Below are 221,234 nucleotides of genomic sequence, written 5' to 3'. Positions count from 1 at the left end.
CGACCTGGGCCTCCCAGTCGTTGGGGAAGTCGCGGCGCTGCTCGGGTGTCATCTGGTCCCAGCGCGGGCGGGTCGCGGCGTCCGGCGCGCGCGGCAGGATCTCGCCCTTCTTCGTCACGCGCGCGGCGGTGTAGATGCGGTAGTGCGTGTCGTCGATCGGCACCGTCCAGCCGATGGACTCGACCTTGCCGTACTTGCCCACGTAGGGGTTGGGCACCACGCGCAGCGTGGGCAGCACCACCTCGGTGGTGCGCTTCATCACCTGGCCGCCGTCGAGCTGGCGCGTACTGAACACCTTGACGCCGCGTTCGGTGAGGTCGAACCTCACCTGCGGCATGAGGTTCATGGTGGGCGTGAACTGCGTGCCGCTGAAGTTGCCGTGCAGGATCGGCACATGGAACGGATCGATCACGTTCTCGTAGTGCTGCAACCAGTTGCAGGGTGCGACCGCGCCACCGCCGCTGCCGATGCTGGTGTCGTCCACGTCAATGAACTCTCCCGGATCGAGCTCCTCCAGCGCGTCGTAGCGCGGCAGCACGGGCTTTCGCTCGGGCGGCCCCATGTAGGCAAAGATGAGGCCGTAGCGCTCCTGCACGGGGTACCAGGGCTGGCGCACCTTGCCGCGGTGCGCGGCGCCGCCTGCGGGCTCGCAGGGCTGGTCCAGGCAGCGGCCTTCGGCGTCGAACAGCCAGCCGTGGTAGCAGCAGCGGATGCCTTCTTCCTCCACGCGGCCGTAGTAGAGCGTGGTGCCCCGGTGGCAGCAGCGGTTGTGCAGCAGGCCGGGGCGGCCTTTCTTGTCGCGGTAGAGCACCAGGTCCTCGCCGAGGAGGCGCACCTCGCGCGGCGTGTCGGTGGCGTGCGAGGACAGCCCCACGGGGTGCCAGTAGCGGCGCAGCAACTCGCCCATGGGCGTGCCGCGGCCCACCTCGGTGAGCCGGCCATCGTGGGACACGCGCTTGCGCTGGTAGCCGGTGCCCTCGTCCAGTGGCACGGCCCGGATGGGGATGCTCATGTCTTGTCTCCGCCTTGTGTGTCGATTGGCGACGGAGACTAGAAGCCACCCCGGCCGGGGACAAGTCGGAAATACGGATACGTGATATGGCCGCGACCAATAACGCAATGGCGGCGCGGCGGCGCAAAGACTGTGCGCGGCGCTCGCCTTTGGGGATGCGGCGCCGCGCGCACCGGGCGAACATGCCGGCAGGAGGACCTGCGGTGGCAATGAAGGATCGGCGAGATGGAACGGCCCCGGCGCATGCGGCACCCGACTGGCACGCCCGCACGCCCGAGGCGGCGCTGGCGCGGCTGTCGGCCCGGCGCGAGGGCCTGTCCGCGCGCGAGGCGGCCGAACGCCTGGCGCGCCACGGCCCCAACCGGCTGGAGGGCGCGCGCCGGCGCGGCCCCTGGGCACGCCTGCTGGCGCAGTTCCACAACGTGCTGCTGTACGTCATGCTGGGCGCGGCCGCGGTCACCGCCTTCCTGGGCCATTGGGTGGACACGGGCGTGCTGCTGGTTGCCGTGCTGATCAACGCCTTCATCGGCTTTGTCCAGGAAGGCAAGGCCGAGACCGCCCTGGAGGCGATACGCGCCATGCTCTCGCCGCGGGCGGTGGTGCTGCGCGACGGCCTGCGGCAGGACATCGACGCGGCCGAGCTGGTGCCCGGGGACGTGGTGCTCCTGGCCTCGGGCGACCGCGTGCCGGCCGACCTGCGCTTGATCCAGGTCAAGGGACTGCGTTGCGACGAATCCACGCTCACGGGCGAATCGCTGCCGGCGGCGAAGGACACCGGCGCCGTGGCGGCCGACGCGGCGCTGGGCGACCGCCGGGGCATGGCCTATGCCGGCACCCTGGTGGGCTACGGCCAGGCCAGCGGCCTGGTGGTGGCCACCGGCCGCGACACCGAGATCGGCCGCATCGACCAGCTGCTCGCCGGCGTGGCCACGGGCGCCACGCCGCTGCTGCGCCAGATCGACCGCTTCGGGCGCGCGCTCGCCCTGGCCATCCTGGCGCTGGCGCTGATCACCTTCGCCATCGGCGTATGGCTGCGCGGCCACCCGGCGGCCGACATGTTCATGATGATCGTGGCCCTGGTGGCCTCGGCGATCCCCGAAGGCCTGCCCGCCATCCTGACCATCACGCTCGCGCTCGGCGTGCAGCGCATGGCGCGCCGCCAGGCCATCGTGCGCCACCTGCCGGCGGTGGAGGCGCTGGGCTCGGTCACCGTCATCTGCTCGGACAAGACCGGCACCCTCACGCGCAACGAAATGACGGTGCAGCGCGTGGTGTGCGCGGGACTGGACGTGCGCGTGAGCGGCGCCGGCTACGCGCCCGAGGGCGAGTTCCGCGTGGGCGAGCGCGCGATCGACGCCGATCACCACCCGGCGCTGGCGCTGGCGCTGCGCGCGGGCGTGCTGTGCAACGACGCGCGCATGGCCGGCGAGGCCGGGCACTGGACGGTGGTGGGCGATCCCACCGAAGGCGCCCTGCTGGTGCTGGGCCACAAGGCCGGTCTGCTGCACGGGCACACCCAGGCCGCCTGGCCGCGCGCCGACGCCATTCCCTTCGAGTCGCAGCACCGCTTCATGGCCACGGCGCACCACGACGACGAGGGCCGCCCCTGGATCTTCGTGAAGGGCGCGCCCGAGAAGCTGCTCGAGATCAGCGCGCGCGAATGGGGCCCCGAGGGCGAACGGGCGATCGACGTCGACACCTGGCGGCGCATGGCCACCGACATGGCCGCGCGCGGCCTGCGCCTGCTCGGGCTGGCCTGCAAGCGCGCGGCCCCGGCGGGCACGGGCCTGGCCTTCGAGGACGTGGCCGCCGGCTACACGCTGCTCGCGCTGGTGGGCATCGCCGACCCGCCGCGCGAGGAGGCGGTGCGCGCCGTGGCCGACTGCCACGCGGCGGGCATCCGCGTGAAGATGATCACCGGCGACCACGGCGAGACCGCGCGCGCGATCGGCGCGCAGCTCGCCATCGGCACGGGCAAGCCGGCCATCACGGGCGCGGAGATCGAGCTGATGGACGACGAGGCCCTGCAGCGCGTGGCGCTGGACGTGGACGTGTTCGCGCGCGCCAGCCCCGAGCACAAGCTGCGGCTGGTCAACGCCTTGCAGCGCCACGGGCAGGTGGTGGCCATGACCGGCGACGGCGTGAACGACGCGCCCGCGCTCAAGCGCGCCGACGTCGGCGTGGCCATGGGCCGCAAGGGCACCGAAGCCGCCAAGGAGGCCGCCGACGTGGTGCTGGCCGACGACAACTTCGCCACCATCGCCGCCGCGGTGCGCGAAGGCCGCGCGGTGTACGACAACATCCGCAAGTTCATCCTGTTCATGCTGCCCACCAACGGCGGCGAGGCGCTGGTGGTGATCGCCGCCATCCTGTTCGGCCTCACGCTGCCCATGACGCCCGCGCAGGTGCTGTGGATCAACATGGTCACGTCCAGCACGCTCGGGCTGGCCCTGGCCTTCGAGCCGGGCGAGGGCGACCTCATGCGCCGCCCGCCGCGCGCGCCGGGCGAGCCGCTGCTCTCGCGCTTTTTCGTCTGGCGCGTGCTCATGGTGTCCGTGCTCATGATGGCGGCGGCGCTCGGCCTGTTCCTGTGGGAGCTGGAGCGCGGCACCGCGCTGGAGACCGCGCGCACGATGGCGGTCAGCACCATCGTGGTGACCGAGATGTTCTACCTGCTCAACAGCCGCTTCGTGCTGGCGCCCGCGCTGGGCCGCGCCGGCCTGAGCGGCAACCCGGTGGTGGCCTGGGCGCTGGGCGCCTGCCTGCTGCTGCAGATGGCCTTCGTCTACCTGCCAGCGCTGCAGGCGGTGTTCGGCACCACGGCCCTGGGCGCGCGCGAGTGGGTCGCGGTGGGCTCGGCCGGGCTGGGGGTGTTCGTCGTCGCCGAGCTGGAGAAGGCGGCGGCGCGCGCCCTCATTCGCCAGGGCGCGCCGGGCTGAGGCCCGGCGCCCCGGCCGGCACCTGGAACACCTGGCGCAGGTAGGCCAGGAAGGTGGCGTCGTCGCACAGGGCCTTGCCCGGCGTGTCCGAGATCTTGGCCACCGGCTGGCCATTGGCCGAGCGCAGCTTCATCACGATGCTCAGCGGCTCCAGGCCCATGTCGTTGGTGAGGTGGGTGCCGATGCCGAAGCCCATCTGCGCGCGGTCGGCGAAGTGGCGGTAGATGGCCAGCGCGCGCCGCAGGTCCAGGCCGTCGGAGAACACCAGGCGCTTGGTGGCCGGGTCGATGCGCAGGCGCGCGTAGTGCGCCAGGGCCTTTTCGCCCCATTCGATGGGGTCGCCCGAGTCGTGGCGCAGGCCGTCGAAGAGCTTGGCGAAGTAGAGGTCGAAGTCGGCCAGGAAGGCGTCCATGGTGATGACGTCGGTGAGCGCGATGCCGAGGTCGCCGCGGAACTCCTGCACCCAGTCTTCCAGCGCGGCCTTCTGAAAGTCGCGCAGGCGCACGCCCAGGGTCTGGTAGGTCTGCAGGTACTCGTGCGCCATGGTGCCGATGGGCGCCAGGTCCAGCTCCTTGGCGAGCAGCACGTTGGAGGTGCCCTTGAAGAAGCGCGGCGCCCCGTCGCGCAGCGTGCTCACCACCTCGCGCTGCCAGGCGCCGCTGTAGCGGCGGCGCACGCCGAAGTCGGACAGTTCGAAGGGGTGACGGCGCTCGGGTTCGCGCGCGAAATCGCGCAGCAGATCGAGCTTGCCGGCCAGGCGGCGGCGCCCTTCGGCCAGCGCGGCCGTGGCGTCGAAGCGGCGGAAGTACAGCTCGTTGACGATGGCCAGCACGAAGATCTCGAAGGCCATGACGTGCACCTGCGGGCCGCGGGCCACGATGTCCAGCGAATCGCCCTGAGCGCGCACCTCGATGAACTCGCGCTGGAAGCGGAAGATGCGCAGGAAGTCGACGAAGTCGGAGGTGAGGTAGCGCAGGCCCCTCAGGTAGGCGAGCTCGTCGGGCTGGAAGCTCAGCGAGCACAGGTGGTCCAGCTCGCGGTCCACCTCGGGCACCAGTTCGGCCAGCGGGTAGGCGCTGGTGTTGCGGCAGACGAAGCTGTAGCGGGCCTGGGTGGTGGGGTGTCGATGCAGCAGGGCCTGCCACATCGAGAACTTGTACAGGTCGGTGTCGAGCAGGCTGTGGATGATGGGGGTCATGGAGGGGTGCCCTCGGGCGGGGAAACACCGCGATCATGGACCAGCGGCGCCGCTCACGCCGGCAGTGGCCAGGCCGGGTTCCAGGCCACCTCCCACAGGTGGCCATCCGGGTCCATGAAGTAGCCCGCGTGGCCGCCCCAGAAGGTGTCCTGGGCGGGCTTCACGATGCGCGCGCCGGCGGCCTCGGCCTCGCGCATCACGGCACCCACCGCCTCTCGCGAGCCCACGTTGTGGGCCAGGCTCAGGCTCGATGGGCTGGGCGGCCCGGGCGGGATGCCGGCGTCGTGGCACAGGTTCTCGCGCGGGAACAGCGCGAGCTTGAGGCCGGGCTGGAGGTCGAAGAACGCGACGGCGCCGTGCGCGATGTCCTGGCCGACGATGCCCTCGGTGGGCAGGCCGAGGCCGTCGCGGTAGAAGCGCAGCGCGCGCTCGAGGTCGGCGACGGCCAGGGTGATGAGGGAGAGGTAGGGTTTCATGGCGGGCTCCTGCGGGGGCGATGATCGGCCATCACCCCCGCGCCGCCAACGCCCCGAGCGCTCACTCGATGCGGATGCCGCGCTTCTTGATGAGCGCGCCCCAGCGCTCGGTCTCGCGGGCCAGGTAGCGTCGGAACTCCTCGGGCGTGCCGCCGCCCGCGCTGGCGCCAATGGCCTCCAGCTTGGGCGTCACGTCGGGCGAACGCACGGCCCAGGTCACGTCGCTCGCGATCTGCTGCACCACGGCGCCGGGCGTGCCGCCGGTGGTGAAGACGCCGTACCAGGCCTCCGTCTCGTAACCCGCCAGGCCTTGCTCGGCCACGGTAGGCACCTCGGGCAGCCAGGGCAGGCGCTTGGCCGAGGTGACGCCCAGCGGCACCACCTTGCCGGCCTTGATGTGCTGCAGCACGCCGTTGTCGAACATGATGGGCACGCGCCCGCCCAGCAGGTCCTGGTGCGCGGGCGCGCTGCCCTTGTACGGAACGTGGGTGAGCGACACATCGGCCATGCTGGCGAAGAGCTCTCCCGAGAGGTGGGTGGAGGCAGCCGTGCCGGTGGAGGCGAAGCTGATCGAGCCCGGCGCCGCCTTGGCCTTCTGGATCAGCTCGGGCACGTTCTTCACGCCCAGCGAGGGGTGCGCCACCAGCACGTTGGTGATGGTCGCCAGCACCGTGACGGGCGCGAGGTCCTTGGCCGAGTCGTAGGGCAGCTTGTCGAGCAGGAAGGGGTTGAGCGCGAAGGGCATCGCGGTCAGCAGCAGGGTGTGGCCGTCGGGCGCGGCCTTGGCGACGAGATCGGTGGCGATGACCGTGTTGCCACCGGGCCGGTTCTCGACGATGACGGGCTGGCCCCAGCGCTCCGAGAGCTTCTGGCCGACCAGGCGCGCCTGCGTGTCCGTGGCGCCGCCGGGCGGGTAGGCCACGATCAGGCGCACCGGTTTGCTGGGCCATTTCGCGGCCTGTGCGAAGGCCGGCGCGGCCAGGTGGCTGCCCAGCAGCAGGCCAGCGGCCAGCGAGGCGAGAAAGGTCTTGCGTTTCATGGGGTGTCTCCTGTGTGTGTGGGATGAGAGAGGTCGCGGCCATCGATCCAGGCGGCGATCGGCTCGACCCAGGGGTCGGGGTCGAGCAGCAGGCCCTGGTGGCCATAGGGAGTGGGCACGGTGGCCGCCCGCGCGGGGCGGTCGGCGGTCGGGGGAAACAGCGCGTCTGACGCGGCCTGCAGCGCCGTGGTGTCGCTGGGCCAGGCCGGCAGCGCGAACGTGGCGGCCGCGGCGCGCAGCCGCCACAGCGCGTCGGGCGTGAACTCCTGCGCCCATTGCCGCACGCGGCCGAGTTCCCGCGCCAGCGCCTGCGGTCCCTGGTCGCGCGCCCATTGCGTCAGGCCGTTTCGCATCAGCGTCTCGACGCGAAAGGCATAGCGCTTGTCCGGGTCGTCCAGGCGGCGCAAGGCATCGAGGCCGTCCAGCGAGCCCCGGCCCTGGCGCGCGCTGCACAAGGCCAGCGCGCGCCGCACGCGCGAGGGCCACGCGGCGCGCAGCTGCAGGGCGAGGTAGCCGCCGAAGGAATAACCGATCACGCCGCCGAGGCGCGCGATGCCCAGCGCGTCGAGCAGGCCACAGGCCGCGTCGGCCATGGCCGCCACGCTGGCGTGGGTGCGGTCGGCGCCGTCCCAGCCGGAGCCATAGGCCGAGCCGGGCAGGTTCATGGTGATCACCCGGTGGCGCCGCGTGTCCAGCGCCTTGCCGGGCCCGGCCCAGGCCGCGGCCCAGCCGGCGTCGGCGGCGGGGCCGCTCGGGTCGAGCGCGAAGTGGCTGCCGGTGTAGCCGTGCAGCAGCAGGTAGGCCGGCGCGTCCTCGGGCCCCTGGCTCGTGTAGGCCACGCGGGCGCGCACCACGCGACCGTCGGCAAGCCGCAGGTCGAGTTCGCGGATGCCAGCGTCGCTGGGCGCGTCCACCATCAAACCGGCCTTTCGCCCCGCACGGTGGTCCGGTACAGCGTGCGGTACTGGCCGGCCGGCAGGTCCCGCGTCGTGGCGCTGTGCATGGTGGAGCGGTTGTCCCACATCACCACGTCGCCGGGGCTCCAGCGAAAGTCGTAGCGGAACTGGGGCTGCACCGTGTGGGCGAACAGAAACTCCAGGATCTCGCGGCTGTCTTGCGGCGACTGGCCGATCACCTCGGCCGTCATGCCCGGGTGGGCGAAGATGGCCTTGCGGCCCGAGTCGGGGTTGGTGCGGATCAGGGGATGGTCCACGTCGGGCGTCTGCTGCTTCTGCGCCTCGGTCATCTCGACCCGCGTCGATTGCGCCGCGTCCGCCTTGCGGCGGTAGCGGTGCACCGCGCGCAGGCCGTCCAGCCGCGCCTTCCATTCATCGGACAAGGCCTCATAGGCGGCCTCCATGTCGGCGAACAGGGTGTCGCCGCCCTCCGGCGGGATCTCCAGCGCGTTCAGGATGGTCGCCTTCGCGGGACGCTCCTGGAAGGCGAGATCGGAATGCCAGTACGAGCCGCCGTCGGCGATGCCCATGGGCTTGCCATCCACCACCCGGTTGGACAGCCGGAAGATCTCCGGATGCTCGGGGTGGTTGTACTGGGACAGGACGTGCACTTCCAAGGGACCGAAGCGGCTGCTGAACGCCAGCTGCGCCGCGGCGGACAGGTTCTGGTTCTTGAAGCAGAGCAGTTTGCTCTCCACGAACAGGCGGTGGATCGCGCCGAACGCCTCGTCGTCGACATCGCGCGACAGGTCGAGATCGCGCACTTCGGCGCCGAAGCGCGCGGACAGCGGCTGGACTTGCATAGGACTGAAACCCTCATTTATCGAACAAATGTTCGCCAGTTAATCTACCGGACCGGCCGCGGCCTGTCAACGCGCTACATTCGGCGCGCCGGATTCATTGCGTGGAGCGCAGATGCGAGACAAAGAGGTGCAGGACGACAACAGCGAGGGCAAGCGGGAGTTTCTCGATGCCCTGGCCAACGGGCTTCGCCTGTTGAACGCGTACGACGAGAACACGCGCGCCTTCAGCATCCAGTCGGCGGCGGAACTGCTGGGGGTGACGCGGGCCGCCTCGCGGCGCATCCTGCTGACGCTCAGCGAGCTGGGTTACCTGCGCCAGGACAAACGCGACTTCGAGCTGTCGCCCAAGGCCATCGAACTGGGCTACCGCTATTTCCGCTCGCTGGGCCTGTCGGCGGCGGTGCGGCCGCAGCTGCTGGAGCTGTCGCGCCAGTTGAACGTGGGGGCGGCGATCGGCGTGCTGGCGGGCACCGACGTGTTGTTCGTCGAGCGCGTCGAGGCCGACCGGCCGATCAAGCTCGACCTGCGGGCCGGCGACCGCCTGCCGGCCTACGCCCACTCGCTGGGCCGCGCGCTGCTGGCCCAACTGCCGCCCCAGCGGCTGGCCGAGCACCTGCCCGCGGGCACCATGGCCCGCCATTCCCAGCACACGGTCACCGAGCGCAAGGCGCTGAACGCCGAGCTCGCGCTGGCGCGCCAGCGGGGCTGGAGCTTCGCCAACAGCGAACTGGTGGCGGGCCTGTTCGGCGTCGCCATCGAGATCCCCTCGTGCACGGGCGAGGCCCGGTTCGGCCTGAACGTCAGCTCGATCGGACAGCCCTGGAGCGTCTCGCACATCGAGCGCCACATCGTCCCGGCGCTGCGCGCCTGCGCCCAGCGCCTGCAAATGCTGACGGACACGCTGGGTTGAACACGCCGGCGCGACAGGGCCGGCAAGCGCTGCGGCGCCTGCTGCCCGAACTCCTGCTCTCGCTGCGCGCGCTCTGGCCCGCCGCGCCCGGCATCGACGCGCGCGAGAAATGGCGCGCCTGCATCGGCGCCGCGCTGGGCATCCTCGTCGCCGGCCTGGGCGCCACCTGGCTGGCGCCCGGCAACGGCCACCCCGCGCTGGCCACCGCGCTGGTGGCGCCGCTGGGCGCCAGCGCGGTGCTGGTTTTCGTGGTGCCCTCGAGCCAGCTGGCCCAGCCCTGGTCGGTGATCGGGGGCAACACCTTGTCGGCGCTGGTGGGCGTGGCCTGCGCCCTCTGGGTGCCGCACCCGGCCGTGGGCGCGGCGCTGGCGGTGGGCCTGTCCATCGCGCTCATGCTGGCGCTGCGCTGCCTGCACCCGCCGGGTGGCGCCTCGGCCCTGCTGATGGTGCTGATGGGCAGCCACGACTTCGGCGTCGCACTGCAACCGGTGCTGCTGGACTCGGCGCTGATGGTGGCGGCCGGCCTGCTCTACAACAACCTCACGCGGCGGCGCTGGCCGCACGTGCACCACCCGGTGCCCACCGAGCCCGGCGGCGCGCGCCTCACCAGCCGCGACCTCGACGCCGCGCTGGCCCACTACAACCAGGTGCTCGACATCAGCCGCGAAGACCTGCAGGACCTGATGCAGTACGCCGAGGCCGCGGCCTACCAGCGCACCATGGGTGAGTTGCGCTGCACCGACGTGATGACGCCCGACCCCGTGACCGCGCGCCCCGAGATGCCGCTGCGCCAGGCCTGGGCGCTGATCCGCCAGCACCGCGTGAAGGCGCTGCCCGTGGTGGACCGGCAGCACCACCTGGTGGGCATCGTCACGGTGTCCGATTTCATGCGCCAGGTGGACATGGACGTGCACGAGGGCGTGAACTTCCGCCTGCGCGCCCTGCTGCGCCAGATGCACCGGCCGGCGCCCCGGCACACGGTGGGCGAGATCATGACGCGCCAGGTGCGCGTGGCCAGCAGCGACCGACCGCTCACCGAGCTGGTGCCGGTGTTCTCCGACGGCGGGCACCGCCACCTGCCCATCATCGACGCCGAGCGCCGGCTGGTGGGCATCGTCACGCAGTCGGACCTGATCCGCGCGATGGACGCGGCGGTGCGGGGCTAGGGGCCAGGCGGCCGCCTCAGCTCACCACCGCCAGCACCACGTCGGAGGCCTTGATCAGCGCCGTGGCCTCGGCGCCCGGCGCCAGGCCCAGTTCGGCCACCGCGGCCTGCGGCACCACGGCCACCACCTCCAGGCCGCCGTCGCAGCGCAGCACCACCTCGGCGTTCACCGCCCCTGGCGTCACCGAGGCCACGCAACCGGGAAAGCGGTTGCGCGCCGACACGCGCGCGCCGGCCAGGTCCACGGCCAGCAGCACCGACGAAGACTTGACCAGCGCGATGACCGTCATCTGCGGGCGCAACGCCAGCGATTCGGTGCTACCGCGCGTGACGATGGCCGACAGGCGCAGACCGCCGGGCAGGCCCAGTTCGACGTCGTCGTTCACCGCGCCGGCCCGCACGGCCGCGACGGTGCCCAACCACTGGTTGCGCGCGCTGGTCTTCATGTTCAGTACCTTCAGCAGCGAGAACTCCTGGTCCAGGTCCATGGCGTCCTGTTCGATGAGGCGAAGGAAGCGCTGATGCACCGCGTGCACCTGCCCGTAGCGTTCGATGAGGCGCCGGCCGAAGTCGGTGAGCCGCGTGGCGCCGCCGCCCTTGCCACCGATCACGCGCTCCACCACCGGCGCGCTGGCGCGCTGGTTCATGGTGTCGATCGCGTCCCAGGCGGCCTTGTAGCTCATGCCGAAGGCCCTGGCGGCGCGCGTGATGGAGCCGTGCTCGGCCACCGCCTGCAGCAGCTCGATGCGGCCATGGCCGGCGAGGCTTGCGCCGCCGGACGACAGCCAGAGGGCGCCATGCACCTCCAGCGGGTCCTTGCTCCTGTGTTTTTTCGTCGCCATCGTGGCTGCTCCTGCGCCCCTCGGGCCCGCGGCGAGGATATCAGCGGCTTTGCAGCGCGGCGTTGCAGGCCACGGTGCGTCCGGCGTCCAGGCAGACCACGTCCTGGGCCAGGTGGCGCACATCGTCGTCGTCGTGGGTGATCAGCAGCAGCGGCAGCTGCAGCTCGGCCTGCAGGTCCTTGAGTTCATCGCGCAGGCGCTGGCGCAGGCCCTTGTCCAGGGCGGCGAAGGGCTCGTCCAGCAGCAGCGCCGCGGGCCGCGAGACCAGGGCGCGGGCCAGCGCGGTGCGCTGGCGCTGGCCGCCCGAGACCTGATGCGGGTAGTGGCCGGCCACGGCCTCCAGGCCGAAGCTGGCGAGCCAGCGGTCCACGTCCTCGTGGGCTTCGTCCTTCGCCGGGTTGCGCAGACCCCGGCGCACCGCGAAGGCCACGTTCTGCCGCACGGTGAGGTGGGGAAAGAGGGCGTAGTCCTGGAACATGTAGGCCAGGTGGCGCTGCTGCGCGCTGCTGTGGATGCCGCGCTCGCTGTCTAACAGCACACGGCCGGCCACGGCGATGCGGCCGCGGTCGGGCGCCAGGATGCCGGCCACCATCTTGAGCGTCAACGTCTTGCCCGCGCCCGAGGGCCCGAACAGCACCACGCGCTGCGCGGACGAGCGAAAGGCGAGGTCCACGTCGAAGCGCGAATGGCCCTGGCGCAGGGTCTTCTGCAGGCACAGGTCCCAGATCATGGACAGGCCCTCATCGCGCCACCACCCGGCCCGGCACCAGCCGGCCCGCGCCCAGCAACACCGCCAGGCAGGTGATGGAGGTGACGATCACCAGGAAGTTGGCGGTGCCGTCCTGCCCGGCCTGCACCGCCTCGTAGACGGCGATGGACAGGGTCTGCGTCTTGCCGACGATGCTGCCCGCCACCATGAGCGTGGCGCCGAACTCGCCCAGCGCGCGCGCGAAGGCCAGCAACAGACCGGCGAGGATGCCGCGCCAGGCCAGCGGCAGCGTCACGCGAAAGAAGATCGGCCATTCGCCGAGGCCCAAGGTGCGCGCGGCGTCTTCGAGTTGCGGGTCCACCGTTTCGAAGGCGGCGCGCGCGGCCTTGAACACCAGCGGGAAGGCCACGATGGTGGCCGCGATGATGGCCGCCTCCACGGTGAAGATGAGGCGGATGCCGAAGTGCTGCAGCAGCCAGGCGCCGATCACGCCCTGGCTGCCGATGACCACCAGCAGGTAGTAGCCCAGCACGGTGGGCGGCATCACCAGGGGCAGGGTGAGCGCGGCGTCCAGCACGTCGCGGCCGGGGAATCGGTGGCGCGCCAGCGCGTAACCCACCGCCGTGCCCAGGAACAGGTTGAGCAGGGTGGCCCAGCCCGCCACCTTCAGGGTGAGGGCGAGGGGGATCCAGGCCTCGGCCATGACAGGCACCGCCGCGCGGCCTCAGGGCTTGCCGAAGCCGTACCTGGCCAGCACCGCCTGCGCCGGCGGCGTGAACAGGAACTCGATGAACTTCTCGCCCATGGCGGCGTTCGGGCCCGCGGGCAGCGACGCCACGGGGTAAAGAATGGGCTTGGGCGTGGGCACGGTGAGGGCGACCCTGACCTTGTCGGCCATCAGCGCGGCGTCGGTGGCGTACACGAAGCCCGCGTCGACCTCGCCACGCTGCACGTAGTCCAGGGCCTGTCGCACATTGGTGGCGCCGACCATCTTGGGCTCGATCGCGCCCCACAGGTTCGCGCCTTCGAGCACGCCCTTGGTGTAGCGGCCCACGGGCACGCTGGCGGGCAGGCCAATGGCGATGCGGGCGTAGGCGGGCTGGGTGAGGTCGGCCACCGCTTGGGGCGCCTTGGCGCTGGTGGCGGGCACGATGACCACCAGGCTGTTGGAGACGAAGTCGCGGCGCTGCGCGGGCTGGACGAGCTTCTGCGCCTGGGCCTGGTCCATGGTCTCCTGGTCGGCGCTGGCGAACACGTCGGCCGGCGCACCCTTGGCGATCTGCTGCAGCAGCACGCCCGAGGCCGCGAAGTTGAGCTGCACCTGGGTGCCGGGGTGGGCGGCTTCGAACAGCGGCGCGATGTCCTTGAAGGCGTTGGTCAGGCTGGCGGCGGCGGAGACGGTGAGGTCGGCGGCTTGCGCGGCGAGGGACAGGCCGGCGGCGAGGGCCAGGCCCAGGGGGCGGATCAGGCGGTGCTTCATGCGGTGGCTCGGTGAGGGTTTCGCTGTATTCGACTGAATATAGCGTATCGTTCACTTTGAACGACGCGGCGCGGCGCCGACGTTCTGTTTCCTGAACACCCGCGGGCCGACGACCCGCGCAAGTGCTTGATTCACAAGGGCCATGGCCCCCTGAACGCCCCGGCACGCCCCTTGCGCAAGAGCCGGCAGGGACTTCACCCCGCCAGCCCATGCCGCTCACCCTGCTCGTCCTCACCGCCCTGTTGTCCGCGCCCCTGCTGTGGGCGCTGCTGCGCTGGCGCGCGCCCCTGGCCGCGCTGGCCTGGCTGCTGCCGGCCGCGCTGTGCGCCGGCTTTGCCGGCCTGCTGCCCGAGGTGCTGGCCAGCGGCGCGCGCGTGGAGGTCAGGCCCTGGATTCCCAGCCTGGGCGTCGCCCTGGCGCTGCGCGCCGACGGCCTGTCGCTGCTGTTTGCGCTGCTGATCACCGGCATCGGCAGCTTCATCTTCCTGTACGCCGCGCGCTACCTCGCGGGGCACGCGGACATTGCGCGCTTCTTCGCGCGGCTCACGCTCTTCATGGGCGCGATGCTGGGCGCGGTGCTGGCCGACGACCTGATCGCGCTGCTGGTGTTCTGGGAGCTCACCAGCCTGGCGTCCTTCCTGCTCATCGGCTTCGCGCCCGAGCAGGCGGCCTCGCGGCGCGCGGCCCAGCAGGGCCTGCTGATCACCGTGGGCGGCGGGCTGGCGCTGCTGGCCGGCGCCATTCTGCTGGGGCAGGCCGCGGGCACGTTCCGGCTCTCGGAAATCCTGGCCATGGACGGGCTCGCTTCGCATCCGAACGCGGCCTGGGTGATCGCGCTGGTGGCGCTGGGCGCCTTCGCCAAGTCGGCCCAGGTGCCGCTGCACGCCTGGCTGCCCAACGCCATGGTGGCGCCCACGCCGGTGTCGGCCTTCCTGCATTCGGCCACCATGGTCAAGCTGGGCGTGTACCTGCTGGCGCGCCTGAACCCGGTGTACGGCGAGCATGCGCTGTGGACCGGCCTGCTGCTCACGGCCGGCCTGGCCACCATGCTCACCGGCGCGCTGCTGTCGCTGCGCGAGACCGACCTCAAGCGCGTGCTGGCGTATTCGACGGTGGTGTCGCTGGGCACCCTGGTCACGCTGATCGCGCTGCCGCACCCGCTGGCGGCCACGGCCATGGTGGCCTTCCTCATCGTGCACGCGCTCTACAAGGCCTGCCTCTTCATGGTGGCGGGCATCGTGGACCACGAGGCCGGCACGCGCGACAGCACGCGCCTGGGCGGCCTGGCGCGGCGCATGCCGCTGACGGCGGCCACGGCGCTGCTGGCCGGCCTGTCCATGGCCGGGCTGCCGCCCTTCGTGGGCTTCGTGGCCAAGGAACTGGTGTACGAGGCCCAGCTCAGCGGCAGCGCGTCCTGGCTGCCGGTGGCGGTGGCCATCGTGGCCAATGCGGTGATGGTGGCGGTGGCCGGCGTGGTCACGGTGCGCGCGTTCTGGGGACCGCTGCGCCCCACGCCCCACACGCCGCACGATCCGCCACTGGCCATGGGCCTGGGCCCCGCGCTGCTGGCCGCGCTGGGTCTGCTGCTGGGCCTGGCGCCCGGGCTGGCCGGCGATCTGGTGCAGGCCGCCGCGAGCGCCGTGGCCGGCCACGCCACCGCGGCCACCCTGTCGCTGTGGCACGGCCTCACGCCCATGCTGGCGCTGAGCGCCTTCACCCTGGCCCTGGGCCTGGCGATCTACCGCGGCTGGGAGCGCCTGCACCGCGCGCTGGCGGCGCGCGAGGCCATCGCCACCCACGGCCCCGACGCGGCCTACGACCGCGCCATGGCCGCGCTGCAGCGTCTGGCCCTGTGGCAGACGCGGGCCATTCAGTCGGGCAGCCTGCGCCGCTACCTGGGCGCCACGCTGGTGGTGGTGGGCGGGGCGGTGGGCCTGACGGCGTTCGCGCGCGGCGCGCTGGCCTGGCCCAGCCCGGACGGTGCGGCATCGCTGTACGCGCTGCTGCCGGCGCTGCTCCTGCTGGCGGCCTGGGCCGTGGTGCGGGCGCGCGGCTTCCTGCGCGGCGTGGTGGCGGCGGGCATGGTGGGCTTCGGGCTGGCGCTGGTGTTCCTGTTCCATGGCGCGCCAGACCTGGCGTTCACCCAGTTCTCGGTGGAAGCGGTGGCCATCGTGGTGCTGCTGGCCGTCGTGGGGCGTTTGCCCTTCGCGCGCGAGGACGCGCGCACCGCGCCGCAGCGCCGGGTGGACGCGGCCATCGCCATCGGCTTCGGCGCGGTGGCCTCGCTGCTGCTGCTGTCGGTGCTGGCCACGCCCTTCGATGAGCGCCTGTCCGACTTCTTCCGCGCCGCGAGCGTGCCCGAGGCGCATGGCCGCAACCTGGTGAACGTGATCATCGTGGACTTCCGCGCCCTGGACACGCTGGGCGAGATCACGGTGCTGGCGCTGGCCGCGCTGGCGGCGGCGGCGGTGCTGGCGGGCACGCGGCGCTCGCGGGCCACCGACGCCGCCCACGAAGAGGAGGGCGCGGCATGAACTCCCCCATCCTGAACGTGGCCGGGCGCCTGCTCCTGCCGCTGGCCCTGCTGTTCTCGCTGTACCTGCTCTGGCGCGGCCACAACGCGCCCGGCGGCGGTTTCGTTGGCGGGCTGGTGGCGGCGGCTGGCTTCACGGTGCACGCGCTGCCGCGCGGGCGCGCGGCCCTGCTGAAGGCGCTGCACTGGCCACCGGCCTCGATCGCTGGTGGCGGTCTCTTGCTGGCGCTGGTGTCCGGCCTGCCCGCGCTGTTTCTGCAGACGCCCTTTCTCACGCACCAGTGGCAGTTCTGGGACAACGGTCTCGCGCTGGGCACGGCGCTGGTGTTCGACATCGGCGTGTACCTCGCGGTGCTGGGCTCGGTGTGCGCGTTTGTGGGTTACTACCTGGGGGAGGGCGCGGATGTCTGAGCGTTGCTCTCGTGAAGCTTCTTCTGCTCGAAGGGCAATGGGCTTGGGGGGCCAGGGCTCAGGCTGGAGCGGTCGGCTCTGCGAGCCGACTCCCTTGCGCTGCTCGGCTTGGGGCAGTGCGGCGGAACTCGCTGCGTGGGCTTCGCCCACTCCGCTCAAACAGCCGCCGCCAATCAGTTCACGAAGCGCGCTGCGCGCGCCTGCCCCAAGCCTGCGTTGCTCAGCGCCCCAGACATCGCCCCAGCCCCCCAAGCCCATTGCCCTTCAAGCCCACCACCGTGTGGACACGCGCCGGTTCATCAAGCCCGCGAACAACGAGAACACGAGATGGAAACCCTCTACGCCCTGAGCTTCGGCGCCCTGCTGGCCGCCGCGCTGTACCTGCTCATGTCGCGCCAGCTGCTGCGCATGGTGCTGGGCCTGCTGCTGCTCGGCAATGCGGTGAACCTGGCCATCTTCGTCGCCGGCCGGCTGTCGTCGAACACGCCACCCCTGGTGCCCGAGGGCGCCCTGGCCATCGCCACCAGCGCCAACCCCCTGCCGCAGGCGCTGATCCTCACCGCCATCGTCATCTCCTTCTCGCTCGTCGCCTTCACCGTGGTGCTGTTCGAGCGCGCCCACCGCGCCCTCGGCACCCTGGACCCCGACGCCATGCGCGAGGCCGAGCCGCGCAGCGAGGCCGCGCCATGAGCCTGATGACGCCCCACCTGCTGCTCACCCTGCCCGTGGCCATCCCCCTGGCCACGCTGGCCCTGTGCGCCCTGCTGCAGTCCAGGCCCGCGTTGCAACGCGCCATCAGCCTGCTCGGCAGCGCCGGCCTCTTGGTCGCCAGCGGCCTGCTGCTGCGCGCCGTGCTCGACGGCCGCGTGCTCGCCACCCAGTTCGGCAGCTGGGCCGCGCCCTTCGGCATCAGCTTCGTGGCCGACCGCTTCGCCGCCGCCATGGTGGTCATCACCGGCCTCATGGCCGTGGCGGTGTCGGTCTACGCGCTGGCCAGCGGCGCCAAGGAACGCGAGCGGGCCTGGTTCCATCCGCTGTACCACGGCCTGCTGCTGGGCGTCACCGGCGCCTTCCTCACGGGCGACATCTTCAACCTCTACGTCTGGTTCGAGATCATGCTGATCGCGTCCTTCGGCCTGCTGGTGCAGGGCGGCACGCGCGCGCAGCTCGACGCGGGCGTGAAGTACGTGGTGCTCAACCTGCTGGTCACCACGCTGTTCCTGCTGGGCGTGGGCCTGCTCTACGGACTCACGGGCACGCTCAACATGGCGGACCTGTCGCTGGCCCTGCCCGAGGTGCGCAACCAGGGCCTGGTGGCCACGCTGGCGCTGCTGTTCCTGCTGGCCTTCGGCGCCAAGGCGGCGGTGTTCCCGCTGTTCTTCTGGCTGCCGGCGGCCTACCACACGGCCAGCGCGCCGGTGGTGGCGATCTTCGCGGCCCTGCTCACCAAGGTGGGCGTGTACGCCATCCTGCGCTGCTTCACGCTGGTGTTCGGCGGCACGCTGGACTTCATCGGCCCCATCGTGGGCGCGCTGGCGGCGCTGACCATGGTCACGGGCGTGCTGGGCGCGGCGGCGCACTACGACGTGCGGCGCATCCTGTCCTTCCACATCATCAGCCAGATCGGCTACATGCTGGTGGGCCTGGCCGTGGCCACGCCGCTGGCCATCGCGGGCGCGGTGCTCTATGTGCTGCACCACATCGTGGTGAAGGCCAACCTGTTCCTGATCGCGGGCGCGCTCCGCCTGGCCGGCGGCTCGTACGAGCTCAGGCGCATCGGCGGCCTGCACCGCAGCGCGCCGCTGCTGGCCCTGCTGTTCGTGGTGCCCGCGCTGTCGCTCGCGGGGCTGCCGCCGCTGTCCGGTTTCTGGGCCAAGTTCCTGGTCATCCGCTCCAGCCTGGAGGCTGGTCACGCGGTGCTGGCCGCGGTGGCGCTGGTGGTGGGCGCGATCACGCTGTACTCCATGCTCAAGATCTGGAACGAGGCCTTCTGGAAGGCGCCGAGCGAGCTGTCGATGCGTGCCGCGGGCGAATGGCGCGCACGCGGCGCGGCGCGCGCGGTGATGCTGCTGCCCATCGCCGCGCTGACCGCCATCACGCTGACGATCGGCCTGTGGGCCGAGCCCTTCGTGGACTTCTCCCTGCGCGCGGCCGAGCAGATGCTGGGCCGCGAAGCCTATGTCCAGGCCGTGCTGGGCGCCGCCACGCCCGCACCGGCCCCCATGCCCCCCTTGCCCGAAGGAGCCGCCCCATGAAACCTCTGCTGCGCCGCGCGCGCGCCTGGCTGGTGCTGTCCGGCCTGTTCGCGCGCGAACTCGCTCTGTCGGTGAACGAGGTGCTGCGCGCCGTGCTGCGGCCTTCGCGCGTGCAGCGCAGCGGCATCGTCGCCGTGCCGCTGAGCCTGCAGGGCGACACCGCCATCGCGCTGCTGGCCAACCTGGTGACGCTCACGCCGGGCACCACCAGCCTGCACCTGTCCGAGGACAGGGGCGTGCTCTACGTGCACGCCATGAACCTGAGCGACGACACGGTCGCGCAAATCCAGAGCGGCTTCGAGCGCCGCGTGAAGGAGTGTCTGGAATGAACCCCACCCTGTTCGATGGCGTGCTGACGCTCAGCGCGCTGCTGCTGGCGGGCGCGGTATTGGCCGCGGGCGTGCGCATCGTGCGCGGACCGGCCGCCGCCGACCGCGTGATCGCGCTGGACATGCTGGGCCTGATCGGCGTGGCCGCCGCCGGGCTGGCCGCATTGGTGGCGGACGCGCCGGCCTTCGTGGACATCGCCCTGGGCGTGGCGCTGGTGGGCTTCCTGGCCACCGTGGCCTTCGCCGGCTTCATCGCGCGCGCCGCGCGGCCCACCGAGGAGGAACGGCCATGAGCGGGTGGATCGGATCGGCGCTGCTGCTGGGCGGCGCGCTGCTGTGCCTGCTCGCGGCGCTGGGCGTGCTGCGCCTGCCCGACTTCTTCATGCGCATGCACGCGGCCACCAAGGCCGGCGTGGCCGGCAGCGGGCTGGTGCTGCTGGGCGTGGCGGCGCTGCACGGCGACACGGCGACCTGGGTCAAGGCCGCGCTGGCGGTGCTGTTCCTGCTGCTCACCACGCCGGTGGCGGGCCACCTCATCGGCCGCGCGGGCTATGTGAGCGGCGTGCCCTTGTGGCGCGGCACGCGCGAGGACGCGCTGCGCGGCGTGTTGCCGCGCGGCGGCCTGGACGAGCAGGGTCCCGCGGACGCGGCGCCGGTCCGGCGCGTGGTGCTGGCGCTGGCCGCCGGGCCGCACGTCGACGCCGCCATCGCGCAGTCGGTGGCGCTGGCGCGGCGCCACGGCGCCGAGCTGTGCGGCGTGGCGGTGATCGACCTGCCGCGCCTGCAGAACGTGGGGCCGGTGCCGATCGGCGCGGGCTGGCACGCGCAGCGCCTGCGCGAGCACCGCATCGCCCAGGCCCGCCACGCGGCGGCCGACGTGATCGAGCGCTTCGAATCCGCCGCCCGCGCCAGCGGCCTGGCCTGGTCGGCGCGGCTGGAAGAGGGCCGCCCGCACACCGTGCTGCGCGCCTGCTGCGACGACGCCACCGTGCTCGCGGTGGCCGCCGAGGGCTGGTTCGACCAGGGCGTGCTGGACCTGCGCGTGGACGTGGCCAGCCGCCTGGACCTGGCGGGCCTGCGGCCGCCGCGCGTGCTGCGCTGAGCGCGGGCCTACGATCGGGGGCTCCATGCCCCGATCGCCCATGACCCGCTGGATCCACCGCTTGCCCATGACCGCGCGCCTGTCCCTCGCGGTCGTCGCCGTCATCCTGGTCACGGCGCTGGGCACCACGCAGATCGCCATGCAGGGCCTGCTGCGCCAGGTGGAGCGCCAGATCGAGCGCACCGGACAGATCTACCTCGACGGCCTGGCCGCCGCGCTGCTGCCGCCGGTGATCGCCAACGACGCACCCGGCATCCAGCGCGCACTCGACGAAGCCCTGCGCATGCACCAGGGCCTGGTGGACCGGCACCTGTTTCTGCTCGACACGGACGGCCGCATCCTGGCGCGCGCCGACCGCGTGGGCCTGCCCGAGGCGCCGCTGCCCAAGGCCATCGCCGAGGACACACGCGGCGACAAGATCGATACGAACGACGGCAGCTACTGGGTGTGGCGCCCGCTCAGCGACGACCGCCTGTTGGCCGGCGAACGCGCGGGCGCGCTCACCGTCGTGGCCAACCTGGACCTGGCCGACTACGTGGCCGAGCGCCAGCGCCTGTGGTGGCGCGTGGTGGTGTTCAACCTGGGCCTGGGCACGGTCTGCGCGCTGCTGGGTGTGTTGGTGATGCGCCGGCTGCAGCGCCCGCTGGACCTGCTCACGCGCCACCTGCAGCGCACCGGCGAGGCCGGGCCCGAGCCAGTGGCCGAGACGCTCATCCCGCCCCACGACGGCGAGAACGCGCGGCTGCTGCGCGCCTACAACCGCATGGCCGGCGCCGCGCGCGAGCGCGAGGCCCTGATCGCGCGCCTGGCCGAGCAGGAGCGCGAGGCCGTGCTGGGCCGCCTGTCGGCCACGCTGGCGCACGAGGTGCGCAACCCGCTGGCCGGCGTGCTCACCGCCGTCGACACGCTGCGCCGCTTCGGCGACCGCCCCGCGGCGCGCGCCGAGGCGCTGGACTTCATGGAACGCGGCCTGCGCGCGATCGGCGGCGTGGTCGACGCCACCCTGGCCACGCACCGCCCCAGCGCCAAGGAGCCCGCCTTCGACCCGCGCGACCTGCAGGACGTGCAGCGCCTGCTGGCGCCGCAGGCGCGCCGCGCGGGCGTGGCGCTGGTGCTCGAATCCCGTTTGAGCGAGGCCGTGCCGCTGGCCGGCGGCGAGGTGCGCCAGGTGCTGCTGAACCTGCTGCTCAACGCCATCCAGGCCTCGGCCCAGGGCGCGCGCGTGACGCTGCGCTGCGAGCCGCGCGAGGACCACCTGTGGCTGGAGGTGGCCGACGAGGGCGCGGGCCTGCCGGGGCCGCTGGCCGCCAGCCTGGAGCGGGGCGAGGCCCCCGCGCCGGGCGCCGGCCTGGGCGTGGCCGTGGTGGTGCGCCTGGTGCAGCGCCTGCGTGGGCGCGTGGCGGTGCAGGCACACTCGGGCCGGGGCACGCGCATCACGCTCGAGCTGCCGTTCGACGGCGGCGGCCCCGCCGACCCACCGCCCGCGCCATGACCCACGCCCCCCCCACCATCCACGTGCTGCTGATCGAGGACGACGCCGTGCTCGGCGGCGCGCTGGTGCAGCGCCTGCGGCTGGAGGGCTTCGAGGTGGTCCACGCCAGCGACGGCGCGCAGGCCCTGGCCGCGCTGCGCCGCGCGCGGCCCGACTTCGTGCTCAGCGACATCCGCCTGCCCGACGGCTCGGGCGAGGCGCTGTACCGCCGCGCGCTGCCCTACCTGGGGCGCACGCCCATCGTCTTCGCCACCGCCTTCGCCGACGTCGGCCAGGCCGTGCGCCTGGTGCGCGCGGGCGCCGACGACTACCTCACCAAGCCCTTCGATGTCGACGCACTGGTCGAGCGCATCCGCGCCCTGGTGCCCGCGGCCGGCGGCGACGGGCCGGCGCTGGGTTTCGGCCTGTCGCCCGCCACCGAGCGCCTGGCGGGCGACCTGGAGCGGCTGGCCGCGCGCGACGTGCCGGTGCTGCTGCTGGGCGAGACCGGCGTCGGCAAGGAGGTGGCGGCGCGCCAGCTGCACGAGCGCTCGGCGCGCGCGGGCGAGCCCTTCGTGGCGGTGAACTGCGGCGCGGTGCCGCGCGAACTGATGGAGAGCCAGTTCTTCGGCCACGAGCGCGGCGCCTTCACCGGCGCCAGCGGCGCGCACGCCGGCTGGTTCGAGGAGGCCGGCGGCGGCACCCTGTTCCTCGACGAGATCGGTGAACTCGACCCGCGCCTGCAGACCGCGCTGCTGCGCGTGCTGCAGGACGGCCATTTCCGCCGCCTCGGCGCGCGCCAGGACCAGCGCTTCCGCGGGCGGGTGGTGGCCGCCACCAACGCGGACCTGCGCGCGCGCATCGCCGAACGCAGCTTCCGCGAGGACCTGTACTACCGCCTGGCGGTGGTCGAGCTGCGCGTGCCGCCGCTGCGCGAGCGCCCGGACGAGGTGCTGCCGCTGGCGCGCGGCTTCCTGCGCCAGGCCGCCGAGCGCCAGGGCCTGGCGCCGCCCCCGCTGACGGCCGAGGCCGAGGCCGCGCTGCGCGCGCACGCCTGGCCCGGCAACGTGCGCGAACTGCGCAACCGCATCGAGCGCGCCATGGCCTTGAGCGAGGCACTGGCCCTGGGCGCGGCCGAGCTGTTCCCCGAGCGAGCGCTCGACGAGCCCGGGCCCGCGGCCACGCTGGCCGACGCGCGCGAGCGCGCCGAGCTGGCGCAGATCGAGCGCGCGCTGGAACAGTCGGGCGGGCGCCTGGCCGAGGCCGCGGCGAGCCTGGGCGTTTCGCGCACCACGCTGTGGAAGCGGCGCAAGAAGCTGCAGGGCGGCGACGGCGAGGGCGGCGCGGCCTGACACAGGGGAAACGCGCGCCCGGTTTTTTCGCGTGAGGGCCGCGGGCGTCCCCTAGACTTGGGCCATGTCCTTGTTTTTCCTGCTGATATTGCCCTTCGTGGGCTGCGTGGTCGCGGCGCTGCTGCCGACGAACGCACGCAACCTCGAATCGTCCTGGGCAGCGCTGGTGGCCCTGGGGGTGGCCATCCCGCTGGTCCTGATCTACCCCGAGGTGCGCGACGGCGCCGTGCTGATCGAGCGATTGAGCTGGCTGCCCGCCCTGGGCATCGACCTCATCGTGCGCATCGACGGCTTCGCCTGGATGTTCGCCATGCTGGTCAGCGCCATGGGCCTGCTGGTCATCGTCTACGCGCGCTACTACCTCTCGGCCGAAGACCCGGCGGCGCGCTTCTATTCGCTGCTGCTGGGCTTCATGGGCGCCATGCTGGGCGTGGTGCTCTCGGGCAACCTGGTGCAGCTGGTGGTGTTCTGGGAGCTCACCAGCGTCTTCTCCTTCCTGCTGATCGGCTACTGGACGCACCGCAAGGACGCGCGGCGCGGCGCACGCATGGCCTTCACCGTCACGGCCACCGGCGGGCTGGCGCTGCTGGCGGGCGTGCTGCTGCTGGGCCACATCGTGGGCAGCCTGGAGCTGGAGGTGGTGCTGGCGGCCGGCGAGCGCATCCGCGAGCACCCGCTGTACACGCTGGCGCTGGTGCTCGTCCTGCTGGGCGCGCTCACCAAGAGCGCGCAGTTCCCCTTCCATTTCTGGCTGCCGCACGCCATGGCCGCGCCCACGCCGGTGTCGGCCTACCTGCACTCGGCCACCATGGTCAAGGCCGGCGTCTTCCTGCTGGCGCGGCTGTGGCCGGCGCTGGCGGGCACGCCGGAGTGGTTCTGGATTGTTGGCGGCGCGGGCCTGGCCACGCTGCTGCTGGGCGCCTACGCGGCCATGTTCCAGAACGACCTCAAGGGCCTGCTGGCCTATTCCACCATCAGCCACCTGGGCCTGATCACGCTGCTGCTGGGTCTCAACAGCCCGCTGGCCGCGGTGGCGGCGGTCTTCCACATGATGAACCACGCGACCTTCAAAGCCTCGCTGTTCATGTCGGTGGGCATCATCGACCACGAGACCGGCACGCGCGACATGCGCCGCCTGGACGGCCTGTTCCGCTCCATGCCCATCACCGGCACCCTGGCCATCGTGGCCTGCGCGGCCATGGCGGGCGTGCCGCTGCTCAACGGCTTTCTCTCCAAGGAAATGTTCTTCGCCGAGACGGTGTTCGTGAGCGCCAGCCCGGTCATCGAATATGGCCTGCCCGCGCTGGCCACGCTGGCCGGCGTGTTCGCGGTGGTGTATTCGCTGCGCTTCGCGCACGACGTGTTCTTCGGCGCGCCGCCCGACTGCCCGCGCCAGCCGCACGAGCCCGTGCACTGGATGCGCGTGCCGGTGGAGCTGCTGGTGCTGGCCTGCATCGTGGTGGGCACGCTGCCGGCCTGGTCCGTGGGGCCGCTGCTGGCCATGGCCGCCACGCCGGTGGTGGGCGGCGACCTGCCGGCGTACAGCCTGGCGGTCTGGCATGGCTTCAACACGCCGCTGGTGATGAGCCTGATCGCCACCGGCGGCGGCGTGGTGGCCTACCTGCTGTTCGGCCAGTGGCTGAAGCGGCGCGACAGCATCCGCGCACCGGGCCTGCTGGGGCTGGACGGGCGCGCCGTGTTCGACAGCGCCCTGACCGGGCTGACCCGGCTGGCGCGTTGGCTGCAGCGCCTGCTGGGCACGCAGCGGCTGCAGCCGCAGCTGTTCTGGATGGTGCTGATCGCCGGCCTCGCCGGCCTGGGCTCGGCCCTGGTGGTGCCGCTGAGCTGGGGCGACCGCCCGCGCATCCCGGCCACGCCCGGCTTCGTGCTGCTGTGGGCGATCGGCGTGACCTGCGCCGTCGGCGCCGCGTGGCAGGCCAAGTTCCACCGCCTGGCGGCGTTGATCATGCTCAGCGTCGTCGGCCTGTGCCTGTGCATCACCTTCGCCTGGTTCTCGGCGCCCGACCTGGCGCTCACCCAGCTCGCGGTCGAGGTGGTGACCACGGTGCTGTTCCTGCTGGGCCTGCGCTGGATGCCCAAACGCGTGCAGGAAGACGACCCGCTCTACCTGCGGCGCACCTTCTGGCGCCGCCGCCGCGACCTGGTGGTGGCGGTGCTGATCGGCGCCGGCCTGGCCGTTCTGTCCTACGCCATGCTCACGCGCACCGCGCCGATGTCGATCTCGCCCTTCTTCATCGACAACGCGCTGCCGCAGGGCGGCGGCACCAACGTCGTCAACGTGATGCTGGTGGACTTCCGGGCCTTCGATACGCTGGGCGAGATCACGGTGCTGGGGATCGTGGGCATCACCGTGTACGCGCTGCTGCGGCGCTTCCGCCCGCCGGTGGAGGTGATCGACCGCCCCGCGCAGCAGCGCGCGGTGCCGCAGCACATCGAAAGCGACCTGGTCACGCGCGAGGACGGCGACACGCCGCAGCGCTACCTGGAGGTGCCCGCCGTGCTGGTGCGCCTGCTGCTGCCGGTGGCCGCGGTGTTCGCCTTTCACCTCTTCATGCGCGGCCACAACGAGCCGGGCGGCGGCTTCGTCGCCGGCCTGGTGGTGGCCATCGCCTTCATCGCGCAGTACATGGTGAGCGGCACGCGCTGGGTGGAAGACCGCATGCGCCTGGTGCCGCCGCGCTGGATCGCCTTCGGCCTGGCCGTGGCACTGGCCACCGGCCTGGGCTCGCTGGCGCTGGGCTACCCCTTCCTCACCACGCACACCGCGCACCTGACCTGGCCGCTGGTGGGCGAGGTGCACGTTCCCAGCGCGGCGCTGTTCGACCTCGGCGTGTTCACGGTGGTGGTGGGCTCCACGCTGCTGCTGCTCACGGCCATCGCCCACCAGTCGCTGCGCGCGCGCCGCCAGCAGGCGGCGCAGGAAGACGACGACGCCGGGCAGGCGCAAGAGAAAGGAGCCCCCTGATGGAACTGATCGTCTCGATCGCCATTGGCGTGATGGCCGGCGCGGGCGTCTGGCTGGTGCTGCGGCCGCGCACCTTTCAGGTGCTGATCGGCCTGTCGCTGCTGTCGTACGCCGTCAACCTGTTCATCTTCAGCGTGGGCAGCCTGTCGGTGGACGCCGAACCCATCGTGCGCCCCGGCCTGCCGGCCGACCTGCAGCACTACACCGACCCGCTGCCGCAGTCGCTGGTGTTGACGGCCATCGTCATCGGCTTCGCCACCACGGCGCTGTTCCTGGTGGTGCTGCTGGCGCTGCGCGGCCTGTCCGGCGGCGACCACGTCGATGGCCGGGAGGAGGGCCCATGAACGCCGCACGACCGCTCGAAGGGGGGCGCACCGCAATGCGCCGCGCGGGGGTGATCCGATGATCGCCGCCACCGAACACCTGCTGGTGGCGCCCGTGTTGCTGCCGCTGGGCACGGCCGCGCTCATGCTCATGCTGGGCGAGGGCCGCCGGCGCACCAAGGCCGCGATCAACACCGCCTCCACCGCGCTGGGCCTGGCGCTGGCGATCTGGCTGCTGCTGCGCGTGCAGGCCGGCGGCCCGGCCGCCTTTGGCGTCTATCTGCCGGGCAACTGGCCGGTGCCTTTCGGCATCGTGCTGGTGGCCGACCCGCTGGCCGCCTTCATGGCGGTGCTGGCGGGGGCGGTGGGCCTGGCCGCGCTGCTCTATGCCCTGGCGCGCTGGCAGCACGCGGGCGTGTACTTCCACGTGCTGTTCCAGCTGCAGCTGATGGGCCTGTACGGCGCCTTCCTCACGGGCGACCTGTTCAACCTGTTCGTGTTCTTCGAGGTGCTGCTGGCCGCCAGCTACGGCCTGCTGCTGCACGGCGGCGGCATCGCGCGCGTGCGCGCCGGCCTGCACTACATCGCCATCAACCTGTTCGCCTCGCTGCTGTTCCTCATCGGCGTGGCCTTGCTGTATGGCGTCACGGGCACGCTGAACATGGCCGACATCGCCGACAAGCTCAGCCTGGTGGCCGATCGCGACCGCGGCCTGCTACACGCGGGCGCGGCCATCCTGGCCATCGCCTTCCTGGCCAAGGCCGCGCTGTGGCCGCTCAACTTCTGGCTGCCGCCGGCCTACGGCGCGGCCAGCGCGCCGGCGGCCGCGGTGTTCGCCATCCTCACCAAGGTGGGCGTGTACGCCGTGCTGCGGCTGTGGACGCTGTGCTTCCCCGCCGACGCCGGCAGCTCGGCCGGCTTTGGCGGCACGGTGCTGATCTGGGGCGGCCTGGCCACCCTGGCCTTCGGCGCCATCGGCATGCTGGCCTCGCAGCAGCTCAACCGGCTGGCCGGATTCAGCGTGATCGCGTCCTCCGGCACCTTGGTCGCGGCCATCGGCTTCGACGCGCCCGCGCTCAGCAGCGGGGCGCTGTTCTACCTGGCCAGCTCCACCCTGGCCGGCTGCGCGCTGTACCTGCTGGTGGAGCTGCTGGAGCGCGCGCGCCAGGTGCCGGAGGGCCCGGAGGACTGGGACGACGGCAACTACGCGCTGCCCGCCTTCCTGGACGCCGAGCCGCCGCGCGGCATCAACCTCGACGACAACGAGGAAGAACTCATCGGCCGCGCCATTCCGGCCGCGCTGGCCTTCCTCGGCGTGGCCTTCACCCTGTGCGCCATGGTCATCGCCGGCCTGCCGCCGTTCTCGGGCTTCGTCAGCAAGCTGGCCATGCTGGGCGCGCTGCTGGAGCTGCGCGGCGCCGCCGCCTGGACGCTGTTCGCGCTGCTCATCGTGTCGGGCCTGTTCGCGGCCATTTCGCTCATGCGCGTGGGCATGCGCCACTTCTGGACCACGCAGGACCGGCCCGCGCCGCGCCTGCGCGTGGCCGAGACCCTGCCCATCGCCGCGCTGCTGGGCGCCGCCCTGCTGATGGTGGGCCAGGCCGAGACCGTGCTGGGCTACACCCGCGCCACGGCCGACTCGCTGCACGAGCCGCAGCGCTACATCGACGCGGTGCGCGGCGCGATCACCGTGCCGCACCCCAGCGTTCGCGGAGGCACGCCATGAAGCGCCTCACCGATGCAGCGCCGCCCGCGGCCCCGAAGCGGGCGCCTTCGGGCGTCCGGGCGGCGATCCTGCCGTCCCCCTGGCTGTCGCTGGGCCTGTTCGGTGGCTGGCTGCTGCTCACACGCAGCCTGGGCTGGGGCCAGATCGGGCTGGGCCTGCTGGTGGCGGTGGTGGTGCCGCTGCTGATGGCGCCGCTGCGCCCCACGCCCGGCCCGCTGCGGCACTGGGGCACGCTGATCCGCCTCATCCTGCGCGTGGGCGGCGACGTGGTGCGCTCGGCGATCGACGTGGCGCTGGGCGTCGCGCGCTCGCGGCGCGAACCGCCGCGCGGGCGCTTCGTGGTGATCCCGCTGGACCTGCGCAACGTGCACGGCCTGGCGGCGCTGTCCATGATCACCGCCGTCATCCCCGGCACCGTGTGGTGCGAACTCGCGCCCGACTGCGCGGCGCTGCTGCTGCACGTGTTCGACCTGGACGACGAGGCGGCCTTCATCGCCCACTACAAGGCCGACTACGAACTGCCCCTGAAGGAGGTTTTTGGATGAGCAAGGCACGGCCGCCCGAAGGGGCCCGCACCGCGGCGCGCTGCGCGGAGGTGTCCCCATGAGTTCCCTGCTGACGATGGCGATCACCGCCACGGTGGTGATGTACCTGCTGGCCATGGGCCTGGGCCTGGCGCGGCTGCTGCGCGGCCCCAGCGCGCAGGACCGCGTGCTGGCGGTCGACTTTCTCTACGTGGTGGGCATGCTGGTGATGCTGGTGCTGGCCATTCGCTACGACAGCGACATGTACTTCGAGGGCGCGCTGCTGATGGTGCTGTTCGGCTTCGTCGGCTCGGTGGCGCTGGCCAAGTTCCTGCTGCGCGGGGAGGTCATCGAATGAGCGCCGCCGACATCCCCCCCTGGACCGAGATCCTGGTCGCCGCGCTGCTGCTGGCCAGCGGCGTGGTGGTGCTGGTGGCGGCGCTGGGCCTGTGGCGCCTGCCCGACTTCTTCCTGCGCATGCACGCGCCGGCGCTGGCCTCCACGCTGGGGGCCTGGATCGTCACGCTGGCGTCCATCGTGCACTTCACCGCGCACGCCGAGGGCCTGGCCCTGCACGTGTGGCTGATCATCATCGTGCTGTCCATCACCGCGCCGGTCACCACCATCGTGCTGGCGCGCGCGGCGCTGTTTCGCCGCCGCCAGGCCGGCGACCCGCTGCCTCCCCCATTGGCGGGACGGCGCTGACCGGGCGCGCCCGGCTTCAGCGCAGAATCGCGACCCATGGCACTCGACGATCCCGACGGCACCCCCCAGCGCCTGGCGCTGGGCTCGGGGCTGGACGCCCTGCCCACCGAGCTGCACCGCCTGGTGCTCACGCTCAACCTGGCCGACGGCAGCGGCGAGGGCCTGGGCCGCTGCGTGGAAGACCTGCTGCACCTGTCGGACAACACCATCCGCGTGGAGCAGCTCACCGCGGGCGTGTACTTCGCCTTCAGCGGGCTGGACCGCGACCCGCGCCAGGTGCACACCATCCCCGAGTGCCGCGACATGCTGCGCGCCCTGCACGAGCGCTGGCCGTACTGGCTGCACTTCCTGGCGCCGGTGCCCGAGCTGTGGACGGTGCTGCTGCTGTGCCTGCTGCCGCTGGGGCCGGGCGTGCGCCTGCCCAACGGCCGCATCGGCCACGAGCTGGACCGCAAGGCCCTGAAGAACCTGATGCTGGACCTGACGATCGCCCTCAACGACCTGCACGAGCAACACAAGGTGAAGCTGGCCGACCGCCAGCGCATCTTCAAGGCCGCGATGCACGCGATCGAGCAGGCGACCGGCTCGCGGGTCTGAGCCCCCCGGGCCGCGCGCTCAGTCCAGCGGCAGATCGAAGTGCATGACGTCCTCGCGCGCACCGAGCTTGGTGTACAGCGCGATCGCGGGCTCGTCGCCGTGGTCGGCCTGCACGTACACCACCCAGGCCCCGCGCTCGCGCGCGATGGCGCGCAAATGGTCGATGAGTTGCGTGGCGATGCCCCGGCGGCGCTGGGCCTCGGCCACCGCCAGGTCGTACAGGTAGACCTCGCGGCGGCGGCGTTCCAGCTTGTCGAGCTCGTAGGCCACCAGGCCACCCACCACCGTTTCGCCATCGAGCGCCACCAGTGCGATCAGGCCAGGGCGGCCCAGGGCCTCGCGCGCCCAGGCTTCGTCGGGCGGGGCGCCCGTGTAGGTCTCGTCGTCGCCAAAGGCCACGGCGAACATCGCGTTCAGGCGCAACAGCAGGGCGTGGTCCTCCGGTCCGAGCCGGCGCAGGGTGGGGGCCGCCATCTCAGGCCCCCGCCGCCTGGGCGTGGCAGGCGCAGGCCTCGCCGTGCGCGGCCGACACCAGCTCGTCCAGGATGCCGCAACTCGAGCCGTCCTCGCCGTCCTGGCAGCGCTCGCGCAGGCGCAGCAGCTGCTTTTCGAGCGCGCGCAGGCTCTTGAGCCGGGCGCGCACGCGCGCCAGTTGCTCGTCCACCAGGCCATCCACGTGGCGGCAGTGCGAATCGGGGTCGTCCAGGAAACCCAGCAGGCGCTGCACGTCGGCCAGGGGCATGTCCAGCGCGCGGCAGTGGCGGATGAAGGCCAAACGCTCCAGGTGCTCGGTGGCGTAGTCGCGGTAGCCGTTGTCGCGCCGCGCGGGCTCGGGCAGCAGGCCCTGCTTCTCGTAGTAGCGGATGGTTTCGATGTCGACGCCGGTGGCGCGGGAGAGGTCCTTGATCTGCATGGCCGGGCTCCTGGAGGCAGTGTGGCGGGCGGTGGCCGACACTGTAGCCACTTCAGGGTCGATTGGGGCATTTCAAGGCCCCGCGGGCGCTCTGGTCCAATCGGGACCGGCCCTTCGCACCCGGTCCCGATGAAAACCCTGCTGCTCTATACCGCCACCGCCCTGGCCGGAATCCTCGGCCGCTTCCTGCCCCTGCTGTGGCTGCGCCAGCAGGCCGCCGGCTGGTGGGCGCTGCCGCTGGCGGGCGTGGCGCTGATCGCGTTCCCGCCGCGCTGAGGCCACACGCGCGCCAAAGGGCGGCGGCGGGCCTTTGGCATGATGGGCCCAGTGCGGCGCCCTTTTGCCGCGAAGGACCTTGGCATGAACCACCCCATCGTGATCGTCGGCGGCGGCGCCGGCGGCCTGGAACTCGCCTGCAAGCTGGGCCGCCAGCTTGGCCCCGAGCGCGTGACCCTGGTCGACCGCCAGCTCTTCCACATCTGGAAGCCCTCGCTGCACGAGGTGGCCGCCGGCACGCTGGACATCCACCAGGAGGGTCTGTCGTACGAGATGCTGGCGCACGACAACCGCTTCACCTTCTGCCTGGGCGCGTTCAAGGGCCTGAACGCCGGGCAGCGGCTGATCACCGTGGACGCGGTGCGCGACGAGCACGGCGAGCTGCTCATCCCCGAGCGCACGCTGGTTTATGGCCAGCTGGTGCTGGCGCTGGGCAGCACCGCCAACCATTTCAACGTGCCCGGCGCGGCCGAGCACACCATGTCGCTCAACCAGCCGGCCGACGCCGAGCGTTTCCGCCAGCGCATGCTCAAGCTGCTGACGGCGGCCGAGCTGCGCAAGAGCGCGGGCGTGGAGGCGGCGGTGCGCGTGGTCATCATCGGCGGCGGCGCCACCGGCGTGGAGCTGGCGGCCGAGCTGCGCGAGGCCAGCCAGGTGCACACGCGCTACGGCTTTCGCCGCCTCGACGGCCTGCGCGACGTGCAACTCACCCTGATCGAGGGCGCGGACCGCATCCTGGCGCCGCTGCCGGAGCGCGTGTCGGCCTCGGCCACGGCCCTGTTGCGCGAACGCGCGGTGAACGTGGTCACGTCCTGCCGCGTGGCCGGCGTGACGCCCGACGCCGTGACCGACACCGAGGGCCGGAGCTTTCCCGCCGACCTGGTGGTCTGGGCCGCGGGCATCAAGGCGCCGGCGCTGCTGGGCGAGCAGGGCCTGCCGGTCACTCGATCAGGCCAGGTGGAGGTGGAACCTGACCTGCGCGTGAAGGGCCAGGAGGCCATCCATGCCCTGGGCGATTGCGCGGCCTGCGCCCTGCCGGGCGGCGGCCTGGTGCCGCCGCGCGCGCAGGCGGCGCACCAGCAGGCCAGCTACCTGGCCAAGCGCCTGCGCCAGCTGGCCGAAGGCCGTCCACCCAGCCCGACGCCGTACCGCTACCACGACCACGGTTCGCTGGTGTCGCTGGGCACCCAGAGTTCGGTGGGCAGCCTCATGGGCAAGCTGTTCGGCCCGAGCTGGTTCGTTCAGGGCCTGCTGGCGCGGGTGATGTACACCAGCCTGCACCTGATGCACCACCAGGCGGTGTTGGGCACGGCGCGCACGGCCACGCTGGCGGTGGCGCGCTTCCTGGTGAAGCGGGCGACACCGCTGGTGAAGCTGCACTGAGCGGTGGGGCGGCGCTCAGGCGCTGCGCTTGAACATCGCCAGCAGGCCGCCCGCGACCACGAACAGCGTGCCGAACACGCGGTTGAGCGCGCGGATGTGCGCGGTCGACTTGAGCGTGCGCAGCAGGCGCGCGGCCAGCGCCGTGTAGCCGGCCATCACCACCAGGTCGGTGAAGCCCAGGGTCAGACCAATCACCAGGTACTGCGGCGCCAGCGGCTGCGCCAGGTCGAGGAACTGCGGCACCACGGCCAGCAGGAAGACGGTGCCCTTGGGGTTGAGCGCGTTGATGATCCAGCCGCGCGCGATGAGGTCGCGCGCGCGCCGGCTGGTGGCCGCCTCATCGCCGCTGGCCAGGGGCCGCGCGGGCGCGCGCCATTGCTGGATGCCCAGCCACACCAGGTAGGCCACGCCGGCCCATTTGACGACCAGGAAGGCCGTGCCGGACGCCGTGACCAGCGCGCCCAGCCCCACCGAGACCACCAGCATCTGCGTCCAGATGCCCAGCACCAGGCCCAGGGTGGTGAGGTAGCCGCGGCGGAAACCGTGCGAGAGGCCGGCGCTCATGGCGGCCACGGCACCCGCGCCCGGCGAGATGCTGATGGCCCAGGAGGCGGCGAAGAAGGCGAGCCAGGTGGCGAATTCCATGGTGGGTGCTCGGTGGGAAAGGCGAAGCCGGCAATGCTAGCGCCAGGCGGGCGGCCCCACGCCGCCGCGGGTCGCCGCCCGGGGCCCGATTCAGTGCAGGCGCAGCTTGAACTGCAGCACCACCGCGCCGTCCACGTCCTTCATCGAGGGAATGAGGCCCAGGTTGATACCGAAGCGCCGGCCTTCCAGGGAGGCCATGGGCAGGGCAGCGAAAAAGGTGCCGCCGCGCTTCATCGCCGGGTAGCCGTTCATGAGGCCGACCGCCGCGCCCAGCTTGACCGGGCCCAGGCTCCAGGGCTGCCAGTTGGCCGCCAGGTACTGGGAATGCTTGCCCACGCTGTTGTCGTAGACGCCGGCCATGTACGACAGCTCGGGCGAGGTGCGCCACTCGATGCCGAAGCCGAAGTTGCGCTCGTTGTGGTGCTTGCTGCGGTCGAAGTGGCGCGAAAAGCCGCCCACGTTGATCCAGATCTGGGCCGCCGGCGTGGCCGGCGCCGGAGGCGCTGCCTCATCCGGGGCGGCAAAGGCCAGCAGCGGCAGGCCCAGGGCCAGCAGCAGCACCGAACGGGCTGGGCACCGACCAGAAAAACGGGAGAAACGCACCCACATGGCTGACCTCGAACACGGCGGCTCCGGCGGAGCCCTGGCCATGTTCTCGGCCAATCAAGCGGTGCGCTGAATGCCGCCGATCGGGCGCTGTACGGCCCGACCGTGACATGCTGATGACTTTCTTGGTTTCAGCGGCGGCGCGGCGTCGCCGGACCGCGTCCTTCCAGGTGGCGGAAGTTGATGCGGCCCTTGGTCAGGTCGTAGGGCGACAGCTCCAGCGACACGCGGTCACCCGCGAGGATGCGGATGTGGTTCTTCTTCATCTTGCCGGCGGAATAGGCAATGAGCTGGTGCCCGTTGTCCAGGGTGACGCGAAAACGCGTGTCGGGCAGCACCTCGTTGACGATACCCATCATGTCGATCAGTTCTTCCTTGGCCATGCGGTTCCTTTCCAGAGACGGCCACGCGCCAACAAACCATCGCGCGACCGCCGGGCGGCCACGGGGCAGGGGTGCGTGAAAAAGGCCATCAGGGCGATGGCCAGCGGCAGGCCCGGGGCGGGAGTCCGGGCGGGGCGCGCTGCGGAGCGCGCGAAACCTGAGGATTCTACCGGCCTGGGCTCAACGGTGCTCGGGCAGCTCGATCTTGACCTCGAGCACGTCGAGGTTGTCCTGGCGCTCGAGCTGGACCTTGATGTCGTCGGGATTGATGCGGATGTATTTGCCGATCACCGCCACCAGTTCGCGCTGCAGCGCGGGCAGGTAGTCGGGCTCGGCGGCGCTGCGACCGGAACGCTCGTGCGCCAGGATGATCTGCAGGCGCTCCTTGGCGACCGAGGCGGTCTTTTTCTTCTCACCCAGCAGGAAAGACAGCAGGGACATGCCTTATTTCCCTCCGAACAGGCGCTTGAAGAAGCCGGACTTTTCGGCTTCGATGAAGCGCAGCGGCTTGTCCTTGCCCAGGAAGCGGTCGATCACGTCGCCATAGGCCTCGGCCACGTCGCTGCCCTTGAGGTGGATGGCCGGCGTGCCCTGGTTGGACGCGGTCAGCACCGATTCGCTCTCGGGGATCACGCCGATCAGCGGGATGCGCAGGATGTCCTGGATGTCCTGCAGCGAGAGCATCTGGCCGTCGGCCACGCGGCTGGGGTTGTAGCGCGTGATGAGCATGTGCTCCTTGATGGCTTCTTTGCCCTCGATGGCGCGGCGCGTCTTGCTGGACAGCATGCCCAGGATGCGGTCGGAGTCGCGCACGCTGGACACCTCGGGGTTGGTCACCACCAGGGCCTCGTCGGCGTAGTGCATGGCCATGAGCGCGCCGGATTCGATGCCGGCCGGCGAGTCGCAGACGATGTAGTCGAAGCCCATGCCTGAGAGCTCGTCGAGCACGCGCTTGACGCCGTCCTGGCTGAGGGCGTCCTTGTCGCGCGTCTGGCTGGCGGCCAGGATGTACAGGTTGTCGACCTGCTTGTCCTTGATGAGCGCCTGGTTGAGGTTGGCCTCGCCCTGGATGACATTGATCAGGTCGTAGACCACCCGGCGCTCGCAACCCATGATGAGGTCGAGATTGCGCAGGCCGACGTCGAAGTCGATGACCGCGGTCTTGTGGCCGCGCAGGGCCAGGCCGGTGGCAAAACTCGCGCTGGTGGTGGTCTTGCCCACCCCGCCCTTGCCGGACGTGACGACGACGATTCGGGTCATGGAATGGCTCCGTGGATTCGGTGGTTCGGTTTCAGGTGGACAGGGGGTCGATGACGAGGCGGTCACCGTCGGCGGTGCTGTGCAGGCGCACCTGGGCGGGCCGGCCCAGCAGGGCCTCGGGCAACGGCACCTCGCTGGTGCGGTACACGCCCGCGATGGAAATCAGCTCGGGCGCCATGGCCAGGGAAAAGATGCGCGCCTGCGCATGGCCGCGTGCGCCGGCCATGGCCTTGCCACGCAGCGGGGCATAGACATGGATGTGGCCATCGGCGATGACCTCCGCGCCGGGGTTCACCATGGCCATGACCACCAGGTCGCCGCCGCGCGCGTAGACCTGCTGGCCAGAGCGCAGGGGCTTGTCGATGACCAGGGCGCCCGGCGCAGGCACCGGCGGTGGCGGCGGCGCGGCCACCGGGGCCGCATTGGCGGACGGCGCCGGTGCGTGGCCCTGGCGGGTGAGCAGCGGTGCGTCGGCCAACGGCAGGCCGGCGGCCTGGGCGGCGGCGCGCTGGGCCTCGCTGGCCGCGTTCACGGCCACCGGGCGCAGGCGGTGCGCGCGCAGCAACTCGCTCACCTGCATCAGGTCGGGCAGGGCCTGCTCGCCACTCAGGCCTTGCAGGTCGATGAGCAGCGGGTCGTGGTCGAAAAACTCGGGCTGATCGCCGTAGCGCTGGCCGAACTCGCGGCGCAGCAACTCCATGTCGCCCGACTTGAGCAGCAGCGCCAGCAGCGGCAGGTGAACGCTCTTGAGATCGAAGCTGGCGGGCGCTTGGCCGCCGAGGGACACGGGCATTACGGAAGGCGGGCGGGCGAAAGCCGCGCAGTGTAGCAGCGGGTGCCAAGGCCTTTCGTGAGCAACTGTCACCAGACTTTGGAACAAAGCTGTGGGTAATTCTGGAACAAGCCATGACTTGTCCACAGAAGGAGCGGGTGACCGCGGTTTGTCCCCATTCACGACCCGCGTTCAGCCGGGTGCTTCACACAGACTTGTCAGGATCGAAAAATCCTTGTCGCCAAAGGACAAGGGGCGCTTGTCCACAGAAGACAGCGCCCCTTATCTACTACTACTAATTTAAGAAATTGATTCAGTAGGAAGAAGTCAGAGGCGGGGTTGGCGCGGTTCGCCATGGCCTTTGAAGCCCTGGCCGCCGTGTCCCATTCGGTCGAAACGCTCCATGGGGCCGCGATGGCCCACGTGGCGCATGCCGCCCAGGCCCATGCCACGCTGCGCGTCGAAGGCCTTTTGCTGCGGGGGCGTGAGCTGGGCGTAGAAGCGGCGGATCGCGTCGTGGCGTTGCGCCACCTGGCGGTCGCGCTCGGCCTTCATGGCGTCCAGGCGGTCCAGGCGTTGGGGGGTGCTGAGCTTGGCCCAGTCCTCGCGGTTGGGGCGTTCACCCGCGGGCTGGGGGGCGGGTTTCATCTTCGCGACGAAATCGTTCCAGGCCGCTTCCTGTTCGGGGCGCAGCTGCAGGCTGTCCTTCAAGCGGGATTGGTGCTCGGCCATCCGCTGCTGCAGGCGTTCCATGCGCTGGGCGTGGCGCTGCGGGTCGTGGCGGGGGGCTTGGGCCTGGGTTTGGGCGGCGCTGGCGGCGGCGGCCGGCTGGGCCGGTGCGCCAACGCCTTGGGCGACGGCGGTGAAGGACAGGGCCGTGATGGCGGTGGCAGCGGCGGTCACGGCAAAGGCGCGGCGGCTGAACGAGGGTTTCATGGGGCACTCCTTGGTACGGTGGGACCACCGGCTGGTGGCGTGGGTCTCACTGTGGGCGGGATCTGTGCAGCAAAGTGGCAGGCTCTGTGTGGTTCTTGTAAAGATCCTTGTCGGCGCCGCCGCCCAGGTCGTCCAGGATGGGGCAGTCGGGCCGGTCGTTGCCGGGGCAGCGGACCACCAGGTCTTCCAGGGTGCGGCGCATCGCCTCCAGGGCGGCGATGCGCTCGGCCAGGTCGCCGATGTGCTTTTGCGCGATGCGCTTGACGGTGTCGCTGCTGCGCCGCCGGTTGTGCCAGAGGTTCACCAGGTCGCGGATCTCGTCGAGCGTGAAGCCCATGTCGCGCGCGCGGCGGATGAAGCGCAGCGTGTGCACGTCGGATTCGGCGTACTGGCGGTAGTTGCTGTCGGTGCGCCGCACCTCGCCGAGCAGGCCCAGGCCTTCGTAGTGGCGCAGCATCTTGGGCGAGATGCCGCTGAGCTGCGCGGCCTGGCCGATGTTGACCGGCCAGGCGGTGGTGTGGGTGTCCATCAGCCCGCCACCGCGTAGCCTTCTTCGCGGATGGCCGCGGCGATCTTCTCGCGCGACTGGCTGCTGTGCACCTCGACGCGGTTCTGCGGCCGGTCGATGCGCACCTCGGCTTCGGGGTCGATCTGCTTGATGGCGTTGGTGACGCTGCGTTCGCAGTGGCCGCAGGTCATGCCTTGCACGGTGAAGGTCTGGTTCATGGAGAGGCTCCTGTGTTGGGGTAGAGGCATTCTCAAGCTTGACACGGTGTCAAGGTCAAGCGCACGGGTTTGGGGGCGCGGAGCGGCCTTGACCTGCATCAAGGCGCGTTCGGGCGCCGCGTGGGAAGCTGCGGGGGTTCCACCCTCGAGGAGATCCGCCATGAAATCCGACGCCCTGCGCACCGTCCGGGACGAACACGCCAGCCTGTCGGCGATGCTGCGCTCGATGCTGGTGATGATCGATCGGGGTCCCGAGACCGATGGCCCCGAGCGCTTTTTCGATGTGCTGCGGGCCATGCTGTTCTACATCGGCGAGTTTCCCGAGAAGCTGCACCACCCGAAGGAGTCGGACCTGCTGTTCCCGCGCGTGGCGCGCGCCGCGCCGCACACGCTGGAGACCATCCAGCGCCTGGAGAAGGAGCACATGGGCGGCGAGGACCGCGTGCGCGAGCTGGTGCACCTGCTGATGGCCTGGGAGTACCTGGGCGAGCCCCGGCGCCAGGCTTTCGTGGACGAGGCCCAGGCCTACGTGCGTTTCTACCTGGCCCACATGAAGCTGGAGGAGCAGGTGGTGCTGCCGGCGGCGGAGCAACTGCTGGACGAAGCCGACCGCCGCGCGCTGGATGCCGCCTTCTCCAGCCATGTGGACCCGCTGAGCCCCGAGGGCCAGCGAGACCCCACCTTCGATCGCCTGTTCACGCGGATCGTGCGGCTCGCGCCCTCGCCCGTGGGCGTGGGCTGAGGTCAGGCGGCGAGCGCCGCGAGCAGCTCGTCGAACACCGACAGCAGGCGTTCCACGTCGGCGGGCGTGGTGGCCGGGCTGGCGAGCATCATGCAGTGGAAGGGCGTGAGGAGCACGCCGCGGTTGAGCATGAACAGGTGGGTGAAGGATTCGAGCGCGCCCTGGGCGTGTTCGCGCACGTCCTGGGCCTGGCGCGGGGTGCGTGGCATGAACTGCAGCTCGAGACGGGCGCCGAGGCGCGTCACGGTCCAGGGCCGGTGGGCGGCGTGCACTCGCTTGAGCAGGCCATCCTGCAACAGCGCGGCGATGGCCAGCATGTGGGCGTAGTTGGCCTCGGTGTGCAGGTGGGTGAGCGCCGCCTCCAGCGCGGCCAGGGTCAGTGGATTGCCCGACAGCGTGGTGCCGATGCCGCTGTGGCCCTCGGGCGCGCTGTCCTTGGCGCGCGCCATGCGCTGCGCGAGCTCGGCCGTCACGCCATAGACCGCGCAGGGCAGGCCGCCGGCCACGGCCTTGCCCACCACCAGAGCGTCGGGGTTCAGTTCGTGGGCGCGCGCGTAGCCGCCGAGCGCGGTGGAGAGCGTGTGCGTCTCGTCCACCACGAACAGCGTGCCGCGGCGGCGGCAGAGCTCGCGCGCGACGGGCCAGAAACCCCGGTTGGGTGGCACCAGGCCGAAGTTGGTGAGCGCCGGTTCGGCCAGCAGGCAGGCCACGTCGCCGCGCGACAGCGCCGCCTCCAGCGCGGCCAGGTCGTTGAAGGGCACCACGCGGGTGAAGGCGTGGTGGTTGTGCACCTGGCCCAGCACCGAAGGGCGGCGCACGGTGGTGCCCGAGGCTGGGTCGAGGTCGACCAGGGTGTCGTCCACCGCGCCGTGGTAGCAGCCGTCGAACACCAGCACCTGGGGCCGGCCGGTGGCGGCGCGCGCCCAGCGCAGCAGAAAGCGATTGGCGTCGCTGGCCGACAGCGCCAGTTGCCACACCGGCAGGCCGAACACGCGCTGCAAGGCCTCGCCCACGGCGAGCGCGTGCGTGGACGGCAGCATGCAGGTGAGGCCGCGCTCGGCCTGCTGCGCGATGGCCTGCGCCAGCGGTTCGGGGCTGTGGCCGAAGAGGGCCCCGCTGTCGCCGAGGCAGAAGTCGCTGTAGCGCAGGCCGTCGGCACAGAACAGCGCGGCGCCTTGCGCTCGCTCGACGGCCAGCGTGGCGGGGCCGGGCCAGTCGCGCATCCAGTGCAGGGGCACGCCGAAGAGGTAGTGGGCGCGTGCCGCTTCGGCCTGGGCCATGGAGCGCGGGTGGGTGGCGATGAAGCGCTCGGATTCGGACCGGTGGAGCGCCGCGAGGCGCTCGGAAGGAATGGCGGAGGCGTTCATGGGGTCACTCTACGGCGCGGGGAGCGGTCCGCACAGGTCCAGTGACCGGCGGGCCTGGAGGACCGGCGCGACAGGGCCCGCCAAGGCTTGCGCCCACAATGCCCGCCATGCCTTCGCCAAACCCGCTGCCCTTGATGCGCCTGGCCCTGGTCCTGTCGCTGGGCGCCGCGGTGTCGCTGGGGGTGACGCGTTTCGCCTACGGCCTGCTGCTGCCACCCATGCGCGACAACCTGGGCTGGAGCTACACGCTGGCGGGCACCATGAACACGGTCAACGCGGTGGGCTACCTGTTGGGCGCGCTGCTGACGCCGGTGCTGATGCGCCGCCTGGGGCCGTCGCGGCTGTTCCTGTGGGGGAGCTGGCTGGCCACGCTGTTGATGGCGCTGGCGGGTTTCCTGGTGGAGCCGGGGCCGCTGCTGGCGCAGCGACTGACGGCGGGCGTGCTGAGCGCCTTCCAGTTCATCTCGGGTGGCCTGCTCGCGGCCCGCCTGGCCGCGCGCGACGCCGAACGCGGCAGCCTGCTGCTGGGCCTGTACTACGGCGGCGCGGGACTGGGCATCGTGGCCTCGGCGCTGGCCGTGCCACCGCTGCTGCACGCGGCCGCCGCGCAGGCGCATGCCTGGGCCTGGGCGTGGTGGGGACTGGCGCTGCTGTGCGCGCTGGCCTCGGTCTTCATGGCCTGGCCCGCGCGGGTGCTGGACGAGCGGTCCGGGCCGTCGAACGCCGCGGCCCCGGCGGCGCCGGGCCGGCCGCCCGCGCGCCTGCGCGACATGGGTTGGCTGCTGCTCGGCTACGGCCTGTTCGGCGCCGGCTACATCGGCTACATGACCTTCTCCGTCGCGCTGCTGCGCGAGCAGGGCCTGTCGGCAGCGGGCATCACCAGCTACTTCACCTTGCTGGGCGTGGCGGTGTTCGTGGCGCCGCGCGTGTGGGCCGGCCTGTTCGACCGCGAGCGCGGTGGCGGGGCTTTTGCGCGCCTGAGCGCGCTGCTGGCGGTGGCGGCGCTGCTGCCGGCGCTGGCCAGCGGCTGGATGGTGGCCGTGGCCTCGGGGCTGCTGTTCGGTCTGAGTTTCCTCTCGGTCGTGGCCTCGACCACGGCTTTCGTGCGCCATAACCTGCCAGCGACCCAGTGGGCGCGCGGCATCAGCGGCTTCACCATCTGCTTCGCGGTGGGGCACATCGTCGGTCCGGTGCTCACGGGTTTCATCAGCGACGGCCCCGGCGGACTGGCGCGTGGCCTGGTGTTCTCGTCCGCGGCGCTGGCCTTGGGGGCCGCGTTCGCCTGGCGGCAGCGGCCGCTGTGAGGGCGGGGCGGTGGCGTGAGCGGCGGCTCGCGCGCCGGGTAAGCGCCACAGGCTGGGCACAATTTCGGCATGCGCCGACCCCTTCGAATCGCCCTCTGGTGCCTTCTGCCCCTGCTGCTGCTCGCGGCCCTGCTGCTGGCCCTGCAGCGCTGGGTGGCGGGCGAGGCCTTTCGCGAGCGGCTGGCGGCCGAGGCGAGCGATGTGTTGGGCGCGCCGGTGCGCGCGCAGGCCATCGGTCTGGCGCTGTGGCCGGTGCCCGGCGTGGCGGTGGATGGGCTGAGCATCCAGGCGCGCACGCCGTTGTCGCTGCAGCGCGTGGAGCTGCGGCCCCGCTGGTGGGACTTGCTGGGCGGTCGGTTGCGCGTGCAGACGCTGGTGGTGCGGCAGGCGGTGCTGCCCGAGGCCACGGTCGCGCTGCTGGGTGCGCGGGCGCGGGCCGCGCCGGCGCCCGCGCCGGCCGATGGCGAGGCCATCGACTTTTCGCTGTTGCCACGCGAGCTGGTGCTCGATGAGGTGAGCTGGCTCGCGGCCGACGGCGCGCGCACCACGGTGAACGCCGAACTGCGCTTCGCCGACGACGGCTGGCCCGCCAAGGCCGAGCTGGCCATCGTGGGCGGCGCGCTGCGCGGCACCACGGCCACGCTGCGCCGCGAGGGCGAGGCCACGGCCTGGGCGCTGGATGCGCGGGTGGGCGGGGGCCGCGTGCGGGGTCCCGTCGCGGTGACCTTGCCCGGCGCCGGCGCGAAGGATCGGCGCGTGGTGCTGGATGGCCGGCTGCGCACCGAGGGCGTGGAGGTGTCGGCGCTGACCGCGCCGCGCAAAACGCTCACGGGCCGCTTGCAGGCCGACACCACGCTGGATGCGCGCTTTCCCGAGCGCGTGAGCGCCGAGGCGCTGGTGAACGCTTTGCACAGCGACACGCGCTTCACCGTCAGCGGTGCCACGCTGCATGGGCTGGACCTGTTGAAGGCGGCGAGCACCGTGGGCCTGTCCAGCGGCGGGCTGACCGAACTCGACACCTTGGCCGGCCAGGTGAACACGCGCGGCAAGGCCATTCAGCTGTCGAACCTGGTGGCGAACTCGGGCCTGCTCGCGGCCACGGGCGAGGTGGCGATCTCGCCGGGCCGGGCGCTGTCGGGCCGCGTGCGCGTGGACGTGACCCGCGGGGCCACGGCCGGCGTGGTGGGCGTGCCGCTGGCGGTGGGCGGCACGCTGGACGACCCTCAGGTGACGCTCACGCGCGCGGCGCTGCTGGGCGCGGCCATCGGCACGGCGGTGATGCCGGGCGTGGGCACCGGGGCGGGCGCCAACATCGGCGATCGGCTGGGCGAAGGGCTCAAGGGCTTGTTCGGCGGCCGCGAGAAGGGGCGCTGAACCCGGGGCTCAGGCGGTATCGGGCCCGCAACAGGCGACCTTCGCGCCCAGCGGCCGGTCGGGTGCGTTCACGAAGCGCTGGGCCTGCCGCGCGGACGCCGCCGACGTGACCGCCGCCAGGGCCGGATTTCGCCTGACGGGAACGCCGCGGGTGGACACCGGGTTCGCGGTCCAAGTGGTCCCCTGTGGCGCCGGGGCGCGGCGCTATCGTCGCCCACCGCCTTGCGCTCCCTTCACCGACACCGCTTCCCGCCATGGCCCTTGGTCAGTTCGCCTACGCCAACAACAGCAACCGTTTCCTGGCCTGCGCGCCGCTGGCCGACCAGCCGTACGCGGTCTGTGGCATTCCCTTCGACGGCGTGGTGACCAACCGCCCCGGCGCGCGCTTCGGGCCGCAGGCCATCCGCGCCGCCAGTCTCATGCTGTGCGACGGCATCCACCCGGTGTTCGACGTCTCGCCGCTGGAGCACCTGGGCGACGCGCTGGACATGCGCCTGCCCAACGCCTCGCCGCTGCCCGAGGTGCGCGCGCACATCGAGCGCCAGGCCACGGCACTGATGGACAAACACCACTGCGTCTTCCTGGGCGGCGACCACTCGGTCACGCTCTCGCTGCTGCGCGCGGCCAAGGCGCGCCACGGCGGCGAGCCACTGGCCCTGGTGCATTTCGACGCCCACTGCGATACCTGGAGCGACCACTTCGGCGAGCCCTCGGGCCACGGCACCTGGACCTACGAGGCCATCCAGGAAGGCCTGGTGAGCGCCGCGCACACGGTGCAGATCGGCATCCGCTCCAGCGGCGAGCGCGCCGCGCGCGACTACGTGGCCGATCAGGGCGGACAGATCTTTACCGCGCGCGAGCTGCGCGGGCTGGACGGCGCGGCCCTGGGGCCGGTGATCGGCGCCATCCGTGAGCGTCTGGCCGGGCGGCCGGCTTACCTCACGCTGGACATCGACGTGCTGGACCCGGCCTTCGCGCCCGGCACCGGCACGCCAGAACCCGGTGGGCTCACGAGTTCGCAGGTGCTCACCTTCCTGGAAGAACTGGCCGACCTGCGCTGGATCGGCATGGACTGCGTGGAGGTGGCGCCCGCCTACGACCACGCCGAACTCACCAGCAACGCGGCCGCCTGCTTTGTGTGGACCTACCTGGCCGGCCGCGTGGCACAGCAGCGATGAGCGCGGCCTGTCTTCATCGTGGGGCGCCGCCAAGCGGGCTTTGCCAGGCCGCAGGCGCCGTCCCCTCTGCGGGGGGAAGGCCTGCCGCGCGGCACGGGGGCGGCTGATATGTGGGGCGCTTCACTCATCGGCTCGGACACCCAGCTCAACCAGCGCAGCTACTACGAGGCCAGCGTGCAGCGCGGGCCGGCGCGCGCGCCGCTGCAGGAACACCTGAAGGTGGACGCGGTGGTGGTGGGCGCGGGCTTCTCGGGCCTGTCGGCGGCGCTGGAGATGGCGCGGCGCGGCCTGTCGGTGGTGGTGCTGGAGGCCGATCGCATCGGCAGCGGCGCCAGCGGGCGCAATGGTGGCCAGGCCATCGTGGGTTACGCGAGCGGGCAGGGCCCGTTCGAGCAGCAGCTGGGTCGCGAGGACGCCGAGCGCGCCTGGGCGATGTCGGTGGAGGCTGTGGACCTGATCGACCAGCGCATCGCCGAGCACGGCATCGAGTGCGACCGGCGCTTCGGCTACGTCTACGTGGCCGAGACCGCGCGCAAGGCGCGCGAGCTGCGCGCCGAGATGGATGGCCTGGCCGCGCGTGGCATCGCGGTGGACTGGGCCGAGGGCGCCGACGCGCGCCGCCTGATCGGCACCGACCACTACGCGGCGGCGGCGCGTGAGCAGCGCAGCGGCCACCTGCACCCGCTGAAGTACGCCCTGGGCCTGGCGCGCGCCGCCGAGGCCGCGGGCGTGCGGATTTTCGAACGCTCGGCCGTCACCGCGCTGCAGCGCGGCGACACCCTGGTGGCGCGCACGGCGCGCGGCCAGGTCTCGGCGCGCTTCGGCGTGCTGGCGGGCAACTGCATGCTGCCCGAGCACGGGCCCGAGGTGGCGCCCGAGATCGCGGCGCGCATCATGCCCGTGGGCACCTACATCCTGGGCACGGCGCCGGTGGGCGCGGAACTGGCCGAGCGCCTGATCCCCGGCGACGCGGCGGTCTGCGACAACAACTTCGTGCTGGACTACTTCCGCTTCAGCGCCGACCGCCGCATGCTCTTCGGCGGCCGCGTCAGCTACACCACCATGACGCCGCGCCACCTGCAGGCCACCATGCGCGCGCGCATGGCGGCCGTGTTCCCCGAGCTGGGCGCGGTGCCGGTGGAGCACCTGTGGGGCGGCTTCGTCGACATCAGCATGAACCGCGCGCCCGATTTCGGCCGCCTGGGCCACAACCTGTATTACCTGCAGGGCTTCAGTGGCCACGGCGTGGCGCTCACGGGCCTGGCGGGCCAGCTCGTGGCCGAGGCTGTGCTGGGCCAGGCCGGCCGCTTCGACCTCTACGCGCGCCTGAAGCACCACCGCTTCCCCGGTGGAGCGCTGCTGCGCACGCCCAGCCTGGCGCTGGGCATGTGGTGGCACCGGCTGCGCGACGCGGTGTGAGCGGCGTTCCTGCCGATCGGGAATGCGATGTCGGATCTGTCAGGCGCGTGGCGTCGCTCAGCCCATCACCGCCTGCTTTACCGCTGCCGCCACCACCGGCCCGCAGCGCCGGATGGCTTCCAGCGGCGCGTAGCCGTAGCCGATGACCAGCCCGCGCAGATCCTGCCGCCGCAGGCAGTAGGCCGACAGCGGGCGCACCGTCAGGCCCTGTTGCGCGAGGCGGCGCGCGATGGCCTGGTCGTCCACCGCGAGCGGCAGGCGCAGGCACAGGTGCAGACCCTGCTCGGCGCCGCTGATGCGCGGGGCGTCGGGGCCCTCGCCCAACACGGGCTTCAGCGCCTCCAGCAGGCACTGCCGGCGCTCGGCGTAGGTCTGGCGCGCGCGGCGCAGCGAGCTGGCGAAATGGCCCATCTCGATGAACTCGGCCAGCGCCGCCTGCGTGGGCATCTGGCCGGGGCGGTTGAGGTCGTAGTGGGCCTGGCGGAAGGCCTCGACCAGGCCCTTGGGCACCACCAGGTAGCCCAGCTTCAGGCCCGGGTAGAGCACCTTGGAGAAGGTGCCCATGTAGAGCACCCGCCCATCCGGGTCCAGGCCTTCCAGGCTGGACAGCGGCGGGCCGCTGAAGCGGTACTCGCTGTCGTAGTCGTCTTCGATGACCCAGGCGCCGTGCGCGCGCGCGGTGGCCAGCAGCTGGTGGCGCCGCGCCAGCGACATGACCGCGCCCAGGGGGTACTGGTGCGAGGGCGTGGCGTAGATCAGTCGCGGCGGCTTCGGATCGTCGGCCGGGCCGGGGTTGAGGCCCTGCTCGTCGGTGGCCACCGGGTGCACGGACAGGCCGGTGGCGATGAAGGCCTTCATGGCGCCCCAGTAGGCCGGGTCCTCCACCCACACGGTGTCGCCGTGGTCGGCCAGCAGGCGGGCGCACAGCTCCAGCGACTGCTGCGTGCCGCTGGTGACGATGACCTGGTCGGCGTCCAGTTGCACGCTGCGGAACACGCGCAGGTAGTCGGCGATGGCGCGGCGCAGCGGCGCGTAGCCGCCCGAGGTGTTGTAGTCCAGCATGTCCGGGTAGGTCATGCGCCAATGCTTGTTCTGCAGCCGCTGCCAGAGCGTGAGCGGAAAGGCCGAGAAGTCGGCGATGCCGGGCGTGAAGGGCTGCACCTCCAGCGCGCCGGCGCTGAACTCGTGCGCCAGTGACTGCCCGCGCGTGGACAGGCGCGCCGGTTGCAGGTGGGGCGCCTGGCCTGGCGCGCGCGGGCCGCGCGCCAGGCCGCTGCGCGGCACGTGGTCGTTCACGTAGGTGCCGCTGCCCACGCGGCTGGCCAGGTAGCCCTCCACGCTGAGCTGGTTGATGGCGGCCACCACGGTGTTGCGCGACAGGCCCAGGTCCTGCGCCAGGTCGCGGCTGGACGGCAGGCGCTCGCCGGCGCCGAGCTTGCCGTCCAGCATGGCGCGGCGCAGCGCCTCGTAGAGCTGGCGGTGCAGAGGCAGGGCGTCTTGGGCGCCCAGGCGGTTCATTTCGGCCAGCAGGTATTCGGACAGCATGGGCGGGTGAGCGGTGCCGGGGCAGGGTAAGTGGCACCCCGGGATGGGCACAACTGGCTCTCATTGTGATCCAATTTGCCCCCCACAATGGACGCCGATTGCGTGGAGAACCCATGAACAAGCCGCCATGCATGGTCTGGCTGCCAGCCGACCATCGACTGCTGGGCGACCACGGGCACCAGATGCCCTTTCTGTTGCTGGGCGACAAGTACGCGCGGGCCGTGAAGGTCGGCGCCCAGGCCCAGCCCGTGATGTTCCCCCTGGCCGAGGTCGAGCAGATCGACGAGCTGCTCGGCATGGTCGACGGGGTGATGCTCACCGGCTCGCCCTCCAACGTACACCCTTCGCATTTCCAGGAAGAGGTGGCCGATCCCAGCCTGCCGCTGGACGCCGACCGCGACCTGCTGACCCTGGCGCTGGTGAAGGCCTGCGTGCACCTGGGCGTGCCGCTGATGGGCATCTGCCGCGGCTTCCAGGAAATCAACGTGGCCCTGGGCGGCGCGCTGCACCAGCGCGTGCACCTGGTGCCTGGCATGAACGACCACCGCGAGCCCAAGACCGCGCCGCCCGACGAGCAGTACGCGCCCCGACATCCCATCCGCATCGCCGAGGGCAGCGTGATGGCCGAGTGGGCGGGTGGCACCGAGGCGCAGGTCAATTCCCTGCATGGGCAGGGCATCGCGCGCCTGGCCGACGGGCTCACGCCGCTGGCCTGGGCGCCGGACGGCCTGGTCGAGGCCTTCTGGGTCAAGGGCGCGCGCACCTTCGCCTACGCCATGCAGTGGCACCCCGAGTGGCGCTGCTGGGACACCCCGTTCTACGCCGCGATCTTCGAGGCCTTCGGCCGCGCCTGCCGCCAGCGCCGCAGCCTGCGCCTGCAGGCCAACGACCTGGCGCGCAGCCAGCCGGGTTAGGTTCGCTGTCCGCCCTCCGCGAACCCGAACCAATACCCAAGCCAAGGAGCCCGGCCATGAGCGCCCCCAAGAACTTCAACGAGCTGGAAAGCTGGCTCAACGAACACCGCGTCACCGAAGTCGAATGCCTGGTGCCCGACCTGACCGGCGTGGCGCGCGGCAAGATCCTGCCGCGCGAGAAATTCACCGAGGACCGCGGCATGCGCCTGCCGCACGCCATCGTGGCCATGAGCGTGACGGGCGAGCAGCCCGCCAGCGGCCCCTACTACGACGTGGTGGAGCCCACCGACCGCGACATGCAGCTGCGGCCCGATCCCACCACCGTGCGCATCGTGCCCTGGGCCACCGACCCCACGGCGCAGGTCATCCACGACTGCTTCGACCACAAGGGCAAGCTGGTGTCCTACGCGCCGCGCAGCGTGCTGCGCCGCATCTGCGGCCTGTACGAGGCCGAGGGCTGGGACCCGGTGATCGCGCCCGAGCTCGAGTTCTACCTGACCGCGCGCAACACCGACCCCAACACCCTGCTGCGCCCGCCCATTGGCCGCAGCGGGCGCGCCGAGACCTCGCGCCAGGCCTACTCGATCGACGCGGTGAACGAGTTCGACCCGCTGTTCGAGGAGATCTACGAGTACTGCAACCTCATGGGCCTGAACGTGGACACACTGATCCACGAAATCGGCGCCGGGCAGATGGAGATCAACTTCTTCCACGACCACCCGCTGGGCCTGGCCGACGAGGTGTTCTTCTTCAAGCGCACCGTGCGCGAGGCCGCGCTGCGCCACGACATGTACGCCACCTTCATGGCCAAGCCCATCGCGGGCGAGCCGGGCAGCGCGATGCACATGCACCAGAGCGTGCTCAACAAGGACAACGGCCGGAACATCTTCAGCAACGCCGACGGCACCGCGTCCGATGAGTTCTTCCACTACATCGGCGGCCTGCAGCGCTACATCCCGGCCGCGATGGCGCTGGTGGCGCCTTACGTGAACAGCTACCGGCGCCTGTCGCGCCACACGGCCGCGCCGATCAACATCGAATGGGGCCACGACAACCGCACCGTGGGCATCCGCTCGCCGATCGCCTCACCCGAGGCGCGCCGCGTGGAAAACCGCGTGATCGGCGCTGACGCCAACCCCTACGTGGCCATGGCCATGACCCTGGCCTGCGGCTACCTGGGCATGAAAAACAAGATCAAGCCCAAGCCCGAGATGAAGGGCGATGCCTACCTCTCGCCCTACGCGCTGCCGCGCAGCCTGGGCGAGGCGCTGGACTGGCTGCGCCGCGAGCCCGATCTGCACGAGGTGCTGGGCCATGAGTTCGTGACCATCTACACCGAGATCAAGGAACTCGAGTTCGACGAGTTCATGAAGGTGATCTCGCCCTGGGAGCGCGAGCACCTCCTTTTGCATGTCTGACCTGGAATTCCCGCGATGAACCCGAACCCCCTGATCGCCCCGCCCGCCCTGGTGCGCCGCGCCGAGCGGCACGACACGAAAGCCATCCAGGCGCTGGACAGCGCGCACTACATCCACCCCTTCACCGACCACGGCGATTTGGCCACGCGCGGCGCGCGCGTGATCACACAGGCCCAGGGCATCTACATCTGGGACTCCGAGGGCCAGAAGATCCTGGACGCCATGAGTGGCCTGTGGTGCGTGAACGTGGGCTACGGGCGCAAGGAACTGGCCGACGCGGCCTACCAGCAGCTCATGACGCTGCCGTACTACAACAGCTTCTTCCAGACCACCAACGTGCCGGCGGTGCAGCTGGCGGCCAAGCTGGCCGCGCTGGCGCCCGAGGTGCGGGGGCGCCGCTTCGAGCATGTCTTCTTCAGCTCCAGCGGCAGCGAGAGCAACGACACCAACGTGCGCCTGGTGCGCCGCTACTGGGACCTGATGGGCCAGCCGCAGCGCAAGACCCTCATCGGCCGCCACAACGCGTACCACGGCTCCACCATGGCCGGGGCCTCGCTCGGCGGCATGAGCGGCATGCACGCGCAGGGCGACCTGCCGATCCCCGGCGTGGTGCACATCGAGCAGCCCTATTTCTTCGAGAACGGCCGGCCCGGCGAGAGCGAGGCCGAGTTCGGCCTGCGCGCGGCGCGCTGGCTGGAGGAAAAGATCCTGGCCGTCGGCCCGGACAAGGTGGCCGCGTTCATCGCCGAGCCGGTGCAGGGCGCCGGCGGCGTGATCATCCCGCCCTCGACCTACTGGCCCGAGATCCAGCGCATCGTCGACCAGTACGGCATCCTGCTCATCAGCGACGAGGTGATCTGCGCCTTCGGCCGCCTGGGCCACTGGTTCGCCTACGAGAAGTTCGGCTACCGCCCCGACCTGGTGACCTTCGCCAAGGGCGTCACCAGCGGCTACATCCCCCTGGGCGGCGTGATGGTGGGCGACCGCGTGGCGCAGGTGCTGATCGACAAGGGCGGCGAGTTCAACCACGGCTACACCTACAGCGGCCACCCCGTGGCCTGTGCCGTGGGCCTGGCCAACCTGGAGCTGATGGAGCGCGAGGACCTGCCGCGCAAGGTGCGCGAGGACCTGGCGCCCTACCTGGCCAAGCGCTTCGCCGAGATCGCCGAGCACCCGCTGGTGGGCCTGGCCGAGACCTGCGGCTTCGTGGCCGGCCTGGTGCTGGTGAAGGACAAGGCCTCCCGGGCGATGTACGACCCGGACCTGGCCGTCGGCATGAGGTGCCGCGCCCACTGCTTCAGAAATGGGCTGATCATGCGCGCGGTGGGCGACCGCATGATCATCGCGCCGCCGCTGGTGATGACGCGCGAGCAGATCGACGAGATGGTGGCCCTGATCCAGCGCTGCCTGGACGACACCTTGACGGAACTGCGCCAAAAAGGGTTGCATGCATGACTAGAATGGCCGCCGGTCCCTTTGTTGGGGCATGGCGGTCACGGAACGGGCTTCCCGGGTCTGGAACTTGCATGCCTCGAGCAGGTCATCAGCCGCCCTGCGTTGGCGGTTTTGGTCCCAACCCACCTCCCTTGGAGTGAGCATCACCATGAAGAAGCACGTTCTGGTTCTCGCGATGGCGGCCGTGATGGTCGCCGCCTGCGGCAAGAAGGAGGAGCCCGCTCCTGCCCCCGCCCCGGCCCCCGTGGCGACCGCCCCGGCGCCGGCCCCCGCGCCCGCCGGCCCGGTGCTCGACGACGAGAAGGTTCTCAACGTCTACAACTGGCCCGACTACATCACCGAGAGCATGCTCGCCGACTTCGAGAAGGAGTACGGCGTCAAGGTCAACTACGACACCTTCGAGAACAACGAGGCCCTGCACGCCAAGCTCGTCGCGGGCAACTCGGGCTACGACATCGTCATCCCCACCGCCGGCTTCGCCAAGAAGCAGATCGATGGCGGCCTGTACCAGCCCATCGACAAGAGCCGGCTCACGAACTACGGCAACCTCGACCCGGACTTCATGAAGAAGATCGCCGGCGTCGACCCCGACAATAAGTACCTGGTGCCCTGGGCCTGGGGCTTCACCACCGTGGGCATCAACAAGCAGAAGGTCGAGAAGGCCCTGGGCGGCATGGCCATGCCCGAGAACGCCTGGGACCTGGTCTTCAAGCCCGAGTACGCCAACAAGTTGAAGTCCTGCGGCATCGCCTACCTGGACTCGCCCAGCGAGATCCTGCCGGTGGCCCTGCACTACGTGGGCAAGCCCGCGTACAGCGAGAACCCCGAGGACTTCAAGGTCGCGCTGGACATGCTCAAGAAGGTCCGCGGCAGCGTGCGCCTGTTCTCCAGCACCATGATCGACGACATCGCCAGCGGCAAGGCCTGCGCCTTCATCGGCTGGTCGGGCGACATCAACATCGCCGCCGGCCGCGTGAAGGAAACCGGTGGCAAGGACGAGATCGTGCCCCTGCTGCCCACCGGCGGCGGCCTGGTGTTCATCGACACCATGGCCATCCCCAAGGACGCCAAGCACGTGAACAACGCCCACGTGTTCATCGACTTCTACCTGCGCGCCGCCAACGCCGCCGCCATGGCCAACGAGATGAACTACCCGACCGGCAACAAGGCCGCGCTGGCCGACATCAAGGATGAGGTCAAGGGCAACAAGACCATCTTCCTGGGTCCCGAGGACACCGCGCGCCTGATCCCCACCGGCGGCTTCTCGAACGACATCTCTAGCGTGCTCAACGACACCTACAACGCGTTCAAGCGCGGCAAGTAAACCGCCGGCGCCGCTCGGCACGCACCGGGGCTGTTCATCCATCAGGACGAACAGCCCTTTTTCTTTCTGGAGGCACTTTCATGACAGACCCCGCCGGCTTCCTGGTGACCGAAAAAGTGGTCAAGCGCTTCGACGATGCGCTGGCCGTCGACGAAGTTTCGCTGTCCATCCGCAAGGGCGAGATCTTCGCCCTGCTGGGCAGCTCGGGCTGCGGCAAGTCCACGCTGCTGCGCATGCTCGCGGGCTTCGAGACGCCCACCGCCGGGCGCATCCTGCTCGGCGGCCAGGACCTGGCCACGGTGCCGGCCTACGAGCGGCCCGTGAACATGATGTTCCAGAGCTACGCGCTGTTCCCGCACCTGTCGGTGTGGGAGAACGTGGCCTTCGGCCTGCGCCGCGAGGGCCTGCCCAAGGCCGAGATCCAGCAGCGCACCGACGAGATGCTGGCCCTGGTGCAGCTCACGCCCTACGCCAAGCGCAAGCCGCACCAGCTCTCGGGCGGCCAGCAGCAGCGCGTGGCCCTGGCGCGCAGCCTGGCCAAGCGGCCCAAGCTGTTGTTGCTGGATGAGCCCCTGGGTGCGCTGGACAAGAAGCTGCGCGAGCAGACCCAGTTCGAGCTGGTCAACATCATCGAGAAGGTGGGCGTGACCTGCGTGATGGTCACGCACGACCAGGAAGAGGCCATGACCATGGCCAGCCGCATCGCCATCATGAGCAAGGGCCGCGTGTTGCAGGTGGGCACGCCGTCCGAGATCTACGAGCACCCGGTGAACCGCTTCGTGGCCGACTTCATCGGCAACGTGAACCTCTTCGAGGGCAAGCTCAGCGTCGACGAACCCGACCGCTGCGCGGTGAGCAGCGGCATTGGCGAGATCCATGTGGGCCACGGCATGCCGGGCACGCTGGGCATGCCGGTGGCGCTGGCCGTGCGGCCCGAGAAGATCGAGATCAGCAAGGCGCCGCCGCCGGCCGATGCCGGCCCCAATGTGTTCAAGGGCAAGGTCAAGGAGATCGCCTACTTCGGCGCGCACAACACCTTCATCGTCGTGGCCAGCAACGGCCAGCGCGTGAAGATCACCGAGGCCAACACCTCGCGCCACGACCTCTCGGACATCACTTGGGAGGACGAGGTGTATTTCTGGTGGAGCGACACCGCCGGCGTGGTGCTGCGCGACTGAGGGAGAGCGACCATGAACCTTCCCGTGCCCGGCAAGCGCTTCGTCATCGGCGTGCCCTATGGCTGGCTGCTGCTGTTCTTCTTCCTGCCCTTCCTGATCCTGCTGTACATCAGCTTCGTGGACATGGGCGGCGACATCAGCCCCTTCAAGGCGCTGTGGGACCCCGACACCGGCGTGCTGCGCCTGAAGTACGAGAACTACCTGGCCATCTTCCGGGCGGAAGAGGGTGCGCCGCTGTTTCGCACGCTCTACATCGACGCCTACCTGCGCTCGATCTGGTACGCGCTGCTCACGGCGGTGTTCTGCCTGGCCATCGGCTACCCCTTCGCGTACTTCATCGCGCGCTCGCCGGCCAGCGTGCGCCCGGCGCTGCTGCTGCTGGTGATGCTGCCGTTCTGGACCTCCTTCCTGCTGCGCGTCTATGCCTGGAAGGGCCTGCTGGCCGACCAGGGCGTGATCAACCGCTTCATGATGTTCGTCGGCATCAGCGGCGAGCCCATCCCCATGCTGTACACCAACGTGTCCATGCTGGTGGGCATGACCTACGTCTACCTGCCTTTCATGGTCCTGCCGCTGTACGCCAACCTGGTGAAGATGGACTTTCGCCTGCTCGAGGCCGCGTACGACCTGGGCACCACACCCTTCAAGGCCTTCTGGCTGATCACGGTGCCGCTGTCCAAGGCCGGCATCATCGCGGGCTTCATGCTGGTGTTCATTCCCTGCGTGGGCGAGTTCGTGATTCCCTCGCTGCTGGGCGGCCCCGAGAACTACATGATCGGCCGTGTGGTGTGGGACGAGATGTTCACCGCCAACGACTGGCCCAAGGCCACCGCGCTCGCGGTCGTGATGATCGCGATCATCGTGGTCCCGCTGGCCTTCTACTACAAGTACGCCGGAGACCAGAAGTGATCACCCCCGCGCCGCTTCGCGGCTCCCCTTCAAGGGGGCAACGCCCATGGCCCGGCAAAGCCAGTTCCATGGCGTTTCTCGACCAGACACTTCCTCCGGCTGTGTGAAGGGGCCTCCATGAAAGTTTTCTTCGAAAAGCACTTCGGCAAGCTCTGGCTGCTGGTGGTCTTCGGCTTCCTGTACCTGCCGCTGGGCTTCATGGTGCTGTTCTCGTTCAACAGCACGCGCACCGACGCGCGCTTCACCGGCTTCTCGCTGCGCTGGTACGAAGCCCTGCTCAACGACAGCAAGATCGTCGACGGCTTCTTCCTCTCGCTCCAGATCGCCGCCGTCACCGGTGTGCTGTCGGCCGTGCTGGCCACCTTCGCGGCCTTCGTGCTGGTGCGCTACCGTCGCTTTGCGGGCCGCACGGTGTTCAGCGGCATGGTGAACGCGCCGCTGGTCATGCCCGAGGTGATCATCGGCCTGTCGCTGCTGCTGCTGTTCGTGGGCGCGCAGAACCTGCTGGGCTGGCCGCAGCGCGGCATGCTCACCATCATCCTGGGCCACACGCTGCTGGGCATGGCCTACGGCATGGTGGTGATCCAGAGCCGGCTGCTGGAGATGGACCGGTCCATCGAGGAGGCCGCCAGGGACCTGGGCGCGCGCCCGCACCAGGTGTTCTTCCTGGTCACGCTGCCCAACATCTTCCAGGCCATCCTGGCCGCCTTCCTGCTGGCCTTCACGCTGTCCTTCGACGACGTGGTGATCACCGAATTCCTGAGCGGGCCGGGCGTGAGCACGCTGCCGCAGGTGATCTTCGGCTACGCGCGCCGGGGCATCAACCCGACAATCTACGCGGCGGCCACCATCCTCATCGTCACGGTCACCGCCGTGGTGGTCAGCTACGCGGTCTGGGTGGCGCGGGCCACGCGCCGGCGCGAGCGGGAGATGGCGGCGGCGGTGCGCGGCTGAGGCCCGCAGTGGACGGGCGGCCACCACCGAAAGTGGCTGCCCACGCGGGTGGGCAAGGGGCGTAGCATGGGGCCGATCCTTCCGGCCTCCGCGACCCCCTTGCCATGACCACCACCGCCCTCCAAGCCCCCTCCCTGTCCCCAGACGGCCGCGCCTTCATCAACGGCGAGCGCGTCGCCGCGCGCGACGGCCAGACCTTCGACTGCTTCTCGCCCGTGGACGGGCGGCTGCTGGCGCCCGTGGCGCGCGGCCAGGCCGCCGACATCGACGCCGCCGTGGCCGCCGCGCGCGCCGCCTTCGAGGACCGCCGCTGGGCCGGCCTGCCGCCGGCCAAGCGCAAGCGCATCATGCTGGCCTTCGCGGACCAGATCCAGCAGCACGCCGACGAGCTCGCGCTCACCGAAACACTCGACATGGGCAAGCCCGTGCGCTACGCGCGCGCCGTGGACGTGAACAGCGCGGCCAACTGCATCCGCTGGTACGGCGAGGCGGTGGACAAGGTGTACGACGAGATCGCGCCCACGCCCGACACCGCCCTGGCCCTGATCACGCGCGAGCCCCTGGGCGTGGTGGGCGTGATCGTGCCCTGGAACTACCCCATGATCATGGCGGCCTGGAAGATCGCGCCGGCCCTGGCCGCGGGCAACTCGGTGGTGCTCAAGCCCAGCGAGAAGAGCCCGCTGACCGCGTTGCGCCTGGCCGAACTGGCGCTGGCCGCGGGCATTCCGCCCGGCGTGTTCAACGTGGTGCCGGGCTTCGGCCCCGAGGCCGGCAGCCCGCTGGCCCTGCACATGGACGTGGACTGCATCGCCTTCACCGGCAGCACGCGCGTGGGCAAGCAGATCCATGTGATGGCCGGCCAGAGCAACCTCAAGCGCGCCTGGACCGAGCTGGGCGGCAAGTCGCCCAACATCGTGTTCGCCGACTGCCCGGACATCGACAGGGCCGTGGAGGCGGCGGTGGGCAGCATCTTCTTTAACCAGGGCGAGAGCTGCAACGCGCCCTCGCGCCTGTTCGTCGAGGCCTCGATCAAGGAGGCCTTCCTGGAGAAGGCGCTGAAGCTGGTGCCGCAGTACCAGCCGGGCAACCCGCTGGAGAAGGCCACGGTGATGGGCGCCATCGTCGACAAGACGCAGCTGGACACGGTGCTGCGCTACATCGACTCGGGCAAGAAGGAGGGCGCCAAGCTGCTCGCGGGCGGCGAGGCGGCCGAGCCCGTGAAGGGCGGCTGCTACGTGCTGCCCACCATCTTCGACGGCGTGAAAAACGACATGACCATCGCGCGCGAGGAGATCTTCGGCCCGGTGCTGTCGGTGCTGTCCTTCACCGACGCCGCCGACGTGGTGAAGCAGGCCAACAGCAACATCTACGGCCTGCAGGCGGCGGTGTGGACGCGCGACATCAACAAGGCGCACGGCGTGGCGCGCGCGCTGCGCGCGGGCACCGTGCACGTGAACCAGTACGACGAGGACGACATCACCGTGCCCTTCGGCGGCTTCAAGCAGAGCGGCGTGGGCCGCGACAAGTCGCTGCATGCCTTCGACAAGTACACCGAGATCAAGACAACCTGGATACGGATCGACAGTCCCATTTGAGGAGAGCGCCATGAACGCCCCGCAGACACCGGAGACGCTGCACGCCCCGCACACCAACGCCGCCTGGCACCAGCGCCGGCTCGCGGCCACGCCGCGCGGCGTGGGCGTGTTCGGCGACTTCTTCATCGACCGCGCGAAGAACGCCGAGCTCTGGGACATCGAGGGCCGCCGCTTCATCGACTTCGCGGGCGGCATCGCGGTGCTCAACACCGGCCACGTGCACCCCAAGGTGCAGGCCGCGATCGCGGCGCAGCTGCAGCGTTTCACGCACAGCTGCTACCAGGTGGTGCCCTATGCCGAGTACGTGTCGCTGGCGGAGCGCATCAACGCCATCGTGCCCATCGACGGACCGGTGAAGACGGCCTTCTTCTCCACCGGCGCCGAGGCGATCGAGAACGCGATGAAGATCGCGCGCGCCGCCACGGGGCGCAGCGGCATCGTCGCCTTCGGCGGCGCCTTCCACGGCCGCAGCCTGTTCGCGGTCTCGCTCACGGGCAAGGTGCAGCCCTACAAGGCCGGCTTCGGGCCGTTCCCGCCCGAGGTCTACCACGTGCCCTTCCCGGTGTCGGCCGACAGTTTCGAGGACGCGAAGAAGGCCATGGCCCACCTCTTCAAGGCCGACATCGAGCCCAGCCGCGTGGCGGCCATCGTGTTCGAGCCGGTGCAGGGCGAGGGTGGCTTCAACCCCATCCTGCCCGCCGCGGTGCAGTGGCTGCGCGAGCTGTGCGACGCGCACGGCATCCTGCTGATCGCCGATGAGGTGCAGACCGGCTTCGCGCGCACCGGCAGGATGTTCGCCATGGAGCACTTCGGCGTGCGGCCCGACCTGATGACCCTGGCCAAGAGCATGGCCGGCGGCACCACGCTGTCGGCCGTGTGCGGCCGCGCGGCCGTGATGGACGGCCCCGCGCCCGGCGGCCTGGGCGGCACTTACGCCGGCCACCCGCTCGCCGTCGCGGCCGCGCACGCGGTGCTGGACGTGATGGAAGAAGAGGGGCTTTGCGCGCGCGCGCAGCGCCTGGGGGACCAGCTCATCGCCACCCTGATCGCCCGGCGCGCGGCGCGGCAATGCATCGGCGACGTGCGCGGTCTGGGCGCCATGGTGGCCTGCGAGTTCGTGGACCCCAAGACCGGCGCGCCCGACGCCGAGACGACGAAGCGGGTGCAGATGGCGGCGCTGCGGCGCGGCCTGCTGCTGCTCACCTGCGGGGTCAACGCCAACGTGATCCGTTTCCTGTTCCCGCTCACCATCGAGGACGCGGTGTTCAACGAGGGCCTCGCGGTCTTCGACGCCGCGCTGGCCGAGGTGGCCGCTTGAACGACAGCGCCGGGCGCCTGGGACAGGCGCTCGACGCGCTGGAGTCGCGCGCGGCCGAGCTGCGCGCGATGGGCGTGCACTCGGTGCTCGCCACCTTCACCGACCTGGCGGGCACGCCCAAGGGCAAGCTGGTGCCGCTGGAGGGCCTCGCCGACGCGGTGGCCGTGGGCGCGGGCTTCGCCGGCCCCAGCATCGTGGGCACCGGGCTGCCGCGCATGGGCCCGCGCAGCGAGTACTTCGGCCGCGTGCTGCCCGAGACGCTGCGGCCCTTGCCCTTCATGCCCGGCGTGGCGCACGCCGTGTGCGAGGGCTTTGCGGGTGGGCAACCGCTGGACACCGACCCGCGCGGCGCGCTCCAGCGCCAGGTGGCGCGCCTGCGCGAGCGTGGCTGGACGCTGTGGGTGGGCATCGAGCCCGAGTTCTTTCTGCTCAAGCGCGGCGCCGATGGCCGCTGGGGCGTGGCCGACGCGCGCGACACGCTGGCCAAACCCTCGTACGACCTGCGCGCCATCGGCCGCCAGCGGGGCTTCCTGGACGACATGCGCCAGGCCCTCACGGCCCTGGGCTTTGAGTTGCAGCAGATGGACCACGAGGACGCCGCCGGCCAGTACGAGATCAACTACCGGCACGACGAGGCGCTGGCCGCGGCCGATCGCTACCAGCTCTTCAAGCTCACGGCCCAGGCCGTGGCCGAGCGCCATGGCTGCGTGTTCTCCACCATGCCCAAGCCGCTGGCGGGCGCGCCGGGCAGCGGTCTGCACTTCCACCTGAGCCTGACGGACGACGGAATGTCCTGCGGCGCCGGGCAGCAACCCGGCGCCGGCCGGCCGCTGATGGCCGATGGTGCGGGCGCGCTGGGCCTGAGCGAGACCGGCTGGCGCTTCGCGGCCGGCCTGCTGCGCCACGCCGATGGCCTGGCCGCGCTGTGCGCGCCCACGGTCAACAGCTACAAGCGGCTGGCGGCGAGCCGCAGCGCCTCGGGCACCACCTGGTCGCCGGTGTGGAAGGCCATCGGCGACAACAACCGCAGCTGCCTTCTGCGCGCGGTGGCGGGGCGGCTGGAGTGGCGGCTGCCGGACCCGAGCTGCAATGTGTACCTGGCGCTCGCGGCCACGCTGGCGGCCGGGCTCGACGGCATCGACCAGGGCCTGGTGGCGCCCCGGCCCTGCCGGGACGACCTGTACGAGCGCCACGCGCGCGGCGAGCCGATGCCCGATCGCCTGCCGCGCGACCTGCACGACGCGCTGCTGGCGCTGGAGGGCGACGCCGCACTGCGCGCCGCGCTCGGCGAGCCGCTGGTGGCCCAGGTCCTGTCCCTCCAACGCGCGGAGTGGGCCGCCTACCACGCGCAGGTGAGCGACTGGGAGCTGGAGCGCTACGCCGAAGGCTGAGCCGTCGGGGCCAGGCGCGATCGGGATAATCGCGCGCGTGAGTTCCCCAAGCACCGCCGTCGACGGCACCAAGACCTGGACCAAGACCACCGACCGCCCGCTGCGCAGCTGGCGCAAGTCGGCGGGCGTGTGGCTGTTCGCTCACGTCGTGGGCGTGCCCATTCCCTGGGCGGCCGCGCGCCAGACCGATCCGCGCGCGCTGCTGGCCCATGAACACGAGCGCCTGCTGGCCCTGGCCGCCGTGGGCGAGTGCGTGCCGCGCGTGATCGGCTTCGACGGCCGTACCCTGGTCACCAGCGACGTGGGCACCACCCTGGACTACCTGCTGTTCCAGCGAGCGCCCGAGGAGCGCCTGCCGCTGATGTGCGCGGCCGCCGCCGATCTGGCGGGCTTTCACGCGCGCGGCCAGTGGCATGGCGGTGCGCAGGCGCGCAACATCACCTGGGATGGCGAGCGCTTCGCGCGGCTGGACTTCGAGGAGCCCCTGGTGCCCGGCCTGTCGCTGGACATGGTGCAGCGCTACGACGTGCTGCAGCTGGTGCTGTCGTTGGCGCGGCTGATCGAGCCCCTGGGGCCCGGCGCGGTGCACGCGGTGCTGCAGGCCTACGCGGCGGTGGACGCGGCGCAGGGCGAGGCGCTGCGCCGCTTCATTGCCCGCCTGCTGCCGCGCCTGCAGCGGATCTCGCGGCTGGCCTCCTGGTCGCGTCGGCTCGACACCTCGCGTGAGCTGATGCGCCTGCGCACGGTGTTGGAAGGCATGGCCGCCTTCGTGGCCGATCGCTGAAGCCGCCGCGCCGCGCTCAGGTTCTGTACGACGGGTCCAGGCGCTCCAGTTTTCGCAGCAGTGCGGGCCAGGCGATCTGCGCGCCCTGGCCGGCCGTGGCCACGCGCATGACCTCGGCCATGCCGGCGAGGATGCGCGGGTCCACCTGGGTCAGTTCGCTGCCGCCGGCCAGCGCGTCGATCTGGATGCGGCAGGCGTTCTCGAAGGTGTACATGGAGAGAAAGGCGTCGGCGATGGAGCGGCCCACGGTGAGCAGGCCGTGGTTGCGCAGCACCAGGTAGTTGGCTTGCCCCAGGTCGGCCTGCAGGCGCGGAATCTCGTCGGGGCGCAGGGCCACGCCTTCGTAGCCGTGGTACGCGAGCGAGCTCAGCACGAAGGTGCTTTGCTGGCTGATGGGCAGGATGCCGTGCCGCTGCGCGCTCACCGCCACGCCCGCGCGGGTGTGCGTGTGCAGCACGCACTGCGCCTCGGGCCGCGCGCTGTGCACGGCGCTGTGGATGACGAAGCCCGCCGGGTTCACGGGGAAGGGCGAGTCGTGCAGCTTGTTGCAGGCCATGTCCACCTTGACCAGGCTGCTGGCGGTGATCTCGTCGAACATCAGCCCGTAGGGGTTGATGAGGAACTGGTGCTCACCGCCGGTGAGGCCGTCGGGCAGCTTGGCGCTGATGTGGGTGAAGACCAGGTCGCTCCAGCCATAGGCCGCCACCAGGCGGTAACAGGCGGCGAGGTCGCAACGCAGCGCCCACTCTTCGGCGCTGACGGCTTCTTTCAGGGGGGGAATGTGCATGGCGTGTCTCCGGGCCGCCTCGGGGCGGGCGGCTCGACACGCACTCTAGGCGCGCTGGCCCGGCTGGGGCTGTCCGTGCAGCGACAGGGCGGCGGCGTCAGCCGCGCGTCTTGCAGGTGCTGATGCCGAACAGGGCGTAGGGCGGGCACCAGCCCACCACGCCGGTGAGCAGGGGCACCACGCCGAGCCAGCCCCACCAGCCCACCGTGCCGGTGGCGGCCAGGGCGATGAGGACAAGGCCGACAAGGATGCGAAGGGAACGGTCGATACCGCCGACGTTGGGGGTCATGGAGGTCTCCATCAGTGAACGATGATGTTCAAGCCGATTGGACGCCGCCACGAACGGACGCGCTTTGATCCAGATCAGGGTGCCGTCGCGCGCTCGAGGCGCCCGAGCCATTGCATTGCATGTGAGCGCTCGCTACCACACATTTCATGATCGGGCTTCAGGGAGGCGCACACCAGGGGCCGCTCCGGTCGGCCGAACAGGCGGCAGCGCAGGGCCCCGTCCAGGTGCGGGCAGGGCAGGCCGGCCGGCTTGCCCTGCGGCAGGCCTGGCATCGCGCTGCTGATCGAAGGCGCGGTGCAGCAGGCGGCGCAGCCGGGGCGGCAGTCCATGGGGTCGGCGGGCTCAGTCGGGCGCGTTGAGCTTGCGCGCGGCGTGGATCGCCTGCTCGACGACGCCCTGCACGGCGGCCTGGGCGAGGCCGCTGATCAGCCGGCCCTGGTCGTCGAAGGCTTCGCCGGCCTTGCTCAGCGCGTACTGCTTGGGCGTCAGCCAGCACTGCAGGTTCAGGAGCAGGGGCGACAGGTGCGACAGGCTGCGCAGCCCGCCCAGGGCGCCGGGCGAGGCGCTGAGCAGGCCCACCACCTTGCCCGCGAAGGGCTTGGTGCCGCTGGACCATTCGGGGTCGCCCTTGATGGGGCTGGACACCCAGTCGATGGTGTTCTTGAGCAGGCCGGTGTAGCTGCCGTTGTACTCGGGCGAGCAGATGACCCAGGCGGGATGGGCGTGGAAGATGGCTTTCAGGCGGCGCGCGGCCTCGGGGGTGCCGCGCGCTTCGAGGTCGGCGTTGTAGAGCGGCAGTTCGTGGTCGGCCAGCTCCAGCAGGGTGACCTGGGCGCCGGCGGCGCGGCCGAGGTCGGCGGCGACCTGGGCGAGCTTGCGGTTGTGGGACTGCGCGCGGGTGCTGCCCGCGAAGACGAGGAGGGGGGTGGGCGGGGTCATGGGGGCGGATTCTGGCACCGCCGCCGCGCCGGATTCCTGCGCGGGCCCGGGGCTTGCCCCTTGATGGGACAATCGCGGGCTCGCCCGCGCCGACCGCCCCGTCGCCGCGGGCTTTGGAGTTCAAGATGCTGTACCCCCAGGAATTCGACGTCATCGTGGTCGGCGGCGGCCACGCCGGCACCGAGGCCGCGCTGGCCGCCGCCCGCATGGGCTGCGCCACGCTGCTGCTCACCCACAACATCGAGACGCTGGGTCAGATGAGCTGCAACCCCAGCATCGGCGGCATCGGCAAGGGCCACCTGGTGAAGGAGGTGGACGCGCTGGGCGGCGCCATGGCCATCGCCACGGACGAGGGCGGCATCCAGTTCCGCATCCTCAACAGCAGCAAGGGCCCGGCCGTGCGCGCCACGCGCGCCCAGGCGGACCGCGTGCTCTACAAGGCCGCCATCCGCCGCCGTCTGGAAAACCAGCCGAACCTGTGGCTGTTCCAGCAGGCCGTGGACGACCTGATGGTGGAGGGCGACCGCGTGGTGGGCGCCGTCACGCAAGTGGGGATTCGCTTCCGCTCGCGCACCGTGGTGCTGACGGCCGGCACCTTCCTGGACGGCAAGATCCACGTGGGCCTGAACAACTACAGCGCGGGCCGCGCGGGCGATCCGCCGGCGGTGTCGCTGTCGGCGCGCCTGAAGGAGCTCAAGCTGCCCCAGGGCCGGCTGAAGACCGGCACGCCCCCGCGCCTGGACGGCCGCAGCATCGATTGGTCGAAGTGCACCGAGCAGCCCGGCGACGGCATGCCGGCGGCCGACGGCACGCCCCCGAGCACGCCGCTGCCGGTGTTCAGCTTCATGGGCAGCGCGGCCCTGCACCCGCGCCAGATCTCCTGCTGGATCACGCACACCAATGAGCGCACGCACGAGATCATCCGCAGCGGTTTCGACCGCAGCCCCATGTTCACCGGCAAGATCGAGGGCGTGGGCCCGCGCTACTGCCCCAGCGTGGAAGACAAGATCAACCGCTTCGCGGACAAAGACAGCCACCAGATCTTCCTGGAGCCCGAAGGCCTGAGCACCCACGAGGTCTACCCCAACGGCATCTCCACCAGCCTGCCCTTCGACATTCAGTACGCCCTGGTGCGCAGCATGCCTGGCCTGGAGAACGCGCACATCCTGCGGCCGGGCTACGCCATCGAATACGACTACTTCGACCCGCGCTCGCTCAAGAGCAGCTTCGAAACCCAGCAGATCGCCGGCCTGTTTTTCGCTGGCCAGATCAACGGCACCACCGGCTATGAGGAGGCCGCGGCCCAGGGCTTGTTCGCCGGCATCAACGCCGCCTTGCAGTGCCGGGGCGAGGGCGCCTGGCTGCCGGCGCGCGACCAGGCCTATCTCGGTGTGCTGGTCGATGACCTCGTCACCCAGGGGGTGACCGAGCCTTACCGCATGTTCACCAGCCGCGCCGAGTTCCGCCTGCAGCTGCGCGAGGACAACGCCGACATGCGCCTCACCGAGACCGGCCGCCGCCTGGGCCTGGTGGACGACGCCCGCTGGGACGCCTTCAGCCGCAAGCGCGACGCGGTTTCACGTGAAACCGAGCGTCTCAAATCCACCTGGGTGAACCCCAAGCTGCTGTCGGTGGAAGAGGGTGAGCGCGTATTGGGCAAGGCCATCGAGCATGAGCACAACCTGTTCGACCTGCTGCGCCGCCCTGGCGTGAGCTACCCAGCCCTGGTCGGCATGAACGGCGGCGCCTTCGTCGACAACGCGGTTTCACGTGAAACCCTGGGCGAGTTGGCGGCCCCGGTGATCGAGCAGGTGGAGATCGCGGCCAAGTACAGCGGCTACATCGACCGGCAGAAGGCCGAGGTGGAGCGCGCCGCCCACTACGAGCACCTGAAGCTGCCGGCGGACATCGATTACCTGAAGGTCACGTCCCTGTCCTTCGAGGCGCGGCAGAAGCTGGCCCGGCACCGGCCCGAGACCCTGGGCCAGGCTTCGCGCATCTCGGGCATCACGCCCGCGAGCATTTCCCTGTTGCTGATTCACCTGAAAAAGGGGGGGCTCGGTGGCCTGGCCTCGGCCCGTGGCGCCACTGAGGCCTCGGCCCCATGAGCGCCGCACGGCCGCCCGAAGGCGCTCGCACCGCAGTGCGCAGCACGGAGGTGCTGCGATGACGGACGCGCTGCGCCACGAGCTGCAGATCGGCCTGCAGGCACTCGACCTCTCGCTGGACGAGGAGCAGGTCGACATGCTGATGGCCTACATGGCGCTCATCCAGAAGTGGAACCGGGTCTACAACCTGACGGCCCTGCGCGAGCCGGCAGAGATGCTGACCCACCACCTGCTGGACAGCCTGGCGGTGGTCGGCCCCTTGCTGCGCGAAACCGACGGCCGCCCGGTGCGGCTGCTGGACGTGGGTTCGGGTGCCGGCCTGCCGGGCGTGGTGATCGCCATCGCCTGCCCGCAGATCGAAGTGACCTGCGTGGACACGGTGGCCAAGAAGGCGGCTTTTGTTCGCCAGGTGTCGGCGGAGTTGGGTCTGGTGAACCTGCACGCGATGCATGCGCGGGTGGAGTCGCTCAGCCGGGGGCGTGGGGAAGAGGGCTACGACGTGGTCACGTCCCGCGCCTTCTCCTCCCTGGCGGACTTCATCCAGTGGTCGCGATCGGCGCTGCAGATCGGGGGCATGTGGATGGCCCTCAAGGGCAAGCACCCCCTGGAGGAACTGCTGGCGCTGCCGGCGGACGTGGATGTGTTTCACGTGGAACCGGTGGCGGTGCCGGGCTTGAAGGCGGATCGCTGCATCGTCTGGATGCGGGAGCGGATGGGCTGAGCTGGGAAGCCCGGGGCCCGGCAGAACCCGTCACGTACACTCGACCCCTGCTTTCTGGGGGCCACCACCATGTTCGGCATCGCGGACTACGGCGCTTTCGTCGCCGCCATCGTTGTTTTCCTCGCCATTCCCGGCCCGGGCAACCTGGCCCTCATCACCTCCACCAGCAAGGGCGGCCTGCGCGGCGGACTCGCCGCCACCCTGGGTGTCATCGCCGCCGACCAGGTGCTGATGTGGGCGGCCGTCGCCGGCGTCGCCGCCTTGCTGGCGGCCACCCCGACCCTGTTCGGCGCGGTCCAGTGGATCGGCGCGGCCTACCTCGCCTGGCTCGGCTGGAAAATGCTCACCGCCAAGCCCGGTGATGCCCCGGTCCTCAACATCCGCCCGCGCCAGTACTTCCAGCAGGCGGCCGCCATCACCCTGCTCAACCCCAAGGCCATCGTCTTCTACATGGCCTTCTTCCCCCTGTTCGTCGACCGTGCCCACCACCAGGGCCTGATCACCTTCGGCGCCATGGCGGCCACCATTGCCGCGCTGACCTTCGCCTACGGCCTGGGCATGACGCTCATCGTGCACTTCCTGGCCGAGCGCCTGCGCGCCAATCCCCGCATCGGCCGCACGCTGGAAAAGCTCGCCGGCGTCTTCCTCATCGGCTTTGGCGTCAAGCTGGCCCTTTCCAAGTAAAGACCCATGGCGAAGATTTTTTGCGTGGCCAACCAGAAGGGCGGCGTCGGCAAGACCACCACCACCGTCAACCTGGCCGCCGGTCTGGCCAAGGTCGGCCAGCGGGTGCTGATGGTGGACCTGGACCCTCAGGGCAATGCCACCATGGGCTCGGGCGTGGACAAGCGGGCCATGGCGCTGTCGGTGTACGACGTGCTGCTGGAATCCGCCTCGGTGGCCGAGGCGGCCCAGTGGTCCGACAAGTGCGGCTACCACGTGCTGGGCGCCAACCGCGAGCTCGCGGGCGCCGAGGTGGAGCTGGTGGAAGTGGAGCGCCGCGAGCGCCGGCTCAAGCAGGCCCTGGCCGAGGTGGCCGACCAGTACGACTTCGTGTTGATCGACTGCCCGCCCTCGCTGAGCATGCTCACCCTCAATGGCCTGTGCTCGGCGCATGGCGTCATCGTGCCCATGCAGTGCGAGTACTTCGCGCTCGAAGGCCTGACCGACCTGGTCAACACCATCAAGCAGGTGCACGCCAACCTCAACAAGGACCTGCAGATCATTGGCCTGCTGCGTGTCATGTTCGACCCGCGCATCACCCTGCAGCAGCAGGTGAGCGACCAGCTCAAGGCGCATTTTGGCGACAAGGTGTTCGACACCGTGATCCCGCGCAACGTGCGCCTGGCCGAGGCCCCCAGCTATGGCCTGCCGGGTGTGGTGTTCGACCCCTCCGCGCGCGGCAGCCAGGCCTTCGTCGCCTTTGCCGAGGAGATGGTCGAGCGCATCAAGAAGATGTGAGAGGAGGGTGTTCCACGTGAAACCGCAGAACGTCCTCGTCCTGCCCGGCTGGCAGAGCAGCGGGCCCGAACACTGGCAGAGCCGCTGGGAGGCCCGCTTTGGCTACCGCCGCGTCGAGCAGCACGACTGGATGCACCCGCAGCGCGGCGACTGGATGGCCCGCCTGGAAGACGTGGTGCTGGGCGCCGACGGCCCCGTGCTACTGGTGGCCCACAGCCTGGGCTGCATCCTGACGGCGGCCTGGGCCGCGCATTCCCGGCACACCGCCCGCGTGGTGGGCGCGCTGCTGGTGGCGCCGGGCGATTCGGAACGCGAGGACCTGCGCGAGCTGCTGCCCAGCTGGTCGCCCATCGTGCGCCAGCGCTTGCCGTTCCCCGCCCACCTGATCGGCAGCCAGGACGACCCCTACTGTGGCTTCGAGCGCGCCCGGGGCCTCGCCGCCGACTGGGGGGCGGCCTTCACCGACCTCGGCCGTGCCGGCCACATCAACGCCGATTCCGGCCTGGGCGACTGGCCGCAGGGCCAGGCCTGGCTGGACGAACTCACGAAAGACAAGCACTAGATGGTCACCAAAAAACCCAAGGGCCTGGGCCGCGGGCTCGAAGCGCTGCTCGGCCCCAAGGTCGAGGACAAGCCCGCCGCCGAGGCCGCGCCCGCTGGCGCACCGTCCACCCTGCCGCTGGACCAGCTGGTGCCCGGCCAGTACCAGCCGCGCACCCGCATGGACGAGGGCGCCCTGTACGAACTGGCCGAGAGCATCAAGGCCCAGGGCATCATGCAGCCGATTCTGGTGCGCCGGCTGAACAGCGGCCCGGACGCCGGCAAGCACGAGATCATCGCGGGCGAACGCCGCTTCCGCGCCTCGAAGCTGGCCGGCCTGAGCGAGGTGCCTGTGCTGGTGCGCGAGGTGCCGGACGAGTCGGCCGCCGCCATGGCGCTGATCGAGAACATCCAGCGCGAAGACCTGAACCCCTTGGAAGAGGCCCATGGCCTGCAACGCCTGGTGAAGGAGTTTGGGCTCACTCACGAACAGGCGGCCCAGGCCGTGGGCCGCTCGCGCAGCGCCGCCAGCAACCTGCTGCGCCTGCTGCAGCTGGCCGAGCCGGTGCAGACCATGCTGATGGCCGGCGACATCGACATGGGCCACGCGCGCGCGCTGCTGCCGCTGGACAAGGCCGCGCAGATCACCACGGCCAACCAGGTCGCGACCCGCAAGCTGTCGGTGCGCGAGGCCGAAAACCTGGTGAAGAAGCTGGCGGCCGAGTTCACCCTGGCGCCGCAGAAGCCGCGCAAGGAAAAGTCGCGCGACATCCGCCGCGTGGAAGAGGAGCTGGCCGACCTGCTGACCGCCGAGGTCGAGGTGCGCGTGAAAAAGCGCGTGAAGCGCCACGGCCGCGTCGAGGAGATGGGTGAGCTGGCGATCCAGTTCGGCTCGCTGGACGCGCTCAACGGCCTCATCGAGCGGCTGCGCGCGGGGCACTGAGGCCCCCCCTCGCCCGGGTTCAGGCCAGGGCCGGCGCCGGCGCCATGGACGGGCGGTGGATGTGGCCGGCCGCGCCGTTGGCCTTGGCCGTCTGGTAGTGCCATTCGATGTCCAGCACCCCGGCCAGCGAGCCGTCCTCGGCCAGGCCGCCGATGGGGCCGAACATGAAGCCCAGCAGGATCAGCCCGTTCGGGCCGGTGAAGGGCTGGTGGGTGATACCACCCGCCTCGACCATGTAGTCGCCCGCGAACACCTCGCCGTGTTCGTAGCCGAAACCGCCTTCGACGATGTAGGCGTGCGCGGCGCCGAAGTGCTTGTGCACGCCGGCCACGGTGCCGGGCTCCACCTTGAGCAGGATCACCAGCAGGCTGGAGGCGTCGTCGCAGTGCAGCAGCTTGAATTGCGTGCCCGGCATGCCCCAGGGGGTCCAGGGAATTTCCTTGGTGCGCACGATGAGCGAGCCGTCGGGGTAGCGCAGCGACACGCGCGGGTCGGTGCCGGTCTTGGCGTGGGTGATGGGCATGGGTGTCTCCGTGGGAATGGGTTTCGCGGCATCGGTGCCGCGGGCGCATGCTCGGCGGGCTTGGCGGCACGGCCCTGCGGGAAAGCCCTGGGAAAGCGGCCGCCGGCCGCTTGCAATGCCGCTTTTTCGACAGAAACCCGCTAGGACGACGGCCCCGCGCGGCCTAGCATGTCGCCATGCACCCCCCGCTTGCCAGCGCCCAGGACACGGCTCGGACCATCGGCCGCTTCGCGCACGCCGAACCCGAGCGCGTGCTGCGTTGCCAGTCGGGCGAGGTGGTGGGCGCCATCTGGTCTCACCCGCCCACGCACACGCGGGTGCAAGGCCTGGACCACCACGCGCTGGCGCTGCACCTGTCGGGCTGCACGCTGGTGGAGAAGTGGGCCGACGGCCGTTGCGTGGGGCACCGCTCCCGCGTGGGCAGCGTGAGCCTGGTGCCGGCGCGGCGCGATTCGGAGTGGACCATCGGCGGACATTGCCGGGTGGCCCATGCCTACGTGCACCCGCAGGCGCTGAGCGACGCGGCCGAACGCCTCTCGCGGCCCTGGCCCGCCGACGGGCTGGGCGACTTCTTCGCGGCCGAGGACGCCCAACTCGCGCGCCTGCTGCACTGGCTGGTGCACGAGGCCCTGGTCGATGGCTTGGATCCGCTGGCGCTGGAGCAGTGGCAGGCCCTGCTGCTGGCGCACCTCATCCGCCGCGACGCCGGCGGCGCCGCGGCCGCGCCCGAGCGTTCGGGGTCCCGCCTGGCGCTCACCGGGGCCACGCTGCGGCGGCTGTTCGCCCACATCGACGAGCACATCGAAGAGCGCCTGGCCGCGCGCCTGACGCTGAGCGCCCTGGCCGACATCGCCCACCTGTCGCCCGACCACTTCCTGCGCGCCTTCAAGCGGGCGGTGGGCCAGACGCCGCACCGCTACGTGCTGGAGCGGCGCCTGGTGCGCGCGCAGGACCTGCTGGCGCGCAGCCCGCTGGCCGTGGCCGACATCGCGCGCGACAGCGGCTTTCGCGGCCCCAGCCATTTCACCGCCGCGTTCCGGCGGCAGTACGGCCTCACGCCCAGCGCCTGGCGCGCCCAGCGGCGCGGCTGAGCCGGGTGCGGCGCGGCCGCCGGCCTCAGGCCGAGAAGATCTTGCCCGGGTTCAGGATGTTGTCCGGGTCCAGCGCGCGCTTGAGCGTGCGCATCAGGTCCACCGCGCCGGCGCCGGCCTCGTCGAGCAGGAAGCCCATCTTGTGCAGGCCCACGCCGTGCTCGCCGGTGCAGGTGCCTTCCAGCTGCAGCGCGCGCGTCACGAGCTTGACGTTGAGTTCTTCGGCCAGGCGGCGCTCGTCGACGTTGTCGGGGTCGATCAGGTAGCCGAAGTGGAAGTTGCCGTCGCCCACGTGGCCGACCAGGAAGTAGGGCAGGCCGCTGGCGTCGGCCTCGGCCACGGAATCGAGCAGGCAGTCGGCCAAGCGGCTGATGGGCACGCAGGTGTCGGTGCTCACGGCGCGGCAGCCGGGCTTGGTCTGGATGGCCGCGAAATAGGCGTTGTGCCGCGCGGTCCACAGGCGCGTGCGCTCCTCCGGCGTGGTGGCCCATTCGAAGGCATTGCCGTCGAACTCGCTGGCGATGTCCTGCACGGTCTCGGCCTGCTCTTTCACGCTGGCGGGCGAGCCGTGGAATTCCATCAGCAGCATGTGTTCCTCGCGCAGGCCCAGCTTGCTGTGGGCATTGACCATGCGCACGGTGTTGGCGTCGATCAGCTCGCAGCGCGCGATCGGCACGCCCAGCTGGATGACCTGGATCACGCAGCGCACCGCCGCCTCGATGGAGGGGAAAGAGCACACCGCGGCCGAGATGGCCTCGGGCAGCGGATAGAGCTTGAGGGTGATCTCGGTGATCACGCCCAGCGTGCCTTCGCTGCCCACCATCAGGCGCGTGAGGTCGTAGCCGGCGGACGATTTCTTGGCGCGCGTGCCGGTGCGCACCACCTTGCCCTCGGCCGTGACCACCTCCAGCGCCAGCACGTTCTCGCGCATGGTGCCGTAGCGCACGGCATTGGTGCCGCTGGCGCGCGTGGCCGTCATGCCGCCGATGGAGGCGTCGGCGCCGGGGTCGATGGGGAAGAACAGGCCTTCGCTTTTCACGGCCTCGTTCAGGGCCTTGCGCGTCACGCCGGGCATCACGGTCACGGTCAGGTCCTCGGCGTTGATGGCGAGCACCTGGTTCATGCGGCTCACGTCGATGCTGATGCCGCCCTGCACCGCGAGCAGGTGGCCTTCGAGCGAGGAGCCCACGCCGAAGGGAATGACCGGCACCTTGTACTGAGCGCACAGCGCCACGGCGTCGGCCACGTCGCGCGTGGATTCGGCGAAGACCACGGCCGCCGGCGGCGGCACGGAGACGAAGGCGGACTCGTCGCGGCCGTGCTGTTCGCGCACCGCCAGGGCGGTGGAGCACTGCGCGCCGAAGCGCTGCTTCAGCGCGGCCAGAAAGGCCTCGGGCACCTCGCGCTGCTCGACGGTGGGCAGCAGGTGGGCGACGTCGGTGGGGGCGTTCATTGGGGCGGTCTCCGGCGCGGTTTCTGAACCGCGCAGTGTACGCCCGGGGGTGTTCAGCGGCGGGCGCCGCGGGCCATGGGGCCGGGCAGGGCGCCCTGGGCCGACGGCAGGGACAGGCCGCTGGGCGTGGCGCCCTGGCGGGGTTTCTGCAGGAAGGGGCCGGTGGCGGCGGCGCCGGCGATCACCAGGGTCCAGGCGGCGAGCAGCTGCACGCTGCGCGCCTCGAAGCGCTGGGACAGCGCCTGGGTCTTGCGGGGTCGGTTCATTCGGTCTCCGTTGTCGCCCCAAGCTGCGGGCGATGCCCGCGATTGCAACGCCCCCGTGTGACAGAACCAAGTGCTTTTGCCGGCCGTTGCGCGCTTGACCGGCGCTTGACGCCCGTGACATTTCCCTGCGGGCGGTTACACCCGATCACTGGCGCACAATGCGGCGACGAGCCAGAAGAGGAGACGACCGTCCATGGGCAACCGACTCACCCAGATCGCCACGCGCACCGGCGACGCCGGCACCACCGGCCTCGGCGACAACACCCGCGTGTCCAAGAACCACCTGCGCGTGCACGCCATGGGCGACGTGGACGAACTCAACTCGCACATCGGCGTGCTGCTGTGCGAAGAGCTGCCGGCCGGCGTGCGCGGGCTGCTGGTGGAGGTGCAACACCAGCTGTTCAACCTGGGCGGTGAGCTGTCCATCCCAGGGTACGAGTTGCTCAAGCCCGAGGCCGTGGCCGCGCTCGACGAGGCCCTGGCCGAGCACAACGCGGCCCTGCCGCGCCTGCAGGAGTTCATCCTGCCGGCGGGCAACCGCGCGGCCAGCCAGGCGCACGTGTGCCGCACCGTGGCGCGCCGCGCCGAGCGCGCGGTGGTGGCCCTGGGCGACGTGGACGCGGTGCGCGAGGCGCCGCGCCAGTACCTCAACCGCCTGAGCGATCTGATGTTCGTGCTGGCGCGCGTGCTCAACCGCATGCACGGCGGCGACGACGTTTATTGGAAGAGCGAGCGCCTGCAGCGCGGGGTCGCCGAGTGAAGGCCCTGCCGGCGCTGGCCGTGGCGGCGCTGGCGCTGGCGCTGGCCCCGGCGCGCGCCGAACCCGCGCCGGGCGAGCAGGTGGTGCTGAGCTGCGACGCCGTCTACCTGCCCGCGCGCAGCGCCTGGGTGCGCGAGGTGCGCTTCACGCTCGATGAGCGCCGCATCCGCGGCGTGGCCATCGATGGTGTGCCGGTCTACAGCTTCTCGGTGTTCGACACCGTGCTGCTCACCGCGCTGGACAACGAGCGCATCCAGATCGACACCGCCACGCTCACCTGGCGCAGCGACTTTCGGGGGCAGGCCACCTCCGAGGGGCGCTGTACCCGTCGATAGCCGCGTCCGATCGGGAGGTGCCGGGGTTATCGCGGCGCCAGCACCGACATGGTGATGCGCGAGACGCAGGTGAGCTCGCCCGCGTCGTTGCGCAACTCGATGTGCCACACCTGCGTGCTGCGGCCGATGTGCACCGGCCGCGTGACGCCCGTGACCCAGCCCTGCGTGGCGCCCTTGAGGTGGTTGGCGTTGATGTCCAGGCCCACGGCGCGGTGGCCTTCGGCACAGGTGAAGGCCGCGCCGCAGGAACCCAGGGTCTCGGCCAGCACCACGCTCACGCCACCGTGCAGCAGGCCATAGGGCTGCTTGGTGCGTGCGTCCACCGGCACGCGCGCGGCGATGAAATCGTCGCCCACCTCGGTGAACTCGATGCCCAGCTGCCGCACGGCGGTGCCCTCGTGCAGCTGGTGCAGGATCTCGCAGGAGATGGGGCGGGTCCAGATCGCCGGCATGCTCAGGCCTTCTGGCCGCGGCCCAGCAGCCAGTACAGCACGATGGCGCCGAAGGTCGCGGTACCGATGCCGCCCAGCGCGAAACCGCCGAACTTGAGCGTGTAGTCGCCCGTGCCCAGGATCAGGGGAATGGCCGCCACCAGCAGGTTGCGGTTGTCCGAGAAGTCGACCCGGTTGTCGACCCAGATCTTGGCCCCCGCGATCGCGATCAGGCCGAACACCACGATGGACACGCCGCCCATCACGGCCAGGGGAATGGTCTGGATCAGCGCGCCGAACTTGGGGCTGAAGCCCAGCACGGTGGCGATGAGCGCGGCCACCACGAACATGGCGGTCGAGTAGATCTTGGTCGCCGCCATCACGCCGATGTTCTCGGCGTAGGTGGTGACGCCCGTGCCGCCCGAGGCGCCGCTCACGATGGTGGCCACGCCGTCGCCGATGAAGGCCTTGCCCAGGTAGGGGTTGAGGTCGCGGCCGGTCATGGCGCTGACGGCCTTCACATGGCCCAGGTTCTCGGCCACCAGGATGATCGCCACCGGCGCGATCAGCAGCATGGCCTGGGCGCTGAACACCGGCGCGGCGAAGGAGGGCATCCCGAACCAGGCCGCGTTGGCCACGCCACTGAAGTCGATGGGTTTGCCCAGGCCCAGGCCGTTGGTGAGCACGGCGTAGACCACGCTGGCCAGGATCAGGCCCACCAGGATGAGCAGGCGCTGCACCATGCCGCGCGCGTACACGGCCACCAGGCCCACGCTGACGAAGGTGATGGCCTGCATCCAGGCGTCGAAGCCCGTGGGTGCCATGTTCTTGATCGGGATGGCCGCCAGGTTCAGGCCGATCACCGCCACCACCGTGCCGGTGACCACCGGCGGCATGAGCCGCTCGACCCAGCCGGTGCCGATGGCCTGCACCACGAAGCCGATCAGCGTATAGAGCACGCCGCAGGCGATGATGCCGCCCAGCGCCACGCCCAGGTTGGCGTTGGGCCCGCTGCCGGCGTAGCCGCTGGCCGCGATCACCACGCCGATGAAGGCGAAGCTGGAGCCCAGGTAGCTGGGCACCTTGCCGCCGGTGATGAAGTAGAAGATCAGGGTGCCGATGCCGCTCATGAGGATGGCGACGTTCGGGTCGAAGCCCATGAGCAGCGGCGCCAGCACCGTGGCGCCGAACATGGCGATGACGTGCTGCACGCCCATCACCGTGGTTTGTGGCCAGGGCAGGCGTTCGTCGGGGGCGATGACGCCACCCTGCCCGAGGGTGCTCGCCGGTTTCTCCGTCCAGTTGAAAAGGCCCATCTCACTCGCTCCTCATGTTGTTGTCGTGCCGAAGTGGCACGCGATTGTGCAAGCAAGTGGCGTGCGCGTCGCGTCGCGCACGCGCGGGCTCAGGCCCGCTCGGCCGGCTGCGCGCGGGCGGGTGCCAACACCGCGCGGATGCCGTTGGCGATGAACTCGCTCAGGCGCTGGGCGCTGGCCGGGCCGGCGCGCGTGCCGGCCACGAGCCGGTCGAGCCGGTGCTCCGCCAGGTGCGCCTGTACCGCGCCCAGGGCGAAGCGCAGCGCGTCGGCCAGGTCGTGGCGCGAGGCCCGGGGCAGGGCGGCCTGCAGGGCGTCGAACAGGCGCTGCAGCAGGGGGTCGACGTGCTCCTGCAGCGCGGGCTCGGCCTCGGGCGCGGCCTGGGCCAGCTCGCGCGCGAGCAGTTGCGCGTAGTGCTGGCTGGCGCTGTGGTGGCGCCAGCGCAGCAACGGCAGCACGAAGGCCTCGACCACGCGGCGCAGGCCGTCGGGTTCGCCGGGCAGGGCGGCGGCGCGGCGCGCGTCCTCCAGGGCGCGCATGGCTTCGTGGTGCAGCGGGCCGTGGTGCGCGAAGATGGCCCGGAACAGGCCTTCCTTGTGGGCGAAGTAGTAGCCCACCAGGGCCAGGGGCACCTCGGCGGCCTCGGCGATCTGGCGGACCGTGACCGCGTGGAAGCCGCGCTGGGCGAAGAGGCGCTCGGCGGCGTGCAGGATGGCCTGCTGGCGGTCGTTGCGCGGCGTGGGGAAGGAGGAACGTGGCAGTGGCATGAGGCGGAAGGGGTGGGGGCGTCGCGCAGGCGCGCCGCGGGGACTGACAGTGCGGCGGGACGGCGCTACGCTGCGGCTCGCCATCCCAGCAGGAACCCCATGCCAACGCCTCCCTACGTGCCCCAGATCCGCCGCTACACCGATTGGCTCGCGCAGCACCATGGCCTGCGCTTCGACGACTACCACGGGCTGTGGCAGTGGTCCGTCACCGATCTCCCGGCGTTCTGGACATCGATAGAAGAATACTTTGGATTGCATTTTGGATGCAATGAAGAGAACGTTTTGTTTCAAAACACCATGCCCGGCACCCAGTGGTTCGTGGGCGGGCGCGCCAACTACACGCGCCAGGTGTTCCGCCACGTGGCGCCGGCCCACGCGGCGGGCATGCCCGCGCTGATCGCCCGCAACGAAAAAGGCCGCCACACCGAACTGGGCTGGCCCGAGCTGCGCCGCCAGGTGGCCGCGCTGGCCCTGCACCTGAAGGCCCAGGGCGTGCGCCCGGGTGACCGCGTGGCCGCCTACCTGCCCAACATCCCCGAGACGGCCGTTGCCTTCCTGGCCGTGGTGGGCATTGGCGCCGTGTGGAGCGTCTGCGCGCCCGACATGGGCACCCACGCCGTGCTCGACCGCTTCCGCCAGATCGAGCCGGTGGCGCTGATCGCCTGCGACGGCGTCACCTACGGCCGGCGCGACATCGACCGCCTGGGCGTGGTGGCCGAGCTGCGCGCGGCCCTGCCCACGGTGCGCCACGTGCTGCTGCACACCAACCTGGCCGATGCGCCCGATGAGAAAGCGCGCGCGCTGGCGCAGGCCGCGCCCTGCGCGCATCTGGAGGCCGTGGTGGCCCGCGACGACGCCGAGACCGCGGCCTTCGAGCCCGAGGACCTGCCCTTCGACCACCCGCTGTGGATCGTCTATTCCAGCGGCACCACCGGCTTGCCCAAGCCCATCGTGCACGGCCATGGCGGCACGGTGCTGGTGGGCCTGGCGCTCAAGAGCCTGCACAACGACGTGGGCTGCAGCTACGACCCCAACAGCTGGGGCGAGCGCTACCACTGGTACAGCTCCACCGGCTGGGTGATGTGGAACGCGCAGATCAGCGGCCTGCTCAACGGCACCACCTGCGTCATCTACGACGGCAACCCGGGTGGCGCCAAGGACGCGCCCGACTGGACGACCCTCTGGCGTTTCGCGGCCGAAACGGGCGTCACCTTCTTCGGCGCCGGCGCGGCTTTCTACGCCAACTGCCTCAAGGCCGGCGTGGACCTGTCGCGCTGCGGCGATCTGTCGCGCGTGCGCGCCCTGGGCAGCACGGGCTCGCCGCTGTCGGAAGACGCGCAGCGCTGGGGCTCGGCGCAGTTCGCCGCCATCGCCTCGGGCGAGGCACAGAAGGACATCTGGTGGTGCAACATCAGCGGCGGCACCGACTTCGCGGGCGCCTTCATCGGCGGCCACCGCGAGCTGCCCCAGACGCCCGGGCGCATGCAGTGCCGCCTGCTGGGGTGTGCGGTGCAGGCCTGGAACGAGCGCGGCGAACCGGTGATCGACGAGGTGGGCGAGCTGGTCTGCACCCAGCCCATTCCCTCGATGCCGCTGTACTTCGTGGGCGATGCGGACAACCGACGCCTGATCGGCAGCTACTTCGACGCCTACCCGCCCGGCCACGGTCGTCGGCCGGGCGGCGGCGACCTCGGCCCCGAGGCCGGCGCCGTCTGGCGCCACGGTGACTGGCTGCGCGTGCTGCCCGACGGTTCCTGCGTGATCTACGGCCGCTCCGACGCCACCATCAACCGCCACGGCCTGCGCATGGGCACGAGCGAGATCTACAGCGCCGTCGAGGCCCTGCCCGAGGTGCTGGATTCCATGGTCGTGGACCTGGAGTACCTGGGCCGAGAGAGCTGGATGCCGCTGTTCGTGGTGCTGCGCGAGGGGCTCACGCTGGACGAGGCCCTGCGCCAGCGCCTGAACGCCGCGATCCGCCAGGCGCTGTCGCCGCGCTTCGTGCCCGACGCCATCTATCAGGTGGCCGAGATCCCACGCACGCTCTCGGGCAAGAAGCAGGAGCTGCCCATCAAGAAGCTGCTGCTGGGCCAGCCGATCGACAAGGTCATCAACCGGGAGGCCATGGCCAACCCCGGCAGCCTGGACTGGTACGTGCGGCTGGCGCGCGAGCGTGGGGTGGCGCCGGGGTTCAGTTCGCGACCGTGAAGCGGCGCCGCAGGTGCTGCGGCCTGTCGATCTCGTCCGCGATGGCCACCGCCAGGTCGGCCACCGAAATGCCCGAGGGCTGCCCACCCTCGCCGGGCAGCGGCTGGTCGCCGCCCACGCGGTAGCGGCCCGTGCGCTCGCCCGGGGCCAGCAGGATCGGCGGCGACAGCAAGGTCCAGTCCAGCGCGGTCTCGCCGCGCAGGCGCGTGAGCAGGTCGCGCGCGGCCAGCGCGCCCTGTTTCCACTCGGCCGGGAACTCGGGCGTGTCCACCAGCTGCACGCCGGGCGCCACCTCCAGGCTGCCCGCGCCGCCCACGGCCAGCAGGCGCTTCACGCCGGCCTGCCGGGCGCCGGCCAGGATGGCGTCGTAGCCCTGGCCGAACAGGTCGTAGATGCGCGGCTCGTTCCAGCCGGGGTTGTAGGCGCTGACGATGGCGTCCTGTCCGCGCACCGCGGCGGCCACCTGGGCGGCGTCCAGGGCGTCGGCGCGCACCACCGCCAGGCCGTCGCGGGCGGTGAACTTCTCGGGGTGGCGGGCGAGCGCGGTCACGGCATGGCCGCGCGACAGCAGTTCGTTCAGCACGGCGCTGCCGACGAAGCCGGTGGCGCCGATCAGGGCGATCTTCATGGGGAAACTCCTGGCGGGTTGTGAATGGCATCTAGTGTCATCACTACACGAACAAGGGACCAGATGGCAGAATCCTCATTCATTTTGTAGACAATCTAATGAATGAAGCCCAGGCCCTGGCCGACAAGCTGCGCCGCATGGCCCTGTTCGCCGAGATCGTCGACAGCGGCTCCATCAGCGCGGCCGCGCGCCGCCTGGGCAGCACGCCGTCCGCCGTGAGCCAGCAGCTGCGCCTGCTGGAGCGCTCCCTGGGCCTGGTGCTGCTGCACCGCTCCACGCGCCGGCTCACGCTCACCGAGGCCGGCGAGCGCTACCACCCGGCCTGCGCGGCCATGGTGGCCCAGGCCCGCAGCGCCGATCAGGCCCTGGAGCGCCTGCGCGACGAGCCCGAGGGCGAGCTGCGCCTGGCCGCGCCCATCGGTTTCGGCGATCGGCTGGCCAGCGCCCTGGAGCCGCTGCGGCGCCACCCGCGCCTGCGCCTGCACCTTCTGCTGGACGACACGCCCATCGACCTGATCGCCGAGCGCGTGGACCTGGCGCTGCGCGTGGGTCGCTTCACCGACTCGGCCCTGGTGGCGCGCCGCCTGGGCGAACTGCAGCGCGTGCTGTGCGCGGCGCCGCGTTACCTCGCCGAGCGCGGCTGGCCGCGCGACCCCGGCGAGCTGGCCGGCCACGACTGGCTGGGCCTGCCGCCGCGCAGCGGCGCGGCGACGGCACTGGAGTTCCAGGGACCGCAGGGCGCGCGCGCCGAGGTGCGGGTGGAGCCGCGCGTGCTGGCGTCGCAGGTGACGGTGCTGGAGGCCCTGGCGCTCGAAGGCTGGGGCCTGTACGTCGGCATGCGCGACGACGTGGGCGCCGCGCTCGACCAGGGCCGCCTGGTGCCGGTGCTGCCCGACTGGCGCCTGGAGCCGGCTGCGGTCTTCGCCGTCACGCCGCGGCGCGACGAGCAGCCGGCCAAGGTGCGCCACGCGCTGCGGGCGCTGCAGGCGCACTTCGGCGCGCGCGGCGGCTGAGCCGGTTCGGCTTCAGCGCCGGCTCACCAGCACGATGCCCAGCGCCACGCCCCCCAGTGCCAGCATCAGCCGCAGCGTGAGCGGCTCGCCCAGCAGCAGCACGCCGAACACCAGCGCGAACACCGGCGTGAGGAAGGTGAAGGTGCTGATCTGCGTGGCCGGGTAGTGGCGCAGCATCCACATCCAGGCCAGGTAGCTGGCGAAGGCGCCCACCGCCGACTGCAGCGCGATCGAGCCCCAGGCCAGACCCGAGTACGACCAGCCCCAGGTCTCGCCCAGCGCCAGCGACAGCAGCGGCGCCACAGCGGCCGTGACGGCCACCTGGTAGAACAGGGTCTTCTCGGCGCTGGCCGTGGCGAGCCGGCTGGCGCGGATGGTCAGCGTGGTCAGGCCCCAGAGAAGGCCCGCGCCCAGGGCCATGGCGTCGCCGCGCCACTGGCCGGCCCCGGGCGAGCCGTTCGCGAAGCCCTCGCTGAAGGCCGTGACCACCGCCGCGAACGCGATCACCAGCCCCACCCACTGCACGCGGCGCAGCCTCTCGCTGGGCACCACGCGCGGCAGCAGCAGGGCCACCACGAAGGGGCTGGTGTAGAGGAACACCGTGAGCCGCGAGGCCGAGGTGAGCTGCAGGCCCAGGTAGATGAAGCTGAACTCACCCGCGAACAGCAGGCCCGCCAGCAGGCCGGCCTTGAGCGTGCCGTCGCGCTGGAACAGCGGCACGCCGCGCGCGCGGCACCACAGCCACAGCAGCAGCGTGGCGCCCCAGAAACGCAGGCTGGCCTGCCACAGCGGCGGCACCTCGGCCACGGCCACCTTGATCAGGATCTGCTGGAAACCCCAGAACGCGCAGCACGCCACGAGCAGCGTGATGGCGAGGGAGTCGAGGTGGGTCTTGCGAACGGGAGGCGTGGCGGGCGGCATGGCCGGTGATTGTGCGGGGCGCCGCGCGGCGCGCGTGTCGCAGGGGTTCTGCGCTCAGCGTGGCTGCGCCAGGCGCTTGAGCTGGGTCTTCAGGCGCTGCACTTCGGCGGCCGACAACTCGGCGAGCATGGCGGCCTCGTGCGCGCGGGCGCGGCGCAGCAGCGGCGCCACCTTTCTCTGGCCGGCGGGCGTGATGGACACCAGCGTGCGGCGCTGGTCCGCGGGGTCGTCGTGCAGGGCCACCCAGCCCTGCGCGACCAGGCGCTGCAGCAGCTTGGTGACGGTGGGCTGCTGGCTCAGCACCTCGTGCGCCAGCCGGCCCACGGCCATCGGCGACTCGCCGCTGAGCACCGCCAGCACGCGCCACTCCAGCGAGCCCAGGCCGGCCTCGCGCACCTGGGCGTCGAATTCCTTGAAGAGGGCGTGGTTGGCCTGGCCGAGCAGGTAGCCCAGATAGTCATCGGTGAAACGGGGGGCCCCACGCGCCGCCGCTTCGCGGGTCGCTGCCCCCCCGGGGGGCTGATCCGCCTTGGCGCGGCCCGGCGGCGGATCGCGCCGTTCCTTCACAGCGGGTGCTCCGCGTAGAAGCGCCCGCCGTGGAACAGCAGCGGCGAGGCGCCGGGCCGGTGGCTGCAGCGCTCCACTTCGCCGACGAAGATCACGTGATCGCCCTCGGTGTACTGGCTGCGGTTGAAGCACTCGAACACGGCGGCCGCGCCGTCGAGCAGCGGCGCGCCATTGCCGCCTTCGCTGAAGGCCACGCCGTTCCAGCGGTCGATGCCGCGCGCCGCGAAGCGCTCGGCCAGGGCCTGCTGGTCGGCCGCAAGCACGTTGATGGCGTAGTGCGAGCCGTTGCGGAAGAAGGCCATGGAGCCGGCGTGGTGCGCCAGGCTCCACAGCACCAGCGGTGGTGACAGCGAGACCGAGTTGAAGGAGTTCGCGGTGAGGCCGATGAGCGCGCCATCGGGCGCGCGCGCGGTGACGATGGTCACGCCGGTGGCGAACATGCCCAGCGAAGCGCGGAACTCGTGCGCCGAGAAATCGGGGGGGCGGGCCGCGTGGCCAGCCTGACGGGCGGGGGACATGGGGCGCAATTTACATGAATTTTCATGAATAATGGGCCGCCAGCGAATCCCACCCCGACAAAAAAGGAGACCCGATGCTGCAGGAGCGGATCGAACCCGCCTGGATCGACGCCTTCGAGGCCCTGCTCAGGCGCTGCGCCTTGCAGACGGGCGAGGTGGTCGCCATCCTGGGCGAAACGCAAAGCCGGCCGGTGCTGCTCGAGCTGGCGCACCTGGCGGCCGCGCGCCTGGGCGCGCGCTGCTTCCGGCTGACGCTGCCCTCCGTGTTCAGCGACGGCGCGCCGGTGCAACGCTCCACCGGCGCCAGTCCGGCCATCCAGCAGCTGCAGCCGGTGATCGCCGCGCTCGCGGGCAGCCAGCTCGTGATCGACTGCACCGCCGAGGGCCTGATGCACGCGCACGAGTTGCCGGCCATCCTGAAGGGCAATGGCCAGACGCAGCCGCGCGTGGTCTACGTGAGCGACGAACACCCCGAGGCCCTGATGCGCCTGCTGCCCGACGAGGCCACCGAGGCGCGCGTGAAGGCGCACCTCAAGCGCCTGCGCGGCGCCAAGCGCTTGCGCGTCACCTCGGCCGCCGGCACCGACCTGCACGTCGACCTCGCCGGCGCCGTGCTCGGTGGCAACTGGGGCAGCACCACGCGGCCCGGCACGCTCACGCACTGGCCTGGCGGCATGGTGCTGGGCTTTCCCGCCCGCGGCACCGTCAACGGCACCTTGGTGCTGGCCGAGGGCGACGTGAACCTCACCTTCAAGCGCTACATCGAACGCCCCATCACCCTGCGCATCGAGGCCGACACGGTCACGCGCATCGAGGGCAGCGGCGTCGACGCCGAGCTGCTGCGTGGCCACTACGCTGCCTGGGGCGAGCCCGAGGCCTACGCCGTGAGCCACGTGGGCTACGGCCTCAATCCCAAGGCCCGCTGGGACAGCATGGCGCTTTACGACAAGCGCGACTTCAACGGCACCGAGCTGCGTGCCTTCGCCGGCAACTTCCTCTACAGCACGGGCGCCAACGAGGTGGCCGGGCGGCACACGCGCGGGCACTTCGATTTCCCGCTGCGTGGCTGCACGGTATGGCTGGACGACACGGTGGTGGTTGACGCCGGCCAGGTGGTGGGCGAATGAACGCGCTGCCCACCTTCACCGCGCTCGGCAGCGGCGCCACCGTGTTGATGCTGCATGGCATCGGCGGCGGCCACCTGGCCTTCGCGCCGCAGGTCGAATCGCTGGCCGGCGCGGGGTACCGCGCCATCGCCTGGGACATGCCGGGCTATGGCCACAGCGCGCCCATCGAGCCCTACACCTTCAAGGGCCTCGCGCAGAGCTGCGTAAATCTCATCGACGCCCTGCAATGCGAGAGCGTGGTGCTGGTGGGGCACAGCATGGGCGGCATGGTCGCGCAGGAGGTGATCGCGCGCCGGCCCGACAAGGTCAGCCGGCTGGTGCTCGCGGGCACCTCGGCCGCCTTCGGCAAGCGCACGGACGGCCGCGACGCCGAGACCTGGGCGCGCCAGTTCGTCGCCCAGCGCACCGCGCCGCTGGACGCGGGCAAGAGCATGGCCGAGGTGGCCCAGGTGCTGGTGCCGCAGATGGCCGGCCCTGGCGCGCTGCCCGAGGGCCTGCGCCTGGCCGAGCACTGCATGGGCGGCGTGCCCGCCGCCACCTACCGTCGCGCGCTGGACTGCCTGGTCACCTTCGACCGCCAGGCCGCGCTGCGCGACATCCGCGTGCCCACGCTGCTCATCGGCGGCGAGTTCGACCGCGTGGCCGCGCCGTCGGTGATGAAGCAGATGGCCGAGGCCATCCCGAACGCGCGCTACGCCGAGCTCAAGGGCATCGGCCATCTCATGAACCTGGAGGCGCCCGAGGACTTCGACGGCCTGCTGCTCGACTTCCTGGCCGAGCGCGCGCCCTCGCCCGCGGGCGACCTGCACTGACCACACCATCCAAGGAGACCGAGCATGCAACGCGAGCCCCTGAACACCGGCCTGGACTTCACCCCCGCCGTGGGCGACATGGCCTTCACGCCATTGCAGCGCGAACTGCTCACGGTGGCGAACCGCCTGGGCCGCGAGAAGTTCGCGCCGCGCGCCGCCCAGTGGGACCGCGAGGCGAGCTTCCCTTTCGCCAACTACGAGGACCTGCGCGAGGCCGGCTTCCTGCGCCTGTGCGTGCCCAAGGACCACGGCGGCCTGGGCGCCGACTACCCCACCTACATGATGGTCGCGGCCGAGGTCGGCCGCTTCTGCGGTGCCACAGCGCTCACCTGGAACATGCACATCTGCAGCACCATGTGGACCGGCGTGCTGGCCGACGGCATTCCCATGACCGAGACCCAGCGCGCCGAGCACGCCGCGCGGCGCGAGCTGCACTTCCAGCGCATCGTCGACCAGGGCGCGGTGTACGCCCAGCCCTTCAGCGAGGGCTCGGCCGCCGCGGCCGGGCGCGCGCCCTTCGGCACCACGGCGAAGAAGGTGGACGGCGGCTGGCGCATCAACGGCCGCAAGATCTTCGCCAGCCTGTCGGGCGCGGCCGACTACTACGGCATCCTCTGCACCGAAGACGTGGAGGGCAAGGACCCGGACCCGCGCGACACCATGTACATCAGCGTGCCCGCCACCAGCGAGGGCCTGTCCATCAGCGGCGACTGGGACCCGCTGGGCATGCGCGGCACCGTGAGTCGCAACCTCACGTTCAAGGACGTGTTCGTGAGCGACGCCGAGCAGCTCATGCCACGCGGCATCTACTTCGTGGGCGCGCAGACCTGGCCGGCCATGTTCTTCACGCTTGCGCCCACCTACCTGGGCCTGGCCAACGCGGCCTACGACTTCACCGTGAAGTACCTGCGCGGCGAGGTCGAGGGCGAGCCACCGGTCAAGCGCCGCCAGTACCCCACCAAGCAGATCGCGGTGGCCCAGATGCGCCTGCAGCTGGAGGGCATGAAGGCGCTGTTCTCGCGCGCCATCCAGGAGGCGCGACCCAACCCGGGCAAGGACGAGAAGCTGCGCCTGTACGCCGCGCACCACGCGGTGATGGAAGGCGCCAACGACATCGCGCGCCTGGCCATCCGCACCTGCGGCGGCCAGAGCATGATGAAGCACCTGCCGCTGGAGCGCCTCTACCGCGACAGCCGCTGCGGCTCGCTCATGCTGCCCTGGACGGCCGAGCTCATCGTCGACCGCATGGGGCGCGAGACGCTTTACGAGCCGGGCGAGAAGGACGCCTGAGCCGGCGCGCCGCGCGCCGCCCGCGCGGCCTCCATGCCCTGGAAGCCAAAGGCCATGGCGGGACGTTCGCCGCCGATGAGTTCGGCCAGGGCCTTGCCCGAGCCCGCGCCGTGCGTCCAGCCCAGGGTGCCGTGGCCGGCGTTGATCCACAGGCCCTTCACCGGCAGGCGGCCGATCAGCGGGATGTTGGTGGGCGTGGCGGGGCGCAGGCCGGTCCAGAAGCGCGGGTTGCCGCCCTCGGCCGGCAGGCGCGTGTCGGCCACGCCGGGGAAGACCTGCTCGATGCGGCGCACCAGCATCTCGCAGCGCTGGCGCGCCAGCGGCGTGTCCAGCGAGAGGTCGAAGCCGCCGAGCTCGATGGTGCCGGCCACGCGCAGTTCATTGCCCAGGCGCGACATCGCGACCTTCAGGCTGTCGTCGATCATGCTCACGACCGGCGCCTGGTCGTGCTTGAGCAGCGGCAGCGTGGCGCTGTAGCCCTTGCCGGGGTAGATGGGCACGCGCACGCCGATGCGCGCCAGCAGCGGTGTCGTGTAGGAGCCGCAGGCCACCACGGTCGCGTCGGCCTTGAGGGCGCTGAGCACGCCGGTGGCGCGGCTGCGCACGCGCACGGCGTTCAACGCACCGCCGGTGGCGTCCAGGTGCTCGATGTCGTGGTTGAACAGCAGGCGCGCGCCGCGCGCCGCGCACAGGGCGGCGAGTTGCTGAGTGAACACCCGAGCGTCGCCCGACTCGTCGCTTTCGGTGAAGGTGCCGCCCACGATGCGGTCGGCGAAGGCCGACAGCGCCGGCTCGATGCGCAGCAGCTCCTCGCGCGAGACCACGCGGCGCTTGACGCCGAAGCGCGCCATCAGCTCGGCCGCGCCGGCCGCGCCTTCGAAGGCGTGCTGGTCCACGTAGTAGTGGGCGATGCCGCGCTCCAGACGCTGGTACTGGATGCCGGTCTCGCGCACCACGTCCTTGAGCGCCGCGTGGCTGTACGCGCCGAGGGCCACCAGCTGCGCCACGTTGCGCTCGAAGGCGGCGTCGTTGCACTGCGCCAGGAACTGCAGGCCCCAGCGCCACTGCGCCGGGTCCAGCTGCGGGCGGAACAGCAGCGGCGAGGTCGGCGAGAACATCCACTTCAGCGCCTTCAGCGGCGCTTCGCGGTTGGCCCAGGGCTCGCAGTAGCTCACGGAGATCTGCGCCGCATTGGCGAAGCTGGTCTCCAGCGCGGCGTCGGGCTGGCGGTCCACCAGCGTGACCTCGTGCCCGCGCTGCAGCAGGTGCCAGGCGGTGCTCACGCCGATGATGCCGGCCCCCAGAACGGTGACTTTCATGGCTCTCTCCGAACAGCGGATCGCTGATCCCGGCAGTGTCGGGAAATCGCCGACTCAGGTGAAGCGAGATTCAAGCAAAATCGAGTTCATCAGTTTGGCTGATACAGGATCGCACCCAGAGCCCCGTCCGGCCGCCCGAAGGGGCTCGCATCGACGCGCATTGCGCGGAGGCCTTTTATGAGCACCTTCGACCCCGACGCCCTGGAATGCCTGGCCGCCATCGTGGAGGAGGGTGGCTTCGAGCGCGCCGCCCAGCGGCTGTCGATCACGCAGTCGGCCGTGTCGCAGCGCCTGCGCGCCCTGGAAGCGCAGGTGGGCACGGTGCTGATCGTGCGCAGCCGCCCCCTCAAGCCCACGCCGGCCGGGCAGCTCATGATCAAGCACGCCAAGATGATGCGGCTGCTGCGCGCCGACCTGGAAAAGGACCTGAAGGAGCTGGCGCCCAGCAGCGCCGCCAGCGCCCGCGGCGAGGAGCGCATCTCGGTGGCCATCAACGCCGACAGCATCGCCACCTGGGCCCTGCCCGCGCTGGACGGGCTCGCGCGCGGTGGCCTGCCGATCGAGATCATCACCGACGACCAGGAATTCACCCACGAGTGGCTGCGCGAGGGCCAGGTGCTGGGCTGCGTCACCTCGCTGGGCCAGGCGCTGCGCGGCTGCCGCATGGAGCCGCTGGGCGTGATGGACTACGTGCTGATCGCCCAGCCGGGCTTCGCGCGCGAGCACTGCCCGCGCGGGCTGAACACCCAGAACTTCCACCGCCTGCCCTTCATCGCCTTCAACCGCAAGGACCACCTGCAGCACGCCTTCGTGTCCGAGGCCTTCGGGCTGCAGCGCGTGCTGCTCAAGCAGCGCTTTGTGCCTTCCAGCGAGGGGCAGGTGCGCGCGGTGTTGGCGGGCTGGGGCGTGAGCGTGGTGCCCTGGCTGCTGGTGCGCGACCTCATCGAGCGCGGCGAGCTGGTGGACGTGGCGCCCAAGCACCGCCTGGGCGTCGCGCTGCACTGGCATTGCTGGAACCTCAGCTCCGATGTGCTCGACGCCCTGAGCACGGCCCTGCGCGCGGCCGCGGCCCACAGCCTGCGCCCGCCGGCTTGAGGCGGGCGTGAAAAAGCCGCCCGAGGGCGGCTCCGTGGGATCGATCGCGCGGGGAATCAGCGCACGATCAGCACCGGCGCCGAGCAATGGGCCAGCACCTTGGTGGCCACCGAGCCCAGCACCAGGTTGCCCAGCGCGCCGTGGCCGTGCGAGCCCATGATGACCAGGTCGAACTTGCCCGAGTTGGCCGTCTTGGCGATGACCTCGCCGGCCGAACCGGTTTTGTGCAGCAGCTTGGCCGTGATGCCGTGGCGCTGCAGGAATTTGTTCACCGGGCCGGTGACCTTGGCCGCTTCTTCTTCGTAGTACTGGTTCGCCACGTCGGCGCCGACGGCGGCGCGCGCCCGCGGGGGCAGAGGCGACTGGACCGTGATCGCGCTGAAGTCGTTGTCGGCGCTGAACAGCTCGTCGTGGGTGGTCAGGTAGGCGAGCATCTTCTTGGTGTACTCACTGCCATCGACGGCCAGCAGGATCTTCATCGCGGTTCTCCTTGGGGTTCACTGTGGTGATTGACGGGCCGAGTGTACGGGGCCCGTCGGGCCGCGGCTTTGCGCGGGATCAAACGGGGCGGGATTGCGGCGCCACCTCGACCAGACAGACGGGATCGAAGGCGAGTTGTTCCTGCTTCTCGCGGTAGCCCAGGGGGTTGGCGCGGATGCGGCAGCGGCCCACGCGCACGTCGGTGGGGCAGTGCAGGTGGCCGTGCAGCCAGAGATCGACCATCGGGAGCAGCTCGTCGAGCGCGTTGCAGAAGCCGGCCGTGCCAGGCGTCAGGCCGTAGCGCGGATCGGCGCTGTGCAGCGTGGGCGCGAAATGGGTGATGGCCACCGTGGGGCCGTCGAAGGGGCGGGCCAGCGCCTCGCGCAGCCAGCGCTGGCACTCCAGGCCGAGCTCGCGCATGGCGGCGGCATCGAACAGGCGGCCATGGCGCCGCCCGGCCATCTGGCGCAGGTAGTGGTCGGCGGCGCGAAAGGCTTTTTCGCGCTGCAGCAGCGGCTCGCTGCCGGGCGGGCGGATGGCGTCGTAGTCGCTCCACAGCGTGGTGCCGACGAAGCGCACGCCGCGCCAGACCCAGGTCTCGCGCTCCAGCCAGCGCAGGCCCAGGCGCTCGCAGGTGGCGCGCAGGGCGGCGTGGGCCTCGTCGACATCGAGGGCGTCGTACTCGTGGTTGCCGGGCAGGTAGAGCACCGGCACCGGCCAGTCGGCGAAGCGGCGCAGGCCCCAGTCGGGCTCGGGCATGGCGCTGCCGTCGCGCCGTCGCTGGTAGGAGCCCACGTCGCCGGCCAGCACCAGCAGGTCGGCGCCAGGCGCGGGCTGGGGCTGGAAGTCGCGGTTGGCCTCGAGGTGCAGGTCGCTCAGCAACTGGATCTTCATCATGGGGCGATTGTGTCCGTGCTCTGCAGGCCGCTGCGTGCGGCCGAGCGCGAGACCGCCTCGCGCAGCCAGCGGTGGGCGGCGTCGTGCTGGCGCTGGCGGTGCCACAGCGTGTCCACGTGCACCTCGGGCACGGCCAGCGGCAGCTCGCTGATGGCCAGTTCATCTTCCATGCCGGTGGCCGACAGGAAGTGGCGCGGCAGCACGGTGAGCAGGTCGGTGGTGGCCACCACGCGTCCGGCGGTGAAAAACTGGTTGACCGTGATCACCACCCGGCGCTGGCGCGAGCGCGCGGCCAGGGCCTCGTCGACGAAGCCGAAGGGCCGGCCCGAGAAGCTGACCAGCAGGTGGCGCGCGGCGCAGTAGGTGTCCAGCGACAGCGGCTGGCCGGCCAGCGGGTGGCCGCGGCGCATGACCACCACGTAGTCGCCGTCGTACAGGCGCTCAAAGGCGAAGCGCGGCAGCTCGTCCTGCTGCTGCCGCGCGCCGAGTTCGGCGATGACGGCGGGGAAGTGCCCGATCGCCAGGTCCACCGCGCCGCTTTCCAGCAGCTCGCGCGGGTCGCGCGTGGTCAGTGGCAGCACGCGCAGGTTCACGCCCGGCGCCTCGCGCTCGAAGATGTCGATCAGGCTGGGGATCAGCTTGGCCGAGGTGGCGTCGGCCATGGCGAGCTGAAAGGTGCTGGTGGCGGCGGCGGGGTCGAAGGCGCCCGGCGCCAGCGCGCCGCGCAGCAGGTTCAGGGCCTCGCGCACGGCGGGCCACAGGGCCAGGGCGGTGGGGGTGGGTTCGACGCCGAAGCCCGCCCGCCGCACCAGCTCGTCGCCCAGCAGCTCGCGCAGGCGGCGCAGGGCGTTGCTCACCGCCGGCTGGGTCATGGCCAGGTTGTGCGCCGCCCGGGTCAGGTTGCGCTCGGCCATCACCTCGTCGAAGACGCGCAGCAGGTTCAGATCGAAGGTGCGGAAGTTGGGTGAAATCATAGACACCGTGAATGGTATCCATCAGCAGAATAAAGTGGCGAGATATACGGGTTAACCCTATATTCCCCCTGTCCACAAGAGTTCGTTCCGTCCACAAGACGTGGTTTTTAGGAGTTCGCCATGAGCACCGTTCTCACCGCCCCCTCGCTGCCCGCCGCCCTGCGCGCGGACACCAACACCCCCGCGCCCGAAGGCGCCCGCGGCCTGAGCGCCCTGCTGCTCGCCGCCGCCATCGCCACGCTGATCGTCGTGGCCGACCAGCTGATCGACACCTGGGCCGACGGCCACCTGATGCTGGCCTGGGTGCTGCTCTGGGCCCTGGTTTTCGCCGGCCTGGCCCTGTTCGCCGACAGCGCCCGCCGCGTGGCGCGCCGCGCCGTGGCCGCGCTCGACGATTGGTCGCGTTCGCTGGCCGAAGCCCGCGCCGACATGCGCCTGTGGGAAATGGCCCGCCACGACCCGCGCCTGATGAAAGACCTGATGGCCGCGCGCGACCGCGCCGAGCGGGAGCCGACCGCCGCCGACTTCGTCGAAGCGCTCGCCCCCCTGGGTCTGCCGGAAACCGCCAAGGCCGCCGCGGCGCCGCAGGCCAGCTACTGGGAGCGCCTGGCCGCCAGCCGCGCCCGCTACGCCAAGCTGCACTTCATCTGAGCTGTCACGCGCCCAGCAAAAAGCCACCCCACGGGGTGGCTTTTTTTGTGGCCGATCGGGTGGTCGATCGGCCGGGATGGCGCTCAGGCCGCCAGGCGTTGCTCGATGCGCGCCTTGGTGTCGGTCAGCTCGCGCGGCAGGTGGTAGGCCAGCTGCTGGAACAGCTCATCGTGCAGCTTCAGTTCCTGCACCCAGGCGGCCTTGTCGATGGTGGTGACGGTGCGGTACTGCTCGGCGCTGAAGTCCAGGCCATTCCAGTGCAGGTCCTCGTAGCGCGGCGAGACGCCGAAGGCGTGCTCCACGCCCTGGCCCTGGCCTTCCAGGCGGTCGATCATCCACTTGAGCACGCGCATGTTCTCGCCAAAGCCCGGCCAGGCGAACTTGCCGTTCTCGTCCTTGCGGAACCAGTTGACGCAGAAGATGCCCGGCAGCTGGGCGCCCTTGGCCTGCAGTTGCGCGCCCAGGTTCAGCCAGTGCTGGAAGTAGTCGCTCATGTTGTAGCCGGTGAAGGGCAGCATGGCGAAGGGGTCGCGGCGCACCACGCCCTGCGCGCCGAAGGCGGCGGCGGTGGTCTCCGAGCCCATGGTGGCGGCCATGTAGACGCCTTCCGTCCAGTCGCGCGCCTGCGTCACCAGTGGCACCGTGGTGCTGCGGCGGCCGCCGAAGATGAAGGCGTCGATGGCCACGCCCTTGGGGTCGTCCCAGGCGGCGTCCAGCGCGGGGTTGTTGGTGGCGGCCACGGTGAAGCGCGCGTTCGGGTGGGCGGCCTTGGCGCCGGTTTCCTTGGCGGTCTGGGGCGTCCAGTCCTTGCCCTGCCAGTCGATGGCGTGCTCGGGCGCCGGACCCATGCCTTCCCACCACACGTCGCCGTCGTCGGTGAGCGCCACGTTGGTGAAGATCACGTCCTTGTTCAGGCTGGCCATGCAGTTGGGGTTGGTGGCCGTGTTGGTGCCGGGGGCGACGCCGAAGTAGCCCGCTTCGGGGTTGATGGCGTAGAGGCGGCCGTCCGCGCCGGGCTTGATCCAGGCGATGTCGTCGCCGATGGTGGTGACGGTCCAGCCCTCGAAGCCCTTGGGCGGGATCAGCATGGCGAAGTTGGTCTTGCCGCAGGCGCTGGGGAAGGCCGCGGCCACGTGGTACTTCTTGCCCTGCGGGTTGGTCACACCCAGGATCAGCATGTGCTCGGCCAGCCAGCCCTGCTGGCGGCCCATGGTCGAGGCGATGCGCAGCGCGAAGCACTTCTTGCCCAGCAGCGCGTTGCCGCCGTAGCCGGAGCCGTAGCTCCAGATTTCGCGCGTTTCGGGGTAGTGGACGATGTACTTGACGGTGGGGTTGCAGGGCCAGGACGTGCGGTCCTTCTCGCCGGCCTTGAGCGGCGCGCCCACGGTGTGCACGCAGGGCACGAAGTCGCCGTCGGTGCCCAGCACGTCGAACACGGCCTTGCCCATGCGGGTCATGAGCTTCATGTTCACGGCCACGTAGGCGCTGTCGGACAGCTCCACGCCGATGTGGGCGATCGGGCTGCCCAGCGGGCCCATGCTGAAGGGCACCACGTACATGGTGCGCCCGCGCATGCAGCCGTCGAACAGCGGCTGCAGGGTGGCGCGCATCTCGGCCGGGGCTTTCCAGTTGTTGGTCGGGCCGGCGTCTTCCTGGCGCTCGCTGCAGATGAAGGTGCGGTCTTCCACGCGCGCCACGTCCGAGGGATCGGAGCACGCCAGGTAGCTGTTCGGGCGCTTGGCCGGGTTCAGCCGCTTGAAGGTGCCGGCGTCCACCAGGCCCTGGCACAGGCGGTTGTATTCCTCGTCGCTGCCGTCGCACCAGACGATGGTGTCCGGCTTGCACAGAGCGGCCATGTCGGCGACCCAGGCGATCAGGCGGGCGTGTTTGACGTAGGAGGGGGTGTTGAGGGCCAGGCCCTGCATCACGGGAGAGTTCATCGAGTGACTCCAGAGTTTGATAACCGGCGGTCGCCCAAGACGGGGACAGCCGCGGGCAGCGGCTGTCGGCGTGGGGATCTGGGCGAGCAAATTCGGGTCGACTGCGCCGGCTGCCCATCGGTGGATGGCGGCAGCCCGGGCGGCCAGCGGGGCGGTGGCCCCGCGGGGAGGGGCGTCAATCGACGACTGGGTCGATTTTAGGATTTACCCCTCAGGGTTACTAACGGGTTACATGCAAAACCCGCATGACGTGATGCAATTGACGGCGTTGTGGGCGGATTCTGGCGCGGGCGCCCACAAAAAAGCCGGCCCCCAGTGGCGGGCCGGCCCGGTGCCCGACAGGCGGTTTCAGGCCATGAACACGGCGATGAAGGCCAGCAGGAACATCAGCACGCCGCCAGCGAGGGGCAGCACGATGGGCATCAGCGGGGTGATGGCCTCGACCACGTCGTCGGTGTGCTCGGGGGTGTGGTGTTCTTGGTGGGCCATGAAACGCTCCGGTCAGGTCGCTAAAAGGCGCGATTTTAGGCCAAGAGGGCCTTGTCTCCCGGGCAGACCCTACAGCAGCGCGTAGGTGGTCGTGGCGCGGCACACGCTCTTGCCGTCGGTGGCGCCGCGGATGTCGATCTCGCCGAAGGCCAGGCTCTTGCCGGCGCGGATCACGCGCGCCTCGACCAGGGCGTCCTGCCCGGACAGGGGCTTGAGGAAGCTGGTGTTCATCTGCACCGTGGTGCAGGGCCGGAACCCACCGAACTGGCGGATCAGCGCCAGCACCATGGCGGTGTCGGCGGCCGCCATCATGGCCTGGCCGCAGAGCATGCCGCCCACGCGGCTGAGCTGGTCGCTCTGCGGCAGGCGCAGGGTGACGGTGCCTTCGGCGCTGCCGTCGACCACCAGGCCCAGGGCCTGGACCCAGGGGGCGAAGTACTCGGCCAGGGCGGCCTGCAGGGTGCTGTTGTCCATGGCGCGCGATTATGCGGAGGCGCGTGCGGCGCCGGACGTCGCGCGCATTACTGCTCGTGCGCGTCGAAGCCGGCGGCGTCGAGCGCGTCGATCACCTGCTTCACGTGCTCGCGCCCGCGCGTCTGCAGCACCAGTTCGATCTCCACGTTCTGCGCCGCCAGCAGGGTGAAGGCGCGCTGGTGGTGCACCTCGTCGATGTTGGCGCCCGCTTCGGCCACCAGGGCCGTGATGCGCGCCAGGTTGCCGGGCACGTCGCGCGCGTTCACGGCGATGCGCGCCAAGCGGCCAGCGCGCACCATGCCGCGCTCGATGATGGAGGCCAGCAGCATCGGGTCGATGTTGCCGCCGCTGAGCACCAGGCCCACGCGACGCCCCGCGAAGCGCCGGGGGTGCTTGAGCAGGGCCGCCAGGCCGGCGGCGCCCGCGCCCTCCACCAGGGTCTTTTCGATCTCCAGCAGCATCACGATGGCCTGCTCGATGTCGCCTTCATCGACCAGCAGCAGGTCGTCCACGCGCTCGCGCACCAGGGGCAGGTTGATCTCGCCGGGGGTGCCCACCGCGATGCCTTCGGCGATGGTGCTGCTGCCCTGCGGGTGCCGCGTGCCCTTGATGGCGTTGACCATGGCCGGGAAGCGCTCGGTCTGCACACCGATCACCTCGATGCCCGGCTTCAGCGCCTTGGCCGCCGTGGCGATGCCGCCGATGAGCCCGCCGCCGCCGACCGCCACCACCAGGATGTCGAGGCCGGGCACGTCGGCCAGCATCTCCAGCCCCACCGTGCCCTGGCCGGCGGCAATGGCCTCGTCGTCGTAGGGGTGCACGAACACCAGGCCCTGCTGCTCGGCCAGGTGGCGCGCGTGGGCGCGGGCTTCGTCGAGGGTGTCGCCGTGCAACACCACCTCGGCGCCGAAGCCGCGCGTGCGCTCGATCTTCACGCCGGGCGTGAAGCGCGGCATCACGATGACCGCGCGCAGTCCCAGGCGCTGCGCGTGGTAGGCCACGCCCTGGGCGTGGTTGCCCGCGCTCATGGCGATCACGCCGCGCGCGGATTCCTCGGGCGTGAGCTGCGCGAGCTTGTTGCACGCGCCGCGTTCCTTGAACGAGGCCGTGTATTGCAGGTTCTCGAACTTCAGGAACACCTGGCAGCCCGTCAGTTGGGACAGCGTGCGCGATTCCACGCAGGGCGTGCGCAGGACCTGGCCGTCGAGGCGGGCCGCCGCGGCGCGGATGTCATCTATTTGCAGCATCCGGCGATTGTGGCGCCGCCGCGTGGGAAAAGCCCTGGAACGCCCGTCATCGCGCCCTTCCATCGCGCATCAAGCTGCGTTATGGTCCGCCGCACAGGGGCCCCGCTCCGTGGCGCCCCGTCACGCTGGAGGTTGTCGCAGGAGCCTGCGCATGAGCAAACGGCAGTTGTCACCCGGTCCCGCGGTCCGCTCGCCTGAGGCGCGCGCCTTGGGTGAAGGGCGCCTTCACGTGCCGCACGGCCTCAAGCAGGCGCCCGTGCTCGACCTCATGTGCTCGCACTTCGTGCTGACGCTGGCGGCGCGCCAGGGTCCGCGCTTCAACGTGCGGCGCGACCTGAACACCCTGCTCTCGCTGGCCGGGCGCCACCTGGTGTGGCCACACACCGTGCTGCAGCGCCTGCGCGAGTTCCTGCAGCGGCGCTGCCGCGACAACGAGCTCTGGGCTGGCCACGACAGGCTCTCCACGGCCGCCTTCATGGACCGCTACGGCGTCTGGCGCGGCCCGTACGAGGAAGGCACGCTGTTCTTCTACCTGGACGAATACGCCAAGGAAGCGCCCAAGGACCTGCTCTCGGTGCTGGCCGTCACCGGCGACTGGCTGAGCCAGGCGCTCAAGAAGCAGAGCACCCTGGTGGAGAAGAACATCGACGCCCTGGCCGGGCTGCTGCAGCTCAACCGCGCCGAGCGCGCGCTGCTGCTGTACGGCACGCTGGCGCGTTACCAGCGCGATCTGCGCTCCATCCTGGTCGAGTTCAAGGTGAACAACGCGCCCGAGGCCTACGCCGCCATCGCCGACGTGGCCGGCGTCAAGGCCAGCGAGGTGGGCGAGGCCCTGCGCGCGGGCTCGCGGCTCGAGCGCATCGGCATGGTCGAGAACCTCATCTCCGAGCACAACATCACCGACCTCGCCGACCTGATGAAGGTGAGCGAGAAGCTGCCGCCCGTGCTGATGCGCGAGTACCGCTCGCAGAGCGAGCTCATGGCGGTGTTCACGCGCCCGGCGGCGCGCTCCACGCTGGCGCCCGCCGACTTTGACTACGTCCGCGAGGACGTGCGCCTGCTCAGCGGCTTGCTGCGCGAGGCCGTGGCGCGCAAGGAGGCCGGCGTCAACGTGCTGCTCTACGGTCCGCCGGGCACCGGCAAGACCGAACTGGCGCGCGTGGTGGCCAAGGCCGCCGGCCTGGAGCTGTTCGAGGTCGAGTACGCCGACCGCGACGGCAACGCGCTCTCGGGCCGCGACCGCTACCGCTCGCTGCAGATCGCCCAGGTGTTCCTCAAGGGCACGGCGCAGTCGGCGCTGCTGTTCGACGAAGTGGAAGACGTGTTCCCGCCGATCTCCAGCGAGGCCGCGCAGTTCATGGCGCGCGCCGAGCACGTGGCCGCGCCGCACAGCCACTCGGTCAGCGGCAAGGCCTGGGTGAACCAGGTGCTGGAGTCGAACGCCGTGCCCACGCTGTGGATCACCAACCGCATCGAGCAGATCGACCCGGCCTTCCGCCGCCGCTTCGCCTACCACCTGGAACTCAAGAGCCCGCCGCCCGGCGCGCGCGAGCAGTTGGTGCGCAAGACGCTGGAGGGCTCGGCGGTGAGTGAGGCCCTGGTGGGTCGCCTGACCGAGCGCAAGGGCCTGACGCCGGCGCAGATCCGCACGGCGGTGCGTTTCGCCGAACTGGCCGCCGCGCCGGCGCGCGCCACCGGTCGAAAGGCCGCCGCGCGCCTGGGGCCGCCGCCCCTGCTGGACGAGCTGATCGAGCGCCAGCTGCGCCACGCCGACCAGGCCCTGGGCCGCGCGCCCGACGTGCTGCAGCGCCCCAGCGTCACGCAGTACAGCCTGGACATGCTGCACGTGGAGTCGCGCCACCCCATCCCGCGCATCATCGATGCGCTGAAGGCGCGCGGCCACGGCTGCCTGTGCTTCCACGGCGCGCCCGGCACCGGCAAGACGGCGCTGGCCGAGCACATCGCTCAGCAGCTCGGCCGCCCCCTGATGGTCCGCCGCGCCAGTGATCTGGTGAGCAAGTTCGTGGGCGAGACCGAACAGCACATGGCCGCCATGTTCCGCGAGGCCGAGGCCGAGCGCGCCGTGCTGCTGCTCGACGAGGCCGACAGCTTCCTGCAGGACCGCCGCGGCGCGCAGCGCACCTACGAGGTGACCGAGGTCAACGAGATGCTGCAGGGCATGGAGCGCTTCGCGGGCATCTTCGTCTGCACCACCAACCTGATGGACAGCATCGACCAGGCCGCGCTGCGCCGTTTCACCTTCAAGATCCGCTTCAAGCCGCTCACGCGCGCGCAGCGGGAGACCATGTTCGTGGTCGAGGCCCTGGGCGGCCAGAGTGAGCGCCTGGACGATGGCTTGCGCCAGCGCCTGGCGCGCCTGGAGCAGCTCTGCCCGGGCGACTTCGCCGCCGTCAAGCGCCAGGCCGAGATCCTGGGCGCCACCATGGAGCCGGCCGAATTCCTGGACCAGCTCGAGGCCGAGCACCGCATCAAGCCCGAGGTGCGCGAGGCGCGCGGCATGGGCTTTGTGCACTGAGGTCCGCCCGCCCCAAGCAAAAGGCCACCCGAAGGTGGCCTTTTGTTTCGCGTGCCCGGGTTCGCCCCGGGGGCGCGGCGGCAGAGGTCAGTGCAGCAAGCCCATGGGGCGGCTCGGCACCTCGTCCGCCGAGTAGTCGGGGTGGTTGTCCACGAAGTAGCGCAGCTTGGCGTCCAGGCGGCCCACGCGCTTGTTGGCTTCGCCCTCGTGGTGGTGCTTGCAGATCAGGTTGAACAGCTTGCCGCGCAGGAACCACAGGTCGCGCGGGGTGCGGCAGTTCATCAGGGCGGCGTGCAGGCGCACGCGCAGGGGATCCTGGATGTCGGCCATGGCCGAATGGAATTCATCGACGACATAGTCCAGGTCCAGGGCCAGGGTGTCGTGGTAGTTGGGGGCCCTTCGCTTGGACAGCCAGGGCAGGCGGAAAAACATGACGCGCTCCGTGCAATCGATTCGTTGAGACCGGTGGAGCGGAGGCCGCCCCTTGCATGGAACATCGGCATGAGGGCCGTTGGCTTGAGCGGCGCATCACGTGCGACAGACGGTTGGCCGACGGGCGGTCGGCACTGTCACCCGATGGTTTTCGGCTGGGGCCCGCAGGACTTGAGGGCTCAGAGAAAAGCACTCACCACCTGGATGACCGCATCGCCGTAGGCCGCGCGCTTTTTGAGGCCGATGCCGCTGATGCCGTCCAGGTCGGTCACGTCGGTGGGCCGGCGCTGGGCGATGGCGCGCAGGGTCGCGTCGTGAAAAATCACATAGGCGGGCAGGTTGTGCTCCTTGGCCACGCCGGCGCGCCAGGCCTTCAGCGCCTCCAGGCAGTCGCGCTCGGCCAGGCTCAGCGGCGTGCCGTCGTCGCCCACCGGCGGTTTGGCGCGCGCGCTGCGCGAGCGCGAGGGCGCGCGTTCGGCCTGGATGCGCAGGCGCACCTCGCCCTCGCCCTTGAGGATGGCGCGCGCGCCGTCGGCCAGGTGCAGGGTGTTGTAGGGCGCGTCGTCCACGCGCACCGCCTCGATGGCGATCAGCTGGCGCAGCAGGGCGCGCCACTGGGTCTCGCTCCAGTCGGCGCCGATGCCGAAGGTGCTGAGCCGCTGGTGGCCGTTGGCCTCGACCTTCTCGGTGGCCTTGCCGCGCAGGATGTCCATGATGTGACCCGCGCCATAGCCGTGGCCGCTGGCCTGCTGCACGCGGTAGATGCACGACAGCAGCTTGCGCGCGGGCTCGGTGGCGTCGAACAGCTCGGGCGGGTTGAGGCAGTTGTCGCAGTTGCCGCACATGACCCCCCACGCTGCGCCGCTGCGCGGGTCGCTGCCCGCCCGGGGAGGGTGCGTTTCGCCTTGGGGCGGCCCGGCGGCGAAACCGGCGTGCGGTCCTTGGTAGGTTTCGCCGAAGTAGGCGAGCAGGCGCACGCGGCGGCAGTCGCTGGCCTCGGCCAGGGCCAGCAGGGCGTCGAGCTTGCCGCGCAGCACCTGCTTGAACTCGTCGGGCGCCGGGCTGTCGTCGATCATGCGGCGCTGGTTCACGACGTCCTGCAGGCCATAGGCCATCCAGGCGTTGGCGGGTTCGCCGTCGCGACCCGCGCGGCCGGTCTCCTGGTAGTAGCCCTCGATGTTCTTGGGCATGTCCAGGTGGGCCACGAAGCGCACGTCGGGCTTGTCGATGCCCATGCCGAAGGCGATGGTGGCCACCATGATCAGGCCTTCTTCGCGCAGGAAGCGGTCCTGGTGCTGCTGGCGCACGGCGGCGTCCAGACCGGCGTGGTAGGGCAGGGCCTTGAAGCCGGCCTGCTGCAGCATGGCCGCCACCTCTTCCACGCGGCGGCGCGACTGGCAGTACACCACGCCCGCGTCGTGGCCCTGGGCGTTGCTGTGCTCGTCGCGGATGAAACGCTGCAGCTGGGCCGTGGCGTCCTTCTTCTCGACCAGCTGGTAGCGGATGTTGGGTCGGTCGAAGCTGCTGATGAAGGTGCGCGCGTCCTGCAGCTGCAGGCGCTCCACGATGTCGGCGCGCGTGAGCGCGTCGGCCGTGGCGGTGAGCGCGATGCGCGGCACGCCGGCGAAGCGCTCGGGCAGCACCGCGAGCTCGCGGTATTCGGGGCGGAAGTCGTGGCCCCATTGGCTCACGCAGTGCGCCTCGTCGATGGCGAACAGCGACAGCCGGCCCTGCGCGTGCAGGCTCTCCAGCATGGCCTGGCAGCGCGCGGTGAGCAGCCGCTCGGGCGCCACGTAGAGCAGGGTGAGGTCGCCGCGGCGCAGCTGCTGTTCGATGCGCTGGGCCTCCTCCAGCGAGAGGCTGCTGTTGAGGTAGGCCGCGCTCACGCCGGCCTCGGTGAGCGCGCCCACCTGGTCGTGCATCAGCGCGATCAGCGGCGACACCACCACCGCCACGCCGTGCCCGCCCTGGGCGCGCACGATGGCCGGCACCTGGTAGCACAGCGACTTGCCGCCGCCGGTGGGCATCAGGACCAGCGCGTCGCCGCCCTCGCTCACGTGGCTGACGATCTGCGCCTGCGGGCCGCGGAAGGCCTCGTAGCCGAAGACCGACTGCAGCACCTCGACGCAGGCCTCCAGCGTCTCGGCGCCGGCGGCGACGTCGATCACATCTGTTCCCACGGCAGCCCGTCGTGGCGCCAGCCGTTCACGGTGGAGCGCTTGAAGTGTTCGTTGAGTTCGCCCTCGAAACCGTGCAGCACGTGGGCGACCTCGCTGAAGCCCGCGGCCTCCAGCGCCTTGCCGGCGTCCAGCGTGCGCTTGCCGCTGCGGCAGATCAGCAGGACGGGCCGCGCCTTGTCGCCGGCCTCGCGGGCCACGGCCTGGGCGAAGCGCGCCGGATCGGGCGTGAGGTCGGGGTATTCGTACCAGGGGATGTTCTCGACGCCGGGCGGGCGGCCCACATAGAGCGATTCGATCTCCATGCGCACGTCCACGAACAGCGGCGGGTCCTGGCCCAGCGCGGCGCGGCGCGCGGTTTCGGCCTGGAGCCAGGTCCAGGCTTCCTGGGGGGACAGGTGTTTCATGGGCGCGTATTGTCGGCCATGCCACGCCCTTGCCCTGCGTGGGGGTGGGGAGCGCTTCATACAATGCCCCGATGGACAAGTCCCCCGCTTTCACCCGTGCCCAGGCCCTGCCGGCCATCCTCGAGCAGCGCATCGCCATCCTCGACGGCGCCATGGGCACCATGATCCAGCGCTTCAAGCTGGACGAAGCCCAGTACCGGGGCGAGCGCTTCAAGGACTTCCACAAGGATGTCAAGGGCAACAACGAGCTGCTCAGCCTGACCCGGCCCGACGTCATCCGAGACATCCACGAGGGCTACCTGGCCGCTGGCGCCGACCTGATCGAGACCAACACCTTCGGCGCCACCAGCATCGCGCAGGACGACTACGACATGGCGGGCCTCGCGCGTGAGATGAACGTCGCCTCGGCCCGCCTGGCGCGCGCCGCCTGCGACAAGTTCAGCACGCCCGACAAGCCGCGCTTCGTGGCCGGCGCCCTGGGCCCCACGCCCAAGACCGCCAGCATCAGCCCCGACGTGAACGACGCCGGCGCGCGCAACGTCACGTTCGAGCAGCTGCGCGCGGCCTACCGCGAGCAGGTCGAAGGCCTGCTGGAAGGCGGCGCCGACGTGCTGCTGGTGGAGACCATCTTCGACACGCTCAACGCCAAGGCCGCGCTGTTCGCCATCGACGAGGTCTTCGCCGCCACCGGCGAGCGCCTGCCCCTGATCATCAGCGGCACCGTCACCGACGCCTCGGGCCGCATCCTCAGCGGCCAGACCGTCAGCGCCTTCTGGGCCAGCGTGCGCCACCTGCAGCCCCTGGCCGTGGGCCTGAACTGCGCGCTGGGCGCGGCCCTCATGCGGCCCTACATCCAGGAGCTCGCCAAGGTCGCGGGCGACACCTACATCAGCTGCTACCCCAACGCCGGCCTGCCCAACCCCATGAGCGACACCGGCTTCGACGAGACGCCCGAGGTCACCAGCCGCCTGCTGCACGAGTTCGCCGCCGAGGGCCTGGTCAACATCGTGGGCGGCTGCTGCGGCACCACGCCGGACCACATCGCCGCCATCGGCCGCGCGGTCTCGCCGCTGGCGCCGCGCCACCGCGCCGCCTTCTACGCCGAAACGGCCTGAATACCCGACGGCTTGCCGGGATTTGCCCGGCCGGTCGACAATCCGGCTTCCCTTCAAGGGGAGTAATCGGCCCGCCACCCCGCGCACAGCGAGGCATCGGCGGCGCGGCGTTCTCGTCAATTCGCGGCCCGAAAGGCCGCCGGGAACGTCCAGCCACCCAGCGGGTGGCCGCGACCAGACCTTGGGGTGTTCGTCAACACCAAACCGAGGTCTTTCATGGAAAGCATTGCCCCGCTGTGGCTGTGGGTGGTCTTCGCCGCGTTCGTCGTGGCCGCCCTGTTCGTCGATTTCGTGCTGCTCAAGAAGCAGGGTGCCCACGCCGTGGGCGTGAAGGAGGCGCTCAACTGGTCGCTGGTCTGGATCGCCTTGAGCTTCGTCTTCAACGGTCTGCTCTGGTGGGCCATCAAGGACAGCACCGGCTCCACCGCGCTCGCCAACGAGAAATCGCTGGAGTTCCTCACCGGCTACCTGATCGAGAAAAGCCTGGCGGTCGACAACATCTTCGTCTTCCTGCTGATCTTCAGCTACTTCGCGGTGCCGGCCGCGTACCAGAAGCGCGTGCTCATGCTCGGCATCCTGGGCGCCATCGCGCTGCGCACGGTGATGATCCTGGTCGGCGGCTGGCTGCTGGCGCAGTTCCACTGGATCCTCTATGTGTTCGGCGCCTTCCTGGTGCTCACCGGCGTGAAGATGTGGTGGGCCGCCGGCAAGGAGCCCGCGCTGGACGACAACCCCGCGCTCAAGCTGCTGCGCCGCCTCATGCCCGTGAGCCAGCACTACGACGGCGAGAAGTTCTTCACCGTGGAGAACGGCAAGCGCATTGCCACGCCGCTGCTGATGGTGATCGCCCTGGTGGGCGTGACCGACGTGATCTTCGCCGTGGACTCCATCCCGGCCATCTTCGCCATCACGCGCGACCCCTTCATCGTGCTCACCAGCAACGTGTTCGCCATCCTGGGCCTGCGCGCCATGTTCTTCCTGCTGCAGGCCGTGGCCGGCAAGTTCCACCTGCTGAACTACGGCCTGGCGGTCATCCTGGTCTTCATCGGCACCAAGATGATGCTGATCGACGTCTTCAAGATCCCGGTGGCGGTGTCGCTGGCGGTGGTGGTGGGCATCCTGGCCATCACCATGGTCTGGAGCGCCAAGACGGCGCCGAACACCTGAGCCCCCGCGTCCCGCGGCGCACCAACATGGCACAGGCCTTGCTCTCGCCTGGGCCATGCCGCCCGCGGACTTTCCCGAACTGATCAGCGCCGCCGTGGCCCCGTCCACGGCGGCCTGGCGCGACCCCCTGGGCCTGCTGCTGGCCAGCACGGGCGAGGGCGTGTTCGGCGTCGACCTGGACGGCCTGTGCGTGTTCATCAATCACGCCGGGGCCCGCATGATCGGCTACGAGCCCGTCGAGCTCCTGGGCCGCAATATGCACGCGCTCACGCACCACTCGCACGCGGACGGTGCGCCCTACCCGGTGGAGGACTGCCCGATCTTCAACGCCTTTCGCGCGGGCGAGCCTTGCCGCATCGACGCCGAGGTGTTCTGGCGGCGCGACGGCAGCGCCTTTGCGGTGGAGTACAGCAGCCACCCCATCGTGGACGGCGGCCAGGTGCGCGGCGCCGTGGTCACGTTCATCGACATCACCGAGCGGCGCCGCGCCGCCGACGCCCTGCGCGGCGCCAAGGAGCAACTGGAGCAGCGGGTGCGCGAGCGAACGCGCGCGCTGGAGACCGCGCTGCGCCAGGTGCGCGAGCTGGCCGCGCGCAGCGAGGCCGTGCGCGAGGAAGAGCGCACGCGCATCGCGCGTGAAGTGCACGACGAACTGGGCAGCCTGCTCGTGGCCTTGAAGATGGACGTGAACTGGATGGACAGGCGCCTGTCCGAGCAGGCGCGGCGCCAGCCCGAGGAGGCCGAGGGCATGCGCGAGCGCATGCGCTGCAAATGCCAGAACATGAGCCGGCTGATCGAAAGCGCGGTCGACAACGTCGGGCGCATCATCACCGACCTGCGCCCCAGCATCCTCGACCACCAGGGCCTGTGGGCCGCGCTGGAATGGCAGGCGCAGGAGTTCGTGGCCAGCGCCGAACTCGCGCTCGATTGGCGCATGGCGGTGGACGGCGCGCCGGAGCCGGCCGAGCCGCTGGCCATCGCGGTCTTTCGCATCTTCCAGGAAATGCTGTCCAACGTGGGCCGCCACGCGCGTGCCCGTCGGATCGCCGTGCGCATCCGTCACCGCAAGGGCCTGTTGCGGCTGTCGGTGCGCGACGATGGCATCGGCGCCGCCCCCCAGGCCTTCGAGGCGGCCAACGCCTACGGCGTGATGGGCATGCGCGAACGCGCGGGGCACTTCGGGGGCGACATCCGGATCAAAAGCGTCCTGGGCCGTGGCACGCACATGGAACTCACCATCGCGCTGACGCCCGGGGAGGTGACATGAACAGCCAATACAGCGAGGCCAGCCGCTTTGATCTGCTGGCCGACACCATCCGCGTGCTGATCGGCGACGACCACCGCATCGTGCGCGAAGGGCTCAAGCAGATCCTGGCCGACGCGCCCGACGTGAGCGTGGTGGCCGAAGCCCACAGCGGCGAGGGCGTGCTCACGCAGGTGCGTGCGCTGGGCGGCAGCGAAGGCCTGGACCTGGTGCTGCTCGACGTCGCCATGCCGGGCATCGACGGGCTGGACGTGCTGCAGCGCCTGCGCAAGGAACACCCGCACCTGCCGGTGCTCATGCTCAGCACCTACCCCGAGAAGCAGTACGCGGTGCGCTGTATCCGCCTGGGCGCCTGCGGCTACCTCAACAAGGGCGCCGACCCCGACGACATGCTGCTGGCGGTGCGCAAGTGCGCGGGCGGTGGCCGCTACCTCACGCCCGCCACGGCCGAGGCCCTGGCCGCCGCCGTGGGCAGCGGCGGCGTGCAGGCTGGCCCCGAGGCGCTCTCGCACCGCGAGCACCAGGTGTACCGCCTGCTCACGCAGGGCCTGACCGTGAGCGAAATTGGTGCGCGGCTGGGCCTGGCCTCGAACACCGTGAGCACCTACCGCGCGCGTGTCCTCGAAAAGACCGGCGCCAAGAACGACGTCGAGCTGGCGCTGTACGCCGAAAGGCAGCGTTCCGGCGCCTGAGGCGGCGCCTGTGTAGGGCTGGCCCTACGCCGCGTCGCCGCAGCGCCCGCGAAATCGCGCGCGCATCCGCCGTGGCACAGCCACTGGCCCGCGGCTTGCAATGCACCGCGCATCTCCCACACACGAGGTGCGCCATGTCCGACTTCTTCGACCCGTACAACGCCGACAAACCGCTGATGCTCAAGTGCAGCTGCGGCCGCGACCACACCGTCGCTGAGCACCAGGCCGAAGAGGCCGCCGCGCAGGCCGCGGGCGCGCTGCGCGAACGCAGCGAGAGCAGCGAGTTCGAGGCCTACAGCCGCGACTTCATCGAGGCCACGTTGGTGAAGGCGCTGTTTCCGCAGGACGCGGTGCGCCGGCGTTTCCTTCGCGCCGTGGGCAAGGGCACGGCCATGGCCGCCATCGCCAACGTGCTGCCCATCGCCAGCCTGCAGGCCATGGCGCAGGAGAAGGGCCCGCTGGAGAAGACCGATCTGAAGATCGGCTTCATTCCCATCACCTGCGCCACGCCGCTGATCATGGCCCACCCCCTGGGCTTCTACCAGCGCGAAGGCCTCAAGGTAGAGGTCATCAAGACGGCGGGATGGGCGCTCATCCGCGACAAGATGATCAACAAGGAGTACGACGCCACGCACTTCCTGTCGCCCATGCCGCTGGCCATTTCCATGGGCGTGGGCTCCAACGCCACGCCCATGAACGTGGCCACCATCCAGAACACCAACGGCCAGGCCATCACGCTGCATGTCAAGCACAAGGACAAGCGCGATCCGAAGCAGTGGAAGGGCTTCAAGTTCGCCGTGCCCTTCGAGTTCTCGATGCACAACTTCCTGTTGCGCTACTACGTGGCCGAACACGGGCTCAACCCCGACACCGACATCCAGATCCGCGTGGTGCCGCCGCCCGAGATGGTGGCCAACCTGCGCGCCGGCAACATCGACGGCTACCTCGGCCCCGACCCGTTCAACCAGCGCGCGGTGTACGACGAGGTCGGCTTCCTGCACGTGCTCACCAGGGATCTGTGGAACGGCCACCCCTGCTGCGCCTTCGGCACCAGCGCCGAATTCATCCGCCAGAACCCCAACACCTTCGCGGCGCTGTACCGCTCGGTGCTCACGGCCGCGGCCATGGCCCGGCAACCCAAGAACCGTGAACTCATCGCCAAGGTGATCTCGCCGCAGGCCTACCTGAACCAGCCCGAGACCGTGGTGGCCCAGGTGCTCACCGGCCGTTTCGCCGACGGCCTGGGCAAGATCCAGAACGTGCCCGATCGCGCCGATTTCGACCCCATGCCCTGGCAAAGCATGGCGGTGTGGATGCTCACGCAGATGCAGCGCTGGGGCTACATCAAAGGCGACGTCAACTACAAGCAGATCGCCGAGCGCGTCTTCCTCATCACCGACGCGCGCAAGCACATGAAGGCGCTCGGCCAGGACTTCAAGGCCGGGCCGGGCTACGAGAAGCACACCATCATGGGCAAGGTGTTCGACCCGGCCAAGCCGAAGGACTACCTCGACAGCTTCGCGGTCCGCAAGGCGGTTTGAGCATGAAGGCGCTGAACCTGAACCTGCGCGCCGCGCTGGTCTCGCTGCTGCTGCTGGTCGTCTTTGTCGGTGCCTGGCAGATCGGCACGGGCGGCGCCGGCACGTCCTCGGCCGCCGCCTCGCTCACGCCGGAAGAACTGGAGTACGCCAAGCTCATGGGCAAGGACCCCGGCGCGGCCGTGGCCAAGTCGGACGGCTTCCCGCCCCCACTGGCGGTGGCCGAGGCCAGCTGGAAACACCTGTCCGATCCCTTCTACGACAAAGGCCCCAACGACAAGGGCATCGGCATCCAGATCGCGCATTCGCTGGCGCGCGTGGGCTTGGGTTTCGCGCTGGCCATGCTGGTGGCCATTCCGCTGGGCTTTCTCATCGGCATGTCGCCGCTCATGAGCAAGGCCTTCGATCCCTTCGTTCAGGTGCTCAAGCCCATCAGCCCCCTGGCCTGGATGCCGCTCGCGCTCTACACGCTGAAAGACAGCAACGTCAGCGGCATCTTCGTCATCTTCATCTGCTCGGTCTGGCCGATGCTGATCAACACCGCCTTCGGCGTCGCCTCGGTCAAGCGCGACTGGCTCAATGTGGCCGCCACGCTGGAGGTGAACCCGCTGCGCAAGGCCTTCCTGGTGGTGCTGCCCGCCGCTGCGCCCACCATCCTCACGGGCATGCGCATCAGCATGGGCATTGCCTGGCTGGTCATCGTCGCGGCCGAGATGCTGGTGGGTGGCACCGGCATCGGCTACTTCGTGTGGAACGAGTGGAACAACCTCTCGCTCACCAACGTGATCTTCGCGGTGCTGGTGATCGGGGTGGTGGGCATGCTGCTCGACCTGATGTTCGCGCAACTGCAGAAGGCGGTGACTTATGTGGAGTGACGGCCGGCAACAGGGCGTCGCAGCCGCGACGCGCGCAACACCAGCGAAAGGCCAAGCCATGAGCGCCCATTCCCGCGCCTTCCTGCAGGTCGAGCGCCTCGCCAAGGCCTACCAGGCCGACAAGCCGGTCTTCGCCAACGTCGACTTCGGCATCGACAGGGGCGAGTTCGTCTGCATCATCGGCCACAGCGGCTGCGGCAAGACGACCATCCTCAATGTGCTGGCTGGCCTGGACACCGCCAGCGCGGGCCATGCGTTCATGGACGGCCGCGAAATCGCTGGCCCCAGCCTGGAGCGCGGCGTGGTGTTCCAGGGCCACGCGCTCATGCCCTGGCTCACCGTGCGCCAGAACATCGCCTTCGCGGTGAAGTCGCGCTGGCCCGACTGGAAGAAGCCCGAGGTCGAGGCGCAGGTCGAGAAGTACGTGGCCATGGTGGGCCTGAGCCCCGCCATCGACAAGAAGCCCTCGCAGCTGTCGGGCGGCATGAAGCAGCGCGTGGGCATCGCGCGGGCCTTCGCCATTCAGCCCAAGATGCTGCTGCTCGACGAGCCCTTTGGCGCGCTGGACGCGCTCACGCGCGGCACCATCCAGGACGAGCTCATGGGCATCGTTCGCGAGACGCAACAGACGGTGTTCATGATCACCCACGACGTGGACGAGGCCATCCTGCTGGCCGACCGCATCCTGCTCATGAGCAACGGGGCCGAGGTGGATGGCGCCTACCGGCCGGGCGGCCTGGCCGAGGTGGTGGACAACCCCTTGCTGCGCGAGCGCACGCGCACCCAGCTGCACCACCTGGACGGCTACTACGCCCTGCGCAACCACATCGTCGACTTTCTCGTCTCCCGGGCGACAGCGCATTGACGGCGGCACCCCGCCGCGCCCACTCCAACCCCAACCCCCACCCCACCACCACAACGGGACCCCCCACCATGAGCCGCATCGAAGTCACCGAGAAGATCATCGCCACCAAGGTCAGCAAGGGCCTGAAATGGGAGGACGTCGCCAAGAAAGTCGGTCAGTCCAAGGAATGGACCACGGCCCTGTGCCTGGGCCAGATGACCGCCTCGCCCGCGCAGGCCAAGGTCCTGGGCAAGGTCTTCGGCCTGACGGCCGAGGAGCAGAAGTGGCTGCAGGTCGTGCCCTACAAAGGCTCGCTGCCCACCAGCGTGCCCACCGACCCGCTGATCTACCGCTTCTACGAACTCATCAGCGTCTACGGCACCACCTTCAAGGAGCTCATCCACGAGGAGTTCGGCGACGGCATCATGAGCGCTATCGACTTCAAGATGGACATGAAGCGCGAGAAAGACCCGAACGGCGATCGCGTGAACATCGTGATGTCGGGCAAGTTCCTGCCGTACAAGCAGTATTGACCCCCCGCGGCGCTGCGCGCCTCCCCCCTGGGAGGGGCGGTACCGACGGCCCGGCGGAGCCGGTTCCGTGGTGTCTCTGGGGGCGGTGCGGTGGGCGTGGTCATGAGGGTGAACCGTTTCGACCCTTCGGTCACTCACCGGCTCGTTGCCGCCGAGCCGACATGTACTGCCGCACCCTCAAATACCGCGACCCTTATGGCCGCTTCTCCATCCTGGTGGAAGAACAGCCCGACGGTTCGCTCAAGCTCTGGGAGCTCGACGTGCCCGGCGACGGCATGCGCCGCCGCCACGTGATCGGCCAGGTGGCCGACAGTCTGGCGCGCGAGGGCCGGTCACTGCGCGTGGTGTGGGGCGCGGCGCGGGTGCAGCGCCGCCAGGCGGGTGATCCGTCCTGGTCCTAGGCCTTGGGCAGCGGAATCCACTCCTGGTCATCGCCTGGCGGCAGCGGGATGCGCCCGGCGGCCCAGTCCGCCTTGGCCTGCTCGATGCGCTCCTTGCGTGAAGACACGAAGTTCCACCAGACATGCCGCTCGCCCAATGGCTCGCCGCCGAAGACCATCAGCGTGCTCGGCACGCGCGCGGTGATGAGCGCGTCGGCGTCGTCGCCGAACACCAGCAGCTGCCCGGGGCGGTAGACCTCGCCCGCGTACTCGATGTCGCCGCGCGCCACGTACACCGCCTGCTCGCGGTGGCCGCCGGGCAGGGCCAGGCTGGCGCCGGCCTGCCATTCGGTGTGCAGGTAGAACAGCGGCGAGTGCGTGCGCACGGGGCTCTTCAGGCCATAGGCCTCGCCCGCGATCAGGCGCATCCACACGCCGTCCCGTTCGCGCACCGGCAGATCGCTGGCCGGGTAGTGGGTGAAGGCAGGCTCGGTTTCTTCGTCGCGCTCGGGCAGCGCCACCCAGAGCTGCATCAGCTCCAGCCCGCCGCCCGCGAAGGACTCGGGGTGGGTGAAGCGCTCGCTGTGCGAGATGCCGCGGCCGGCGGTCATCCAGTTCACGTCGCCGGGCACGATGTCCTGCACCACGCCCAGGCTGTCCCGGTGCTTGATCTGTCCGCTGAGCAGGTAGCTCACGGTGGACAGGCCGATGTGCGGGTGCGGTCGCACGTCGGCGTCACGCGTGTCCTCGGCCGCCAGCGTCACGGGGCCGGCGTGGTCCACAAAGATGAAGGGGCCGACCATGCGGCGCTTCGCGTAGGGCAGCACGCGCCGCACCGTCAGGCCGTGGCCCAGGTCGGCGGCGCGCGCGTCGATCACCATTTCCAGCATCGGGGTCTCCTTGGTCGTGGCCGGCCATTGTCGACCGGGAGCGGATGCCCCGGGGCTGTGCGCGACAATGCCCGCCCCATGCAACTGAGCGAACTGCGCCAACGCCTCACCGCCCTCGGGGCCGGGCCGCTGCATGCGCAGCGCGTGCTGCGCCACTGGCTGCACGCCCTGCCGGCCGACGCCGGCCGGCGCAAGCCCGAGCACCATTTCCCCAAGGCCCTGTTCGAGGCCCTGCCGGCGCTGCGCGAGGAACTCGCCGGCCTCGCCCGCCTGCGCGCCGAGCACCCGGGCGAGGACGGCTCGGCCCGCCTGCTGGTGGCCCTGCGCGACGGCCAGACCGTGGAGAGCGTGCGCCTGCCGCGCGGCGGCCTGTGCGTGTCCACCCAGGTGGGCTGCGCGGTGGGCTGCGCCTTCTGCATGACCGGCACCGGCGGCCTGCTGCGCCAGCTCGGCAGCGCCGAGATCCTGGCCCAGGTGGCGCTGGCGCGCGCCGGCCGGCCGGTGAACAAGGTGGTTTTCATGGGCATGGGCGAGCCCGCGCACAACCTGGACGCGGTGCTCGAGGCCATCGAGCTGCTGGGCTCGGTGGGCGGCATCGGTCACAAGAACCTGGTGTTCTCCACCGTGGGCGACGAGCGCGCCTTCGAGGCGCTGCCGCGCGGCGCGGTCAAACCCGCGCTGGCGTTGTCGCTGCACACCACCAAGCCTGATCTGCGCGAGCAACTGCTGCCGCGCGCGCCGCGCCTCACGCCCACCGAGCTGGTGGAGCGTGCCGAGGCCTACGCGCGCGCCACCGGCTATCCGGTGCAATACCAGTGGACCCTGCTGGACGGCGTGAACGACGGCGACGATGAAATCGAGGGCATCGTGCGCCTGCTCGGTGGCCGCTACGGCGTGCTCAACCTCATTCCCTACAACGCCGTCGACGGTCTGCCGTTCCAGCGCCCGGCCTGGGAGAAGGCGGCCGACATCGCGCGCCGCCTGCACCGCCAGGGCATCCTGACCAAGCTGCGCCACTCGGCGGGGCAGGACGTGGACGCGGGTTGCGGGCAGCTGCGGGCGCGCTCGCTGGACACGGGCGAGCGCGTGGTGGCGCTGCGGCGGCGGGCCGCCGCCTAGGCCCTGCCGACATCCGCGTCGGCACCGGTTTCGGCGGCGCGCCGTGCCAGCATCGGCGCCACCATGGGAATGGTCAGCATGGTGCTGGCCACCGCCATCAGCAGCAGCGCGGTGAAGGTGGCGTCGGTGATGAGGGCCTTGTCCAACAGCACGTTGGCGAAGACGATCATGATCAGCGCCTTGGTCTGCAGCAGCCAGCCGATCAGGCGCGCTTCCTCGCGCGGCCAGCCCAGCCAGCGGCCGGCCAGGCGCATGGCCAGCAGCTTGCCCGCCACCGACACCAGCAGCAGCAGGGCGGCGGCGGCGAGCACCGCCGCGCCCCCGACGGCCCACTTGGTGCGCAACCCCGTGCTGAGGAAGAACACCGGCATGAGCACCAGCAGCACGTGGTGGCGCAGCTGGTCCAGGCGGTCCTGGTCGAACCAGTGGGCGTCGATCACCGCGCCCGCGAGGAACGCGCCCACCATGTAGTGCAGGCCCGCCCAATCGGCGCCCAGGCCGCAGGCCAGCAGCCACACCAGGGCCGCGGTCCAGCGGTCTTGTTCGGGCAAGGCGCGCATGAGCCGGCGGAACAACAGGGTGAGCAAGCCGAAGGCGAGCAGGAAACCCAGCTGGCGGCCCATGCGGTCCCATTCCATGAGGATCACGGCCAGCACGCCCCAGATGGCCAGGTCGTCCAGGCTGGCGTAGCGCAGCAGGCGCTGGCCCAGCGGCTGGCGCAGGATGCCCAGTTTTTCCATCAGCAGGATCAGGATGGGCAGCGCGGTGACGGCGCAGGACATGCCGATGCCCAGCAGGAACTGCCAGTCCTTGGCCCGGGGGCCGGCCCAGTCGGGCCAGGCCAGCAACACCGCGCCCGCCGCCGCGCCCAGCAGCAGCGGCACGCCCAGGGCCAGGCCGGCGGTGATGCCGCTCTCACGCCGCTTCGCCCAGGCCTGGCGCAGGTCCAGCTCGATGCCGGCGATGCAGACGAACAGCATCACGGCCCATTGCGCCACGCCCGACAGCGCCTGCGTCACCGGCGGGCTGAAAACGAAGCGGTGGTACTCGGGAAAGGCCGCGCCCAGCACGCCCGGCCCGAGCGCGATGCCGGTGAGGATCTGTACCACCACCAGGGGCGCGAGGTAGTCGGTGCGGCCGAGCCGCCAGACCAGGTAGGGGACGCTGAAGACGATCAGCATCGCGACCAGAAAGATCTCGGAAGGGGTCATGCCGGGCTCCGCGCCATCGAGGTGGCCTCAGTGTGCCCGCGCGGGTCGGCGCGGCGCCCGGGGGTACCGGCGGCTCAGCCCATTTCCTCCAGCAGCTGACGGGCCGTGACGCGGACCTCGTCCGTGTAAGAGCCTCCTGCGGCCAGTTGCAGGTCGCTTTTGAACCTGGCCAGTTGGTCGTCGGGCAACCATTCGATGGCCGCAGCCAGTGCCTTGACGGTGGTATGGGGGGCGACAGTCACCCAGCGCTCAATGGCGGGCACTTGGATCTGGGCCCCGAAGCGCTTGATGAAAGACTGGCCCAGCGGCGCCGAGGCTGGGGGTGTCTTGACTGGCTGGTCGGGCACCTCAATGAAGTGCATCGAGGCGGCGCTTTCTTTGCTGTGGTAGGGCAGCATCCCGAGCGTCCATTCCGGTTCCTGCGGTCGCTCCAAAGACTCGGACACTTCGTCCCGCTGTTGCTTTGCTGAGGCCTTGAAAGTTGCCGTCTGCGCTTTGGGGTGCAGCGCCGCCAGCAGCTGCTTGGCAGCGGCGCCAAGGTTCGGGCGTATCTCCAGCTGGTACCTAAACCGTTGCTGCCCCAGGGAGTCCAGCGATCGAATGACTTCGGCAATGGTCTGGACGTCCGCGTCTGCCGCGATCTGGTCCGCAGCAGCGGAGTGGCGCAGCTCGCGAAGGATGACTCTGCTTGTCGGGGCAAGATCGAGGGGCGGATATATCAGCACCTTGAGGTCCTTCAGGAACGCTCTGTCCAGCACCACCTGATTGCTCGTGGCCAAGCGGCAAAAGATCGAGTTCAGGGCCTCCTTCACCTCCAACGGATGGTGCTGATCCGCAGTGAAGCGGCGCGCGAGGGTCCGCACAAGCCGCTCCGTGGCCAGCGAGGAGCTGGTGGTAGTGCCATTCGCATTCTGGACGTTGACGGAGAGGCATTGCGTGCGCTCGCCATTGGGCTCGATCTTGTCCTTGATGAGCAGAACGGTCGGCCCCATCCGCCATCCCCTGTTCACCGACTTGCCATACGCATACAGCTGTCTCAGGTCAAAGATCTCAGCCTTATCCGCTGAATCTGAAAGAAGCGCCTGTGTTTTGCCGGGGCGGGGGGTCGATCGAGGAATCATGGGCGTTGCGGAGGGACATGAGGGGCAGATGGCCATAGCAGGTGGCCTGGACGCGCGTTCAGTAACGCCTGAGAAAGCCGTGGCGCCAGCCAAATGGTTGTTCAGGCCGAACGGACGAGGGGTTTCGACGCGTGTCGCTAAAATCCCCCCTCTCTCAAGGAGCGTTGCAGCGGTCAGCCCAGGCCCCCCGGGCCGGGACCGTCAGGCTTGAGTGGGCTGGACCGGCCCCAACGACGCTCACCAGCTCGGTTTTTCGCAAACAACCCTGGTGAGCCGCATGTCCTCCGAGACCTCCCCCGCCCCCGCTTCCCCCGCCGTTCGCCCGATGCTGCTGTCGGGCCTGGAGCCGCTCGCCATCGGCGAAGGCAGCCTGTTCGTCAACGTCGGCGAGCGCACCAACGTCACCGGCTCCAAGGCCTTCGCGCGCATGATTCTTGAAGGCCGCTTCGAGGACGCGCTGGCCGTGGCGCGCCAGCAGGTGGAGAACGGCGCGCAGATCGTCGACGTGAACATGGACGAGGCCATGCTCGACAGCGAGGCCGCCATGGTGCGCTTCCTCAACCTCATGGCCGGCGAGCCCGACATCGCGCGCGTGCCGGTGATGGTGGACAGCTCCAAGTGGAGCGTCATCGAGGCCGGCCTGCGCTGCCTGCAGGGCAAGGGCGTCGTCAACTCCATCAGCATGAAAGAGGGCGTGGAGGAGTTCAAGCGCCAGGCGCGGCTCATCAAGCGCTACGGCGCCGCCACCGTGGTGATGGCCTTCGACGAGAAAGGCCAGGCCGACACCTACGAGCGCAAGATCGAGATCTGCGAGCGTGCCTACCGCATCCTGGTGGACGAGGTGGGCTTCCCGCCCGAGGACATCGTCTTCGACCCCAACATCTTCGCCATCGCCACCGGCATCGAGGAGCACAACAACTACGCGGTGGACTTCATCAACGCCACGCGCTGGATCAAGCAGCACCTGCCGGGCGCCAAGGTCTCGGGCGGCGTGTCCAACGTGAGCTTCAGCTTCCGCGGCAACGACCCGGTGCGCGAGGCCATCCACACCGTCTTCCTGTACCACGCCATTCAGGCCGGCATGGACATGGGCATCGTCAACGCCGGCATGGTCGGCGTGTACGACGAGCTGGAACCCACGCTGCGCGAGCGCGTGGAGGACGTGGTGCTGAACCGCCGCCCGGACGCCGCCGAGCGCCTGCTCGAGATCGCCGAGAGCGCCAAGGGCGCGGCCAAGGACGATTCCCAGAAGAACGCCTGGCGCGAACTGCCGCTGCGCGAGCGCCTGTCGCACGCGCTGGTGCGCGGCATCAACGACTTCATCACCGAAGACACCGAGGCCATGTGGCGCGAGATCGAGGCCGGCGGCGGGCGCCCGCTCAACGTGATCGAAGGCCCGCTCATGGACGGCATGAACGTGGTGGGCGACCTGTTCGGCCAGGGCAAGATGTTCCTGCCCCAGGTGGTCAAGAGCGCGCGCGTGATGAAGCAGGCCGTGGCCCACCTGCTGCCCTACATCGAGGAAGAGAAGAAGCGCCTGGAAGCGGCCGGCGGCGACGTGCGATCCAAGGGCAAGATCGTCATCGCCACCGTCAAGGGCGACGTGCACGACATCGGCAAGAACATCGTCACCGTCGTGCTCCAGTGCAACAACTTCGAGGTGGTGAACATGGGCGTGATGGTCCCGTGCCACGAGATCCTGGCCAAGGCCAAGGTCGAGGGCGCGGACATCGTGGGCCTGTCGGGCCTGATCACGCCGAGCCTGGAAGAGATGCAGTACGTGGCCAGCGAGATGCAGAAGGACGAGCACTTCCGCATCAAGAAGATCCCGCTGCTGATCGGCGGCGCCACCACCAGCCGCGTGCACACGGCGGTGAAGATCGCGCCGCACTACGAAGGCCCGGTGGTCTACGTGCCCGATGCCTCGCGCAGCGTGAGCGTGGCCCAGGGCCTGCTGTCGGACCAGGCCACGGCCTATATCGCCGAGGTCAACGCCGACTATGAGCGCGTGCGCCACCAGCACGCCAACAAGAAGCAGGTGCCGCTGTGGCCGCTGGACAAGGCGCGCGCCAACCGCACGCCCATCGAGTGGAGCGGCTACACCCCGCCCGTGCCCAAGTTCATTGGCCGGCGCGTGTTCAAGAACGTGGACCTGGCCGAGCTCGCGAGGTACATCGACTGGGGTCCCTTCTTCCAGACCTGGGACCTGGCCGGTCCCTTCCCCGAGATCCTCAAGGACGAGGTGGTGGGCGAAGAGGCGCGCCGCGTCTTCAGCGACGGCAAGCGCATGCTCCAGCGCATCATCGACGGCCGCTGGCTCACGGCCAGCGCGGTCATCGGCCTGTACCCGGCCAACTGCGTGAACCAGGACGACATCGCGCTGTACGCCGACGAGTCGCGCGAGCGCCCGGTGCTGGTGTGGCACGGCCTGCGCCAGCAGACCGAGAAGCAGGAGATCGACGGCGTGATGCGCCCCAGCCGCTGCCTGGCCGACTTCGTGGCGCCCCAGGGCGTGGCCCCGGACTACGTGGGCGTGTTCGCGGTGACGGCGGGCCTGGGCGTGGAGAAGAAAGAGAAGCAGTTCCTCGACGACCTCGACGACTACTCGGCCATCATGTTCAAAGCCCTGGCCGACCGTCTGGCCGAGGCCCTGGCCGAGCAGATGCACCACCGCGTGCGCACCGACCTGTGGGGCTACGCGCCGACCGAGGCGCTGAGCAACGAGGAGCTCATCAAGGAAAAGTACCAGGGCATCCGCCCCGCGCCGGGTTACCCGGCCTGCCCGGACCACACCGTCAAGCGCGGCCTGTTCGAGCTGTTGCAGGCCGAGGAGATCGGCATGGGCCTGACCGAGAGCCTGGCCATGTCGCCGGCGGCCAGCGTGAGCGGCTTCTACCTGAGCCACCCGCAGAGCACCTACTTCAACGTCGGGCGCATCGGCGAGGACCAGCTGGACGACCTGGCCCAGCGCAGCGCCGTGGCGCGCGCGGACCTGCAGCGCTGGCTGGCGCCCAATCTCTGACCCCCGGCGCGCGGGCCGCCGCGCCCCCGTGCGCGCGTTTTGGCCGCGCCAGGCGCGCTCAGGCTCAGCCGGTGCCATGCCCGGCGAGACCGCGCAGCCAGTCCAGGACCTCTGGCGAGCGGTTTCGCGCCAGCAGCGCCAGGCCGGCCAGGCGCCGGACGGCCTCGTCGTTCCCGCTCAGCGACAAGGCGTCGAGCACCCCTCCCAGGATGGGGTCGGGCATGTCGTGGATGGCCGCGAGGCCGGCCGTTTCATGGGCGCCCAAGGGACACCCGGACAGCCGCTTGATGGCGTGGAACACCGGCTCGGGCAGCGCCATGGCCTGAAGGTCGCGGGCGAGGTCGGCCAGCTCCTGCTCGGCATAGGGGGTGGTCTGTGGGGTGTCGCGGGGGGCACCCCAGTCCCACCGCGCGGCCGCCGGCCAGTGGGCCACCACAATGGCCTTCAGCCCCGGGGCCACCGCCCGGGTCCGCGCGCCGAGGATGGCCTTGGCCGCGACAAAGGCGAAGGCCTTGGCGGCGGGCGGGTAGAGCCGGCCCAGGCATTCCAGCACGCCCAGCAGCTGGCGCGGGGTGCTGTGCCGAAGGAAGGCCACGACGTCCCGCTCGGCTCCGCAGGCCGCGAAGGCGCTCAGGGCCCGCATCACCGTCGGCGGGTCCAGCAGCGGATCGGCGGACGACAGGGCCAAAGGATGGGCGTCGGCCAGGGCGAGCAGGTAGCGGGCGGCGGCGGTGGCGTGCATCAGTGGCGCGGAGACGACGTCGGGCGCGGTGGCTGGCGCGCTGGGCGCCAGAGGGTCGCTCGCCGGCGCCAACAGGCGCCGCAGACCCAGCGCGGCCCCGGGGTGGATGCCCCAGAGCCAGCTCAGCAGGGCGTCCATGTCGCCCGTGTTCGAGAACGTCGCCAGCCACAGTCGCAGCGGCGCGGCGCCGTGGTTGCCGCAGGACAGGTGGGACAGGGCGGTCCACAGCCTGGCGCTCAGGGGAATGGGCTTGCAGCTCACGATGTGCCGGGCCGCGCCGACGACGTACGGGAAGTCGGCCAGCGCGGGCTGGGTCGCGTTGACGTAGCCGGTGAGCGCGGGGTTCGCTGGCGCCAGGTGCCGCTCGACGTGGTGCTTGATCGCGCTGAGCGCGTCCCTGGCCCCCGGTCGCCGTTCGTACGCCTTGAAGCAGCCATTGAACCGGGCGAGGAACCGCTTCACACAGCGGTCCAGGTGGGGCTTCATCTCGGCCGGGCAGTCGGCGCTGGTGGGCAGGTGTTCGAGCAGCTGGTCCAGGTGCTCGGCGAGGCCGTTGCTTCTGCATGGCGCGGGCAGGGCCGCCAGCATCAGCACGGCGAACGCGGGGCGTGCGTGCAGGGGCAGCTTGTCCAGGAACACCAGCAGGCTGTACTGGCCCGCGCAGTCGGGGCTGGCGTGGGCTTGCGCGTCGAAAAACACCTCCACCAGGTCCGCGGTGCTGCTGCAGTCCCGCAGCTGGAGCGCCGTGTAGGCCATGTGGCAGCCGAGGTGGCCGATGCAGGCGTGCACCTCGTTCAGCAGCGCCGGCCTTGGGGTGGGCGCGGTGCCGTTGCGCCGCGGCACTGTCGTGACGGGGCTGGAAAAACCCCCGACGCGCTTCACGCGAACGCCTCCAGCACGCGCCGGTACTGCACCGCCTCCGCCACGTCGGCCGCAACCACGCGCTCGTGCCCGGCCAGGTCGGCGATGGTGCGCGCCACGCGCAGCGCGCGGTGCGTGCCGCGCCCGCTCCAGGCCAGGCGCACGGCCGCCGCGTGCAGGAACTTCAGCGCCGCCGGCTCGGCGCGCGCGTGCTCCTCGAGCGCGCCGCCCGCGAGCGCGCGATTGGGCAGGCCCTGGCGCCGCAGCGCGCGCTCGCGGGCGGCCACCACGCGCGAGCGCACCCCGGCGCTGCCCTCGCCGGGCGGGCCCTGCAGCAGCTGCTCGCTGGGCAGCGCGGGCACCTCCACCTGCAGGTCGATGCGGTCGAGCAGCGGGCCGCTGAGCCGGCCCTGGTAGCGCTGCACCTGCTCGGGCGTGCAGCGGCAGGCCCGCACCGGGTGGCCGCGGTAGCCGCAGGGGCAGGGGTTCATGGCGGCCACGAGCTGGAAACGCGCGGGGAATTCGGCCTGCTGCGCCGCGCGCGAGACGCGGATGCGGCCGGTCTCCAGCGGCTCGCGCAGCGCCTCCAGCGCGTGGCGCGCGAACTCGGGCAGCTCGTCGAGGAACAGCACGCCCTGGTGGGCGAGCGAGATCTCGCCCGGCCGCGGCGGCGAGCCCCCGCCCACCAGCGCCACGGCGGAGGCGCTGTGGTGCGGCGCGCAGAAGGGCCGTTCGCCCCAGCGCGCGGGATCGAAGCGCCCGGCCAGCGAGGCCACGGCCGCGGCCTGCAGGGCCTCGTCGGTGGCCATGGGCGGCAGCAGCCCGCCCAGGCGCTGCGCCAGCATGGACTTGCCGGCGCCCGGCGGCCCCACCAGCAACAGGCTGTGGCCGCCGGCGGCCGCGATCTCCAGCGCGCGGCGCGCGGCCACCTGGCCTTTCACGTCGGCAAGGTCGGGTCCCCCGGGCGGCGCCGGGGCGCCGTCGCGCGGCTCCAGCCGCGCCCAGCCCGCGTCGTCCGGCGGGGCCGGCGGCTCGCGGCGCAGGCGCGCCACCACGTCGATGAGGTGGCGCGCGCGCACCACATGGGCGCCGGGCACCAGGGCGGCCTCTTCGGCGCTGCCCGGTGGCAGCACCAGGGTGCGGGGGGCCGCGTCCTGCGCGAGGGCCAGCGCCATGGCCAGCGCGCCGCGCACCGGGCGCAGTTCGCCGCCCAGGGACAGCTCGCCCGCGTACACGCCGCGCGCCAGGGGTTCGGCCTCGATCTGCCCGCTGGCGGCCAGGATGCCCAGCGCGATCGGCAGGTCGAAACGCCCCGAGTCCTTGGGCAGGTCGGCCGGCGCCAGGTTCACGGTGATGCGCTGGCTGTGCGGGAACTCCAGGCCGCTGTTGGCGATGGCCGCGCGCACCCGCTCGCGCGCTTCCTTCACCTCGGTGTCGGCCAGGCCCACCAGCGTGAAGCTGGGCAGGCCGTTGGCCAGGTGGACTTCCACGCTCACGGGCCGGGCGGCCAGCCCCTGCAGCGCGCGGCTGTGCACATGCGCCAGCGCCATGGGTGTTCTCCCTGTTCAGGTGCGCGGCCGCCGGCGGCGACCACGGGGCGGCCGATTCTGCGGGCGCCGCCGGCGCGACACGGGTGGGGGTGTCGGGGCGCCGGCCCGTCCCCGATTCGGCGCACCAGGCACCTTGATGGTGCGTCCCGGCCCCCCGGGGGTGCCGCGGCGCGGGCGGGGCCTCATCCTGGTGCCGACCGCCCCTGGGGGCGGGCACCCGGGCGCTCCGGGTTGGCACACAAGCTGCTAAGGCTGACACCAGATCAACCAACCCCTGGAGGGATCGTCGTGAAAATGGTTTCAGCCGTCATCAAGCCGTTCAAGCTGGACGAGGTGCGCGAGGCGCTCTCCGGCGTGGGCGTGCAGGGCATCACCGTCACCGAGGTCAAGGGCTTCGGCCGGCAGAAGGGGCACACCGAGCTCTACCGCGGCGCGGAGTACGTGGTCGACTTCCTGCCCAAGGTCAAGATCGAAGCGGCCGTCGCGGACGACCTGGTCGAGCGCGTCATCGAGGCCATCGAAGGCGCCGCGCGCACCGGAAAGATCGGCGACGGAAAGATCTTCGTCTCGCCGCTCGAGCAAGTGGTCCGCATCCGCACCGGCGAGACCGGCAACGAGGCGATCTGACCCAGCCATCCCCTGAACCCAACCGAGTCCATCCAAATGAAGAAACTCCTGGCTTCCCTGTTGCTGGGCCTGGGCCTGGCGATCGGCGGTGGCGCAGCCATCGCGCAATCGACCACCGAGGCCCCACCGGCCGCTGCCGCTCCCGCGGCCCCCGCCGCCGAAGCGCCCGCCGCTGCCGCGCCGGCCGCCCCCGCCGCCGAGGCCCCCGCCGCCGCTGAAGCGCCCAAACTCGACAGCGGCGACACCGCGTGGATGCTCACGTCCACGCTGCTCGTCATCCTGATGACCATCCCCGGCCTGGCCCTGTTCTATGGCGGCCTGGCGCGCTCGAAGAACATGCTGTCGGTGCTCATGCAGGTGATGGTGATCTTCTCGCTCATCTCCCTGCTGTGGGCCATCTACGGCTTCTCGCTCACCTTCGGCGGTGCGGGCACCTTCTTCGGCTCCTTCGACAAGCTGTTCCTTGCCGGCACCAAGGCCGACACCATGTCGTCGGCGCTGGCGACCATCCCCGAGTACGTGTTCATCGCCTTCCAGGGCACTTTCGCCGCCATCACCGTGGCGCTGATCGTGGGCTCCTTCGCCGAGCGCGTGAAGTTCGGCGCCGTGCTGCTGTTCTCGGCCCTGTGGTTCACCTTCTCGTACATCCCCATGGCCCACATGGTCTGGGGCGGCGGCCTGCTGGCGGCCGACGGCGCGCTCGACTTCGCGGGCGGCACCGTGGTGCACATCAACGCCGGTGTCGCTGGCCTGGTGGGCGCCTATGTGGTGGGCAAGCGCATCGGCTACGGCAAGGAAGCGCTGACGCCGCACTCGCTGACGCTGACCATGGTGGGCGCCTCGCTGCTGTGGGTGGGCTGGTTCGGCTTCAACGCCGGCTCGGCCGGCGCCGCCAACGGCGTGGCCGGCCTGGCCTTCATCAACACCGTGCTGGCCACGGCCGCCGCCACCCTGGCCTGGTGCCTGGCCGAGTCCCTGCTCAAGGGCAAAGCCTCCATGCTGGGCGCCGCGTCCGGCGCCGTCGCCGGCCTGGTGGCCGTGACGCCGGCCGCGGGCTTCGTCGGCCCCATGGGCTCCATCGTCCTGGGCATCGTGGCCGGCTTCGTCTGCGTCTGGGGCGTCAGCGGTCTGAAGAAGATGCTGGGCGCGGACGACGCGTTCGACGTGTTCGGCGTGCACGGCGTGGGCGGCATCGTCGGCGCCATCCTGACCGGCGTGTTCGCCGCGCCGGGCCTGGGCGGCACCGGCGCCGAGGATTTCGCCATGGGTCACCAGGTCTGGGTGCAGGTCAAGAGCGTGCTCGTGACCGTGGCCTGGTCGGGCGTCGTGGCCTTCATCGCGTACAAGATCGCCGACCTCACCATGGGCCTGCGTCCCTCGGAAGAGGCCGAGCGCGAGGGCCTGGACATCACCTCGCACGGCGAGACGGCCTACCACCGCTGATTGACTCCAGGGGGCGCCCCGTCCGAAGACGGGGTGCTTTCCGGCTCTGGCCCGAGGCCCGACAGGTCCTCGGGCTTTTTTTGGTCCGTACCCCGGGGAGCAGGGGGTGCAAGCAGGCCCTAGCATCGCCGCCCGAATCAAACAAGGAACGCGCGCATGGGCTGGATGAAGAGGCGGGGTGGTGTGGCGGTGGCAGTGGCGGCGCTGCTGCTGGTGGCTGGTCAGGCCGTCGCGGCCAAGGCCGACGATCCACCGGCGCGGCGCGCGCCGGGCAAGGTCACGTTCCACAAGGCGCCCTCCGAAGAGAGCCCGGCCGCACGCGAGCGGCGCCTCAAGCGCGAGTGCAAGGGCCGTCCCAACGCTGGCGCCTGCCTGGGATTCACCTCGCGCTGAAGCGGTGAGCTGAACGCCTGGCCAGCGTGTTATGGGGTGCGGTGCACACCCGGGCGCAGGCGCCGATAGGGATAGCGCGCCGGGTTGGCCACGGCGTCGCCGGGCGCCTCCACCAGCAGGATCTCGCGCGCCATCGCGCCGAAGTCGGCGCGGAAGTGGCAGGTGCTCTTGAGCGCCAACAGCGCGGCGGCGGCCGGGTCGGCGCCCAGGTGGTGAAAGGGCGCGGGGTCGAAGGCCTGCATGCGCACGGAGCTGACCACCACGCGCGCGCCACCGAGGCGCAGCAGTGCCATCGGGCCGAGCTCGGTGGCGTTGCCGCCGGCCACCTGGCCGGTGGTGGTGAAGCGCCCGTCGCCCAGGCGCTCAACGGTGAAGCGTCCCACGAACGCCGGCTGATCCGGTACCCCGTGGGTGCCCCCCAGCGCCAGGCCGAGGCAGGCGCCCTCGCCAGCGGCGTGTGCGGCGGCCGCGGCCTCGGGGTCGCACAGGATGCCCAGCAGCGCGTCGGGGGCCTGCTGGCGCACCAGCTCGGCGAGCACGCCCGTGCAGGCGGCGCTGCCGCCCGCGCCGGGGTTGTCCTGCACGTCGGCCAGCACCACGGGGCCGCGTCCCGGCGCCTGCGCATGTCGCAAGGCCAGGCGCACGGCGGTGTCGCAGGGCAACAGCCGGGCGTCGAAGGCGGCTCGGGCGTCGAGCACCTGGCGGTGCAGGGCCTCGCAGGCGGCGTCGGCCGCCGCCTGGTGGGTGGCGTGCACCATCACCGACGGGCCACACCAGTGGCTGTCGCCCGGCGGGAAGCCGGCGGCATAGCAGCGGCTGACGACGTCGCCCGCGTCCGCCAGCGACATCGCGGCGAGTCCCCGGCTGGGCTCGGCCAGCGTGGACTGGGCGTGGAGCGGGATGAGGAAGGGCGGATGCGCGATGGCCACGCCGGGCACTCGACCGCCGCCCGCAAGCCGCCGCACCAGCCGGGCGGCGAGTTCGCCGCACTGCACGCGGTCCACATGCGGGTAGGTGCGGTACACCACGGCGCCATCGATCAGGCGCGCGAAGTCGGGTGAAAGGTTGGCGTGGTAGTCCAGCGTCACCACGATGGGCAGTTGGTCCCCGACGACGCCGCGCACGCGACGCAGCAGCTCGGCCTCGGGGTCGTCCAGGGCGGGCGTTGCCATGGCGCCGTGCAGTTCAAGGAAGAGTCCGTCGAGCGCGCCGACCGCGCGCAGGCGCGAAAGCAGGGCCTGCGCGATGTGCTCGAAGGCCTCGTCGCTCACCAGGCCGCCCGCGCCACCGCTGGCCCAGGCCAGGGGCCGCAGGTGGGCGTCGGCGCCGATCGCGCGCAGAAAGCCCGTGGTGGGAAAGCTGCCCCGGGCCAGGCCGCGGGGCAGCTCATCGCCCAGCAGCAGCGGCGGGCGGTCGCGCCGCGCGAGGAAGTGCGCCAGTCCCACGTCCTGCGCCGAAGCGAAGGCGTTGGACTCGTGCGAGAAGCCGCCGAGCGCGATGCGGGGCCCGGAGCGCATCAACCCGTCTTCACCCCGCTGCGCTCCACCATGGCTCGCCAGCGCTCGCGCTCGGCCTGCATGAAGCGCGCGTGCTGCTCGGGCGTGTTGGGAGCGCTTGGCGAGATGCCCATGCCCACTACCTTGTGCAGCACCTCGGCGTCCCGCAGGGCGGCGTTGATGGCGCCGTTCAGCGTGCCCACCCTGGCCGCCGGCGTGCCGCGTGGCAGGAAGACGCCATTCCAGGTGGGCATGGCGAAGCCGGGAAAGCCCAGCTCCGCCACCGTGGGCAGATCGGGCGCGCCGCGCAGCCGCTCGGGCGCCAGTGTGGCCAGCTGGCGCAGCTTGCCTTCCTGCGCCAGCTGCCGCGCCAGCGACAGCGTCATCAGCGCCAGGTCCACGCGACCGGATACCAGGTCGGACACCACATGGGCCTCACCCTTGTAGGGGATGTGGTTCAGCGACACGCCGGCCAGCTTCCACAGGTACTCCTGCGCCACGTGCAACGTACCCAGCGGGCCGGCCGACATATAGCTCACCTCGCCGGGGCGCTGCTTCGCGCGGGCGAGCAGGCCGGCCAGGTCCTGGTCGGGGCTGGCGGCGGCAACCACCATCACGAAGTCCACGAAGCAGAAGTTGCCCGCGCCGACGAAATCGCTCGCGGGCCTATAGGGCAGCGCGGGCTGCGTGTACTCGAGCAGGGCGTTGGTGCCCACGCCGCCGAACAGCGCGGTGTGGCCATCCGGGGCCGCGCGCGCCACGTGGGTGGCGGCGATGGCGCCGGCCGCGCCCACGCGGTTGTCCACCACCACGGGCTGACGCAGGGACTGCTCCATCGAGCGCGCGAGGTGGCGCGCGAGCACGTCGGTGGCGCCGCCTGCCGAGAAGGGCACCACCAGTTGGATGGGCCGGGCCGGGTAGCCCGCCTGGGCGCGGGCCAGACCCGCGAGGCCGAGGGCGCTGCCGCCGGCGGCCATGAGGCGCAGCCAGTGGCGGCGTGTGGTGCGCAGGGGGTGGTTTAGGGGTTGGGGCATGCCAGGGTCTCCTTCTTGGGGGTCATGAAAGGCCATGGTGGCGCCTAGTCCAGCCGGATACCGGCTTGGCGCACCACCTGGCCCCACTTGTCGTACTCGCTGCGCACGAAGCGCTGCAGATCCTCGGGTGTGCTCCCGGCAGGTTCGGCGCCCAGCTTGGCCAGGCGCTCCAGCAAGGCCGGGTCCTTGAGCGCGCTCACCACCTCGCCTTGCAGGCGCTTGACGATGGCCGGCGGCGTGCCGACTGGCGCAAACAGGCCGTACCAGGCGCTGACCTCGTAGCCCGGCACGCCGGCCTCGGCGATGGTGGGCACCTCGGGAAAGGCGGTGGAGCGCTTCGCATTGGCCACCGCGATGGGCCGCAGCTTGCCGGCGCGGATGTGCGGCTCCACCGTGGCCAGGTCGAAGGTCATGTCCACCTGGCCGGCCACCACGTCGGTCACGCCCTGCACCACACCCTTGTACGGCACGTGCACGATGTCGATCTTCGCCATGGTCTTGAGCAGTTCGCCCGCCAGGTGCTGCGAAGCTCCTGCGCCGCCCGAGGCGTAGGTGAGCTTGCCCGGGTGGGTGCGCGCGTAGGCCAGCAGGGAGCGCATGTCGGTCACCGGCACCGACGGGTGGGTAACCAGCATCAGCGTGCCGCTGGCCACCAGGCTGATGGGCGCGAAGTCCTTCAGCGTGTCGTAGGGCATGCGCGAGAACAGGTGCGCGTTGACGGCGTTGGTACCGATCGAGCCCATCAGCAGGGTGTGGCCGTCGGGCTTGCTCTTGGCCACGGCGTCGGCGCCGATGTTGCCGCTGGCGCCGGGCTTGTTCTCCACCACGAAGGGCTGGCCCAGGCGCTGCGCGGCGTGCTGTGCGATGGCGCGCGCCAGGATGTCGGTGAGCCCGCCGGCCTGGAAGGGCACCACGATGCGCACCGGTGCGTTGGGGTAGTCGGTGCTGCCTTGTGCGGCGGCGGTGAGGCTGGCGGCGGCGAGCGCCAGGGCGGCAATGGTCTTGTGCATGGTGTCTCCTCGTGCTCCGTGGGGTGGGTGGCCAGGATCAGTGCGTCCCGTCCAGGATCGCGCCGTCCGCGCGCAGCCGCTCACGCAGGGCCTGCACGGGGATGGTGGCGAAATCGGCGTCGCCGCGAGGGCCGCTGTCCAGCAGCATGGCCGCTGCGGTGCCGGCTGCCTGGCCCATCGCCAGGCAGGGACCCATCACGCGCGCGGATCCGTGGGCGCCGCGATCGGCCGACAGGATGCGGCCCGCGGCCACGACGTTGGGCACGCCCTGGGGCAGCAGGCAGTCCCAGGGGATGTCGTAGGATCCGCCGTCCTGAACGGGGATGCGGATTTGCCCCGTGCCCGACTGGTGGATGTCCACGTGGTGCGAGCCCTTGGCGATGCCGTCCTCGCGCTTGCGCGCGCCCAGCACGTCGTCCTGCGACAGGCTCTGGCGGCCGACGATGCGGCGCGTCTCGCGCACGCCCACGCGGGTGGCGATGCCGCTGTAGGCGGCCTGCTCGAAGCCCGGCACGTGGCGCTGCATGAAGGACGCGCACTGAAGCACCTGATCGGACAGCGTGGCCAGCGTCGCGCTCAGCGCCTGCGTGCGCGTGCCGTCGATGCCACCGACGCGGGTGGTGTTCAGGCACACCTCGCCGCGCTGACGCGAGGTGGGCTGGATCATGATCAGCGCGGTGGGGTAGAGCTCGCCGCGCGCGATGGCGCCAGTCACCAGCGGGCCGTCGCCCTTGAGGAACACCGTGGGCTCGCCTTGCTGGCGCGCTGCCTCGGCCAGCTCGCGGTCGGTGCGGCCCTGGCGGATCGCCTCGCTCTCGCCGAGCGCGAAGTGCTCCGGGTGCGCGTGGAGGAAATCGAGCAGCGCCTGTGTGCGCACGCCGGCCATGCGGAACATCAGCGAGACCGGTTGCAGCTCGCCGTCGGTGCCGCCTTGCAGCACCTGGCCACCGACCGCGCGCACGATGTCGGCGTCGCCCGAGCAGTCGATGAACAGCGGCGCGCGCAGCTCGGTGATGCCTTCCTTGTTGCGCACCTGCAGCGCGCGCACCGTGGCGCCGTCGCGCAGCACGCCGGTGGCGCAGGTGTGCAGCAGCAGGCGCACCCCGGCGCGCGCCAGGCAGCGCGCCACCGCGAGCTTCATCACCTCCGGGTCCAGGCACACGTACCAGATCAGCCGCCAGTCGTTGAGGGGGCCGATGTAGCCGCCGAGCCGCTCGCACTCGGCCAGCAGCTCGCGGCCCGTGCCGCCCAGGATCCACTCGCCGCGCGCGTTCAGCGCGCCGTCGATGGCCATGCCACTGACCAGCTCGCCCCCGGGCAGGGTGCCGGCCTCCACCAGCGTGGTGCGCGCCCCGGCGCGCGCGGCCGCCAGCGCGGCCGCCACGCCTGCCGCGCCCGCGCCCAGCACCACCACGTCGCTCTCCATCACCTGCCGTGCGGCGGCGAAGTCTTCGTTCATCGTCATCGTCTGCCTTGCTCCATCTGCGTCCCGCTCAGGTGATCGGGCCTGGAAAAATTATTCCGGGGCCCCGTCGTCTTGTGGGCATGGATCGGCGCGGTTTTTCCGTATAGTGGACAAAATGTCCCGAGCCCCTTCCACCACCGATGGCGCGCGCAGCCTTCACCGCGCGATCGGCCTGCTGCGCCTGCTGTCCATGCGCACGGCCACCGGCTGGCGCCTGAGCGACCTCGCGCAGGAGGCCGCGCTGGAGCATTCCACCGTGCACCGCATGCTGGGCTGCCTGCTCGACGAGGGCTTGGCCGTGCGCGTGCCGGGCACGCGGCGCTATGCAATCGGTCCGCTGGCCTACGAACTGGGCGTGGCCGCCGCGCCGCACTTCGCCATCGAGCGCCTGGCCGCGTCCGCACTGGCGCGGCTCGCGGCCGAGACGCGCGACATCGTGTTCCTCAACGTGCGCAGCGGCGCCGAATCGGTCTGCGTCGCGCGCTTCGACGGCCGCAAGGCGCTCAAGGCCTACACGGTGGACGTGGGCACGCGCCGACCGCTGAGCCTGTCGGCTGGCGGGGTGGCCATGCTGATCGCGCTGCCGCGCGCGGAGCAGGCGCGCCTGGAAGCGCTCAACCTGCAGGCCATCGTGCGCCGGGGCGAGGCGCGCCAGACCGCCGTGCGCCGCATGGTGCAGCGCTCGCGCCGTCTGGGCTACGGCTTCAACCAGGAAGACATCATCCCGGGCATCGCCGCCATCGGGGTGGTGATCCGCGCGCCGGGTGGCGCCCCGGTTGCCTCGCTGAGCCTGGCCGCTACCGGCACCGACCTCATGCCGCGCCAGACCCGCCTGCTGGCGCAGCTGCGCCGCCAGGCCGAGGCCATCGAGGCCCAACTCGGGGCGCTGCGCTACCCGGGCTGACCCTGCCCGGATTGCAGCCGCGCGTGCAAAAAATTCAAGGCCCATGTGGTGAGTGGCCGCTACCATCGCCGCCACCATGTCCGCGCCCCACGACGCGCTGGCCCCCGCCGCTGCCCCCGGGCAGGGCTTCGTGCCGGCCAGCGACCACCCCTCAGCCCTTATCGACCAGGTGCGCGCCGCCGTGGCCGCGCGCGCGCCGCTGCGCATCGCCGGCGGCGGCAGCAAGTCCTTCGTGCACGCGCCCGCCCAGGGCGCCGCGCTCGACGTGCGCGCCCACCGCGGCATCCTCAGCCACGAGCCCAGCGAGCTGGTGGTCACCGTGCGCGCCGGCACGCCGCTGGCCGAGCTGGAAGCCGCGCTGGCCGAGCACGGCCAATGCCTGCCGTTCGAGCCGCCGCGCTTCGGCGCCGGCGGCACCGTGGGCGGCGCCGTGGCCAGTGGCCTGGCCGGCCCGGCGCGCGCCAGCGTGGGCGGCGCGCGCGACTATGTGCTCGGCGCGCGCCTCATCAACGGGCGCGGCGAGCTGCTCACCTTCGGCGGCCAGGTCATGAAGAACGTGGCCGGTTACGACGTGAGCCGCGCGCTCGCGGGCAGTTGGGGCGCGCTCGGTGTGATCACCGAACTCAGCCTGAAGGTGTTGCCGGTGGCGCCGGCCGAGGCCACGCTGGCCTTCGGCGTCGACCAGTCCAACGCGCTGGAGCGCTTGCACCGCTGGGGCGGGCAGCCGCTGCCGCTCAACGCCTCGCGCTGGCAACGCGAGGCCGACGGGGACGATCGCCTGTTCCTGCGCCTGCGCGGCGCCGCCGCAGCGGTGGAGGCCGCGTGCGAGCGCCTGCTCGCCGAAGCGCCGGGCCAGCGCCTGGACAACACCTGCGCCAGCGCCGACTGGACCGCCTGCCGCGACCAGCACCTGCCCTTCTTCACCCACGCGCCCTCGGCCGACCATGGCCTGTGGCGGATCAGCGTGCCGCAGACCGCCGCGCCGCTGCTGGCCACCTGGCCGCAGCTCATCGAATGGCAGGGCGCCCAGCGCTGGCTGTGGGCGCCGGCGGCGGCGGCCGATGAGATCCGCGCCGCCGCGCGCGCGGCCGGCGGCCACGCGCAGCTGTTCCGCGCCCCGGCCTCGGGCGACGGTGGCGTGCCGCGCGCGGACACGCCCGGCCCCGCGCTGCAGGCCGTGATGCGCCGCCTGCGCGAGGCCTTCGACCCGCACGGCATCTTCCAGGCCCCGACCCTCTTCTGACATGCAGACCCAGCTCGCTCCCGAGTTCCAGGGCACCGCGCGCGGCCGCGAGGCCGAGTCCATCCTGCGCAAGTGCGTGCACTGCGGCTTCTGCACGGCCACCTGCCCCACCTACCAGCTGCTCGGTGACGAGCTGGACGGCCCGCGCGGGCGCATCTACCTCATCAAGCAGGTGCTCGAAGGCGCCACGCCCACGCGCAAGACGCAACAGCACCTGGACCGCTGCCTCACCTGCCGCAACTGCGAAAGCACCTGCCCCAGTGGCGTGCAGTACGGCCACCTGGTCGACATCGGCCGGGCCGTGGTCGAGGAAAAGGTGCCACGCCCCACGGGCGAGCGCGCCGTGCGCTGGCTGCTCAAGGAGGGCCTGAGCTCGCCGCTGTTCGGCCCGGCCATGAAGCTGGGCCAGGCGGTGCGCGGCCTGCTGCCCGGCGCGCTCCAGGCCAAGGTGCCCGCGCCGCGCCCCGCCGGCGCGTGGCCCACGCGTGCGCACCCGCGCCAAGTGCTGATGCTCGCGGGCTGCGTGCAGCCCTCGATGTCGCCCAACATCAACGCCGCCACCGCGCGCGTGCTGGACGCCGCCGGCATCCAGGCCCTGGTGGCGCCCGAGGCCGGCTGCTGCGGCGCGGTGAAGTTCCACCTCAATGACCACGGCGGTGGTCTGGCGCAGATGCGCGCCAACATCGACGCCTGGTGGCCCTTCGTGCAGCAGGGCGCCGAGGCCCTGGTGATGAACGCCTCGGGCTGCGGCGTGATGGTGAAGGACTATGGTCACCTGCTGCGCGACGACCCCGCCTACGCCGACAAGGCCGCGCGCATCAGCGCGCTCACGCGCGACCTGTCCGAGCTGCTGCCGGACCTGGTGCCCGCGCTGAAGCCCAAGCTGGCGCGCCGGCCCGACCCGCAGCGCGTGGTGGCCTACCACCCGCCCTGCACCCAGCAGCACGGCCAGCAGCTGCGCGGCGGGGTGGAGCGCGGCCTGGGCGAGCTCGGCTTCACCGTGCAACTCGCGCGCAACGAGGCGCACCTGTGCTGCGGCTCGGCCGGCACCTACTCGGTGCTGGAGCCGCAGATCGCCTACGAACTGCGCGACCGCAAGCTCGGCCACCTGGGCGAACTTCAGCCCGCCGTCATCGCCAGCGCCAACATCGGCTGCATCACCCACCTGCAGAGCGGCACGGCCACGCCCGTGCGGCACTGGGTCGAACTGCTCGACGAGGCGCTGCAGGCCTGAGAAGCTGCCAACCCACCCGCCATGGCCGGCATGATCCCCGCGCTCGCCACTCTCCTGCTGTTCCAGCTGTTCGGCGAGGTGGCCGTGCTGCTCACGGGCGCGCCGGTGCCGGGGCCGGTGGTGGGCCTGTCCCTGCTGCTGGCCGCGCTGGCGCTGCGTCCGGCCTGGCTGGACGCCATCAAGCCCACCGCGCAAGGTCTGCTGCAGCACCTGTCGCTGCTCTTCGTGCCGGCCGGTGTGGGCGTCATGCAGCACCTGCAGCGCCTGGGCGACGAGGCCCTGGCCATCGGCGTGGCGCTGGTGGTCAGCACGCTGGTGGGCCTGGCCGTCTCGGCCTGCACCATGGTGTGGCTCATGCGGCGCCAGAACCGCCGCGCGGAGGCTTCGCGGTGAACCCCGAGGCCCCGCGCCGCCTGATCGACATCTGGGTCTACCTCGCGGCCACGCCGCTGCTGGGGCTCACGCTCACGCTGCTCGTCTACCACGCCGCCTTCGTGCTCTACCGGCGCAGCGGCTTCCATCCCCTGGCCAACCCGGTGCCGCCCACGGTGCTGGTGCTGGCCACGCTGCTGTGGGCCACGGGCACGCCCTACGCCACCTATTTCGAGGGCGCGCAGTTCGTGCATTTCCTGCTCGGCCCGGTCACGGTGGCGCTGGCGGTGCCGCTGTTCGAGCAGCTGCACCGGCTGCGCCGCCTGGCGTTGCCGCTGCTGGCGGCGCTGGTGGCCGGCGCGCTGGCCGCCGCCGCCACCGCCATCGTGGTGGCCTGGGCGCTGGGCGCGTCGCCCGCTACCATGGCCTCGCTGGCGCCCAAGTCGGTCACCATGCCGGTGGCCATGGGCATCTCGGAAAAGATCGGCGGTCTGCCCTCGCTCACCGCTGTGCTGGTGATGGCGACGGGCGTGCTGGGGGCGGTGGGCGGGCGCTTCCTGTTCGATGCCTTGCGCATCCACGAGCCGGCGGTGCGCGGCTTCGCGCTGGGCACCATCGCGCACGGCATCGGCACCGCGCGCGCGTTTCAAGAGGGCGAAGAGGCCGGCGCCTTCGCGGGCCTGGCCATGGGCCTGAGCGCCTTGCTCAACGCACTGGTGCTGCCGTCGCTGGCGGCGGCGCTGCTGCGCTGGCTCTAGTGCGCGCGGCCTGAGCCGGCCTGGTGTCCGCCGGCGTGCCGCATCGGGCCGAGTACCCGACGAACGAACGCGGGTGACGGCGCGTTCGAAGAGACCGGCCGGTAGGCGCAGATCGAATGCGCCAGCAGCAGCCCGACAGGATCTCGGTAGGGGAGAGCGCCCGCCGGTCAAGGCGCGGGCTACGCCGTGGGCCGTTGCACGCCGGACAAGGCACTGTCGTACAGCGCGTTCGCCTGCGCCGCGCAGCGCCGCAGTTCATCGGCCAGGCGGCCTTCGTGCATCGGTTCTTGCGCGTCGTTCAGGCGCACACGCAGCACCAGGTGCCGGCTTTCGCGCTCCAGGCCGATCACCTCGCCGCGCTCGCCGTCGAGCGAGAGGTTGATGGCCAGCACCTCCTCCAGCAGCTCCGCGGGGTTGGCGTCCGGCCCGACCGGGCCGAGATCGGCGTAGCAGAAGACGCCCTCGGGGTCCTGGTCTTCCTCGTGAAATGCCCCGACCTTCACCCCGTCGAGGATCACCTCGCCACCGTTGAACAGGGCGTTGGGTTCGCGCAGGCCCAGGGCGCGCGCCGTGCCGCGGCACAACTCCTGGAATTGGTCGGGGGTCATGGGGCGGCCTTTCGTCGGACGGGCGCCCGGCGCGGCGACCGGGCAGGAACCGGGATTCTGGTCGCCACGGGACCGCCCGGCCATCTGCCAAAGGGATGGGTGTCCTGGCGACTAGGCCGGGTAGATGGTGAAGGAACGATCACGGGACCTGTCGCTACTCAGGCCGCGAGTTGGGTTTTCTGACTTGCCACCGTCCCGGATCGGGATGCCCCCTGTTCTCCTTGCCGTTCTTCGCCATGGGTTTTTCTCCTCTCAAGCTTCAAAACCCCCACAAGGCCCGACACGAGCTGTCGACCGCTGGAGCGGTGGGCCGCGCTGTCAAGGATGGTGCGCAAAACCTCGTTCGCGGCGTCAAGGCCGTGGCGCTGTTGCCGCACAACCTCAAGAAACAGGTCTACCGCAGCGACAAGTCCAAGCCCGTGCAGTGGATCGACGCCAGCCGCAAGGCGCAGCGCCATGGGCTGCGTGACCAGCACAAGGTCGAGCGCCAGGCCGCAGACGATGCCGAACGCGAGGTCCGCATGGCCGTTCGCCTCGCGATCAGGACCCAGTGGGCGGTTCAAGCCCAGGCGCCGGCGAAGGCCCCACTTGCCGCGCCACACGGTGCTGCCCCCGCCCCAGCGCAGGCTGAAGCCATCGCGCGGGTCGATGCGGCCCTGACGACCTATGCCCAGGTGCTCAAGGGCGACAAGTTCGAGACGTCGGATGCCAGCGAATTCGATCGCGTGGCCTTGATGGCCCTGCGCCAGTTGCGCGACGACCGAGGGATTTCGCAGAAGGACTACGAGCGGTTCATGAGGGCGGGCGACGGCTTCTCGACCGAATCAACCGCCGATCGCAACCAGCGCTTTTCCCCGTTCGGAGGCGAGGCGGACCCGGTGCGCCGGCTGTGCGAGGCCACCATTGGCGAGGCTTGGCAGCGCTTGCTGGAAGGCCAATGGGGCCGGCAGGGCGACCAGCAGCCCATGCGCGTGGACGCGGTGGTGGCCTGGGTGCAGGCCCATCCCGCGGCGCCGATCGACGCGCCCGCTGAGGGGGCGCCCGGCGCGGTAGCCTCGCGGGGGAAGGACATCGAGGATGGCGCCAAGCAGGTGGCCCAACGCTTGCTGAACCTGAAAGACCGCCTGCTTGGTGGTGAGCGGGGCGGTGCGTCCGAGGGCCCCACCCCGAACGGGTCGGGACCTGCGCAAGAACCACCCATCGAGAAATCGGTGTCGGCCGCGACGGCTCCCGGCGATCTCGAGGGCGGCTCTTCACCCAAGGCCGCGGCCCAGTCGAGCACGCCGATCGCGGCGATACAGCAGGCGGTTCAAGACTTCGTCGGCCTGTTTGCCCACCCCGAACCCACCCGCTTGCCCGATGCGCCCGTGCAGCCGGAGGCGGTGGTCGAGGCGCCACCGGTCAAGGAGCCTGTGACGTTCACGCGGGAAGAAAAGCTGGCGCAGGTGGACGCCGCCTGGGCGACGTACGGCACGGTGCTGGGTGGCGAGGTGCCCGAAGGCGCGAACACTTCGCTGGACGCCGAAACCCTTCAGCGCTTGGCCAGCAACGCGATGCTCCAGCTGCACGATGCGGGCGTGGATCACGCAAGCCGATGTCGCTCGGTTCAACGAGCCGAATCGCTTCATCACGCGCGAAACCCCGGGCGAGCGCGCTCAGCGCTTCATCCCGGGCGAGGCCCCCAACCGGGTCGCGGCGCGCCAGCTGTGCGAGGTCGCCATCGGCCAGGCCTGGGCCCGTGCGTACGGTGTCGAGGGGCGCAGCGCCCCGGTCCAGCCCTTCACCATCGGTGAGTGGCGCAAGCGCGGCGCTCCTGCGCAGGCGATCGCGCCGACGCCCCTCTCCTGATGGCCTGGCGGGCCTGCAAGGCCCGTGGTCAGCGAGCGATCAAGCCGCCAGCGCCGCCTCGATGTCCCCCGCCAGCTTGGCCGGCGCATCCTGCGGCGCGTAGCGCTTGAGCACCTGGCCGTCCTTGCCGACCAGGAACTTGGTGAAGTTCCACTTGATGGCCTTGCTGCCCAGCAGCCCTGGCGCCTCGGCCGTGAGCCAGCGGTACAGCGGGTGCGCCTCGGCGCCGTTGACGTCGATCTTGGCCATCATGGGGAAGCTCACACCGTAGTTGAGCTGGCAGAAGCCGGCGATCTCCTCGTTGCTGCCCGGGTCCTGCGAGCCGAACTGGTTGCAGGGGAAGCCCAGCACCGCCAGGCCGCGCGGGCCGTAGGCCTTGTGCAGCTCCTCCAGCCCCGCGAACTGCGGCGTGAAGCCGCAGGCGCTGGCGGTGTTGACGATGAGCATCACCTGGCCCTTGTAGTGGCTCAGGGGCACGGGCTGGCCGGTGATGGACAGGGCTTCGAAGTCGTAGACGCTGGGCATGAAGGGGCTCCTTGGGTGGGCGCGCGGTGTCCGGCGCGCGACAGAATCTTCACATGGCGGCACGAGCGGCGCCGCATGCCGTACCCAAAACCCAGGCGGCACGCCATACTGCGCCGTCCGACAAACGGTTTCAAAAAGTGTCGAACCACGTGGAGCGGGTAATGGAGGCTGCCTACACGGTGGCGCTGGTGGGTTTTGCCCAGCACGAAAGCGCCACATTCGAATCGTTCTTCCGGCTCGCCGCGCGGCGGCCCCCGGCCTACCGGGTGCAGGAGGAGGTGCTCGACGCGCAGCTGCTGCTCGTCAACGCCGACAACGCGCAGGCCGTGGCGCTGGTGCGCGGCGCCTCGCTGCCGGGGCGCGTGCTGCTCATCGGCGCCCACGACGCCGGCACCGGCTGGCCGGTGGAGCGCAAGCCGGTGCGCCTGGTCTCTCTGCTGGGCTCGCTCGACGCGCTGGTGGGCCTGCGCACCGTGCGCGCGGCGGCCTCGGCGGCGCCGCTGGCGCCGGGCTTCGCGGCCACCGAACCCTTCAAGGCCTCCCAGCTGCACGGCCTGCAGGCCAGCATGCGCCTGGCCAGCGGCAAGCCGCAGCCGATCGCGCCGCTGCCGCCCTCGGCCCGCGCCCGGCGCCGTTCGCCCGAGACCGAGTTCCCCCCCACGCGGCCCATGACGCGTGAGGAGGTCATGTCCATGATCGCGCGCGCGGCCGACATGGCCGGCGAGGCGGCCGGCGGCGCCCGGGGCGCGCCGCCGGCCAGCGCCGCGCCGGCGCCCGCCGTGCCCCCGGTCCCGCCCGCCGCGCCGGCCAAGGCGCCGGCCGCGCCGCGCGCCGGCACCGTCAGCATCCCCCTGCGCGGTGTCACCGACTACGCCGACCTGGAAGACCTGCTCAATGTCGCGCCGCCCGCGCCGCGTTCGCCGCGCTCGCGCCTGCCCTCGCGGCTGCGCCAGGGCGACGCCTCCGTGCCCGAGGTGGCGCGCGGCGACGCCCTGCTGGTGGGGCAGAGCCTCGTCGAAGGCCGCATCCTGCTCAAGCGCCTGCGCAAGTACGAACTGAGCGTGGACTGGTGCCGCGAGCCCGCGCAGGCCCAGGCCATGCTCAAGGCGCACCCGTACCGGCTGGTGGTCATCGACCGCCTCGGCGGCGAGCCCGACGCCTTCCAGGTCTGCCGCTGGGCCAAGCAGGCCAAGGGGCCCAAGGGCGCGGCCACGGTGATCCTGTTCGCGCCCAGCGCGGGCAGCATGGAGCGCATGAAGGCCGGACTGGCCGGCGCCGACGCCTACCTTTCGCGCTCGGTGAGCGAGGCCGACCTGTACAAGGTGCTGGCCCAGCACCGGCTGGTCAACCTCAACGGCTTTGCGCCGACCAACGTGGGCAGTTTCTGAGCGTCGCGCTTCGCGCGGTCTTCAGCCGTGCAAATCGTCCCGGCGGGCGATTTCGAGCAGCCGCTCGATCTCGTGCCCGTGCACGCGCTGGTTGCGCTTGTGCCACCAGCCGATCAGCCACATGGTGCCGGCCACCAGCAGGCCGAAGGCGGTGATGGCCGCGAAGGCCGACAGTCCCGCGCCGGTGGACGCCGTGTAGAGCGCGCCCAGGCCCAGGATGCAGGCCTGCTCATTGAAGTTCTGCACGGCGATGGAGCGGCCCGCGCCCATGAGGTTGTGGCCCCGGTGCTGCAGCAGCGCGTTCATGGGCACCACCAGGAAGCCGCCCAGGCCGCCCAGCAGCACCAGGAAGGGCGCGGCCACCCAGACGTTGTCGATGAAGTTCATCAGCACCACCAGCAGGCCCATGCCGATGCCCAGGGGGATGACTTTGGTGGCCTGGTCGAGCCGCATGCGCATGGAGGCCACCACCGCGCCCACGGCCGTGCCCAGCGCCACCACGCCCACCAGCGCCGAGGCCTTGGAGGTGCTGTAGCCCAGCGCCACCGCGGCCCAGGCCAGCACGATGTAGCGCAGGTTGCCGCTCACGCCCCAGAACAGCGTGGTGGTGGACAGCGAGATCTGGCCCAGGTGGTCGCGCCAGAGGCGCATGTTGCAGGTCCAGAAATCGGGCAGCAGCACCAGCGGGTTGCGCGGCATGGGGCGCGGTGTCACACCGGTGAGCGGGATGCGCAGGTTGAAGCCCGCGGCCAGGATGTAGAGCACCACCAGCATGGCGATGGCGGCGTCCGGGCCGTGGTGGATGCCGGGGATGTGCAGGGCCAGCAGCCAGGACGACATCGTGGGCCCCACGAGCTGGCCGCCCAGCAGCACGCCCAGGATGATGGACGCGATGGTCAGGCCCTCGATCCAGCCATTGGCCTTGACCAGCTGGGACGGTGGCAGCAGCTCGGTCAGGATGCCGTACTTGGCGGGCGAGTACGCCGCCGCGCCCAGGCCCACCAGGGTGTAGGCCAGCAGTGGGTGCACGCCCACCAGCATGAGCAGGCAGCCCCCTACCTTGATGGCGTTGCTGATGAACATGACCTGGCCCTTGGGCCGGGCGTCGGCGAAGGCGCCCACGAAGGGCGCCAGCAGCACATAGAACAGGGCGAACATGGGCACCAGCGCCGCGCTTTGCCATTCGTGCGCGTTGCGGTGGCGCAGCAGCTCGATGGCGGCGACGAACAGCGCGTTGTCAGCCAGGGAGCTGAAAAACTGCGCCGTCATGATGGTGTAGAAGCCGCGCTTCATGGCGATGAATCGGTTTGCTTGCCTGCCAGGATGAAGCGCCTATCGACGGACACCCCACACGTTTGTGCGACAGTTTGAGGCTTGTCTCCGTGAGGTGGCGCGGGTTATAGCACGCGTGTGCGCAGGCGCCGCCGGTAGGCCACCCCGCCGCTCGGACTGGATTTCCCTTCTTGACTTTTCTCACGCCATGCCCCGCCCCATCCTGGCCACCGTGCACACCGGCGCCCTGCGCCACAACCTCGGCATCGCGCGCGAGCGCGCGCCCGACGCCCGCGTCTGGGCGGTGGTCAAGGCCAACGCCTATGGCCACGGCATCGAGCGCGCGTTCGAGGGCCTGCGCGGCGCCGACGGCTTCGCCTTGCTGGATTTGGCCGAGGCCGAGCGACTGCGCGCCCTCGACTGGCGCGGTCCCATCCTGCTGCTCGAGGGCGCGTTCGAGGCGCGCGACCTGGAGCTGTGCTCGCGCCTGAACCTCTGGCACGCGGTGCATTGCAACGAACAGATCGACTGGCTGGCCGCGCACAAGACCCAGCAGCCGCACAAGGTCTTCCTCAAGCTCAACAGCGGCATGAACCGCCTGGGCTTCACGCCCGCGGCCTACCGCACGGCCTGGGCGCGGCTCAATGCGCTGCCGCAGGTCGAGGAGATCGGCCACATGACGCACTTCAGCGACGCCGACGGCGCGCGCGGCATCGCGCACCAGGTGGCGCTGTTCGAGCAGGCCACCGACGACCTGCCCGGCGAGCGCACGCTGGCCAACAGCGCGGCCATCCTGCGCCACGCGCGCGGCGCCCTGCGCGGCGCCGGCTCGCTGGCGGCCGACTGGGTGCGCGAGGGCATCGCGCTCTACGGCTGCGCGCCCGACTTCCCGGAGCACAGCGCCGCGCACTGGGGCCTGCGACCCACCATGACGCTGTCTACCCGGGTGATCGGCGTGCAGCGGCTGCAGGCCGGCGACACCGTCGGCTACGGCTCCACCTTCACCGCCGACGGGCCCATGCGCATCGGCGTTGTCGCCTGCGGCTACGCCGACGGCTACCCGCGCCACGCGCCCAGTGGCACGCCGGCGCTGGTGGATGGCCAGCGCACGCGCACCCTGGGTCGCGTGAGCATGGACATGCTCACGGTGGATCTGAGCGGGCTGCCGGACGCGGGCATTGGCAGCGAGGTGGTGCTCTGGGGCCGCGCCGGCAGCGGTGCGCTGCTGCCGGTGGACGAAGTCGCGCACGCGGCCGGCACCATCGCCTACGAGCTGCTGTGCGCGGTGGCGCCGCGCGTGCGCTTCGAGGCCGCCGACTGAGCGCCCGGGCGCGACGAACCGGCTCCAGTCCCCATGAACCGGCGCCGCGCCCCTCACCCACTGCTGCGCCCCTTCGTGCGCGAGGTATGGAGCTGCGCGGCCGAGCCCGCGGGCGAGGCGCAGGCGCGCATCGAGCGCCTGCTGCCCAGCGGGCTCATGCACCTGGTGCTGCGGCTGGACGACGCGCCGGTGCGCCTGCTGCGTTCGCCCGACGACCCCCTGGGCGAGCCGCTGGCCCCCGCGGTGCTCGGGGGGGCGCGCACCGCGCCTTACCTCAAGCGCCTGCACGCCCGCTCGGCCAGCGTGGGCGCCACGCTGCTGCCCGGTGCCGCGCAGTGGCTGTTGGGCCTGGACGCGGACGCCATCGCCGGCCGCCACGTGCCGCTGGAGGCCCTGCTCGGCGCCGAAGCGCAGCGCCTGCGCGAGCGCCTGCTCGAGGCCCCGGACACCGACGCGCGGCTCGCGCGGTTCGAGGCCTGGCTGCTGGCGCGCCGCCCGCCGGCGCCAGGCCAGGCGGGCGCGCTGACACGGCTGCTGCGGCAATCGCCTTCCGTGGGAGCGGCGGTGCGCGCCAGCGGCCTGGGCCGGCGCCGCTTCGAGCGGGCCTTTCTGCAGGCCACGGGCCTGAGCCCCAAGGCCTGGCAACGCGTGCGCCGCTTCCAGCGGGCGGTCGGCGCCCTCGCCGCCACCGACGCGCCCGCGCCAGCCGAGCTGGCCGCCGCGCTGGGCTACAGCGACCAGTCGCACCTGATCCGCGAATTCCGCGCCATGGCCGGCCTCACGCCCGGGCGCTTTCGCGCGCTGGCGCCCGAGGAGCCCAACCACCTGCCCCTGGAGCCGTCCCGCCGGGGCTGAGCCGGCGGCGCGAACAATTTCTTCTATACGCGGCGTGCCGCGGCCGGCACAGTGCGGGGTCCCACCAGCTGTCCACGGGGAGCCGCCCATGCGCATCGACGAAACCTACGCCTATCTCTGCGTGCACGACACCGCCGCCGCCATTCGCTTCTACGGCCAGGCCTTCGGCGCCACCGAGAAATTCCGCCTGGTCGAACCCTCGGGCCGCATCGGCCACGCCGAACTCGCCTTCGGCCCGCACACCGTGATGCTGTGCGACGAGTTTCCCGAGTGCGGCATCCGCAGCGCGAGCAGCCTGGGCGCCACGCCCGTGACCCTGCACCTGCACCTGCACGTGGACGACGCCGACGCCATGCTGGCCCAGGCCGTGGCGGCCGGCGCCACGCTGGAACGCGAGGCCAGCGACGCGTTCTACGGCGAGCGCAGCGGCGTGGTGCGCTGCCCCTTCGGCCACCGCTGGCTGATCGGGCACGCCATCGAACAGGTGACGCCCGAGGAAATGCAGCGGCGCTACACGGCCCTGTTCAACTGATCGCGATTGGGCCCGCGCGCGGCGGCGCCAGCGGCCCCTTCGCGCGCGCCAGCGCGCCCTAGCATGGTGGCCCGCTCACGGACACCGCCGCCATGCACATCGCCATCCTCACCTTCGACGGCTTCAACGAGCTCGACTCGCTGGTCGCGCTCGGCATCCTCAGCCGCGTCAAGCGGCCCGGCTGGCGCGTCTCCATCGCCTGTCCCACGCCGCGCGTGCGCTCCATGAACGGCGTGGTGCTGGACGCCCAGGCCGACCTGCGGGAGGCCAGTGAGGCCGACGCGGTGATCGTCGGCAGCGGCATCAAAACCCGCGAGGTGGCGGCCGACGCGGCCCTGATGGCGCGGCTGCGGCTCGATCCCGCGCGCCAGCTGCTGGGCGCGCAGTGCTCGGGCACGCTGGTGCTGGCCAAGCTGGGCCTGCTGGGCGATCTGCCGGCCTGCACCGACCTCACCACCAGGCCCTGGGTGGAAGAAGCCGGCGTGCGCGTGCTGGAGCAGCCGTTCGTGGCCCACGGCAACGTCGCCACCGCGGGCGGCTGCCTGGCCTCCCAGTACCTCGCGACCTGGCTGATCGCGCGCCTGGTGGACGAGCAGGCCGCGCGCGAGGCCGTGCACTACGTGGCGCCCGTGGGCGAGAAGGACCTCTACGTGCGGCGCGCAATGACCAAGGTCGCGCCCTTCCTCGACGCGCGTGTCTGAGGGGAGGTGCGCGAAGACGTCGATGGCACCAGGGCGGCGGTGATGGCGCATGTCCCCTGGGCGCGCCACCAGGGGGCATTCGTGCGTCAAAGCGCGCGGCTCAGCGCCCCGGCGAGCATGCCTCGAAGCCGTAGCGTTCGCAGAAGGGGTTGCCCAGCACGGGCAGCCAGCGCGGAATGTCGTGGAAGTCGCGCGCCACGGCGGCCAGCACCTTGTCTCGGTAGGGCGCGAAGCGGAAACCCTCGCCGTCGACGTACCAGAAGCGCGCGCCATCCACCACGAAGGCGTGCTTGCTCACGCGCTCGAAGTAGGGCGCGTAGTTCGCGAGATCGGGTTCGTCGTAGTGGAAGACGCGGATCGGCTGGCCGTCGTAGCGGCGGAAATCGATCACCTGGTCATCCTGGCGCGCGTGGTGGCGGCCCGGGCCGAACACCGGCACGTACTGGCCGTGGCGAAAGGCCAGCATGGCCGCCGGGTTGTAGGCCTGGGCCATGAGCGTGGCCCCGGCGGGCAGGCCATGGCGCAGGCCGGCGACCACCGCGGCGTTCTCGCGCAGGAACACGGCGCGATCGGCCCATTTTGTTGTGGCGAACCACGCCACCGGCGCCAGCGCGATCGCCAGCACCACCACCAGATGGGGCAGGGACAGCGCCGCCGTGTAGCCCAGCAGGCGGCGCAGCGGGCGCACCTCGCAGCGCAGTCCGGCCCAGACCACGAACACCGGCACGAAGCCCAGCACCCAGTGCAGGCCGATGGTGCGGCGCGTGGCCAGCAGGGCGAACACCACGAAGGGGAAGATCCACAGCACCGCGAGCGTGGTGCGCGCGCTGGCGCTCACGCCGGCGGGCGCGCGCGAGCGCGCGGCACGCCACAGCCACCACGGCGTCACCAGGTACAGTGCCATGCCGACGTAGGTGAGGAAGGTCTCCAGGGACCAGGCCGAGGCTTCGTTGCGGTTGAAGACGTTGAACATCACGTGGCTCCAGCCGTGCGTGGCGTTCAGGTAGAGGTTGGCGCCGATGGCGGGCAGCGCGGCCACGAACACCAGCACGGGCGCCCACCAGCGCTCGCGCCGCCAGCCCCAGGCGTGGGCCGCGTACGCAAAACCCAGCAGGGCCGCGAAGTACTTGCCGAAGAAGGCCGCGCCCAGCAGGGCCCCGCTGAGCAGGTACCAGCCGGCGCCGCGCTCGCTGGTGTCGGCGCGCACATAGGCCCAGAACGACAGCGCCATGAACAGGATCAGCGGCGTGTCGGTGGTGACCAGCACGAACAGCCAGCTCCAGGGCAGGGCCAGGTACACGGCGCCGGCGAGCCAGGCCTGGGCCTCGCGTTCCTCCGGCAGCAGGCGGCGCAGCAGGTCCACCACCAGCAGGGCGATGGCGCTGGTCACCAGCAGCGTGGCGCTGCGCAGCACCAGGGGCGCGTCGCCGCCGATGGCGCGCAGCAGCGCGATCAGCCAGCCCACCAGCGGCGGGTGGTCCGAGTAGTGCCAGGCCGGGTGCGCGCCCCACTGGTAGAAGAAGGCCTCGTCGCCCGTGAAAGGAAACACCGCGGCCAGGAACACCTTGAGCAGCAGCGTGAGGCCAAAGGCCCACCAGAAAAGGCGGCGCGCGGCCGCGAGGGAGTTGTTGTCGGCTTTCATTGGCACGGAGTGTCGCAGCGAGCGGCGGCGCCTTCCAGGAACACGGCGCCAGCGGCTGGGCCGGGCGGTGGTTGCCGGGACGCGCGCCGCGCCGCGGGGGAGTTGTCTATTTCGCGCTCAGGGCCAGCAGGCTCACACCGACCACGATCAGCGTGCAGCCGGCCACGCGCAGCCACGAGAAGGGCTCGCCCAGCCACCACACGCCCAGCAGCATGGTGACCACGAAGCCCAGGCTCACCAGCGGGTAGGCCAGCGACACGTCGAGCCGCGACAGCACCCACAGCCAGAGCACGGCGCTGGCGCCATAGAGCAGGAGGCCCAGCCAGACCATGGGGCTGGTGAAGGCCTGCACGTAGGTGCCGGCCACGTCGGCGCCGCCGGGGCCCAGGCCGCGCTTCATGGCGAGCTGCGCCGCCGAAGACATGAGCACGCAGAGCAGCGCGAGCAGCAGGGCGAGGGATTTCATAGGTGGGGCTGCCAGCCGACGGTGGCCGCCAGGCCGATGCCGCCCATGACGAGCAGCGTGGCCCAACTGAAGGCGTCCTTCAGGGCGAAGGCCAGCGGGTCTTCGCCGTGGAGTTCGCGCCGGCCGGTCTTGAACCAGATGCGCATCACCCACATCAGCAGAACCGGCGCGGCGGCCCACAGCCAGTCGGGCTGGGCGTAGAGCGCGCGGCTGTTGGGCGAGTCGATGTAGAGCGTGAGCACCAGCACCGACATGAAGCCGCTGGTCATGCCCATGGTGCGCAGGGTGGCCAGGTCGCGCGGCTGGTAGCCGCGGCCCGGCGCCGGCGCCTGGTGCGCGTCCACCGCCTCTTCCAGTTCGGCACAGCGCTTGACCAGCGCCAGGCTCAGGAACAGGAAGATGGAGATGGCCAGCAGCCAGTTGGACAGGTCCACGTGCCCGGCCAGCGCGCCGGCGCCGATGCGCAGCGTGTAGAGCGTGGCCAGCAGCAGCACGTCGAACAGCGGGATGCGCTTCCAGCGCAGCGAGTAGCCCAGCGTCAGCGCGGTGTACAGCAGCAGCGCGCCGGTGAAGGCCTGGCCGACCCAGACGGCCAGGGCGAAGGCGGCCAGCAGCATCGCCGCGCCGATGGCCACGGCGGCACCGATGCCCATCGTGCCCGCCGCCAGCGGGCGCAGGCGCTTGAGCCGGTGCGCGCGGTCGTTGGGCAGGTCGAGCAGGTCGTTGACCAGGTAGGTGGCCGAGGCGCAGAGCCCGAAGGCGACGAAGGCCACGAACAGCGTGAACCACAGCGAGGGATCGGTGGTGTGCGCCGCCAGCAGCGGCACGAACAGCAGGCCGTTCTTGGACCACTGCTTGAGGCGGACCGCGCGCAGCACGGTGGCGAGCGTGAGCGGCCGCCGTTCGAAGACGCGGGCGGGCGCCTGCGCGGCCTGCAGGCGCCGCAGCACGCCGGCCGGGGCGTTCACCGCGATGGCCTGCGCGCCGCCGGCCCAGACGGGCAGGTCATCGGCGCTGTTGCCCGCGTAGGCCCAGCGCTCATGGCCCGCGGCGCGCGCGTGCGCGGCGATGGCCTCGCGCTTGTGGGCGCGGCTCAGGTTGGGGCCGCCGTCTTCGGTGGCCAGCACGTCGCTGAACACGCCCAGGTGCTCGGCCACGCGCCGCGCCACGCGCGCGTCGGCGGCGGTGGCCAGCACCAGGGGGCGGCCGCGCGCGTGTTCGGCGCGCAGGAATTCGATGAAATCCGCGCGCCAGGGCAGGCGCTCGGGCTCGGGCAGCACGGCGTCGGCCAGGGCGCGCTTGAAGCCGGCCTTGCCACGCGCCAGCCAGCCCACCATGCGCAGCAGGTTCAGCGGATGGCGGCGCGCGAACAGCACGATGGATTCGTGCAGGGTGTCGCTCGGCGTGAGCGAGCCGTCCAGGTCCACGTAGAGCGGACAGTCGTCCAGGGGTGGGTTGTGCATCGGGCCTGTGCTGCGGGTCTCGGGCGATTCTAGGGGCCGCCCGCGGCGGCTTCAGGCGCCCATCAGCCAGCCCCAGCCGCGCTGCGCCAGATCGATCGCGAGCTGGCCGAAGGCCAGGGTGTAGGCGATGGCGGCGGCGCCGGCCAGGGTGGAGCCCGCCAGCGCCAGGCCGTCGCGGAACAGCCAGCCCAGGCCCAGCAGCACCAGGCTGGCACTGGGCAGCACGTTGCCGAAGGGCAGGGGCAAAAAGATGATGGCCGCCATCGCCGCGATCCAGGCGCCCCACCAGCCGCGCGTGCGCTCGTGCCGCCAGGCCTGCCAGCGCGGGCCCAGCCAGCGGTCGGCGAGGGCGTACAGCCAGGCCAGGGCGTGCAGGCTGCGGCGCGACCATTGTTCGTTCAGGGTGAAGCCGCCCAGCGCCCCCGGCAGGGCCACGCGCTCCCGGCCGCGCGCCCAGGACCAGCCCAGCGCGGCGATGAAGAAACTCACGAACCAGCCCGCGCCGCCCACCGGGATGAGGGTGAACAGCGAGAGCACCATCACCAGCACCGGCAGCGAGGCCTCGCCGTGCAGGTTCAGCAGCTCGGCCAGCGTCAGGCGCAGCGGGGCGGTTTCGTCGGCCTCGTGCGAGCCGCCCAGGCCGTGCGCGCGCCAGCGCCGTTCCTGGCGGATGGCGGCGCGGCGCAGGCGGCGGGCGAGGCTGTGGTCCATGGGGCGGGCAGATGCTGGTGTCCCTGCATGACCCGCTGACGACAGCGGGGTTCCCCGCGCCCGGCGGGCGCCCGCCTCAGGCCAGGGCCGGCTCGGGCGCGCCGAGCGGGCTGCGCGGCGACACCAGCACCGCGTCGCCCTCGCGCAGGCCCAGGGAGTGGAACTGCGCCGTGCCCAGGCGGGCCTCGATCAGGTCGTGCGCGCCGGACTCGGGCTCGAGTTCGAGCCGCACCACCGGGTCGAGCACCAGCGCGCGCCGCAGCGTGGCCACCACGGCGCCGCGCGTGTCGGTGCCGGGCAGCAGGCGCTGCACCTCCAGTTCGTGCGGGCGCAGCGGGCGCGTGCCATCGCCCACCAGCGGCACGCCGCCGAGGAAGCGCGCCACGAAGGGCGTGGCCGGGTGTTCCCAGACCTCCCGCGGCGAGCCCACCTGCTCGATGCGGCCGCGGTTCATCAGCACCACGCGGTCGGCCACTTCCAGGGCCTCCTCCTGGTCGTGCGTGACGAAGATGCTGGTGACGTGCAGCTCGTCGTGCAGGCGCCGCAGCCAGCGGCGCAATTCCTTGCGCACCTGGGCGTCGAGCGCGCCGAAGGGCTCGTCGAGCAGCAGCACCTTGGGCTCCACCGCCAGCGCGCGCGCCAGGGCGATGCGCTGGCGCTGCCCGCCCGAGAGCTGCGCGGGGTAGCGGTCGGCCAGCCAGTCGAGCTGCACCAGCTTGAGCAGCTCGAACACCTTGGCCTGGATCTGCTTGTCGCTCGGGCGCTCGCCGCGCGGCTTCACGCGCAGGCCGAAGGCCACGTTCTCGGCCACCGTCATGTGGCGAAACAGCGCGTAGTGCTGGAACACGAAGCCCACGTTGCGCTCGCGCACGTGCACGTGGGTGCTGTCCTCGCCGCTGATGACGATCTGGCCGGCGTCGGCCGTTTCCAGGCCCGCGATGATGCGCAGCAGGGTGGTCTTGCCGCAGCCTGAGGGGCCCAGCAGGGCGAGCAGCTCGCCGCTCTGGATGTCGAGCCGGATGTTGTCCAGCGCGTGGAAGGCGCCGAAGTGCTTGGAGATGTTCTGGACGTTGATGCTCATGGTGAAACCTTCGCGCAGCGCGCTGCGGTGCGAGTGCCTTCGGGCGGCCGTGCGGCACTCATGTGGACGCTCCTGCGAGGGAGGTGTCGTTGCGGGGCCGCTCGGGCGGCAGTTCGGCCAGGGCCTTGAGTTCACGCTCCATGCGCCACTCGGCCACGGTCTTGATGACCAGGGTGACCAGCGCCAGCAGGGCCAGCAGCGAGGCCACGGCGAAGGCGGCCACCGACTGGTACTCGTTGTAGAGGACCTCCACGTGCAGCGGCATGGTGTTGGTCTGGCCGCGGATGTGGCCCGAGACCACCGAGACCGCGCCGAACTCGCCCATGGCGCGCGCGTTGCACAGGATCACGCCGTAGATCAGGCCCCACTTGATGTTGGGCAGCGTGACGTGCCAGAAGGTCTGCCAGCCGGTGGCGCCCAGCACCTGCGCCGCCTGTTCCTCGTCGTTGCCCTGGGCTTGCATCAGCGGGATGAGTTCGCGCGCGATGAAGGGGAAGGTGACGAAGACGGTGGCCAGGACGATGCCCGGCACGGCAAAGACAATCTGGATGTCGTGCTCGGCCAGCCAGGGGCCCAGCCAGCCCTGCGCGCCGAACACCAGCACGTAGATCAGGCCCGCCACCACCGGCGAGACGGAGAACGGCAGGTCGATCAGCGTGGTCAGAAAGGCCTTGCCGCGGAACTCGAACTTGGCCACGGCCCAGGCCGCGGCCACGCCGAACACCAGGTTCAGCGGCACCGCGATCGCGGCCGTGAGCAGGGTCAGGCGGATGGCGGCCCAGGCGTCGGGCTCCTTCAGCGCCGCCCAGTAGGCCTCCCAGCCTTTGCGCAGCGCCTCGGTGAACACCGCGGCCAGCGGCAGCAGCAGGAACAGCGCCATGAACGCCAGGGCGATGCCGATCAGCGTGCGGCGCACCCAGGGCGCCTCGGTACGGGCCAGGCTCATGCCATCGCTCCACCGGAACGTTGGCGCTGCCAGGCCTGCAGGGCGTTGATGACCAGCAGCAGCACGAAGGAGATGCCCAGCATCACCGAGGCCACGGCGGTGGCGCCGGCGTAGTCGTACTGCTCCAGCTTGGCGATGATGATCAGCGGCGTGATCTCCGACACCATGGGCATGTTGCCGGCGATGAAGATCACCGAGCCGTACTCGCCCACGGCGCGCGCGAAGGCCATGGCGAAGCCCGTGAGCAGCGCGGGCGCGATGCTCGGCAAGATCACGCGCGAGAAGGTCTGCCAGCGCGTGGCGCCCAGGCTGGAGGCGGCTTCCTCCAGCTCCTTCTCGGCGTCTTCCAGCACCGGCTGCACGGTGCGCACCACGAAGGGCAGGCCGATGAAGATGAGCGCAATGACCACGCCGTTGGGGTTGAACGCGAGCTGCAGGCCCAGCGGCGCGAACACCTGGCCCACCCAGCCGTTGTCGGCCAGCAGCGCGGTGAGCGAAATGCCGGCCACGGCCGTGGGCAGGGCGAAGGGCAGGTCCACCAGGGCATCGACGATCTTCTTGCCCGGGAAGCTGTAGCGCACCAGCACCCAGGCCACCAGCAGGCCGAACACCACGTTGACCAGCGCCGCGATCAGCGAGGCGCCAAAGCTCAGTCGGTAGGCGGCCAGCACGCGCGGCGAGGCCACGGCTTCCCAGAACTGCGCCCAGCTCATGGAGAAGGTCTTGAAGACCAGGGCCGAGAGCGGGATCAGCACGATCAGGCTCAGGTAGAGCAGGGTGTAGCCCAGGGTGATGTTGAAGCCCGGCAGCACGCGGCGCGTGGGGCGCCGCGGGGTGGCCATGGAGGACCTGGGCAGGGTGGCGGTGGTCATGCGAAGCGCGGGGGGCTTACTTCACGTACAGCTGGTCGAACCTGCCGCCGTCGTTGAAGTGCACCTTCTGCGCGTCGGCGAAGGAGCCGAAGTACTGCTCGACGGTGAACAGCTTGATGGGCTTGAAGACGTCGGCGTGCTTTCTGAGCACCGCTTCCGAGCGCGGGCGGATGTTGTGCTTGGCCGCGATTTCCTGGCCCTGGTCGCTGTAGAGGAAGTCGAGGTAGGCCTTGGCCTGGGCGGCCGTGCCCTTTTTGTTCACCGTGCGCTCGACGATGGCCACCGGGTTCTCGGCCACGACGCTCGCGCTCGGGTGCACGGCGTCGACCTTGCCGGCGCCGAACTCGTTGTTGACCGACACCACCTCGGACTCGAAGGTGATCAGCACGTCGCCGATGTTGCGCTGCAGGAAGATGCCGGTGGCGTCGCGCCCGCCGCGCGCCAGCACCGGCACGTTGGCGTAGAGCTTCTTCACGAACTCGGCGGCCTGCTCGTCGCTGCCGCCCTTGGCGCGCACCTGGCCCCAGGCGGCCAGGTAGGCGTAGCGGCCGTTGCCGCCGGTCTTGGGGTTGACCACCACGACCTGCACGCCGGGCTTGATGAGGTCGTCCCAGTCCTTGATGTGCTTGGGGTTGCCGTTGCGCACCAGGAACAGCATGGTGGAGGTGGTGGGCGCGGCGTTGTGCGGGAACTTCTGGCGCCAGTCCTTGGCGACCACGCCCTTGTCGGCCAGGAAGTCCACGTCGGTGGTGGTGTTCATGGTGACCACGTCGGCCTCCAGGCCGTCGGCCACGGCGCGCGCCTGGGCGCTGGAGCCGGCGTGCGACTGGTTCACCACCACGGCCTTGCCGGCCTTCTTCTGCTGTTCGACGAAGGCGGTGTTGATGTCCTTGTAGAACTCGCGCGCCACGTCGTAGGAGACGTTGAGCAGCGTGGTGGTCTGGGCCGAGGCCAGCGTGCTCAGGGCCAGGCCCAGGGCGGCGGCGGTGGTGCGCAGTGCGGTTGTCATGGTCGGAAACTCGGGGCGTTCGGGAATCGGGAAGGGCATTCTGGAAGTGCTCTTCACAAATGCAAACGACAGTTTTCTTGTTTCTTTATGCCGTTGCGGCATGTAGCCCCGACCCGGTTCCTGTGGGCTCAGACCTTCATGGCATAGGCCGGCAGTGGGCCGGCGGCCGGCTCGGGCGCGTCCCCGTGCCAGGACGCCCCCGAGGCATCGAACGGGCCGTCGATCACGGACAGCGCCTCATCGCCCTCGCGACCGGAAGACCACCGGTCGAACCGCTCCGCCTCGTCGTCCGCCAGCCGGAAAACCGGCGGGCCATCGACCAGTTCGTCCCACCAGGGTTCGGGCTGGGCGCGCTCCTGCTGCACGGCCTGTACCAGGCGCTCGGCCAGTTCGGCGCAGTCGCGCAGTCGCCGCCGCATCCAGCGGTCGGACCATCGCCCCTTCTCCTGCTCGTCGGCCAGGGCGAGCTGGCCCAGCCGGCAGCTGTCCTGCAGCTCCCGCAGGCAGCGGATCAGGCAGTCGGCGGTGTCCGGGTCGTCATCGCCATTGCCCCGGTAGCGCTCGGGCCAGGCGATGCCCAGGCCGTCGGGGCGCAGCGGCAGGCCGTTGAGCAGGGGCTGGAGCAGGTCGCGCCGCAACTGGGCGAGCGCGTCGGTGTCGCCGCGCCGTTCATGGCGCTCCAGGGCCTTGAGCGCCTGCCTGGGGGTGGCGAGGGACTTGCGCCAGAGGCCGCGCGCGAGGCGCCCCACGCGGTTGTGGCCCCTTCGCCGCTCCGCCTTGCCGGCGCGTTTGACGGCGTCGATCAGGTCCGCGAGAGGGGCAAAGGGCGTGGGCGCGTGGGCCGCGTGCGTGCGCAGCACCGGCACCGGGGCGCGATCGCCCTCGAGCGGTGCGCTCGGGCGCGAAGCCAACAGCCGCAGGCCGATGGTGCCCGTGGCCACGGCGCGCACCAGCTGGCCGTGCTGCTCCCGCGTCTGGACCCCGGCCGCCTGGCGCAGCGCGCGCAAGGTGTCGGGCGTTGCGCCGGCGTCCAGCAGGGCCTGTTCGGCGTCGCACAGCGGCGGCTCGCCTTCGGGGCCCCGGCTGGCCTGCAGCCCCGCTTCGTAGAGCTGGCCCTGCAGCCAGCCGAGGCTTAGGAAGGTGTTGTGGCGCAGCGCCTGCCGCTGGGCCTCGCTCATCGAGGTGTCGCCGTCGAGGCGGCCGGCGTACAGCAGGCCGGCCTTGACGCCGTCCGCATCGCCGAAGGCCTGGGCTTCCCGGTCGCGCCGGCGCATGCGCTGTCGGTCCGCCGCCAGGTAGGCCTGGTACTTGGCGAGGTGCGTGAGCAGGAAGAGGCCCAGTGCGGAGCCGACGACGGCGGCCGGGATCGTCCCATACGAACCGGTGCCCGCCGCCATCGCGGCCAGGCCCAACAGGCTGAGCAGAAAATTGAACAGGCTGAGCTTGCCCCGGAATTGGCGGGCCCAGGCCACCCGCTTGGCCTGGTTGCTGCGCTGGATGGCCTTGACCAGTTGCCGGGCGAGGTTGCGGCGCACCTGCTGGGCCTGCTTCACCTGCTCGGGGTCGGCGCCTGGGTTGAAGCTGTCGGGGGACAGGCCCCACACCACGCGCTCGAAGGTCAGCAGCTTGGCGCGGCGGGTGGCCCGCGCCTTGCCGATGCGCTGGCGACCGCCCCTGTGGTCCCCGTGCGCGGTGAGCAGACCGGCCAGCGCCAGCAGCGCCGCCACCGGCGGCACGGCCTGGCCCACGGTGTCCAGGGCGGCGCCGGCCGCGCCGCTGGTGATCAACTGGGGCAGCAGCGTGGCCAGCGCGTTGAAGAGCTGGAAGGGGGCTTTGGCGCCCTGCAGCACGCCGTCGCGCAGGACGGCGACCTGCTCGTCGCTGAGGCCGCCGAGCAGGTCGAGGGGGCGGTGCAGGCCGTCGCGCATGCGCTCGAACAGCGGCACTCGCGACGCGGCGTCGAAGGCATCGATGCGCGCCTGCAAGGCGTCGCGCTGCCGCTCGGCGTGGTCGGCCAGGCCTTGGCGCCGTTCATCCGGGTAGGCCAGGGCCTGCTGGCGCAAGCGCAGGGCCACGTCGGCGCTCACCAGATGGTCGAGGTGCAACAGGCGCCGCTCAGCGGCCCGCTCGCGCTCCGGGCCCAGCAGATAGGCCTTCTCGAAACCCTTCAGCAGGCCGATCAGCGCGTCCACGTTGAATTGCGCGAGGTCGCGCGCGGCCTGCACGCGCGGGTCGGGGCCGTGGCGCAGCTGGTGGTTCAGCTGGTGCAGCAGGAGGTGCTGCGCCCCCAGCAGCGCCTCGAACACCTGGTACTGCTGGCGGGCCTCGCGCCAGGCGTGCAGGGTCAGGCCGGTGTCGACGAGCGAGCACAGCAGGTTGAAGGCGCCGCCCGCCAGCAGCGTGGCGGGCAGCGCGTCGCCGCCGGCGCTGTCGGTGAAGGCGTTCGCCAGGCCGGCGCCGCTGGTGGCGCCCACCCCCGCCGCCCAGCTGGCGCAGACCGCGCTCAGGAGGTCGGGCCTGTCCAGCAGACCGGGGGCGACGTACGCGGCACCGACGACCGGGGCGTCCGCGGGCGCCGCCGCCCGCACGCCCTGCCGCGGCGACGGCCGGGGACTGCCGGGTGCCGACGGCTGGCGCGACGCGCGCTGGTCGTGCAGCTGCCGCAGGTTGTTTTGGGCGTGTGATGGGCTGCCGGGGGGCTGGAGCGTGCGCGGGCGGCGCGGCGCCGAGTCGCTGCCGTGGCCGCCGTCCGGCGACGGGCGGGTTGGGGGGCTTTCGACCCGGGCCTTGCGCGGGGAAGGCGGCCGGCGGATCCAGCCTAGGGACAGTGACTGCACGGGGTCGTTCCTTCCTGTGTCGTGGCCGCTCGGCGCGGGGCGGGGCCGTGGTCCATGGTCCAGCCTTTGTAGGTGTCGGGATACGCGTGGCTGCGACCGATCTCGACGTCTTCCAGCACCGCGAGCGCGTCGGGCGCGTGCCCGGCCAGCGCCTGGTGCAAAACGATCAGGTAAGTGGCGATGGCCCGGCGCTGGTTGCCGCAGGCGCGCACCGGTGGGGCCGGGCGCCCGTCGCCCGCGCACAGCAGCAGGACCTTGCCCTTGCCGTCGACCAGGGACAGCGTGTCGCAGGGAATCAGGGGCGTGTCGCGCCAGGTGAGGACGCGTGCGTCGAACAGCACCGTGGGGGCCGGCCGCACACCGGTGCGTGCGCATTCGCGTTCGAAGGCCGCGATCACCAGGGGGTGGGTCAGGAAGAAGGTCGGCGTCCGCCCGGCCTTGGCCAGCAGATCGTCCAGGTCGTCGGGCGTGGGCGGGCCGGACAGAGGGAGCAGCACCTGGGTGGGGGGCACGCGCGAGAGCCAGCCGTGCCGGGGGTTGTTGATGAGCTCGCTCGTGCACCAGGCCTCGACCGCTTCGGTCGCCCGGCGCAGCGGCGCCTGGGCGTCCGCCGCCAGCGGGGTGGGTGTCCGTGCGCTCGACATGGCCAGGTCCAAAAGTTTCGGTAATGAAATAGGCTTACGAATGGGCGCACTCTAGGTGCGCCGGCCCGTTTCACCAACCAATGTTTGGTTCTGTGCTCATGACAGAAACGTCTGAGCGGCCATGCCGGGGGGGCGTGTCCGCTCGCCGCTTCGATGATGCGGATGTCGCGTTCCGCGCCCCGGCCCTGGCCCAGGTCCGCAGGCCCGGGCCCCCTTTCAGGCCAACCCGGGGCCCGGCGGTGCCCCGGAGGCTGGTGACGGCGGCGGCGCGCTCACTTCCTGGTGTAGATCTGGTCGAAGCTGCCGCCGTCGGCGAAGTGCGCCTTCGCGGCCTTGTCCCAACCGCCGAAGGCCTGGTCGATGGTGAACAGCTTGAGCGGGGGCAGTGGCCTGGCGACCTTGGCCTGGGCCTTGGCCGAGACCGGGCGGTAGAAGTTCTTGCCGATGATGTCCTGCGCCTCTTCGGTGTAGAGGTACTCCAGGTAGGCCTGGGCCACGGCGCGCGTGCCCTTCTTGTCCACGTTCCTGTCCACCACGGTCACCGCGGGCTCGGCCAGGATCGACAGAGAGGGGTAGACGAAGTCGAACCGGGTGCCGAACTCCTTCTCGAGCAGGTAGGCCTCGTTCTCCCAGGCGATCAGCACGTCGCCCTGGTTGCGCTGCGCGAAGGTGATGGTCGAGCCGCGCGCGCCGGTGTCGAGCACCGGCACGTTGTTGTAGAGCCGGGCGACGAAGTCCTTGGCCTGGGCGTCACCGCCGAACTTGCGCTTGGCGAATTCCCACGCGGCGAGGTAGTTCCAGCGCGCGCCGCCCGAGGTCTTGGGGTTGGGGGTGATGACCTTCACGTCGGGGCGCACCAGGTCGTCCCAGTCCTTGATGTTCTTGGGGTTGCCCTGGCGCACCGCGAGCACGATGGTGGAGGTGTAGGGCGAGCTGTTGTGCGGCAGGCGCTTCTGCCAGTCCTTGGGAATCCACTGGCCGTTGGTGTGCAGCGCATCGGTGTCGCCGGCCAGGGCCAGCGTGGCCACGTCGGCGTCCAGGCCGTCGATGATGGAGCGCGCCTGCTTGCCCGAGCCGCCGTGCGACTGTTTGATCGTCACGTCCTGCCCGGTCTTGGCCTTCCAGTGCTTGGCGAAGGCCTGGTTGATCTCGACGTAGAGCTCGCGCGTGGGGTCGTAGCTCACGTTGAGCAGGGTCGCGGGTGCGGGGGTCTGGGCCTGGGCAGCGCCCACGCTCAGGGCGAGGGCGGCGGCGCCCAGGGTGGTCAGCAGGTGGCGGCGGGCGGTCATGGATCGTTCCTTCTTCGGATGGCGGTGCTGTGAGACAGCGAGGCCGCGATGTTCCCGAGAACACCGCCAGGAAGGAACGAATACGTTGTTGGTTGTTTATGACGAAAACGTCTATGGCCACCGCTTGCGGGGCTCAGCCGCGCAGCGGAAACCCCTCCGCCAGCGCCTCGCGCAGCCAGGCCACGAACACCGACACCGCGCGTGGTACGTGGCTCGCGTAGGGACGGATGGCGTAGAGGTGGTCGCTGAAGGTGCCCACCGAGGCCCAGTCCGGCAGCACCTCCACCAGCTTGCCCGCGCGCAGGGCGGCCTGCGCGCTGAAGTCGGGCACCAGCGCGATGCCCAGGCCCGCGATCGCGGCGTCGCGCAGGGCCTCGCTGTTGTTGGCGGCGAAGGGCCCCGCCACCGGCACGGTGAGGCGCTGGGCCGGCGCCTGGCGGCGCGCCTCGCCGGCCTGCTGGAAGTGCCAGGCCGGCGTGTCCTGCGCGCGCGGGTAGTGCAGGCAGTCGTGGCCCGCCAGGTCCTGCGGCGTGGCGGGCGTGCCGCGGCGGCGCAGGTAGGCGCGGCTGGCCACCAGCACCGAGCGCGTGCGGCACAGGGTCCAGGCCACGTGCGTGTCGGGTGGCGTGGCGGTGTGGCGGATGGCGAGGTCGAAGCCCTCGGTGGCCAGCGAGCTCAGGCGGTCCGACAGGTCCAGCTCGAGGCGGATGCCGGGGTGCTCGCGCAGGAAGCCGGCGATGCGCGGCACCAGCTGCTGGCGCGCGAAGGCCACCGGCGCGGTGACCCGCACGCGGCCCACCGGCACCGCGGCCAGGTCGCGCACGCTGGCGAAGCCCTGGGCGATGCGCTCGAAGGGCTCGCGCAGGCCGTCGACCAGGCGCTGGCCGGCCTCCGTCAGGCGCACGCTGCGCGTGGTGCGCTGCACCAGGGGCACGCCGGCGGCGCGCTCGAGCTCGCTGATGTGCTGGCTCATGGCGGCCTTGCTCACGCCCAGGCGCTGCGCCGCCGCCGTGTAGCTGCCGTGTAGCGCCAGCACCGTGAGCCAGTGCAGGTGCGACAAGAGGTGTTCGGCTTTTTCCAGACTCATGCGGCGATTGTTCACCATGGCAAACAAAACGTTCAAGCCACGGGCCTAGGCGCGGGCAGGCCCTCTGCCTAGACTGGACCGCTTCTTCACCGCCCACGCCCGCCCGCCATGACCACGAACCCCAGCGCCATCACCCACTTCATCGGCGGCCGCGCCGCCGCCGGCACGTCCGCGCGCGTGCAGGACGTGACCAACCCCGCCACCGGCGCGGTGACCGGCCGCGTGGCCCTGGCCAACGCCGCCGACGTGGACGCCGCCGTGGCCGCCGCCCAGGCCGCCTTCCCGGCCTGGGCCGACACGCCGCCCATCCGCCGCGCGCGCGTGATGTTCAAGTTCCTCGAGCTGGTGAACCAGCACAAGGACGCGCTCGCGCGCCTCATCACGGCCGAGCACGGCAAGGTGTTCACCGACGCCCAGGGCGAGGTGGCGCGCGGCATCGACATCATCGAATTCGCCTGCGGCATTCCGCAGCTGCTCAAGGGCGACTTCACCGACCAGGTCTCCACCGGCATGGACAACTGGACCCTGCGCCAGCCGCTGGGCGTGGTGGCGGGCATCACGCCCTTCAACTTCCCGGTGATGGTGCCCATGTGGATGTTCCCGGTGGCCATTGCCGCGGGCAACAGCTTCGTGCTCAAGCCCAGTCCCATCGACCCCTCGCCCTCGCTGTTCATTGGCGAACTGCTGAAGCAGGCCGGCCTGCCCGACGGCGTCTACAACGTGGTACAGGGCGACAAGGAGGCGGTGGACGCGCTGCTGGTGCACCCCGACGTGAAGGCCATCAGCTTCGTCGGCTCCACGCCCATCGCCAACCACATCTACGAGACCGGCGCCCGCCACGGCAAGCGCGTGCAGGCCCTGGGCGGCGCCAAGAACCACATGGTGGTGATGCCCGACGCCGACCTCGACCAGGCGGTGGACGCGCTCATCGGCGCGGCCTACGGCAGCGCGGGCGAGCGCTGCATGGCCATCAGCGTGGCCGTGCTGGTGGGCGACGTGGCCGACAGGATCATGCCGAAGCTGGTCGAGCGCACGAAGGCGCTCAAGGTGCTGGACGGCATGAACCTCGCGGCCGAGATGGGCCCCATCGTCACGGCCGCCGCGCACCAGCGCATCAGCGGCTACATCGAGACCGGCGCAAAGGAAGGCGCGAAGCTGCTGGTCGATGGCCGGGGCTTCAAGGGTGCTTCGGCGGGCAAGGGTTGCGACCAGGGCTTCTGGATGGGTGGCACGCTGTTCGACCACGTGGGCACCGACATGCGCATCTACAAGGAAGAGATCTTCGGCCCCGTGCTCAGCTGCGTGCGCGTGCCCGACTTCGCGCAGGCGGTGCAGATCATCAACGAGCACGAGTTCGGCAACGGCGTCTCCTGCTTCACGCGCGACGGCAACGTGGCGCGCGAGTTCGCGCGCCGCATCCAGGTGGGCATGGTGGGCATCAACGTGCCGATCCCCGTGCCCATGGCCTGGCACGGCTTCGGCGGCTGGAAGAAGAGCCTGTTCGGCGACATGCACGCCTACGGCGAGGAGGGCGTGCGCTTCTATACCAAGCAGAAGTCGATCATGCAGCGCTGGCCGGAGTCGATCGGCAAAGGCGCCGAATTCGTGATGCCCACCGCGAAATGAGCGCCCCCCTGCGCGCCTTCGGCGCTTCCCCCCCGCGGGGGGACGCAGCCTGAGGACCGGCGAAGCCGGATCCTCGGCTGCCGCGGTACCTTTTCCGGCGACATTGCACGAACAGGAGGCACGCGTGAGCAACACCCGTTTCGATTTCATCGTCATCGGCGCCGGCACGGCGGGGTGTCTGCTCGCCAATCGCCTGTCGGCCGATCCGTCGAAGCGCGTGCTGCTGGTGGAGGCCGGCCGCAGGGACGACTACCACTGGATCCACATCCCGGTGGGCTACCTGTACTGCATCGGCAACCCGCGCACCGACTGGTGCTACCAGACCGAGCCCGACCCCGGCCTCAACGGCCGGCGCCTGCGCTACCCGCGCGGCAAGACCCTGGGCGGCTGCTCCAGCATCAACGGCATGATCTACATGCGTGGCCAGCGGCGCGACTACGAGCGCTGGGCCGAGGCCACGGGCGACGACGCCTGGCGCTGGGACGCCTGCCTGCCCGACTTCATGGCGCACGAAGACCACCACCGCCTGGACGCCGCCCAGGACGCGGCCTTCGCGGCGCTGCACGGCAACGGCCGGCGAGGCAGCACCGGCGAGTGGCGCGTGGAGAAGCAGCGCCTGCGCTGGGACATCCTTGACGCCTTCGCCCTGGCCGCGCAGCAGGCCGGTGTGCCCGCCACGGCCGACTTCAACGGCGGCGACAACGAGGGCGTGGGCTATTTCGAGGTGAACCAGAAGGCCGGCTGGCGCTGGAACGCGTCCAAGGCCTTTTTGCGACCGGTGCAGCACCGGCCCAACCTCACGGTGTGGACCGAGACCCTGACCGAGCGCCTGCTGTTCCAGCGCGGCGCCGATGGCGCGCTGCGCTGCACCGGGGCCGAGCTGCGCCGGGGCGGCGAGCGGGTCCGCGTGAGCGCTGCGCGCGAACTGGTGCTGAGCGCCGGCAGCGTGGGCTCGCCCGCGCTGCTGCAGCGCTCGGGCCTGGGCCCGGCCGGGCTGCTGCGCGGGCACGGCGTCGAGGTGCTGCACGAACTGCCCGGCGTGGGCGAGAACCTGCAGGACCACCTGCAGATCCGCGCGGTCTACAAGGTCCAGGGCGCGCCCACGCTCAACGTGCTGGCCAATTCGCTGTGGGGCAAGGCGCGCATCGGCCTGCAGTACGCGCTGTCGCGCAGCGGGCCCATGAGCATGTCGCCCAGCCAACTCGGCGCCTTCACGCGCAGCGATCCTTCACAGCCGCACGCCAACCTGGAGTACCACGTGCAGCCGCTGAGCCTGGACGCCTTCGGCGAGCCGCTGCACGCCTTTCCGGCCTTCACCGCGAGCGTGTGCAACCTCAACCCCAGCAGCCGGGGGCACGTGCGCATCACCGGTGCCGACCCCGAGGCCGCACCGGCCATCGCGCCGCTGTACCTGGCCACCGAGGAGGACCGCCGCGTGGCCGCCGACAGCCTGCGCGTGACGCGGCGCATCGTGGCCCAGCCCGCGCTGGCGAGGTACCGGCCCGAGGAGTTCAAGCCCGGCCCGCAGTACCAGAGCGACGAGGAGCTCGCGCGCCTGGCCGGCGACATTGCCAGCACCATCTTCCACCCCGTGGGCACCACCAAGATGGGTCGCGCGGACGACGACAGCGCCGTGGTCGACAGCCACCTGCGTGTGCGCGGCGTGGCCGGCCTGCGCGTGGTGGACGCGGGCGTGATGCCCACCATCACCAGCGGCAACACCAACAGCCCTACGCTGATGATCGCGGAGAAGGCCGCGCGCTGGATCCGCGAAGGCGCCTGAGCCCGCCGGCGGCGGATCGGATCGGCCTCAGCGCAAACCGCCCACGTATTTGTGGGGCGGCTCGTCCAGGGGCGCCGGCCCGGGCGCGGCGCGCAGCGCCTCGGCCGCCACGTCCAGCAGCGTCTTGCGCGGCGCCGCGCCCATGGCCACGATGGCCGCCTCCAATTTGTCGGCCCAGGGCAGCAGGTCCGCGTGGCCCTCGGCGGCGGCCCGCTCGCGCGTGAAGCGCACGATGGCGCGCGCGTACTCGGCGTTGGTGGCCAGCCATTCGGTGTCGATGACCCGGCCGGTCTTGCGCCGCAGCAGCACGTGCAGGTGCGCCGCGATGGCGAACAGCTCGCTGCCGCCGCTCACCCGCCCAGCCTCTCGTTGTGCAGGGCGGCGTCCAGGCCCTGGCGCTCGGCGTCGGCGCCCACGCGCAGACCGGCGAAGCGCGAGACGATGAACAGCACCACGGTGGTCATCACCAGGCTGTAGGCCAGCACCGCCGCGCAGGCGATGAGTTGGGTGAGCAGGCTGCCCTGTTGGCCCGAGATCGCCGGGTCGGCCAGCGCGCCGGTGAGCAGCGCGCCCACCAGCCCGCCCACGCCGTGCACGCCGAAGACGTCGAGCGAGTCGTCGGCGCGCAGCAGGCGCTTGAGCCCCGTGGCGCCCCAGTAGCAGGCGAAGCCCGCCGCCACGCCGATGAGCAGGGCCGCGCGCGGGCCGACGAAACCGGCGGCCGGCGTGATGGCCACCAGCCCCGCCACCACGCCCGAGCACAGACCCAGCAGGGTGGCGCGTTGGCGGGTCCACCATTCGGCCAGCATCCAGGCCAGGGCGCCGGCCGCCGCGGCGATGTGCGTGACCACCATCGCCAGGCCCGCGCGGCCGTCGGCCGCCAGGGCCGAGCCGCCGTTGAAACCGAACCAGCCCACCCACAGCAGGCCGGTGCCGGCCATGGTGAGGCCCAGGTTGAAGGGCAGGAAGGGCTCGCGCCCATAGCCCTGGCGCGGGCCCAGGGCGTAGGCGCAGACCAGGGCGGCCGCGCCGGCGTTGATGTGCACCACGGCACCGCCGGCGAAGTCCAGCGCACCGAGCTGGGCCAGCCAGCCCCCCGGTTCCCAGACCCAATGCGCGATCGGCGCATAAACCAGCAGCAGCCACAGGCCAGCGAAGCCGAGCAGGGCGCCGAACTTCATGCGCTCCACCAGGGCGCCCACCACCAGGGCGCAGGTGATGACGGCGAAGCTGAGCTGGAACAGGGCGAACACCGACTCCGGCAGCCGCGGCGCGATGTGGCTCACGGCCACCCGCCCGTCCGGGCCGAGGTATTGCAGCCCGGCGAAGCCGGCGCGCGACAGGCCACCGATGAAGCCACCCGACTCGCCCCCGGGCGTGAAAGCCAGTGAGTAAGCGATCGCAAACCACAGAACGCTCACCAGCGCGGCGATCGCCATCACGCTGGCCATGGTGTTGAGGGCATTGAAGCGACGCACCATGCCGCCGTAGAACAGGCCGATGCCCGGCAAGGTCATGAGCAGCACCAGGGCGGTGCTCACCATGACCCAGGCGGTGTCGGCGCCCGAGAGGCTGTCCAAGGCCGCCAGGGCGGGGCCGCTGATGTTGTCGGGCATGGCTGAAGTCCCAGGTGGTGGTGGGCGGCGTTCTGCATTTCCTGTGCCAGCGGTCGGTCCCATGCAAGGGAAAGCCCCGATGCACCCGGGCGGTGCAAGCGGCTACAGTCTCCGAGTTGCCTGGTGCTCCCTAGGGGTATCCGGGTCGTTGGAGACCGAGGAGACAACCCATACCGGCAATGCCGGGCGTGCCGAACCGGCGCACTACACGACTGGAAGAGCCGACCCAAAAGGTCGGCTTTTTCTTTTGGTGGGCCGCTTATCAATTCAACAATTCTTGTATCATTGAATGATGGACGAACCCACCGCCATTCAATGCCTCGCCGCGCTGGCCCACGAGCACCGCCTGCGCGTATTTCGCGCCTTGGTCGTGGCCGGCGACGAGGGCCTCACGCCCGGTGCCATGACCGAGCGGCTCGACATCGCCGCCACCAAGCTGTCCTTTCACCTCAAGGAGCTGGCGAACGCCGGCCTGGTGACGCAGCAGCGCGAGGGGCGCAACCTCATCTACCGCGCGGTCTACGCGCACATGAACGGCCTGCTGGCCTACCTCACCGAGAACTGCTGCCAGGGCGCGCCGTGCGCCGTGGACGGCCCGTCCTGCGCTTGCTGATCTTTCACCGCCATGACCTCACCCGCTCCCCTGAACGTGCTCTTCCTGTGCACGCACAACGCCGCCCGCAGCATCCTGGCCGAGGCCACGCTCAACCACTTGGGCCAGGGCCGTTTCAAGGCCTACTCGGCCGGCAGCCAGCCGCGCGACAACCAGCAGCCCCACCCCTTGGCCCTGGAGGTGCTGCGGCGCGCGGGCATCGCCACCGAGGGGCTGCGCAGCAAGGGCTGGGACGAATTCGGCCGCCCCGACGCGCCGCCCATGGACCTGGTCATCACCGTCTGCGACAACGCCGCGGGCGAAACCTGCCCCTACTGGCCCGGCCAGCCGGCCACGGCCCATTGGGGCTATGCCGACCCGTCCTCGGTGACGGGGACGCCCGAGCAGCAGCTCGACGCTTTCCGGCAGACCCTGCTGGCCATTCGCCGACGGCTTGAGCTGCTGGTCAATCTGCCCGCGAGCGCCGTGGACCGCCTGGCGCTGCAGGACTCGGCGCGCGCGCTGGCCAAGGACTGATCCCATGGCCCTGCAGGACAGCGCCCTGTCGGCGCCACCGGGCGCCGCGCCCGCCATCGGTTTCTTCGAGCGCTACCTGAGCCTCTGGGTCGCGCTGTGCATCGTCGCCGGCGTGGCGCTCGGGCGGCTGCTGCCCGGTCTGTTCCACGCCATCGCCGCGCTGGAGCTGGCCCGGGTGAACCTGGTGGTGGGCGCGCTCATCTGGGTGATGGTCGTCCCGATGCTGCTGAAGATCGACTTCGCCGCACTGGGTCAGGTGCGCGCGCACGCGCGGGGCATCGGCGTCACCCTGTTCGTCAACTGGGCCGTCAAGCCCTTCTCCATGGCGCTGCTGGGCTGGTTGTTCATCCGCCACGCCTTCGCGCCCTGGCTGCCGCCGGACCAGATCGACAGCTACGTGGCCGGCCTGATCCTCCTGGCGGCCGCGCCCTGCACGGCCATGGTGTTCGTGTGGAGCCAGCTCTGCCGCGGCGACCCGTACTTCACGCTGTCGCAGGTGGCGCTCAACGACGCCATCATGGTCGTGGCCTTCGCGCCCATCGTGGCGCTGCTGCTGGGGCTGTCGTCCATCACCGTGCCCTGGGACACGCTGCTCATCTCCGTGGGCCTGTACATCGTGGTGCCCGTGGCCCTGGCCCAGGCCTGGCGCCGGGCACTGCGGCGGCGTGGCCAGGCCCGCTTCGAGGCGGTGGTGTCGCGGCTGGGGCCGCTGTCCATCGGCGCGCTGCTGCTCACGCTGGTGCTGCTGTTCGGTTTCCAGGGCGAGGCCCTGCTGGGGCAGCCCCTGGTCATCGCCCTGCTCGCGGTGCCGATCCTGGTCCAGGTGCTGCTCAATTCGGGGCTGGCCTACTGGCTCAACCGCCGGTTCGGCGTGGCGCACTGCGTGGCGGGGCCGTCGGCGCTGATCGGCGCGAGCAACTTCTTCGAACTGGCGGTGGCCACCGCCATCGGCCTGTTCGGCTTTCAGTCCGGCGCGGCGCTGGCCACGGTGGTGGGCGTGCTGATCGAGGTGCCGGTGATGCTGGCCGTGGTGGCCGCCGTGAACCGCAGCCAGGCCTGGTACGAGCGGGGCGCGGCGGGGCGGCGCGGCGCCTGAGCGCGGGCGGCGACAATCGCCGCCGTTATGGAACTGCTGCTCGTCTCGGCCGCCTCGCTGCTGGCCGGCTTCGTGGACTCGATCGTGGGCGGGGGCGGGCTGATCCTCGTGCCCGCGATGTTCGCGGTCTTTCCCCACACCCACCCGGCCACGCTGTTCGGCATCAACAAGGGCGCGGCCGTGCTGGGCACGGCGGCGGCCACGGTGCAGTACGCGCGGCGCGTGGACATGCCCTGGCGCGCGCTGCTGCCGGCGGCGGCCATGGCCTTCGCTGGCGCCATGGCGGGCGCCTGGACGGTCACCGTGGTCTCGCCCGACTTCCTGCGCCGCGCGCTGCCTTTCGTGCTGGGCGCGGTGCTGCTCTACACCCTGGCGCGCAAGGACCTGGGCCACGCGCACGATCCGGCCTTCGCCGGGCGCCGGCTGACGGCGGCGGCCTGCCTGATGGGCGCGGTCATCGGTTTCTACGACGGCTTCTTCGGCCCGGGCACCGGCAGCTTCTTCGTCTTCCTGTTCGTGCGCTGGCTGGGCTTCGACTTCCTGCACGCCAGCGCCAGCGCCAAGCTGCTGAACACGGCGTCCAACCTGGCGGCGCTGCTGCTGTTCGCGCTCAAGGGCCATGTGTGGTGGCACTACGCCCTGGTGATGGCCCTGGCCAATGTGGTGGGCAGCCTGGCCGGTACCCGGCTGGCGCTCAAGCACGGCAGCGGTTTCGTGCGCTGGGTGTTCATCGGGGTGGTGGGGGCGCTGATCCTCAAGACCACCTGGGACGCCTGGCTGCGCTAGTTCCGGCCGTGGCCTTGGTGCATCTGCACTATTCGCGTGCTGGGAAACCCTGCCTAGTATCAAGCTGGCCGCCCGTGCGCCGATGCCCAGGCCAGGGTGGCTTGGTCCGCCTTCGACGATGGAGATCCTGTCCGCCATGCCCCATACCCGCCTCCCGCGCTTTCTGCTTGCCTGCCTGACCGCCACGCTGCTGGGGTCGGGCGCCGCCACCGCTCAGGGCCTGCCGCCGACCGTGGAGGCCGACCGCCAGTTGCAACTGGCCTCCGGCGAAATGGAGAAGGAGGACAAGGGCGGCAAGGCCGACTGGCCCAAGGCGGCCGCTGCGCTCAAGGCCGCCGAGGCCACTGGCGTGCCCATGCCGGCCAACTTCGACTACCACTACGGCCGCGCCCTGCAGGCCACGGGCCAGCACGCCGCCGCCCTGGAGCGCCTGGAGCGCTACCTGCGCGTGCACGGCACCAAGGGCAAGTACTACAGCCAGGCGCTGCAGATCTACACCAGTGCCCAGGCGGGCAAGGCCGCGGCCGACGAAGCCGCGCGCCAGCGGGCCGCGGTGGCCGCGGCCTGGGTGAACGTGAAGACCACCTGGTGGAGCGTGGACGAGCTGGAGGACGGCTGCGAACGCGCCGAGAGCCGCATCGAACGCTACGCGCCGAGCGCGCGCAACCTCGATTGCTCGTGCAAGACCGGCTTCATCGAACACCCGGCCTGGCGCGACCACCAGGAGATCAGGTGCACGGTGACCTGGCAAGGCAACCTGCTGCAGGAAAAGCGCGAAACCTTCCACGGCGAGCGCAAGTACCGCACCCATTCGGGCAGCGGCTCCACGCTCGAAGGCATGAGGTCGCGCCAGGAATGAGCGGCGGGCTTGCGCGGCACGGCGGGCGTCTGGTGGCGCTGGGGGTGGCGCTGGGGGTGGCGCTGGCGGCCCTGGCGCTGTCCGCGCTGGGGGGGGCGTCCGCCCGGGCGGCCGAGATCGGCGGCCAGGGCACGCTGCGCCCCGGCGGCGGTCTGGCCCGGGTGGAGTGCTTCAAGAGCGCGACCCCGGACGTCCCCGAGGTCTGCGGGATCCACGAGATTCGCTGGAAGCTCACGACGCTGATGGGCGAGCCGGTGGCCAACGCCGGGCTCGTGTGGACCATCAGCTCGGTGAAGATCCGCGTGGGCAAGGAGGTCCGGGGCTTTCCCGTGGAGCAGCTGCCCGCGCCGCTGGAGCGGGCCGCCCGGCGCAGCGAGCTCATGGTCTACGGCCTGGGCCTCTTCATCGGCAAGGGCGGGGCGATCCTGGCCGTCGATCTGGACACGGGCGCGCCCGTGCGGCCCGATGGCCAGGTGTCGTTCAACGTGCCGGGCAGCCCCGACTGGTCGCGCTTCATCATCAGCGGCGGCTCCAGCCGGCTCCCGAGCGGCGACTTCACCATGGGGCAGCAGGGCTGGTGCGCCCGGGAGGGGCGAAGCCACCTGTCGCCGGCCGACGCCAAGGACGCCATGCGCGGGGGCGTCAAACTGACGGAACTGATCATCTGCCCGCGCAGCTCGGCCAGCGCCAGCGCGCTGGCGAGCGCTTTGCAGGCGTTCTGCGAGAAGACGCCGCAGCTCGCGTACTGCGAGAAAAAGCCGAAGCCGGACAAACCCGATCTGGCCCATGCCGACGCCCTGGACAAAGCGGCCGACGCCCCCGACGTGCGCCGCGTGCACGCGCGCCTGGTCGAGGCCTTCCGCCAGGCGTCCGAGGCGGCCTGCCGCCAGGAACTGGCGCCCGTGCAGGCCTGCCGGCGCCAGCAATGCCCCGACCCGCAGGGCCCCGACGAGGCCCGCTGCAAGGCGATGCCGGGCCGGCCGTGGCGCGACATCGGCCCCTTGCTGACGCGCGTGGACAACTCGCCCTGCGACGCGCGCTGCGAACGCGAGCGCGAGCGCAACCGCGAGGAAGCGCGCCAGGCGCGCGAGCGCGAAGCGCGCGAATTCGAGGCCAGGGAAGCGGCCTGGGTGTCGCAATGGGGTGAGCTGTCGCGCCAGTGCCAGGCCAACCGGGAGGCCCGCGCGGCCCAGGCGCGCTGCGTGCAGGCATCGGAAAGCCGCTGCAACCCGGGCGGGCTCACGCCCCAAACCTGCCTGGACCGGCGCATGGCCGGCGCGCCCACGTCCGCCGCGGCGCAGGCGGTGTTCGACCAGCAGACGCAGGAGCGCCGCCGCGCCGACGAGCGCCCGCGCTTCCTGGACTGAGGCGGGGAGCCCGCCCTGGCGGGCCGGGCGGGCACCCGCGCCGCCGGCGCCGCCTCAGGGCGCCGTGGCCGCGGGCACCTCGGGTGGCCAGACCACGTCGCTCACGCGCCGCGGCGTGCCGATGGGCGGACCGCCCCCGCCGGCCTGCAGGGCGGCGATGTCCTGCTCGCTCGGGTACTGGCCGAGCAGCAGGTAGTCGAACACGCGGCGCGCGATGGGCGCGGCCGCGGCGGCGCCGAAGCCGGCGTTTTCCACGATCACGGCCAGCGCCACGCGCGGCTCGTCGGCCGGCGCGAAGGCCAGGTAGAGCGAGTGGTCGCGCTGGTGCTCTTCCAGCTTGCGGGCGTCGTAGCGCTCGCGCTGGCCGATGGTGACGGCCTGCGCCGTGCCGGTCTTGCCGCCGCTGGTGTAGCCGGCGCCCGAGAACACGCGCGCCGAAGTGCCCTCGGTGGTGACGGCCTGCATGGCGCTGAGCACGACGCGCACGTGCTCGGGCTTGAAGTTCAGGTTCTCGGTCGGCGGCGTGGGCAGCGGCTCGACCTGGCCGGTGAGTGGGTTGCGCCGCGCCAGCGACAGGTGCGGCGTGCGCTTGACGCCGCCGTTGGCCAGGGTGGCCATGGCGTTGGCCATCTGCAGCATGGTGAAGTTGTTGTAGCCCTGGCCGATGCCCAGCGAAACGGTCTCGCCCGCGTACCAGCGCTGTGCCTCGGGGCGCTTGTAGGTGTCGCGCTTCCATTGCTGGCTGGGCAGCACGCCGCGCACCTCGCCCTTGAGGTCGATGCCCGTGAGCTGGCCGATGCCCAGGGGCTTCATGAAGTCGTGGATGGCGTCCACGCCCATCTCGTTGGCCAGCGAATAGAAGTAGACGTTGCTCGACTTGATGATGGCGCGGCGCATGTCCACCGCGCCCAGGCCGCCGTCGCCGTGGCTGCGGAAACGGTGGTTGCCCAGCATCCAGTAGCCGGGGTCGTTGATGGCGGTCTCGGCCTTGCGCGCGCCGGTCTCCAGCGCGGCCATGGCCATGAAGGGCTTGTAGGTGGAGCCCGGCGGGTAGGTGCCGCGCAGGGCGCGGTTGAGCAGCGGCTTGTCGATCGACTCGTTGAGCGCGCGCCAGTTGTCGACGTCGATGCCCTCGACGAAGAGGTTGGGATCGAAGGTGGGCTTGGAGACCAGGGCCAGCACCTCGCCGTTGCGCGGGTCGATCGCCACCAGGGCGCCCCGGCGATCGCCGTACAGCGTCTCGACCAGGTTCTGCAGCTTGGCGTCGATGGTGAGCACCACGGTGTCGCCCGGCGTGGGCGGCGTGGCCGCGAGCGAGCGCACCGCGCGCCCGCCGGCCGAGGTCTCCACCCGCTCGAAGCCGGTGGTGCCGTGCAGGGTCTGCTCGTGCTGCTGCTCGGCGCCGAGCTTGCCGATGTACTCGGTGCCGCGGTAGTTGGCCTGGTCTTCCTCGGGCCAGTCGGCGATGAGCTCCTTTTCGCGCTGGTTGATGCGGCCGATGTAGCCGATCACGTGGCTGGCGGTTTCGCCGTTGGGGTAGTGGCGCAGCAGCCGCGCGCGCACCTCCACGCCGGGGAAGCGGTAGCGCTGGGCCGTGAAGCGCGCCACCTCCTCGTCGCTCAGCCGGGTGCGGATGGGCAGGGAGTCGAAGCGGTGCGACTCCTCCAGCAGCTTGCGGAAGCGCCGCTCGTCGCGCGGGGAGATCTCCACCAGCTCGCGCAGGCCGGCGATGGTGTCGTCGAGGTCCTCGATCTGCGAGCGCGTGATCTCCAGGGTGTAGGCCGAGTAGTTGCTGGCCAGCACGCGGCCTTCGCGGTCGACGATCTGGCCCCGGTTGGGCACCACCGGCAGCACCGCCGTGCGGTTGCTCTCGGCCTGGGCCATGAACTCCTCGTGCCGGGTCACCTGCAGCCAGGTCATGCGCGCCACGATCAGGCCGAAGGCGAACAGCACCGTCAGCGCGATCACGATCACGCGCTGGCGAAACTGCCAGATGTCCGCGTCGACGTTGCGCAGTTCAGTCATGTGCGTTCACCCGAGGGCTCTGTGCGCGAGGTGGCCCGACCCAGGGCACCCCGGACCGGCGTTGCCGGGCCGGGGGCGCGCCTTGCAGGCCGCGCCCGTGCCAGAGGTGCAGGCTCTTCGGGCCGCCCAAGCCTGCGCAGGCAGGCTCGGAGCCGCGGCCCTCAGCCCCCTCGAGGGGGGCGCGCGAAGCGCGGCGGGGGTGTCCATCTAGATCGGTCGGTTGTCGTCCGGGTCGGGTGCGCGGCGCTGGGGGGCCAGCAGCATCACCGTCACCACGGGCCACAGCATGGCCTCGAACAGCGGCGAAAGGAAGTAGGGCCAGCCCGGGAAGCTGCCGCCGGCCAGCAGGCGCACCACCATGCCGATGAGGTGTGCCGCCACGAACAGCGGCAGCACCTGCAGCGACTGCGCCGGCACCGGGAACCACAGCAGCCGCCGGTGCATGGCCACGGCGCCGAAGGCCATGACGGTGTAGGACAAGGCGTGCTGGCCGAGCAGGGCGCCCTGGTGCACGTCCATGACCAGGCCGAAGAAGAAGGCCGTGCCCACGCCGATGCGCAGTGGCTGGTGCACGCACCAGAACACCAGGCTGAGCGCGAGCAGGTCGGGCACCCAGGCGGCGCGGCCGAACAGGCCCATGTTGAGCAGCATGTTCAGCGCCAGCGCGCAGATCAGGCTGAACCAGATGAAGACGGGGTTGGCGGGCAGCAGCAGTTGCTGGCCGGGGCGCATGATCATGGTCGAGCCCCTTGGCGACCGGGCCGGCTGGCGGCCTTGGCGCCCGGCACGGGCCCGGGCTGGGTGGCGTCCGCGGCGGGTGCGGCCGCGGGGGGCGGCGGCAGCTGCGCGCCCGCGGGCTCCAGCACCAGCACGTGCAGCGCGCCGTCCATGCGGGCCAGGGCCTCGGCGCGGATGCGCATGAAGGACGAGCCGCTCTGGCGCTCCACGGCGGTGACGCGCGCCACCGGCAGGCCGGGCGGGTACACCGCGTCCACACCGCTGGTGGTGAGCAGGTCGCCTTCGCGGATGTCGGTCTCGGCCAGGGTGTAGCGCAGTTCCAGGCCGTCGCCGTCGCTGGCCGGCTGGCCGTAGGCCACGCTGCGCACGCCGGAGCGGACGTCGAGCACGGGGATGGCCTGGTCGCGGTCCACCAGCAGGCTGACCTCGGCGATCAGCGGGTACACGCGCGTCACCTGGCCCAGCACGCCCGACTCGTCGATCACCGGCGCGCCGGCCACCACGCCATGCGTCTGGCCGCGGTCGATGACCACGCGGCGGGAGTAGGGGTCGGCGGCGTCGTACACCACCTGGGCGCCGATGGCGCCGGCCTTCACGCGCTCGCGCATGGACAGCAGTTCGCGCAGGCGCTGGTTTTCATTCATCAGCTGGTCCACCTGCAGGCTGCGCGCGGCCTGGTCGGCCAGTCGGCGCACGGCATCGGCTTCGTTCTGCTGGGCGGTGTGCAGGCTGGTGACGTAGCCGCCGGCCGCGCCCACCAGCTGCACGGGCTGAAGCACCGCCCACTGCACGGGGTACAGCGCCGTGGCCAGTGCCGCGCGCACGGGCTGCGCCACGCGAAAGCGCAGGTCGGCCACCATCAGGAACAGCGCCACGGCGCTGAACACGATCAGCTTGGACAGGGCCGAGGGGCCCTGCTTGAAGAACGGCGGTGGGGTGCGGTCCAGCGTGCCCAGTGGCATGGCGGCTCGCCGCGCGGAACGCGGCCCTTATTCGCTGGTGAAGATCGTGCCCAGGCGCTCCATGCGCTCCAGGGCCATGCCGCAGCCGCGCACCACGCAGGTCAGGGGCTCTTCGGCCACCAGCACGGGCAGGCCGGTCTCTTCGGCGAGCAGGCGGTCGAGGTCGCGCAGCAGCGCGCCGCCGCCGGTGAGCATCATGCCGCGCTCGGCGATGTCGGCGCCGAGCTCGGGCGGGGTCTGCTCGAGCGCGTTCTTCACCGCGCTGACGATCTGGTTGAGCGGCTCGGTGAGGGCTTCCAGCACCTCGTTGGAGCTGATGGTGAAGCTGCGCGGCACGCCCTCGGAGAGGTTGCGGCCCTTGACCTCCATCTCGCGCACTTCCGAACCGGGAAAGGCCGAGCCGATTTCCTTCTTGATCGCCTCGGCGGTGGGCTCGCCGATGAGCATGCCGTAGTTGCGGCGGATGTAGGCAATGATGGCGTCGTCGAACTTGTCGCCGCCCACGCGCACGCTGCCCTTGTAGACCATGCCGCCGAGGCTGATGACGCCCACCTCGGTGGTGCCGCCGCCGATGTCGACCACCATGGAGCCCGAGGCGTCGGACACCGGCAGGCCGGCGCCGATGGCCGCGGCCATGGGTTCTTCGATCAGGTAGACCTCGCTGGCGCCCGCGCCCAGGGCCGACTCGCGGATGGCGCGGCGCTCGACCTGGGTCGAGCCGCAGGGCACGCAGATGATGATGCGCGGGCTCGGCTTGAACATCGAGCGCGGGTGCACCATCTTGATGAACTGCTTGAGCATCTGCTCGGTGACCGTGAAGTCGGCGATCACGCCGTCCTTCATCGGGCGGATGGCCTCGATGTTGCCGGGCACCTTGCCGAGCATGGCCTTGGCTTCGCGGCCCACCGCCTGGATGGTCTTCTTGCCCTGAGGACCGCCTTCGTGGCGGATGGACACGACCGAGGGCTCGTCGAGCACGATGCCCTTGTTGCGCACGTAGATGAGGGTGTTGGCGGTGCCGAGGTCGATGGCCAGGTCGGTCGAAAAACTCCGACGGAACGCTTCAAACATGGTGGGTGAATCCTGTGGGATGCGTCAGCTCACGCGCACGCGTGCAGCCGGGGGTGGGGCCGGGGTCGGACCGGGGCATCGGGGCTAAGTGATTGATTCGGTGGCGAAAACCGGGCCAAAAGGCCGGCTCCGCTGAACGCAGGATAATACCCGAACGCCTGTGTACAACCGCATCAAAACAGGCCTGTTTGCCCCTCAAACGGGCCGTTTTGCATCCGGTTGCAGGCCCGTGCCGCCCTGGCGGCGCGGGTCCCTTCACCTCCCAGCACCATGTCCCTGACCCCCAACGACATCGGGCGCATCGCCCACCTGGCGCGCCTGGAACTCGACGCCGAGCACAGCGAGCGCCTGCTTGGCCAGCTCAATGGCTTCTTCGACATCGTCGAGCGCATGAAGGCCGTCGACACCACCGGCGTCGAGCCCCTGGCCCATCCCACCGCCGTGATGGAGGACGTGGCCTTGCGCCTGCGCCCCGACGTGGTGAGCGAGCCGAACGCGCGCGAGGCCAACCAAAAGAGCGCCCCGGCCGTGGAAAACGGCCTGTTCCTGGTGCCGAAGGTGATCGAATGAGCGCGCCGGATCTGCACCAGATGGGCGTGGCCGAGCTGGCCCAGGCCCTGGCCGACAAAAAGACCAGCAGCACCGAGGCGACGCAACACCTGCTGGCGCGGGCGAAACAGCACGAGGCCCTGGGCGCCTACCTGGCGCTCGACGAAGAGGTCTCGCTGGCCCAGGCCCGGGCCGCCGACGCGCGCATCGCCGCCGGCGAGCGCACGCCGCTGCTGGGCGTGCCGATCGCGCACAAGGACATCTTCGTCACGCGCGACTTTCCCACCACCGCCGGCTCCAAGATGCTGGAGGGCTACCGCAGCCCCTTCGACGCCACCGTGGTGGCCCGGCTCGGGCAGCAGGGCGCGGTGACCCTGGGCAAGCTCAACTGCGACGAGTTCGCCATGGGCTCGGGCAACGACAACTCCGCCTTCGGCCCCGCGCGCAACCCCTGGGACCCGGCCCGCGTGCCGGGTGGCTCGTCGGGGGGCTCCGCGGCGGTCGTGGCCGCGCGCCTGGCGCCCGCCGTCACCGGCACCGACACCGGCGGCTCCATCCGACAGCCCGCCGGCTTCTGCGGCGTGACCGGCATCAAGCCCACCTATGGCCGCTGCTCGCGCTACGGCATGGTGGCCTTTGCCTCCAGCCTGGACCAGGCCGGCCCCATGGCGCGCAGCGCGGCCGATTGCGCCACGCTGCTCACGGCCATGGCCGGGCCCGACATCGACCGCGATTCCACCAGCCTGGACCACCCGGCCGAGGACTACGGCCGCCTGCTGGGCAAGACCTGGGGCGAGGGGCGCGACGGCGCCAGCGCCGCGCAGCCGCTCAAGGGCCTGCGCATCGGCATCCCCGAAGAGTGGATGAACTGGGCGGACGACGCCCCGACCACGGACCAGCGCGTGTCCGGCGACGTCACCCTGAGGGTGTCGGGCGCGCTGAAGCAGCTCGAGGCGCTCGGTGCCAGCCTGCGCCGCATCCGCCTGCCGCGGACCGAAATGTCCATCCCGGCGTACTACATCATCGCGCCCGCCGAGGCGAGCTCGAACCTCAGCCGCTACGACGGCGTGAAGTTCGGCCACCGCGCCGCGAAGTACGACGACCTGCTGGACATGTACAAAAAGTCGCGCAGCGAGGCCTTCGGCGCCGAGGTACAGCGGCGCATCATGATCGGCACCTACGTGCTGAGCCACGGCTACTACGACGCCTACTACCTCAAGGCCCAGCAGATCCGCCGCCTCATCGCGCAGGACTTCCGCGCCGCCTTCGCCGAATGCGACCTGATCGCCGGGCCGGTCGCGCCCACGGTGGCCTGGAAGATCGGCGAACTGGCCGACGACCCGGTCGCCGCCTACCTGGCGGACATCTATACCCTGCCCGCCTCGCTCGCGGGCCTGCCGTGCATGAGCGTGCCGGCCGGGCTCGGCGCCACCAGCGGCCTGCCCGTCGGCCTGCAGCTCGTCGGCGACTACCTGAAGGAGGCCGAGCTGCTGCAGGTGGCGCACGCCCTCCAGCAGGCCACGGACTGGCACACGCACGCCCCCGCGGGGTACTGACCATGAGCAAAGCAAGCCCTTCCCTGCTGGTGCACGGCTACGAGGTCGTGATCGGCTTCGAGACGCACACCCAACTGGCCACGCGGTCCAAGATCTTCAGCCGCGCGGCCACCGCCTTCGGCGCCGAGCCCAACACCCAGGCCAGCGCGGTGGACCTCGCCTTGCCTGGCACCCTGCCCGTGATGAACCGCGAGGCCGTGGCCTGCGCCATCCGCCTGGGCCTGGCCGTGGGCGCGCACATCGCCGAGCGCAGCGTTTTCGCGCGCAAAAACTACTTCTACCCCGACCTGCCCAAGGGCTACCAGATCAGCCAGTACGAGATTCCGGTGGTGCAGGGCGGCGCGGTCAGTTTCTACCTGGGCGACGACAAGAAGACCGTGCGCCTGGTGCGCGCGCACCTGGAGGAAGACGCCGGCAAGAGCCTGCACGAGGACTTCATCGGCCAGAGCGGCATCGACCTCAACCGCGCGGGCACGCCGCTGCTGGAGATCGTGACCGAGCCCGACATCCGCTCCAGCGCCGAGGCCGTGGCCTACGCGAAGGAGCTGCACAAGATCGTCACCTGGATCGGCATCTGCGACGGCAACATGCAGGAGGGCTCGTTCCGCTGCGACGCCAACGTCTCGGTGCGCAAGCCCGGGGCGCCGCTGGGCACGCGCCGCGAGATCAAGAACCTGAACTCGTTCAAGTTCATGCAGCAGGCCATCGACTACGAGGTGCGCTGGCAGATCGAACAGATCGAGGACGGCCACGCCATCGAGCAGGCCACGGTGCTGTTCGACCCCGACACGGGCGAGACGCGCGCCATGCGCACCAAGGAAGACGCGGCCGACTACCGCTACTTCCCCGACCCCGACCTGCCGCCACTGGTGGTGTCGCGCGACTGGGTGGCCGAGGTCAAGGCCGCCATGCCCGAGCTGCCGCGCGCCATGGCCGAGCGCTTCGTGCAGCAGTACGCCCTGCCCGAATACGACGCCACCACGCTGACGCAAAGCCCCGCGATGGCGGCCTACTTCGAGGCCGCGGCCCAGGCCAGCGGCCAGGCCAAGATGGCCAGCAACTGGGTGATGGGCGAGGTCTCGCGCCGGCTCAACAACGAAGAGAAGGGCATCGCCGACGCGCCCGTGAGCGCGGCGCAGCTCGCCGCCCTGCTCCAGCGCATCGCCGACGGCACGGTGTCCAACAACGCGGCCAAGCAGGTGATGGATGCGCTGTGGACGGGCGAAGGCGCCGAGGTGGACGCGGTCATCGAGGCCAAGGGCCTCAAGCAGGTCAGCGACAGCGGTGCGATCGAGAAGATCATCGACGAGGTGATGGCCGCCAACGCCGAGATGGTGGCCCAGTTCCGCGCCGGCAAGGACAAGGCCTTCAACGCCCTGGTGGGCCAGGCCATGAAGGCCAGCAAGGGCAAGGCCAACCCGCAGCAGGTGAACGACCTGCTGCGCCAGAAACTGGGTTGAGGCCCCTGTTGGGGCCCTTGTTCGCGGACGGGGGCCGGTTCAGCGGCTCTGCGCGGCGGTGCCGGCCCAGAGCTGCTTGAGCTTGGCCAGCTCTTCGTCGAAGCGCGCGTTCACGCGCTGCTTCTCCTGCGTCTGGTCGACCAGGAAGCGCTTCTGCACGTCCATCTGCTTGTCGTTGTCCTCGACCTTGCGCCGCAGCCACAGCGGGGCCTTGGCCAGGTCGCCCTGGTAGAACTCCAGCTCCTGCGCGATGCCCTTGCGCTGTTCGATCAGGGCCGCTTCGCGCTTGTGCACGGCGGCGATGACGTCGTCGATCTGCGCCAGCGCCTCCTGGCGCTCCTTGTCGTGCACGCCCTGGTTGGGGTAGCGGATCAGCAGCGCGCGCTCGCGCCGGCGCTCCTCTTGGAGGCGGGCCTGCTCTTCCTGCTCGGCGCGGCGCTTGGCCTCGACCTTCTCGCGCTCCTCGCGCGTGTAGCTGGGCGGGATCACCTCGCGCACGGTGCCGGTGCGGCCCAGGCGCTGCTGCTCGCGGTCCAGGCAGTCGACGATGGGCCGGTCGGAGGTGATGCGCCGGCCCTTGCCGTCGGTGCAGGTGTAGATGGACTGCGTGTTGTTCTGCGCTTGCGCGCCCAGCGACAGCAGCAGCAGGGCCGCCGCGCCAGCGAGTCGGGAGCGGTGGGGCAGGGACATCGGCAGCGGCAGGCGGTTCATGGTGGTGGGGTGGGTCAGTTCACGCCGTAGCGGGCCCGGTAGGCCAGCACGCGGTCGCGGTGCGCCGCGACCTCGCCGCCCGCCTGGGCGGACAGATACTGAAGCAAATCATCGAGCTTCGCAATCGAACAGACCTGCAGGCCGAGCTGGCGTTGCACGTACTGCACGGCACTGTGATCCACGTCGCGGACCACGCCGTCGGGGCCGGGCTCGGTGGCCTTCTCCTGGCGGTCCAGCGCGATGGCGACGGCGCTCGGCGTGGCGCCGGCGGCGCGGATCAGGGCGATGGACTCGCGCGCGGCCGTGCCGGCGCTCATGACGTCGTCGACGATCAGCACGCGGCCTTGCAGCGGCGCGCCCACCAGGGTGCCGCCTTCGCCGTGGTCCTTGGCTTCCTTGCGGTTGTAGGCGAAGGGCACGTTGCGGCCCAGGCGGGCGAGCTCGATGGCCACGGCCGCGCCCAGCGGGATGCCCTTGTAGGCCGGGCCGAAGATCATGTCGAAGGCAATCCCGCTGTCGAGCAGCGCGCGTGCATAGAATGCCGCGAGCCGGCCCAGCTTGGCCCCGTCGTCGAACAGGCCGGCGTTGAAAAAATAGGGCGAGAGGCGCCCGGCCTTGGTCTTGAATTCGCCGAACTTCAGTGCGCCGGCCTCGACGCAGAACTTCACGAACGCCTGGGCCAGCGGCTCATCGGCCGCGCCTGCCATCACCATATGAGGATTTCCTTGTGTTCAATCTGACCAGCCTCAACCTCAACGGCATCCGCTCGGCCACCACCAAAGGCCTCGAAGACTGGCTGGCGAAAAGTGCGCCGGATTGTATTTGCATGCAGGAAGTGAAGGCCCAGGCGGCCGATGTGGCCGGTCGCTTCGAGGAACTGGCCGGGATGCGCGGGCACTTCCATTTCGCGCAGAAAAAGGGCTACGCGGGCACAGCCGTCTTCACGCGCCACGAGCCGAGCGCGGTGCTCACCGGCTTCGGCACGCACGAGTTCGACGACGAGGGCCGCTACACCGAGCTGCGTTTCGACACGCCCCGGCGCAAGCTGTCGATCATCAGCGTGTACTTCCCCAGCGGCTCGTCCGGTCCCGAGCGGCAGGAATCCAAGTACCGCTTCCTGGCGGCCTTCTTCCCGCACCTGGTGACGCTCAAGTCGCAGCGCGAATTCATTCTCTGTGGCGACGTGAACATCGCGCACACGCAGAACGACCTGAAGAACTGGCGCAGCAACCAGAAGAACAGCGGCTTCCTGCCCGAAGAGCGGGCCTGGATGACCCAGCTGTTCGCCGAAGTGGGCCTGATCGACGTCTACCGCCAACTGCAGCCCGACACCACCGACGCCTGCTACACGTGGTGGAGCAACCGAGGCCAGGCCTGGGCCAACAACGTGGGGTGGCGGCTGGACTACCACCTGGCCACGCCAGCGATGGCCGCGCACGCGCGCACCGAGGCCATCTACAAGGCGCAGCGCTTCTCGGACCACGCGCCGATCACCATCGGCTACGACTTCACGCTCTGAGAGGGCCACCGCGCCTGGGCCGCCGGCCCGCGGTGCGCGCATGCCCCGACGAAACACGCCCCACCCATGACCGACTTCCCCCTGCGCCTGGCCACGCGAAAGAACGGCGCCCGCGACGGCGAACTCATGCTGGTCAGCCCCGACGCCCGGCGCTGGGCGCCGGCCGCGGGCCCCGCCCGCACCCTGCAGGCCCTGCTCGACGACTGGGCGGCCCTGACCCCGGCGCTGGACGAGCAGCGGCGCGGGCTGGACGCCAGCGGCTGGGCCTCGGCGGCGCCGTTCGAGGCGTCCGCCTGCATGGCCCCGCTGCCCCGCGCGTTTCAGTGGGCCGACGCCTCGGTCTACCGCAACCACGCCCGCCTGATCTACCAGTGGCGCCAGGAGCCCATTCCGCCGCGCTACGAGGAAGAGCCCCTGGTGTACCAGGGCGGCTCGGACGTGATGATCGGCCCCGAGGACCCCATCGTCGCGGTCGACGAGGCGCACCAGATCGACCTGGAGGCGGAGATCGCCGTGGTGACGACGGACGTGCCCATGGGCACCTCGGCGGCCCAGGCGGGCGATTGCATCGCCCTGGTCGTGCTGCTCAACGACGTGTCGCTGCGTGGCCTCATCCCCAGCGAACTGGCCAAGGGCTTCGGCTTCTACCAGAGCAAGCCGGCCACGAGCTTCGCCCCCATCGCGCTGACCCCCGCGGCCCTGGGCGCCGCCTGGAAGGACGGCATGCCCGACCTGCGGGTGCGCATCCGCATCAACGGCGGCTGGTTCGGCGAACCCTCGGCCAACGAGGACACGGTCTTCAACTTCCCGCAGATCATCGAGCACCTGGCGCGCACGCGTGGCCTGGGCGCGGGCAGCATCGTCGGCGCCGGCACGATCAGCAACGCCGACCCGCGCTCGGGCAGCGCCTGCATCACCGAGGCCCGTGTGCGGGCGCAGCTGGGTGGCGCGCCCGAGGCCGATCTGCCGCGCTACCTGCGCCACGGGGACCGCGTCGGCATCGAGGCGGTCGGCGCGGACCCGTCCGACGCCCTGTTCGGCGCCATCGACCAGCGCGTCGAGGTCCGAGGGAGGCGCTGAGCGATGCTGCGCTACCGCACCATTCCCGTCACCGCTTTCGCCCAGAACTGCTCCATCGTCTGGTGCGACGAGGCGATGGAGGCCGCGGTCATCGACCCGGGCGGCGACCTGGACACCCTGCTGGAGGAGGCGCGGCGCCTGGGCGTCGCGCTCAAGGCCATCTGGCTCACGCACGCGCACATCGACCACGCGGGCGCCACGGCCGAGCTGGCGCGGCGCCTGTCGCTGCCCATCATCGGCCCGCACGAAGGCGACCGCTTCTGGATCGACGCCCTGCCGCAACAGGGCGCCATGTTCGGCTTCCCGCCGGCCGAGACCTTCACGCCCACGCGCTGGCTGGTCGATGGCGACACGGTGCGCATCGGCCGCTGCGAACTCGCGGTGCGCCACTGTCCGGGCCATACGCCGGGGCATGTGGTGTTCCATTCGAAGGACGCGCAGCGCGCCTTCGTGGGCGACGTGCTGTTCGTGGGCAGCATCGGCCGCACGGACTTCCCCGGCGGCAACCACGCGCAACTGCTGGCCAGCATCCGCGAGCGGCTTTGGCCCATGGGGGACGAGACGGTGTTCATCCCCGGGCACGGGCCCGAGGGCCGCTTCGGGCAGGAGCGGCGCTCCAACCCCTTCGTGGGCGATCGGGGCTGAGCCTCAGCCCTTGCGGGCCCGTTCGTACAGCCCCTGCACCTTGGGCACGTTGGCCTCGAGCTGGCGGATGCGCTCCGGCCCCGTCGGGTGGGTGGACAGGAAGCCCGGCGCCGCGCCGCCGCCGGCCGCGGCCATCTTCTGCCACAGCGTGACGGCCGCGCGCGGCTGGTAGGCCGAGCGCGCCGCGAGCTCCAGGCCCACCAGGTCGGCCTCGGTTTCGTCGTCGCGGCTGTACTTCAGGCTCAGCAGCTGCGTGCCCAGGTTGGCCGCCACGTCGCCGAGCTGGCCCAGGCCCAACAGCTGCGCGGCGATGGACAGACCGATGCCGGTGGCGTTGGTCTTGGCCACGCGCGAGCGCGCGTGTTCGCGCAGGGCGTGCGCCATCTCGTGGCCCATGATCATCGCGGCCTCGTCGTCGCTGAGCTTGAGCTTGTCGAGGATGCCGGTGTAGAAGGCGATCTTGCCGCCGGGCATGCAGAAGGCGTTGATCTGCTCGCTGCGGATGAGGTTGACCTCCCACTGCCAGCGCGTGGCGCGCTTGTTCCACTGCGGCGAATGCGGAATGAGGCGCTGCGCCATGTTGCGCAGGCGCAGGACCTGCGGGTCGCCACCAGCCACCAGCGCGCCCTTGGCCTTGGCCTCGGCCATCATCTGGCCGTACTGCTGGGTGGCGGCGTTTTCCAATTCCTCGGCCGGCACCAGGTTGCGCAGGGCCGAGCCCTGTCCCACGTCGACCTGCGCGAGCGCCGGCGCGGCGGCGGCCGCGCCGGCGGCGAGCACGAAGGCGCGGCGCGCCGACCACACCGGTTCGGTGCGGGGCGGGGCGCAGTCACGGGTCTTGAGGTCGCAGAGGAAGCACATGGGCGAATAATAGGCAAAGCCGCGCGCGCCTGCGTGACGGCCCTTCACCATCCATCGCATGCCGACCGACGCCAACCCGCCCACGCCCGCCGCAGATCAACGCCTGTCGTGGGCCCAGACGCTGCGCGTCTACCTCGAACCCGCCAGCCTGCGCATGTTCGCGCTCGGCTTCTCGGCCGGCCTGCCGCTGCTGCTGGTGCTGGGCACGCTGAGCTTTCGCCTGCGCGAGGCCGGCATCGACCGCACCACCATTGGTTACCTGAGCTGGGTGGGCCTGGCCTATGGCTTCAAGTGGTGCTGGGCGCCGCTGGTGGACCGGCTGCCGATCCCGCTGCTGACGCGCGCGTTGGGGCGGCGCCGCAGCTGGCTGCTGCTCTCGCAACTGGCCATCGTGGCGGGGCTGGTGGGCATGGCGCTGGCCGACCCGCGCGCCGGGCTGGATGCCGTGGTCTGGTGCGCCCTGGCGGTGGCCTTCGCCTCGGCCACGCAGGACATCGCGCTGGACGCCTTTCGCATCGAATCGGCCGACACCCAGCGACAGGGCGCGCTGGCCGCCACCTACCAGACCGGCTACCGCCTGGCCATGATCTGGGCCGGCGCCGGGGTGCTGTGGCTGGCCGCGCGCGCCGAGACCACGGGCGGTGGCTACCAGCAGGGTGCCTGGTCCACGGCCTACCTGGCGATGGCCGCCAGCATGGCCGTGGGCGTGCTCACCGTGCTGTTCTCGCGCGAGCCGGTGCGCGTGGAGCTGCCGCCCGCGCGCGACTTCCGCGAGTGGCTGCGCACCGCCCTGATCGAGCCCTTCGCCGACTTCCTGCGCCGCTACGGCAAGCACGCGGTGCTGGTGCTGGCGCTGATCGGCGTCTACCGCATCAGCGACGTGGTGATGGGCATCATGGCCAACCCCTTCTACGTCGACATGGGCTACACCAAGGACCAGGTGGCCGCGGTGAGCAAGGTCTATGGCGTCATCATGACCCTGCTGGGCGCCTTCATCGGCGGCGCGCTGTCCATGCGCCTGGGCGTGATGCGCGTGCTCATGCTGGGCGCGGTGCTGTCGGCCGCCAGCAACCTGCTGTTCGCCTGGCTCTCCGGCCAGGCGGCGAGCCTGACGGCGCTGATCCTGGTCATCTCGGCCGACAACCTGAGCGCCGGCGTGGCCTCGGCGGCCTTCATCGCCTTTCTCTCAGGCCTCACGAACGTGAGCTACTCGGCCACGCAGTACGCGCTGTTCAGCTCCATGATGCTGCTGGCGCCGAAGTGGGTGGCGGGGTACTCGGGCGCCTTCGTCGACCACTTCGGCTACACGCCGTTCTTCATCGGCACGGCGCTGCTCGGCCTGCCGGTGCTGCTGCTGATCTGGCTGGCCACGCGCTGGCTGCCGGTGCCGTCCACGGCCGCGGCCCCTAGCGCTGACTCACCAGCCAGGCCCGGATCGCCGGCTTGACGACCTTGCCCAGCGCGGTGCGCGGCAGGGCGTCGACGCGGTGCCAGTGCCGCGGCCACTTGTAGCGCGCCAGGCGGCCCTCCAGCGCGGCGGACACGCCGCTCTGCCAGTCCTCGGGAGCGGTCTCGCGCAGCACCACCACGGCCACGCAGGCCTCGCCCCAGCGTTCGTCGGGGCGGCCGACCACGGCGCACTCGGCCACCCAGGGGTGCTCGGCGAGCAGCTGCTCGATCTCGGCCGGGTAGATGTTCTCGCCGCCCGAGATGATCATGTCCTTGGCGCGGCCCACCACCACGTAGCTGCCGTCGGGGTCCTGGCGCGCCAGATCGCCGCTGTGAAAGAAGCCCTCGGCGTCCAGCGCCGCGATGTCGGGCCAGTACAGCCCCACCACGTTGGGGCCGCGCACGCAGATTTCGCCCACACGGCCGCTCGCCACGGGCTCGCCATCGGTACCGACGAGCCGGATCTCCACGCCCGGCGCGGGCCAGCCGCAGGAGCCCACGTGGTCCATGGCCTCGGCCGGGCCGAGGGCGATGGAGAACGGGCCGGTCTCGGTGCTGCCATAGACGTTGCACACCGGCAGGCCGCGCGCGTGGCAGGCCCGCAGCAGGTCGGCCGGCAGCAGGCTGGAGCCCGCCCACAGGGCGCGCAGGCAGGACAGATCGGCCCGGGCCCAGCGCGGGTGCTGCACCAGGGCCTGCAGCGTGGCGGGCACCTGCAGCGTCAGCGTGGGGTGCGAGGCGGCCAGGGCGTCGAACACGGCGCCGGGGTCGAAGCGGCGGTGCAGCAACACGGTGGCGCCGCGTGAGAGCGCGGGCAGCGTCTGGATGCACAGGCCGCCCACGTGGAACAGCGGCAGCGCGGTGAGGACCGTGTCCCGCTCGGTGATCTCCTGCACTTGCGCGGCGATGGCCATGTTGGCGAGCAGGTTGGCCTGGGTGTGGACCGCCCCCTTGGGCTGGCCGGTGGTGCCCGAGGTGTAGACCAGCAGCACCGGGTCGTCCGGGCCGCCCTCGTGGGCCGCGTGGCCGTCCGGGGGCTCGGTGGGCGGCTCGTCGCCGCCATCCAGGGCTTCCACGGGCATCGCCGCGAGGCCGTGCGCGGCGGCCAGCGCGCGGGCCGGTTCGGCAAAGGCCTCGTCGTGCACCAGCAACACCGGGGCGCTGTCGTTCAGCACGGCGGCCCATTCGGCGGGCGCCAGTCGGTGGTTCAGCGGCACCAGCAGGGCGCCGCGCCGGGCCAGCGCGAACAGCAGGGCGATCTGTGCGGGGTGGTTGAAGCCCAGCCAGGCCACGCGCAGGCCGCGCTCTACGGGCAGGGCCTGCGCCAGCGCCCGGGCGCGCTGCGCCAGCGTGGCGTAGTCGAGAGACTGCCACTGCGGATCGCCGCCGTCCCAGCGCAGAGCGGGGTGGCGGGGATGGATCTGGGCGCGTTGCGCGAGCAGCGCGTCCAGGGTGTCGGCGGCGGTCGTCGGCATGGACAGGGGCATGGCGGGGGCGGGGATGGTCACCGGGTGGCGGACATGGAGAGCACCATGATTTACCCAACTTTACGTGCAGCGCAAGGCCGGTTCATCCCGCGGGTGCAGCATCGGCCGCTCCGGCAGCCACCGCTACACTGAACCGCATGACGACCGCCCACCTGCTGATGATCGAGGACGACGCCCGGCTGGCCCAGATGGTGCAGGAGTACCTGGGGCAATCGGGCTTCGCGGTGGCCCACGCCGCCGACGGCGAAAGTGGCCTGGAGCAATTGCCGCTGGTGCAACCCGAGTTGGTCATCCTCGATCTGATGCTGCCCGGCATCGACGGCCTGGAGGTGTGCCGGCGCATCCGCTCGCTAAGCACCGCGCAGGCGCGCGTGCCGGTGCTCATGCTCACGGCCAAGGGCGACCCGATGGACCGTGTCATTGGCCTGGAGCTGGGGGCCGACGACTACCTGCCCAAGCCCTTCGAGCCGCGCGAGCTGCTGGCGCGCGTGCGCGCCGTGCTGCGCCGCCGCGCCGAGAGCGGGGGCAACGGCGGCAGCCGTGCCACGCCGGTCATGCGCTTCGGTTCGCTGGAGATCGACCGCGACGCGCGCACCGTCACCGTGGCCGACCAGCCGGCAGAGCTCACGTCCTACCAGTTCGATCTGCTCGTGGCCATGGCCGAGCGTGCGGGACGCGTGCTCACGCGTGACCAAATCATGGAAGCCGTGCGCGGCCGCGAGCTGGAGGCCTTCGACCGCTCGATCGACGTGCACATCGGGCGCATCCGCGGCGCGATCGAAGCGGACAGCAAGAACCCCAAGCGCATCCTCACGGTGCGCGGCGTGGGCTACGTGTTCGCCAAGCAGCAAGACTGAGCCCGGTGAGCCTGTCGCTGTTCGGTCAACGCCTGTACCTGCGTATCTGGCTGGCGGTGGTGGCCGCCGTGACCGTGCTCACGCTGGTGGTGGGCTGGCTGTGGCAGCAGGCCCTGGAGCGTGACCGCGAGGAGCGTGAAGCGCGCGTGATGCGCACCATCATCGTGGAGAACACCGCGGGCGACGTGCTGGGCGATGCGCCCGCGCGGGCCGAGCGCATCCCCGGCGAGGGCTGGCGCTTCGAGGTGATCATGCGGGACGGTGAGAAGCTGTACGTGATGCTGCCGTTCTCCAACCGCGGCGCGCCCTCCAACCCGGGCAGCCGGGCGCCGGCCTGGCTGCTCACGCCCGCCGGTTTTGCCTGGCTGCTGGGCCTGGTGGCCTTGGCTGTGGCGCTGGGGGCCTATCCCATCGTGCGCCGCCTCACCAAGCGCCTGGAGACCCTGCAGAAGGGCGTGGAGCGCTGGGGGGCGGGCGACCTGTCCACGCGCCTGTCGGTGAATGGGCAGGACGAGGTGGCCTTTCTGGCCAAGCGCTTCAACGTGGCGGCCGAGCGCGTGCAAACGCTGCTGCAGTCGCACAAGCGCCTGCTGGCCAATGCCTCGCACGAGCTGCGCTCGCCGCTGGCGCGCATCCGCATGGGGCTGGCGCTGATCGGCAGCGATCCCAGCCAGCAGGCCCAGCGCGCCGAGATCGCGCGCAGCATCGACGAGCTGGACCAGCTCATCGATGAGATCCTGCTGGCGAGCCGGCTCGACCTGAGCGATTCCTCCGACCCGGCCGCGCTGGGCCCGGAGGAAGGGGTGGACCTGCTGGGCCTGGCCGCCGAGGAGTGCGCGCGCGCCGGGGCCGAACTCGAGGCCGCGCCCGCCGCGGGCGGGGTGGTGGTGCACGGCCACGCCAAGCTGCTGCGCCGCGTGCTGCGCAACCTGCTGGAGAACGCGCGCCGCTACGGCCGCGGTGCCGGCAAGGCCGATGCCGAGGTGCGGCTGGGCCTGAGCGTGCGCGAAAGCGGCCGATCGCGCGTGGCGGTGCTGACGGTGGACGACCATGGCCCGGGCGTGCCGCCCGAGCTGCGCGAGCGCATCTTCGAGCCCTTTTACCGCCTGCCGGGCGCCAGCGAGCGCGAAGGCGGTGTCGGCCTGGGCCTTGCGCTGGTGCGAACGATCGTCGAACGCCACGGCGGCGCGGTGCGCTGCGAGGACCGGCCGGGCGGCGGGGCACGGTTCGTGGTCACGCTGCCGGCCTGAACGGCGGTTCGGTTCCGGGGGGCGCCCGCGTCCCCCAAATTGGGGATGTCATCGGCGTGGGAGACCCGTGAGAATGCAGCAGTTGCTGTCACGACACCCGTTCAGAGCCCAGGTATGTGCGTGGCGCATATCGACCAGGCCCGAGACACCGCATCGATCAGGTCTCCCAACGACGTCCTCTCGAGGACTTGGCAAAGCCACCGAAAGGTGGCTTTTTTTTATTCTGATGGGCGCCGATGGATTTGTGCGGCCAAAAGCGCACCGAGAAATAGCCACAAAGTTCGCTGATACAGCATCTCGTGCAGCTGACTGAACAGCGCGAAACCGATGAGCAGCAGCGCCGCGGAGAGGTTTCGAGCGTCCAGCGGGCGGTGCCGCCAGAGGTGACGGCACACGATGAACACCGCGAAGGCCATGACAGCCACACCCACCAGACCGAACTCGGCCAGTATCCACAGTGGGGTGCTGTGAATCGTCAATGTTTCGCCGAAGCGGGCTTCACTGCCATGGATGAAGCTGCCCAAGCCAGCCCCCAACCACGGTGACTGCCACCACATCTCGAGCGCGGCGTGGTTGGCTCGCCATCTCAGGCCGTCGCTGGTGTCCTCGGAAAAACCGCTGCCGACGCTACCGACGCTACCGGCTGCCTCGCCAGCGCCCAGGCTTGAGAACACCCAGTGAATGGCGGAGGCGAGTTGCGTCACCACCAGCCAAGCGATGCAGGCGCCGAGGACGCTTGTCAGAATGATCTTGCGCATGGTGGGTTGCGAGAAAAAGGCCGCCAGCAACAAGGCGGCTGCCACCCCCATGCCGGTTCGGGAGCCGGTGAGCACGATGCCCAGCAGCACCGTGGACAGGCCGCCCAGCAGGGCCGCGTGTAGCCAGGGGCGTTCGATCAATCGACGCGAGAGGATGCGCAGATGGCCCAAGGTCACCGCAAGCACCGCGCACAACTGGAACGCCAACGCGTTGCGGTTGCCTGAGAAGCCCTCGAAATTGATGGGCTCTGCGGCGAGTTGCCCGGGAAACCAGGGGGTGGCGCGAATGATCACCTTGGCCCAGACGATGGTACAGATCACCACCAGCGCGACCTCGATCATCCTCAGCACGCCGACGCGGCCATGGTCACGAGCCAAGAGGTAGCCGGCGCTCAGGTAGCCCAGCAGCACCAGCCACCCCGTCAGCTTGTTGCCCAGCGCCCAGGGCGTGATGCCCATGCGGGCTGCGCCGACGGCGAAGGCCAGCAGCAGAGCGGCCGAAAAGCACAGGAGCCATGTGTTGAATCCCGCGAGGGTCCAGGAAGGCAAAGTTCGCTGCGAGACGAGCCAAAGACCGACGGCAGAGAGGGCGAGCATGGCAAACGGGTCGCCGACGTTGACGTTGACCACGTGCCCGCCCAAATCGAGGTGAACCTGGAAGAAGACCAAGGCGACCGTTGTCATGCCCAACAGCCAGGAGGCGGTGTTTTCCAGATCGTGGCGGTCCATGCGCAGGGGTTTGGCGGTGATGGATGGCGAAGAGCGAAGGGGCCTTTTGAGCAAGCCCGTGGACGTCAGCAGGATCGCGAGGGTTGAGCACAGGCCCACGGCGACCGAGCCGGCCATCGCGGTTGCCGCGTCCACCCCGAGCCCTCCAAGGACCATGACCGAGGCGAGTTCGCGGACGCCCCAACCACCCACGCTCAGTGGAAGGCTGGCCGCAAAACTCACGATGGCCGCAGCCGCCAGCAACTGCATGGGCGACAGGTCGACGCCCACGGCGGAGAACGCAACGACAAAGGCCGCCACGATCAGCGCATGGCCAATCACCGTGATGCCCAGTGTCTCGAGGCTCGCGCTGAACACGCGCCGAGACAGTGAGCGTCGGATCAGGCGGCTTTCGAACGCCGAACGGGTGAAGCCGAACACGACGAGGGCGGCAACGCCCACGACCAGGCTGAGTTGCGGCAAGGCCAGTTGAGCAACGAAGCGCTGAAGGGCTTCCTGGCCCATCAGGTACCCCGCCCCCGCACAGGCCGCCATGGCCGACGTGCCCGCCAGGAGCACGCGTTCGAGCGCCGATACGCTGGCCGTGGTGACTGGGCTGACACCCATGCGGTGGAGGATCGCTTGCCGGCCCGCCACCTGGGCCAGCAGGGGAATGAACGCCAGGCTGGCCAGATTGCCCGACAGGCAGGCCCGCCAGGCGGTTTCCCACGACAAGGGGATATTGCAATGCCGCAGAACTCGCCAGAACCGGAATGCCACCACCGCCAGATTGCTGATGGCCAACAGCGTGACCCAGAACGCCGTGGTCAGGGACAGTTGGTGGAGCTGGGCCAGCAGACCCTGAGGCGACGCCAGAAACAGGGCGACCCCAAACAGGGACAAGCCCGCAACAGCGGTGGCGCTTCGGCGCACGGTACTCGAGAGCATCAATGCCTTCTTAGAGCAGGCCAGGGCGGCGTGCGATGTGATCTAAACGCGGGTCAGCGACGCAGGGACCGCTTTTGCCGGCAACTCGCCGGGGTCGGTGTGCAGCCAATCCACCACCTCGCCCGCCGGCTGGTAGCCCTGCACCGCCTGCTGCAGCAACGCGCGAATGGCGTTGACGTCGTTGGACCGCATGGCGGTGTCCAGGGCCTCCAGCAGACCCAGCAGCGTGTCGGGGGGGAGCAGCGCTTCCTGGGCGCGCAGGATGCGCGGGTGTCGCGTGGGCAGCGGGTTGTCGCCGATCAGCAGCTCCTCGTAGAGCTTTTCGCCGGGCCGCAGGCCGGTGATCTGGATTTCGATCTGGCCCCAGGGCTGCTGCTCGTTCTTCACTTGCAGGCCGGAGAGTTCGACCATGCGGTGGGCGAGGTCGACGATGCGCACCGGCTCGCCCATGTCGAGCACGAAGACGTCGCCGCCCTCGGCCATGGCGCCGGCCTGGATGACGAGCTGCGCCGCCTCGGGGATGGTCATGAAGAAGCGCGTGATGTCGGGGTGCGTGACCGTGACGGGCCCGCCGGCGGCGATCTGCCCGCGAAACAGCGGCACCACCGAGCCGCTGGAGCCCAGCACATTGCCGAAGCGCACCATGCTGAACACGGTGCGGGCGGCGTACCGCTCGGCCAAGGCCTGCAGCACCAGCTCGGCCAGGCGCTTGCTGGCGCCCATGATGTTGGTGGGGCGCACCGCCTTGTCGGTGCTGATGAGCACCATGTGGCGCACGCCGGCCTCCAGCGCGGCCTGGGCCGTGACCCAGGTGCCCCAGACGTTGTTGCGAAGGCCCTGCACCGCGTTGTGCTCCACCAGGGGCACGTGCTTGTAGGCGGCGGCGTGGTAGAGCGTGTGCGGCTGCCAGGCCTTGAGGATCTGGCCCATGCGGTCCTCGTCCTGGACGGAAGCCAGCAGCGGAACAACCTCCATGGCGTCGGTGTCCACCCGCTGCATGAGCTCCTGGTGGATGGCGTACAGGGCGTATTCGCTCTGCTCGATGAGCAGCAGGGTGCGAGGCCGCAGCGAGGCGATCTGGCGGCACAGCTCGCTGCCGATGCTGCCGCCTGCGCCCGTGACGGCGACCACCTGATCGCGGATCAGCTTGTCCAGCAGGGCGGGGTCGGGCGTCACGGGTTCGCGACCCAGCAGGTCCTCGATGTCGAGCTCGCGCAGGTCGCTGAGGTTGACGCGGCCCGAGGCGAGGTCGGACATGCCGGGCAGGGTGCGCACGTGCAGGGGCAGGGGGCGCAGCGATTCGAGGATCTCGCGCCGGCGCTTCTGCGAGGCCGAGGGCAGGGCCAGCAGCACGTCGGTGGCGCCGATGGCGGTCACCAGTTCGCGCAGCTTGTCCGGCGGATAGACATTGCGCCCGTCCAGGCTGTTGCCCTGCAGGGCCGGGTCGTCGTCGATGAAGCCGAGCAGGCGGTGTTCGGGACTGCGCGCCAGCGCGGCGGCCAGCTGGCGGCCGGCGGTGCCGGCGCCGTAGATCAGCACGCCGGGCAGCCCCTTGCGCATCAGCACCTTGCGGTACAGGCCGCCCAGCCAGACGCGCACGAACAGGCGGCTGAGGCCGATGAAGATGAACAGCAGCAGGGGTTGGATCACGCCCACCGAGCGCGGCACGCCCGGCACGCCGATGGCGGTGAAGACCGTGGCATAGAACAGGCCATAGAGCGCCATGGCCTGGCCCAGGCTGAGCATGGCGTTCCAGCCGGCGTAGCGGAAGATGGCGCGGTACAGGCCGAACCTGGCGAAGAGGGGGATGGCCAGTGGCACCGAGCCGATCACGGCCCAGAGGTATGGCATCTCCAGGCGCAGCCAGACCTCCAGCCGCAGGTACAGGGCGACCCAGACGGCGAGCACGCACAGGGCCACGTCGACGGCCACGGCGAACGCCCGCTTCAGCGGCCGCGGCATGTGCAGCAAGGCGCCGGCCAGGCCCTCGTCGGCCTGCTCGCGCGATCGGCTCTGAAGCTCGCTCATGAGCGCCCCTCGCCTGGGGCGACGATGGCGTCGTCGGGCAGGTGCACGCCGTAGCCGAGGGCGGCGCCGGCTTGCAGCCAGGCGCGCTCGCCGATGGTGCTGCCGCCGGCCATGGTGGCATTGGCGCCGAGGTGGCCGAAATTCGCGACCTGCGCGTGGTGGTCGACCACGGCGCCGACGTTCACGATGGCACCTTCGCCCAGCCGGGCCTGGGTGCCGAGCACGGCGCAGGCCATGAGTGCCGTTCCGGCGCCCAGCACGGCACTGGGCGAGGCGAAGGCGCGGGGGTGCACCAGCGTGGCCAGTTCAATCCCGGCCGCGCGTGCGCGCGCGCAAAGGGTCTGGCGGGTGCGGTTGTGGCCGATGGCCACATGCACCCAGGGAACGCCGCGGACGGGCAATTGATCGAGCAGGGTCGTCGGTCCCCAGACCGGCACGCCCATCACGTCTGTGCCGGCGGGCTGCTGGTCATCGAGGAAGGCCTGGACCTCGTAGCGGCCGTCCAGGCGCACGAGCTCGAGCACGCTGCGGCCGTGGCCGCCGGCTCCAACGATGACGAGCGGCGTCGGCTGGCTCATTCGACCTTGTCTCCCTGGATGTCCAATAGGTCAGTGCTGCACGCCCTCGCGCCGCAGCACCTTCACGGCCGTGAGCCAGAGGATGCGCAGATCGAAAGCCAAGCTCCGGCGCCGAAGATACTCGATATCCAGGGCGACCTTCTGTGGAATGGGCAGCTCGTCGCGGCCATTGATTTGCGCCCACCCGGTGAGCCCGGGAACGAGTTCGTGCACGCCGGCCTCAGTGCGCAGGGCAATCAGGTCGTCCTGGTTGAACAGCGCCGGCCGCGGACCGACGAAGCTCATGTCGCCCTTGAGGATGCTCCAGAGTTGCGGCAGCTCGTCCAGGCTGGTCTTGCGCAGGAAAGGACCGATGGGCGTGAGCCAGCGCGCCGGGTCGTCGAGCAGATGGGTGGCCACCGCGGGGGTGTCGGTGCGCATGCTGCGGAACTTGGGCATGCGGAAGAGGCGGTTGCGCCGGCCCACGCGGTCGCTCCAGTAGAGCGCGGGGCCGGGGGAGGTGAGGCGCACGGCCAGCGCGATGGTCGAGATAGGCAGCAGCAGCAGCAGTGCCGCGGGGATCGCTAGAGCGAGGTCGAAAAGGCGCTTCATCGCAGGTCGTGTGGGGCCTGCGATTCTAGTTGGCTAGCCGTACGCGACCTTGGCCTTGCTGTCGGGCCGACGAACCGATAGCCAGCGCTTCACTTGCATCAGTCCGAGACCGAAAAAGGCGAAAAACAGCGGATTCATGAAAGCGCGTTGCCGAGTGCTCCATTCGCCCATCATGAGGATGTAGGCGATCGCCAGGGCGAAAACGGTGCCCAGGCAGAGCAGATCGCGCAAGCTCCGGCGCTGTGCCGCGTGAACCAGGCCGATGCCGATGAGCGGCAAGCACAGGAGCCACACAAGGCTGCCGGGGAGATAGAGCTCGAGGTGGCTGTCCCACGTCAGGGGGCTTTGAAGGATGGACCACGGGTAGGGGGCGAACAGCGTGCGGGCCACCGCCTGCAGCATGGCGAGCAAGGGGTTGTCTTTCAGGCGACTCCACCATTCGCCCACGCTGGGGTCGAAGGCCCGCTCGCCCGCGCCAGCCATCATGGTGGTATTTGCCGCATCGAATCGGCCGAGCAGGGTGTCAATGACCTGCGCGGGGTCGGGCGCCAATGGATAGGCGGCGATCCCGGTCGCCGCCACCAGCGACAGTCCGACCGCGACCAGCGGCGCCCAACGCGGTTTGTCGTGCTGGACAACGCCGATGAGGAACAGGCCCGCCAGGGCGCATGCGATGGCGAGGAATCCCACGAAGCGCGTGGCCACCAGCACGGCGAGGGTCAGGGTCAAGATCCACATGGCCTGCAGGCTGACGCGCCTGAGGAGGTGGCAGGCCGCCAGCAAGGCCAGCGCGGCAACGGCCGCGGTGAAGACGTCTTTCAGTAGCCAGGAGGCATTGACGCTGGTTGTGGGGTCGATCGCCATCAGTGCGGCGGCCGCTGCGGCACCCATCCGGTCAGCGCCGAGTTCGATGGCGAGCAGCCAGCTGGTGGCTGGCAGCATGGCGGCCAACAACAGGTTGGTGCCGGCGGCCCATGCCGGCCATGCCGGGCCGATCGGCAGGTGCAGGGCGAGCAGGGCGGAGTAGAGCCACTCGGAGGTGCCCAGCACGCTGGTGTAGGGAATCTGCGCATGCGGTGCCCAGAAGCGGCCATGGGCGGCGGCCCAGTCTTGCGAATAGCCCGCCAGGCGATACGCGTCGGGATCGACCGGTACCGCGCTCCAGTGCAGGAATAGGGCTTCTGCATGAGCGACGTAGCCGCTGGCGTCCGATGGAGCATCGGTCCACTGCGGCAGTGCAATGATCAGCAGGTGTTTGGCGGTGTATGCCACGGCGCCCACCAGCGTCCATGCGAACACGGTCGTGCGCTGATTGGCGGGAGCGATGCGCAGCAGCGGAACCATTAAGGTCGCCGCGGCCATGGCCCAGAGGATGAGGGGGATCGGGTCTATGGGCATTCCGGACACAGGGCCGGAACGCCCTCAACGATCACGTCAACGGGCCGGCCCACTCAGACAGTGCTTGCGGCACAGTCTGTGCCGGGGACCACCCGAGGGTTGTGAGCGTATGTTCGATGTCGACTTGCAAACTGCCTGTCAGTCGGTCGATGGCGGCTTGGCGGCCGGTGGCGCGCCCAACGGCTTGCAGCCACCACGGCGGGACATCGATCAACCAGGGGGAACGGTGCAGGGCCGCGGCCAGCAACTCGACCAACTCGCGCGTGGACAAGTCGTGGTGGTCGCTGACCAGGAACGTCTCGCCAGCGGCCTTCGGGTGGTCGATACAGGTGCTTACCAAACTCACCAGATTGCGCAAGGACACCAGGCTGCGCCGGTTGTCGGCGAGGCGTCCGAACGGCAGCGGCAGGCCGCGTCCAACCCATCGTCCCAGGGCGGCGAAGTTGGCCTTCACGCCTGGGCCATAGACCAGCGGGGGCCGGATGACCACCACCTGGAGGCCTGTCTCTGCTTCGATGTGGCGCAGGCCCTCTTCTGCTTCCTGCTTCGACCGTCCATAAGGGTCGAGCGGCGCGGGTTCGTCGTCATGGCGAAACGGCCGACCCGGGGCGGTGTACTCGCCGTTGACTTTGACGCTGCTCAGAAATACCAATCGCCGCACGCCGGCGGCGGCGGACTGGCGGGCCAGCCTGAGCGTGCCTTCGGTGTTGACTTGTCGAAAGGCACGCAGAGGGTCTGACGAGCGCTCGTGCATCACGTGGACGCGCGCGGCGGTGTGGACCACCACCTCGCGATCGCGAAGGGCTTCTTGCCAATCGGTGCGTTCATCGATGTCGCCCGACGCCAGGATGCCGGGCCCGCCACCCTGGCGGGTGGTTCCTCGCACATCGTGGCCCTGGCCGCGGAAGTGGTGCGCCAGAGCGGCGCCGATCCAGCCGTTCACGCCTGTGACGAGGAGCTTCATGTCGATCCCACCGCCTCGCGGTAGAGCGCCAAATGGCTGTCGACCACGCGGGAAACGTCGAAGGCTGCTTCGGCGAGACGCCGCCCGGCTTGGCCCATCGAAGCACAGCGTGCCGGATCGTCCAACAGGCTGCGGATGGCCTGTGCCAATGCAGGGCCATCGCGTGCTGGCACCAGCAGCCCTGTGGTGCCAGCGTCGATCGCGTCGCGACAGCCGGGCACGTCGGTGGTGACGACAGCCCTGCCGGAGGCCGCGGCTTCGATGAGCACCTTGGGCAGGCCCTCGCGATACGAGGGCAGCACCACCACATGGGCCGAAGCCAGCACGTCTGGCATGTCCTCGCGGTGGCCCCACCACTCGATCAAGCCGTTGTCGACCCATTGCGTCAGATCTTGCCGGGCAAGGCTTGTGGGGTTGCCGGGGTCGAGATCGCCCGCCAACACGAAGCGAGCGCCCCGGTGTCCACGCAACAGCCGAGCGGCCTCAACGAACTCGTGCACGCCCTTGTCGACCAGCAGTCGGGCCGCCATCAACACGACGGGTGCGCCCGCGGGCAGCGCCTGCACCGGCCAGGCCGCCACGTCCACGCCCGATCCACGGATGCGAACCACCTGCTCGTCGCGGATGCCCGCGTGGCGCTGCAGCAGCGCCTGATCGTCCCCGTTCTGGAAGATCACGCGCACGCCCGGGCGCGCCAGCGCCAGCCGGTACAGCCTGGACACCAGGGCGCTGCGAATCTTGGCCAGCGGCCCGCGCGCCGTGAAGATGAAGCCCAGGCCGGAGATCGCGGCGATGACCCGCGGCACACGCGTCACCCGCGCGGCGAGACCGCCCAACAGCACCGGTTTGATGGTCACCAGGTGCACGACATCCGGTTGCACCCGGCGAAAGATCCTGACCAAGTCGAGCCAGAGCACCCAGGCGTTTCGCAGGCCGGTGTCGCGTCGATCTATGTGCAGAGGGTGCAGGACGAACCCGTGCGACTCGATCGTTTCGGCAGGCCCACTAAGCCCTGTCGCCACGTGGACCTCAAAGCCCGCGTCGCGCGCCGCCAGCGCCACGGGCAGGCGATGCGACAGGAAAAACCAGTCGACGTTGACGACGAACAGCAGCCGAGGGCGCGTCACGGCTTCTGTGTCTCGAGCCAGGACTGGAACATCAGCACGTCCCACAGGTGGTACGCCCAGTTGCGGCTTCCATTGAGGTGCTCGTTCCACTTTTCTCGGATCGGGGCAGGATTCAGGTAACCCTCACGGCGCAGGCGGGCATCGTCCAGCAGGGATTCGGCCCAGTCGCGCAGCGGGCCCCGCAACCAGATGTCGATGGGCACGCCGAAGCCCATCTTGGGGCGGTCAATGAGCGTCTGAGGCACATGCCGGTACAGCACCTGACGCAACGCCCACTTGCCCACGCCATTGCGCTGCTTGAGCGATTGGGGCAGCCGCCAGGCGAATTCCACCACGCGGTGATCGAGCATGGGCACGCGCGACTCCAGGCTCACGGCCATGGAGGCGCGGTCCACCTTGGCAAGAATGTCATCGGGCAGGTAGGTGACCAGGTCGAGGGCCATCATTCGCTCCACGGGATCCAGCCCCCGCAGATCGGGTCGCAGGCCCGTGAGCAGCGTGGGTGGCTCCTGCCCCCCCAGGACCAAGCGCGCCGGGTCGGGCCAGTGCGAGACCAGGCCGTGGTACAGGCCATCGATCGTGGCGCTGCCCAATACGCCAGCACCCTTGTGCAGCTTGTCGCCAAAACGGTGGCCCAGGCGCCGCGACGGCAGCCAACCTGCCATGGCGCTCCAGGTATCCGGCGACAGCGCGGTGATGGAGCGTGCGGCGGTGCGCCGCAGAGGCAGCGGCAAACGCGAGAGCTTGCTCCACATGCCTGCGGTGGCGGTGTAGCGTGTGTAGCCACTGAACAGTTCATCGCCCGCATCACCCGACAGCGACACCGTCACATGGCGGCGCGCGAGCTGCGACACCAGGAAGGTCGGGATCTGCGACGAATCGGCGAAAGGCTCGTCGTACATCGTGGGCAGGCGAGGAATCACCGCCATGGCTTCCTGCGGGGTCACGTACAGCTCGGTGTGGTCCGTGCCCAGATGCGCCGCCACCGCCTTGGCGTGTTCCGCCTCGTTGTAGCCCGCTTCATGGAACCCGATGGTGAAGGTCTTGACGGGGCGGCTCGACTGCGCCTGCATGAGCGCCACGATGGTGGACGAATCGATGCCGCCCGACAGGAAGGCGCCCAGCGGGACATCGGCCACCATCTGCTGGGCCACGGCGGACTTGAGCAAGGTCTCCAGCTCGTCAACCGCCTCCTCGGGCGACAGCTCCAGGCGCTGGCGGGTGGCGCCATCGAGCGCGGCCTGGATGGCGGACCAATAGGCCGTGATGCGGGGTTCGCGCTGGCTCAGCGACACCGTCGCCAGGCAGCCCGGTGGCAGTTTCTGGATGCCCTGATGAATGGAGTGCGGACCCGGGATGTAGTTGTGGCGCAGGAACAGCGCGAGCGCATCGCGGTCGATGGGCGCGCGGAACGCGGGATGGGCGCGCAGGGCCTTCAGTTCGGAGCCGAAAAGGAAGACGGCATCGCTGCCTTGGCCCTGCCAGCCAAAGTACAAGGGCTTTTCGCCGAGCCTGTCGCGAGCCAGCGTCAGGGTGTGGCGTTCACGGTCCCACAGCGCAAGGGCAAACATGCCGATGCAGCGTTTGAGCGCGTCTTCCACGCCCCAGGCCTCAATGGCGGCGAGGAGGGTTTCGGTGTCGGAGTGGCCCCGCCAGGCGGGCGCCCGGGCCTGGCTTTCGATCTGCCGCCGCAGATCCAGGTGGTTGTAGATCTCGCCGTTGTAGACGATCACGTAGCGGCCGGAGGCCGACAACATGGGCTGGCGGCCCGCGGGGGAGAGGTCGACGATGGACAGGCGGCGGTGAACGAGACCAACGCCCTGGTCCGTGTCGCGCCAGATGTCCGCATCATCGGGGCCGCGGTGGGCGATGGCCTGGCCCATGGCATGGAGGTGGCGATCGTCCGGTCCGGGACCACCCGCTCTCAGTTCACCCGCGATTCCACACATGTCCGTTCATTCCCTTGGTTGGCCCATGCTCAATGCTTGGGGTTGCGCGAAAAGATGAACTCGTTGCAACCCAGCCCGCCCGCGCAGGTTTTCATCTTCTCGAGCGTGAAGCCATGGCGGCGGAAGCGTTCGAAGATCTCTTCTGGCTTGGCCACCTCGAATGGGTAGCCCCCCAGCCAATCTTCCCAGTCGTGCACAACGGACATGCCGCGGGCGCTCTTGTAGGCGGCATAGCTCGTGAACGGATTTCGCCGCTTCAGGATATCCGCGAGCAGGCGCCCGGCCGCGAAGTAGGGGTAGAACACCAGGCGCACGACCACCCGACCGGGCAACCCGGAACAGTAGAGCTTCTTCACCGCGGTCCAGCGGCGCGAAGTGCCCCCCTGGTCGTTGTAGATGGCGATGAACAGCTGCCCGCCCGGGGCCACCAACGGGGCCACGTTGTCCAGCGCCTGGTTCATCTGCCCCGTGTGATGCAGAACGCCCCAGCTGTAGACAATGTCATGCGTGCCTTGGGTGGACAAGAAGGCCGGGTCCAGAACGGACCCTTCCTCAACGGTCCAGTCGGGATCGTCCTTGAAATAGCGGCGGCGCAGCTCACGCGTGCAGGCAACCGAATTGGGGTCGTAGTCGAAGGATCGCACCCGCGCGCCCAGTGAACGGGCCGCCAGCGAGAACAGGCCGCTGCCCGATCCCACATCCAGGAAAGACTTGCCTTCCAGGGTTTCCACGCCCAGCATGGCTTTCAAAGACGCCCTGGCTTGCGCGATGCGCTCGTCGTCCAAGACCGTGAGGAATCGCGCCCAATTGGCGCCGAACTCGAAGCGGTCGCCTCGTTGTATTTCTTCAGCGTGACTCACTGGTTTCTCCTGGGTTCTTCGGTTCGGCACTTCCCGGCTCGAGAGTGCCGCTGTATAGCCTGCTGTAATGGTCGATGCAGGCGTCCATTGAAAAAAGCTCCTGAACACGGTCCCGGCCGGCCGCTCCCATGCGGGAGCGGGCCGCGGCATCCAAAGCCAGGTCCAACAGGGCGCGGGCCAGCGAAGCTGGGTCCTGCGCCGGCACCACAAGACCGGAATGGCCATGAATCACGGCTTCCGCGTTGCCGCCGACGTCGGTGACGACCATGGGAAGTCCGCAGGCCATGCCCTCGATGACCGCATTCGAAAATCCCTCCTGGTGCGAGCACAGCAATCCGATGTCGGCCGCGTCCAGCAAATCGGGTACGTCGTGCCTGGCGCCCAGGAAGCGCAGCTTGCTGCCGATTTCTGCCTCGTCGGCTTGTGCCTGCAGCGCAGGGCCGATGCCATCGTCGCGACCCACGCACAGACACACCCATGGCTGTGGGAGCCGATCGGCGATGCTCGCCAGGGCGCGAATCAGGTCGGCATGGCCCTTGTAAGGAATGAGGTTGGCCACCGTCACGAACACCAGCGCCGTGTCTGCGATGCCCAGCTCCCGTCGGACCTCGCCGCGGCTGCGCTGGGGCCGATACTGCTGCGTGTCGATACCGTTGTAGATCAGGCGTAGGCGCGAGGAGGGCACGCCTTCTTCGCGCAACTGCCGCACCACCGCCCGCGAATTGCCGCATACCAGGTCCATGTGGGGGTGCAGGCGGTATTCGATCCTGGTGAACAAGCGGTGCGATGCTTGGTAGTGATTGAGGCTGCGGCGGCTCATGACGCGCAGCATGCGAGGGGCCAGCAAGGCCGTTATTCCACCCACGATATACGCCGAGGGCAGGAAAAAATGCGTTGCATCGGCCCTGCGCCTCCAATACAGCCACCACAACGCGGTGGCAGACAGCGCCAAACCTGTCCATGCGACGGCCCGTTCATGCCGCAGCACCCGGCGCAGCCAGTCTGGCACGCGCATGCCATGCAACGGAACGCCACCCTCAATCAACGCCGACGTGAGGGGACCACCTGGACTCAGGACAAACACCTCTGGCTCGTATCCTCGTGCCCTGATCGCGCGAGCCACGCGCACCAAGTGCTGCTCGGCCCCACCGACTTCCAGCGAGCCAATGACATAGATGATCTTCATTGTTCAGTCGAGAGACCGACGAAAGACGAACTGGTTGCAGCCAAGGCCACCGCCGCAGGTCGTCATGCGCTCCATGCGAAACCCTCTGGCTGTGTAGAAGTCGAAAATTTCCTCAGGCTTGGCCACCTCGAACGGATAGCCACCCAGCCAGTCGTACCAGTCATGTACGCGGGACATGCCGCGCTCACGATAGTACTCACGGTAAATGCGCGTGGGATCGCGCAGCTTGACCAGATCGAGCAAAAGGGGCGGAAGCACAAAATAGGGAATGCAGACCGCTTTCACCAGCAGTCGTCCCAGTGGCCCGGAGCAATAAAGCTTCTTGATGCTGGTCCAGCGGCGCGAGATGTGCCCCTGGTCGTTGTAAATGGCAATGAACAGCTGACCACCGTTTCGGACCAGTCGAGTGACCAGTTCCAACGCCTTCCACATTTCGCCTGTGTGGTGCAGCACGCCCCATGAGTACACGATGTCGTGCTGGCCCAATCCATCGATGAAGTCCGCATCCAGCACAGATCCTTCCTGGATCGTCCACTGCGCATCATCCGGGAAATAGCGTGAGCGCAACTCCATTGCGCATTGCACCGATTGTGGGTCGAAGTCAAATGAGTGCACTTGAGCGCCAAGCCGCCGCGCAGCCAGCGAGAAGAGGCCGCTGCCGCTGCCGACGTCAATGAAGCGCAGTCCGGCGAGCGTGTCGCGGCCCAGCATCGACTTGAGGGATTGTTCTGCAACGGCGATGCGGGCTTCATTCAGCGTTCTAAGGAACCGTGCCCAGTTCTCTCCAAAACGGAAGCGGTTGCCGGCATCGACTTCGGCGGCGTGTTGCGTGTCTGGCATGGTTTGAGTCAGAGGCGGATCGCGGGTTGACCTTCAGGTCGTGGAGGCGTGTTGTTGCAGGCCAAGGAGCCGATGGAATTCGCCCTGTTGGGCGAGCAGCAGGTCCCAGTTGCCCGATTCGACGATCTGCCCGTCCCGCAACACATGGATGCACTTTGCCTGGCGCACCGTATGCAGACGGTGTGCGATGGACAGAATGGTCAGCTTGCCATCAAGGGACTCAATGGCCGATTGGAATTCGCGCTCCGAACCGGAATCCAGCGCGCTGGTAGCTTCATCGAGAATCAGCAGCGACGGCTGATGGTACAGCGCCCGGGCGATGGCCAGGCGCTGCCGCTGGCCACCGGACAGGCGGGCGCCCCGTTCGGCGATTGGTTCGTGGATGCCTTGGGCGAAGCCCTCGACAAATTCCCAGGCGTTGGCGAGCTTGAGGCAGTCCACCACGCGCGCTTCATCCACCACGTCCTCACCGAATGCCACATTGCGGGCGACGGTGTCATTGAGCAGCATCGCATCCTGCATGACGATGCCGATGCGCCGGCGCCACGAGGGACGGTCGCAGAGGGACAGGTCAACACCATCGATCACCACCCGCCCCCGGGATGGGGAGAGCAAGCCTGTGATCAGGTCCACCAGCGTGGACTTTCCACTGCCCGATGCACCGATCAGCGCGATATGGGCCCCGCGGGGGATGTCGATGTCGATGTCGCGCACGGCCGGTGGCGCGCCAGGGTAGGCGAACGTGACGCCCTGGAGCTGCAGCCCCCGGTTCAGGCTCACCTCCTGGCCTTGGGCCAGGGGCGGATCCGCATGGGCCAGAGCGAGCGTCAGCCGAGACTCGTAGGTCTGCAGCCAGGACACCACGCTCAAGGCCTGCAGGAGGCTGCCCTGCAGCGTCATCAACCGTGGCGCCATGCGATAGAAGATGGCCAGCGCGACCAGTGCTTCGATAGCGCTGCCCCTGAAGGCGAACAACTGCGCGGCCAGAAAGAGGGCGATGAAGGCAGCCCCCAAGCCCTCGATCATCGCGCGCGATCGGGGGGGTTGAATGTTGGCGTCGTAGTAGGCCTGGGCGAAGCGATCGAAGACGTCGCGAGCGCGCGCGCGCGCCACGTCTTCGAATCCGGTGGATCGAAAGTACTTGAGGTTGCCGAAGATGGCCGCCGAAGCATCTCCAATCTCGCTCGACAAGCGCGACAGGCTGCTGGCCGACTCGCGGGTGCGGCTGGAGGCGATGCGGTGGATTCCGAAGGAAATGGCCGCAAAGGCTGCGGCCATGCTGGCGACCGGCAGTGAGACGAACATGGCAACGGCGAAGTAGCACAGCGCCGCCAGGCCCGCGGCCAGCCCACCAATCACTTGCTGCACACCGGCGCCAATCTGCAGACCCTCGACCACGAGCGCTTTGGCGATGTCTCCTTGGTTGAGGTGCATGAACTGAGTCCACGACATGTTCAACAGCGCATCCGTCATGTCGCGGCGGGCCTTCTTTTCGATGTCTGTCTTGATGTGCAAGGTCAGCGCGTCGGTGGCATAACGAACCCAGGCGGACAGCGCCGCGAGAACAACAAATGCCGTGAGCGCCAGTGCCACGAAACCCTCGGTGCCGGGCAAGGGCAGCCCATCGGGCAACCAGGGTGCGCGCGCGCCTGGTGAGCGTTGCGCATCGGCGGAGAGGACGGGCAGCAGGGCCGCCAGTGCCACACCTTCCAGCAAGGCCGCGACGCCGCCCAGGCCGATGGCGGCCGACACCCGGTGGCGCCAAGGCCGCATGAACGGCCAATAGGTCCGCAGTACGTTCACAGGGTCTCCGCAAAACCGCGGCATGTCGCCGCATGCATGGACAGGATGCGGCGTGCTGCCGCGGCGGGCGAATGCCACTCTTCCACGTACCGCCGGGATTGTTCGCCCAAGCTGCTTATCTGCTGGCGTGCGCCCGCCAGCCGTTGCAGATGGCGGCACACGTCGTCGGAGGTTTCGGCGTGCAACACCGGCGCGTCTTCACGCAGCAGGCCTTCTCCTCGGGCGTCGGGTCGTGTATTGGCGATGACTGGCCGTCCAGCGGCCATGGCGTCCAACCCTCCCATGCCCACATAGCTGGTTGAAAGCTGCTCGGTCACCACATCGGCCATGGCGTACTGTTCGAATACCTCGGCCTGAGACATCTCCGCGAGCCAGATGACGTTCTTTGCAATGCCCAGGCGTTCAACTTCGCGCTCGGTGGCTTCGATGTCGATGCCCTTGCGGACCAGCACCAATTGCGCGTCGGCGCTCGTGCGTTGCAGGAAGGCAGCAAAGCCGGACAGCAAGACGTCGGTCCCTTTCATGTCCAGTTCAGACATGTGCGCGGGCTTCGGCTGCCGCCAATTGAGCCGTGCCACATTGAACACACGCAGGGTCGACGGAGGGCGCTGTACGGCCGAGAGTGGCTGGGGCACGATGTGGTCGACATCCGACAGCATGAAGGACGTCCGCTGCCGCGAGCCGACTCCCAGACCGTCCAGCAAGCGATCGGCTTCAGGGACGACGCCGCGCACGAAATAGCTGACACCGAACGAGCGACGGATCGCGCGTCGCTGGCGGCGCACGGTCCGTGCATGCAGCAGGCACGCCAGCACGCGTCGGAGCAGCCCCAGCGAGTGGAGGTTCTTCCATAGCAGCCCGACCGACGACCAGTTGGCCAGCTGCGTCAAGTCCGAGCCCGTGAGCATGGCAAAGGAGGGTGTGCCTCGTCCGCCCGCCAAGGCCAGGCCAAACCCATTGAGAACGAGCAGGTCGTACTGCTTCAGCCGTTGCGGGCGAAGCTCCTCCGAGTGGTTCAGCGTCCAGCCATCGGCGGTGACCTCTTGGCTGATATCCCGGACCCACGGCGCCGTGACCAGATCGAAGCCTTCGTAGCGCCCATGAGGGCGGTGCAACTGTTCCGTTCGGTCCAGCAGCACCGTGACGTCATGGCCCATGCCACGCATGGCCGAGGCCACGAGAAAAGGATAGTTGTTCGTATTGCCGACGAAACAGATGGTCAGTCGGCGCTGCGTGTGGTCCTGTCGCTGACTGGCTGTGTCAGCCACGGCGCCGAGCAACGAACAGCTTGCGGGTCATCTGCTGGCAAAGCTCATAGCGGCCGCTGCCGATGACCTTGTCCTCGATCGCGCGGTTGACGCCATCGTAGTGCGAGAACGCGTCGTCAAAACAAATCCAGCCACCAGGCAGCAGCGCCCGCTCCACTTGGGCGATGTCGCGGCAGACGGCGTCATAGCTGTGGTCGCCATCAATGAACGCGAGCCGCGCTTTCAAGCCAGGCAGGCTCGATATCACGGCAGCATCGCCACGGTGGGCCGTGACGAGGTCGCTCAGGCCGTGCTTCTGCATCGACTCGGTGAACACGTCGTACACGGAGTTGTACTTGGCGTAGATCGGTGCGATGTCGCGCTCGAAGGGCTCTTTCCAGACGGTCTGCTCCTGGTAGCCGCCGATTTCACCGACTTGCGGGAGCTTCACCTTGAACGAGTAGCTCCCGTCGGCGTTTTCAGACCAATCCTCTTTCGCCGGAAACAGATCGATCGCGACCACGCGCGTGCCAGGCGTGGCGCGCGCGGCGAGGGCCAGGATGGCCGCCGAGCGGCCGCACCAACTGCCGATTTCGACGATGTCGCCCCCGATGGAGGCGGACGCGACGGACAAGGAATACAGCGCGAAAAGCTGGTCGACGGGGGTCCAGCCGGGAATGGTGTTGGCCACTGCCTCGATCTGTTGGATCAGGGACTTCTTGGGGTCGATGACGGTGCTCATGTTCGGACGAGGTTGGGCGTTCAGGGATTGCGGCGTGGCAGGCGCCACATGGACTGGTAAAGGACGCGGTCGCGCGGTTGGTGGGCGACAAAAGCGGTGCGGGCGTGCAGCAGGCGTTGATCGTTGAACGCCAGGCTGTCGCCCGTCTCGCATCGCACGGAGTAGGTGGATGACGAGCCTTCCTGTTGCTTGAGAAAGGCGAAGAAGCGCTCGCACATGTCATTCACATGGGGATCGGTCTTCACGGTACGGTAATAGTTCCAATACACGCGACCGCCATCCTCCAGCGTGATGATGGGTGTGAGGTTCTGGAAGTCATCGCCGCCTTTGCGGATGGTCACGGGGATGGTCGTGAGATCGTCAAACAGGGAGGCATCCAGCGCCTGAAGGTCGTTGATCAGGCGCGAGACGGGGTAGATGAGTTGCTCGCCGCCCGACACGGCCTGCTTCTCCATCACGAAGAAGTTGATCTCGGCCGGGTCCGCGAACCAGGCATTGTCGTTATGAAAAGGCTGAGGCGTCGTGCTGTAGGCGTAACTGTTGGCCTTGTCAGGCTGGTTGGAAATTTCCCACCAGGGCTCCAACACAAGATTTTCATCGTAAGAATACTGCCGTGCATCGAGCGTTAGATGGCATTGCTCCTGAAGCAGTTGCGACCAGTCGCTGCGTGCAAGTTGCTGTCGCTTGCCGGTTCGAATTACCAGGGCATTGTCACTGTGCTCGAGCGCAAGAATCGCCGCTGCCACTTCGGACAGCTCGGCTTGATCTAGATGGATTTCGGTATGCATACTCATGGCCTCCGTTCAGGAGTCGGGTAGTCGATCGAATAGTCCTTCAGCATGTCTGCGACCTGCTCCGGGGCATTCCACATCAGCACGTCAATGATGGAGAGCCCGGGGACAAAGGCCGAAACACTTTGCCGATACTGGGGGAAGCGGGGCTGAATGAACCCTAGAACGATTCCCTTGGTTTCGAAATGGGCCGGATCGTAGAGCTCTCGCCCCCCAGCTGCATTGACATAGATCGAAGCTTGTCTATGTTCGCACAATCGGATCACGCGCTGTTCACCGCCCACCCTTGGATCGGGGTCGATGTCCGAACTGGCCACGAATCGTCGCTGGACTCCAACATAGTCCAATGTGGCCATAACGGACAGACTGTTGATCGTTGCCACGGAACGGTCAGGGCTCGCCAGCACCCGGGATACCAAGGCTTGGACTTCGTCGAAGAAGGGTGCCCTGCGGTAAGCGTGTCGCAGGAGGTCCATGAACTTCCGCGGTGTATCGAGGTAGCGATGATCCCGGATCGATCGGAACGAGCTGATGTCATGCACGGGCAGGGCAAACCGGTGCGCCTGTCCGTCAGCCAGGATGTTGTTCCGATTGATGTAGCCGCCCTTGATGAAATTCACGTCGTCGAGAAAGACAAACTCATCAGCGGCACACGCGAGCTGAAAATACCCAAGGTATGGAAAGCAGTACGGTTGCATTACCGCCAGCTTCTTCACCGGAGCAAACCTTTCTGGCGGATGAGATCGGCGACGCGGTCGACTTCCGATGGTTGCAGAGTTGGATAGAGAGGCAAGCAAATGACCTGTCTCGCCAGGCGATTGGCGACCGGCAAGTTGTCCGAATTTGCCGACGGCAGGCCGCGGTACATCGGGAAGTCGGTGATCAGGGGGTAGAAATAGCGACGAGCATGGATGCCCGCGGCCTTGAGTTGCGCATACAACTCGTCGCGCTCCAGTGGGTATTCCTTCTCCACCAATATAGGGAAATAGGCGTGGTTCGGTTTGGCCGCCTTGGCGGTATCGACGATCCGAATGCCGCTTACATCGGCGAGCCGCTCGCAGTATCTTTGGCTAAGTGCAGCGCGCTGCAGCAACGCTTCGTTCAGGTGCCGCAACTGCAGCAAACCAAATGCCGCGTTGACTTCGGACATCTTGCCGTTGATGCCGGGCGCCGCCACGGTGAGTTCGTCGACGTAGCCGAAGTTCTTCAGTCGGTCGATGTGCTGTTTGGTCTTCAGGTCGGGGCTCACGATCGCCCCACCCTCAAAGGTGTTGAACACCTTGGTCGCATGGAAGCTCAATACCGACAGGTCACCATGTTGCAGCACGCTGTGGCCCTCGCGGCTTTGCACGCCGAAAGCGTGTGCGGCGTCATAGATCACCTTGAGATTGAAGTGCTCAGCGATGCGCTCGATGGCGTCAACGTCGCAGGGGCGGCCGTAGCAATGCACCGGCAGGATGGCCGTGGTGCGGGGGGTGATCGCCGCTTCAATGCGCGCGGGGTCGATATTCATCGATTCGGGGTCGATGTCCACGAATACAGGCGTCAATCCGTTCCAGGCCAAGGCATGCGAAGTGGCGACGAACGAGTAGGGCGTGGTAATCACTTCGCCGCTGACACGCAGGGCCTGCAGCGCCGTCACCAGCCCGATGGTGGCGTTGGTGAACAGCGAAATGTGTTTGACGCCCAGGTACTCGCACAGCGCCGCCTCGAGCTGCTGATGGAACGGGCCGCCGTTGGTGAGGATTTGGTTGGACCAGATCTGCTCAAGGTACGGGATGAACTCTTCCAGCGGCGGCAGGTGGGGGCGCGTGACGTAAATGGGCTTGTCGTTCATGAGGCGTCCTTGCGGTACCACGGCAGGGCGACCTCCAGCCCTTGCGCCAGGGTGTGGCTGGGCACATAGCCCAGCAGCGCGCCAGCCTTGTCCACATTGGCCAGGCTGTGGCGCACATCGCCAGCGCGGAAGTCGCGATGGGTCGCTTGCGCTTCGGCCAGATCGGGCCTGTGCTTGGCCAGTCCGTCGCGAATGAGCCGGAACAGGTCATTGAGCGTTGTGCGTTCGCCCACCGCCACGTTGTAGACCTGATTCAGCGCTTCTGCGTTGTCCGTGGTCGCCGCGAGCAGGTTGGCCTGCACCGCATTGGCGATGAAACAGAAGTCACGGCTGGTTTCGCCGTCGCCGTTGATGAAAACCGGCTCCCCCTTCAGCAGCGAGGCCGTCCACTTGGGGATCACCGCGGCATAGGCCCCGTTGGGATCCTGGCGCGGACCGAACACATTGAAGTACCGCAGGCCAATGGTCTGGAAGCCGTAGTTGCGCGCGAAGACGTCGGCGTACAGCTCATTGACGTACTTGGTGACGGCGTAGGGGCTCAGCGGCTTGCCGATCTTGTCCTCGACCTTGGGCAGGCCGGGATGATCGCCGTAGGTGCTGCTGCTGGCCGCATAGGTGAAGCTTTTGACATTCGCGTCGCGCGCAGCCACGAGCATGTTCAGGAAGCCCGTCACGTTGGCCGCATTCGTCGCCATCGGGTCGGCGATGCTGCGCGGCACACTGCCCAGCGCGGCCTGGTGCAGCACATGATCGACGCCCTGGGTGTCGTCCCAGCGCATGGCCCGGCGGCAATCGTCGAGCTCGCGGATGTCGCCTTCAACAAGTCGGAAGCGCGCCCACTGCTCAGGTGGCACGAGGGACTGAACCTCGGCCAGGTTGTGCCGATGACCGGTGGCGAAGTTGTCCAGGCCGACGACGCGCTGGTCGAGTTTGAGCAGGGTTTCGAGCAGGTTGCTGCCGATGAAGCCCGCGACACCCGTGATCAACCAGGTGCGCGGTTCGCGCGGCAGGCGTTGCAAAAGATCTTGATAGGCGTTCATGGCATGGCCCCGTTCACAGTCGACCGTCCGCCGCACCCAGCGGCAGAATGCCCTTCACGTCGTACAGCACGGCGCCCGGCTCGCCCAGGGCCTTGATGCCGCTCTCGCCGAGCGAGACAAACTCCCGGTGGCCCACCGCCAGCACGACGGCCGCGTACCGCCCCTGCAACGGGGATTCGCGCAGGCAGTCCAGTCCATACTCGTGCCGCGCTTCCTCGACGTCGATCCAAGGGTCGTAGACATCGACCTCCGTGTTGTAGCCACGCAGCGCCTTCACGATGTCGACCACCTTGGTGTTGCGCACGTCGGGGCAGTTTTCCTTGAAGGTCAGGCCCAGCACCAGCACACGGCTCCCCAGCACCGGCTTGCCCTTGCGCAGCATCAGCTTCACCGTTTCGTCGGCCACGTGCGAGGCCATGCTGTCGTTGATGCGGCGGCCCGCGAGAATGACTTCGGGGTGGTAGCCCACTTCCTGGGCCTTGTGCGTGAGGTAGTACGGGTCCACGCCGATGCAGTGGCCGCCGACCAGGCCAGGGCGAAAAGGCAGGAAGTTCCATTTGGTGCCCGCGGCCTGCAGCACTTCCAGCGTGTCGATGCCCAGCCGATGAAAGATCAGGCTCAGTTCGTTCATGAGGGCAATATTGAGGTCGCGCTGCGTGTTCTCGATCACTTTCGCGGCTTCGGCCACCTTGATGCTGCTGGCCTTGTGCGTGCCGGCGGTCACGATCTCCCGGTACAGCGCGTCCACGGCCTCCGCCACCTCGGGGGTGCTGCCACTGGTGACCTTCTTGATCGTGGGCAGGCGATGCTCCTTGTCGCCCGGATTGATGCGTTCGGGGCTGTAGCCGCAGAAGAAGTCCCGGTTGAACCGAAGTCCGCTCACGCGCTCCAGCACGGGCACACAGACTTCTTCGGTGGCACCGGGGTAGACGGTGGATTCATAGATCACCACATCGCCGGCCTTCAACGCCTTGCCCACGGTTTCGCTGGCTTTCACCAGCGGCGTCATGTCGGGCCGGTTGGCGCCGTCCACTGGCGTCGGTACCGTGACGATGAAAATCTGCGCCTGGCGCAGGTCGGCCATGTCGGCGCTGTAACGCAGCTGGTGGGCCTCGGCCAGTTCGGCCGGGCTGCATTCCAGGGTGTGGTCGTTGCCGCCTTGCAGCTCGAGGATCCGCGCGGGCTGGATGTCGAATCCGATGACGGGGCGGCGCTTGCCGAACTCCACCGCCAGGGGCAGGCCCACATAGCCGAGGCCGATGATCGCAAGGGTCTTGTTGTCGAAGTTCATGGGATGGCGAAAGGTCAACGGGGGGGCAGGCCTGGCGCGGCCTGGTCCTTGGCCGACAGAGTGGGGGGGCCGTTCAGCGGCCAGTCAATGCCAAGGGAGGCGTCATCCCACCGGATGCTGCGCTCCGCCTCGGGCGTGTAGTAGTCGCTTGTCTTGTAGAGGAAGTCCGCGCTCTCGCTGGTCACGAGAAAGCCGTGTGCGAGCCCCGGTGGTATCCACAGCTGCCGGTGATTGTCCTCGCTGAGCTCGAGTCCCAGCCACTGGCCATAGGTGGGCGATTCCCGCCGGATATCCACCGCCACATCGAATACGCTGCCGCGCACCACGCGCACCAGCTTGCCTTGCGCATGCGGGGCCACCTGGTAGTGCAGGCCGCGCAGCACGCCCTGGGCCGAGCGCGAATGGTTGTCCTGAACGAAGCGCACGTCCAGGCCCGTGGCCTCGTTGAAAGCCTCCTGGTTGAAGCTCTCCAGAAAAAAGCCGCGCGAATCTCCGAACACCCGGGGCTCCAGAATGAGCACGCCGGGGATGGCGGTGGGGGTGACCTTGAGCGTGTCGCTCATGCCGATGGCCTCCCGATCAATCGATCCTCCAGCAACCGCATCAGGTACTGCCCATAGCCGTTCTTGCTCAACGGTTCTGCCAGCCGCCGCACCTGCGCCGCGTCGATCCACCCGTGGCGCCAGGCAATTTCTTCCGGGCAGGCGATCTTCAATCCCTGCCGGTGCTCCAGCGTCGCGATGAACTGCCCCGCGTCGAGCAGGCTGTCGTGCGTGCCGGTGTCCAGCCAGGCGTAGCCGCGCTGCAGGATCCGCACGTTGAGTTGGCCGCGCTCCAGGTAGGCCTGGTTCACGGCGGTGATCTCCAGTTCGCCGCGCGCGCTGGGTTTGACCGTACGCGCGATGTCGACCACCTGGGCGTCGTAGAAGTACAGCCCGGTGACGGCGTAGCTGCTCTTGGGTGTGGCGGGCTTCTCTTCAATGCTCAGCGCCTTGCCTTGTTCGTCGAAGGCCACCACGCCGTAGCGCTCGGGGTCGGTCACGTGGTACGCGAACACGGTGGCGCCGCTGGCCTGGGCGTCCGCGCCGCGCAGCAGGTTCGCCAGGTCGTGTCCGTAGTAGATGTTGTCGCCCAGCACCAGCGCGCTCGGGCCGTCGCCCACGAAGTCGGCACCGATGATGAAAGCCTGCGCCAGGCCGTCCGGGCTGGGTTGCACCGCGTACTGCAGGCGCATGCCCCAGGCGCTGCCATCGCCCAGCAGCTGCTGGAAGCGCGGCGTGTCCTGCGGCGTGCTGATGATCAGCACCTCGCGGATGCCGGCGAGCATGAGCGTGCTCAGCGGGTAATAGACCATGGGCTTGTCGTACACCGGCAGCAGCTGCTTGCTGATGGCCAGCGTGGCCGGGTGCAGGCGCGTGCCCGAGCCGCCGGCGAGGATGATGCCCTTGCGTCGCGTGTGGTTCATGCCGTCCCCAGGTACTCCACGAGCATACGCCGCACGCCAGCCTCCCAGGCGGGCAGGCTCAGCCCGAAGGCCTCGCGCAGGCGGCGCGTGTCCAGGCGCGAGTTGAGCGGGCGTTGGGCGGGCGTCGGGTAGTCGGCGGTGGCGATGGCCTCGATGTCGCGGACCTTCCAGGGCAGCTCGGGCCGCAGCGCGCGGCCTTGTTCGATGGCGTAGCGCGCCAGCTCGTGCCAGCTCGTCTCGCCGGCCGCGGCCACGTGGTAGGTGCCAGCCAGCGCGGGCTTCGCGGCCAGCGAGCGCAGGGCATGCGCGCTCACGTCGGCCAGCAGTTCGGCGCCGGTGGGTGCGCCCACCTGGTCGGCCACCACGCGCAGGTGCTCGCGCTCCTGCGCCAGCCGCAGCATGGTGCGCGGGAAGTTGGCGCCGCGCGCCGCGTAGACCCAGCTGGTGCGCAGGATCAGGTGGCGTGCGCCGCTGGCGCGCACGGCGTCTTCGCCGGCGAGCTTGGTGCGACCGTAGACGCTCAGCGGCGCGGTGGCGGCGCCCTCGTCGCGCGGCGCGTCGCCGCTGCCGTCGAAGACATAGTCGGTGGAGTAGTGCAGCAGCAAGGCGCCGCGCGCGGCGGCGGCGCGCGCCAGGGCGGCGGGGGCTTCGGCGTTGATGGTGTGCGCCAGCGCGGGCTCGGCCTCGGCCTTGTCCACCGCCGTGTGGGCGGCCGCGTTCACGATCGCGTCGGGCGCCACGCGCTCGATCAGGGCGCCCAGGCTGTCGGGCCGGGCCAGGTCCACCGCGCCCGCGTCGCTCGGGTCGCGGTCGAAGGCGAACACCTCGCCCAGCGGGGCGAGGCTGCGGCGCAGCTCCCAGCCCACCTGGCCATTGGCGCCCAGCAGCAGGATCCTCACGCGGCCCCCTGGTACTGCGCCTGCACCCAGTCGCGGTAGGCGCCGCTCTGCACCTCGGCCACCCATTCGGGGTGGTCCAGGAACCAGCGCACGGTCTTGCGGATGCCGCTGTCGAAGGTTTCGGCCGGGCGCCAGCCCAGGTCGGATTCGATCTTGCGCGCGTCGATGGCGTAGCGCCGGTCGTGGCCGGGGCGGTCTTTCACGTGGGTGATCTGCGTGGCGTAGGACTGCCCGTCCGCGCGCGGACGCAGCTGGTCGAGCAGGGCGCAGATGGTCTTCACGATGGCGATGTTGGTCTGCTCGTTCCAGCCGCCCACGTTGTAGGTCTCACCCACGCGGCCGGCCTCGAGCACGCGGCGGATGGCGCTGCAGTGGTCGCCGACGTAGAGCCAGTCGCGCACCTGCAGGCCGTCGCCGTACACAGGCAGCGGCTTGCCCGCCAGGGCATTGACGATCATCAGCGGGATCAGCTTCTCGGGGAAATGGAACGGGCCGTAGTTGTTGCTGCAGTTGGTGGTGAGCACCGGCAGGCCGTGCGTGTGGTGCCAGGCGCGCACCAGGTGGTCGCTGGCGGCCTTGCTGGCGCTGTAGGGGCTGTTGGGTTCGTAGGGGTGGCGCTCGGTGAAGGCGGGGGCGTCGGGCGCCAGGCTGCCGTAGACCTCGTCGGTGCTCACGTGCAGGAAGCGGAAGGCCGCGCGCTCGGCCTCGGGCCGCGCGAGCCAGTGCGCGCGCACGGCCTCGAGCAGCCGGAAGGTGCCCACCACGTTGGTCTGGACGAAGTCCTCGGCGCCGTGGATGGAGCGGTCCACGTGGCTTTCGGCCGCGAAGTTGATGACCGCGCGCGGCCGGTGCTCGGCCAGCAGGCGCGCCACCAGGGCCGCATCGCCGATGTCGCCGCGCACGAATACGTGGCGCGCATCGCCATCGAGGCTGGCGAGGTTGCGCCGGTTGCCAGCGTAGGTGAGCTTGTCGAGGTTGAGCACCGGCTCGTCGCGGTGTGCGAGCCAGTCCAGGACGAAGTTGCTGCCGATGAAGCCGGCGCCGCCGGTGACCAGGATCATTCGAATCGCCTCCCTGTGCGGTGCCGGGTCATCACCGCCCGCCCTGCCGCGTGTTCAGTGGCCGTGCGCCACGTGCTCGCCCGCGGCGAGCTTGTAGACCGTGCCGCAGTAGGGACACATGGCTTCGCCGGTGGTGGCCACGTCCAGGTAGACCTTGGGGTGGCTGTTCCACAGCTTCATGTCGGCCAGCGGGCTGGGGCAGAACACCCCGCCGTGCGCGTTGAGGTCCTTGGCCTTGAGTTCGATCACCGCCTTGCTCATGCTGTGCTCCGCTCAGACCTTGGTCAGCCAGTGGGCGTACTTGGGGTTGCGGCCGTTCACGATGTCGAAGAAGGCGCTCTGGATCTTCTCGGTGATGGGGCCGCGCGAGCCGCTGCCCAGCTCGATGCGGTCGAGTTCGCGGATCGGCGTGACCTCGGCGGCGGTGCCGGTGAAGAAGGCCTCGTCGGCGATGTAGACCTCGTCGCGCGTGATGCGCTTCTGGACGATCTCCAGCCCCAGGTCCTTGGCGATGTGGAACACCGTGTTGCGCGTGATGCCGTTGAGCGCGCCGGCGGAGAGGTCGGGCGTGTAGATCACGCCGCCCTTGACGACGAAGATGTTCTCGCCCGCGCCTTCGCTCACGAAGCCGGAGGAATCGAGCAGCAGGGCTTCGTCGTAGCCTTCGTCGGTGGCCTCGGTGTTGGCCAGGATGCTGTTGGTGTAGTTGCTCACCGCCTTGGCCTGCGTCATGGTGATGTTGACGTGGTGGCGGGTGTAGCTGCTGGTCTTGACCCGGATGCCGCGCTTCATGCCCTCGTCGCCCAGGTAGGCGCCCCAGGCCCAGGCGGCCACGCTCAGGTGGATGGTGTTGCCCTTGGGGCTCACGCCGAGCTTCTTGTCGCCGATCCAGGTGAGCGGGCGGATGTAACCGCTCTTGAGGCCGTTGGCGCGGATCACGTCCTTCTGCGCCTCGTTCACCTGCTCCACGGTGAAGGGGATCTTCATGCGCAGGATCTTGGCGCTGTTGAACAGGCGCTCGGTGTGTTCCTGCAGGCGGAAGATGGCCGTGCCGTTGACCGTGTCGTAGGCCCGCACGCCCTCGAAGGCCCCGCAGCCGTAGTGCAGGGTATGGGTGAGCACGTGGATCTTGGCGTCGCGCCAGTCCACCAGCTGGCCATCCATCCAGATCTTGCCGTCGCGGTCGGACATCGAGGGAACGGGTGCGCTCATGGGTTTCCTTGAGGTATGGGGGGTATTCGGGTCAACCGGCGATTTTACGGCGCCGCCTGGGGCGCTGGGCCGGCGGGGGCGTCCGCCTCGGGGCGCTTGAGGCCCCAGTCCTGCAGCTTGCCGTGGGCGAAGCGGGCCTGCACGGAGGCGCCGCCCGGGTCCGTCCAGCGGTAGACCTCGGGCTGCTCGCCTTCGGGGGAGGCCAGCTCACCCAGGGCCCGCGCCAGGCCGATCACGCCGATCAGGGGCATGCCCGCGTGCAGGCGCGAGTTCAGCATCACGGCGCTGTCCACGTGGCCGATCGGGCGCTGGGCGGCGCGGCGCATCACCGCCATGAGGCGCGTGAAGTGCAGCAGCAGCCACAGGACCAGGCCGCCGCCGACGGCCGCCACGCCGGCCCAGCCGAACTGCCAGTGGCCCCAGAACAGGAGGGCGGCGCCGATCAGGGCCATCGCGATGCGTCGAAGGTTCATGTCGTTTCAATGTCCGTTGCAGGGCGCGCGATCCGCCGCGCGCGCGTCATTCCATCCGGCGCACCAGATCCAGCGCCTCTTCGATGCGCTCGACCCCATGCACGGTGAGGCCGTCGAAGGCCTTGTCGTTTTTCTTGGGCAGGTTGGCCTTGGGCACCACCGCCACGGAAAAGCCCAGTTTGGCCGCCTCTTTCAGGCGCTCCTGCCCGCGCGGCGCGGGCCGCACCTCGCCGGCCAGGCCCACCTCGCCGAAGGCCAGGAAGCCCTTGGGCAGCGGCTTGCCGCGCAGGCTGCTGGTGATGGCCAGCATCACGCCCAGGTCGGCCGCGGGCTCGCTGATGCGCACGCCCCCCACGGCGTTGACGAACACGTCCTGGTCCAGGCAGGCCACGCCCGCGTGGCGGTGCAGCACGGCCAGCAGCATGGCCAGGCGGTCGCGCTCCAGGCCCACGCTCAGGCGGCGCGGGCTGGGGCCGCCGCTGTCCACCAGGGCCTGCAGTTCCACCAGCAGCGGCCGCGTGCCCTCCAGCGTGACCATCACGCAGCTGCCCGGCACCGGCTGGGCGTGCTGCGAGAGAAAGATCGCGCTCGGGTTGCTCACACCCTTGAGGCCCTTCTCGGTCATGGCGAACACGCCGATCTCGTTGACCGCGCCGAAGCGGTTCTTGATGGCGCGGATCAGCCGGAAGCTGCTGTGCGTATCGCCCTCGAAATAGAGCACGGTGTCCACCATGTGCTCCAGCACGCGCGGGCCGGCCAGCGCGCCTTCCTTGGTGACATGGCCCACCAGCACGATGGCCGTGCCCGAGGCCTTGGCCGCGCGGGTGAGGTGGGCCGCGCATTCGCGCACCTGCGCCACCGAGCCCGGCGCGCTGGTGAGCTGGTCGGAGTAGACGGTCTGGATCGAGTCGATCACCGCGATGGCGGGCTTCTCGGCGTCCAGCGTGGCCAGGATTTTTTCCAGCTGGATCTCGGCCAGCACCTGCACCTGCGAGCCCTCGATGCCCAGGCGGCGCGCGCGCAGCGCCACCTGGGCGCCGCTCTCCTCGCCCGTCACGTAGAGCGTGGGCAGGCCGGCGCGCTGCAGGCTGTCCAGGGCCTGCAGCAGCAGGGTGGACTTGCCGATGCCGGGATCGCCGCCGATCAGCACCACGCCGCCCTCGACGATGCCCCCGCCCAGCACGCGGTCCAGCTCCTCGTGGCCGGTGGGCGTGCGTTGCACGTCCCGGGCCTCGATGCGCGACAGCGGCATCACCTCGCTGGTCTTGGCCAGCGCCGCGAAGCGGTTCTTCGGCGGCGCGCCGCCGCCCTCGGCCACGCCTTCCACCAGCGTGTTCCAGGCGCCGCAATTCGGGCATTTGCCCAGCCAGCGCGGGCTGGTGCCGCCGCACTCGCCGCAGGTGTAGATCGTCTTGTCCTTGGCCATGAGGCCGGGACTATATCGGCCCGAAGCCCTCGACCAAGGCGCGCGTGATCTCGGCCGCGCCGGCGGCGCGGCAGCCGCTGGCGTTCTGGCCCGACCACAGCGGCGTGAAGTCGCTCTTGCCCTGCTTCTCCCAGTGCGCGCGCAGCGGGGCAATGGCCGCGGTGGCCAGCGGGAAGGCCGGCGCGGCCGGGTTCAGCGGGCCCAGCTCGCGCATCACCCGGTTGGGCACGCCGCGCGCGGGCCGGCCGGTGAACAGGGTGGTGAGCTGGGTGTGGCGCGCGGCCTCGCTCTGCAGCACGGCGCGGTGCAGGGCGCTGGTGGTGGCCTCGGGGCTGCACAGGTAGGCCGTGCCCACCTGCACCCCATCCGCGCCCAGGGCCATGGCCGCGCGCACGCCGGCCGCGTCGGCGATGCCGCCGGCCGCGATCACCGGCACGCGCACGGCGGCCTTCACCTGCGGCAGCAGCGCGAAGGTGCCGCTCTGGCGCGTGAGATCGTGGCTGAGGAAGTGGCCCCGGTGCCCGCCGGCTTCCAGGCCTTGGGCGATCACCGCGTCCGCGCCGTGGGCTTCCAGCCAGACCGCCTCGTCCACCGTGGTGGCCGAGCTCAGCACCACCGAACCCCAGGCCTTCACGCGCGCCAGCAGCTCGGGCGCGGGCAGGCCGAAGTGAAAGCTCAGCACGCGCGGCCGCAAGGGCTCCAGCGCGTCGGCGGCCGCCGCGCTGAAGGGCAGCCGCCCCGGGCCGGCCGGGAGGCTCGCCGGGTCCAGGCCGATTTCGTCGAAGTAGGGCGCCAGCGCCGCGCGCCAGGCCGCCTCGCGCGCGGCGTCGGGCTCGGGCGGCGTGTGGCAGAAGAAGTTGACGTTGTAGGGGCGGCCGCTGGCGACCAGCAGATCCAGCTCCCGACGCATGGCCTCGGGTGCCAGCATGGCGCAGGGCAGGGAGCCCAGGGCACCGGCCTCGCCCGCCGCCAGCGCCAGGGCCGCGCCCTGCGCGCCCGCCATCGGCGCCTGGATCAGGGGCCAGCGCGTGCCCAGCAGCTCGGTGAGTCGGTTCATGGCGCGAGTGTAGGCAGGCGGCAATGTCCCCAGGGCCCGCGCGCCGTCCGTGGCTCAGGCCCCGCCGCCCTCCAGCAGCTCGGCAAACGCCCGCGCGGCGGGCGAGAGCGAGCGGTCGCTCTTGAACACCACGGCGGTGTCGCGCTCCACCAGCGGGCGCACCAGGCGCCGCGCCACCAGCTCGGGGTGTCGCGCGGGCGCGAACACGCTGCCCGGCACCACCGCCACGCCCAGGCCGGCGGCGGCCAGGGCCACCGCGGTGGTGAGCAGGGAGACCTCGTGCGCGATCCGCAGGTCCGCCCCGGCCTCGCGCGCGGCCGCGTCGATGCGCCGGCGCACGCCGTAGCCCGGCCGCACCGTGATCACCGGCCAGGCCGCCAGCTGCTTCCAGGTGAGCGGCCGGTCCGCCGCAAAGCGCGGGCCGGCGGGCGCGATCGCGGCCAGGTGGTCGCGCAGCACCACGCGCTGAGACAGGCCGGGCGTGGGCCCTTCGAGCGTGCCCAGGCCCAGGTCCACGTGGCCCGCGAGCACGCGCTCGGCGAATTCGCCGGGCGCGCAGTCGTCGATCTGCAGCTCGATGCCGGGGTAGCGGTCCAGGTAGCGGCGCACGGCCGATGGCAGCAGGGTCTGCGCCACCGTGGACGTGGCCGCGATGCGCAGGCGCCCGCGCTCGCCGCGCGCCAGCGCCGCCATGCCGCCGCTCAGGGCCTGCATCTCGGCCAGCGCGCGCCGCGCGTAGCCGATGGCCTCGGCCGCGGCTTCGGTGCGGCGCAGGCTGCGCGTGCTGCGGTCGAACAGGCGCACACCCAGGCGCGCCTCCAGCTCGCGCAGCAGCACGGTCACGGCCGGCTGCGTCAGCGACAGGGCCTCGGCCGCGGCCGAGAGCTGGCCGCTGTCGTACACCGCCACGAAGGCGCGCAACTGGCGCACCGAGGGCAGGCTGCCGAGGTGTGCGGGTTTTTTATGAATCGCCATCGAAGTTTCATTTTTCACGCGGCGCGCGAAGGCCTGTAATTGTCGGCTTTCGTCTGTTGAATGGAGACCAGCATGACCCAGACCCTGCAAGCGCAGGTGCTGATCGTGGGGGCCGGGCCGGTGGGCCTGACGCTCGCCATGGACCTCGCCCAGCGCGGCATCGCCGTGCTGGTGGCCGAGACCCGCCACCGCGGCGAGCCGCCCAACGTGAAGTGCAACCACGTGTCGGCGCGCTCGATGGAGATCTTCCGCCGCCTCGGCGTGGCCGGCGCGCTGCGCGAGGCCGGCCTGCCGGCGGACTACCCCAACGACGTGTCCTACCGCACCAGCTTCACGGGCGATGAGCTCTCGCGCATCCCCATTCCCGCGCGCCAGAGCCGCTACACGGCCACCGGCGGCCCCGACACCTGGTGGCCCACGCCCGAGCCGCCGCACCGCATCAACCAGATCTACCTGGAGCCCGTGCTGTTCGCGCACGCCGAGCGCCAGAGCGGCCTGCGCATCCTCAACCGCACGCGCATCGACGCCGTCACGCAGGACGAGGCCGGCGTGCGCGCCACCGGCGTGAACCTGGACAGCGGCGAGGCCATCGAGTTGCGGGCCGACTACCTGATCGGCTGCGACGGTGGCCGCTCCCTGGTGCGCAAGAGCATCGGCGCCAAGCTCTCGGGCACCGACGAGGTGGGCCGCGTGCAGTCCACCTACTTCCGCGCGCCCGCGCTGCTGGGCCTGGCCAAGCACGGCCCGGCCTGGGCCACCTTCTCGCTCAACCCGCGCCGCTGCGGCAACGTCTACGCCATCGACGGGCGCGAGACCTGGCTGCTGCACAACTACCTCAAGGCCGACGAGGCCGACTTCGAGTCCGTCGACCGCGACTGGGCGATCCGCGAGATCCTGGGCGTGGGCCCGGACTTCCAGTACGAGATCATCAGCAAGGAAGACTGGATCGGCCGCCGCCTCGTGGCCGACCGCTTCCGCGACCGCCGCGTCTTCATCTGCGGCGACGCCGCGCACCTGTGGATCCCCATGGCAGGCTATGGCATGAACGCCGGCATCGCGGACGCGATGAACCTGTCGTGGCTGCTGGCCGCGCACCTGAACGGCTGGGCCGGCGAGGCCATCCTGGGCGCCTACGAGCGCGAGCGCCAGCCCATCACCGAGCAGGTCTCGCGCTTCGCCATGAACCACGCGCTGGCCCTGCAGGCCCAGCGCGAGGGCGTGCCCGCCGGCATCGAGGACGCGGGCGAGGCCGGCGCCGCCGCGCGCGCCCGGGCCGGCGCCGCGCTGTACGAGCTCAACGTGCGCCAGTACTGCTGCGGCGGCCTGAACTTCGGCTACTTCTACGACGACTCGCCGCTGATCGCCTACGACGGCGAAGCCGCGCCCGGCTACACCATGGACGGCTTCACGCCCTCGACCGTGCCGGGCTGCCGCACGCCGCACGTCTGGCTCGACGACGGCCGCTCGCTGTACGACGCGCTCGGGCCCGACTACACCCTGCTGCGCCGCGACCCGGGCGTGGACGTGCGCCCGCTCGAAGACGCGGCGCGCGCGCGCGGCGTGCCGCTGCGCGTGCTGGACCTCAGCCCGCGCGAGGCCGGCGCGCTCTACACGACCGCGTTGCTGCTCTCGCGCCCCGACCAGCACGTGGCCTGGCGCGGCGACGCGCCGCCCGCCGACCCGCTCGCGCTGATCGACCGCCTGCGCGGCGCCGCCGTGCCCGCCTGACACCATTCACCCCAAGGAGACAAGCCATGAACCGCCGCCACGCCCTCACCCAGCTCGCCGCCCTGTGCGCCGCCAGCGCCGCGCCCGCCGCCTTCGCGCAGGCCGACAAGCCCATCACCATCGTCGTGCCCTACGCGCCCGGCGGCACCACCGATCTGCTGGGGCGCATGCTCGCGCAGCAGATGTCGCCCCTGCTGGGCCGCACCATGATCGTGGAGAACAAGCCCGGCGCCGGCAGCGGCGTGGGCGCGGCCCAGGTGGCGCGCGCCGCCGCCGACGGCAACACCCTGCTGGTGGCCACCAGCACCACGCTGGCCATCAACCCCTGGCTCTACAAGCAGCTCGCCTACGACCCGGCCAAGGACTTCGCGCCCATCGGCATGATCGGCGCGGTGCCGCTGCTGGTGGTGGTGAATCCCTCGCTGCCGGTCAAGAGCATCGCCGAGCTGGTGGCGCTGGCCAAGTCGCGCCCCGGTGGCCTGGTCTACGGCTCGGCCGGCAACGGCAGCCCGCACCACCTGGGCGCCGAGATGTTCAAGGCCGCCACCGGCGCCAACCTCAAGCACGTGCCCTACCGCGGCAGCGGCCCGGCCATCACCGACCTGCTCGGCGGCCAGATCGACCTGATGTTCAGCGACATTCCGCCCGCGCTGGGCCACGTCAAGGTGGGCAAGCTGCGCGCCATCGCCGTCACCTCGGCCAAGCGCCAGCCCGCCGTGGCCGAGGTCCCCACCATCGCCGAATCGGGCCAGGCCGGCACCAAGGACTTCGAGGCCGTGGCCTGGCAGAGCCTGGTGGCGCCGGCCGGCACGCCGCCCGAAGTCATCAACCGCTGCGCGCAAGCCCTGGCCAAGGTGATGCAGGACCCGGCGCTGCGCGCGCGCCTGGAAGGCGACGGCTTCGAGCCCGTGAGCACCGCCATGAGCCCGGCGCAGCTGACCGCCTACGTGCGCAGCGAGACCGAGCGCTGGGGCAAGGTGGTGCGCGCCTCGGGCACCACCATCGACTGACGGCCAGGCTCGGGAAAACCCCAGAACAGGCTGGGGTAGGCGGATCGGGCGATTTCATTTAACATGTTAAATAAATCGCCATGGACCCGATCGACAAGACCTTCACCCACCGCAACCTCCCGCGCCTGCTGCTGCAGGCGCGGGAGTCGGTGATGCAGCACACGCGGCCCAGCCTGCGCGAGCACGGCCTGAGCGACCAGCAGTGGCGCGTGCTGCGCGTGCTGGGTGAACACGCGCGCGACCCCGCCGGCATCGAAACCGGGCGCATCGCGCGCGAGGCCTTTCTGCTGGGCCCCAGCCTCACCGGCGTGCTCACGCGCATGGAGCGCGACGGCCTGATCGCGCGCGAGCGCTGCAGCCAGGACGCGCGGCGCACCGTGGTGCGCGCCACGCCGACGGGCCTGAAGCTGGTGCGCAAGCTGTCCGCCACCATCGAGGCGCACTACGCCTGGCTGGAGGAGCGATTGAGCAAGGCGCGTCTTGCGCAGCTCTATGTGTTGCTGGACGAGGTGATCGCCCTCGAAGGCGACGTGGACGACAACCTGGATGAGGAGGCGGCATGACTGCCCATGGATGGGTGCCCACGGGCACCGTGTACGGCACGCTGCTGAACTTTCGCGGCGAATACGCGCACTGGCAGCCGCGCATGGGCGACAAGCCCTATGGCGGCGCGCCCAAGGCACCCGTGCTGTACGTGAAGACGGCCAACACCTTCGCGCCGCACGGCGCCAGCGTGGCCCTGCCGGCGGGCGAGGTGGTCGAGGCATCGGCCAGCCTGGGCCTGCTGATCGGCGAACACGGCGCGCCCACGCACGCCCTGCTGGTCAACGACCTGAGCCTGGCGCACGAGAGTTACTACCGCCCGCCCATGAAGTTCCGCAACCGCGATGGCTTCCTGGGCCTGCCGCTGGAGCCCACGCCGCTGGCGGCGCTGGGCGGCATCGGGGGCCTGGCCGCGCTCGAACTGGAGCTGCGCATCCACGGCGTGCACCAGCAGACCACCGCGCTCAAGGACCTGGTGCGCGACATCCCCACGCTGCTGAAAGACGTCGGCGAATTCATGACGATGCGCCCCGGCGACGTGCTGCTGGTTGGCAGCGAGGTGCTGGCCGACGGCACGCGCCCGCGCGTGGCCGTCGGGGACGCGGTGGAAATCAGCGCGCCGGGCCTCAAGCCGGCCCTGCAGCGCTTCGTGGCAGAGGAGGCGAGCGACGCCGGGCCGCCCCAAGTCGCGAGGGCCTCCTCGGGGGGCAGCGGCAGCGCCTTGGCGCAGAGCGTGGGGGGACGGTTCTCATGAAAAGAGCCCGCATCGCCTGGGCCGGCGCGGTTCACGACGCCGTCGAACGCGACGGCCAGCTGGAGCTGCTCACGCCCGCCTTCAAGGGCCGCCGGGTCGCCGCCGACGAGGTGGTCTGGCTGCCGCCGCTGGCGCCCGTGCCGCGCCCGCGCACCGTGCTGGCCCTGGGCCTGAACTACGCCGACCACGCCAAGGAACTGGCCTTCAAGCCGCCCACCGAACCGCTGGCCTTCGCCAAGGGCGAGGCCTCGCTCATTGGTCACCGGGCGTTCACCGTGCGCCCGGCCGGCGTGGCGTTCATGCACTACGAGTGCGAGCTCGCGGTGGTCATTGGCCGCACCGCCAAACACGTGAAGCGCGGCGACGCGATGGACTTCATCGCCGGCTACACCGTGGCCAACGACTACGCGATCCGCGACTACCTGGAGAACTGGTACCGCCCCAACCTGCGCGTGAAGAACCGCGACACCTGCACGCCCATCGGCCCCTGGCTGGTGGACGCGGCGGACCTGCCCGATCCCATGAACCTCGCGCTGCGGACCACGGTGAACGGCACAGTCACCCAGAGCGGCAACACCCGCGACATGGTGTTCGACGTGCCCACGCTGATCGAGTACTTCACTTCCTTCATGACCCTGCAGCCCGGGGACCTGATCCTCACCGGCACGCCCGACGGCGTGGTCGACTGCCAGCCCGGCGACGTGGTGATCACGTCCATCGAGGGCGTTGGCGAACTGCACAACACCATCACCGCCCCCACGCTTTCGTAGGCCCGTCCCCCATGACCATCCAGCACCTCATCAACGGCAAGGCCGTCGCCAGCGCCGCCACCTTCGAGACCATCAACCCCGCCACGCAGGAAGCCCTGGCCGAGGTCGCCGCTGGCGGCGAGGCCGAGGTCAACGCCGCCGTGCAGGCCGCCAAGGACGCCTTTCCCGCCTGGGCCGGTCGTCCCGCCACCGAGCGCGCGGCCATCATGCGCAAGCTGGGCGAGCTCATCGCCAGGCACGTGCCCGAGCTCTCGCGCACCGAGACCGACGACACCGGCCAGGTGATCTCGCAGACGGGCAAGCAGCTGGTGCCGCGCGCGGCCGACAACTTCAGCTACTTCGCCGAGATGTGCACGCGCGTGGACGGCCACACCTACCCCACGCCCACGCACCTGAACTACACCCTGTTCCACCCGGTGGGCGTGTGTGCGCTCATCAGCCCCTGGAACGTTCCCTTCATGACGGCCACCTGGAAGACCGCGCCCTGCCTGGCTTTCGGCAACACGGCCGTGCTGAAGATGAGCGAGCTGTCGCCCCTGACGGCGGCCCGCCTGGGCGAGCTCGCGCTCGAAGCCGGCGTGCCCCCGGGCGTGCTCAACATCGTGCACGGCTACGGCAAGGACGCCGGCGAGCCGCTGTGCTCGCACCCCGATGTGCGCGCCATCAGCTTCACCGGCTCCACCGCCACCGGCAACCGCATCGTGCAGAGCGCGGGTCTGAAGAAGTTCAGCATGGAGCTGGGCGGCAAGAGCCCCTTCGTGATCTTCGAGGACGCCGACCTGGACCGCGCCCTGGACGCCGCCGTGTTCATGATCTTCAGCAACAACGGCGAACGCTGCACCGCGGGCAGCCGCATCCTGGTGCAGCAGAGCATCTACGCCGACTTCGCGCAGAAGTTCGCCGAGCGCGCGAAGAAGATCGTGGTGGGTGACCCGCAGGACGACAAGACCATCGTCGGCCCCATGATCAGCAAGGCCCACCTGGCCAAGGTCAAGAGCTACATCGAGCTGGGCCCCAAGGAGGGCGCCACGCTGCTGTGCGGCGGCCTGGACCGCCCGAGCTACGCGCCCGAGCTGCCGGGCCGCGTGAAGGCCGGCAATTACGTCTGGCCCACGGTGTTCGCCGACGTGGACAACCGCATGAAGATCGCGCAGGACGAGATCTTCGGCCCGGTGGCCTGCCTGATCCCGTTCAAGGACGAGGCGCATGCCATCGCGCTGGCCAACGACATCCAGTACGGCCTGTCCAGCTACGTCTGGACCGAGAACCTCGGCAAGGCGCACCGCGTGGCCGCGGCCATCGAGGCCGGCATGTGCTTCGTCAACTCGCAGAACGTGCGCGACCTGCGCCAGCCCTTCGGCGGCACCAAGGCCTCGGGCACCGGTCGCGAGGGCGGCACCTGGAGCTACGAAGTGTTCCTGGAGCCCAAGAACGTCGCGGTGTCGCTGGGTTCGCACCACATTCCCCACTGGGGCATCTGAGATGGCGCGCGCGCTCGCCGCGCGCGCACACGGCACAAGGAGACAGCCATGGGCAAGTTAGCACTGGTCGCCAAGATCACCCACGTTCCCTCCATCGTCCTCAGCGAGATCGATGAAGGCCCGCGCAAGGGCACGCGCCAGGACGCGATCGACGGCCTGAAGGCGATCGGCCAGCGCTGCCGCGACATGGGCGTCGACACCTTCATCGTGTTCGACACCCACTGGCTGGTGAACGCCAGCTACCACATCAACTGCGCCAAACACTGGCAAGGCAACTACACCAGCAACGAGTTGCCGCACTTCATCAGCAACATGCCCTACGCCATCCCCGGCAACCCCGAGCTGGGCAAGCTGCTGGCCAAGGTGGCCAACGAATGGAAGGTGGACACGCTCGCGCACGACGGCACCACGCTGGCGCCCGAGTACGGCACCCTGGTGCCCATGCGCTACATGAACCCCGACCAGCACTTCAAGGCGGTGTCGGTGTCGGCCCTGTGCATGGCCCACTACCTCAACGACAGCGCGCGCCTGGGCTGGGCCCTGCGCCGCGCCATCGAGGACGAGTACGACGGCACCGTCGCCATCCTCGCCAGCGGCTCGCTCAGCCACCGCTTCGCGCAGAACGGCCTGGCGCCCGAGTACGCCTTCAAGCTCTGGAGCCCCTTCCTGGAAACCATGGACCACGAGGTGGTGCGCATGTGGCAGAGCGGCGAATGGAAGGCCTTCTGCGAGATGCTGCCCGAGTACGCGGTCAAGGGCCATGGCGAAGGCTTCATGCACGACACCGCCATGATGCTGGGCGCGCTGGGCTGGAGCGAGTACGACGGGCACGGCGAGGTCATCACGCCGTACTTCGGCGCCTCGGGCACGGGGCAGATCAACATCGTTTTCCCGGTCACGCCGGTCACGGGCAAGGCCATTCCGCAGCCCCAGGCCTCCTCGGCCCAGGGCTTCCAGGCCGTCTCCCGGCTCTGAGGGGCGACGCCATGCCCCACCTCGTCATCCTCTACAGCGGCAACCTCGACCGGCCCGAGGCCGAGGGCGGCACCGACATGCGCGCGCTGTGCCGCGCCCTGGCCGACGCCATGCTCACCATCCACGACGAAGGCGGCCGCCAGGTCTTTCCCACCGGCGGCACGCGCGTGCTGGCCTTCCCGGCCGCGCACTGGGCCATCGCCGACGGCGGCGACGCGGGCGAGGCCGCCGGCATGGGCCGCGACTACGCCTTCATCTACCTCAACCTGCGCATGGGCCGCGGGCGCAGCGCCGCCGTGCAGAAACGCTCGGGCGGCGCGCTCGAGGCCGTGGCGCGCCAGCACTTCGCCGAGCAGCTGAGCCGCCGACCCATCGGCATCACCGTGCAGGTGGACGAAGGCCCCGAGGTCTTCGACGCCAAGATCAGCTCCCTGCATCCCCTCTTCACGCCCCTGCGATCGACCTGACCATGCTCGACGACGCCACCCTCCAGCAACTCGCCGCCGAACTCGACGAGTCCGCGCGCACGCGCACGCCGCTGCGCCACTTCTCGCAGCGCTTTCCCAGCATGACCATCGACGACGGCTACCGCGTGGGCCGCGCCTGGGTGGCGCTGCAGCGCGGGCGCGGCGACCCGGTCATCGGCCACAAGATCGGCCTGACCAGCCGCGCCATGCAGATCTCCAGCCAGATCGACGAGCCCGACTTCGGCACCCTGCTGGGCTCCATGAAGCTGGTGGCGCGGGCGGGCGAGGAGCTGGAGATCCCGGTCAACCGCTTCCTGTCGCCGCGCGTGGAGGTGGAGCTGGCCTTCGTGCTCAAGCGCGCGCTCTCGGGCCCGGTCACGGTGGAGCAGGTGCTGGCCGCCACCGAGTACGTGACGCCCGCCATCGAGATCATCGACGCGCGCATCGAGCAGTTCGACCGCGACACCAAGAAGCCGCGCAAGGTCTTCGACACCATCAGCGACAACGCGGCCAACGCCGCCATCGTCATCGGCGAGGGCGATGCCCGCTACCGCGCCGACCCGCTGAGCACCGATCTGCCCTGGTGCGGCGCCGCGCTCAAGCTCAATGGCGCGGTGGAAGAGACCGGCCTGGCCGCCGGCGTGCAGGGCCACCCGGCCATCGGCATCGCCTGGCTGTCCGAAAAGCTCGCGCCCTGGGGCGAGACCCTGCAGCCCGGGCAGATCGTGCTCGCCGGCTCCTTCACGCGCCCCGTGCCGGCCAAGGCCGGCGACCGCTTCGAGGCCGACTACGGCCCCCTGGGCGTGCTGCGCTTTCGCTTCGTCTGATCCTTTGTCGCCATGCAAATCCCCACGAACGTTTTCAAGCAGGCCCTGGCCGAAGGCCGCGCCCAGATCGGCCTGTGGGCCGCGCTGGCCAGCGCCTAC

At 70.5% G+C, this 221,234-nt stretch carries 217 protein-coding genes and 1 riboswitch (2 of these 218 only partly in view); of the genes, 106 read left to right on the top strand and 111 right to left on the bottom strand.

Annotated features, from left to right (window positions below):
- Positions 1–1,012: the 5' portion of an aromatic ring-hydroxylating dioxygenase subunit alpha gene (locus DY262_RS11895; RefSeq protein WP_116959117.1), read on the bottom strand. It extends 203 nt beyond the left edge of the window; 1,012 of the gene's 1,215 nt are visible here — the first part of the coding sequence; it begins with the start codon at positions 1,010–1,012; its stop codon lies beyond the left edge, outside the window.
- 209 nt (positions 1,013–1,221) lie between these two features.
- Between DY262_RS11895 and DY262_RS11890 the strand changes: the two genes are divergently transcribed.
- Positions 1,222–3,951, top strand: a complete 2,730-nt coding sequence (locus DY262_RS11890) for a cation-transporting P-type ATPase (protein WP_116959115.1) — start codon at positions 1,222–1,224, stop codon at positions 3,949–3,951.
- On the opposite strand, the gene pncB is transcribed toward DY262_RS11890, so the two are convergent.
- The 5 genes from pncB to DY262_RS11865 all read right to left on the bottom strand — a co-directional run bounded on the left by pncB (position 3,926) and on the right by DY262_RS11865 (position 8,423).
- A complete protein-coding gene (gene pncB, locus DY262_RS11885; protein WP_116959113.1) occupies positions 3,926–5,149 on the bottom strand; it encodes a nicotinate phosphoribosyltransferase in 1,224 nt (407 codons plus the stop codon). The genes DY262_RS11890 and pncB overlap by 26 nt on opposite strands.
- 53 nt (positions 5,150–5,202) lie before the next feature.
- Positions 5,203–5,625, bottom strand: a complete 423-nt coding sequence (locus DY262_RS11880) for a VOC family protein (RefSeq protein ID WP_116959111.1) — start codon at positions 5,623–5,625, stop codon at positions 5,203–5,205.
- A gap of 61 nt (positions 5,626–5,686) precedes the next feature.
- Entirely contained in the window at positions 5,687–6,664 is a 978-nt protein-coding gene (locus tag DY262_RS11875; RefSeq protein WP_116959109.1) for a tripartite tricarboxylate transporter substrate binding protein, read from the bottom strand.
- Complete coding sequence (locus tag DY262_RS11870; protein WP_116959107.1) at positions 6,661–7,581, bottom strand: alpha/beta hydrolase family protein; 921 nt, start codon at positions 7,579–7,581, stop codon at positions 6,661–6,663. The genes DY262_RS11875 and DY262_RS11870 overlap by 4 nt, the downstream gene beginning before the upstream one ends.
- Entirely contained in the window at positions 7,581–8,423 is an 843-nt protein-coding gene (locus DY262_RS11865) for a TauD/TfdA dioxygenase family protein (RefSeq protein WP_116959105.1), read from the bottom strand. The genes DY262_RS11870 and DY262_RS11865 overlap by 1 nt, the downstream gene beginning before the upstream one ends.
- Before the next feature lie 112 nt (positions 8,424–8,535).
- Here DY262_RS11865 and DY262_RS11860 point away from each other — a divergent pair, with 112 nt between their 5' ends.
- Positions 8,536–9,333 (top strand): IclR family transcriptional regulator domain-containing protein, encoded by a 798-nt coding sequence (locus DY262_RS11860; RefSeq protein ID WP_116959102.1) that lies wholly within the window; start codon positions 8,536–8,538, stop codon positions 9,331–9,333.
- Positions 9,330–10,499, top strand: coding sequence for an HPP family protein (locus tag DY262_RS11855; RefSeq protein WP_416186984.1), 1,170 nt, complete (start codon positions 9,330–9,332; stop codon positions 10,497–10,499). Before DY262_RS11860 ends, DY262_RS11855 begins: the two co-directional genes overlap by 4 nt.
- 16 nt (positions 10,500–10,515) lie before the next feature.
- On the opposite strand, the gene DY262_RS11850 is transcribed toward DY262_RS11855, so the two are convergent.
- The 4 genes from DY262_RS11850 to modA are packed head-to-tail and all read right to left on the bottom strand — an operon-like array spanning position 10,516 to position 13,529.
- The gene (locus DY262_RS11850) at positions 10,516–11,340 is read right to left on the bottom strand and encodes a TOBE domain-containing protein (protein ID WP_116959100.1); all 825 of its coding nucleotides are present in this window, start codon (positions 11,338–11,340) and stop codon (positions 10,516–10,518) included.
- Positions 11,341–11,380: 40 nt separating this feature from the next.
- Positions 11,381–12,076 carry a sulfate/molybdate ABC transporter ATP-binding protein gene (locus DY262_RS11845; RefSeq protein ID WP_416187027.1) on the bottom strand — a complete coding sequence of 232 codons (696 nt, stop codon included), beginning with the start codon at positions 12,074–12,076 and terminating at the stop codon, positions 11,381–11,383.
- A 4-nt stretch (positions 12,077–12,080) separates the two neighbouring features.
- Complete coding sequence (gene modB / locus DY262_RS11840; protein WP_116959097.1) at positions 12,081–12,752, bottom strand: molybdate ABC transporter permease subunit; 672 nt, start codon at positions 12,750–12,752, stop codon at positions 12,081–12,083.
- Positions 12,753–12,773: 21 nt separating this feature from the next.
- Positions 12,774–13,529, bottom strand: a complete 756-nt coding sequence (modA, locus tag DY262_RS11835) for a molybdate ABC transporter substrate-binding protein (RefSeq protein WP_116959095.1) — start codon at positions 13,527–13,529, stop codon at positions 12,774–12,776.
- Positions 13,530–13,738: 209 nt separating this feature from the next.
- Between modA and mbhE the strand changes: the two genes are divergently transcribed.
- The 16 genes from mbhE to DY262_RS11755 all read left to right on the top strand — a co-directional run bounded on the left by mbhE (position 13,739) and on the right by DY262_RS11755 (position 29,843).
- Positions 13,739–16,063, top strand: coding sequence for a hydrogen gas-evolving membrane-bound hydrogenase subunit E (gene mbhE, locus DY262_RS11830; RefSeq protein WP_116959093.1), 2,325 nt, complete (start codon positions 13,739–13,741; stop codon positions 16,061–16,063).
- Positions 16,060–16,473 carry an MnhB domain-containing protein gene (locus DY262_RS11825; RefSeq protein ID WP_116959091.1) on the top strand — a complete coding sequence of 138 codons (414 nt, stop codon included), beginning with the start codon at positions 16,060–16,062 and terminating at the stop codon, positions 16,471–16,473. Before mbhE ends, DY262_RS11825 begins: the two co-directional genes overlap by 4 nt.
- 327 nt (positions 16,474–16,800) lie before the next feature.
- Positions 16,801–17,163, top strand: a complete 363-nt coding sequence (locus DY262_RS11820; protein ID WP_116959089.1) for an NADH-quinone oxidoreductase subunit K — start codon at positions 16,801–16,803, stop codon at positions 17,161–17,163.
- Positions 17,160–18,728: a Na+/H+ antiporter subunit D gene (locus DY262_RS11815; protein WP_245980945.1), complete on the top strand. Its 1,569-nt coding sequence runs from the start codon at positions 17,160–17,162 to the stop codon at positions 18,726–18,728. The genes DY262_RS11820 and DY262_RS11815 overlap by 4 nt, the downstream gene beginning before the upstream one ends.
- Positions 18,725–19,057, top strand: a complete 333-nt coding sequence (locus tag DY262_RS11810; protein ID WP_116959086.1) for a Na+/H+ antiporter subunit E — start codon at positions 18,725–18,727, stop codon at positions 19,055–19,057. The genes DY262_RS11815 and DY262_RS11810 overlap by 4 nt, the downstream gene beginning before the upstream one ends.
- A complete protein-coding gene (locus tag DY262_RS11805) occupies positions 19,054–19,350 on the top strand; it encodes an MrpF/PhaF family protein (RefSeq protein ID WP_116959084.1) in 297 nt (98 codons plus the stop codon). Before DY262_RS11810 ends, DY262_RS11805 begins: the two co-directional genes overlap by 4 nt.
- Entirely contained in the window at positions 19,347–20,159 is an 813-nt protein-coding gene (gene mnhG / locus DY262_RS21615; protein WP_147326223.1) for a monovalent cation/H(+) antiporter subunit G, read from the top strand. Before DY262_RS11805 ends, mnhG begins: the two co-directional genes overlap by 4 nt.
- 40 nt (positions 20,160–20,199) lie before the next feature.
- Positions 20,200–21,651, top strand: a complete 1,452-nt coding sequence (locus tag DY262_RS11795) for a sensor histidine kinase (protein ID WP_181936482.1) — start codon at positions 20,200–20,202, stop codon at positions 21,649–21,651.
- Entirely contained in the window at positions 21,648–22,982 is a 1,335-nt protein-coding gene (locus DY262_RS11790) for a sigma-54-dependent transcriptional regulator (RefSeq protein WP_116959080.1), read from the top strand. Before DY262_RS11795 ends, DY262_RS11790 begins: the two co-directional genes overlap by 4 nt.
- 64 nt (positions 22,983–23,046) lie before the next feature.
- Positions 23,047–25,968: a monovalent cation/H+ antiporter subunit A gene (locus DY262_RS11785; protein WP_116959078.1), complete on the top strand. Its 2,922-nt coding sequence runs from the start codon at positions 23,047–23,049 to the stop codon at positions 25,966–25,968.
- Positions 25,968–26,312, top strand: a complete 345-nt coding sequence (locus DY262_RS11780; protein ID WP_070399613.1) for a Na+/H+ antiporter subunit C — start codon at positions 25,968–25,970, stop codon at positions 26,310–26,312. The genes DY262_RS11785 and DY262_RS11780 overlap by 1 nt, the downstream gene beginning before the upstream one ends.
- Positions 26,313–26,370: 58 nt before the next feature.
- Positions 26,371–28,017: a monovalent cation/H+ antiporter subunit D gene (locus DY262_RS11775; RefSeq protein ID WP_116959076.1), complete on the top strand. Its 1,647-nt coding sequence runs from the start codon at positions 26,371–26,373 to the stop codon at positions 28,015–28,017.
- Complete coding sequence (locus DY262_RS11770; RefSeq protein ID WP_116959067.1) at positions 28,014–28,562, top strand: Na+/H+ antiporter subunit E; 549 nt, start codon at positions 28,014–28,016, stop codon at positions 28,560–28,562. Before DY262_RS11775 ends, DY262_RS11770 begins: the two co-directional genes overlap by 4 nt.
- A 58-nt stretch (positions 28,563–28,620) precedes the next feature.
- Positions 28,621–28,899, top strand: coding sequence for a K+/H+ antiporter subunit F (locus DY262_RS11765; RefSeq protein ID WP_116959066.1), 279 nt, complete (start codon positions 28,621–28,623; stop codon positions 28,897–28,899).
- Entirely contained in the window at positions 28,896–29,246 is a 351-nt protein-coding gene (locus DY262_RS11760; RefSeq protein ID WP_116959064.1) for a Na+/H+ antiporter subunit G, read from the top strand. Before DY262_RS11765 ends, DY262_RS11760 begins: the two co-directional genes overlap by 4 nt.
- 36 nt (positions 29,247–29,282) lie before the next feature.
- Complete coding sequence (locus tag DY262_RS11755) at positions 29,283–29,843, top strand: hypothetical protein (protein ID WP_116959062.1); 561 nt, start codon at positions 29,283–29,285, stop codon at positions 29,841–29,843.
- A gap of 18 nt (positions 29,844–29,861) precedes the next feature.
- Here DY262_RS11755 and DY262_RS11750 read toward each other — a convergent pair whose 3' ends face one another.
- Both DY262_RS11750 and cadR read right to left on the bottom strand, forming a co-directional pair.
- Positions 29,862–30,317: an AAC(3)-I family aminoglycoside N-acetyltransferase gene (locus tag DY262_RS11750; RefSeq protein ID WP_116959060.1), complete on the bottom strand. Its 456-nt coding sequence runs from the start codon at positions 30,315–30,317 to the stop codon at positions 29,862–29,864.
- 1 nt (position 30,318) lies between these two features.
- Entirely contained in the window at positions 30,319–30,756 is a 438-nt protein-coding gene (gene cadR / locus DY262_RS11745) for a Cd(II)/Pb(II)-responsive transcriptional regulator (RefSeq protein ID WP_116959058.1), read from the bottom strand.
- 129 nt (positions 30,757–30,885) lie between these two features.
- On the opposite strand from cadR, the gene DY262_RS11740 reads away from it, so the two are divergent.
- Complete coding sequence (locus DY262_RS11740) at positions 30,886–31,032, top strand: YnfA family protein (RefSeq protein ID WP_116959056.1); 147 nt, start codon at positions 30,886–30,888, stop codon at positions 31,030–31,032.
- An 84-nt stretch (positions 31,033–31,116) separates the two neighbouring features.
- Positions 31,117–32,415 carry an NAD(P)/FAD-dependent oxidoreductase gene (locus tag DY262_RS11735; RefSeq protein ID WP_116959054.1) on the top strand — a complete coding sequence of 433 codons (1,299 nt, stop codon included), beginning with the start codon at positions 31,117–31,119 and terminating at the stop codon, positions 32,413–32,415.
- A 15-nt stretch (positions 32,416–32,430) separates the two neighbouring features.
- Here DY262_RS11735 and DY262_RS11730 read toward each other — a convergent pair whose 3' ends face one another.
- The 9 genes from DY262_RS11730 to DY262_RS11690 all read right to left on the bottom strand — a co-directional run bounded on the left by DY262_RS11730 (position 32,431) and on the right by DY262_RS11690 (position 37,743).
- Positions 32,431–33,060, bottom strand: coding sequence for a LysE family transporter (locus tag DY262_RS11730; protein ID WP_116959052.1), 630 nt, complete (start codon positions 33,058–33,060; stop codon positions 32,431–32,433).
- A gap of 90 nt (positions 33,061–33,150) precedes the next feature.
- Entirely contained in the window at positions 33,151–33,621 is a 471-nt protein-coding gene (locus tag DY262_RS11725; protein ID WP_116959050.1) for a hypothetical protein, read from the bottom strand.
- Between the two features lie 176 nt (positions 33,622–33,797).
- The gene (infA, locus tag DY262_RS11720) at positions 33,798–34,049 is read right to left on the bottom strand and encodes a translation initiation factor IF-1 (protein ID WP_035622498.1); all 252 of its coding nucleotides are present in this window, start codon (positions 34,047–34,049) and stop codon (positions 33,798–33,800) included.
- 180 nt (positions 34,050–34,229) lie between these two features.
- Positions 34,230–34,490 (bottom strand): cell division topological specificity factor MinE, encoded by a 261-nt coding sequence (gene minE / locus DY262_RS11715; protein ID WP_070399603.1) that lies wholly within the window; start codon positions 34,488–34,490, stop codon positions 34,230–34,232.
- A 3-nt stretch (positions 34,491–34,493) separates the two neighbouring features.
- A complete protein-coding gene (gene minD / locus DY262_RS11710; RefSeq protein WP_116959048.1) occupies positions 34,494–35,309 on the bottom strand; it encodes a septum site-determining protein MinD in 816 nt (271 codons plus the stop codon).
- A gap of 31 nt (positions 35,310–35,340) precedes the next feature.
- The gene (minC, locus tag DY262_RS11705) at positions 35,341–36,102 is read right to left on the bottom strand and encodes a septum site-determining protein MinC (RefSeq protein ID WP_116959046.1); all 762 of its coding nucleotides are present in this window, start codon (positions 36,100–36,102) and stop codon (positions 35,341–35,343) included.
- A 306-nt stretch (positions 36,103–36,408) separates the two neighbouring features.
- Positions 36,409–37,017 (bottom strand): Spy/CpxP family protein refolding chaperone, encoded by a 609-nt coding sequence (locus DY262_RS11700; RefSeq protein WP_116959044.1) that lies wholly within the window; start codon positions 37,015–37,017, stop codon positions 36,409–36,411.
- 46 nt (positions 37,018–37,063) lie between these two features.
- The gene (cueR, locus tag DY262_RS11695; protein WP_116959042.1) at positions 37,064–37,546 is read right to left on the bottom strand and encodes a Cu(I)-responsive transcriptional regulator; all 483 of its coding nucleotides are present in this window, start codon (positions 37,544–37,546) and stop codon (positions 37,064–37,066) included.
- Entirely contained in the window at positions 37,546–37,743 is a 198-nt protein-coding gene (locus DY262_RS11690) for a heavy-metal-associated domain-containing protein (protein WP_116959040.1), read from the bottom strand. Before DY262_RS11690 ends, cueR begins: the two co-directional genes overlap by 1 nt.
- Before the next feature lie 160 nt (positions 37,744–37,903).
- Between DY262_RS11690 and DY262_RS11685 the strand changes: the two genes are divergently transcribed.
- On the top strand, positions 37,904–38,485 hold the full coding sequence (locus DY262_RS11685; protein ID WP_116959039.1) for a hemerythrin domain-containing protein: 582 nt from the start codon (positions 37,904–37,906) through the stop codon (positions 38,483–38,485).
- Between the two features lie 2 nt (positions 38,486–38,487).
- On the opposite strand, the gene DY262_RS11680 is transcribed toward DY262_RS11685, so the two are convergent.
- Positions 38,488–39,852: a transaminase gene (locus tag DY262_RS11680; protein ID WP_116959038.1), complete on the bottom strand. Its 1,365-nt coding sequence runs from the start codon at positions 39,850–39,852 to the stop codon at positions 38,488–38,490.
- A gap of 107 nt (positions 39,853–39,959) precedes the next feature.
- Here DY262_RS11680 and DY262_RS11675 point away from each other — a divergent pair, with 107 nt between their 5' ends.
- From DY262_RS11675 to DY262_RS11660, 4 genes are all read left to right on the top strand, one after another.
- A complete protein-coding gene (locus DY262_RS11675; RefSeq protein WP_416186985.1) occupies positions 39,960–41,156 on the top strand; it encodes a YbfB/YjiJ family MFS transporter in 1,197 nt (398 codons plus the stop codon).
- Positions 41,157–41,225: 69 nt separating this feature from the next.
- Positions 41,226–42,530, top strand: coding sequence for an AsmA family protein (locus DY262_RS11670; RefSeq protein WP_116959037.1), 1,305 nt, complete (start codon positions 41,226–41,228; stop codon positions 42,528–42,530).
- A 254-nt stretch (positions 42,531–42,784) separates the two neighbouring features.
- Positions 42,785–43,708, top strand: coding sequence for an agmatinase (speB, locus tag DY262_RS11665; protein ID WP_116959036.1), 924 nt, complete (start codon positions 42,785–42,787; stop codon positions 43,706–43,708).
- A 108-nt stretch (positions 43,709–43,816) separates the two neighbouring features.
- The gene (locus DY262_RS11660) at positions 43,817–45,127 is read left to right on the top strand and encodes an NAD(P)/FAD-dependent oxidoreductase (RefSeq protein WP_116959035.1); all 1,311 of its coding nucleotides are present in this window, start codon (positions 43,817–43,819) and stop codon (positions 45,125–45,127) included.
- Positions 45,128–45,184: 57 nt separating this feature from the next.
- Here DY262_RS11660 and pdxR read toward each other — a convergent pair whose 3' ends face one another.
- A complete protein-coding gene (gene pdxR / locus DY262_RS11655) occupies positions 45,185–46,672 on the bottom strand; it encodes a MocR-like pyridoxine biosynthesis transcription factor PdxR (RefSeq protein WP_116959034.1) in 1,488 nt (495 codons plus the stop codon).
- 113 nt (positions 46,673–46,785) lie between these two features.
- On the opposite strand from pdxR, the gene DY262_RS11650 reads away from it, so the two are divergent.
- The 11 genes from DY262_RS11650 (at position 46,786) to DY262_RS11600 (ending at position 59,912) form a co-directional block, all read left to right on the top strand.
- Positions 46,786–47,586 (top strand): gamma-glutamyl-gamma-aminobutyrate hydrolase family protein, encoded by an 801-nt coding sequence (locus DY262_RS11650; protein ID WP_220377558.1) that lies wholly within the window; start codon positions 46,786–46,788, stop codon positions 47,584–47,586.
- Positions 47,587–47,642: 56 nt separating this feature from the next.
- The gene (locus DY262_RS11645) at positions 47,643–49,004 is read left to right on the top strand and encodes a glutamine synthetase family protein (RefSeq protein WP_116959033.1); all 1,362 of its coding nucleotides are present in this window, start codon (positions 47,643–47,645) and stop codon (positions 49,002–49,004) included.
- Between the two features lie 15 nt (positions 49,005–49,019).
- Positions 49,020–50,459, top strand: coding sequence for an aspartate aminotransferase family protein (locus DY262_RS11640; RefSeq protein WP_116959032.1), 1,440 nt, complete (start codon positions 49,020–49,022; stop codon positions 50,457–50,459).
- 148 nt (positions 50,460–50,607) lie between these two features.
- The gene (locus tag DY262_RS11635) at positions 50,608–51,783 is read left to right on the top strand and encodes an extracellular solute-binding protein (RefSeq protein WP_116959031.1); all 1,176 of its coding nucleotides are present in this window, start codon (positions 50,608–50,610) and stop codon (positions 51,781–51,783) included.
- 80 nt (positions 51,784–51,863) lie between these two features.
- Positions 51,864–52,961, top strand: a complete 1,098-nt coding sequence (locus DY262_RS11630) for an ABC transporter ATP-binding protein (RefSeq protein WP_116959030.1) — start codon at positions 51,864–51,866, stop codon at positions 52,959–52,961.
- A gap of 12 nt (positions 52,962–52,973) precedes the next feature.
- Positions 52,974–53,870, top strand: coding sequence for an ABC transporter permease (locus DY262_RS11625; RefSeq protein ID WP_116959029.1), 897 nt, complete (start codon positions 52,974–52,976; stop codon positions 53,868–53,870).
- 117 nt (positions 53,871–53,987) lie between these two features.
- Positions 53,988–54,824 (top strand): ABC transporter permease, encoded by an 837-nt coding sequence (locus DY262_RS11620; protein ID WP_116959028.1) that lies wholly within the window; start codon positions 53,988–53,990, stop codon positions 54,822–54,824.
- Positions 54,825–54,928: 104 nt separating this feature from the next.
- Positions 54,929–56,419, top strand: a complete 1,491-nt coding sequence (locus tag DY262_RS11615) for an aldehyde dehydrogenase (protein WP_116959027.1) — start codon at positions 54,929–54,931, stop codon at positions 56,417–56,419.
- A 10-nt stretch (positions 56,420–56,429) separates the two neighbouring features.
- A complete protein-coding gene (gene gabT, locus DY262_RS11610; protein WP_116959026.1) occupies positions 56,430–57,737 on the top strand; it encodes a 4-aminobutyrate--2-oxoglutarate transaminase in 1,308 nt (435 codons plus the stop codon).
- Positions 57,734–59,128 carry a type III glutamate--ammonia ligase gene (locus DY262_RS11605; RefSeq protein WP_116959025.1) on the top strand — a complete coding sequence of 465 codons (1,395 nt, stop codon included), beginning with the start codon at positions 57,734–57,736 and terminating at the stop codon, positions 59,126–59,128. The genes gabT and DY262_RS11605 overlap by 4 nt, the downstream gene beginning before the upstream one ends.
- A gap of 37 nt (positions 59,129–59,165) precedes the next feature.
- On the top strand, positions 59,166–59,912 hold the full coding sequence (locus DY262_RS11600) for a BUD32 family EKC/KEOPS complex subunit (RefSeq protein WP_116959024.1): 747 nt from the start codon (positions 59,166–59,168) through the stop codon (positions 59,910–59,912).
- A gap of 16 nt (positions 59,913–59,928) precedes the next feature.
- On the opposite strand, the gene DY262_RS11595 is transcribed toward DY262_RS11600, so the two are convergent.
- From DY262_RS11595 to DY262_RS11580, 4 genes are all read right to left on the bottom strand, one after another.
- Positions 59,929–60,699 (bottom strand): class II aldolase/adducin family protein, encoded by a 771-nt coding sequence (locus DY262_RS11595; RefSeq protein WP_116959023.1) that lies wholly within the window; start codon positions 60,697–60,699, stop codon positions 59,929–59,931.
- A gap of 97 nt (positions 60,700–60,796) precedes the next feature.
- The gene (locus tag DY262_RS11590) at positions 60,797–60,988 is read right to left on the bottom strand and encodes a YgaP family membrane protein (protein WP_116959022.1); all 192 of its coding nucleotides are present in this window, start codon (positions 60,986–60,988) and stop codon (positions 60,797–60,799) included.
- 74 nt (positions 60,989–61,062) lie between these two features.
- On the bottom strand, positions 61,063–61,317 hold the full coding sequence (locus DY262_RS21995) for a YkgJ family cysteine cluster protein (protein ID WP_116959021.1): 255 nt from the start codon (positions 61,315–61,317) through the stop codon (positions 61,063–61,065).
- Positions 61,318–61,330: 13 nt separating this feature from the next.
- Entirely contained in the window at positions 61,331–61,927 is a 597-nt protein-coding gene (locus tag DY262_RS11580; RefSeq protein ID WP_116959020.1) for an NADPH-dependent FMN reductase, read from the bottom strand.
- 125 nt (positions 61,928–62,052) lie between these two features.
- On the opposite strand from DY262_RS11580, the gene mnmG reads away from it, so the two are divergent.
- The 6 genes from mnmG (at position 62,053) to DY262_RS11550 (ending at position 67,700) form a co-directional block, all read left to right on the top strand.
- On the top strand, positions 62,053–64,035 hold the full coding sequence (gene mnmG, locus DY262_RS11575) for a tRNA uridine-5-carboxymethylaminomethyl(34) synthesis enzyme MnmG (RefSeq protein ID WP_116959019.1): 1,983 nt from the start codon (positions 62,053–62,055) through the stop codon (positions 64,033–64,035).
- A gap of 58 nt (positions 64,036–64,093) precedes the next feature.
- Positions 64,094–64,756, top strand: a complete 663-nt coding sequence (gene rsmG, locus DY262_RS11570; protein WP_116959018.1) for a 16S rRNA (guanine(527)-N(7))-methyltransferase RsmG — start codon at positions 64,094–64,096, stop codon at positions 64,754–64,756.
- Positions 64,757–64,825: 69 nt separating this feature from the next.
- The gene (locus tag DY262_RS11565; protein WP_116959017.1) at positions 64,826–65,440 is read left to right on the top strand and encodes a LysE family translocator; all 615 of its coding nucleotides are present in this window, start codon (positions 64,826–64,828) and stop codon (positions 65,438–65,440) included.
- A gap of 6 nt (positions 65,441–65,446) precedes the next feature.
- Positions 65,447–66,217, top strand: coding sequence for a ParA family protein (locus tag DY262_RS11560; RefSeq protein ID WP_116959016.1), 771 nt, complete (start codon positions 65,447–65,449; stop codon positions 66,215–66,217).
- Between the two features lie 16 nt (positions 66,218–66,233).
- Positions 66,234–66,779, top strand: coding sequence for an RBBP9/YdeN family alpha/beta hydrolase (locus DY262_RS11555; protein WP_116959275.1), 546 nt, complete (start codon positions 66,234–66,236; stop codon positions 66,777–66,779).
- A complete protein-coding gene (locus tag DY262_RS11550) occupies positions 66,780–67,700 on the top strand; it encodes a ParB/RepB/Spo0J family partition protein (protein ID WP_116959015.1) in 921 nt (306 codons plus the stop codon).
- A gap of 19 nt (positions 67,701–67,719) precedes the next feature.
- Here DY262_RS11550 and DY262_RS11545 read toward each other — a convergent pair whose 3' ends face one another.
- Positions 67,720–68,223 carry a cupin domain-containing protein gene (locus tag DY262_RS11545; protein WP_116959014.1) on the bottom strand — a complete coding sequence of 168 codons (504 nt, stop codon included), beginning with the start codon at positions 68,221–68,223 and terminating at the stop codon, positions 67,720–67,722.
- A gap of 176 nt (positions 68,224–68,399) precedes the next feature.
- Here DY262_RS11545 and DY262_RS11540 point away from each other — a divergent pair, with 176 nt between their 5' ends.
- Entirely contained in the window at positions 68,400–69,314 is a 915-nt protein-coding gene (locus tag DY262_RS11540) for a helix-turn-helix domain-containing protein (RefSeq protein ID WP_116959013.1), read from the top strand.
- A gap of 25 nt (positions 69,315–69,339) precedes the next feature.
- Here the strand turns inward: DY262_RS11540 and DY262_RS11535 are convergent, their stop codons facing one another.
- On the bottom strand, positions 69,340–70,767 hold the full coding sequence (locus DY262_RS11535; RefSeq protein WP_116959012.1) for an FAD-binding oxidoreductase: 1,428 nt from the start codon (positions 70,765–70,767) through the stop codon (positions 69,340–69,342).
- Between the two features lie 53 nt (positions 70,768–70,820).
- Positions 70,821–71,033 carry a hypothetical protein gene (locus DY262_RS11530; RefSeq protein WP_116959011.1) on the bottom strand — a complete coding sequence of 71 codons (213 nt, stop codon included), beginning with the start codon at positions 71,031–71,033 and terminating at the stop codon, positions 70,821–70,823.
- A gap of 193 nt (positions 71,034–71,226) precedes the next feature.
- On the opposite strand from DY262_RS11530, the gene DY262_RS11525 reads away from it, so the two are divergent.
- Positions 71,227–71,793 (top strand): cob(I)yrinic acid a,c-diamide adenosyltransferase, encoded by a 567-nt coding sequence (locus DY262_RS11525; RefSeq protein ID WP_116959010.1) that lies wholly within the window; start codon positions 71,227–71,229, stop codon positions 71,791–71,793.
- Positions 71,790–72,128, top strand: a complete 339-nt coding sequence (locus DY262_RS11520) for a hypothetical protein (protein WP_116959009.1) — start codon at positions 71,790–71,792, stop codon at positions 72,126–72,128. Before DY262_RS11525 ends, DY262_RS11520 begins: the two co-directional genes overlap by 4 nt.
- Positions 72,129–72,154: 26 nt before the next feature.
- Here the strand turns inward: DY262_RS11520 and DY262_RS11515 are convergent, their stop codons facing one another.
- The 3 genes from DY262_RS11515 to DY262_RS11505 all read right to left on the bottom strand — a co-directional run bounded on the left by DY262_RS11515 (position 72,155) and on the right by DY262_RS11505 (position 74,642).
- Positions 72,155–72,580: a hotdog fold thioesterase gene (locus DY262_RS11515; RefSeq protein ID WP_116959008.1), complete on the bottom strand. Its 426-nt coding sequence runs from the start codon at positions 72,578–72,580 to the stop codon at positions 72,155–72,157.
- Positions 72,581–72,582: 2 nt separating this feature from the next.
- Complete coding sequence (locus tag DY262_RS11510; protein ID WP_116959007.1) at positions 72,583–73,875, bottom strand: solute carrier family 23 protein; 1,293 nt, start codon at positions 73,873–73,875, stop codon at positions 72,583–72,585.
- Between the two features lie 89 nt (positions 73,876–73,964).
- The gene (locus DY262_RS11505; RefSeq protein ID WP_181936480.1) at positions 73,965–74,642 is read right to left on the bottom strand and encodes a TetR/AcrR family transcriptional regulator; all 678 of its coding nucleotides are present in this window, start codon (positions 74,640–74,642) and stop codon (positions 73,965–73,967) included.
- Positions 74,643–74,741: 99 nt separating this feature from the next.
- Between DY262_RS11505 and DY262_RS11500 the strand changes: the two genes are divergently transcribed.
- Positions 74,742–76,850: an acetoacetate--CoA ligase gene (locus tag DY262_RS11500; protein ID WP_116959271.1), complete on the top strand. Its 2,109-nt coding sequence runs from the start codon at positions 74,742–74,744 to the stop codon at positions 76,848–76,850.
- Here DY262_RS11500 and DY262_RS11495 read toward each other — a convergent pair.
- A complete protein-coding gene (locus tag DY262_RS11495; RefSeq protein WP_116959006.1) occupies positions 76,834–77,478 on the bottom strand; it encodes an NAD(P)-dependent oxidoreductase in 645 nt (214 codons plus the stop codon). The genes DY262_RS11500 and DY262_RS11495 overlap by 17 nt on opposite strands.
- 98 nt (positions 77,479–77,576) lie before the next feature.
- Here DY262_RS11495 and DY262_RS11490 point away from each other — a divergent pair, with 98 nt between their 5' ends.
- Positions 77,577–78,491: a LysR family transcriptional regulator gene (locus tag DY262_RS11490; protein WP_116959005.1), complete on the top strand. Its 915-nt coding sequence runs from the start codon at positions 77,577–77,579 to the stop codon at positions 78,489–78,491.
- Positions 78,492–78,503: 12 nt separating this feature from the next.
- Here the strand turns inward: DY262_RS11490 and DY262_RS11485 are convergent, their stop codons facing one another.
- The 3 genes from DY262_RS11485 to DY262_RS11475 are packed head-to-tail and all read right to left on the bottom strand — an operon-like array spanning position 78,504 to position 80,497.
- Complete coding sequence (locus DY262_RS11485; protein WP_116959004.1) at positions 78,504–79,412, bottom strand: DMT family transporter; 909 nt, start codon at positions 79,410–79,412, stop codon at positions 78,504–78,506.
- 54 nt (positions 79,413–79,466) lie between these two features.
- Positions 79,467–79,979 carry a MarR family winged helix-turn-helix transcriptional regulator gene (locus tag DY262_RS11480; protein WP_116959003.1) on the bottom strand — a complete coding sequence of 171 codons (513 nt, stop codon included), beginning with the start codon at positions 79,977–79,979 and terminating at the stop codon, positions 79,467–79,469.
- Positions 79,976–80,497 carry a flavin reductase family protein gene (locus tag DY262_RS11475; RefSeq protein ID WP_116959002.1) on the bottom strand — a complete coding sequence of 174 codons (522 nt, stop codon included), beginning with the start codon at positions 80,495–80,497 and terminating at the stop codon, positions 79,976–79,978. Before DY262_RS11475 ends, DY262_RS11480 begins: the two co-directional genes overlap by 4 nt.
- A gap of 74 nt (positions 80,498–80,571) precedes the next feature.
- Here DY262_RS11475 and DY262_RS11470 point away from each other — a divergent pair, with 74 nt between their 5' ends.
- Genes DY262_RS11470 through DY262_RS11460 form a run of 3 tightly spaced genes read left to right on the top strand, consistent with a single transcriptional unit; the run spans position 80,572 to position 83,726 of the window.
- Complete coding sequence (locus tag DY262_RS11470) at positions 80,572–81,624, top strand: 2,5-dihydroxypyridine 5,6-dioxygenase NicX family protein (protein ID WP_116959001.1); 1,053 nt, start codon at positions 80,572–80,574, stop codon at positions 81,622–81,624.
- The gene (locus DY262_RS11465; RefSeq protein ID WP_116959000.1) at positions 81,621–82,436 is read left to right on the top strand and encodes an alpha/beta fold hydrolase; all 816 of its coding nucleotides are present in this window, start codon (positions 81,621–81,623) and stop codon (positions 82,434–82,436) included. Before DY262_RS11470 ends, DY262_RS11465 begins: the two co-directional genes overlap by 4 nt.
- Before the next feature lie 24 nt (positions 82,437–82,460).
- Complete coding sequence (locus DY262_RS11460; protein WP_425459292.1) at positions 82,461–83,726, top strand: acyl-CoA dehydrogenase family protein; 1,266 nt, start codon at positions 82,461–82,463, stop codon at positions 83,724–83,726.
- On the opposite strand, the gene DY262_RS11455 is transcribed toward DY262_RS11460, so the two are convergent.
- Entirely contained in the window at positions 83,699–85,045 is a 1,347-nt protein-coding gene (locus tag DY262_RS11455) for a D-amino acid dehydrogenase (RefSeq protein WP_116958999.1), read from the bottom strand. The two genes, DY262_RS11460 and DY262_RS11455, sit on opposite strands and share 28 nt — an antisense overlap.
- 177 nt (positions 85,046–85,222) lie before the next feature.
- Here DY262_RS11455 and DY262_RS11450 point away from each other — a divergent pair, with 177 nt between their 5' ends.
- Positions 85,223–86,140, top strand: coding sequence for a LysR family transcriptional regulator ArgP (locus tag DY262_RS11450; protein WP_116958998.1), 918 nt, complete (start codon positions 85,223–85,225; stop codon positions 86,138–86,140).
- Between the two features lie 56 nt (positions 86,141–86,196).
- Here the strand turns inward: DY262_RS11450 and DY262_RS11445 are convergent, their stop codons facing one another.
- The 3 genes from DY262_RS11445 to DY262_RS11435 all read right to left on the bottom strand — a co-directional run bounded on the left by DY262_RS11445 (position 86,197) and on the right by DY262_RS11435 (position 88,491).
- Positions 86,197–86,619 (bottom strand): universal stress protein, encoded by a 423-nt coding sequence (locus DY262_RS11445; protein ID WP_116958997.1) that lies wholly within the window; start codon positions 86,617–86,619, stop codon positions 86,197–86,199.
- A 79-nt stretch (positions 86,620–86,698) separates the two neighbouring features.
- The gene (locus tag DY262_RS11440; protein ID WP_116958996.1) at positions 86,699–87,514 is read right to left on the bottom strand and encodes a metallophosphoesterase; all 816 of its coding nucleotides are present in this window, start codon (positions 87,512–87,514) and stop codon (positions 86,699–86,701) included.
- On the bottom strand, positions 87,514–88,491 hold the full coding sequence (locus DY262_RS11435; RefSeq protein ID WP_116958995.1) for a LysR family transcriptional regulator: 978 nt from the start codon (positions 88,489–88,491) through the stop codon (positions 87,514–87,516). Before DY262_RS11435 ends, DY262_RS11440 begins: the two co-directional genes overlap by 1 nt.
- 120 nt (positions 88,492–88,611) lie before the next feature.
- Here DY262_RS11435 and DY262_RS11430 point away from each other — a divergent pair, with 120 nt between their 5' ends.
- Positions 88,612–89,142 carry a hypothetical protein gene (locus DY262_RS11430; RefSeq protein ID WP_116958994.1) on the top strand — a complete coding sequence of 177 codons (531 nt, stop codon included), beginning with the start codon at positions 88,612–88,614 and terminating at the stop codon, positions 89,140–89,142.
- A gap of 83 nt (positions 89,143–89,225) precedes the next feature.
- On the opposite strand, the gene DY262_RS11425 is transcribed toward DY262_RS11430, so the two are convergent.
- From DY262_RS11425 to DY262_RS11415, 4 genes are all read right to left on the bottom strand, one after another.
- Positions 89,226–91,082, bottom strand: coding sequence for a phosphoenolpyruvate carboxykinase (GTP) (locus tag DY262_RS11425; protein ID WP_116958993.1), 1,857 nt, complete (start codon positions 91,080–91,082; stop codon positions 89,226–89,228).
- Positions 91,083–91,430: 348 nt separating this feature from the next.
- Positions 91,431–91,571, bottom strand: a complete 141-nt coding sequence (locus tag DY262_RS21790; RefSeq protein WP_175442869.1) for a hypothetical protein — start codon at positions 91,569–91,571, stop codon at positions 91,431–91,433.
- A gap of 69 nt (positions 91,572–91,640) precedes the next feature.
- Positions 91,641–92,045 (bottom strand): PaaI family thioesterase, encoded by a 405-nt coding sequence (locus tag DY262_RS11420; protein ID WP_116958992.1) that lies wholly within the window; start codon positions 92,043–92,045, stop codon positions 91,641–91,643.
- A gap of 47 nt (positions 92,046–92,092) precedes the next feature.
- Positions 92,093–93,292 (bottom strand): threonine ammonia-lyase, encoded by a 1,200-nt coding sequence (locus DY262_RS11415; protein ID WP_116958991.1) that lies wholly within the window; start codon positions 93,290–93,292, stop codon positions 92,093–92,095.
- A gap of 268 nt (positions 93,293–93,560) precedes the next feature.
- Here DY262_RS11415 and DY262_RS11410 point away from each other — a divergent pair, with 268 nt between their 5' ends.
- Positions 93,561–95,828, top strand: a complete 2,268-nt coding sequence (locus tag DY262_RS11410; protein ID WP_416187028.1) for an ATP-binding protein — start codon at positions 93,561–93,563, stop codon at positions 95,826–95,828.
- Positions 95,829–95,915: 87 nt separating this feature from the next.
- Here DY262_RS11410 and DY262_RS11405 read toward each other — a convergent pair whose 3' ends face one another.
- The 3 genes from DY262_RS11405 to DY262_RS11395 all read right to left on the bottom strand — a co-directional run bounded on the left by DY262_RS11405 (position 95,916) and on the right by DY262_RS11395 (position 98,844).
- Positions 95,916–96,260, bottom strand: coding sequence for a hypothetical protein (locus DY262_RS11405; protein WP_116958989.1), 345 nt, complete (start codon positions 96,258–96,260; stop codon positions 95,916–95,918).
- 179 nt (positions 96,261–96,439) lie between these two features.
- On the bottom strand, positions 96,440–98,428 hold the full coding sequence (locus DY262_RS11400) for a RecQ family ATP-dependent DNA helicase (RefSeq protein WP_116958988.1): 1,989 nt from the start codon (positions 98,426–98,428) through the stop codon (positions 96,440–96,442).
- Positions 98,425–98,844, bottom strand: coding sequence for a rhodanese-like domain-containing protein (locus DY262_RS11395; protein ID WP_116958987.1), 420 nt, complete (start codon positions 98,842–98,844; stop codon positions 98,425–98,427). The genes DY262_RS11400 and DY262_RS11395 overlap by 4 nt, the downstream gene beginning before the upstream one ends.
- Before the next feature lie 71 nt (positions 98,845–98,915).
- Here DY262_RS11395 and DY262_RS11390 point away from each other — a divergent pair, with 71 nt between their 5' ends.
- The 9 genes from DY262_RS11390 to DY262_RS11350 all read left to right on the top strand — a co-directional run bounded on the left by DY262_RS11390 (position 98,916) and on the right by DY262_RS11350 (position 107,273).
- Positions 98,916–99,959, top strand: coding sequence for a homocysteine S-methyltransferase family protein (locus DY262_RS11390; RefSeq protein WP_116958986.1), 1,044 nt, complete (start codon positions 98,916–98,918; stop codon positions 99,957–99,959).
- A gap of 216 nt (positions 99,960–100,175) precedes the next feature.
- Complete coding sequence (locus DY262_RS11385) at positions 100,176–101,126, top strand: TerC family protein (protein WP_116958985.1); 951 nt, start codon at positions 100,176–100,178, stop codon at positions 101,124–101,126.
- A gap of 55 nt (positions 101,127–101,181) precedes the next feature.
- Positions 101,182–102,393, top strand: a complete 1,212-nt coding sequence (locus tag DY262_RS11380) for a sensor histidine kinase (protein WP_116958984.1) — start codon at positions 101,182–101,184, stop codon at positions 102,391–102,393.
- On the top strand, positions 102,390–103,082 hold the full coding sequence (locus DY262_RS11375) for a response regulator (RefSeq protein ID WP_116958983.1): 693 nt from the start codon (positions 102,390–102,392) through the stop codon (positions 103,080–103,082). The genes DY262_RS11380 and DY262_RS11375 overlap by 4 nt, the downstream gene beginning before the upstream one ends.
- A 134-nt stretch (positions 103,083–103,216) precedes the next feature.
- The gene (locus DY262_RS11370; RefSeq protein WP_116958982.1) at positions 103,217–104,623 is read left to right on the top strand and encodes a CmpA/NrtA family ABC transporter substrate-binding protein; all 1,407 of its coding nucleotides are present in this window, start codon (positions 103,217–103,219) and stop codon (positions 104,621–104,623) included.
- Between the two features lie 2 nt (positions 104,624–104,625).
- Complete coding sequence (gene ntrB, locus DY262_RS11365) at positions 104,626–105,495, top strand: nitrate ABC transporter permease (protein WP_116958981.1); 870 nt, start codon at positions 104,626–104,628, stop codon at positions 105,493–105,495.
- A complete protein-coding gene (locus tag DY262_RS11360; RefSeq protein WP_116958980.1) occupies positions 105,485–106,360 on the top strand; it encodes an ABC transporter ATP-binding protein in 876 nt (291 codons plus the stop codon). The genes ntrB and DY262_RS11360 overlap by 11 nt, the downstream gene beginning before the upstream one ends.
- A 68-nt stretch (positions 106,361–106,428) precedes the next feature.
- Positions 106,429–106,872, top strand: coding sequence for a cyanase (cynS, locus tag DY262_RS11355; protein WP_116958979.1), 444 nt, complete (start codon positions 106,429–106,431; stop codon positions 106,870–106,872).
- 161 nt (positions 106,873–107,033) lie between these two features.
- Complete coding sequence (locus tag DY262_RS11350) at positions 107,034–107,273, top strand: hypothetical protein (RefSeq protein ID WP_116958978.1); 240 nt, start codon at positions 107,034–107,036, stop codon at positions 107,271–107,273.
- Here DY262_RS11350 and DY262_RS11345 read toward each other — a convergent pair.
- Entirely contained in the window at positions 107,270–108,142 is an 873-nt protein-coding gene (locus DY262_RS11345; protein WP_116958977.1) for a pirin family protein, read from the bottom strand. The genes DY262_RS11350 and DY262_RS11345 overlap by 4 nt on opposite strands.
- 78 nt (positions 108,143–108,220) lie before the next feature.
- Between DY262_RS11345 and DY262_RS11340 the strand changes: the two genes are divergently transcribed.
- Entirely contained in the window at positions 108,221–109,261 is a 1,041-nt protein-coding gene (locus DY262_RS11340) for an RNA methyltransferase (protein ID WP_116958976.1), read from the top strand.
- On the opposite strand, the gene DY262_RS11335 is transcribed toward DY262_RS11340, so the two are convergent.
- Both DY262_RS11335 and DY262_RS11330 read right to left on the bottom strand, forming a co-directional pair.
- Entirely contained in the window at positions 109,258–110,472 is a 1,215-nt protein-coding gene (locus tag DY262_RS11335) for a cation:proton antiporter (protein ID WP_116958975.1), read from the bottom strand. The genes DY262_RS11340 and DY262_RS11335 overlap by 4 nt on opposite strands.
- Before the next feature lie 74 nt (positions 110,473–110,546).
- Positions 110,547–111,593: a hypothetical protein gene (locus tag DY262_RS11330; protein WP_147326221.1), complete on the bottom strand. Its 1,047-nt coding sequence runs from the start codon at positions 111,591–111,593 to the stop codon at positions 110,547–110,549.
- Between the two features lie 150 nt (positions 111,594–111,743).
- A riboswitch (S-adenosyl-L-homocysteine riboswitch) is annotated at positions 111,744–111,839 on the top strand.
- A 31-nt stretch (positions 111,840–111,870) separates the two neighbouring features.
- Between DY262_RS11330 and metH the strand changes: the two genes are divergently transcribed.
- The gene (gene metH, locus DY262_RS11325; RefSeq protein WP_116959266.1) at positions 111,871–114,615 is read left to right on the top strand and encodes a methionine synthase; all 2,745 of its coding nucleotides are present in this window, start codon (positions 111,871–111,873) and stop codon (positions 114,613–114,615) included.
- 64 nt (positions 114,616–114,679) lie between these two features.
- Here metH and DY262_RS11320 read toward each other — a convergent pair whose 3' ends face one another.
- On the bottom strand, positions 114,680–116,239 hold the full coding sequence (locus tag DY262_RS11320; protein ID WP_147326220.1) for a hypothetical protein: 1,560 nt from the start codon (positions 116,237–116,239) through the stop codon (positions 114,680–114,682).
- Positions 116,236–117,768: a YifB family Mg chelatase-like AAA ATPase gene (locus DY262_RS11315; RefSeq protein ID WP_116958972.1), complete on the bottom strand. Its 1,533-nt coding sequence runs from the start codon at positions 117,766–117,768 to the stop codon at positions 116,236–116,238. The genes DY262_RS11320 and DY262_RS11315 overlap by 4 nt, the downstream gene beginning before the upstream one ends.
- 288 nt (positions 117,769–118,056) lie before the next feature.
- Here DY262_RS11315 and DY262_RS11310 point away from each other — a divergent pair, with 288 nt between their 5' ends.
- The 3 genes from DY262_RS11310 to DY262_RS11300 all read left to right on the top strand — a co-directional run bounded on the left by DY262_RS11310 (position 118,057) and on the right by DY262_RS11300 (position 120,231).
- Entirely contained in the window at positions 118,057–118,395 is a 339-nt protein-coding gene (locus DY262_RS11310; protein WP_070400158.1) for a P-II family nitrogen regulator, read from the top strand.
- A 36-nt stretch (positions 118,396–118,431) separates the two neighbouring features.
- A complete protein-coding gene (amt, locus tag DY262_RS11305; protein WP_116958971.1) occupies positions 118,432–119,838 on the top strand; it encodes an ammonium transporter in 1,407 nt (468 codons plus the stop codon).
- Between the two features lie 156 nt (positions 119,839–119,994).
- Positions 119,995–120,231 (top strand): hypothetical protein, encoded by a 237-nt coding sequence (locus DY262_RS11300; protein WP_116958970.1) that lies wholly within the window; start codon positions 119,995–119,997, stop codon positions 120,229–120,231.
- A gap of 29 nt (positions 120,232–120,260) precedes the next feature.
- Here DY262_RS11300 and DY262_RS11295 read toward each other — a convergent pair whose 3' ends face one another.
- The 4 genes from DY262_RS11295 to DY262_RS11280 are packed head-to-tail and all read right to left on the bottom strand — an operon-like array spanning position 120,261 to position 125,230.
- Positions 120,261–121,748, bottom strand: coding sequence for a M81 family metallopeptidase (locus DY262_RS11295; RefSeq protein WP_116958969.1), 1,488 nt, complete (start codon positions 121,746–121,748; stop codon positions 120,261–120,263).
- Entirely contained in the window at positions 121,748–122,761 is a 1,014-nt protein-coding gene (locus tag DY262_RS11290) for a Bug family tripartite tricarboxylate transporter substrate binding protein (protein WP_181936479.1), read from the bottom strand. Before DY262_RS11290 ends, DY262_RS11295 begins: the two co-directional genes overlap by 1 nt.
- A gap of 44 nt (positions 122,762–122,805) precedes the next feature.
- On the bottom strand, positions 122,806–123,771 hold the full coding sequence (locus DY262_RS11285) for a Bug family tripartite tricarboxylate transporter substrate binding protein (protein ID WP_116958967.1): 966 nt from the start codon (positions 123,769–123,771) through the stop codon (positions 122,806–122,808).
- Between the two features lie 37 nt (positions 123,772–123,808).
- Positions 123,809–125,230, bottom strand: coding sequence for an FAD-dependent oxidoreductase (locus DY262_RS11280; protein ID WP_181936478.1), 1,422 nt, complete (start codon positions 125,228–125,230; stop codon positions 123,809–123,811).
- A gap of 121 nt (positions 125,231–125,351) precedes the next feature.
- On the opposite strand from DY262_RS11280, the gene DY262_RS11275 reads away from it, so the two are divergent.
- The 5 genes from DY262_RS11275 (at position 125,352) to DY262_RS11255 (ending at position 129,747) form a co-directional block, all read left to right on the top strand.
- On the top strand, positions 125,352–126,140 hold the full coding sequence (locus DY262_RS11275) for an IclR family transcriptional regulator (protein WP_116958965.1): 789 nt from the start codon (positions 125,352–125,354) through the stop codon (positions 126,138–126,140).
- Between the two features lie 76 nt (positions 126,141–126,216).
- A complete protein-coding gene (gene glcE / locus DY262_RS11270; RefSeq protein ID WP_116959264.1) occupies positions 126,217–127,383 on the top strand; it encodes a glycolate oxidase subunit GlcE in 1,167 nt (388 codons plus the stop codon).
- 1 nt (position 127,384) lies between these two features.
- Positions 127,385–128,617 carry a glycolate oxidase subunit GlcF gene (glcF, locus tag DY262_RS11265; RefSeq protein WP_116958964.1) on the top strand — a complete coding sequence of 411 codons (1,233 nt, stop codon included), beginning with the start codon at positions 127,385–127,387 and terminating at the stop codon, positions 128,615–128,617.
- 30 nt (positions 128,618–128,647) lie between these two features.
- Positions 128,648–129,010 (top strand): CidA/LrgA family protein, encoded by a 363-nt coding sequence (locus tag DY262_RS11260; RefSeq protein WP_116959262.1) that lies wholly within the window; start codon positions 128,648–128,650, stop codon positions 129,008–129,010.
- A complete protein-coding gene (locus tag DY262_RS11255) occupies positions 129,007–129,747 on the top strand; it encodes an LrgB family protein (RefSeq protein ID WP_116958963.1) in 741 nt (246 codons plus the stop codon). The genes DY262_RS11260 and DY262_RS11255 overlap by 4 nt, the downstream gene beginning before the upstream one ends.
- 179 nt (positions 129,748–129,926) lie before the next feature.
- Here the strand turns inward: DY262_RS11255 and DY262_RS11250 are convergent, their stop codons facing one another.
- A complete protein-coding gene (locus DY262_RS11250; RefSeq protein WP_181936477.1) occupies positions 129,927–130,355 on the bottom strand; it encodes a CesT family type III secretion system chaperone in 429 nt (142 codons plus the stop codon).
- Positions 130,356–130,576: 221 nt separating this feature from the next.
- Between DY262_RS11250 and DY262_RS11245 the strand changes: the two genes are divergently transcribed.
- A complete protein-coding gene (locus DY262_RS11245; RefSeq protein WP_147326219.1) occupies positions 130,577–132,148 on the top strand; it encodes a hypothetical protein in 1,572 nt (523 codons plus the stop codon).
- 94 nt (positions 132,149–132,242) lie between these two features.
- Here DY262_RS11245 and DY262_RS11240 read toward each other — a convergent pair whose 3' ends face one another.
- The gene (locus tag DY262_RS11240) at positions 132,243–132,728 is read right to left on the bottom strand and encodes a glutathione peroxidase (protein WP_116958960.1); all 486 of its coding nucleotides are present in this window, start codon (positions 132,726–132,728) and stop codon (positions 132,243–132,245) included.
- 161 nt (positions 132,729–132,889) lie between these two features.
- On the opposite strand from DY262_RS11240, the gene DY262_RS21785 reads away from it, so the two are divergent.
- Complete coding sequence (locus tag DY262_RS21785; protein WP_181936476.1) at positions 132,890–134,116, top strand: PleD family two-component system response regulator; 1,227 nt, start codon at positions 132,890–132,892, stop codon at positions 134,114–134,116.
- 21 nt (positions 134,117–134,137) lie between these two features.
- Here DY262_RS21785 and lplT read toward each other — a convergent pair whose 3' ends face one another.
- Positions 134,138–135,409, bottom strand: a complete 1,272-nt coding sequence (lplT, locus tag DY262_RS11230) for a lysophospholipid transporter LplT (RefSeq protein ID WP_116958959.1) — start codon at positions 135,407–135,409, stop codon at positions 134,138–134,140.
- Positions 135,410–135,596: 187 nt separating this feature from the next.
- Here lplT and alr point away from each other — a divergent pair, with 187 nt between their 5' ends.
- From alr to DY262_RS11210, 4 genes are all read left to right on the top strand, one after another.
- The gene (gene alr, locus DY262_RS11225) at positions 135,597–136,709 is read left to right on the top strand and encodes an alanine racemase (protein ID WP_116958958.1); all 1,113 of its coding nucleotides are present in this window, start codon (positions 135,597–135,599) and stop codon (positions 136,707–136,709) included.
- Positions 136,710–136,742: 33 nt separating this feature from the next.
- Positions 136,743–137,564 (top strand): helix-turn-helix domain-containing protein, encoded by an 822-nt coding sequence (locus DY262_RS11220; protein WP_116958957.1) that lies wholly within the window; start codon positions 136,743–136,745, stop codon positions 137,562–137,564.
- 88 nt (positions 137,565–137,652) lie between these two features.
- Positions 137,653–138,096 (top strand): VOC family protein, encoded by a 444-nt coding sequence (locus DY262_RS11215; RefSeq protein WP_116958956.1) that lies wholly within the window; start codon positions 137,653–137,655, stop codon positions 138,094–138,096.
- 92 nt (positions 138,097–138,188) lie between these two features.
- On the top strand, positions 138,189–138,797 hold the full coding sequence (locus tag DY262_RS11210) for a DJ-1/PfpI family protein (RefSeq protein WP_116958955.1): 609 nt from the start codon (positions 138,189–138,191) through the stop codon (positions 138,795–138,797).
- A 100-nt stretch (positions 138,798–138,897) separates the two neighbouring features.
- On the opposite strand, the gene DY262_RS11205 is transcribed toward DY262_RS11210, so the two are convergent.
- From DY262_RS11205 to DY262_RS11150, 12 genes are all read right to left on the bottom strand, one after another.
- Entirely contained in the window at positions 138,898–140,439 is a 1,542-nt protein-coding gene (locus tag DY262_RS11205; RefSeq protein WP_116958954.1) for an ArnT family glycosyltransferase, read from the bottom strand.
- A gap of 106 nt (positions 140,440–140,545) precedes the next feature.
- The gene (locus DY262_RS11200; protein WP_116958953.1) at positions 140,546–140,905 is read right to left on the bottom strand and encodes a DMT family transporter; all 360 of its coding nucleotides are present in this window, start codon (positions 140,903–140,905) and stop codon (positions 140,546–140,548) included.
- The gene (locus DY262_RS11195; protein WP_116958952.1) at positions 140,902–142,368 is read right to left on the bottom strand and encodes a UbiA family prenyltransferase; all 1,467 of its coding nucleotides are present in this window, start codon (positions 142,366–142,368) and stop codon (positions 140,902–140,904) included. The genes DY262_RS11200 and DY262_RS11195 overlap by 4 nt, the downstream gene beginning before the upstream one ends.
- A gap of 51 nt (positions 142,369–142,419) precedes the next feature.
- Positions 142,420–143,079, bottom strand: a complete 660-nt coding sequence (locus DY262_RS11190; protein ID WP_116958951.1) for an exopolysaccharide biosynthesis protein — start codon at positions 143,077–143,079, stop codon at positions 142,420–142,422.
- Positions 143,080–143,155: 76 nt separating this feature from the next.
- Positions 143,156–144,160: a sulfate/molybdate ABC transporter ATP-binding protein gene (locus DY262_RS11185; RefSeq protein ID WP_116958950.1), complete on the bottom strand. Its 1,005-nt coding sequence runs from the start codon at positions 144,158–144,160 to the stop codon at positions 143,156–143,158.
- Between the two features lie 58 nt (positions 144,161–144,218).
- Positions 144,219–145,106, bottom strand: a complete 888-nt coding sequence (cysW, locus tag DY262_RS11180) for a sulfate ABC transporter permease subunit CysW (RefSeq protein ID WP_116958949.1) — start codon at positions 145,104–145,106, stop codon at positions 144,219–144,221.
- The gene (gene cysT / locus DY262_RS11175) at positions 145,103–145,978 is read right to left on the bottom strand and encodes a sulfate ABC transporter permease subunit CysT (protein WP_181936475.1); all 876 of its coding nucleotides are present in this window, start codon (positions 145,976–145,978) and stop codon (positions 145,103–145,105) included. Before cysT ends, cysW begins: the two co-directional genes overlap by 4 nt.
- Before the next feature lie 16 nt (positions 145,979–145,994).
- Positions 145,995–146,987 (bottom strand): sulfate ABC transporter substrate-binding protein, encoded by a 993-nt coding sequence (locus DY262_RS11170; RefSeq protein WP_116959258.1) that lies wholly within the window; start codon positions 146,985–146,987, stop codon positions 145,995–145,997.
- 128 nt (positions 146,988–147,115) lie between these two features.
- Complete coding sequence (locus DY262_RS11165; protein WP_147326218.1) at positions 147,116–149,824, bottom strand: hypothetical protein; 2,709 nt, start codon at positions 149,822–149,824, stop codon at positions 147,116–147,118.
- A complete protein-coding gene (locus DY262_RS11160; protein WP_147326217.1) occupies positions 149,806–150,468 on the bottom strand; it encodes a hypothetical protein in 663 nt (220 codons plus the stop codon). The genes DY262_RS11165 and DY262_RS11160 overlap by 19 nt, the downstream gene beginning before the upstream one ends.
- 272 nt (positions 150,469–150,740) lie before the next feature.
- A complete protein-coding gene (locus tag DY262_RS11155) occupies positions 150,741–151,757 on the bottom strand; it encodes a sulfate ABC transporter substrate-binding protein (protein WP_116958946.1) in 1,017 nt (338 codons plus the stop codon).
- Positions 151,758–151,890: 133 nt separating this feature from the next.
- On the bottom strand, positions 151,891–152,844 hold the full coding sequence (locus tag DY262_RS11150; RefSeq protein WP_116959256.1) for a LysR family transcriptional regulator: 954 nt from the start codon (positions 152,842–152,844) through the stop codon (positions 151,891–151,893).
- A gap of 108 nt (positions 152,845–152,952) precedes the next feature.
- On the opposite strand from DY262_RS11150, the gene DY262_RS11145 reads away from it, so the two are divergent.
- Positions 152,953–154,470 carry a CoA-acylating methylmalonate-semialdehyde dehydrogenase gene (locus tag DY262_RS11145; RefSeq protein ID WP_116958945.1) on the top strand — a complete coding sequence of 506 codons (1,518 nt, stop codon included), beginning with the start codon at positions 152,953–152,955 and terminating at the stop codon, positions 154,468–154,470.
- 124 nt (positions 154,471–154,594) lie between these two features.
- Positions 154,595–156,253 (top strand): GMC family oxidoreductase, encoded by a 1,659-nt coding sequence (locus DY262_RS11140; RefSeq protein ID WP_116958944.1) that lies wholly within the window; start codon positions 154,595–154,597, stop codon positions 156,251–156,253.
- A 27-nt stretch (positions 156,254–156,280) separates the two neighbouring features.
- Here DY262_RS11140 and DY262_RS11135 read toward each other — a convergent pair whose 3' ends face one another.
- Both DY262_RS11135 and DY262_RS11130 read right to left on the bottom strand, forming a co-directional pair.
- Positions 156,281–156,607 carry a hypothetical protein gene (locus DY262_RS11135; protein WP_116958943.1) on the bottom strand — a complete coding sequence of 109 codons (327 nt, stop codon included), beginning with the start codon at positions 156,605–156,607 and terminating at the stop codon, positions 156,281–156,283.
- Positions 156,604–157,869, bottom strand: coding sequence for an ammonium transporter (locus DY262_RS11130; protein ID WP_116958942.1), 1,266 nt, complete (start codon positions 157,867–157,869; stop codon positions 156,604–156,606). The genes DY262_RS11135 and DY262_RS11130 overlap by 4 nt, the downstream gene beginning before the upstream one ends.
- A 292-nt stretch (positions 157,870–158,161) precedes the next feature.
- Between DY262_RS11130 and DY262_RS11125 the strand changes: the two genes are divergently transcribed.
- The 6 genes from DY262_RS11125 (at position 158,162) to DY262_RS11100 (ending at position 163,106) form a co-directional block, all read left to right on the top strand.
- Positions 158,162–158,482: an ArsR/SmtB family transcription factor gene (locus DY262_RS11125; protein WP_116958941.1), complete on the top strand. Its 321-nt coding sequence runs from the start codon at positions 158,162–158,164 to the stop codon at positions 158,480–158,482.
- A 12-nt stretch (positions 158,483–158,494) separates the two neighbouring features.
- Positions 158,495–158,998 carry an arsenate reductase ArsC gene (locus DY262_RS11120; RefSeq protein WP_116958940.1) on the top strand — a complete coding sequence of 168 codons (504 nt, stop codon included), beginning with the start codon at positions 158,495–158,497 and terminating at the stop codon, positions 158,996–158,998.
- Positions 158,999–159,002: 4 nt separating this feature from the next.
- Positions 159,003–160,094, top strand: a complete 1,092-nt coding sequence (arsB, locus tag DY262_RS11115) for an ACR3 family arsenite efflux transporter (RefSeq protein WP_116958939.1) — start codon at positions 159,003–159,005, stop codon at positions 160,092–160,094.
- A gap of 27 nt (positions 160,095–160,121) precedes the next feature.
- Entirely contained in the window at positions 160,122–160,880 is a 759-nt protein-coding gene (locus DY262_RS11110; protein ID WP_070400193.1) for a sulfite exporter TauE/SafE family protein, read from the top strand.
- Positions 160,881–160,998: 118 nt separating this feature from the next.
- On the top strand, positions 160,999–161,739 hold the full coding sequence (locus DY262_RS11105; RefSeq protein WP_116958938.1) for a hypothetical protein: 741 nt from the start codon (positions 160,999–161,001) through the stop codon (positions 161,737–161,739).
- Positions 161,736–163,106 carry a hypothetical protein gene (locus tag DY262_RS11100; RefSeq protein ID WP_147326215.1) on the top strand — a complete coding sequence of 457 codons (1,371 nt, stop codon included), beginning with the start codon at positions 161,736–161,738 and terminating at the stop codon, positions 163,104–163,106. The genes DY262_RS11105 and DY262_RS11100 overlap by 4 nt, the downstream gene beginning before the upstream one ends.
- Before the next feature lie 54 nt (positions 163,107–163,160).
- Here the strand turns inward: DY262_RS11100 and mrdA are convergent, their stop codons facing one another.
- The 4 genes from mrdA to DY262_RS11080 form a co-directional block, all read right to left on the bottom strand.
- Positions 163,161–165,131 (bottom strand): penicillin-binding protein 2, encoded by a 1,971-nt coding sequence (gene mrdA, locus DY262_RS11095; protein ID WP_116958936.1) that lies wholly within the window; start codon positions 165,129–165,131, stop codon positions 163,161–163,163.
- 207 nt (positions 165,132–165,338) lie between these two features.
- Positions 165,339–165,869, bottom strand: coding sequence for a rod shape-determining protein MreD (gene mreD, locus DY262_RS11090; protein WP_116958935.1), 531 nt, complete (start codon positions 165,867–165,869; stop codon positions 165,339–165,341).
- Positions 165,866–166,831 (bottom strand): rod shape-determining protein MreC, encoded by a 966-nt coding sequence (gene mreC / locus DY262_RS11085; protein WP_116958934.1) that lies wholly within the window; start codon positions 166,829–166,831, stop codon positions 165,866–165,868. The genes mreD and mreC overlap by 4 nt, the downstream gene beginning before the upstream one ends.
- Before the next feature lie 27 nt (positions 166,832–166,858).
- Positions 166,859–167,902 carry a rod shape-determining protein gene (locus DY262_RS11080; protein ID WP_009519392.1) on the bottom strand — a complete coding sequence of 348 codons (1,044 nt, stop codon included), beginning with the start codon at positions 167,900–167,902 and terminating at the stop codon, positions 166,859–166,861.
- A gap of 270 nt (positions 167,903–168,172) precedes the next feature.
- Here DY262_RS11080 and gatC point away from each other — a divergent pair, with 270 nt between their 5' ends.
- The 3 genes from gatC to gatB are packed head-to-tail and all read left to right on the top strand — an operon-like array spanning position 168,173 to position 171,467.
- Positions 168,173–168,472 (top strand): Asp-tRNA(Asn)/Glu-tRNA(Gln) amidotransferase subunit GatC, encoded by a 300-nt coding sequence (gene gatC, locus DY262_RS11075; RefSeq protein WP_116958933.1) that lies wholly within the window; start codon positions 168,173–168,175, stop codon positions 168,470–168,472.
- Positions 168,469–170,007: an Asp-tRNA(Asn)/Glu-tRNA(Gln) amidotransferase subunit GatA gene (gene gatA / locus DY262_RS11070; RefSeq protein WP_116958932.1), complete on the top strand. Its 1,539-nt coding sequence runs from the start codon at positions 168,469–168,471 to the stop codon at positions 170,005–170,007. Before gatC ends, gatA begins: the two co-directional genes overlap by 4 nt.
- A 2-nt stretch (positions 170,008–170,009) precedes the next feature.
- Complete coding sequence (gene gatB, locus DY262_RS11065; protein WP_116958931.1) at positions 170,010–171,467, top strand: Asp-tRNA(Asn)/Glu-tRNA(Gln) amidotransferase subunit GatB; 1,458 nt, start codon at positions 170,010–170,012, stop codon at positions 171,465–171,467.
- Positions 171,468–171,506: 39 nt separating this feature from the next.
- Here the strand turns inward: gatB and DY262_RS11060 are convergent, their stop codons facing one another.
- Positions 171,507–172,178, bottom strand: coding sequence for a DUF4124 domain-containing protein (locus tag DY262_RS11060; RefSeq protein ID WP_245980943.1), 672 nt, complete (start codon positions 172,176–172,178; stop codon positions 171,507–171,509).
- 14 nt (positions 172,179–172,192) lie between these two features.
- Positions 172,193–172,891, bottom strand: a complete 699-nt coding sequence (pyrE, locus tag DY262_RS11055; RefSeq protein ID WP_116958930.1) for an orotate phosphoribosyltransferase — start codon at positions 172,889–172,891, stop codon at positions 172,193–172,195.
- Positions 172,892–172,905: 14 nt separating this feature from the next.
- Here pyrE and DY262_RS11050 point away from each other — a divergent pair, with 14 nt between their 5' ends.
- From DY262_RS11050 to DY262_RS11040, 3 genes are all read left to right on the top strand, one after another.
- Positions 172,906–173,697 carry an exodeoxyribonuclease III gene (locus DY262_RS11050; RefSeq protein ID WP_116958929.1) on the top strand — a complete coding sequence of 264 codons (792 nt, stop codon included), beginning with the start codon at positions 172,906–172,908 and terminating at the stop codon, positions 173,695–173,697.
- A gap of 66 nt (positions 173,698–173,763) precedes the next feature.
- Complete coding sequence (locus DY262_RS11045) at positions 173,764–174,777, top strand: fumarylacetoacetate hydrolase family protein (RefSeq protein ID WP_116958928.1); 1,014 nt, start codon at positions 173,764–173,766, stop codon at positions 174,775–174,777.
- 3 nt (positions 174,778–174,780) lie between these two features.
- The gene (locus tag DY262_RS11040) at positions 174,781–175,422 is read left to right on the top strand and encodes an MBL fold metallo-hydrolase (RefSeq protein WP_116958927.1); all 642 of its coding nucleotides are present in this window, start codon (positions 174,781–174,783) and stop codon (positions 175,420–175,422) included.
- A 3-nt stretch (positions 175,423–175,425) separates the two neighbouring features.
- Here the strand turns inward: DY262_RS11040 and DY262_RS11035 are convergent, their stop codons facing one another.
- Positions 175,426–176,283 (bottom strand): M48 family metallopeptidase, encoded by an 858-nt coding sequence (locus tag DY262_RS11035; protein WP_116959252.1) that lies wholly within the window; start codon positions 176,281–176,283, stop codon positions 175,426–175,428.
- A 58-nt stretch (positions 176,284–176,341) separates the two neighbouring features.
- Here DY262_RS11035 and DY262_RS11030 point away from each other — a divergent pair, with 58 nt between their 5' ends.
- Complete coding sequence (locus DY262_RS11030; RefSeq protein ID WP_116958926.1) at positions 176,342–177,730, top strand: AmpG family muropeptide MFS transporter; 1,389 nt, start codon at positions 176,342–176,344, stop codon at positions 177,728–177,730.
- Here DY262_RS11030 and DY262_RS11025 read toward each other — a convergent pair.
- Positions 177,690–179,219 carry an AMP-binding protein gene (locus tag DY262_RS11025; protein ID WP_245980941.1) on the bottom strand — a complete coding sequence of 510 codons (1,530 nt, stop codon included), beginning with the start codon at positions 179,217–179,219 and terminating at the stop codon, positions 177,690–177,692. The genes DY262_RS11030 and DY262_RS11025 overlap by 41 nt on opposite strands.
- A gap of 137 nt (positions 179,220–179,356) precedes the next feature.
- On the opposite strand from DY262_RS11025, the gene DY262_RS11020 reads away from it, so the two are divergent.
- Both DY262_RS11020 and DY262_RS11015 read left to right on the top strand, forming a co-directional pair.
- The gene (locus tag DY262_RS11020) at positions 179,357–180,076 is read left to right on the top strand and encodes a response regulator transcription factor (RefSeq protein WP_116958925.1); all 720 of its coding nucleotides are present in this window, start codon (positions 179,357–179,359) and stop codon (positions 180,074–180,076) included.
- A gap of 5 nt (positions 180,077–180,081) precedes the next feature.
- Positions 180,082–181,326 carry a HAMP domain-containing sensor histidine kinase gene (locus DY262_RS11015; protein ID WP_116958924.1) on the top strand — a complete coding sequence of 415 codons (1,245 nt, stop codon included), beginning with the start codon at positions 180,082–180,084 and terminating at the stop codon, positions 181,324–181,326.
- Positions 181,327–181,544: 218 nt separating this feature from the next.
- On the opposite strand, the gene DY262_RS11010 is transcribed toward DY262_RS11015, so the two are convergent.
- The 29 genes from DY262_RS11010 to DY262_RS10865 all read right to left on the bottom strand — a co-directional run bounded on the left by DY262_RS11010 (position 181,545) and on the right by DY262_RS10865 (position 212,580).
- A complete protein-coding gene (locus tag DY262_RS11010; RefSeq protein ID WP_116958923.1) occupies positions 181,545–183,740 on the bottom strand; it encodes a lysylphosphatidylglycerol synthase domain-containing protein in 2,196 nt (731 codons plus the stop codon).
- A 42-nt stretch (positions 183,741–183,782) separates the two neighbouring features.
- Positions 183,783–185,768: a polysaccharide biosynthesis protein gene (locus tag DY262_RS11005; RefSeq protein WP_116958922.1), complete on the bottom strand. Its 1,986-nt coding sequence runs from the start codon at positions 185,766–185,768 to the stop codon at positions 183,783–183,785.
- Positions 185,765–186,346 (bottom strand): acetyltransferase, encoded by a 582-nt coding sequence (locus tag DY262_RS11000; RefSeq protein ID WP_116958921.1) that lies wholly within the window; start codon positions 186,344–186,346, stop codon positions 185,765–185,767. The genes DY262_RS11005 and DY262_RS11000 overlap by 4 nt, the downstream gene beginning before the upstream one ends.
- 30 nt (positions 186,347–186,376) lie before the next feature.
- Entirely contained in the window at positions 186,377–186,937 is a 561-nt protein-coding gene (locus DY262_RS10995) for a sugar transferase (protein WP_116958920.1), read from the bottom strand.
- Positions 186,938–186,970: 33 nt separating this feature from the next.
- Positions 186,971–188,299 carry a hypothetical protein gene (locus DY262_RS10990; protein WP_147326214.1) on the bottom strand — a complete coding sequence of 443 codons (1,329 nt, stop codon included), beginning with the start codon at positions 188,297–188,299 and terminating at the stop codon, positions 186,971–186,973.
- A 67-nt stretch (positions 188,300–188,366) separates the two neighbouring features.
- Positions 188,367–189,299: a UDP-glucose 4-epimerase family protein gene (locus DY262_RS10985; protein ID WP_116958918.1), complete on the bottom strand. Its 933-nt coding sequence runs from the start codon at positions 189,297–189,299 to the stop codon at positions 188,367–188,369.
- Positions 189,296–190,426, bottom strand: coding sequence for a glycosyltransferase family 4 protein (locus DY262_RS10980; protein WP_116958917.1), 1,131 nt, complete (start codon positions 190,424–190,426; stop codon positions 189,296–189,298). The genes DY262_RS10985 and DY262_RS10980 overlap by 4 nt, the downstream gene beginning before the upstream one ends.
- Positions 190,423–192,375 carry an asparagine synthase (glutamine-hydrolyzing) gene (asnB, locus tag DY262_RS10975; protein WP_116958916.1) on the bottom strand — a complete coding sequence of 651 codons (1,953 nt, stop codon included), beginning with the start codon at positions 192,373–192,375 and terminating at the stop codon, positions 190,423–190,425. The genes DY262_RS10980 and asnB overlap by 4 nt, the downstream gene beginning before the upstream one ends.
- Positions 192,376–192,404: 29 nt before the next feature.
- The gene (locus DY262_RS10970; protein WP_181936486.1) at positions 192,405–193,235 is read right to left on the bottom strand and encodes a class I SAM-dependent methyltransferase; all 831 of its coding nucleotides are present in this window, start codon (positions 193,233–193,235) and stop codon (positions 192,405–192,407) included.
- Positions 193,222–194,421, bottom strand: a complete 1,200-nt coding sequence (locus tag DY262_RS21610) for a glycosyltransferase (protein ID WP_147326213.1) — start codon at positions 194,419–194,421, stop codon at positions 193,222–193,224. Before DY262_RS21610 ends, DY262_RS10970 begins: the two co-directional genes overlap by 14 nt.
- 3 nt (positions 194,422–194,424) lie before the next feature.
- Entirely contained in the window at positions 194,425–195,261 is an 837-nt protein-coding gene (locus tag DY262_RS10955) for a class I SAM-dependent methyltransferase (protein WP_116958913.1), read from the bottom strand.
- 33 nt (positions 195,262–195,294) lie between these two features.
- Positions 195,295–197,064, bottom strand: a complete 1,770-nt coding sequence (locus tag DY262_RS10950; RefSeq protein ID WP_181936474.1) for an ABC transporter ATP-binding protein — start codon at positions 197,062–197,064, stop codon at positions 195,295–195,297.
- Positions 197,061–198,332 carry a glycosyltransferase family 4 protein gene (locus DY262_RS10945; protein ID WP_147326211.1) on the bottom strand — a complete coding sequence of 424 codons (1,272 nt, stop codon included), beginning with the start codon at positions 198,330–198,332 and terminating at the stop codon, positions 197,061–197,063. Before DY262_RS10945 ends, DY262_RS10950 begins: the two co-directional genes overlap by 4 nt.
- Positions 198,325–199,053 carry a class I SAM-dependent methyltransferase gene (locus DY262_RS10940; RefSeq protein WP_181936473.1) on the bottom strand — a complete coding sequence of 243 codons (729 nt, stop codon included), beginning with the start codon at positions 199,051–199,053 and terminating at the stop codon, positions 198,325–198,327. The genes DY262_RS10945 and DY262_RS10940 overlap by 8 nt, the downstream gene beginning before the upstream one ends.
- Positions 199,054–199,073: 20 nt before the next feature.
- Positions 199,074–199,841, bottom strand: coding sequence for a TauD/TfdA family dioxygenase (locus tag DY262_RS10935; protein ID WP_181936472.1), 768 nt, complete (start codon positions 199,839–199,841; stop codon positions 199,074–199,076).
- A gap of 2 nt (positions 199,842–199,843) precedes the next feature.
- Positions 199,844–200,560 carry a WbqC family protein gene (locus DY262_RS10930; protein WP_147326210.1) on the bottom strand — a complete coding sequence of 239 codons (717 nt, stop codon included), beginning with the start codon at positions 200,558–200,560 and terminating at the stop codon, positions 199,844–199,846.
- Positions 200,557–201,681, bottom strand: coding sequence for a DegT/DnrJ/EryC1/StrS family aminotransferase (locus DY262_RS10925; RefSeq protein WP_116958907.1), 1,125 nt, complete (start codon positions 201,679–201,681; stop codon positions 200,557–200,559). The genes DY262_RS10930 and DY262_RS10925 overlap by 4 nt, the downstream gene beginning before the upstream one ends.
- A complete protein-coding gene (locus DY262_RS10920; RefSeq protein ID WP_116958906.1) occupies positions 201,678–202,721 on the bottom strand; it encodes an NAD-dependent epimerase/dehydratase family protein in 1,044 nt (347 codons plus the stop codon). The genes DY262_RS10925 and DY262_RS10920 overlap by 4 nt, the downstream gene beginning before the upstream one ends.
- 13 nt (positions 202,722–202,734) lie before the next feature.
- Complete coding sequence (tviB, locus tag DY262_RS10915) at positions 202,735–204,012, bottom strand: Vi polysaccharide biosynthesis UDP-N-acetylglucosamine C-6 dehydrogenase TviB (protein WP_116958905.1); 1,278 nt, start codon at positions 204,010–204,012, stop codon at positions 202,735–202,737.
- A gap of 14 nt (positions 204,013–204,026) precedes the next feature.
- On the bottom strand, positions 204,027–204,575 hold the full coding sequence (gene rfbC / locus DY262_RS10910) for a dTDP-4-dehydrorhamnose 3,5-epimerase (RefSeq protein WP_116958904.1): 549 nt from the start codon (positions 204,573–204,575) through the stop codon (positions 204,027–204,029).
- Positions 204,572–205,477, bottom strand: coding sequence for a glucose-1-phosphate thymidylyltransferase RfbA (gene rfbA, locus DY262_RS10905; RefSeq protein ID WP_116958903.1), 906 nt, complete (start codon positions 205,475–205,477; stop codon positions 204,572–204,574). Before rfbA ends, rfbC begins: the two co-directional genes overlap by 4 nt.
- Entirely contained in the window at positions 205,474–206,376 is a 903-nt protein-coding gene (rfbD, locus tag DY262_RS10900) for a dTDP-4-dehydrorhamnose reductase (protein ID WP_116958902.1), read from the bottom strand. Before rfbD ends, rfbA begins: the two co-directional genes overlap by 4 nt.
- A complete protein-coding gene (rfbB, locus tag DY262_RS10895; protein ID WP_116958901.1) occupies positions 206,373–207,437 on the bottom strand; it encodes a dTDP-glucose 4,6-dehydratase in 1,065 nt (354 codons plus the stop codon). Before rfbB ends, rfbD begins: the two co-directional genes overlap by 4 nt.
- A 54-nt stretch (positions 207,438–207,491) precedes the next feature.
- Positions 207,492–207,698 (bottom strand): zinc-finger domain-containing protein, encoded by a 207-nt coding sequence (locus DY262_RS10890; RefSeq protein ID WP_070400247.1) that lies wholly within the window; start codon positions 207,696–207,698, stop codon positions 207,492–207,494.
- A gap of 12 nt (positions 207,699–207,710) precedes the next feature.
- The gene (locus DY262_RS10885) at positions 207,711–208,649 is read right to left on the bottom strand and encodes a branched-chain amino acid transaminase (protein WP_070400248.1); all 939 of its coding nucleotides are present in this window, start codon (positions 208,647–208,649) and stop codon (positions 207,711–207,713) included.
- A gap of 44 nt (positions 208,650–208,693) precedes the next feature.
- Positions 208,694–209,122, bottom strand: a complete 429-nt coding sequence (locus tag DY262_RS10880) for a glycerate kinase (RefSeq protein ID WP_116958900.1) — start codon at positions 209,120–209,122, stop codon at positions 208,694–208,696.
- A gap of 46 nt (positions 209,123–209,168) precedes the next feature.
- Positions 209,169–210,548 (bottom strand): DNA repair protein RadA, encoded by a 1,380-nt coding sequence (gene radA / locus DY262_RS10875; protein ID WP_116958899.1) that lies wholly within the window; start codon positions 210,546–210,548, stop codon positions 209,169–209,171.
- 10 nt (positions 210,549–210,558) lie between these two features.
- Positions 210,559–211,605 (bottom strand): NAD(P)H-dependent flavin oxidoreductase, encoded by a 1,047-nt coding sequence (locus DY262_RS10870; protein WP_116958898.1) that lies wholly within the window; start codon positions 211,603–211,605, stop codon positions 210,559–210,561.
- 54 nt (positions 211,606–211,659) lie between these two features.
- The gene (locus DY262_RS10865; protein WP_116958897.1) at positions 211,660–212,580 is read right to left on the bottom strand and encodes a LysR family transcriptional regulator; all 921 of its coding nucleotides are present in this window, start codon (positions 212,578–212,580) and stop codon (positions 211,660–211,662) included.
- A 72-nt stretch (positions 212,581–212,652) separates the two neighbouring features.
- On the opposite strand from DY262_RS10865, the gene DY262_RS10860 reads away from it, so the two are divergent.
- The 10 genes from DY262_RS10860 to DY262_RS10815 form a co-directional block, all read left to right on the top strand.
- Positions 212,653–214,308 (top strand): FAD-dependent oxidoreductase, encoded by a 1,656-nt coding sequence (locus DY262_RS10860; protein ID WP_116958896.1) that lies wholly within the window; start codon positions 212,653–212,655, stop codon positions 214,306–214,308.
- A gap of 26 nt (positions 214,309–214,334) precedes the next feature.
- Positions 214,335–215,318 carry a Bug family tripartite tricarboxylate transporter substrate binding protein gene (locus DY262_RS10855; RefSeq protein ID WP_116958895.1) on the top strand — a complete coding sequence of 328 codons (984 nt, stop codon included), beginning with the start codon at positions 214,335–214,337 and terminating at the stop codon, positions 215,316–215,318.
- 80 nt (positions 215,319–215,398) lie between these two features.
- Positions 215,399–215,881 (top strand): homoprotocatechuate degradation operon regulator HpaR, encoded by a 483-nt coding sequence (hpaR, locus tag DY262_RS10850; protein WP_181936471.1) that lies wholly within the window; start codon positions 215,399–215,401, stop codon positions 215,879–215,881.
- Positions 215,878–216,615, top strand: coding sequence for a fumarylacetoacetate hydrolase family protein (locus DY262_RS10845; RefSeq protein WP_245980939.1), 738 nt, complete (start codon positions 215,878–215,880; stop codon positions 216,613–216,615). Before hpaR ends, DY262_RS10845 begins: the two co-directional genes overlap by 4 nt.
- Positions 216,612–217,385, top strand: a complete 774-nt coding sequence (locus DY262_RS10840) for a fumarylacetoacetate hydrolase family protein (RefSeq protein WP_116958894.1) — start codon at positions 216,612–216,614, stop codon at positions 217,383–217,385. The genes DY262_RS10845 and DY262_RS10840 overlap by 4 nt, the downstream gene beginning before the upstream one ends.
- Positions 217,386–217,396: 11 nt before the next feature.
- On the top strand, positions 217,397–218,866 hold the full coding sequence (hpaE, locus tag DY262_RS10835; protein WP_116958893.1) for a 5-carboxymethyl-2-hydroxymuconate semialdehyde dehydrogenase: 1,470 nt from the start codon (positions 217,397–217,399) through the stop codon (positions 218,864–218,866).
- A 48-nt stretch (positions 218,867–218,914) separates the two neighbouring features.
- The gene (hpaD, locus tag DY262_RS10830; RefSeq protein ID WP_116958892.1) at positions 218,915–219,841 is read left to right on the top strand and encodes a 3,4-dihydroxyphenylacetate 2,3-dioxygenase; all 927 of its coding nucleotides are present in this window, start codon (positions 218,915–218,917) and stop codon (positions 219,839–219,841) included.
- An 11-nt stretch (positions 219,842–219,852) separates the two neighbouring features.
- The gene (locus tag DY262_RS10825) at positions 219,853–220,308 is read left to right on the top strand and encodes a 5-carboxymethyl-2-hydroxymuconate Delta-isomerase (RefSeq protein ID WP_116958891.1); all 456 of its coding nucleotides are present in this window, start codon (positions 219,853–219,855) and stop codon (positions 220,306–220,308) included.
- Between the two features lie 2 nt (positions 220,309–220,310).
- The gene (gene hpaH, locus DY262_RS10820) at positions 220,311–221,135 is read left to right on the top strand and encodes a 2-oxo-hept-4-ene-1,7-dioate hydratase (protein WP_116958890.1); all 825 of its coding nucleotides are present in this window, start codon (positions 220,311–220,313) and stop codon (positions 221,133–221,135) included.
- A 12-nt stretch (positions 221,136–221,147) separates the two neighbouring features.
- Positions 221,148–221,234, top strand: partial view of an aldolase/citrate lyase family protein gene (locus DY262_RS10815; protein WP_116958889.1) — the 5' portion only. The gene runs 741 nt beyond the window's last position; 87 of the gene's 828 nt are visible here — the first part of the coding sequence; it begins with the start codon at positions 221,148–221,150; its stop codon lies beyond the right edge, outside the window.

Source organism: Hydrogenophaga borbori (genome assembly GCF_003417535.1).
Taxonomy (GTDB): domain Bacteria; phylum Pseudomonadota; class Gammaproteobacteria; order Burkholderiales; family Burkholderiaceae_C; genus Hydrogenophaga; species Hydrogenophaga borbori.
The sequence above is the reverse complement of the archived record's forward strand: the minus strand, read 5'-3'. Positions and strand labels throughout refer to the sequence as shown.

What these genes read in the sequence shown, in the direction of transcription:
- DY262_RS11890 (WP_116959115.1), top strand. Translation starts at nt 1,222, where the DNA reads ATGAAGGATCGGCGAGATGGAACGGCCCCGGCGCATGCGGCACCCGAC.
- pncB (WP_116959113.1), bottom strand. Translation starts at nt 5,149, where the DNA reads ATGACCCCCATCATCCACAGCCTGCTCGACACCGACCTGTACAAGTTC.
- DY262_RS11880 (WP_116959111.1), bottom strand. Translation starts at nt 5,625, where the DNA reads ATGAAACCCTACCTCTCCCTCATCACCCTGGCCGTCGCCGACCTCGAG.
- DY262_RS11875 (WP_116959109.1), bottom strand. Translation starts at nt 6,664, where the DNA reads ATGAAACGCAAGACCTTTCTCGCCTCGCTGGCCGCTGGCCTGCTGCTG.
- DY262_RS11870 (WP_116959107.1), bottom strand. Translation starts at nt 7,581, where the DNA reads ATGGTGGACGCGCCCAGCGACGCTGGCATCCGCGAACTCGACCTGCGG.
- DY262_RS11865 (WP_116959105.1), bottom strand. Translation starts at nt 8,423, where the DNA reads ATGCAAGTCCAGCCGCTGTCCGCGCGCTTCGGCGCCGAAGTGCGCGAT.
- DY262_RS11860 (WP_116959102.1), top strand. Translation starts at nt 8,536, where the DNA reads ATGCGAGACAAAGAGGTGCAGGACGACAACAGCGAGGGCAAGCGGGAG.
- DY262_RS11850 (WP_116959100.1), bottom strand. Translation starts at nt 11,340, where the DNA reads ATGGCGACGAAAAAACACAGGAGCAAGGACCCGCTGGAGGTGCATGGC.
- modB (WP_116959097.1), bottom strand. Translation starts at nt 12,752, where the DNA reads ATGGCCGAGGCCTGGATCCCCCTCGCCCTCACCCTGAAGGTGGCGGGC.
- modA (WP_116959095.1), bottom strand. Translation starts at nt 13,529, where the DNA reads ATGAAGCACCGCCTGATCCGCCCCCTGGGCCTGGCCCTCGCCGCCGGC.
- mbhE (WP_116959093.1), top strand. Translation starts at nt 13,739, where the DNA reads ATGCCGCTCACCCTGCTCGTCCTCACCGCCCTGTTGTCCGCGCCCCTG.
- DY262_RS11825 (WP_116959091.1), top strand. Translation starts at nt 16,060, where the DNA reads ATGAACTCCCCCATCCTGAACGTGGCCGGGCGCCTGCTCCTGCCGCTG.
- DY262_RS11820 (WP_116959089.1), top strand. Translation starts at nt 16,801, where the DNA reads ATGGAAACCCTCTACGCCCTGAGCTTCGGCGCCCTGCTGGCCGCCGCG.
- DY262_RS11815 (WP_245980945.1), top strand. Translation starts at nt 17,160, where the DNA reads ATGAGCCTGATGACGCCCCACCTGCTGCTCACCCTGCCCGTGGCCATC.
- DY262_RS11810 (WP_116959086.1), top strand. Translation starts at nt 18,725, where the DNA reads ATGAAACCTCTGCTGCGCCGCGCGCGCGCCTGGCTGGTGCTGTCCGGC.
- DY262_RS11805 (WP_116959084.1), top strand. Translation starts at nt 19,054, where the DNA reads ATGAACCCCACCCTGTTCGATGGCGTGCTGACGCTCAGCGCGCTGCTG.
- mnhG (WP_147326223.1), top strand. Translation starts at nt 19,347, where the DNA reads ATGAGCGGGTGGATCGGATCGGCGCTGCTGCTGGGCGGCGCGCTGCTG.
- DY262_RS11795 (WP_181936482.1), top strand. Translation starts at nt 20,200, where the DNA reads ATGACCCGCTGGATCCACCGCTTGCCCATGACCGCGCGCCTGTCCCTC.
- DY262_RS11790 (WP_116959080.1), top strand. Translation starts at nt 21,648, where the DNA reads ATGACCCACGCCCCCCCCACCATCCACGTGCTGCTGATCGAGGACGAC.
- DY262_RS11785 (WP_116959078.1), top strand. Translation starts at nt 23,047, where the DNA reads ATGTCCTTGTTTTTCCTGCTGATATTGCCCTTCGTGGGCTGCGTGGTC.
- DY262_RS11780 (WP_070399613.1), top strand. Translation starts at nt 25,968, where the DNA reads ATGGAACTGATCGTCTCGATCGCCATTGGCGTGATGGCCGGCGCGGGC.
- DY262_RS11775 (WP_116959076.1), top strand. Translation starts at nt 26,371, where the DNA reads ATGATCGCCGCCACCGAACACCTGCTGGTGGCGCCCGTGTTGCTGCCG.
- DY262_RS11770 (WP_116959067.1), top strand. Translation starts at nt 28,014, where the DNA reads ATGAAGCGCCTCACCGATGCAGCGCCGCCCGCGGCCCCGAAGCGGGCG.
- DY262_RS11765 (WP_116959066.1), top strand. Translation starts at nt 28,621, where the DNA reads ATGAGTTCCCTGCTGACGATGGCGATCACCGCCACGGTGGTGATGTAC.
- DY262_RS11760 (WP_116959064.1), top strand. Translation starts at nt 28,896, where the DNA reads ATGAGCGCCGCCGACATCCCCCCCTGGACCGAGATCCTGGTCGCCGCG.
- DY262_RS11755 (WP_116959062.1), top strand. Translation starts at nt 29,283, where the DNA reads ATGGCACTCGACGATCCCGACGGCACCCCCCAGCGCCTGGCGCTGGGC.
- DY262_RS11750 (WP_116959060.1), bottom strand. Translation starts at nt 30,317, where the DNA reads ATGGCGGCCCCCACCCTGCGCCGGCTCGGACCGGAGGACCACGCCCTG.
- cadR (WP_116959058.1), bottom strand. Translation starts at nt 30,756, where the DNA reads ATGCAGATCAAGGACCTCTCCCGCGCCACCGGCGTCGACATCGAAACC.
- DY262_RS11740 (WP_116959056.1), top strand. Translation starts at nt 30,886, where the DNA reads ATGAAAACCCTGCTGCTCTATACCGCCACCGCCCTGGCCGGAATCCTC.
- DY262_RS11735 (WP_116959054.1), top strand. Translation starts at nt 31,117, where the DNA reads ATGAACCACCCCATCGTGATCGTCGGCGGCGGCGCCGGCGGCCTGGAA.
- DY262_RS11730 (WP_116959052.1), bottom strand. Translation starts at nt 33,060, where the DNA reads ATGGAATTCGCCACCTGGCTCGCCTTCTTCGCCGCCTCCTGGGCCATC.
- infA (WP_035622498.1), bottom strand. Translation starts at nt 34,049, where the DNA reads ATGGCCAAGGAAGAACTGATCGACATGATGGGTATCGTCAACGAGGTG.
- minE (WP_070399603.1), bottom strand. Translation starts at nt 34,490, where the DNA reads ATGTCCCTGCTGTCTTTCCTGCTGGGTGAGAAGAAAAAGACCGCCTCG.
- minD (WP_116959048.1), bottom strand. Translation starts at nt 35,309, where the DNA reads ATGACCCGAATCGTCGTCGTCACGTCCGGCAAGGGCGGGGTGGGCAAG.
- minC (WP_116959046.1), bottom strand. Translation starts at nt 36,102, where the DNA reads ATGCCCGTGTCCCTCGGCGGCCAAGCGCCCGCCAGCTTCGATCTCAAG.
- DY262_RS11700 (WP_116959044.1), bottom strand. Translation starts at nt 37,017, where the DNA reads ATGAAACCCTCGTTCAGCCGCCGCGCCTTTGCCGTGACCGCCGCTGCC.
- cueR (WP_116959042.1), bottom strand. Translation starts at nt 37,546, where the DNA reads ATGGACACCCACACCACCGCCTGGCCGGTCAACATCGGCCAGGCCGCG.
- DY262_RS11690 (WP_116959040.1), bottom strand. Translation starts at nt 37,743, where the DNA reads ATGAACCAGACCTTCACCGTGCAAGGCATGACCTGCGGCCACTGCGAA.
- DY262_RS11685 (WP_116959039.1), top strand. Translation starts at nt 37,904, where the DNA reads ATGAAATCCGACGCCCTGCGCACCGTCCGGGACGAACACGCCAGCCTG.
- DY262_RS11680 (WP_116959038.1), bottom strand. Translation starts at nt 39,852, where the DNA reads ATGAACGCCTCCGCCATTCCTTCCGAGCGCCTCGCGGCGCTCCACCGG.
- DY262_RS11675 (WP_416186985.1), top strand. Translation starts at nt 39,960, where the DNA reads ATGCCTTCGCCAAACCCGCTGCCCTTGATGCGCCTGGCCCTGGTCCTG.
- DY262_RS11670 (WP_116959037.1), top strand. Translation starts at nt 41,226, where the DNA reads ATGCGCCGACCCCTTCGAATCGCCCTCTGGTGCCTTCTGCCCCTGCTG.
- speB (WP_116959036.1), top strand. Translation starts at nt 42,785, where the DNA reads ATGGCCCTTGGTCAGTTCGCCTACGCCAACAACAGCAACCGTTTCCTG.
- DY262_RS11660 (WP_116959035.1), top strand. Translation starts at nt 43,817, where the DNA reads ATGTGGGGCGCTTCACTCATCGGCTCGGACACCCAGCTCAACCAGCGC.
- pdxR (WP_116959034.1), bottom strand. Translation starts at nt 46,672, where the DNA reads ATGCTGTCCGAATACCTGCTGGCCGAAATGAACCGCCTGGGCGCCCAA.
- DY262_RS11650 (WP_220377558.1), top strand. Translation starts at nt 46,786, where the DNA reads ATGAACAAGCCGCCATGCATGGTCTGGCTGCCAGCCGACCATCGACTG.
- DY262_RS11645 (WP_116959033.1), top strand. Translation starts at nt 47,643, where the DNA reads ATGAGCGCCCCCAAGAACTTCAACGAGCTGGAAAGCTGGCTCAACGAA.
- DY262_RS11640 (WP_116959032.1), top strand. Translation starts at nt 49,020, where the DNA reads ATGAACCCGAACCCCCTGATCGCCCCGCCCGCCCTGGTGCGCCGCGCC.
- DY262_RS11635 (WP_116959031.1), top strand. Translation starts at nt 50,608, where the DNA reads ATGAAGAAGCACGTTCTGGTTCTCGCGATGGCGGCCGTGATGGTCGCC.
- DY262_RS11630 (WP_116959030.1), top strand. Translation starts at nt 51,864, where the DNA reads ATGACAGACCCCGCCGGCTTCCTGGTGACCGAAAAAGTGGTCAAGCGC.
- DY262_RS11625 (WP_116959029.1), top strand. Translation starts at nt 52,974, where the DNA reads ATGAACCTTCCCGTGCCCGGCAAGCGCTTCGTCATCGGCGTGCCCTAT.
- DY262_RS11620 (WP_116959028.1), top strand. Translation starts at nt 53,988, where the DNA reads ATGAAAGTTTTCTTCGAAAAGCACTTCGGCAAGCTCTGGCTGCTGGTG.
- DY262_RS11615 (WP_116959027.1), top strand. Translation starts at nt 54,929, where the DNA reads ATGACCACCACCGCCCTCCAAGCCCCCTCCCTGTCCCCAGACGGCCGC.
- gabT (WP_116959026.1), top strand. Translation starts at nt 56,430, where the DNA reads ATGAACGCCCCGCAGACACCGGAGACGCTGCACGCCCCGCACACCAAC.
- DY262_RS11595 (WP_116959023.1), bottom strand. Translation starts at nt 60,699, where the DNA reads ATGCACATTCCCCCCCTGAAAGAAGCCGTCAGCGCCGAAGAGTGGGCG.
- DY262_RS11590 (WP_116959022.1), bottom strand. Translation starts at nt 60,988, where the DNA reads ATGACCCCCAACGTCGGCGGTATCGACCGTTCCCTTCGCATCCTTGTC.
- DY262_RS21995 (WP_116959021.1), bottom strand. Translation starts at nt 61,317, where the DNA reads ATGGACTGCCGCCCCGGCTGCGCCGCCTGCTGCACCGCGCCTTCGATC.
- DY262_RS11580 (WP_116959020.1), bottom strand. Translation starts at nt 61,927, where the DNA reads ATGACCCCGCCCACCCCCCTCCTCGTCTTCGCGGGCAGCACCCGCGCG.
- mnmG (WP_116959019.1), top strand. Translation starts at nt 62,053, where the DNA reads ATGCTGTACCCCCAGGAATTCGACGTCATCGTGGTCGGCGGCGGCCAC.
- rsmG (WP_116959018.1), top strand. Translation starts at nt 64,094, where the DNA reads ATGACGGACGCGCTGCGCCACGAGCTGCAGATCGGCCTGCAGGCACTC.
- DY262_RS11565 (WP_116959017.1), top strand. Translation starts at nt 64,826, where the DNA reads ATGTTCGGCATCGCGGACTACGGCGCTTTCGTCGCCGCCATCGTTGTT.
- DY262_RS11560 (WP_116959016.1), top strand. Translation starts at nt 65,447, where the DNA reads ATGGCGAAGATTTTTTGCGTGGCCAACCAGAAGGGCGGCGTCGGCAAG.
- DY262_RS11550 (WP_116959015.1), top strand. Translation starts at nt 66,780, where the DNA reads ATGGTCACCAAAAAACCCAAGGGCCTGGGCCGCGGGCTCGAAGCGCTG.
- DY262_RS11545 (WP_116959014.1), bottom strand. Translation starts at nt 68,223, where the DNA reads ATGCCCATCACCCACGCCAAGACCGGCACCGACCCGCGCGTGTCGCTG.
- DY262_RS11540 (WP_116959013.1), top strand. Translation starts at nt 68,400, where the DNA reads ATGCACCCCCCGCTTGCCAGCGCCCAGGACACGGCTCGGACCATCGGC.
- DY262_RS11535 (WP_116959012.1), bottom strand. Translation starts at nt 70,767, where the DNA reads ATGAACGCCCCCACCGACGTCGCCCACCTGCTGCCCACCGTCGAGCAG.
- DY262_RS11530 (WP_116959011.1), bottom strand. Translation starts at nt 71,033, where the DNA reads ATGAACCGACCCCGCAAGACCCAGGCGCTGTCCCAGCGCTTCGAGGCG.
- DY262_RS11525 (WP_116959010.1), top strand. Translation starts at nt 71,227, where the DNA reads ATGGGCAACCGACTCACCCAGATCGCCACGCGCACCGGCGACGCCGGC.
- DY262_RS11515 (WP_116959008.1), bottom strand. Translation starts at nt 72,580, where the DNA reads ATGCCGGCGATCTGGACCCGCCCCATCTCCTGCGAGATCCTGCACCAG.
- DY262_RS11510 (WP_116959007.1), bottom strand. Translation starts at nt 73,875, where the DNA reads ATGGGCCTTTTCAACTGGACGGAGAAACCGGCGAGCACCCTCGGGCAG.
- DY262_RS11505 (WP_181936480.1), bottom strand. Translation starts at nt 74,642, where the DNA reads ATGCCACTGCCACGTTCCTCCTTCCCCACGCCGCGCAACGACCGCCAG.
- DY262_RS11500 (WP_116959271.1), top strand. Translation starts at nt 74,742, where the DNA reads ATGCCAACGCCTCCCTACGTGCCCCAGATCCGCCGCTACACCGATTGG.
- DY262_RS11495 (WP_116959006.1), bottom strand. Translation starts at nt 77,478, where the DNA reads ATGAAGATCGCCCTGATCGGCGCCACCGGCTTCGTCGGCAGCGCCGTG.
- DY262_RS11490 (WP_116959005.1), top strand. Translation starts at nt 77,577, where the DNA reads ATGAATGAAGCCCAGGCCCTGGCCGACAAGCTGCGCCGCATGGCCCTG.
- DY262_RS11485 (WP_116959004.1), bottom strand. Translation starts at nt 79,412, where the DNA reads ATGCCGCCCGCCACGCCTCCCGTTCGCAAGACCCACCTCGACTCCCTC.
- DY262_RS11475 (WP_116959002.1), bottom strand. Translation starts at nt 80,497, where the DNA reads ATGTCCCCCGCCCGTCAGGCTGGCCACGCGGCCCGCCCCCCCGATTTC.
- DY262_RS11470 (WP_116959001.1), top strand. Translation starts at nt 80,572, where the DNA reads ATGCTGCAGGAGCGGATCGAACCCGCCTGGATCGACGCCTTCGAGGCC.
- DY262_RS11465 (WP_116959000.1), top strand. Translation starts at nt 81,621, where the DNA reads ATGAACGCGCTGCCCACCTTCACCGCGCTCGGCAGCGGCGCCACCGTG.
- DY262_RS11460 (WP_425459292.1), top strand. Translation starts at nt 82,461, where the DNA reads ATGCAACGCGAGCCCCTGAACACCGGCCTGGACTTCACCCCCGCCGTG.
- DY262_RS11455 (WP_116958999.1), bottom strand. Translation starts at nt 85,045, where the DNA reads ATGAAAGTCACCGTTCTGGGGGCCGGCATCATCGGCGTGAGCACCGCC.
- DY262_RS11450 (WP_116958998.1), top strand. Translation starts at nt 85,223, where the DNA reads ATGAGCACCTTCGACCCCGACGCCCTGGAATGCCTGGCCGCCATCGTG.
- DY262_RS11445 (WP_116958997.1), bottom strand. Translation starts at nt 86,619, where the DNA reads ATGAAGATCCTGCTGGCCGTCGATGGCAGTGAGTACACCAAGAAGATG.
- DY262_RS11440 (WP_116958996.1), bottom strand. Translation starts at nt 87,514, where the DNA reads ATGAAGATCCAGTTGCTGAGCGACCTGCACCTCGAGGCCAACCGCGAC.
- DY262_RS11435 (WP_116958995.1), bottom strand. Translation starts at nt 88,491, where the DNA reads ATGATTTCACCCAACTTCCGCACCTTCGATCTGAACCTGCTGCGCGTC.
- DY262_RS11430 (WP_116958994.1), top strand. Translation starts at nt 88,612, where the DNA reads ATGAGCACCGTTCTCACCGCCCCCTCGCTGCCCGCCGCCCTGCGCGCG.
- DY262_RS11425 (WP_116958993.1), bottom strand. Translation starts at nt 91,082, where the DNA reads ATGAACTCTCCCGTGATGCAGGGCCTGGCCCTCAACACCCCCTCCTAC.
- DY262_RS21790 (WP_175442869.1), bottom strand. Translation starts at nt 91,571, where the DNA reads ATGGCCCACCAAGAACACCACACCCCCGAGCACACCGACGACGTGGTC.
- DY262_RS11420 (WP_116958992.1), bottom strand. Translation starts at nt 92,045, where the DNA reads ATGGACAACAGCACCCTGCAGGCCGCCCTGGCCGAGTACTTCGCCCCC.
- DY262_RS11415 (WP_116958991.1), bottom strand. Translation starts at nt 93,292, where the DNA reads ATGCTGCAAATAGATGACATCCGCGCCGCGGCGGCCCGCCTCGACGGC.
- DY262_RS11410 (WP_416187028.1), top strand. Translation starts at nt 93,561, where the DNA reads ATGTGCTCGCACTTCGTGCTGACGCTGGCGGCGCGCCAGGGTCCGCGC.
- DY262_RS11405 (WP_116958989.1), bottom strand. Translation starts at nt 96,260, where the DNA reads ATGTTTTTCCGCCTGCCCTGGCTGTCCAAGCGAAGGGCCCCCAACTAC.
- DY262_RS11395 (WP_116958987.1), bottom strand. Translation starts at nt 98,844, where the DNA reads ATGAAACACCTGTCCCCCCAGGAAGCCTGGACCTGGCTCCAGGCCGAA.
- DY262_RS11390 (WP_116958986.1), top strand. Translation starts at nt 98,916, where the DNA reads ATGGACAAGTCCCCCGCTTTCACCCGTGCCCAGGCCCTGCCGGCCATC.
- DY262_RS11385 (WP_116958985.1), top strand. Translation starts at nt 100,176, where the DNA reads ATGGAAAGCATTGCCCCGCTGTGGCTGTGGGTGGTCTTCGCCGCGTTC.
- DY262_RS11380 (WP_116958984.1), top strand. Translation starts at nt 101,182, where the DNA reads ATGCCGCCCGCGGACTTTCCCGAACTGATCAGCGCCGCCGTGGCCCCG.
- DY262_RS11375 (WP_116958983.1), top strand. Translation starts at nt 102,390, where the DNA reads ATGAACAGCCAATACAGCGAGGCCAGCCGCTTTGATCTGCTGGCCGAC.
- DY262_RS11370 (WP_116958982.1), top strand. Translation starts at nt 103,217, where the DNA reads ATGTCCGACTTCTTCGACCCGTACAACGCCGACAAACCGCTGATGCTC.
- ntrB (WP_116958981.1), top strand. Translation starts at nt 104,626, where the DNA reads ATGAAGGCGCTGAACCTGAACCTGCGCGCCGCGCTGGTCTCGCTGCTG.
- DY262_RS11360 (WP_116958980.1), top strand. Translation starts at nt 105,485, where the DNA reads ATGTGGAGTGACGGCCGGCAACAGGGCGTCGCAGCCGCGACGCGCGCA.
- cynS (WP_116958979.1), top strand. Translation starts at nt 106,429, where the DNA reads ATGAGCCGCATCGAAGTCACCGAGAAGATCATCGCCACCAAGGTCAGC.
- DY262_RS11350 (WP_116958978.1), top strand. Translation starts at nt 107,034, where the DNA reads ATGTACTGCCGCACCCTCAAATACCGCGACCCTTATGGCCGCTTCTCC.
- DY262_RS11345 (WP_116958977.1), bottom strand. Translation starts at nt 108,142, where the DNA reads ATGCTGGAAATGGTGATCGACGCGCGCGCCGCCGACCTGGGCCACGGC.
- DY262_RS11340 (WP_116958976.1), top strand. Translation starts at nt 108,221, where the DNA reads ATGCAACTGAGCGAACTGCGCCAACGCCTCACCGCCCTCGGGGCCGGG.
- DY262_RS11335 (WP_116958975.1), bottom strand. Translation starts at nt 110,472, where the DNA reads ATGACCCCTTCCGAGATCTTTCTGGTCGCGATGCTGATCGTCTTCAGC.
- DY262_RS11330 (WP_147326221.1), bottom strand. Translation starts at nt 111,593, where the DNA reads ATGATTCCTCGATCGACCCCCCGCCCCGGCAAAACACAGGCGCTTCTT.
- metH (WP_116959266.1), top strand. Translation starts at nt 111,871, where the DNA reads ATGTCCTCCGAGACCTCCCCCGCCCCCGCTTCCCCCGCCGTTCGCCCG.
- DY262_RS11315 (WP_116958972.1), bottom strand. Translation starts at nt 117,768, where the DNA reads ATGGCGCTGGCGCATGTGCACAGCCGCGCGCTGCAGGGGCTGGCCGCC.
- amt (WP_116958971.1), top strand. Translation starts at nt 118,432, where the DNA reads ATGAAGAAACTCCTGGCTTCCCTGTTGCTGGGCCTGGGCCTGGCGATC.
- DY262_RS11300 (WP_116958970.1), top strand. Translation starts at nt 119,995, where the DNA reads ATGGGCTGGATGAAGAGGCGGGGTGGTGTGGCGGTGGCAGTGGCGGCG.
- DY262_RS11295 (WP_116958969.1), bottom strand. Translation starts at nt 121,748, where the DNA reads ATGCGCTCCGGGCCCCGCATCGCGCTCGGCGGCTTCTCGCACGAGTCC.
- DY262_RS11290 (WP_181936479.1), bottom strand. Translation starts at nt 122,761, where the DNA reads ATGCCCCAACCCCTAAACCACCCCCTGCGCACCACACGCCGCCACTGG.
- DY262_RS11285 (WP_116958967.1), bottom strand. Translation starts at nt 123,771, where the DNA reads ATGCACAAGACCATTGCCGCCCTGGCGCTCGCCGCCGCCAGCCTCACC.
- DY262_RS11280 (WP_181936478.1), bottom strand. Translation starts at nt 125,230, where the DNA reads ATGAACGAAGACTTCGCCGCCGCACGGCAGGTGATGGAGAGCGACGTG.
- DY262_RS11275 (WP_116958965.1), top strand. Translation starts at nt 125,352, where the DNA reads ATGTCCCGAGCCCCTTCCACCACCGATGGCGCGCGCAGCCTTCACCGC.
- glcE (WP_116959264.1), top strand. Translation starts at nt 126,217, where the DNA reads ATGTCCGCGCCCCACGACGCGCTGGCCCCCGCCGCTGCCCCCGGGCAG.
- glcF (WP_116958964.1), top strand. Translation starts at nt 127,385, where the DNA reads ATGCAGACCCAGCTCGCTCCCGAGTTCCAGGGCACCGCGCGCGGCCGC.
- DY262_RS11260 (WP_116959262.1), top strand. Translation starts at nt 128,648, where the DNA reads ATGATCCCCGCGCTCGCCACTCTCCTGCTGTTCCAGCTGTTCGGCGAG.
- DY262_RS11250 (WP_181936477.1), bottom strand. Translation starts at nt 130,355, where the DNA reads ATGACCCCCGACCAATTCCAGGAGTTGTGCCGCGGCACGGCGCGCGCC.
- DY262_RS11240 (WP_116958960.1), bottom strand. Translation starts at nt 132,728, where the DNA reads ATGCCCAGCGTCTACGACTTCGAAGCCCTGTCCATCACCGGCCAGCCC.
- DY262_RS21785 (WP_181936476.1), top strand. Translation starts at nt 132,890, where the DNA reads ATGGAGGCTGCCTACACGGTGGCGCTGGTGGGTTTTGCCCAGCACGAA.
- lplT (WP_116958959.1), bottom strand. Translation starts at nt 135,409, where the DNA reads ATGAAGCGCGGCTTCTACACCATCATGACGGCGCAGTTTTTCAGCTCC.
- alr (WP_116958958.1), top strand. Translation starts at nt 135,597, where the DNA reads ATGCCCCGCCCCATCCTGGCCACCGTGCACACCGGCGCCCTGCGCCAC.
- DY262_RS11220 (WP_116958957.1), top strand. Translation starts at nt 136,743, where the DNA reads ATGAACCGGCGCCGCGCCCCTCACCCACTGCTGCGCCCCTTCGTGCGC.
- DY262_RS11215 (WP_116958956.1), top strand. Translation starts at nt 137,653, where the DNA reads ATGCGCATCGACGAAACCTACGCCTATCTCTGCGTGCACGACACCGCC.
- DY262_RS11210 (WP_116958955.1), top strand. Translation starts at nt 138,189, where the DNA reads ATGCACATCGCCATCCTCACCTTCGACGGCTTCAACGAGCTCGACTCG.
- DY262_RS11205 (WP_116958954.1), bottom strand. Translation starts at nt 140,439, where the DNA reads ATGAAAGCCGACAACAACTCCCTCGCGGCCGCGCGCCGCCTTTTCTGG.
- DY262_RS11200 (WP_116958953.1), bottom strand. Translation starts at nt 140,905, where the DNA reads ATGAAATCCCTCGCCCTGCTGCTCGCGCTGCTCTGCGTGCTCATGTCT.
- DY262_RS11195 (WP_116958952.1), bottom strand. Translation starts at nt 142,368, where the DNA reads ATGCACAACCCACCCCTGGACGACTGTCCGCTCTACGTGGACCTGGAC.
- DY262_RS11190 (WP_116958951.1), bottom strand. Translation starts at nt 143,079, where the DNA reads ATGGACCACAGCCTCGCCCGCCGCCTGCGCCGCGCCGCCATCCGCCAG.
- DY262_RS11185 (WP_116958950.1), bottom strand. Translation starts at nt 144,160, where the DNA reads ATGAGCATCAACGTCCAGAACATCTCCAAGCACTTCGGCGCCTTCCAC.
- cysW (WP_116958949.1), bottom strand. Translation starts at nt 145,106, where the DNA reads ATGAGCCTGGCCCGTACCGAGGCGCCCTGGGTGCGCCGCACGCTGATC.
- cysT (WP_181936475.1), bottom strand. Translation starts at nt 145,978, where the DNA reads ATGACCACCGCCACCCTGCCCAGGTCCTCCATGGCCACCCCGCGGCGC.
- DY262_RS11170 (WP_116959258.1), bottom strand. Translation starts at nt 146,987, where the DNA reads ATGACAACCGCACTGCGCACCACCGCCGCCGCCCTGGGCCTGGCCCTG.
- DY262_RS11160 (WP_147326217.1), bottom strand. Translation starts at nt 150,468, where the DNA reads ATGTCGAGCGCACGGACACCCACCCCGCTGGCGGCGGACGCCCAGGCG.
- DY262_RS11155 (WP_116958946.1), bottom strand. Translation starts at nt 151,757, where the DNA reads ATGACCGCCCGCCGCCACCTGCTGACCACCCTGGGCGCCGCCGCCCTC.
- DY262_RS11150 (WP_116959256.1), bottom strand. Translation starts at nt 152,844, where the DNA reads ATGAGTCTGGAAAAAGCCGAACACCTCTTGTCGCACCTGCACTGGCTC.
- DY262_RS11145 (WP_116958945.1), top strand. Translation starts at nt 152,953, where the DNA reads ATGACCACGAACCCCAGCGCCATCACCCACTTCATCGGCGGCCGCGCC.
- DY262_RS11130 (WP_116958942.1), bottom strand. Translation starts at nt 157,869, where the DNA reads ATGCCCGACAACATCAGCGGCCCCGCCCTGGCGGCCTTGGACAGCCTC.
- DY262_RS11125 (WP_116958941.1), top strand. Translation starts at nt 158,162, where the DNA reads ATGGACGAACCCACCGCCATTCAATGCCTCGCCGCGCTGGCCCACGAG.
- DY262_RS11120 (WP_116958940.1), top strand. Translation starts at nt 158,495, where the DNA reads ATGACCTCACCCGCTCCCCTGAACGTGCTCTTCCTGTGCACGCACAAC.
- arsB (WP_116958939.1), top strand. Translation starts at nt 159,003, where the DNA reads ATGGCCCTGCAGGACAGCGCCCTGTCGGCGCCACCGGGCGCCGCGCCC.
- DY262_RS11110 (WP_070400193.1), top strand. Translation starts at nt 160,122, where the DNA reads ATGGAACTGCTGCTCGTCTCGGCCGCCTCGCTGCTGGCCGGCTTCGTG.
- DY262_RS11105 (WP_116958938.1), top strand. Translation starts at nt 160,999, where the DNA reads ATGGAGATCCTGTCCGCCATGCCCCATACCCGCCTCCCGCGCTTTCTG.
- DY262_RS11100 (WP_147326215.1), top strand. Translation starts at nt 161,736, where the DNA reads ATGAGCGGCGGGCTTGCGCGGCACGGCGGGCGTCTGGTGGCGCTGGGG.
- mrdA (WP_116958936.1), bottom strand. Translation starts at nt 165,131, where the DNA reads ATGACTGAACTGCGCAACGTCGACGCGGACATCTGGCAGTTTCGCCAG.
- mreD (WP_116958935.1), bottom strand. Translation starts at nt 165,869, where the DNA reads ATGATCATGCGCCCCGGCCAGCAACTGCTGCTGCCCGCCAACCCCGTC.
- mreC (WP_116958934.1), bottom strand. Translation starts at nt 166,831, where the DNA reads ATGCCACTGGGCACGCTGGACCGCACCCCACCGCCGTTCTTCAAGCAG.
- DY262_RS11080 (WP_009519392.1), bottom strand. Translation starts at nt 167,902, where the DNA reads ATGTTTGAAGCGTTCCGTCGGAGTTTTTCGACCGACCTGGCCATCGAC.
- gatC (WP_116958933.1), top strand. Translation starts at nt 168,173, where the DNA reads ATGTCCCTGACCCCCAACGACATCGGGCGCATCGCCCACCTGGCGCGC.
- gatA (WP_116958932.1), top strand. Translation starts at nt 168,469, where the DNA reads ATGAGCGCGCCGGATCTGCACCAGATGGGCGTGGCCGAGCTGGCCCAG.
- gatB (WP_116958931.1), top strand. Translation starts at nt 170,010, where the DNA reads ATGAGCAAAGCAAGCCCTTCCCTGCTGGTGCACGGCTACGAGGTCGTG.
- DY262_RS11060 (WP_245980943.1), bottom strand. Translation starts at nt 172,178, where the DNA reads ATGAACCGCCTGCCGCTGCCGATGTCCCTGCCCCACCGCTCCCGACTC.
- pyrE (WP_116958930.1), bottom strand. Translation starts at nt 172,891, where the DNA reads ATGGTGATGGCAGGCGCGGCCGATGAGCCGCTGGCCCAGGCGTTCGTG.
- DY262_RS11045 (WP_116958928.1), top strand. Translation starts at nt 173,764, where the DNA reads ATGACCGACTTCCCCCTGCGCCTGGCCACGCGAAAGAACGGCGCCCGC.
- DY262_RS11040 (WP_116958927.1), top strand. Translation starts at nt 174,781, where the DNA reads ATGCTGCGCTACCGCACCATTCCCGTCACCGCTTTCGCCCAGAACTGC.
- DY262_RS11035 (WP_116959252.1), bottom strand. Translation starts at nt 176,283, where the DNA reads ATGTGCTTCCTCTGCGACCTCAAGACCCGTGACTGCGCCCCGCCCCGC.
- DY262_RS11030 (WP_116958926.1), top strand. Translation starts at nt 176,342, where the DNA reads ATGCCGACCGACGCCAACCCGCCCACGCCCGCCGCAGATCAACGCCTG.
- DY262_RS11025 (WP_245980941.1), bottom strand. Translation starts at nt 179,219, where the DNA reads ATGCCCCTGTCCATGCCGACGACCGCCGCCGACACCCTGGACGCGCTG.
- DY262_RS11020 (WP_116958925.1), top strand. Translation starts at nt 179,357, where the DNA reads ATGACGACCGCCCACCTGCTGATGATCGAGGACGACGCCCGGCTGGCC.
- DY262_RS11010 (WP_116958923.1), bottom strand. Translation starts at nt 183,740, where the DNA reads ATGCTCTCGAGTACCGTGCGCCGAAGCGCCACCGCTGTTGCGGGCTTG.
- DY262_RS11005 (WP_116958922.1), bottom strand. Translation starts at nt 185,768, where the DNA reads ATGAGCGAGCTTCAGAGCCGATCGCGCGAGCAGGCCGACGAGGGCCTG.
- DY262_RS11000 (WP_116958921.1), bottom strand. Translation starts at nt 186,346, where the DNA reads ATGAGCCAGCCGACGCCGCTCGTCATCGTTGGAGCCGGCGGCCACGGC.
- DY262_RS10995 (WP_116958920.1), bottom strand. Translation starts at nt 186,937, where the DNA reads ATGAAGCGCCTTTTCGACCTCGCTCTAGCGATCCCCGCGGCACTGCTG.
- DY262_RS10990 (WP_147326214.1), bottom strand. Translation starts at nt 188,299, where the DNA reads ATGGCCGCGGCGACCTTAATGGTTCCGCTGCTGCGCATCGCTCCCGCC.
- DY262_RS10985 (WP_116958918.1), bottom strand. Translation starts at nt 189,299, where the DNA reads ATGAAGCTCCTCGTCACAGGCGTGAACGGCTGGATCGGCGCCGCTCTG.
- asnB (WP_116958916.1), bottom strand. Translation starts at nt 192,375, where the DNA reads ATGTGTGGAATCGCGGGTGAACTGAGAGCGGGTGGTCCCGGACCGGAC.
- DY262_RS21610 (WP_147326213.1), bottom strand. Translation starts at nt 194,421, where the DNA reads ATGAAGATCATCTATGTCATTGGCTCGCTGGAAGTCGGTGGGGCCGAG.
- DY262_RS10955 (WP_116958913.1), bottom strand. Translation starts at nt 195,261, where the DNA reads ATGCCAGACACGCAACACGCCGCCGAAGTCGATGCCGGCAACCGCTTC.
- DY262_RS10940 (WP_181936473.1), bottom strand. Translation starts at nt 199,053, where the DNA reads ATGAGCACCGTCATCGACCCCAAGAAGTCCCTGATCCAACAGATCGAG.
- DY262_RS10935 (WP_181936472.1), bottom strand. Translation starts at nt 199,841, where the DNA reads ATGCATACCGAAATCCATCTAGATCAAGCCGAGCTGTCCGAAGTGGCA.
- DY262_RS10925 (WP_116958907.1), bottom strand. Translation starts at nt 201,681, where the DNA reads ATGAACGACAAGCCCATTTACGTCACGCGCCCCCACCTGCCGCCGCTG.
- DY262_RS10920 (WP_116958906.1), bottom strand. Translation starts at nt 202,721, where the DNA reads ATGAACGCCTATCAAGATCTTTTGCAACGCCTGCCGCGCGAACCGCGC.
- tviB (WP_116958905.1), bottom strand. Translation starts at nt 204,012, where the DNA reads ATGAACTTCGACAACAAGACCCTTGCGATCATCGGCCTCGGCTATGTG.
- rfbC (WP_116958904.1), bottom strand. Translation starts at nt 204,575, where the DNA reads ATGAGCGACACGCTCAAGGTCACCCCCACCGCCATCCCCGGCGTGCTC.
- rfbA (WP_116958903.1), bottom strand. Translation starts at nt 205,477, where the DNA reads ATGAACCACACGCGACGCAAGGGCATCATCCTCGCCGGCGGCTCGGGC.
- rfbB (WP_116958901.1), bottom strand. Translation starts at nt 207,437, where the DNA reads ATGATCCTGGTCACCGGCGGCGCCGGCTTCATCGGCAGCAACTTCGTC.
- DY262_RS10890 (WP_070400247.1), bottom strand. Translation starts at nt 207,698, where the DNA reads ATGAGCAAGGCGGTGATCGAACTCAAGGCCAAGGACCTCAACGCGCAC.
- DY262_RS10885 (WP_070400248.1), bottom strand. Translation starts at nt 208,649, where the DNA reads ATGAGCGCACCCGTTCCCTCGATGTCCGACCGCGACGGCAAGATCTGG.
- DY262_RS10880 (WP_116958900.1), bottom strand. Translation starts at nt 209,122, where the DNA reads ATGAACCTTCGACGCATCGCGATGGCCCTGATCGGCGCCGCCCTCCTG.
- radA (WP_116958899.1), bottom strand. Translation starts at nt 210,548, where the DNA reads ATGGCCAAGGACAAGACGATCTACACCTGCGGCGAGTGCGGCGGCACC.
- DY262_RS10870 (WP_116958898.1), bottom strand. Translation starts at nt 211,605, where the DNA reads ATGAACCGACTCACCGAGCTGCTGGGCACGCGCTGGCCCCTGATCCAG.
- DY262_RS10865 (WP_116958897.1), bottom strand. Translation starts at nt 212,580, where the DNA reads ATGGCGATTCATAAAAAACCCGCACACCTCGGCAGCCTGCCCTCGGTG.
- DY262_RS10860 (WP_116958896.1), top strand. Translation starts at nt 212,653, where the DNA reads ATGACCCAGACCCTGCAAGCGCAGGTGCTGATCGTGGGGGCCGGGCCG.
- DY262_RS10855 (WP_116958895.1), top strand. Translation starts at nt 214,335, where the DNA reads ATGAACCGCCGCCACGCCCTCACCCAGCTCGCCGCCCTGTGCGCCGCC.
- hpaR (WP_181936471.1), top strand. Translation starts at nt 215,399, where the DNA reads ATGGACCCGATCGACAAGACCTTCACCCACCGCAACCTCCCGCGCCTG.
- DY262_RS10845 (WP_245980939.1), top strand. Translation starts at nt 215,878, where the DNA reads ATGACTGCCCATGGATGGGTGCCCACGGGCACCGTGTACGGCACGCTG.
- DY262_RS10840 (WP_116958894.1), top strand. Translation starts at nt 216,612, where the DNA reads ATGAAAAGAGCCCGCATCGCCTGGGCCGGCGCGGTTCACGACGCCGTC.
- hpaE (WP_116958893.1), top strand. Translation starts at nt 217,397, where the DNA reads ATGACCATCCAGCACCTCATCAACGGCAAGGCCGTCGCCAGCGCCGCC.
- hpaD (WP_116958892.1), top strand. Translation starts at nt 218,915, where the DNA reads ATGGGCAAGTTAGCACTGGTCGCCAAGATCACCCACGTTCCCTCCATC.
- DY262_RS10825 (WP_116958891.1), top strand. Translation starts at nt 219,853, where the DNA reads ATGCCCCACCTCGTCATCCTCTACAGCGGCAACCTCGACCGGCCCGAG.
- hpaH (WP_116958890.1), top strand. Translation starts at nt 220,311, where the DNA reads ATGCTCGACGACGCCACCCTCCAGCAACTCGCCGCCGAACTCGACGAG.